Origin of the sequence: Kineococcus sp. R86509, from assembly GCF_042466365.1 — a bacterium.
In the GTDB taxonomy this organism is placed as follows: domain Bacteria; phylum Actinomycetota; class Actinomycetes; order Actinomycetales; family Kineococcaceae; genus Kineococcus.
This window is the reverse complement of the sequence record NZ_JAXHCE010000001.1, coordinates 3,030,038-3,258,230: the sequence shown is the minus strand read 5'-3', so window position 1 is coordinate 3,258,230 and position 228,193 is coordinate 3,030,038. Positions and strand designations below refer to the sequence as shown.

The window sequence follows — 228,193 nt, the reverse complement described above, 5'->3', positions numbered from 1 at the left end:
CGGCCTTGCGGACGACGAAGGCGTCCAGCGGGGCGCCGTCGTGCGCGGCGGCCCACCCGCGGGCGTTGGCGGCGTGGACCATGGCGAAGGCGACCGGGTCGGCGCCCATCGTGAGCCCGCCGACGGCCTGGAAGTCCCAGTCCTGCACCAGGTCCAGCAGCACGGGACCGACGAGGGCGGAGGCTTCGCCGTCCAGGCTGATCCGGCGCAGGTCGACGTAGTAGTCGGCCTCCTTGCCGCTGGAGAGCGTCACCGTCCCGCGGACGACGGCCTTGGCCGCGATGAGTTCCGCGAGGCGGTCGCGTTCGCTGGAGTTCGGTGTGCTCACGGGACCGCAGCTTAGGTGCTGTCCGGCTCCGGTCCGAGCACGTGGGGGCCTCGCCTGTAACGTGCCGCCGCGTGCGCCTCGCCACCTGGAACGTGAACTCCATCCGCGCCCGCCTCGACCGGGTCATCGCCTGGATCGAGCGCAGCGACGTCGACGTCGTCGCTCTGCAGGAGACCAAGTGCAAGGACGAGCAGTTCCCCGAGCAGGCCTTCCGCGACCTCGGCTACGAGGTCGCCCACCACGGCCTGTCGCAGTGGAACGGCGTCGCCCTGGTGTCCCGGGTCGGTCTGGAGGACGTCAGCACGGCCTTCTCCCCCGACGTCCCGCACTTCGGGGACCCGGCGGTCGCGGAGGCGCGGGCCATCGGCGCGCTCTGCGGCGGGGTGCGGGTGTGGAGCCTGTACGTGCCCAACGGCCGCTCCCTGGAGGACCCGCACTACGCCTACAAGCTGCTGTGGCTGGAGCAGCTGCGCGAGGCCGGGAAGGCCTGGCTGGCGCAGGACCCCGGTGCCCCGGTGGCGCTCGTCGGTGACTTCAACGTCGCCCCGACCGACGACGACGTCTGGGACGTCGACGTCTTCGCGGGCGCGACGCACGTGTCGGAGCCGGAGCGGAAGGCGTTCTCCTCGCTGGTGGAGGCGGGGTTCGCCGACGTGGTCCGCCCGTACGCCCCGGGCCCGGGGACGTTCACGTACTGGGACTACACGCAGCTGCGCTTCCCGAAGCGTCAGGGCATGCGGATCGACTTCGTGCTGGGCTCCCCCGCGCTGCAGGCGCGGGTGAGCGGCGCGACGATCGACCGCGAGGAGCGCAAGGGCAAGGGCGCCTCGGATCACGCCCCGGTGATCGTGGAGCTTGCGCCGAACGCGTGAACCCTGCCCGATCGGCTCCTGCGGGGGAGACTCGGGCGCTGCACCTCACTAGGTTCGAACGGTGCGAGCACCTGTCAGCTGCGACGACCTCGAGCAGGTCGAACTGAACGCGGCGAACGACGCCCGGGGCCAACGGGCCGTCGCGGACCTGCTGCAGTCCTGGGCCCGGCGAGCCGTGCCGGGGGACTCGGTGTCCCGCGGTCGGTTGCTGGTCGCGGCCAGCGAGCACGCGGCGTTCGCGGGCGACGCCCGGCGGGCCCTGCGCCTGGCCAACCAGGCCCTGGCGACCGGTGACGTGGTGGCCCCGGACACCCGGTGCTACGTCGTCGCGGCGCTGCTGGTGTGCGGCCACCTGCGGGAGGCGGTCGCGTTGGCCGACGAGGTCCTCGACACCCGCGGCGACGACGTCGACGTCTACCTGCACCTGGGCGAGGAGTTCTCCTGGCACCGCCAGGGCGAGGAGGCCTCCCGCATCTACACGCTGGGGATGTTCCGCTGCGCCGGCGACGACGACGCCACCGAGCAGCTGCTCGGGGCGTGGCGTCGCGGCCGGGCGCCACGGACGGTGGACCTGCGCGACGGCGTCCTGACCGCCGTTCCCGCCCAGGGGTCGGTGGTACCGGCCCAGGCCGTCCGGCTCGAGTAGCCGACCCGCCCGGGCCGGGTCAGACCGACCAGGCCCCGGCGGCCTCCCCGACCGCCACGGCGACGTCGACGACGTTGCCGGGCGGCGGGAGCGGGCAGGCCCACTCGGGGTCGTAGGCGCAGCTGGGCGGGTAGGCGAAGTTCAGGTCGACGACGAGGCTCGTGAGGTCACCCCCGAGGTCGGCGCCCTTGACGGTGTCGAGGACGTAGCGACCGCCGCCGTAGCCGGGGCCGGGGTCCTTCAGCGGGACGAAGAGGCCACCGCCGTACTGGTCCAGCCACCACACGTCCAGTGTCCCGACGTTCTGCAGGGCGACGGTTCCGACGCGTTCGAAGTGCACGGTGCCGTCGGTGCCGGTGACGGCCTCCCGCGTGAGCGGCGGGGCGTCGTCGACGGGCACGACGAAACGCATCGCCGGGTCGTAGGCCGCGACGGGCAGCCCGGTGAAGGTCGCACGGTCCTGGGGCAGCAGCGGGCTCGAGGGGTGGGTGGCGAACAGGTCGTCGCGGCCGGCGACCCACTGCGCGTGCCCGGCGGCGGGGTCCTGCGCGGACCGGACGTCGGTGTAGAGGGCGCCGACGCGGCGGCGCCAGTCGAGGACGTCGAGGCGGTTCACGCAGCCACTCCACCAGAACCGCGCCGTCCGGCAACCGCGGGCCACGGGTCAGGGGTGCACGTGGGAGCCCTTGAGGACCTTGTCGACGGCGTTGCGGGGACCGTGCAGCGCCAGTCCCACGAGGTCGAGGTCGGAGCCGGCCACCGCGGCCACCGCGGCCCGGTTCGCGTCGTCGTGACCGGTGCTGAACATGTCGGCGGTGAACACCGCCAGCGGCAGCGACCGGCCCAGCGCGCGGCCGTGCGCAGCGCGCAGCGCGTCCCGGTCGCCCTCGAACACCAGGACGGGCCGCCCGAGCAACGGGAGGTAGGCCGTGCCGTCGGCGTCGGCGTAGGGCTCCCCCACGAGGTCCGGGTGGGCCGCGGTGATGCCGCTGGCCAGGAACGCGGTGACGTTGAGCCGCTGCCAGGTCGCCAGGTCGTCGCGGACGAGGACGGCGATCTTGGTGTCGAAGCGGACGGGTTCGCTCGGGTCGGTCACGGGGTGATCCTCGGCCCCCGCGCGACGTCCGTCTTGTACGTTCGTGACGTGGGTGAACTGGTCCGCAGTTGGCGCCCGGACGTCCCGGGGATCGCCGAGGTCCTGCACGCCCGCTTCGTCGGGCACGCCTACCCGCTGCACACCCACGACACCTGGACGCTGCTGCTGGTGGACTCCGGCGCCGTCCGCTACGACCTGGACCACCGCACCCACGGGACGGGTTCCCTGGTCACGCTGCTGCCCCCGCACGTACCGCACGACGGTCGGGCGGCGACGAGTACGGGGTTCCGCAAGCGCGTCGTCTACCTCGAGGGTTCCGCGATTCCCGCTGAACTCGCCGGTCGCGCCGCGGACGCACCGGAGGTCCCCGATCCGGGGTTCACGGCGGCGCTGCGGGAACTGCACCCCCTCCTCCTGCACCCCTCCGAGGGTTTCGCGGCGGAGGCCCGGACCGCCGTCCTGGTCGAGGCGCTGACCGCGCACCTGCGCCGCACTCCCCCCGTGACGGCCCGCGACGTCCCCCTGGCCCGCAGGGTGCGGTCGCTGCTCGACGAGCACGTCGTCGACGGGATCACGTTGGCGTCCGTCGCGGGAGGGCTCGGGGTCTCCGCCGCCCACGTGGTCCGCACGTTCACCCGCGAGGTCGGCATGCCGCCGCACGCCTACCTGACCTCGCGTCGGGTCGACCTGGCCCGCGCGTTGCTCCTCACCGGTCACCGTCCCGCCGAGGTCGCCGCCCTCGCCGGGTTCCACGACCAGTCGCACCTGACCCGCCACTTCCGCCGGGTCCTCGGGACGACACCGGGACGGTTCACCCGGAGCTGAGTCAGCGCCGCCCCCGGGTGCGACGCTCGATCGTGGGCGGGTCCGGGAACGTCGGCCGGAACGCCAGTCCGGCGCTGGCGAACCCTGCGGTCGAGCTCAGCCGGACGGGTCCTCCACCGGTGACGGAGAACGACCAGATCGCCGGATCCGCCGAGCCGACGTCGCTCCCGGGTTCGAAGGGGACGAAGTTGTCCCCCGCGACGGCGACGGTCGAACCGTCGGAGCTCCAGGCGAGGCGGTCGATCCCGAGGTGCACCTGCCCGAGGTCCTGCAGCAGGTTCCCGCGGAGGTCGAGGACGACGACGTGCGGGTCCTCCGTGGGCCGGAAGTACGTCCCGGGATCAGGGACCACCGGAGTGCGGACCACGGCGACCGCGTCCCCGGACGGCGAGACCACGGGGAGTCGCTCAGCGAAACCTGGCGTCCCGACCCGTTGCGCCGCAGCGGTTGCGACGTCGATCTGAACGAGGTCCTGGCCGAACTCGTCGGACGTCGAGGCGATCACCGTCCGACCGTCACCGGAGAACGTCGGGGACTGCAGGCTGCGGGCGCCGGTCACCACCCGGGTGGCCCCGGTGTCCACGTCGGTGAGGTTGAGGTGGGGCCAGCCCGTCGAACCGCACGGGTCGCCGTCGCTGGACGACCACACGAGGTCGCGGCCGTCCCGCGAGAACTGCAGGTCGTAGGTCCCCACCGGCGTCGGGGTCAGCCGGCGGGTGCGACCCTCGGGCGAGACCAGGGTGATGTCGGCGGCGGGAACGGGTGGGTGGGTCGAGCAGTCGACGATCTCGCGGACGTCGGAGCGGGCGACGGCGAAGCTCCCGTCCGGTGCCGCAGCGACGTCCCCGAGGCTGGACCCGGCGAACAGGGTGCGACGACCGGTCCCGTCCGGTCGGGCGGAGTAGAGGGTCGTCGCGGTGTCGACGACGGAACCCGTCGGCTCCTGGAAACCGATCCACGCCAGGCGCGAGCCGTCGGCGGACCAGACCAGGTCGGCGATCCCACCCGGCGCGACGGTCCGGGGTTCCTGCGTCGCGGTGTCGAGGACCAGGAGCCGCTGCCGGACGTCGTCCCCGACCCACCCGGTGAACGCCAGTTCGTGCCCCGGGACCCGCGCGGTGGCGGGCAGGGGCGTGAGGACGAGGGCGGCGGTCACCGCCGCGGCACCGATCCACCGTGTGCGCACCCGACCACAGTGGCACAGCGCGGCGGTTCGCGGTGGAGTTCGACGACTCGACCCTGGGGGTCGTCCGGACGGGCGCGGCTCAGTCGCTGGTGGCGACGAGCTCCTCGAGGCGTACGTCGGGGTTGTCGCGTTCGAAGCTGCGGACGCGCCACTCGTCGGTGAACAGGGCGAACGTCCGGCCGTCGGCGTTGTGGACGACCTCGGTACCCCGGTGGGCGCGCAGCAGCGGGGCGTCCTCGGCGTCGATGATCCGGGCCGTCGTGTAGGGCAGTTCGGTGAACAGCACGGGCGAGCGGAACTCGTGGGTCATCCGGTACTGCACGACGTCGAACTGCAGGGCGCCGACCGCGCTGATGACGGGTTCGCCGTCCCCGCGGGAGTCGGAGGTCAGGACGCGCACGACCCCTTCCGCGTCGAGTTCGCGCAGGCCCTGTCGGAACTGCTTGCCGACGCGGAGGTCGGAGGGGCGGACGGTGCGGAAGTGCTCCGGGGCGAACACCGGCAGCGGCGGGTAGGCGATGCGGCCGTTCTCCGAGAGCGTGTCGCCCACGTTGACGTGGCGGGCGTTGACCAGGCCGATGACGTCACCGGGCCAGGCCACGTCCACCGTGGAGCGGTCCGCGCCGAACACCGTCTGCACGTGCTTGAGGACCATCGGCCGGCCGCTCTTGTCGTCGCGCACGGTCATGCCGCGGTGGAACACCCCGGAGTGGATGCGGGCGAACGCGAGCCGGTCGCGGTGGGCGGGGTTCATGCCGGTCTGGGTCTTGAAGACCTGCGCGCTGAAGCTCTCGGTCACGGCGTGGGTGTGCCCGGCGACGTCGTCCTGGTCGTGCGGGTGCGGGGCGACGTCGACGATCGCGTCGAGGACCTGACCGACGCCGGTGTTCGCGACCGCGGCGGTGAAGTACACCGGCGTCGTGCGGAACCCGAGGAACGCCTCCTCGTCGTGGTCGGCCTCGGTGGCCGTGAGCAGGTCGTGCTCGTCGAGGGCCTGCTGCCAGGACGCGCCCTCCAGGGCGGCCGCCTCCTCGCCGCTCATCCGCTGCTCGAGCGCGCGGGTGGCTCCACCGGGGGCCTTCGTGTACTTGACGTACTCGCCGGTTCCCCGCTCGAGGAGCCCGCGGAAGTCGCCCGCGATCCCGACGGGCCAGGTCATCGGCGTCGGCTTGAGCCCGGTCACGGACTCGACCTCGTCGAGCAGCTCGAGGGCCTCGCGGCCCGGCCGGTCCCACTTGTTGACGACCGTGATCACGGGCAGCCCGCGCTGCTTGCAGACGCCGAAGAGCTTGCGGGTCTGCACCTCCATGCCGCGGGCCGCGTCGACGAGCATGATCACGGCGTCCACGGCGGTCAGCGCGCGGTAGGTGTCCTCGGAGAAGTCCGCGTGACCGGGGGTGTCGACGACGTTGACGACCTGGTCGCGGTAGGAGAGCTGGAGCACGGCGGAGCTGATCGAGATCCCGCGCTGCTTCTCCATGTCCTGCCAGTCCGTCGCGACCCCCGCCCGGCCGGCCTTGCCGTGGACGTGGCCGGCCTCGCGGATGGCGTTGGCGTGCAGCGCGAGCGCCTCGGTCAGCGTCGACTTCCCGGCGTCGGGGTGGCTGATGACGGCGATGGTGCGACGTCGGGCCGCCTCGGCCACGATCTGCGCGGGGTTGACGTCGCTGATCTGTCCGGGGGTCTCGATGTCGGCGCTCACCCCTCCATCATCCCCGCTGCGCGGGCCTGGTCACGACGCGCCGGAGGGCACCGATGACTTCCGCGCGGCGATCGGGTCACCACGGGCAGCCCCTTCTCCGACGGCAGGAGCCCACCGTGTCGACACCCGAGGTCCCCTCGCCCCGCCTCGACCTGCGTTCCGGCCCGCAGCGGGTGTTCGCGCACCTGCTCGTGAGCAACGCGATCGTCAGCGTCGTGAACTACACGGTCCGGTTCGCCGTGACGTTCTGGGTGTTCCTCGCGACCCGCTCGGTCTTCGCGACCGGGACGATCGCGGGGATCTTCGTCGTGGCCACCGCCGCGACGGGGATCTGGTTCGGCAGCCTCGTCGACCACCACCGCAAGCGCTCGGTGCTGCAGGCCTCGGCGCTGGTCTCGGTCGCGGTCTACGGCGTGTGCCTGGCGGTGTACCTGGCGACCCCCGACGGGACGTTCTCCGACGTCGCGTCCTGGCAGCTGTGGGCCTTCGTGGTGCTGTGCGTGCTGGGGGTGGTGGCCGGCAACCCGCGCGGGATCGCCCTGCCCACGCTCGTCACGCTGCTGGTGCCCGCGGAGGTGCGCGACCGCGCGAACGGCCTCGTGGGGACGGTGACCGGCACCTCGATGCTCGTCACCTCCGTCATCAGCGGTGTCCTCGTCGCCTCCGGTGGCATGCTGCACGTCCTGCTGCTGGCGATCGTCGTGATCACCGCCTCGGTGCTGCACCTGGCCCGCGTGGAGGTGCCCGAGGACCGGACCGTCGACGCCGGGGCGTCCGGCGCCGGAGCCGGGGTCGACCTGCGCGGGACGTGGCGGCTGGTCCGGGGCGTCCCGGGACTCGTGCCGCTGATCGCCTTCAGCTGCTTCAACAACTTCATCGGCGGCGGGTTCATGGCCCTCATGGACGCCTACGGGCTGTCGCTGGTGTCGGTGCAGGTGTGGGGGCTGCTCTGGGGCGGGCTCAGCGCGCTGATGATCGTCGGGGGGCTGCTCGTCGCGCGTCTCGGTCTCGGCAGCCGCCCGGTGCGACTCCTGCTGCTGGTCAACCTGGTCTCGTGGACGGTGACGATGCTGTTTCCGCTGGCGTCCTCGATCGTGACGCTCACGCTGGCCATGGTCGTGTTCATGCTGCTCATGCCCTTCGCGGAGGCCGCCGAGCAGACGGTCCTGCAACGCGTGGTGCCCTACGAGCGCCAGGGCCGGGTGTTCGGGTTCGCCGCAGAGCGTCGAGCAGTCCGCCGCTCCCGTCACGGCGTTCCTCGTCGGTCCGATCACCCAGTTCCTCGTCGTCCCGTTCATGACCGACGGCGCGGGGGCGGAGGCGATCGGCGACTGGTTCGGAACCGGGCAGACCCGGGCGATCGCTCTGGTCTTCGTGGCCATCGGGCTGCTGGGTCTGGTCGCGACGGTGGTGGCCCTCCTCAGCCCGCAGTACCGCGCACTGGCGGCGTCCTCCTCGGCGGACAGCCCGGCGCAGCGATCCACGGCCGGACGGATGTGAGCCGCGTCACCGCGCTGCGGTCCGCCGCCGTTCGACCCACCGGAGCAGGGCCTCGCCCTGCACCCGCTGGAAGGAGCGCAACGTCGGCAACCCGGGCGGCGCCGGCTGCGCAGCGCGGCCGAGGAAGAACTCCGAGAACCCGTCCAGGACGGTCGTCAACACCTCGGGATCGACGTCGCGGGTGAGGGCGGACGTTGCGAGGACTCGCTCGGCGAGGTCCTCCTCGCCCAGCCGATCGACCTCGAAGAGCAGGGCGAGCAGGTCCAGCCAGGGCGGGCCGACGCAGGCGTGCGGCCAGTCGACCAGGACCGCACCTGCCTCGGTGATCAGGACGTTGTCGGCCCGGAGGTCGAGGTGGACGAGGGTGTCCCCGCCGAGGAGTTCCCGGGCGCTCCCGGGCAACTGCCCGGCCAGCGACTCGGTCGCCGTGGGCAGGTCCGGCACCGGACAGGGGGTCGCGGTGCGCGCGAGCCGCTCCAGCGCCACCACCACGAGGTCGAGGTCGTCGGGCCGCCAGGGCAGTTCCGGTTGCCGTCCGAGAACCTCGTCCAGGACGAGGACGTGGAAGTCCCCCACCCAGTGCGCACCGCGGAACCCCGGGGCGGGAACCCCGGCCGGGAGGGCGGCGGTGATCCTCGCCTCGCGTTCCTGCATGGCCGGGGTGTCGCTGTTCTGCGCGGGGCTCACGGCCTTGACGAAGGCTCGGGTCCCGTCCGCGGCGAGGACCCGGTCCGCCGACCCGGGCGAGAACCCCCCGGGCTGCGACTGCGCCGACACCACGGGCGAACCGAGAACCTCGGCGACGGTGGCGTGCACCGCTGCGGGCAGGTCGTTCCAGCGCAGTCGGTTTCCTCCGGACGCGTGCATGCCCACCAGGCTCTCGGAGCCTGGTGGTCATGTCCAGCGAGTTGCGCGGGTCAGACGGTCAGCGCGGTGTCCGCCCGCCGGACGACGAGGCCCGGCGCGTCGCCGGCCCCCGGGTCGTCGAGGTCGAAGCTGCGGCCGGCGACGTCGACCTCGACGGTGTCGCCGTCGCGGACCTCGCCGGACAGGATCGCCCGGGCGAGCTTGTCGCCGATCTCGCGCTGCACCAGGCGGCGCAACGGCCGCGCGCCGTAGGCGGGGTCGTAGCCGGTGATGGCCAGCCAGTCCTTCGCGGCGTCGGACACCTCGAGGGTGAGGCGACGGTCGGCCAGGCGGTCGGCCATCTTCTGCACCTGGATCTCGACGATCCGCGACAGTTCTTGCGTCGACAACGGGTCGAAGACCACGACGTCGTCCAGGCGGTTGAGGAACTCCGGCTTGAAGTTCTGCTGCACCGCGGTCATGACGGCGTCGTGCTTGGTCGCCTTCGAGAGTTCCGGATCCACCAGGTACTGCGACCCCAGGTTCGAGGTCAGCACCAGGATGACGTTGCGGAAGTCGACCGTGCGGCCCTGACCGTCGGTGAGGCGCCCGTCGTCGAGGACCTGGAGCAGGATGTCGAACACCTCCGGGTGCGCCTTCTCGACCTCGTCGAGCAGGACGACGGAGTACGGCCGACGGCGCACGGCCTCGGTGAGCTGCCCACCCTCCTCGTACCCGACGTAGCCCGGAGGGGCCCCGACGAGGCGGGCGACGGCGTGCTTCTCGGAGTACTCGCTCATGTCGATGCGGACCATGGCGCGTTCGTCGTCGAAGAGGAAGTCGGCGAGCGCCTTGGCGAGTTCCGTCTTCCCGACCCCGGTGGGTCCGAGGAACAGGAACGAGCCGGTCGGACGGTCGGGGTCGTTGACCCCGGCGCGTGAACGGCGGACGGCGTCGGAGACGGCCTGCACCGCAGTGCTCTGCCCGATGAGCCGGGCGCCGAGGAACTCCTCCATGCGCAGCAGCTTCGCGGTCTCGCCCTCGAGCAGCCGGCCGGCGGGGATGCCCGTCCAGCCGGCGATGACCTCGGCGATGTCGTCCGGTCCGACCTCGTCGGCGACCATCGGGGCGGTCCTGGAGACGTTCTCCTCGGCCGCCTGGGCGGTCTCGAGCTCACGTTCGAGGGCCGGGATGCGTCCGTAGAGGATCTCGCTGGCGCGGCCGAGGTCACCCTCGCGCTGCAGCCGCTCGGCCTGCGACCGGAGTTCGTCGACCTGGTGCTTGAGGTCGCCGACGCGGTTGAGCCCGGCCTTCTCCTGCTCCCAGCGGGCGGTGAGCGCGGTGAGTTGCTCCTGGCGGTCGGCGAGGTTCACGCGCAGCGTCTCGAGGCGTTCGCGGCTGGCCGCGTCGCCCTCCTTGGACAGCGCGAGTTCCTCCATCTTCATCCGGTCGACGGAGCGGCGGAGCTCGTCGATCTCGACGGGCGAGGAGTCGATCTCCATCCGCAGCCGGGACCCGGCCTCGTCGACGAGGTCGATGGCCTTGTCCGGCAGCTGCCGGCCGGTGATGTAGCGGTCGGAGAGCGTGGCGGCGGCGACCAGCGCGGCGTCGGAGATCGAGACCTTGTGGTGGGCCTCGTAGCGTTCCCGCAGGCCGCGCAGGATGCCGATGGTGTCGGGGACGGAGGGTTCGCCGACGAAGACCTGCTGGAAGCGTCGCTCGAGGGCGGGGTCCTTCTCGATGCGTTCGCGGTACTCGTCCAGCGTGGTCGCGCCGACGAGGCGGAGCTGGCCGCGGGCGAGCATGGGTTTGAGCATGTTGCCCGCGTCCATGGCGCCCTCGCCGGCGCCCGCGCCGACGACGGTGTGCAGTTCGTCGATGAACGTGACGACCTGTCCCCCGGAGTTCTGGATCTCCTGCAGGACGGCCTTGAGGCGTTCCTCGAACTCGCCGCGGTACTTCGCCCCGGCGACCATGCTGGCCAGGTCCAGGGAGATCAACCGCTTGCCGCGCAACGACTCGGGGACGTCCCCGGCGACGATGCGCTGGGCAAGGCCCTCGACGACGGCGGTCTTGCCGACGCCGGCCTCGCCGATGAGGACGGGGTTGTTCTTGGTGCGGCGCGAGAGCACCTGCACGACGCGGCGGATCTCGGCGTCACGGCCGATGACGGGGTCGAGGCGGCCCTCGCGGGCCTGCTCCGTGAGGTCGATGCCGTACTTCTCGAGGGACTTGTAGGTGCCCTCGGGGTCGGGCGAGGTGACCTTCGCCCCACCGCGGACGCTGGGCAGGGAGTCGAGCAGCGCGTCGCGCGTGGCGCCGACGGCCCGCAGGGCCTCACCGGCGGCGGACGTGGACGCGGCGGCGCCGAGCAGGAGGTGCTCGGTGGAGACGTAGGCGTCGTCGAGCGCGCGGGCCTCGTCGCCGGCGTCCTGCATGAGCTGCAGGGCGGGACGCGACAGCTGCGGCTGGCTGACGGACGAGCCGGACGCGCTGGGCAGCGACGCGAGCGCGCCCTCGACCCGGCGGGTGAGCAGGGCCTGGTCGGCCCCGACGGCGGCGAGCAGGTGACCGGCGACGCCGTTCTCCTGCTCGAGCAGCGCGGCGAGGACGTGCAGGGGTTCGACCTGTGCGTGACCCGCGGACGTGGACCGGCCGACGGCGTCGGCCAGGGCTTCCTGGGCGCGGGTGGTGAGCTTGAGGTCCACGGGCTACCTCCGGTCGTGAGGTGGGTGACTGACGTTGGGTACAACCATGCCAGAGTTGAGCTTGTTCCGCTCAACTCTCGTGTCGCGCCCCCCGGTGGTGATCGTTGGCTCCACGCTGTCGATGATCGACACCGTGGAGCCAACGATCACCACCCGGGCGACGACACGACGGGCCGTCCTGGCGGCGGGGGTCGCCCTCGCCACCGCGGCCTGCGACCGCGCGTCGACCCCCGCCGGCCCGCCCGCGACCTCACCCGCGACCTCTCCCGTGGCCCCGACGAGCGGCCCGCCGAGCTGGGACGACCTCGCCGGGAAGCTGCCGGGGGGCCTGCTCCGACCCGACGGGGCCGGCTGGAATCCCTCGGCCCTGCTCTACAACCCCCGCTTCACGGCCGCCCCGCAGGCTGTGGCCCCCGTCCGCACCGCCGACGACGTCGCGGCCTGCGTCCGGTTCGCGGCCGAGTCCCGGACCCCGCTGCGGCTGCGCTGCGGCGGTCACTCCTACGGGGGCTGGTCCGCCGACGCGGGCCTCGTCGTGGACCTGGCGGCGCTGAACTCCGTCGAGGTGTCGGCCGACGGGACGAGGGCGACCGTCGGGGCGGGCGCCACCCTCATCGACGTCTACTCGCAGTTGGGTTCCCGGGGTCTCGCGATCGGCGCCGGGTCGTGTCCCACGGTGGGCGTCAGCGGGCTCACCCTGGGCGGCGGGGTCGGCGTGCTGGCCCCCTCGTTCGGGCTCACCTGCGACCAGCTCCGCTCCGCGACGGTCGTCACCGCGGACGGGAAGCAGCAGACCGTCGACGGGGACGACGACCTGTTCTGGGCGCTGCGCGGCGGCGGCCCCGGACTGGCCGCGGTGACGTCGTGGGAGTTCGCGCTGCGTCCCGCTCCCGACGTGGAGGTGTTCTTCCTGCGGTGGTCGTGGGAACGCGCGGCCGACGTCCTCGCCGCCTGGCAGGCGTGGCTGCCGGACGCACCGCGGGAACTGTGGTCCACGTGCAAGCTCCTCGCGAACCCCGACGACGGCGACCGGGTGCAGGTCTCCGGGGCGTGGACCGGGTCGGCCTCCCTGGACACCGCCCTCGCGGGACTCCTCGGCCGCCTCCCCGCGCCCGCCGCGAACACCCACCGCCGTCTCGACTACGCCGCGGCGATGGCCTACGAGGCGGGGTGTTCCGGGCTGGACGCGGCGGCGTGCACGACGAAGGCCCTCGACGGCGACCACCGGCAACCCTTCGCCGCGACCTCCTCGATGCTCGGCCGGGAACTCCCGGACGCCGGGGTCCAGGCGGGAGTCGCTGCGGTGCAGGCGGTCATCGACGCACCACCGGCCGGTCTGGTCGAGGCCGGGATGTCGTTCGACGCCCTCGGGGGGGCGGTGGCCGACGTCGCCCCCGACGCCACGGCGTTCCCCTGGCGCACCGCCCTCGCCACCGTCCAGCACACCGCCACCTGGACGGGACGGCAGGACGCCGCGGGTTTCGACGCCGTGGTCGCCGGGACCCGTGCGGCGCTGAGCCGGTGGACCGGGAACGCGGCCTACGTGAACTACGCCGACGCCGGGCTCCCCGACCGGGCGACGGCCTGCTGGGGCGACAACCTCGCCCGCCTGCGAGAGGTGCGGAAGACGGTCGACCCCGACGGCGTCTTCGCCTCACCCGGCACGGGAGACTGAAGCCGCCGTCGCGGCAGAGCGGGGACGCTCAGGAGATGTCGCACCCGGCGTGGTCGACGTACTGCTCGGCGTCGGCGAAGACGGCGTCGGAGACGCTCGGGGCCCCACCGGCGACGATGATCAAGCAGGGACGGATGCGCGCGAGCTCGGCCCGGGTCGCGGCGGGCAGGCTGTCGCGTTCGGTCAGCAGCACGGGACCGAACCCCGAGAAGGTGTTACCCAGGGCGAGGGCGTCGGGGAACGAGGTCCCGGAGGCGAGAAACACCGCGGACGTGGTGTCGTGGTCCCAGCCGCCCAGGGCGGAGATCTGGGCCGCGGTCTCGTAGCGGTCCGCGCCGGAGACGCGGAGGTTGCCGGCCGCCGTCTGCGACGACTTGGTCTCGACGCTGCGCAGAGTGTCGGCCGAGAGGGTGCGCGCGTGGCGGTCGGTCTGCGGGGCGTCGGTGGCGGAGGCCGCGCTCGCGGAGGCGACCGCGACGGCGGCGAGGCCGACGGCGGCGATCGAGGCGAGGGTCTTGGTGCGCATGGTCGGTTCTCCAGACGAGGTGGGGCCCGACGGGGTGGTCACCGCCGGTCCCGCAAGGTTTGCGGACCGGGGTCCCGGCCGACCACGATCCGCCACCGGGCAGCCGCCGAACGAGGAGCAGGTTCACCTGTCCTCGCCATCGAGACCCGCCTGGAGTCACCTGTGAAGCACAGCGAGTAGCCGACCGGCACTACCTGCAGCCGGTGGCACGACGGGTTGGGTTCGGGTGTCGACGCGCCGGGGCGCTCGCCCCGGTAGGTACCGACGTCCGGAACGGAACGCGACGATGAGCACCACCCCGTCGACCACGCTGGTCCCCACCCGCCTGGCGGTGCACAGCACGGGGGCGGCCCGACGGCGGCGTCGTGGCACAGCACGTTCGTGGAACTCCTGAGCCGTTGCCTCGACGACGCGCGACGGCACAGCGCCGCGGAAACCCTGAGGTCCTTCGTCGTCGGACGGAGCGACCTCGGCGACGAACTGCACCGACGCCCGGGTCCACGGCGCCCGCACCCTGGTCCCCGTGGAACGACCGGAGGAGTTCAGCGCGGGGCTGCGCGGTCGCGCCGTCCTGCGGCCGACTCGGCAGGATGGCCGGGTGAGCCCCCGCGAACTCGTCGTCCTCGGCACCGCCGGGCAGGCACCCACCAGGACCCGCAACCACAACGGGTACCTGCTGCGCTGGGACGGCACCTCGATCCTCTTCGACCCCGGCGAAGGCATCCAGCGTCAGATGCTGCACGCCGAGGTCTCCGCACCCCGCATCGAGCGGATCTGCGTGACCCACCGCCACAACGACCACTGCCTGGGCATCCCCGGCGTCCTGAACCGGATGGCCCAGGACGGACCGGGACGTGCGGTGACCCTGCACGGGCCGGTCGACGCGTTCGAGCACCTCCACGCGCTCGCCGTCGTCGCCGACGCGCACGTGGCGGTCACCGTCGAGGGGGTTCCCACCCTGGACGAGCCCGTCGACGTGGCCGAGGTCGCGGGGTGCCGGTTGACCGCGCAGGCCCTGGACCACCGGGTCCCCACGATCGGCTACCGGTTGGCCGAACCCGCGGGCCGGTCCTTCGACGCCGACGCCCTCGCCGCCGCGGGGATCAGCGGTCGCGACGTCGGGGAACTGGCACGACGGGGTGAACTCCGCGGGGTCCGCCTCGGCGACGTCTCCGTGGAACGCCCCGGGCAGGTGTTCGGCTTCGTGATGGACACCCGCCTCTGCCCGGCCGTCGAGGAGGTCGTCCGCGACGCCGACCTCGCCGTCCTGGAGTGCACGTACGCCGACCGCGACACCGACCTGGCCCTCAGCCGGGGGCACCTGACCGCCCGTCAGGCCGGGCTCGCCGCCGCCCGTGCCGGAGTGCGCACGCTGGTGCTGGCGCACTTCTCGCAGCGCTACCCCGACCTGGAGGAACTCGGACTCGAAGCCCGGGCCGCGATCGCGGAGGTCGGAGCCGGGACGACGGTCCACGTCGCCCGCGACCTCGACGTCGTCGCGGTACCGCCCCGACGTCACCCTGCGCCGGCGTCCCGGGCGTCGTAGCGTCGGGGCGTGAGCCAGCCGACGTTCGACCCCGCCGACCCGCCCGTCCCCGAGCTCGAGGAGGACGAGGACGTGCCGCCCCGTCCCGAGGAGGAGGCCGCCGACGCCGGCGAGGTTCCCTGAGCCGGGGCCGCTGGGGGTGCCGGGTGAGCGCCTGTGCGAGGCCGGGTGGCCCTCGAAGGCCCCACTGGTTCCCCGTCGTCCTCCCGCAGGACGGACCGGACGCGGGAAGCCCACCGCCGGGTGGCGATGGGCTCCCTCGATGGCCTGGGTCGGTCAGGCGGTGACCGTCTCCAGCTTCCCGTGCGTCGCGCGGACCTGGGGAACCCGGAGGAACTGCACCAGGACGAACGCGACGGCGTAGAGGCCGACGAAGGACCACACGACGGCCTGGTTGCTGCCACCGAGCTGCAGCACCACCCACACGACGGCGGATCCGAGGAACGTCGCCCCACCGGCGGCGGTGGTGTACATCGCCATCGCGGCACCCTTGTGGTCGGGGGCGAGTGCGGGCATGATCGCGCCCATCGGCACGAAACCGGCGAGGAGCATCCCGAAGACGCAGCCGGCGAGGACGGACAGGACGTAACCCCAGGTGCTGCCGGCGGGAACCAGCTGCGGCACGTACCACCAGAGCACGAGACCGCAGGCGGATCCGACGATCCCGAACCACTGAACGGTGCGCTGCCAGCCGATCCTGTCCCCGATCGCGCCGAACATGGCGTTCACCAGGATGTTCGTCGCGTAGACGCACACGGTCATGACCAGCCAGCGGGACTGGCCCCAGCCGCGTTCGGTGGCGATGACGGCCGGCAGGACGATGAACATCCCGAACTCGGGCGCGGTGTTGATGAGTCGCACCAGGAACCCCATGCCGACCTTGGGTTGCCGGAACGCCAGACGGACGCCCGAGGTCAGGACCTGTGCGGCTGACTCCTCCGCCGGGGCGATCCGCTGGTTCCCGCGCGGGTCGCGGACGCCGAGCCAGGCGATGAGGAACCCGATGACCACGAGGCCGATCGAGGCGACCATCGCGCCCGTCTCACCCGGGGTGCCGCCACCGAACAGCGGGATCGCCCCGACGGCGAACAGCGAGCCCAGCGTCGGCAGACCACCGGTGAACGCGACGTAGAACCAGCCGACGGCCGCGCCGTTGCGTTCCGGCCGGGTGGTGATGTTCACCCACACCAGGAACGCGAAGGCGAAGAGCGGGAACCCGAACCCCCGGACGGCGTAGGCGGCCGCGGCCAGCGGGAAGCTCTCCGCCTGCAGGGCGAGCAGGAACAGCACCTCGAACACGACCCAGACGACGAAACCCAGCGCCATGACCCGGCGCGGCCCGAACAGGTCGGACAGGGCCCCGGACACGTAGCTGCCGACGAGGACGCAGAGGCTGTAGTAGGTGATGATGCTCGCGACGGCGCTCTCCGGTCGATCGAGCACGTCGACCAGGTGCGGGGTCAGGAAGTTCGACTCGACGCCGTTGCCGGTCATGAAGACCAGGACCCCGACGAAACCCCAGCGGAGGACCGGGGGGATGCCCAGTCGCTGCAGCCGGCCCTCCGGCGGCGCGGCGGTCGTGCTCTGCGGGGTCACGACAACCCCGGGACGATGGACACCTTGACGGAGTTCGCCGAGTCGGCCACGAGGTCGAGTCCCTTCTGGAACTCTTCCAGCGGCAGCTGGTGGGAGCAGATCTCGTCCAGCGGCAGCCGGCCCGAGGCGATGAGCTTGAGCGCGGCGGGCCAGGTGTTCTGCCCGAGGTGGGCCCCCAGGACGTTCAGTTCCTTGTCGTCGCTGATGATCGACCAGTCGACCGACACCGGGTCCTTGAACACCGAGTACTCGACGAAGGTCCCGAGCTTGCGCAACAGGTTCAGGCCCTGCGCCACCGCCGACGGGTGACCGGTCCCCTCGATGTAGACGTCGGCACCGTAGCCGTCGGTGAGGTCCTTGACGGTCTGGACCACGTCGACCTCAGTGATGTTCAGGGTGAGGTCGGCCCCGCACTTCTTCGCCAGTTCCAGCTTCTGCGGCAGCGCGTCGAGGGCGATGATGCGCTTCGGGAACTTCGCGGCCGCACCGGCGATCATGCCGAGGCCGATCGGGCCGCAGCCGGCGATGACGACGGTGTCGTCGAAGCGGATGTTCGCCCGCTCGACGGCGTGCAGCGCGCAGGACAGCGGTTCGGCGTAGGCGACCTGCCACGGCGGGAGGTCCGAGGGCGCCTTGTGGACCAGCGCCTCCTTCGGCAGGACCATGTACTCGGCCATGGCGCCCGGGGTGCGGCGCTTGAACCCGAACATGTCGTGCGGCTGGCACATGTGGTAGTTGCCGGTGTTGCAGTAGCGGCAGTTCCAGCACGGGACGATCTGCTCGGCGACGACGCGGTCACCTTCCGACACGCCCCACCGGGCGGTCGCCTCGGCGTCGATCCCGACGACGCGGCCGGTGAACTCGTGTCCGGGGACGACCCCGGTCTCGGTCCACGCCGGGCGGTTCTCGTCGCCCCAGAACTTCGCGGCGCCGTGGTAGCACTTCAGGTCGCTGGCGCAGATGCCGACGGCCTCGACCTTCAGCAGGATCTCCCCCGGTCCCGCGACCGGGACGGGGATCTCCTCGAGGCGGTAGTCCTCCGGTCCATGCACCACGACGGCTCGCATGGTCTGTGGTTCAGTGCCGGTCATCAGCTGCTCCCTCGCAGAGTCCGTCGACCCCTCACGGGTCCGTCCTGTCCCGACCCTAGGACCGGCCAGCACAGATGTCCAGCACACATGTGCACGGCCGACTCGAGCGCCCTCCCCGCCGCTGGGTAGCGTGGCGGCCGACACAGGAGGTGGGGGCGTGGTCAAGGGACCCAAGGGAGACAGCCGGTTCCCACTGGCGCTGGCGCACACCGCCGCGACGCTCTACTACCTGCAGGACGCGACCCAGGCCGAGATCGCGGAGCGACTGGGCACGTCCCGCGCGACCGTGAGCCGTCTGCTGCAGGAGGCGCGGGACCGGGGACTGGTCCGCATCGAGGTGCTGCCGCTCCCCCGGGAGGACCCCGACGACCTCGCGGAACGGCTGCGCACGGCCCTCGGGCTGGAGGGGGTCTGGCTGTCGCCCGCCACCACGACCCAGCACGTGGCCGAGGCCGTCTCGCCCGTCCTGGCCGTCCTGCTCGCCGGCCTCGGCCTCGTCGCCGGGGACGTGCTCCTGGTCTCCTCGGGGCGGACCGCCTACGAGATCGCCCGACGCGAACTGCCCGCGTTGCCGGGCGTCGTCGTGGCCCCGATGGTCGGCGGCCAGGACGAGGCCGAGGCCTGGTACCAGACCAACGAGATCACCCGTCGCGTCGCCGCCGCCGTGGGCGGGACCCCGCGGTTCCTGCACGCTCCCGCGTTCCCGGGGCGCGGGCTGCGGCGCAGCCTGGTCGCCGACCCGGAGTTCAAGCGGTTCACCGCGCTCTGGGAGAGCGCCCGGTGCGCGGTCATGGGTGTGGGTGCCCCTCCGCTGCAGCGCGACTCGATCCCGAGCTTCGTCCCCACCGCGGAGACCCCGTTGCGCGACGCCGTCGGCGACGTCGCCTCCCGCTTCTACGACGCGCACGGCGTGGAGATCTCCTACGACGGCGCCGACCGCCTCATCGCGATCCCGCTCGACGTGCTGCGGGCCGTCCCGCACCGCATCGCCGTCGTCTACGGGGCGGTGAAGGTGCCGAGCGTCCTCGCCGGCGCCCGCGGCGGCTTCTTCAACCACCTCGTCACCGACCCGGCGACGGCCGCCAAGCTCCTCACGGCGGCGTGAGACCCCACGCGTCCCGGTCGTCGTCGGCGAGCCGTTCCAGCACCGCCGCGAGCTGGTCGCTGCGCAGGTAGGAGGGGTTGCTCCCCGCCGCCATCCGGATCACCTCCGCCGCGCGGAACCGGCCGTCGGCGAGCAGCGCGGACCGCTCGACCGGCGCTCTGAGGGGCAAGAGGTCGAGCTCCACCCGGTCGTCGTCGCCCGGGACCCCCGCGAGCCGTCCCACCGCCGCGACCCCTGGGTCGCGCGCTCCGCTCACCCACAGCAGGCACGGCTGCCCGGCGGCCATCAGGCCGAGCCGGTAGCTCGGGCGCAGGCAGCGCCGCACCGCCTGCCATCCCGTCGGCTCCAGCTCCGCGGGCCGACCCGCGGACTTCACCAGCCAGCAGGCCACGTCGTCGTTCGACAGCCGGCGCACCCGCTCATCGTGGCCGAGGTCCGCCGAGGTCGCCCGCCCGAGCGGCGAGGGCCCGCGCCGCGAACGTCCCCAGCCAGTGAGTGCTGGCGTAGCCGTCGGCGGACAACGCCTCCAGGCCCCGCCCGAGGTGCACGTCGGCGGCCCCGGAGAGGACGCCCCGCCTCGAGTCGGTCGGGTCCAGCGCGGCGGCCAGGTCCGCCAGGGCGGCCGCGCGCGAGAGGTTCAGCCCGTCGAGGTGGCCGAGGCGGCCGTCCAACCGGTCGGGCACCGCGACCGGTTCGAGCAGGGTCCGGGGTTCCCCCTGCGCCAGTCCCGGCCAGAACCCCTGCAGCCACGGCGGGAACTCCTCGGCGGGGAGCAACCGTCGCACCAGGTCGGCCTCGGCCAGACCCGGCGAGAGGAAGTCCTCTCCCGACGGTTCCCAGGTCAGGGGGGCGTCCCGGTCGGGCAGGAACCAGTCCGTGGCCGTGGCGCGCACGGCGTCGGCCAGGTCGTCCCGGCCCAGCACGGGAGCCGCGTCGAGGAGCAGGCCGAGCGAGAACGCGGAGTTCGCGTGGGTTCCGGCGCGCACCGGACGCCCCGCCCGCGGCAGCCAGTCGAGGACGAGGTCGGCGACGGCGTCGGCCGCGGGGCGCAGCGCCGATCCCCAGGCGGGGTTCGCACCGGTCCAGGCCCGGCACTGCGCGGAGAGGGTCACCAGCCAGGCCCAGCCGTAGGGCCGTTCGAAACCCGGCGACGTCACCAGGGCGAGGGTCTCGCGTTCGAGGTCGGCCGCGGTGAGGTGGTCGTCGAGAACGGCCCGCACCGCCTCGACGTCGATCTCCTCGGGGTGGTGCTCGAGGAGGAACACCAGCAGCCAGTGCGTGTGCACGGCGGAGTGCCAGTCGTAGCACCCGTGGAAGGCCGGGTGCGCCGCCCTCGGCCGGACCAGGTCCCCGGGACCCCGGAGTTCCGTCCCCGGCGCGTGGGGGAACTCCCGCCGCACGTTCGCCACGGCCGTCCGGGCCAACCGCCCGGCGAGCGGGGCGAGCATCAGAAGGCCAGGAAGTACATCAGGACGACGTTCGCGACGAGCAGCGGGACGGCCGTCGGGATCTGCTGCCGGATCACGGCGTAGTTGCTCCTGAGTTCCAGCAACGCCACGGGGACGACGTTGAAGTTCGCGGCCATCGGGGTGCAGAGCGTCCCGCAGTACCCCGACAGCATCCCGATCGCGAACACCACCGGCGGGTTCCCGCCCATGGCCTCGACGAGCACCGGGTAGCCGATCGCCGCGGTGAGCACCGGGAAGGCCGCGAAGGCGTTGCCCATGACGACGGTGAACACCGCCATGCCGACGCAGTAGAGGATCACCGCCGGCAGCAGCGCGCCGTCCGGCAGGACGGCCGAGACCGTGGTGCCGATGGCGTCCCCGACCCCGGCGGTCGCGAACACGAGCCCGAGCACCGACAGCAACTGCGGCAGGACGAGGGCCCAGCCGAGGTCCTCGGTGAGGCGACGTCCTTCGGTCAGGGCGAGGGCCGGCGTCCGTTGCCGGAACAACCACATCCCGACCGGGACCGCGATGATCCCCGCCGCGGCGAGACCGATGACGGTCTCGCTGCCGCTCTGGAGCAACGGCTGACCGCCGACGGTGATGTCCTTGCCCACCGTGGCGCACAACGCGGTCACGACCGGGATGATGAGGACCGGGACGAAGAGACGGTTCCCGAACCGGGCGGCGAGCACCTCGCGCGTCGCGAGCAGCGTCGTCCCCGCACGACCGGCCGGGGAAGCGGGGCCGTCGACGACCGCGGCCGTCCCTCCGCCCGCGGCGGACCCGCTGCGCGCCAACCGACCCGTCCCCGCGATCGCGGCGATGGCGACGATCGCGAGTCCGAGCGGCCACCCCGGCGCGGTCTGCGCCACGACGAACGAGCTGTAGGGGAAGCAGAGGCCGAGCAACGCCCAGAACGCGCCGCTCGTGGCCCGACGGGGGTTGCTCCGGTCGCGGGCGACGAGGGCGCCGACGACGAGGAAGAAGAACCCCATCACCCAGTAGAACCACTCGACGCGGATCACCCCGCCACCTCCGACGTCCCGAACTTCGCCATCTCCCGGGCCAGCCCCCGGTCGGTGAGCAGGCTGCGGGTGCCGTGGACCAGCAGCGCCACCACCGCGGTCGGGATCGCCCAGAGCGCCAGCTGCAGGGGTTCGAGCGTGTAGCCGTAGGTCGTGTCGACGAAGGAGGTGATCAGCAGCACGGCACCGACGGCGACGAAGATGTCCTCACCGAAGAACGCGCCCACGTTGTCGGTGCTGGCCGCGAACGCGCGGATGCGCTGCGAGACCGCGTCGGGGAGGGGCCCGAACCGGCGGACGGCCGCGGCCTCGGCCATCGGCGCGACCAGCGGCCGGACGGTCTGGGCGTGGCCGCCGATGCTCATCAGGCCGATGGCCGCGGTGACCTGGCGGATCACGAAGTAGCCCGCGAGGATCCCGCCCGTGCTCAGCCGGGACATCTTCGACACCAGCCGCCGGGCCTGTTCCTGCAGACCGTTGCGTTCCACCATCCCGATCACGGGGAGGACGAGCAGGAAGATGCTGACGGACCGGGAACCGGCGAAACCGGTCCCGAACGCGTTCAGCACCTCGACGGGGGTCATCCCGCCGAGGAAACCGGTCACGAGACCGGCGACGGTGACGACGAGCATGGGGTTGAGCCGCAGGGCGAAACCCGCGACCACGACGAGGATTCCGAGGAGAACGAGCACTTCCGCGCCTTTCCGGAGGACGAACGGGAGGTCGAGTGTTCCCGGCGACGCTAGGGATCGTTCAACGATCGCGCAAGGGGTACGGTCGGACCAGTTTCCGCAGGCAACTCCCGGTCGAGCCCCCGAGGTGACGTCGACATGCCCACCACCAACCACACCCCCCACGACAGTCCGTCCCGTCCGCTCCCGCCGACGGTGGAGGAATCCCGGCTCACCGCCCCGGTCGCCGAGCAGGTCCTCACCGCGTCCGGGTTCTCGACGCTCGTGGCGGAGTTCACGGCCGCCATGGGAACGGCGAGCACCCTCGACGCCCTCCACACCGTCGTGCGCGACCACGGCACCCGACTGTGGGAGAGCGCCGTCCGGCGGGCGGGGAACCGACCGGGTTCCGACGGTCTGGACCCCTACGACGACCGCCCGCTGTACTGGGCCCGCACCGCGTCGGGTTCAGTGCTGCGCAGCCTCGACAACGACGTCCTGGAGGTCCAGCACCAGCGCCTCGCCCTGCTGCACGTCCTGGACCGGACCTCCCGCGGCATCGACCGCCCGCTCTGGCCGGGAGCCGCCGCAGGGGACCTGCGCGTCGCGGTGAGCGGTTTCGACCCCTACGGCCTCGACGCCGACGTCCGGCACTCCAACCCGTCCGGATGCGCTGCGCTGCAGCTGGACGGCGCGACCTTCGACACCCCGGCGGGGCGTGTCGTCGTCCGGTCCGTCGTGCTCCCGGTGAACTACGGCGACTTCGACCAGGGGATCGTCGAAGACGCCTTCGGCCCGGCCCTGCTCGCGGGAGCGGACCTGATCACCACGATCAGCATGACCAGCCGCGGGCGGATGGACGTGGAGAAGTGGGCGGCGAACGCCCGCGGCGGCACCCCGGACAACAGCCGCGACCAGCACTTCGGGCCGGTGGGCCGCGCCGCCCGCTGGGCCCAGCCCAATCAGAACCCCGAGTGGATCGGGACGACCCTGCCGCACGCGGCGATGGTCGCGGCCGGCACCGGCCCCTGGCCCGTCGTGCTGAAGCAGGGGATCCGGGAGTGGCCTGCCGGGTCGTTCCCCGACCCCGCGGCGCTGCGCTCGAACCCCGACCCCTCGCCCGGCAGCACCGCGGCGGCCGGGACGGGCGGCGACTACCTCAGCAACGAGAGCATGTACCGCTCGAACCGGTTGCGGCTCGCCCTCGGGGCGGACGACGTCCCCGGCGGCCACCTGCACGTCTCGGCGATCGTCGACCCCGCTGACCCCGCGGCGATCACCGACGCCGCGTTCGAGGAGGACCGCCGCGCGGTCGTCGACCAGACGATCGCGCTGGTCCGTGCCGCGGCCGAGGCCGTTCAGGCGGAGCGGCGGTCGCGGTAGGCCTGCAGCACGCGCCCTTCGGCCTCGTCGAGGTAGCTGCGCAACTCCCTGGCCGCCGCGACGCCACCGCGTTCGAGCAGGGTGTCCAGGACGACGTGGTTGCGCGCGAGGTACGAGCCGTGGAAGTCCTCGGGGGAACCGACGACGTGGAAGGCGAGACGCATCTCGTTCCAGATGCTCTGCATGAGTCCTTCGATGCGGACGCTGCCCAGTGCGGTCAGGGCCCGGTGGAAGTCGATGTCGGCGGTACCGACCCCGATCCAGTCCCCCGCCGCGGCGAGGCGCTCGGCGCGCTCGAGGGTCTCGGCGACGTCGGCGAGGCCGTCGGTGCGCCGGCCGTGGTCGCGGACGGCGGCGCACTCCACGAGTCGCCGGGCGTCGTAGAGCTCGTGGACGTCCTGTTCGCTGGGGACGCGGACGAACACCCCGCGGTTGAGCTCGTGGACCACCAGCCGTTCCTCGGCCAGCATCCGGAACGACTCCCGCAGCGTGTTCCGCGAGACCTCGAAGGCCGTGCAGAGCTCGGGTTCGGACAACCGCGAGCCCACGCCGTAGCTGCCGTCGAGGATCCCGTCCCGCACCAGGTCGGCGACCCGGTGCGCGCGACCGGAGCGGTCCTGGGGTTCCACGTCGTGGACGGTACCAGCGGGACCTCTTGCGGAATCGTTGAACGATCGGCAGGATCGCTCCGTGGCCACCATCGATCTGAACGCCGACGTCGGCGAAGGCTTCGGCCGTTGGGAGCTCGGCGACGACGACGCGGTCCTCGCCACGGTGACCAGCGCCAACGTGGCCTGCGGGTTCCACGCCGGGGACCCCGCCACCATGACCCGCACCGTGGCGAGCGCGAAGGAGCGCGGGGTCCGCATCGGCGCCCACGTCTCCTACCGCGACCTCGCCGGGTTCGGCCGGCGCTACGTCGACGCGAGCGAGGACGAACTCACCGGGGACGTCGTCTACCAGCTCGGCGCCCTGTCCGGCGTCGCCCGCACGCTCGGCGCGCAGGTCGACTACGTGAAACCCCACGGCGCCCTCTACAACACCATCGCCCACGACGAACGGCACGCCCGCGCGGTCATCACCGCGCTGCTCAGCTTCGACGCGTCCCTCCCCCTCGTCGGCCTCGCCGGGTCACCGCTGCTGGAGCGGGCCCGTGCCGCGGGACTCACGGTCGTCGCCGAGGCGTTCGCCGACCGGGCCTACACCCCCGAGGGGAACCTCCTCTCCCGACGTGTTCCCGGGGCCGTGCTGCACGACCCGCAGGAGATCGCCGACCGGATGGTGCGGTGGGTGAGCGACGGGACCATCACGGCCGTGGACGGTTCCGAGGTGCCCATCGCGGCCGAGTCCATCTGCGTCCACGGCGACTCACCCGGCGCGGTCGAGATGGCCCGGGCCGTGCGCAGCGGACTCGAGGGTGCGGGCGTCACCGTCCGCGCCTTCGCCGGTTGACCGTGCGGTTCCTCCCCTGCGGGTCCGACGGCCTCCTCGTCGAGGTCGCCGACCTCGACGAAGCCCTCGCCCTGCACGCCTCGCTGACCGCCGGGCCCCCGCCCGGGACGACGGAACTCGTCCCCGCCGCGCGCACCGTCCTCATCCGCTTCCAGCCCCTGCTGACGAGTGCCGCCACCCTGGCCGCCGCGGTGCGCGACCGGTCCCTGTCCCGTGGCGCGACAGCGACCGGAACCCTCGTCGAGATCCCCGTGCACTACGACGGCGAAGACCTCGCCGAGGTGGCCCGGACGTGCGGGATCGACGTCCCCGACCTCGTCCGCCGGCACACCGCCGCGACCTGGACGGTGGCGTTCACGGGTTTCGCGCCGGGTTTCGCCTACCTCGCCGGTGACGACCCCGTCCTCGACGTCCCCCGCCGCGGGACGCCCCGGACGACCATCCCCGCCGGGTCCGTCGCCCTCGCCGGCCGGTTCGGCGGGATCTACCCCCGGGCCAGTCCGGGGGGCTGGCGGTTGCTGGGACGGACGTCGGCCACGACGTGGGACGTCGGGCGAGCCGAACCGGCCCTGCTGCGGCCGGGCATGCGCGTCCGGTTCGTCGAGACCCCCGAGCCGCCCGTCCCCGCGGTGCCCCCACCGGTGCGGTGCGAACCCGTCGAGGCGCCGTTCCTCGAGGTCGTGGCCCCGGGAGCGCAGACCCTCGTCCAGGACCTCGGCCGTCCCGGCCGGTCCGCGGAAGGCCTCTCCCGGTCCGGTGCGCTGGACCGCGCCGCGCTGCGCCGGGCGAACCGCCTCGTCGGGAACGCACCGGACCTCGCCGCCCTCGAGGTCGTCGCCGGGGGGTTGCGGGTCCGGGCCCACGGACGCCTCGTCCTCGCCTCGACCGGCGCCCCCGCGGAACTCACCGTCACGACCCCGACCGCGACGTTCCCGGTCGCCGCGGACCGAGCGTTCGCCCTCGACGCGGGCGAGGAACTCCTCGTCGGGAGTCCCGCCCGTGGGCTGCGGTCGGTCCTGGCCGTGCGGGGCGGTCTCGCGGTCACGCCCGTCCTGGGCAGCCGCTCCACCGACCTCCTCTCCGGTACCGGACCGGACCCGGTGCGGGCCGGGAACCACCTGCCCGTCGGCCCCTCGCCCCGGAGTCCGGTCACCCTGGGGACCACTGCGGTGCAGGAGCTCCCCGCCGGCGGGGACGTGGTGGAGATCGACGTGCAGCTCGGCCCGCGCGACGACTGGTTCACGACCGGGGCGCTCGACCGCTTCGCCAGCCAGGAGTGGACGGTCACCCCGCGTTCCAACCGGGTCGGCCTGCGTCTCGACGGAGAACCCCTGGAGCGCCGGGTGCCGGGCGAACTGCCCAGCGAGGGAACGGTTCCCGGTGCGATCCAGGTCCCGCCGGACGGGCGGCCCGTCGTGTTCGGCGCCGACCACCCCGTCACCGGCGGCTACCCGGTCATCGCCTGCGTGGCCGCCCACCACCTCGACCTGCTCGCGCAGGTCCCTCCGGGGGCCCGCATGCGTTTCCGCCCCACGACACCAGGAGGAACGTCGGCGTGAAGAAGGTCCTCATCGCCAACCGCGGCGAGATCGCGGTCCGCATCGCCCGCGGCTGCGCCGACTACGGCATCGCCTCCGTCGCGGTCTACGCCGACGCCGACGCCGACGCGCTGCACGTCCGCACCGCCACCGAGGCGTGGGCGCTGCCCGGGACCACCCCCGCGCAGACCTACCTCGACGCGGCGAAGCTCCTCGCGGTGGCGCGCGCCAGCGGTGCCGACGCCGTCCACCCCGGGTACGGGTTCCTCTCCGAGGACGCGGGGTTCGCCCGCGCCGTCGAGGACGCCGGGCTCACGTGGATCGGTCCGACCCCCGACACGATTGAACGGCTCGGCGACAAGACCGCCGCCCGCGAGATCGCCCGCTCGGTGGGCGCACCGCTGGCCGCGGGCACCCCCGGGCCGGTGTCCGGGGTCGAGGAGGTCCTGGCGTTCGCGCGCGAGCACGGGCTGCCCCTGGTCGTGAAGGCCGCGTTCGGCGGTGGCGGTCGGGGGATGCGCGTCGTGCACGACCTCGAGGAGGTCCCCGAGGCCTACGACTCCGCCGTCCGCGAGGCCGTGGCCGCGTTCGGACGCGGTGAGTGCTTCGTCGAGCAGTACCTGGAACGCCCGCGACACGTCGAGGCACAGGTCGTGGGTGACGGCCGTGGGAGCGTCGTGGTCGTCGGCACCCGCGACTGCTCGGTCCAGCGACGCAACCAGAAACTCGTCGAGGAGGCCCCGGCACCGTTCCTCACCGCGGCGCAGCACGAGGCCGTCGTGACTGCGGCGCAGAAGATCTGCGCCGCGGTCGACTACCGCGGCGCGGGGACGGTGGAGTTCCTCGTCGGGGCGGGTGGGGTGGTCTCGTTCCTCGAGGTGAACACCCGCCTGCAGGTGGAGCACCCGGTCACCGAGGCTACCACGGGGATCGACCTGGTGCGCCAGCAGTTCCTCGTCGCCGACGGCCTGCCGCTGGAGGTCGCGAAGACCCCCGCACCCCGCGGGCACGCGTTCGAGTTCCGCCTCAACGCCGAGGACCCGGGCCGGGGTTTCCTGCCCACCCCCGGCGCGGTGGAACGTCTCGACCTGCCCGGCGGTCCAGGGGTCCGCGTCGACAGCGGGGTCACGACGGGTTCCGTCGTGGCCCCGGCGTTCGACTCGCTGGTGGCGAAGCTCGTCGTCCACGGCCGCGACCGTCGGCACGCGCTGCGCCGGGCCCGCCAGGCGTTGGCGGAACTGCGCCTCGACGGTTTCCCGACCGTCGCGGGTTTCCACCGCCGACTCCTGGAGGACCCCGCGTTCACCGACGACTTCGCGGTGCACACGCGCTGGATCGAGACCGAGTGCGACTGGCTCGGCGACCTCGCCGCGGACCGACCGCTTCCCCCCTCCGACGACGCGGTGGTCCGCACCTGGGTGGAACTCGACGGCCGGCGGTTCACCCTCGCCCTGCCCGCGGGTCTCGCTCAGGCGAACCCGGCACCCGTCGCCCCGCGAGCGGTGACCGACGACGCCGTGTTGAGCGCTCCGGTCGGCGGCAGCCTGGTGGGCTGGGACGTCGTCGACGGCCAGGAGGTCCGGGTGGGTGAGCACCTCGGCGCGATCGAGGCCATGAAGATGGAGACCCCGCTGCTCGCCCACCGCGCGGGCCGGATCCAGCTGACCGCGACACCGGGCCGGCAGTTCCCTGAGGGGGCCGAACTCGCCCGGATCGGGTGAGGGCTCAGCGCCGGGTGCGGCGTTCCAGCGCCGACAACTGGTGCTGGAGGTCCGCCGTCACCTCGTGCAGGCGGCGGTAGGCCGGGTAGAGCTCGGCGTAGACCTCGGCGGCCACGGGATCGGGTTCGGTGACCGATTCGACGCGGTTCCAGGTGGCGTCCACGTCGACGGCGCCGAGGGCGACCGCGGCGAACTTCGCGTCACCCAGGGCGGCCCCGACCCGTTCGGCGGGGAGTTCCTGGCGCAGGCCGGTGACGTCGGTGACGATCTGCGGCCACAACGGGGATCCCGTCCCGCCCCCGACGGCGACCACGCGGCGGATGTCGACGCCCGCGTCCCGCATCACGTCGAGGTTGTGCCGCACCCCGTAGGCGGTCGCCTCGAGCAGCGCCCGGTCGACCTCGCCGCGGGTGCTGCGCAACGTCAGGCCCAGCAACGCGCCTCGGGCGTCGGCGTCCGCGAACGGTGTGCGCTCGCCGGCGAAGTAGGGCAACGCCAGCAGCCCGTGGGAACCCGGCGGTACGGCGGCGGCCTCGGCGACGAGGTCCGTCACGTCGGGTGAACCGCTCGTCTCCCGCCACCACTCGACGGCGCTGCCGGAACTCGCCATGCCCGCGGCCAGGGTGTCCTGCCCCGGCCGGACCCCGGCCGTCCCCCACAGCGCGGGGTGGACCCGGGGGCCGTCGGTGACGGCGATGAAGAACGTCGTGGAGCCGTACATGACCATCAGGTCCCCGGGCCGGCCGACGTCGACGCTCTCCGCCTCCGCCCACGCGTCGCAGGTGCCGGCCGCCACCGGCGTGCCGAGCGGGATCCCGGTCACCGCGGACGCCGCGGCCGTCACGGTGCCGATCCGTTCGGAGGGCCAGACGAGCCGAGGCATGGGCAGACCCTCGGCGACCTCTTCGCAGCGGTCCTCGATCCAGGCCGCCTCGTGGCGGTCGTAGAGCGGGGTCGTCTGGCTGGCGGAGTGCTGGTCCAGGACGTACTCGCCGGTGAGCTTGAAGGCGAGGTAGGAGTTCGACATGAAGAAGTGGCGCGCCCGGGCGAACACGTCGGGTTCGTGGCGGCGCAGCCACTCCAGCTTCCCGCCGGCGGCCTGGGTGGACATCGTGGAACCGCAGCGGCGCAACAGGTCCTCGGCGCCGTAGCGCTCCTCGAGGTCGGCGGCCTCCTGGACGGAGCGGGTGTCGACGCCGTAGAGGATCGCGGGACGCAACGGGCGCCCGTGCTCGTCGGCGAGGAGGACCGTGGGGCCGATGCCGCTGGCGCCGACGGCCACCACCCGGCCGTGGGCGACGTCGGTCGGGTCAGCGGCGCGGGCCGTGAGTTCGCGGGAGACGGCGCAGAAGTCGTCCCACCACACGGCGTCGGCGTCGTGCTCGACGTAGCCGGGGCGGGGGTTGTCGGTCCGGTGCCGGCGCGAGGCACGGGCCAGGACCCGTCCATCGAGGGTCGTCAGCACGCCCTTGCTGCTGCCGGTGCCGATGTCGACCCCGAGCATGAGATCCCGCTGCACCGTCCACGCCTCCCTGCGCCGATCCTGCGCCGCATCCTGTCACCCGGGGACGGGAGTCAGGACGCGGCGCCGGGCCGGGGGCTCAGCAGGAGGAGGCGGCCACGTCGGCGTCGGTGTTCGCGGTGGTCTCGTAGCCGCTGATGGCATCGACCTTCTCCGCGGAGGCGGAGGTCTCGTCGAAGACGTAGCCCAGGAACTCCTTCGCCAGACGGCGCGCCAGCTCCTTGCCGATGACGCGCTCGCCCAGGGTCAGGACCTGGGCGTTGTTGGAGAGCACCAGACGCTCCACGGAGAAGGAGTCGTGCGCGACGGAGGCCCGGATCCCCGGGACCTTGTTCGCCGAGATCGCCACGCCCATGCCCGTCCCGCAGACGAAGATCCCGCGGTCGGCTTCACCCGCGGCGATCTTGCGCGCCCCGGCGACGGCGACGTGGGGGTAGGCCGTCTTGTCCGTGTCGCTGTCGACGCCGACGTCGAGGACCTCCTTGACCCGGGGGTCCTTCAGCAGGTCGGCCTTGATGGCGTTCTTGTAGGAGACACCGGCCTCGTCGGCGGCCAGCACCACACGCCACTGCAGATCAGTCATGTCCAGGTTCTCCCTCGATGCTCGGCGGCGGTGGTCCGGGTGACCAGGGCCGGGGGCGGCTCCCGCGGCGTCGCAGCGGTGGAGGCCCCGCACGGGCGCGCAGTCCGCACTCACCGGGTTCAAGCGGATCGGGCGTCGTCTTGTTCCTCGCGCCCACCCCTTCCGGAGCGATACTCTGCAACCGGTTGACCAATCGAGCTCCGGAGACCCGGGGCACCCAAGGAGGCATCGTGGCCGTCGGAGTGTCCACCTACGCGTACAGCCACCGCTGGAACCCGGCTGCACCGCAGCCGATCTCCCTCGTCGAGATGCTGCACGAGATCGCCGACCTCGGCGGGCAGGTGTTCCAGGTCTGCGACCACCCCGACCTCGAGGCCCTCACCCCCGAGCTCGCGGCCACGCTGCGCACGGCCGCCGCGGAACGCGGCCTGATCCTCGAGACGGGCACCCGCGGCACCGGGGTCGAGCACCTGCGCACGCACCTCGCGCACGCCCTCGCCCTGGGGGTGCGGACGGTCCGCACGATGGTCTACTCCGAACACGACGGAGTGAGCGACCGACCCACCGCCGAGGAGACCGTGGACCGCCTGCGCGAGGTCGTCCCGGAGTACGCGGCCGCCGGCGTCACGCTGGGCCTGGAGACCTACGAGCAGATCCCGACCACCGACCTGCTCGCGATCGTCGACGAGGTCGACTCCCCGCACCTGGGTATCGTGCTCGACCCGGCCAACTGCGTCGCCAACCTCGAGCACCCCCGCGACGTCGTGCGCCGACTCGCCCCCCGCGTGGTCAACATCCACGTGAAGGACTTCACGTTCACGCGTCGTGACGGGTGGGCGGGCTTCACCCTGGCCAGCTGCCCCCTCGGTGAGGGACAGCTCGACTTCCGCGACCTGCTCGCCGTCGTCCAGCCCGATCCGGCCACGGTCCACCAGGTCCTCGAGCACTGGCTGGTGCCGCAGGGTGACGCCGCGACGACGCGTGCGGTCGAGGCCGACTGGACCGCCCGATCGCTGGCGACCCTGGCGAGCTACCAGACGGGCAACTGAGGCGCACAACCGGTTGACCAATCTGCACGACGGTGCGACAGTCTCCTGGAGCCGACCGGTCCGACCACGACGGCGACCACGACGGCGACCACGACCACCACCCGTGCAAGGGAGCACGCCTTCCCATGGACACCAGCACCTCCCCCACCGCCGGTAGCACCGCGCTGCGCAAGGCCGCGGTCCGGCTCATCCCCTTCGTCGCGGTGATGTTCTTCATCAACTACCTCGACCGGACGGCCATCGGTTTCGCCGAGCCCAACGGCATGGGCGACGACCTCGGCCTCACCGCGGCCCAGTTCGGGTTCGCGTCGGGGATCTTCTTCCTCGGGTACATCTTCCTCGAGGTCCCCAGCAACCTGGCCCTGCACCGCTTCGGCGCCCGCAAGTGGCTGGCCCGCATCATGATCACCTGGGGCATCGTCGCGACGCTGTTCACCTGGGTGCAGAACACCGAACAGCTCTACGCCCTGCGGTTCCTCCTCGGCGTCACCGAGGCAGGGTTCTTCCCCGGCGCCATCCTGTTCCTCACCCTGTGGTTCCCGCGCGAGTACCGCCGCAAGGCGCTCGCGGGTTTCTACCTGGCGCAGCCGCTGACCACGGTCATCGGCGCCCCGCTCGCGGGTCTGCTCATGCAGCAGGGTCACGGCGTCCTCGGCCTCGAGGGCTGGCGCTTCATGTTCCTCTGCGTCGGCATCCCGGCGATCGTCATGGGGATCGCGTGCTGGTTCTACCTCACCGACAAGCCCGAGGACGCGAAGTGGCTGAGCGCCACCGAGCGCACCTGGCTGCGCCGTGAACTCGACGCCGAGCAGACCGAGAGCGAGAACCGCGGGCACGTCCCCGCGCGCCGCATCCTCAGGGAGGGCCGCGTCTGGGCGCTGGCGCTGGCCTACTTCGGTCTCATCTACGGCCTGTACTCGCTGGCGTTCTTCCTGCCCACGATCATCTCCGGGTTCCAGGAGCGCTTCGGCACCACGTTCTCGGTCTTCGAGAAGGGCCTCGTCAACGCGGTGCCCTACGTCCCCGCGGCGATCGCCCTGTTCCTGTGGTCGCGCCACATCGCGAAGAACGGTTTCAAGAGCTGGCACATCGCGCTGCCGACCCTGGTCGCCGGTCTGAGCGTCCCGGTCGCGCTGTACATGAACTCGCCGTACCTGACGATCCTCGTCATCGCCGTCACGGCCTGCGGGATCTTCATGGCGCTGCCGAACTTCTGGTCGCTGCCGCCGCAGTTCCTCACCGGTGCCGCGGCTGCCGCGGGCATCGCCTTCATCAACACCCTGGGCAACGTCGGCGGGTTCTCCGCCCCCTACGTCACCGGGTGGCTGAAGGACCTCACGGGCGACGAGAAGATCCCGCTCATGATCACCGGCGGCTTCCTCGTGCTGTCGGCCGTCATCCTCCTCGTCATGTCCCGGCGCAGCCGGGCCGCGCTCGAGGAACCCTCCCCCCAGACCACCACCGCCTGAAAAACCCCGAGGAGTCGAACACCATGACCGCAACGACCGAAGCCCCCGCCGTCACCCCGTCCGTCGTCATCGCCGTCGTCGGCGCGGGCGGCAAGATGGGAATGCGGGTCTCCCGCAACCTCATGAAGTCCGCACACACCCTGCGCTACGCCGAGAACTCCCCGGCCGGCAAGGAACGCATGGCCGCCGAGGGCCGCACCGCCGTCTCCACCGAGGAGGCCGTCGACGGCGCCGACGTCGTCATCCTCGCCGTCCCCGACACCGTCCTCGGCGTCGTCTCGACGTCCGTCGTCCCGGCCATGAAGGCGGGTTCGATCCTGCTGACCCTCGACCCGGCCGCCGCCTACGCGAACCTCCTCGCCCAGCGCGAGGACGTCCTGCAGGCCGTCGCGCACCCCTGCCACCCGTCGGTGTTCCTCGAGCGCACCCGGCCCGAGGAGTACGCCGACAACTTCGGCGGGGAAGGCGCGCTGCAGAACGTCGTCGCCGCGTTCGAGAGCGACGACCTCGGCAAGCGCGACATCGCCGAGGACGTCATCCGGATCATGTACGGCCCCGTCGACACCGTGCACTGGGTCACCGTGAAGCAGCTCGCCGTCCTCGAACCGACGCTGGTCGAGACCATCGCCTGCATGATCGGCGCCCTGCTCAAGGAAGCCCTGCACGAGACCGTCCACACCGTGGGCGTCCCCGAGGAGGCCGCCAAGGCGATGCTCTTCGGTCACGTGCAGATCGCGCTGACCAACAGCCTCCGCGGGTCGAACCCGTTCTCCGACGCGTGCCTCATCGCCATGGACTACGGCCGCGAGTCGATCGTCAAGGACGACTGGAAGAAGATCTTCCGCGACGAGGAACTCGACAGCGTCATCACGAAGATGCTGAAGCTGGACAAGATCGAGCGCTGACCTCGGTCGGTTCGCCGGGACGGGCAGCGCTCAGGACGGTGCGACTGCCGCCCGGGCGGCCCAGTCGAGAACCGTGGTCCAGTCACCTGCCGGTCGTCGCGACGTGAGGAACTGCGCGACGTCCGCAGGGCGGGGAGCACTGGCGGAACCCCCGAGCGACCGGACCGAGAGGCTCGCGACGAGGCCGGCGAACGCGACGCGGGTCCGCAGGTCCCAGCCGAGGACGGAACCGGTCATCAGCCCGGCGGTGAACACGTCACCGGCCCCCGTGGGGTCGACGGCCCGGACGGGCACGGCGGGCACGTGGACCCAGGACTCGACACCCGCGGAGCCGGCGTCCACGGCGGTGACACCGTCCGCGCCCCGGGTGATGACCACCGACCGGACGTGCCGGGTGAGCACCCTCGCCGCGGCGTCGACGGAACCGGTGCGGGTGTAGTTGAGCGCCTCGACCTCGTTGAGGACGAAGACGTCCACCTCGGCCGAGCGGTGCAGGACCTCCTCGGACCAGCAGCCTGAACCGTCCCAGCCGACGCCGCCGAAGACCGTCGTCCCGACCCGGCGGAGTTCCGCGATCCAGCCGGGGACGCCGGAGGCGATCCCGGCGTGGGCGGCCTTCACCGCGGGCAACGGCCCGGGCCACTCCTGCGGCACCCTGGCGCCGTCCTCGAGGTAGGTGATGAAACCCCGGTCGTGCTCGTCGGTCACGGCGACGGTGACCGGGGTCTGGAGGCCGGACGTGCGCTGCAGCCACCGCAGGTCGAGTCCGGGTTCGCGCGTCAGGAGGTCGTGGACGCGCTGACCCAGGACGTCGGTCCCCAGCACGGCGAGGATCCCGGTGCGCATCCCGAGCCGCGCGGTCGCGACCGCGCGGTTCGCGGTACCACCGGCCACCAGCGCGAACCCGTCGGCGAAGACCTCCTCGCCCGGTCCGGGGAGCGCTGTTCCCGAGAGGACCAGGTCGCAGAAGACGGTGCCGCCGAACACGACGTCGGCCTCGACGGAGGGTCCGGGCGACGCGGGGACGGTGGTGGGCACGGGTGCTCCTCAGCGTGCGGGGGCGAGGGCGATCCGCCGATCGTACGAGCAGGACGCGCAGAGTCAGGGACGAGACGTTGCCGACCTTCCGGCCGTGACCTGACGATCTCGGCGTTCTCTGCACGAGTCTGGTCAAGTTCGCGCGAACGTCCTACCGTGAGGCGGTGATCTCCGCTGAGCGGCGCCGACGCATCCTCTACGCGGTGGACCACGAGGGCGCGACGAGCGTGCGTGACCTCGCCGAGCGGATGGAGGTGAGCGAGTCGACGATCCGCCGCGACCTGCAGGTGCTCGACGAGGACGGCGAACTGGTGCGCACCTACGGTGGCGCCATCGCCCTCGAGGACCGGACCGCGGGCGAGGCTCTGCGGGCGGAGGTCCTGCGACCCCAGCCGGCGACCGGCGCCGCGTCCTTCGAGGGGGGCAGCGAGAACCGCGAACGCCCCCTCGACCTCGTCGCCACGACCGACCGCCCACTGGAGGAACGCGTCGCCGCCGCGGCCGCGGCCTCCATCGACGACGGCGACGTCGTCATCCTCGACATCGGGACGACGACCCCGCTGGTGGCCGAACTCCTCCGGGGGCGCGACCTCACCGTCATCACCTCCAACCTCGCCGTCTTCGACGTCCTGCGCGACGACGACGCCGTCCGGCTCGTGCTGCTCGGCGGCGTCGTGCGGCGCAACCACCAGAGCCTCGTCGGCTCGGTGACCCGCCAGGTGCTGAGTCACCTCAACGCGGACACCGTCCTCCTGAGTTGCACCGGAGTGCGCAACAACGGTCGCGTGGTGGACGACATGGCGGTCGAGGAACCGATCAAACACGCCATGATCGAGGCCGCCGAAAAGGTCGTCCTCCTGGCCACCGAGACCAAGTTCCCGGGCACCGGCTCCCTGCGGCTGTGCTCCGTCAGCGAGGTCGACGTCCTCATCACGACCGAGGGCGCCGACCCCGCCCCCCTCCAACTCTGCCGCGATGCCGGCGGAAAGGTGATCATCACGTGAAGCTCTGCATCCTCGGCGGCGGCGGGTTCCGAACCCCCTACGTCTACCAGGCCCTCCTGCGCGACCAGGGAACCCCGCGGGTGGAGGAGGTGGCCCTGTACGACACCGACCAGGACCGCCTCGACGGCATGGTCCTCGTCCTGTCCCAGTTCGCCCGGGAGTTCCCCGACGCGCCCCGGCTGGTGCCGACGACCTCCCTGGACCAGGCGCTGGCGGTGAGCGACTTCATCTTCGCCGCAGTGCGTGTGGGCGGTCTCGCCGCCCGTTGCTGCGACGAGCGGGTCGCGTTGGACCTGAACGTCATCGGTCAGGAGACGACCGGTCCGGGCGGGTTGGCCTACGCCCTGCGGACCGTCCCGTTCATGGTCGACATCGCGCACAAGGTCCGCGAACTGGCTCCGAACGCCTACTTCCTGAACTTCACCAACCCGGCCGGGATCATCACGGAGGCCATGCAGGGCGTCCTGGGTGACCGGGTCCTCGGGATCTGCGACACCCCGTCGGGTCTGGGACGTCGCGTGGCGGGTGTCCTCGGCCTGGACCACCGCCGCGTCCAGATGGACTACGTCGGCCTGAACCACCTCGGGTGGATGCGCCGGGTCCTGTACGACGGGGTGGACGTGCTCCCGACCCTGCTCGCCGACGACGAGAAGCTCTCGGTCCTCGAGGAGGGCATCGTCTTCGGGCCGGAGTGGCTGCGCACCATGGGCCTCATCCCGAACGAGTACCTCTACTACTACTACTTCACCCGTGACGCGGTGCGGGCGATCGTCGACTCGGGCACGACCCGCGGGGAGTTCCTGCTCGAGACCCAGGACAGCTTCTACCGCGAGGTCCGGTCCAAGGGCGCCGACGCCGCGGCGTTCTGGCGCGAGACGGTGACCGCGCGCAGCGCGAGCTACATGGCCGAGGCCAAGGGCGGCGAGCAGGGGAAACCCGTGCACACCGACCAGGTCGAGACCGACCCCTCGCACCAGGGCTACGCGGGCGTCGCGCTGGGCGTGATGGCCGCCATCACCCGCAACGAGCGCGCGACGATGATCCTCAACGTCCGCAACCGGGGAACCATCGCCGGGATGCCCGACGACGCGGTCGTCGAGGTCCCGACCACGGTCGACGCCAACGGGGTCCACCCGCTGACCACGTCCGCCCCCTCCCTGCACCAGTTGGGCCTCATGCAGCAGGTGAAGGCCGTCGAACGGCACACCATCGCGGCCGCCCTGACCGGCGACCGGAACGAGGCGCTGCAGGCGTTCGCCCTGCACCCGCTCGTGGACTCGGTGACGGTCGGGCGCAAGCTCCTCGACGGCTACGTCGACCGCATCCCCGAGGTGGCCGCGGTCCTCGGGGCGCACTGACGACGAGCAGGCGGGCCACCCGTCGGGGTGGCCCGCACGCTCCGCCGACGAGATTCCGGTCGGGTATGGTCAGGCTGTCCTCAGTCGCATCCACTGAGGTGGTCCCCCCGATCGGAGCCTCCGTGTCGTCGCTGTCCCGCCGCACCCTGTTCGCCGGCACGTCCGTCGCGGGTCTCACCGCCCTCGCCGCCTGCGGCTCGTCCGACGACGCGGGCGCCTCCGCGAGCAGCTCCGGGACGGCGTCCTCGACCACCTCGATCGACACCCTCTTCGGCGCCGTGGAGGTCCCCGCGAACCCGAAGAACGTCGTCGCGCTCGGCTGGGGAGACATGGAGACCGTGCTGGCCCTGGGGGGTCAGGTCGTCGGCACCTCCGACTGGCTGGCCTTCGGGGGCGACGGCGTCGGCCCCTGGGCGAGCGACCTGGTGAAGCAGACCCCCGAGGTGCTGGGCACCACCGAACTCAGCTACGAGGCCGTCGCCGCGCTGACCCCCGACGTCATCCTCAACACCCGGCAGAGCAACGCCCAGGCCCAGCAGGACGAGCTGAAGCAGATCGCCCCCACGGTCGGTCCGCCGCCCGGCCAGAAGGTCACGTACGGCACTTCCTGGCAGGACCAGGTGGAACTCGTCTCCGCCGCCCTCGGCACGAGCGACGCGGGCGCGAAGCTGATCGCCGACCTCGAGGCGAAGTTCAAGGACGTCGCGGCGGCGAACCCCGGGTTCGCGGGCAAGACCGTCTCCGTCGCCGCGTTCTTCTCCGGTGCCTTCGGCGCCTACGTCACCGGCGACAGTCGCGTCGACTTCATGACCGAACTCGGTTTCACCCAGAGCCCGACGGTGCAGGCGCTCTCCACCGACGCCAGCTTCTACGTGTCGCTCTCCGACGAGCAGCTCGACCAGCTCGAGGCCGACCTCGTGGTCGTGTTCCCCATCGGCGCCACGGCGGCGGAGATCACCGCGAACCCGGGGATCCAGAACCTGCAGGCCACCCGGGACGGGCGCATCGTGGTGTTCGACGACACCACCCAGGCCAACGCGTTCTCCAGCGGGACCACCCTGGGCCTCGGCTACGCCCTCGACCACGCGGTGCCGCTGTTCGCGCAGGCCATCGCCTGACGTCCACCCCCACCCGATCTCCGACGCGCTGCCGCTCACGTCAGCGCAGGATCGCGTCCTCGAACGCTGACCGGTTCGCCCGCACGTGGGCGGCGTCCCGGACGTAGAGCCGGTCGTGGCCGTCGGCGACGTGGGACGCGAACGCGGCGCTGCCCGCGGCGGCCTGCTCGTGCATGTACCGCACGAGCAGGTCGAGGTGTTCGAGCACGGCGTCGACGACGCCGGCGCGGTCCGCCGCCGTCGCCCCGTAGGCGTCGCAGAACTCCGCCAGCCGGGTGGCCTGTTCCGCGGTGCCGGGGCGGACGCCGTCGTGGCCGGGGTCCGAGAGCGGCACCCAGCGGTAGACGGCGACACCGAGGTCGGTGCGGCGTGGACCCGGTCGTGCGGTGTCGAAGTCGATCAGCCCCGTGACGCGTTCCCCCTGCAGCACGCAGTTGTGCGGGGCGAAGTCGCCGTGGCAGACGACCTCGACGGGGTCCTGCGCGGGGAACAGCCACCCGTCGCGCGGGAGTTCCGCGGCGAAGACCGCCGTCGCCCGGTGGTAGTCGCGCAGGAGTTCCGCAGCGCTCAGGAGGGCCGTCCGGGAGGCCGCCTCGTCACCGACCGGGTAGTTCGGGACGGTCCCGGGCAGGAAGTCGAGGAACTCGAAACCGTCGACGAGCCCGCGGACCCGGGGAACGGGGGCGAAGTCCTCGAGACGGCGCAACAACTCGTGGACCCTCGGGGTGTGGGGGCCGGTGGGACGACGTACGGCGTCCCCCGTGCGGACCACCTCGTTGACCCCACCACCGGTGAGCACTTCCTCGTCCGACGCCACCGGAACCCCCTCTCGTTGCGCACCAGCCTGCCGCTGCGGACGGGCGCGGTCCAGTGGGCTCAGAGGGGCAGCACGTACGTCGGCGAGCCGACCTCCACGACCGAACGGTCGACGACGGTCAGGTCGTCGTCCAGCGTGAGGTGCACGACGGCGTCGGAGTCCTGGGCGGCGACGTAGACGTGGTGGCCGATCACCAGGACGTGGCGGGGATTCGCGACCCCGATCGTCACGTCGCGCACGGCACGGGGGACGCCGTCGACGACCTCGAACAAGGTGATGACGTCGGCGCGGCGGTTGGCGACGACGAGACCCCACGGCGCGAGCGCGATCTCCGAGGGGTACACGGGTTCGTCGCCGGAGCCGACCAGCGCGGAGGTGCGGACGGGGTCGGACAACCGGCCCTCCCGCAGCGTGAACGAGGTGACGCTCGCGTCGAGTTCACCTGCGACGTGGACCCGGCCGGCGTCGACGACGGCGTGCCGCGGCCCGGTCCCCGGCGCCAGGTCGACGACCTGCACCGGGTCGGGCGAGGCGCCGTCCGCGCCGAGGGTGTGGACCCGGACCTCGTCGGTCCCGAGGTCGAGGACGGCGAACGCGTCTGGCGCCAGCAGCCGCGTGGAGTGCGGGTGCGACGCCTCCTGGCGTTCGCGATCCGGACCGGAACCGTTGCCGTGCAACGTCTGTCGCAGTCCGGTGACGACTCCCCCGGTCAGACCGAGGACCCCGACGCCCCCGCCGTAGTTCGCGGCGAGCACGACGTCGGGCGTCACGGTGAGGTGGCAGGGCGACGAACCCCCGCTGGACTGTTCACCGAGCAGTTCCCAGCGACCGCCGTCGTAGCGGCGGGTGGAGACGAAACCCTCGTCGACCTCGTGGGCCGCGTGCACGAGACCGGGAGCTCCGGTCGCGAGGAAGGAGGGTGAAGCGCAGTCGGCGACGTGACCGGGACGGCCGAGCCGGCCGGAGGACGGGTCGCGCGGCACCAGCGTGATGCCCTGACCGCGGCCCCCGGTGGCGGAGGTGTAGGACCCGATGGCGAGGACCGTGGAACCGGTCGGCGATGACGTCACGGCCAGATCATGCCCCACACCGGGGGCGGGGGCCGGGTCAACGGCGGGGTTCAGGCCGCCACACCACCAGGGCGTTGGAACGCTGTGACTCAGGGCGACGACCCATCGGGGTCGCGACGATGTCCCCGGCCATCCCGGCCGCGAAGATCCGCCGCGCCTGGGACCGCACGAGCGCCACCTCGGCCTCGAGTTCCTCGACCCGCTGACCGAGGGCCAGCACGTGGTTCTCCAGGTCCATGATGCGTTTGATGCCCGCGAGGTTCACGCCGTCCTCCTGGGACAGCCGTTGCACCTCGCGCAGCTGCGCGACGTCGCGGGCGGAGTAGCGCCGCCCGCGGCCCCGCGCCCGGCTGGGCGAGACGAGGCCGAGGCGGTCGTACTGACGCAGCGTCTGCGGGTGCATGCCCGCGAGTTCGGCCGCGACCGAGATCACGAACAACGCGGTGTCGTCGTCGTACACACTCCCTCTCCTCTCGTCTCGGCCCTCTCCACCCGTGGTCCCGCTGGGTTTCCCAGCGGGATCACGGGTGGAACGGGGTGGGTCAGCTGCGGGCGCGGTCGGCGAGACCGGCCCGCGGGTCCTCGCCGGCGGTGGCCGCGGCGAACGCCTCGACGGCCTCGCGCACCGCCCCGTCGACACGTTGCGGCACGACGACGTCGAGGGTGACGAACAGGTCGCCCCGGTCGTCGTCCGTGCGTGACCGCTTGACACCGCGGCCCTTGAGCCGCAACGACCGTCCCGACGGGGTTCCCGCCGGGACCTTCACCTTGACGGCCGCGCCGTCCAGGGTCGGGACCTCGACGGTCGCGCCCAGCACGGCCTCGTCGAAGGAGACCGGCAGGGTCATCCGCAGGTCGTCACCGTCCCGCTTGAACACCGGGTGCGGTTCGACGTTCACGGCGACCAGCAGGTCGCCCGCCGTGCCGCCGGGGCCGGGCATCCCCTTGCCGCGCAGGCGGACCTTCTGCCCGTCCCGGACACCCTGGGGCAGCCGGACGTTGACGTTGCGGGCCGGGCCGCCGCGCGGGTCGGGGACCCGCAGCGACACGGTCTTGCCGTCGAGGGCGTCACGGAAGGACACCCGGGCCGAGGCCTCGAGGTCCTGACCGCGCTGCGGCGGAGCCTGACCGCCCGGGAACCCCGCGCCACCGCCCTGACCGAACAACCCCCCGAGCAGGTCCTCGAAACCACCCGCGGAACCCCCACCGGGGGTGCCGAAGCGCACCCCGCCGGGGGCACGCCCGCCGCCCTGGTTGAACAGGCCGCCGAGGAGGTCCTCGAACCCCGCGCCGCCACCGGCCGCGCCGGGCCCGGAACCCCCGGAGGAGAACCTGGCCCCGCCGCCGACCATCGCGCGGACACCGTCGTACTGCCGGCGCTGCTCGGGGTCGGAGAGGATCGCGTACGCCTCCCCGACCTCCTTGAACCTCGCCTCGGCGGCCGCGTCACCCGGGTTGGCGTCCGGGTGCAGCGTCCGGGCCTTCTTGCGGTAGGCCTTCTTGATCTCCGCCGTGTCCGCGTCGTGGGCGACGCCGAGAACGGCGTAGAAGTCCTTCTCCGCCCAGTCCTGCATGCTCACGAACGTCCCCCCTCCTCAGACCTGGTCGAGTTCATCCCTGCGGGTCGGCCACCGCGACGCGGGCCGGACGCAGCACCCGTTCCGCGAACCGGTACCCCGGCTGGAGGATCTGGACGCACGTCGCGACCTCGTACTCGTCGGAGTGGCTGTGCATGAGCGCCTCGTGGACGGCCGGGTCGAACGGTTCCCCGGCCTCCCCGTAGCGCTCGAGGCCGAACCGCGTGAGCGTCGCCTCGAGCTTGTCGGCGATGGCGACGAACGGACCGGTGAGGTCGCCGTGCTGCCGCGCGAGGTGGACGTCGTCGAGGACCGGCAGCAGCGACTCGGCCACGCCCGCGAGCGCCGTGTTCTTGGCGACGTCGCGGTCGCGTTCGACGCGCTTGCGGTAGTTCGCGTACTCCGCGTTCAGCCGCTGGAGCTCGTCGAGGCGCTGGGCCGCGAGGCTCTGCGCCGCGTCGAGGTCGGCCTCGGCTGCGCCGTCGTTCGGGCCGCCCACGGTGGGCGCGGCCGGAGCGGGTTCGGCCGCGGGAGCGCCCCGGACCTCACCCGTCTCCGGGTCGAGCCTGCGGTTGTCGCGGACCACGACGGGTTCGTCCTGCTGGTGGTCCTCCGCCATCACTTGTCCTTCTCGTCGTCGACGACCTCGGCGTCCACCACGTCCTCGTCGTCGGAGGACGACGACCCCTGGGCGGAGGCGCCCGCGTCGGCGGAACCCTCGGACTGGGCCGCCGCGTACATCGCGGAGCCGAGTTCCTGCGAGGCCTGCGCGACGACGTCGGACTTGGCCTTGATCTCGGCCGCGTCGGTGCCGGCGAGGGCGGTCTTCAGTTCCGCGACAGCGGCTTCGACCTTCGCCTTGCCGTCCTCGGGGAGCTTGTCGGAGTTGTCCGCGACGAACTTCTCGGTCTGGTAGACGAGACCCTCGGCCTGGTTGCGGGCCTCGGCCTCCTCGCGGCGCTGCTTGTCCTCGTTCGCGTGCGCCTCGGCGTCCTTGACCATGCGGTCGATGTCCTCCTTCGACAGCGCGCTGCCGCCGGAGATGGTCATCGACTGCTCCTTGCCCGTGCCGCGGTCCTTCGCGTTCACGTGCACGATGCCGTTGGCGTCGATGTCGAAGGTGACCTCGACCTGCGGCACACCGCGCGGGGCGGGGGCGATGCCGGTCAGCTCGAACGTGCCGAGCGGCTTGTTGTCGCGGGCCAGTTCGCGTTCACCCTGGAACACCTGGATGAGGACCGAGGGCTGGTTGTCGTCCGCGGTGGTGAACACCTCGGAGCGCTTGGTCGGGATCGCGGTGTTGCGCTCGATGAGCTTGGTCATGATCCCGCCCTTGGTCTCGATGCCCAGGGAGAGCGGGGTGACGTCGATGAGCAGGACGTCCTTGCGCTCGCCCTTGAGGACACCGGCCTGCAGCGCGGCGCCGATGGCGACGACCTCGTCCGGGTTGACGCCCTTGTTGGGCTCCTTGCCGCCGAGCAGTTCCTTGACGGCGTTGGTCACGGCCGGCATGCGGGTGGAACCACCGACGAGCACGACGTGGTGGATGTCGGCGAGCTTGACGTCGGCGTCCTTGATGACGTCGTGGAACGGCTTCTTGGTGCGGTCCAGCAGGTCCTGGGTCATCTGCTCGAACTGGGCGCGGGTCAGGGTCTCGTCCAGGTGGACGGGGCCGTTCTCGCTCATCGAGAGGTACTGCAGGGAGATGCCGGTGCTGGTGGCCGTCGAGAGTTCCTTCTTGGCCTGCTCGGCGGACTCGCGCAGACGCTGCATCGCGATCTTGTCCTTGGACAGGTCGATGCCGTAGGCGCTGGAGACCTTCTTGAGCAGGTGGTCGACGACGCGCTGGTCCCAGTCGTCGCCACCGAGGTGGTTGTCACCGGAGGTGGCGCGGACCTGGATGGTGGAGAACCCGTCCTCGTCCTTGCCGACCTCGAGGAGGGAGACGTCGAAGGTGCCGCCACCGAGGTCGAAGACGAGGATGAGCTCGTCCTCCTTGCCCTTCTCGAGCCCGTAGGCGAGAGCGGCGGCGGTGGGCTCGTTGATGATGCGCAGGACGTTGAGGCCCGCGATCTCACCGGCCTCCTTGGTGGCCTGGCGCTGCGCGTCGTTGAAGTACGCGGGGACGGTGATGACGGCGTCGGTGACGGCCTCGCCGAGGTAGCTCTCCGCGTCGCGCTTGAGCTTCTGCAGCACGCGGGCGCTGATCTCCTGCGGGGTGTACTTCTTGTCGTCGATCGTGGTCGTCCAGTTGGTGCCGACCTCGCGCTTGACCGAGCGGACGGTGCGGTCGATGTTGGTGACGGCCTGGCGCTTGGCGATCTCGCCGACCAGCACCTCACCGTTCTTGGCGAAGGCGACGACGGAGGGCGTGGTGCGCCCACCCTCGGCGTTCGCGATGACCGTCGGTTCGCCGCCCTCCAGGACGGAGACGACGGAGTTGGTGGTCCCGAGGTCGATGCCGACCGCACGTGCCATGGCTTGAGGCCCTCTTCCTGCGCTTGGTGAGTGTTGAGCGTTCTCCACTCAAGTCTGCCCAGCGTCCCGGATCTGTCAAGCCGGGACATCGGCAACTTGAGTCTGATGGGCTCAACTCACGAGGAGGGGGTCTTGTTCCCGACGAGGAACTCGGGGGAACTAGGGGGGAGAGCCGTTCGCTCTCAGGACGTGGAACCCCTGCGCCGGCTGCCCCTGCACTTCGACGAGGCGTCGAAGGCCGGGATGACCCACGTGAACCTCTCCGCCGTCCGCGCCGACGGCCCCCACCTCTGGGTGGCGGGCGACGAGACCGCCACGGTCGAACGGCTGACGGCCGTCGTCGAGGACGGTCGGGTCCAGGGCTACGACCGTCAGGTCAGCGTTCCCCTGGCCGAACTCGTCGACCTGCCCGGACCGCACGACGAGGAGGCCGACGTCGAGGGTCTGGCCCGCAGCGGCCCCTGGCTGTGGGCCGTCGGTTCGCACAGCCTGAAGCGCAAGCGGATCCGCGACCACGACCCCGACGACAAGGCCCGCCGGCGCCTCGGCCGGGTCGTGCGCGAACCCAACCGGTTCGTCCTCGTCCGACTGCCGATCGACCCGGCGACCGGCCTCCCCGCCCGCGAGGTCGACGTCGACGGCGAGACCCGCACCGCGGCCGTCCTCGGGGCCCACGACGACGACCTGAGCACCCACCTCGCCGACGACGACCTCATCGCACCGTTCCTCGCGATCCCCTCGAAGGACAACGGCCTCGACGTCGAGGGCATCGCCGTCCACCACTCCCCCGACGGCGACCGGCTCTGGGTCGGTCTGCGCGGGCCGGTGCTGCGCGGCTGGGCGGTCCTGCTGGAACTGCGCCCCCGCACCCACCGCAGGAACCCGGGCCGCCTCGTCCTGGAGGAGTTCGCGGACGGCACGACCTACCGGCTGCACCTGCTCGACCTGCGGGGCCTCGGCATCCGCGACCTCTGCCCCGACGGGGACGACCTGCTCGTGCTCAGCGGCCCCTCGATGGGTCTCTCGGGACCGGTGCGCGTGCACCGCTGGATCGGCGGGTGCGTGACCGAGGCCGCCGACGTCGTCCGGGCCGTGGAGCTCCCGGTGGTCCTGGACCTCCCGCACGGCCAGGGCGAGGACCACCCCGAGGGGATCACCCTCCTCCCCGCCGACGTCACCGGGACCGTGGCTCAACTGCTGGTCGTCCTCGACTCCCCCGCGCCGCAGCGACACACTCCCGACGGCGGGATGCTCGCCGACCTGTGGGACCTCACCTGAGGCTCAGCCCGACACTCAGCCCACCGACGTGACGAACGCTCCCCCCACCAGCCGGAGCACCAGCGGCAGGGCGGCGACGACCACCCCGACGATCACCAGGACGGTGTCCGCGCGTCGCCAGGGAGCGGGCAGCGCCCAGCTGCGGCGCAGCGCCGTGTCGCCGGCGAACCCCCGGGCGTCCATCGCGACGGACGTCCGTCCCGCCCGCCGCACCGCGTCGACGAGCAACCCGAACGCCGTCGAGGCCGACCACCGCAGGCGCGACAGCGGGCCCCGTCCGGGGCCGAGCCCGCGGACCCGGCGGGCGGCGGCGATCTGCGCCCAGGACGCGGCGAGGGTGTCGAGCTGACCGAGGGCGGTCACGACGGCCACGACGACGCGTCCGGGCAGCCGGAGCCGCTGGGCGAGGTGGTCGCCGGCCTCGGCCGGGTCGATCCAGCCGAGCAGGAGCGCACCGGGGAGGACGAGCACGAGCAGGCGCAGGGACGCCGTCAACGCCGTCCACAGGGGTTCGGGACTGCTGCCGGCGACGACCGTGGACCACCCGACGGAGACCGCGGCGACCAGCAGCGGCAACGACCGCACCAGGAACGCGCGCCGGTCACCGACGACGAGCGGGAGGCAGAGCAGTTGCACGGCAAGGGCTCCGGCCGCCTGCCACCACTCCTGGACGGCGAAGGCGCCGACGGCGCAGAGCACCCCGACGGCCAGCAGCGGCAGGGGTCCGCAGTGCCGGACGAGAGGCCCGGGACCGGTGCTGCGCCGTTGCGCGGCCGTCGGTGGAACCCCGTCGTCCACAGGTGTGGGGTGCAGTCCCACAACCTTGTCCACAGGTGTGTGCACAGTCCTGTGGACATCGCTGTGGAGGACTTCACCGTCCGTCACGCCGCCGCCGCCCCACGCGAGCTGCGACCGGCGACGAGGTGGACCCCGGCGCCCGTGGCGACGGCGTGGACCAGACCGGCGTCGTGCGTGCTGACGGCGACGGCGGCCCCGTCCCGGGCCGCACCCGCGAGCAGTCCCGCGACGACGGCCCAGGTACCCCGGTCCTGCCCGACGCTCGGTTCGTCGGCGAGCAGCAGCGCCGGGCCGGCGGCCAGGGCGGCCGCGAGCGCCAGTCGTCGTTGTTCGCCGCCGGAGAGCCGGAAGGGGTTGACGTCGGCGCGCTCCCGCAGGCCGAGGACGTCGAGCAGGGCGTCGGCCCGGGCGGTGTCCCGACCGAGGACCCGGGGGGTCGCCCGGACCTCGCCCCGGACGTCGGTGGCGAGGAAGGAGTGCTCCGGGGACTGCGGGACCCACCCGGTCCGGGCGGCCAGGTCGCGCGAGCGCCAGGTGTGCGGTGCGGGACGTCCCGGGGGGGCGAACCCGGTCGCGGCGACGAGGTCGCCGGTGGGGCGCTCGAGCCCGCCGAGGACGGCCAGCAGGCTGGACTTCCCCGACCCGCTGTCGCCGGTCAGGGGGGTCGTGACGCCGGCGCGGAGGGTGACGTCCACGTCGTGCAGCACGGTGACGGGTGGGGTCGGGCGCAGTCCACGGCGGCGGCGGACCAGTCCCAGCCCGTTGCCGCGCAGCACGTCTCCCACGACGTGCAGGTCCGGGCGGAGCAGCCCCGCCGGGAGGTCGAGCGGCTGCGGGGCGGGAGCCCCGGGCAGCCAGAGCCCGTCGGCCAGCAGGGCCGGGTCGGCGAGGACCCGGTCCGGGGGGCCGTCGGCACGGACCCGGCCGTCGCGGCCGAGGACGACGACGCGGTCGACGTGCGGGGCCCACCCGGCGAGGTCGTGGTCGACGACGACGAGCCCGCGGTCGCGGGCGGCCTCGAGCACCGCGGCGCGCACGGCCCGGGCGGTGGGGGCGTCGAGCATCGAGGTGGGTTCGTCCAGCAGCAGCACGCCGGGGTCGGCGGCCAGCGTCCCGGCGAGGGCGAGCCGCTGGCGTTCCCCCCCGGACAGCGTGACGACCTCGCGGTCGCGACCGGCGGTGTAGCGGGCGGCCGCGTGGGCGCGGGCCACCCGCTGCCAGATCAGCGACCGGTCCAGGCCGGCGTTCTCGGGCCCGAACGCGGTGTCCCGGCCGGCGAGCTCGGCGACGACGGCGTCGAGGGGGTCCTGGACCAGGAGCCCGACCTCCCCGGCGCGCGGAGCCCGACCGTCGAGCAGGACCTCGCCGCTCGCGTCGACGTCGTCCTCGAGGAGTCCCGCGAGCGCCCGCAGGACGGTCGACTTGCCCGCCCCGCTGGGCCCCACGAGCAGGACCCGTTCCCCGTGCCGGAGGTCGAGGTCCACGTCGGCCACCACGGGTCGACGGGACCCCGCGGGGGTGACCGTCAGGCCGCGCAGGGTCAGGTCAGCCACGGTCGCGGGCGCGGCCGTGGTGCTCGCGGCCGGCGGCGAAGGCACCGAGCGCGCCGGAACGGGCCAGTCCCCGCACCAGCAGCCAGCCGCCCAGGCCGGCGACGACGGCGCCGGAGACGGCGAAGGTGCCCACGTAGAAGAGGCGCCAGCCGAGGTCCCAGGTCCCGTCGTAGCGGTAGAACTGCTCGAAGAGCCCTTCCAGGACCCCGGCGAGGATCCCGCCGAGGACGGCGACGGGCGGTCCGAAGCGGCGCCAGGCGAACAGCGCGACGGCGATCTCGACCCCGACGCCCTGGATCGCGCCCGAGACCAGGGTCGTGATGCCCCAGTAGTTGCCGAGCAGCGCCTCGACGGTCGCGGCGACCATCTCGGCGAGCAGCGCGGCGCCCGGGCGGCGGATCACGAGGGCGGCGACGACGGCCGGCAGCAGCCAGACCCCGGCGACGAGGCCCTTGAGCGGCGGCAGCGCCGCGAACAGCGGTTCGACGGCGAGGTACAGCACGTCCCAGCCCCAGAAGACGACGCCGAACGCGACGCCGAGGACGGCGGCGGTGACGAGGTCGACGGTGCGCCAGTGCGCGGTCCCGCGCGAGCGGGTGAGGGTGGTGCTCATGGTGGTCCTCCTGTGGTCCAGGAGGGGGACCCGCCGCCACCGTGGCCGCGGGTCGAGGACGTCCCGACTCCCTACGCCGGTGTGACCCGGATCAGGTTCGAGGGTCTGCGGGAACCCGCACTCTCAGCGCCACCCGGCGCTCCCCTGTCGTTGTCCCGCGACCCTACTACCCCCGTCCTCCCTCCCGACTCGTGATCGGGGCGGGGATCGCCCGCCGGACCACCGGTGGGGAACTGCGACCATGGCCGGGTGCTCCGGATGATGCGTGGACCCGACGGCGGCCCCTCCCGGGCGGTCCGGCTGATGACCCTGATCGTCGTGATCGCGGTCCTCGGGGCGAGCGCCGCCGCCCTCACGCCGGTCCTGGGGTGGCTCCTGGACCTGCTGTAGGGCAGGGTTCGGGCCATGAGTTCGATCGTCTGGAAGCTGGTCGGCCCCGGTGCCGGCATCATCGCGACGGCTGTCGCGAGCCGCGTCACCAAGAAGGTGTGGGTCTCGGTGACCAAGTCCCCGCCGCCGGACAACCCGGAGGACCCGGACGTCGCGTGGAAGGAAGCCGTCGTCTGGGCGCTCGCCTCCGGCGCGATCATCGGCCTGACCCGGCTGATCGTCGAACGCCAGGCCGCGGTCTGGTACCGCAACAGCTTCGGCGAACTGCCGCCCGGGCTCGGGCCGGGCGACGACGGAGCGGTGAAAGCCAACTCCTGACCCCTTCCGGGTGCGGTCGCGTCGCGCGCGTGCTGCGATGTGATCGCACCGGGAACGGGCTCGCGCGGACGTCCGTCCGCCACCTCCCCGGTGTTCTGGAGGAGGAACCGTGAGCGCTGCGGACAAGATCAAGAACGCCGCCCAGGACGTCGCCGGCAAGGCGAAGGAAGCGGTCGGCGGGGCGAAGGACGACGACGCCCTGCGCCACGAGGGTCAGAAGGACCAGGCCGCCGCCGACCTGAAGCAGCGCGGCGAGCACGTCAAGGACGCCTTCAAGGACTGATCCTCAGCCGAACAGTTCCACCAGCCGGTCCTGCCGGGTCTCGATGGTGTCGTCGACGACCCGCAGGGCCGGGTTCGCGTCGTGGTGGGCGATGATCTCGCGGGCTCCCTCCGCGAACGACGTCGTCGCCGCGAAACCCGGGACGAGCCGCTTGAGCTTGGTGTTGTCGAAGACCACCGAGTGCGCCTTGTCCCCCAGCAGTCCCGCGGCACCTCCCGGCGTCTCCCGCGCGATGACTTCGCTGGGGACGTGCACGAGACGGGGTTCGGCCACACCCGCCGCGGTCGCCAGCCGGCGCGCGATCCCGTCCCAGGTGAGGACCTCGTCACCGGTGATGTGCACCGCGTCGCCGACGACGGCGGGTTCCCCGAGGAGCGGGACGAGACCTTTCGCGAGGTCGGTGTGGTGGGTCAGCACCCACGTCGACGTGCCGTCCCCGTGCACGACGACGGGCTTCCCGCGACGCATCCGGTCGATGGCCGTCCAGCCGTCGTCGAGCGGGATCGACGCCCGGTCGTAGGTGTGGCTGGGGCGCACGACGAACGCGGGGAAACCTTCCTCGCGGTAGGCCCGGGTCAGCAGTTCCTCGCAGGCGATCTTGTCGCGGGAGTACTGCCAGAACGGGTTGTGCAGCGGCGTCGACTCGGTGATCGGGAGGTGCGCGACGGGTTTCTGGTAGGCGCTCGCGCTGGAGATGAAGACGTACTGCCCGGTCTTGCCGCGGAACTGCTCGACGTCGGCGCGGACGTGGTCGGGGGTGAAGGCGACGAAGTCGACGACGACGTCGAACTCGCTGTCCCCCAGCACCTCTCGCACCGCCGCCGGATCGCGGACGTCGGCCGTGAGGACCTTCGCGTCGGCAGGAACCTCCCGCCGGCCGCTGCCCCGGTTGAGGATCGTGAGGTCGATCCCGCGTTCGACGGCGAGCGTCGAGCACGCCGAACTGATGATCCCGGTACCGCCGATGAACAGCACGCGCAACGCCATGGGGGGTTCTCTCTCCGCGTCTCGACTTCCTCGTCCGTCGGGGAGGTTACGCCTCCCGTCCGGCGCCGGCGTGTTCGAGTGGTCCCTCCACCTCGCTGCGCGTCCTCGCCGATGAGCCGAGGGGACGGGTCCCTCGCGTCACCCTCTCGGCCTCTTCGCCGCCGCGTTCCACCCATCCACGCCCCCGCCCGCTCCGAAGCGCTGCGTGGGCGAGGACGAAGAGGTGCGAGGCGTGGAGTTCCTGACACTCGAACAGCACCCCCGGGCGGTGACGACGGCCCGTCACTGGGTCGTGGACGTCTGCGGTCGACGTGGTCTCGACATCCCCACGCAGGACGCGGTCGAACTCGTGACGGCTGAGATGGTCGGCAACGCCGTCCGGCACGGAGGCGGCGGGATCGTCCTCACGGTCGACGCCTCGACCCCGTTCCTGTCGTTGCTGACGGGTGACACCCGACCCGCGTCCGCGCCGGTGCTCGCGGTGTCCGTGACCGACGCGGGCTCCTCCCGACCCCACCCCCGCGCCGCGGCCGACGACGCGACCTCCGGACGCGGGTTGGCCCTGGTCGACGCGTTGTCCCTGCGGTGGGGCGTGACCGCGGTGACGTCCCCGGGCGCCACCGGTGCGGGGAAGACGACGTGGGCCGTGCTCGCCACGGCGGGTGCGAAGCCGCGGGAGGACGACGTCCTCGACGGCGGACAGGTTCCCTGAGCCCTCAGGACGAGTCGGCAGGTCAGGTCTTCGAGGCGTCGGCGCCCTGGGCCGGGACCGCACCAGCACCCGGAAGCGCCAGCAACCGCCGACTCTCGCGCAGCAGGTCGATCCAGAAGATGCCGTAGACGACGGTCGCGATCGTCACGCCGAAGAAGGTCACGACGACGACCGTCGGAGAGTCGAGTCGACGGAGCAGCAAGGCCTCCGCGGCGAGCACGAGGCCCAGGGGCAGCGCCGCCCACACGGCCAGGCGGCGGACACGAGGGCTGCGAGTCCGCTCTCCCCCAGGGTGGAGGCAGAACACGGCGAACTCCTGCGCCGCCCGAACAGCCTCCTCGTCCGGATGCCGCCTCCCCGCCTTCGCCCACTTCGTGACCTCGAGACGACGGCGGAGGGGAACCGCCCGCCAGGCCGCGAGGACCGCGCGCCTCTGCTGTCGTCGTACCGATCGAGGACCGCCGTTCACGTCCCCGAGTGTCCGACAGCTCGGCGGGCCGGTGGCCTCTGCGCACACGAACGGGTGAGTCCGGGGACCTCGTGGCGCAGGAGGTGCGGGGCGCGAGGAGTCCCGAGCGTTCCCGCTGAGCCGACGACAGGACCGTCCTCCGACTGCGATCCGGGAGAACGACGAAGGCCCAGGTCGGCGCTCGCGTCGCGGACCTGGGCCTTCACGGTGGAGCGGGTGACGAGAATCGAACTCGCACTATCAGCTTGGGAAGCTGAAGTTCTACCATTGAACTACACCCGCGAACACGGTCACGAGGACCGGGCACAGCCATCGTAACGGACACCGGGAGGTGGTCCAACCGACGGTACCGTGACGCCGTGCTGCTCTCCGACCGCGACATCCGCGCCCAGCTCGCCTCCGGCCGCGTGGTCCTCGAACCGTCCGAGCCCTCGATGGTCCAGCCGAGCAGCGTCGACGTGCGCCTGGACCGCTACTTCCGGCTCTTCGACAACCACAAGTACTCCGTCATCGACCCGGCGCAGGAGCAGCCCGACCTCACCCGCCTGGTCGAGGTGCCCGCGGAGGACCCGTTCATCCTGCACCCGGGTGAGTTCGTGCTCGGCTCGACGTACGAGGTCGTGTCGCTGCCCGACGACATCTCGGCCCGGCTGGAGGGCAAGAGCAGCCTCGGGCGGCTCGGGCTGCTGACGCACTCCACGGCGGGCTTCATCGACGCGGGGTTCTCCGGGCACGTGACGCTGGAGCTCTCCAACGTCGCGACGCTGCCCATCACGTTGTGGCCCGGCATGAAGATCGGGCAGCTCTGCTTCTTCCAGCTGTCCTCCCCCGCCGAGACCCCGTACGGCAGCAGCAGCTCGGGCTCGCACTACCAGGGTCAGCGCGGTCCGACGCCGAGCCGGTCGGCGCAGAACTTCCACCGCACCACGATCTGAGCGAGTCACAACTGCCACACTGGTCACACCCGACGACGCCGCGGTCGGGTCTGCGCCCCCCCTGGAGAGCCCTGTGACCCGCACGCCGATCCACCGCTCCCGGACCGCACGGGCCCTGCCGGTCGCCCTGCTCGCGGCGCTCGCCCTGACCGTGGGACCGGCTCCGGCCACCGCGGCGCCCCAGGCCGGTTCCGAGACGCTCACCCCGCTGTGCTCCCCCGCTCCGCCGGTGCAGCACCCGGGCTGCGGCACGACCCAGCGGGGTGCCCCACTGCCCAGCGGGACGCCCAACGAGGTCGTCCGCCTCGCCGGCGCGGACCGGTTCGCGACAGCCGTCGCGGTGGCCGAGCACGGGTTCCCCGAGGCCGACGTCGCCGTCCTCGTGAGCGGGGCGGACCGCCACCTCGTCGACGCGTTGTCCGCCGGGCCGCTGGCGCGCAGCCTCGCGGCGCCGGTCCTGCTCGCCACCCGCGACGAGGTCCCCGCCGCCACGGCCGCCTACCTGCGCGAGCACGCGGTGCGTTCGGTCCTGCTCGTCGGGGGCGAGGACGCCCTGTCCACCTCGACCCCGGACCGGTTGCGGGCGCTCGGGATCGGCGACGTGCAGCGGATCGCCGGCGCCGACCGGTACGCGACCTCGCGCGCCGTCGCCGCGTTCATGCCCACGGCGACGCACGCCTGGGCCGCCTCGGGCGAGGACGCGCACCTCGTCGACGCCCTCGCGGCGGCCGGCCCGGCGGCCCGACTGGGCGAGGCCCTGGTCCTCGTCGACGACGCCGACCCGGTCCCCGCCGGTGCAGCCCTGCGGGCGCGTGGCGCCACGTCGACGACCGTGGTCGGCGGCCCCGAAGGCGTCCTCCCGGAGGCTCTCGCCACCCTGCCGACGCCGCACCGCGCCGCGGGTGCCGACCGCTTCGGGACGGCCGCCGCCGTGGCCGTCGAGTCGCTCCAGCGCGGTCTGCCCGCGCAGGACCTCCTGCTGGCGCCGGGTCTGAGCGGTCACCTCGTCGACGCCCTGGCCGCCGGCCCCCTGGGCCGCACGACCCTCCTGGTCGGCGACGACCAGTCCGCGCGCGACGTCGTCGAGGCCTGGTTCGAGACCTACGGCGCCGGGCGCACGACGGCCGTGGGAGCGGTCGAGATCGCGAGCTGACCCCGTCGCCGGGTCGAGGAGCTGAAGATCACGCGCTCGTTCGGCCCAAGGTTCGCGCTCGAAGGCTTCAGGAGCGGGCCGCACGAGCCGTTGACACTCAGGTGAAGCCCGTGGTGACGACGCACGGGGAAGCCGCCAGCAGCCACTGGCCCTCCCCGCCTGCAGACGCAGACGACCTGCCGGGGTCCGTCGCGCCCGTACGCGTCGGCCGCCAGGGGATCTACGACCGGGACCGTCAGCTCGTGGCCTACGAACTGCTCTTCCGCAACCACGGTCGGGCGAGCGCCGAACTGGCCGAGGGGTCCGAGCAGGACCACGCCACGTCGCAGGTCATCAGCGCCACGTTCGGCGACTTCGGCGTCGAGCAGATCGCCGGGGACAAGCTGCTCTTCATCAACCTCACCCGCGGCTTCTTCACGGGCGAACTCCCGATCCCCTGCTCACCGCACCAGGTCGTCCTCGAACTCCTCGAGAACGTCGAGGTCGACGACGAGGTCATGGCCGGGTTGCGGCGGGTCAAGGACCAGGGCTACCGGATCGCCATCGACGACTTCATCGGCGAGGTCGGCCGACTGCCCGCCCTGGGCCTCGCCGACTACGTGAAGATCGACATCGAGGCCGCCGGCGACACCTTCGACGACGTCCTGGCCCTCGCCCGCGAGCACGCCCCGACCGCCCTCATCGTCGTCGAGCGCATCGAGGACGACGCGCTGTTCACACGTTGCCGCGAGGCGGGTGTCGACCTGTTCCAGGGCTACGGCCTGCAGCGGCCGGTGACGTTGGAGGCCGTGAGCCTCACGCCGTCGCAGCTGGTCTGCCTCCGCCTGGTGCGGGCCCTCACCGGTGCGGAGGTCCCGATCCGCGAGATCGAGGATCTCGTCGCCTCCGACCCGGCCCTGAGCCTGCGCGTGCTCAAGACCGTCATGTCGGCCGCCGTCGGCTCCAAGAGCGAGATCACCTCGCTGCGCCAGGCGATCGTCCTGCTGGGTCGTCAGCAGCTCTGCTCCTGGGTCGTGCTGATGCTCCTCGGCGGGGTCACCAGCGTCGACACCGAGGCCCTGACCATGGTGCTCGCCCGGGCCTCGGCCTGCGCGCGGCTCTCCCCGGCCCACGAGGACCTCGCCTACACCGTGGGGCTGCTCTCCGGGGTCGCCGGCGTGCTGGGCATGCGCGACGACGAGCTCGTCGACACGACCGGCGTCTCCCGGACGGTGCGCAACGCCCTCGTGGAGCGCCGTGGGCCGGCCGGTTCGGCCCTGCGGGCCGTGCTCGCCTACGAGGACGACGAACCGTTCGTGATCGCCGACGCCGGACACGCCGTCTACGAGGTGTCCCGCGCCTACCTGGCAGCACTGAGTGGCGCCATGGTCACTGTCGGTTCAGTTCTCGAACGATCCTGACGCCGGACACGCGACCGGGATGCACTCCGACCTGCCCCCGTCCTACCCTCGTGGCGTGACGGAGCGCCGTGAGGAGACCCCCGCCGGGCCACCCCGGACCGACCCGGTCGGACCGGCCGACGAGGGCGAGGAACGAGCCCTCGAACTCGCACACCGCGTCTTCGAGCACGCCCGCAACGGCCGGGCCCGGGAACTGTGCGGGTACCTCGACCTCGGCATCCCCGTGAACTCGACCGACAGCGAGGGCAACTCCCTGGTCATGCTCGCCGCCTACCACGGGCACCCGCGCACCGTGATCGCGCTGCTCGAACGCGGCGCCGACCCCGACCGGGTGAACGCCCGCGGCCAGACCCCGCTGGCCGGCGCAGTCTTCAAGGGCGAACGCGACGTCGTCGCCGCCCTCGTGGCTGCCGACGCCGACCCCTACCTCGGAACGCCCAACGCCCTCGAATCGGCGCGGTTCTTCGGCCGAGCCGACATCCTAGAACTGCTCGAGGTGCCCGGCGAGGAGTAGGACCTGGGTAGCCTGACCCGGTCGACGCGCCCGCGTCGTGCGATCGACGCAAGCGGAGGCCCTGCCGGTGGACGCCAGTTCCCCGCGTCGACCGCGCATCATGCGCCACCCGGCCCAGGTCGTGGCACTGGCCTTCGCGGCCGTCGCCTCGGTCGGCACGGTCCTGCTGCTGATCCCCGTCTCCCGGCGCGGTGAGGGCGGCGCGACGCTCGTCGAAGCGCTGTTCACCGCCATCAGCGCGCTCTGCGTGACCGGCCACGTCGTCGTCGACACCCGGGAGCACTGGTCGAACGTCGGTCTCGTCGTCATCCTCGCCCTCGCCCAGATCGGCGGGTTCGGCATCATGACGTCCGCCTCGCTGCTGGGCGTCTTCGCCTCGCGCCGCCTCGGGCTGCGCTCGCGCCTGCTGACGGCGACGGAGTCGCGCGGGCTGGACCTCGGCGACGTGCGGACGGTCCTGCTCGGCGTCGTGCGGGTCTCGGTGGCACTGGAACTCCTGACCGCCGTCGTCCTGTCCGCGCGGTTGTTCCTCGGCTACGGGCGGCCCTTCTCCTCGGCGTTGTGGGAGGGGACGTTCCTGGCGATCTCGTCCTTCAACAACGCGGGGTTCGTGCTGCGCGGGAACAGCATGACCGACTTCGTGAGCGACCCGTGGATGTGCCTGCCGGTGGTCGTCGCCTCGTTCCTGGGCGGGCTCGGCTTCCCCGTCCTGCTCGAGCTCAGACGGCAGTTCCGGTTGCCGCGGCGCTGGTCGCTGCACACGAAGCTGACCCTCGCGACGACCGTCCCGCTGCTGGTGCTCGGCACGTTGTTCCTCACCGTCAACGAGTGGCACAACCCCGCGACGCTGGGCCCGCTGGACTGGTGGGCCCGCCCGCTGGCCGGGCTGTTCCAGGCCTCGGCGACCCGCAGCTCGGGGTTCAACTCCGTCGACATCACCCAGCTGAACGGGGGTTCGTGGCTCGTCATGGACGTCCTGATGTTCATCGGCGGTGGGTCCGCGAGCACGGCCGGTGGCATCAAGGTGACGACGTTCGCGCTGCTCGCGGTGGCCGTGTACGCGGAGGCCCGCGGCGAGCCCACGGTCAGCATCTTCGCCCGTCGCGTCCCCGACCGGGTGGTGCGCCAGGCCCTCACCGTCGCCCTGGTGTCCGTCGCGGTGGTCGTCGTCGCGACCACCCTCCTGGTCGAGATGACCCGTGCGCCGCTGGACATGGTCGTCTTCGAGGTCGTGTCCTCGTTCGCCACCGTCGGGCTCTCCTCGGGGTTGCTGGTCCAGCTCCCCGACTCCGGACAGGTCATCCTGGCGTTGTTGATGTTCATCGGCCGGCTCGGGCCGATCACCCTCGGCGCAGCCCTCGCGCTGCGCGAACGGACCCGCATGTACGAGTACCCCGAAGGGAGACCGATCATTGGCTAAGCGCTCGGCTCTGGCGAGTCCCCGTTCCGTCGTCGTCATCGGCCTCGGCCGGTTCGGACGGTCCCTCGCGCTGGAGCTCATGGAGGACGGTCGGGTCGACGTGCTCGGCATCGACAACGACCCGGCCCTCGTCGACGAGCTCGCGAGTTCGCTGACCCACGCCGTCGTCGCGGACTCCACCAAGGAGGAGGCGCTGCGGCAGTTGTCGGTGCAGGAGTTCGACCGGGCCGTCGTGGGCATCGGGACGAACCTCGAGGCGAGCATCCTCACCGTGTCGCTGCTGCTGCAGTTCGGGATCCGGAACGTGTGGGCGAAGGCGATCAGCGAGTCCCACGCCCGGATCCTCACGCAGCTCGGGGCCCACAAGGTGATCCGCCCCGAGCACGAGATGGGGTTGCGGGTCGCCCACCTGGTGCGCGGCCGGATGCTCGACTACATCGAGTTCGACGACGGCTTCGCCATGGTCAAGACGACCCCGCCGGCGCCGATCGTGGGCAAGAGCCTCGGTCAGGTGAGGTTGCGCAGCACCTACCGCGTGACGGTCGTCGCGCACCACTCCCCCGGCACGGGGTTCACCTACGCCACCCCGGAGACCGTCCTCGCCGCCGAGGACGTGATCATCGTCTCCGGGCAGATCCGCGACGTGGAGGCGTTCTCAGCGCTCTCCGGCTGAGTCGTCGGGGGTCTCCTCGTCGGGCCCCCGGCGCTCGACGCCGGGCAGCCGGCGTCGTTCGGGCTCGCCCCGCTCGACGCGGGTCAGGTCGATGAGACTGCGCCGGTCGTCCCGACGGCGTCGTTGGGCGTCCTCGTCGGTCTGCTCGACCGGCTGATCGTCACTCACCGGACAAGCTCACCACGCTGTGTGCTCGCGTGTCACCTCACCCGCCCCGTTTCCGGGTCGACGACCCACCGAGAACGACATATAGTGTCCCTATGCAACTACGTGAGGACCTGGCCCAGCGCCTGCTCCTCGCCTGCGCGGACCTGACCCGCGCGGTGACCGCGGCCGCCGACGACACCCGCCTCTCCCTCACGCAGGCCCGGGTCCTCGGCAACCTCGACCGGCACGGCCCGCTGCGCGTCAGCCGCCTCGCCGAGCTCGAGCACTGCGCCCAGCCGAGCATGACCGGCCTCGTCGGTCGCCTCGCCACCGCGGGCTTCGCGAGCCGCAGCACCGACCCCGACGACGCCCGGGCGGTGCTCGTCGCCGTGACCCCCGCCGGCCGCGACGAACTCGCGCGGCACCGGGTCCTGCTCCGCGAACCCCTCGTCCGCGCCGTCGGGGACCGCGGCCCCGACGACCTCACCGAACTCGCCCGCGTCACCGAACTCCTCGAGGGGCTCTCGGGGTCGGTCCGCGCAGGCGTCCCCGCACCCCGCTGACACCACCTGGAAGGATTCCCGTGTCGTCCTCCGACACCGATGTGAAACCCGGACTGCTGAAGCAGCCCATCGCGGTCTGGGCCGTCGCCTTCGCCGCCGTCGTCTCCTTCATGGGCATCGGTCTCGTCGACCCGATCCTGCCGGCCATCGCCGGTCAACTCGGCGCCACCAAGGCCCAGACGCTGCTGCTGTTCACGTCCTACCTGGGCATCACCGGTCTCGCGATGCTGCTCACCGGGTGGGTCTCCAGCCGGTTCGGGGCTAAGAAGACCCTCATGACCGGCCTCGTCCTCATCGTCGTCTTCGCAGCTCTCGCAGGGTCTTCCGGTTCCATCGGCGAGATCGTCGGGTTCCGTGCGGGCTGGGGGCTGGGGAACTCGCTGTTCATCGCGACCGCCCTGGCCACCATCGTCGGCGCGGCCAGCGGCGGGATGGCGAACGCGATCATCCTCTACGAGGCGGCGCTCGGGCTCGGCATCGCGACCGGTCCGCTGGTCGGTGGCCTGCTCGGTGAGGTGTCCTGGCGCGGACCGTTCTTCGGCACCGCCGTCCTGATGGCCATCGCCTTCGTCGCCATCGTCACCCTGCTCCCCGCCACCCCGAAACCCGCCGTCAAGGTGTCGATCACCGACCCGATCCGGGCGCTGGGCCACAAGGGCCTGCGGACGGTCGCGGCGATGGCGTTCCTCTACAACTTCGGGTTCTTCACCCTGCTCGCCTACACCCCGTTCGCCCTCGAGATCTCCTCGCCGATCCGGCTGGGACTGGTGTTCTTCGGGTGGGGCCTCTGCCTGGCGATCGCCTCGGTGGCCATCGCCCCACGCTTGCAGCGCCGGTTCGGGACGGTCCCCGTGGTGACGGCGATGCTCGCGCTGTTCGCGGTCGTCCTGCTGCTCGAGGCCGTGTTCGTCCACGACAAGGCCGTCCTGGTGGTCGGGACGATCGTCGCCGGGCTCTTCCTCGGCGTGAACAACACCATCGTCACCGAGCTGGTCATGGAGGTCTCGCCGGTCCCGCGCTCGACGGCGTCGGCCGCCTACTCCTTCGTCCGGTTCATCGGCGGCGCCATCGCCGCCTGGGCCGCGGGTGAGCTCGGCGAGGTCTTCACCGACTGGTCCCCCTTCGTCCTCGGCGGCGTCGGCGTCCTCGTCGGGCTGGTCGTGCTGCAGAGCGGGCGTCGACACCTCGTCGTCGTGCACGACGACCCCGCCCCGCACACCCCCGCCGAGGCCCAGGCCGTCACCGCCGGCGACGCCTGACGCCCCACCTCACGCGCCCCACCCGTCCCAGCGGAACGGGTGGGGCGCGGTGGTGCGGCAAGATGGCCCCTCGTGGCTGAACTGGTGTTCTTCTCGGGAACGATGGACTGCGGGAAGTCGACGCTGGCGCTGCAGACGGATCACAACCACCGCGTCCAGGGGCGTCGAGGACTGCTCTTCACGCGCTTCGACCGGGCGGGGACCGCGACGATCTCCAGCCGGATCGGTCTCGCGCGGCCGGCTCTCGAGGTCGGGGAGACCACCGACCTGTGGGCCGAGGTGAGCCGCCGGCACGCCGAGGAACCCCTCGACTACGTGGTGTGCGACGAGGCCCAGTTCTACGACCCGGAGCAGGTCGAGCAGCTCGCGCGCCTCGTCGACGACCTCGACATCGAGGTCTTCGCGTTCGGGATCACCGCCGACTTCCGCACCAGGCTCTTCCCCGGCTCGGCCCGCTTCATCGAGCTCGCCGACCGGGTGCAGGTCCCGCAGGTCGAGGCCTTGTGCTGGTGCGGGCGACGGGCCACCCACAACGCACGGACGGTCGACGGGGTCATGGTCGTGGCCGGTGAGCAGGTCGTCGTCGGCGACGTCGTCAACGGGGGTCACCCCGAGGGGACCCTCGACGTGGGCGACGTGGGAACCGTCGAGTACGAGGTCCTCTGCCGCCGCCACCACGGCCGACGTCAGACGAAGGCGCACCGGCCGGTGACGGTGGACGTGCGGGAGACGCAGCCTCAGCCCTCGTAACCGAGCGCCGTGGCGTCGGGGACGTCGACGTCGCCGGCGGCCGCCGCGAACCGGGCGAACCCGTCGCGCACGACGGCCCGGTCCTCCGCGCCGAGACGCCCGAGGACCTCCTCGAACTCCGTGCGCCGCCGGTCCAGCACCTGCCCCACGAGCACGCGCGCCTTGTCCGTCGGCGCGACCAGGACCTCGCGGCGGGTGTCCGGGTTGTCCTCGCGGGTCACCCAGCCGGCCGTGACCAGCCGGTCGACGGCGCGGGTGAACGTCGAGGGGTGGACGCCGATCGCCGCCGCGAGCGCACCGCTGCGCAACGGCCCGCGGCTGCAGATGAGCACCAGCACGCGGTACTGCTGCAGCGTCAGGGACTCGAGGGCGTCGGCCAGCGAACGCACGCTGATGCTCACGACCGCCCGGGACCCCGCGAGCACGGCGTCGACGTCCTCGTCGACCAGCTGATCAGGTGACTGCACGCGTGGATGCTAGTAGTTCCGCACGTCCGCGCGAGGGGAGTTGGCCCAGCTGGTCCGTGGTCCACCGCGTCGACCAGGGCTGACCCCGTGCCCGTCCGCGTGCGGGGCTCGCGATCGCGACGCCGAGGCGGGATGATCTCCTCCGACCGAGAGGAGACCCCTGTGAACGAGCACGACATCCACGTCAAGATCAACGACCTCGTCGCCGAGGAGCACCGGTTGCGGCAGGCGCTGCAGTCCGGGGAACTGACCGCCGCCGAGGAGCACGCGCAGCTGAAGGCCGCCGAGGAGGCCCTCGACCAGTGCTGGGACCTGCTGCGCCAGCGTGACGCCCGTCGCCACGCCGGGGAGAGCCCCGACGCGGCCGAGGCCCGGCCGGTCAGCGAGGTCGAGCACTACCAGCAGTGACTCGCGCGGAAACCCCTTGCCCGCGGGTGGGGGGTTTCCGCCACAGTGACCGGGTGGCCCAGCGACCGGTGGTTCTCGTGACGGGTGTCGGACGACGGGTGGGCATCGGGGCGGGGATCGCCGGGCGCCTCGCCGCAGACGGGTGGGACGTGGCGACCAGCCACTGGACCGCCTACGACGATCGGATGCCCTGGGGCCGCCGGGAGGACGATCCCGACGAGGTCCACACGGAGCTGCGCGCGCACGGCGCCACGACGGTGGCCGTCGAGGCCGACCTGAGCCGGCCCGAGGCACCCGCGGAACTCTTCGACGCGGCCGAGTCCGCGCTGGGGCCGGTGACGGCTCTGGTCATGGCGCACTGCGAGTCGGTGGACTCCTCGATCCTCGACACCACCGTGGAGAGCTTCGACCGGCACGTCGCCGTCAACGCCCGCGCGGTGTGGTTGCTCGTCGCGGAGTTCGCCCGTCGCTACCGGGGAGAGCCCGGCGCGGGCCGGATCGTGGCCCTCACCAGCGACCACACCGTGCACAACCTGCCCTACGGCGCGAGCAAGGGTGCGCTGGACCGGATCGTGCTCGCCGCCGCCCGGGAACTGCAGGACCTGCGGATCACGGCGAACGTCGTGAACCCCGGACCGGTCGACACCGGCTGGATGGACGAGGGGTTGCGGGCCAGTGTCCTCGAGCGGAACCCGCTGGGCCGCAACGGTACCCCGCGAGACACCGCCAACCTCGTGTCGTTCCTGCTCTCCGAGCAGGGCGGGTGGATGAACGCGCAGCTGCTGTTCTCCGACGGCGGCTGGAAGGCCTGACCGCGCGGTCTAGCGTCGCGGCCGCAGGGTCATCGCCTCGTGGAACTCCTCCTCCGACAGCGGCGCTCCGGGCAGCCGGTGGGGGCGGTCGCGGGCGGGGGCGAGTCCGTCGAGCAGGACGCCCAGGGTCCGTCGCCAGTGCTCGGGGCTCACGGTGCCGCCGATCTGGGCCGCCGCCTGGACGGCGTGCAGCAGGGTGGCGATGTCGGTCCCCGCGACGTCCGGTCGCAGAACCCCGGCCTCGCGGCAGCGCGCGGTCAGCCGGTCGACCAGCGGCCCGAGCTCGGCGCGGGCGAGGGCGACCCCGACCCGACCGTGCGCGGGAGAGAGGACCGCGTCGCGCAGGCCCCGGTCGGCGGCCATCCGGGAACTCGCCGCCTCCAGGTAGGTGATCAGACCGTCCCACGGGTCCTCTGCGGCACAGGCGGTCTCGGCGAGACCGACGAGCGCGCGGATGCGGTCCTCGAACAGCGCCTCGACCAGGGCGTCCTTGTCGGCGAAGCGCCGGTACACGGTGGCCACCCCGAGACCCGCGTGGTGGGCGACGTCGTCGAGGGTGGCGGCGAGTCCGCGCTCGGCGAAGACCTCGACGGCCGCTTCGAGCGTGCGCCGGAGGTTGCGTTCCGCGTCGCGGCGCAGCGGTCGCTGGAGCGTGTCGTCGGTGTCCACGGCCGCATCCTACGCCGAAGCGGAGGTGTGTTCTCCCCTTTCGCTGGTACCCTCGACGCGAAGCGGAGAAGTCGTCTCCGCTGAGTTGGAGGAACCCCAGGATGAGCAGTACCGAGCAGGGTCGCCACCTCGCGCGACCGGACGCGACGACCGCGGACGGAGCGCGGACCCCCCGTCCCCGCACGCCCGGCGACGGCGCGCACGTGGCCGTGACCGCGGCCCCCGGCAAGGCGCAGTGGATCGTGCTGGCGGTCCTGTCGCTCGCCCAGCTGATGGTCGTCCTCGACGCGACCATCGTGAACATCGCGCTCCCGACCGCGCAGCAGGCCCTCGGGTTCTCCGACGAGAACCGCCAGTGGGTGGTGACCTCCTACGCGCTGGCGTTCGGCAGCCTCCTCCTGCTGGGCGGTCGGCTGTCCGACCTCGTCGGGCGCAAACCCATGTTCCTCGTCGGGCTCGTCGGGTTCGGGCTCGCCTCGGCCCTCGGCGGTGCCGCCCAGGGCTTCGGCCTGCTCATCGTGGCCCGCGCCCTCCAGGGCGCGTTCGGGGCGATGCTCGCCCCCGCCGCCCTGTCGCTGCTGACCACCACCTTCACCGACCCCGCCGCCCGCACCAAGGCGTTCGGCATCTTCGGCGGCGTCTCCGGCGCCGGCGGTGGCATCGGCCTGCTGCTCGGCGGGATCCTCACCGAGCACCTGTCCTGGCGCTGGTGCCTCTACATCAACGTCGTCCTCGCCGTCGTCGCGGTGATCGCGGGCGCGCTGCTGCTCAAGCACGAGAAGTCCCCCGACCGTCCTGTCCTGGACTGGGCCGGAACGGTCCTCGCGATCCTGGGCCTCGTCGGGGTCGTCTACGGCCTGGCCGGTGCGGAGTCGAACGGCTGGGCCGCGCCGTCCACCTGGGGTTTCCTCACCGCCGGGGTCGTCCTGCTCGCCGTGTTCTGCTGGTGGCAGTCCCGCGCGGAACACCCGCTGCTGCCGTTGCGCGTCGTCCTCGACCGCGACCGTGGCGGGGCGCTCATCGGGATCGCCGTCGTCGGCGCGGGGATGTTCGGCATCTTCCTGTTCCTGACCTACTACATGACCTCGACGCTGGGGTACTCCCCCGTGCAGACCGGCCTGGGGTTCCTGCCGATGATCGCGGCGATCTCCGTCGCCGCGGGCGTCGTGGGTTCGGTGCTCATGCCGCGCTTCGGGCCGAAACCCCTGACCCCGACGGGCCTGCTGCTCGCCGCGCTCGGGATGGTCTGGCTGACCGGGATCGACGTGGACTCCGCCTACGCCTCGGCGATCCTGCCGGGGTTGCTCGTGACCGGGCTCGGTCTGGGTTTCGTGTTCGCCTCGGCCATGGCGACGGCGACCCTGGGCATCCAGGCCTCCGACGCGGGCGTCGGCTCGGCGATGGCGAACACGTCCCAGCAGATCGGTGGTTCGGTCGGGACCGCCCTGCTGTCCGCCTTCGCCGGCAGCGCCGCGTCGAACTGGTTGAGCGGGAACGTCACCGGTGCCCCGACGGCGGCGGACGCGGCGCACGCCGCCGTCGCGAGCTACCACACGGCGTTCTGGTGGTCGGCGGGCTTCTTCGCCGTCGGCGCCGTCGTGACGGTGCTGCTGCTGCGCCGCGGCGCTCCCTCGATCGACCCCGACGCAGCACCGGTCATCGCCCACTGACCCCGTCGCTCAGAGCTCGACGGTCTCGTTCTCCCCGCCGGAGTACGGCTGACCGGTCACCTTGGCCTTGGCGAAGCTGACGAGCGAGGCGATGCGACCACCGGGCGTGTCCCAGTACTCGGCCGACTCCCCCGTGACGTGGAGGAGGACGACGTCCGCGTCCTCCTTCCCGTCGGGGAACCACGCCTCGACGACCGCGTTCCACAGGTCGGCCTTGCGGGCGGGGTCCACCACCAGCATGCCCTTCCCGGTCAGCGACACCCAGCTGCTGTCGGTGGCGACGGTGACGTTCACCAGGGGGTTGCGGGCCAGCTGCTCGAACTTCCGGGACGTGCGCTCGGCGAAGAACCACAGGTCCCCGTCGAAGTCGACCTGCTGGACGGCCATGGGACGGCTGATCGGCCTCCCGTCCAGGTCGCTCGTGGTGAGGAAGGCGGTGCGGCTGCCCTTGAGCAACTTCGCGACGGTGCTGACGTCCTGCGGGACGGACGGCTGATCGGACACGGTGGACCTCCAGGTCGAAGGGCCCCACCGTCCTCCACCGGCGCTCACCCCGCACGCCGAACGGCACCCGCACCACCCCCACCGCGTTCGCCGGTGGTGGATCTCCTCCCGGCAGAAAACCCTTCCCGCACGACCGGGGCGGGCCGACGGTGGAGTCATCCACTCACCGAGGGAGGCACCGATGAGCACGACCACCCTGGCCGGCCCGTTCGACGACCAGTTGTCCCAACGCCTGCTGTTCCAACGCATCGTGGTCCTGGGGCAGGAGGTCGACGACGCGATCGCGAACCGCGTCGCCGCGCAGCTCCTGCTGCTGTCGGCCGACGACCCGAAGAGCGACATCGCGCTGTACGTCAACTCCCCCGGGGGCTCGATCAGCGCCGGGCTCGCGATCTACGACACCATGCGGTTGATCCCCAACGACGTCTCGACGCTGGTGATGGGGATGGCCGCCAGCATGGGGCAGTTCCTGCTCTGCGCGGGGACCGCCGGCAAGCGCTACGCCCTGCCGCACGCGCGGGTCATGATGCACCAGCCCTCGGGCGGGATCGGCGGCACCGCGGCCGACATCGCGATCCAGGCCGAGAACCTCGCCCACACCAAGGCCACGATGCAGCGCCTCATCGCCGAGCACACCGGTCAGGACGTCGAGACGATCGAGCTCGACTCCCAGCGCGACCGGTGGTTCACCGCCGAGGAGGCCCAGCGGTACGGGATGGTCGACCACGTCGTCACGGGGGTCACCGACGTCCGGCTGGGCAGCGCCCGGAAGGTGGGGCTGTGACGTGGCTGCGCAGATGAGCTACCCGATCCCCTACGTCGTCGAGACCACCGCCCGCGGGGAACGCACCTCCGACGTGTTCAGCCGGTTGCTGTCGGACCGGATCGTGTTCCTGCACGGCGAGATCGACGACGGGGTCGCGAACGTCGTCATCGCCCAGCTGGTGCACCTCGCCTCGGAGTCACCGACGGCGGAGATCAACCTCTACATCAACTCCCCCGGCGGTTCCGCGACGGCGTTGATGGCGATCTACGACACCGTGCAGTTCGTCCAGCCGGACGTGGCGACGTTCTGCGTCGGGCAGGCGGCGTCGGCCGCCGCGGTGCTGCTGGCCGCCGGCGCTCCGGGGAAGCGCTCGGTGCTGGAGCACTCGCGGGTCCTGCTGCACCAACCGTCGGGCGGAGGCCAGGGAACGGCCGCGGACCTGCAGATCCAGGCGAAGGAGGTGCTGCGGATCCGCTCGGAGATCGAGGAGGTCCTCGCGCGGCACACCGGTCACCCGGTCGAGCGGCTGCGCGCCGACCTCGACCGCGACCTCGTCCTGCCGGGCGCCGCGGCCGTCGCCTACGGCGTCGCCGACCGGGTGATCACCCCGCCCCCGGCGCTGCCCGCGTGAGAGCGGTTCGTCAGGCGACGAGGGAGAGGGAGACCGTGGGCGCGGTGGACGCGGGGGCGAAGGCCGTCGCGCTCGTCACGTCGGTGACGTAGGAACCGGTGCGCTGCAGCAGTTCCGCGAGCGGGAGTTCCAGGGCCGAGCAGATCGCGGCCAGCACCTCCGAGGAGGGTTCCTTACGCCCGCGCTCGACCTCGGAGAGGTGCGGCAGCGACACCCTGGCCCTGACCGCGACGTCGGAGAGCGTGCGGTGCTGCTCCAGCCGTTCGGTGCGCAGGACCACGCCGATCGCGTGACGCAGCAGCGGATCCGGGCGACGACGGACCCGGTCACGGGACGCACGGGTCGGGACCAGGGTCAGCTTCGGCACGGGAACCTCCAGGCGAGGGAACCCTCGTGAAGCTACGCCCGGAGTTGGGGCCGCCGCGCTGCTGTCCGCTCAGGGCGGACAGCAGCGCGGCGGGTTCTGGGGGTGCGTCAGCGACGCTCGTAGACCGTCGCCATCTCGACCTGCTCGTCGATGACGTCGGAGATGCGGGCCTGGACGGTGTCGAGCTCGCGGATGATCGCCGCGGTCTCGTTGATGCCGCTGGACACCGCGTTGCTCGAGGCCTGGATCCCGGCGATCTGCTGCGCGACCCGCTGGGTGGCGTCCGCCGTCTCCCGCGCCAGGTCCTTGACCTCACTGGCGACGACGGCGAAACCGCGACCGAGCTCACCGGCACGGGCGGCCTCGATGGTCGCGTTGAGCGCGAGGAGGTTCGTCTGGTCGGCGATGGCGGAGATGATCTTGATGACCTCCCCCACGGCGGCCGAGGCCTGGGTGAGGGCGTCGACCTCACCCGTCATGTTCGAGGCCTGCCCGACGGCGGCGTCGGCGACCCGGCCGGCGTCCGTGACGGCGTCGCGCAACCGGGAGACGGTGTCCAGCAGCGCCGCCGAGGACGCCGCGTCGTTCTCCGAACGGCGCAGGACGTCGAGGCGTTGGGACACCAGCTGCTGCACGTTGCGCAGCGCCGAGGAGCGGGACTCGGAGAGGTCGATGACGTCGGTGGTGAAGAAGTCCATCGTCCCCACGACCTGCCCCTCGGACACGATCGGGAAGCAGACCCCGGACTTCACCCCGGCACGCTGCGCCGCGGGGGCCCGCACGCAGTCGGTCATCTCGGCGAGGTCGCGGACGAAGACGAGGTCACGGGCCCGCCAGGCACGACCGGAGAGGCCGACCCCCTCGGCGAAGCTCGCGGACAGGGTGACCCGGCGGAACTCCTCGCCGGCCGAACCCGACTCCACCTGGAACTTGAGGGTGTTGCTGGCGGGGTCGAGCGCCCAGTAGGACCCGTAGGCCCAGCCGAAGGCCTCGCGCACCGTCTCCAGCGCCCGGCGCAGCGCGCCGTCCTGGTTGCGGGCGTCACCGACGCTGGACACGACGGACGTGACAGCGGCCCGGTCGTTGAGGGTCTCCTGCAGGCCTGCGGTGTCGAGCGCGCGCCGACGGGCGTGCGCAGCGACGCGGGCGATGGCCCGCCACTTCTCGGCGCGGCCGCCGAAGAACGGCAGCTCGTTGTAGGAGTAGTACTCCTGCAGGCCGATGACCCGGCCGTCCTCGACGATGGGGACCTTGGCGCCGCTGCCCGCCCCGGCCGCGTGGGCCAGGTGCCAGCGCGGGGAGTTCAGGGCGTCCGGGGTGGCGTCGCACTGCACCGGTTCGCGCGTCGAGATGGCCCGACCGCCGCAGCCCTCCCCCGGCGTGATCAACGTCGAGCGGGACCCGGCGAGGGCGGGGGCCAGCGAACCCACCTCACCGGCGAGGCGGAACCGGCCGTCGGGACCCGGCACCCAGATCGCTCCGTAGCAGAGGTCCAGCGCCTCGACGAGCGCCCGGACGCAGGCCAGCTGAGCCTCGAGCTCGGTGGTGATGCCGGAGTCGAGGGCCGCGAGGACCGCCTCCAGCGCCTCGACGTCGCGGGGCATCGGACCGGTGAAGACCGCGCCGCCGGCCGAGGCCGAGCCCTTCTTGCGTCCGAACACGTCGGTCCCCCCCGAATCACGAAGCTTCTAGAAGCACTGCTCCCATCTCATCGGCCGAACGGGTGGCGGGCTTGAGGTGCGGTCAGGACAGGTGTTCGCGCATCGCGGCGAGCCCGCGGTGGGCGTTGCTGCGCACGGTGCCCGTGGTGACGTCGAGCAGGTCGGCGATCTGCTCGTCGGAGTAGTCCTCGAAGTGGCGCAGCACGAGGACCGTCCGCTGCTTGGTCGGCAGCTTGCGCAGCGCCTCGAGCAGCGCGTCCCGGTCGGCGATCTGGTTCGTGGAGTCCGCGAGACCGGCGTCGGGGAGGACCTCCGTCGCGTGCTCCCGGCGGGCCGCCCGGCGCCAGAACGACGTCGAGGCGTTGACCACCATGCGGTTGACGTAGGCGACCGGGTCGTCGGCCGTGCTGACCCGGCCCCACTTGAGCAGGGCCTTCGCCAGCACGTCCTGCACGACGTCCTCGGCCGTGTGCGGGTCGCGCAGCAACCCGCGCGCCAGGCGGACCAGCGCAGGACCACGGGCCTCGACGAACTCCTCGAAGGTCAACCTGGCGACCTCCTGGTCACTGCGGGTGCTCACGGTCATCGTGGCGCACCGCCCGCGTCCTGCAGCGCCGCGGCCTTGGCGAGGGCGGTCGTCGCGAGGTCAGCGGCCTGGGTGAGGGCCTCGGAGGACGTGGAGACCGGGGTGGTGATGTTCACCCGGACGACGAGCTGTCCGCGACGAGCGACGACGGCCGCCGTCCACTCCGCACCGGTGCTGACCGTCTGCGTGGACCCGGCGACGACCTGGTCGGCCTCCAGACCCAGGTCCGACGTCAACGTCCAGGGGCCGGACTCGGGCGCCTCCGTCCGGCAGGAGTCGGCCTGGGTCTGGGTCTGGGCCATCCAGTCCTGGGCCGCCTGGCCGCGGAAGAGCAGCACGTCCACCTGGGCCGAGGGCGGGATCGGGGCGACCATGACGTTCGCCGGCGCCCCCCAGCCCTTCGACCGGACGTCGACGACCGACGCGGTGTCGGCGTAGGTCTCGTCGGCGCACAGGCCGTAGTTCGGGGCCACGTTCGGGTCGAGGGGCTCGAGCCCGGTGATCACCGCCGCGACGTCCGCGTCCGTCAGCAGCGCACCGTCCGGGATCGACGCGACACTCGTCGCCGTCGCGACCGGCACGTTCGTCGGCGGCGTGCCGGGCCACTGGGAGATCCCGATCGGCACCCCGAGGGCGAGGACCGCGACGACGCCGGCCATCCCCTGCCGACGCCGTCGGATCGTGCGGGCGCGCCCCCGCGCACCCGCCGCGAGAGCGTTCACGTCGACCCCGGCGTCCGCCGATCCTGCGCGCTGCAACGCGCGGACGACGTCCGCCTCGTCGACTCCCCTCCTGTGCTCGCTCATGCCGGTCCCCCTCTGCGAGAGCCGGACTGTCCGGCGTCTCCGTGCAACAGACGCGCTGCTCCGTGCGTCTGTTGCACGTGAGCTCCAGGAAATTCACCCAGCTCCTGACCGTCGCGACGATGACCGTGGCCCTCGGGGCGTGCAGCGCCGGGTCGGGCGACTCGCCCGCCGTCCAGCCCTCCAGCACCAGCCCCCGTCCCAGCAGCGCGAGCAGCCCCACGACGACGGCACCGGTCGCCGATCCGGCAGCGCAGGAGGCCCTGCCGCAGCTGGCCCGGCAGCAGGGTGCGCAGACGTCGGCGCTCGCGCCCGCCGTGGGTCAGGACTCCCCCGACCTCGCGGTGCTGGCGAGCACGACCGACGACATCAGCACCTCGATCTCGTTCTGGGCCTGGGACGGGTCGGCCTTCCAGCCGGCGGGGAACGTCACCGCCGACGAACCCCTGCTGCCCCGACGCTCGCCGGAGTGGCACTACCTGACCGGCGGTCTCTACCCCGACGCCGTCGTCTACCTGCAGGGCGGCTCGATGAGCGGCGGCGTCGACGCCGTCATCGCCCGCCACGAGACCGACGGCTCGTGGCGGTTCGTCCCGCTGGAGGGACAGAGCGGGGACGGGATCGCCGTCGAGGACGACGTGTACGCGCACAACCCCGTCTTCGACGAGGGGTTCACCTTCGTGACCCGTGTGCAGGGGGGCGGTCCGGTGGCGGTGACCTACTGGCGCTACGAGGAGGGCGCCGGGAGGAGCTGGTTCACCCGCTCCCCCGCCCCGGACCCCGAGGCTACGAGAACCCCGTGACGGCGACACCGCGGTGGCCGTGAGCACTCATCCGGCGGCGCGCACGGCCAGACGCCCATCCGCTGGTTCGTCCGGGTGACAGGACCTCGTCACACCAGTTGAACTCTCAAGCAACTAGTGCGGTGCGTCGAACTGATGCACATGCGCAAACGACTGGGTGACCTGAAGATCGCCGGCAAGCTCGCTCTCGGCTTCGGGGCCGTCTGCCTCCTCCTGATCGCGGCGGTCGGCCTGGGCGTGCAGACCCTGCACACCTCGCAGGCCACCATCGCGGCGATGTCGGACGTCGTCGTCCCCGGCGTGCAGTACAGCGGGACCGTGAAGTACGCCTTCGCCCAGACGCGGTTGGACCTGACCTCCACCGCGCTGGCCTCCGACCCGGCCGCGCTGGGCACGGCGCAGTCGGCGCTGGCCTCCGACGACGCCACGCTCGACACGGCGTGGAAGGGCTACCTCGACACCTCGCCCGTCTCCACCCAGGCCGACCGCGACTCCTTCGCCGCGGACCTGGCGGCGTTCCGCGAGGCCCGCAAGGACCTCGTGGCCGCCGCGACCGCCGGAAACCTCGACGCCTTCAAGGCGGCGCGCGACAGCGAGATCCTGCCCCTGGCCACCCGGATCAACACCACGCTGGACCGCATCCAGAAGGCCGAGGTCGACAACGCCAAGGCCACCTCGGCCCTGGGGGCCGCGCGCTACCGCCAGTCGTTCCTGCTCCTCGTCGGGCTCGGTGTGGTGGCGCTGCTGGTGGCCGCGGTCATCGCCGTCGTCGTGGCCCGCTCCATCACCCGCCCGCTGGCGCGGACGGCGGCCGTCGTCCGGGGGCTGGCCGAAGGTCGCCTGGACCAGCGCGTGGCTCACCCCGCCGCCGACGAGATCGGCCAGCTCGCCCACGCCGTCGACACGACCATGGACAAGCTGACCGCGACCCTCACCGAGATCACCGCCACCGCCGACGTCCTGGCCGGCTCCAGCGAGGAACTCTCCGCCGTGGCCACCCAGCTCTCCTCCGGCGCCGAGGAGTCCGCCGTCCAGACCCAGGTCGTCTCCGCGGCCGCCGAGGAGATCAGCGCCAACATCGGGACCGTGGCCGCTGCCGGTGAGCAGATGACCGCGGCCATCGGTGAGATCGCCACCTCCACCGCCGACGCCTCGACCACGGCAGCCTCCGCCGTCGGCGCCGTCGACGGTGCCGTCCAGACCCTGCAGCGCCTCTCGACGTCCAGCCAGGAGATCGGCGACGTCGTCAAGCTCATCACCTCGATCGCCCAGCAGACCAACCTCCTCGCCCTCAACGCCACCATCGAAGCGGCCCGCGCCGGGGAGATGGGCAAGGGCTTCGCCGTCGTCGCCGGTGAGGTCAAGGAGCTGGCCCAGCAGACCGCGCGCGCCACCGAGTCCATCACCGCCCGCGTCGCCACCACCCAGAACGACGTCGACCAGGTGGCCGGTGCCATCGGCCAGATCACCGAGGTCATCGCCCGCATCGACGCCCTGCAGTCCACCATCGCCGCCGCCGTCGAGGAACAGTCCGCCACCACGAACGAGATGGTCCGCAACGTCAGCGAGGTGTCCACCGGCAGTCAGGAGATCGCGCTGAACATCTCCGGTGTCGCAGCCGCTGCCGAGCAGACCACCAGTGGTGCCCGGCAGACCGCCACCACGGCCTCGGAGGTCTCCCGGGCCGCGACCCGCCTGAAGCAGCTCACCGGCGCCTTCACCCTCTGACCTCCCGGTCCTCGGACACCCGGGTCAGGCCCCCTGACCACCCGTCACCGGCAGGACCGCCCCGGAGACGAACGACGCCCGGTCGCTGAGCAGCCAGCACGCCGCCTCGGCCATCTCCTCCGGTCGGGCGATGCGCCCCAACGGGATCGCCGCGGTCCCGGCCTCGATGATGCCGGGGCTCGCGACCTCCCAGTCCCGCACCATGTCCGTCAACGTCAGGCCGGGGGCGATGGCGTTCACCCGGATCCCGTCCGGCCCGTAGGTCACCGCGGCGCTCGCGGTGAGGGAGTTCACGGCCCGCTTCGCCGTTCCGTACGCGGGCAACATCGGGTTCGCGTGCAGCGCCCCGATGCTGGAGGTGTTGACGATGGCGCCGCCACCGCCGGCGCGCATGGCCCGGACCTGGGCGGCGACGGCGAAGAACACCCCCTTGTGGTTCAGCCGCTGGACCCGGTCGAAGTCCTCCTCGGAGAACTCCGCGATGCCCTGCGGGGGGACGTTCATCCCCGCGTTGTTGAAGGCCGCGTCGAGGCGGCCGTGCCGTTCGAGGACGACGTCGACGACCCGCCGCACGTCCGCGACGTCGCCGAGGTCGGCGGTCACGCTCGAGACGGTGGCGCCGTGCTCGCGCAGCTCCTCGACGAGGGCGGTCATGTCGCTGCGGGCGGCGAGGACGAGCGTCGCGCCCTCCCGGGCGAACAGCCGGGCCGCGGCGGCACCGATCCCCCGGCTCGCTCCGTTGATGAGGGTCACTTTGTCCTGCAACATCTTCTCGGTCATGTCCCCACCGTGCGCGGGCCGGACGGGGACAGCCAGGTACACCGCGTACCTGGCTGGGTCGGCGTCCGGGGCGCACCCTGGGGACGTGGACCGCAGAGCACTCGCCGACTTCCTGCGCAGCCGGCGGGAACGGATCGCCCCGCACGACGCCGGTTTCCCGGTGGGCCGTCGCCGGACCCCGGGCCTGCGTCGGGAGGAGGTCGCCGCCCTCGCGCACGTCTCGCCGGAGCACTACACCCGCCTGGAGCAGGCGCGGGGCTCGCGGCCCTCGCGGCAGGTGCTGACGGAACTGGCCCGGGCGCTGCGGTTGTCCGACGCCGAACGCGGACACCTCTTCGACCTCGCCGGGGAACCGCTGGACCGTCCGGACGAGATCTCCACCGACGTCCCCCCGCACGTGCGGGAGCTCCTCGACCGGCTGCCTGGGACCGCCGTGCTGGTGTTCGACGCGCGGTTCGACGTCATCGCCTGGAACCCGCTGGCCGCGGCGCTGCTGGAGGACTTCTCGGCGGTCGCGCCGAAGGAGCGGAACCTGCTGCGCCGCTACTTCCTGGGCCTGGACCCCGCGACCCGGCACTACGGCCTGTCGCACGGTGAGGACTTCGCCCGCTACGCCGTGGCCCGGTTGCGCTCGGCCCTGGCCCGCTACCCCGGTGACCGCCGTCTGCGCATCCTGTTGCGGGAGTTGCGGTCCGGTAGCCCGGAGTTCGTCGAACGGTGGGAACGCGACGACGAGGTCGTCGTCACCCGGCACCTCGCCAAGGCGGTGGACCACCCCGTCGTGGGGCGCCTCGACCTCGACTGCAGCGTCCTCCTGGTCCCCGACCGGGACCAGGAGGTCGTGCTCTTCACCGCGCCGCAGGGCTCCGCGGCCGCGGAGGCCCTGGAGCTGCTCGGGGTGGTGGGGAACCAGTTCAGCGGGGCTCGTGCCGGGCGATGACGGAGAAGTCGTCGTCACCGTGACCGGCGCGCTGGGCCTCGAGCAGGGCCTGGGCCGCCGCCGTCAGCGCGGGCAGCGGCAGCGTCGAGGTGTCCAGCATCAGCCCGGCGTCCTTGAGCAGCAGGTCCGCGGAGAACTGCGTGTTCCCGAACTCCCCGCTGCGCAGGTTGTCCCCCTTCATCCCCGCGATGAGGCCCAGCCCGGTGCCCTTGAGGGTCGTGAGGACCTGCTCCAGTTCCAGCCCACCGGACGTGCCGAGCCGGACGGCCTCGACGAGGCCCTGGAAGGAGACCGCGAGCGCCAGGTTCGCCACGAGCTTGCCGGTCGCGGCGGCCGCCGCCTCGGGCAGCACCTGCAGACGTTCGGGGTCGGCCCACAGCGACACGAAGGGGAGCGCCGCGTCGGCGTCCGGGCCGCCGACGAGGACGCCGAGGGACCGGTTCGCGGCCGGCCCCAGCGATCCGACGACCGGGGAGTGGACGTGCCGGACGCCACGGTCGTGCGCCCAGGCGGCGTGCTCGGCGGCGTCGGCGGGCGAGATCGTGGTGACGTCGATCCACAACGTCCCGGCGGCCGGGTCGAGCCCGTCGAGCACGACCTCGCGCACGGCGGCGGGCCCGAAGAGGGCGGTGACCACGACCTCGGCCCCGGTCACGGCCTCCTGGGCGTCGCGCGCGGCGCTCGCGCCGGCGGCGATGAGTTCCGCGTCCGCTCCGGGCGTGCGGTTCCAGACGTGGACGTCGTGTCCGGCGGTGACGAGGTGGCCGGCGAGGACGCGCCCCATGCGGCCGAGACCGAGGAAGGCGATCCGGCGGGGCTGATCGGTGGGCGGTTGCGTGGGCACGGCCGGATGCTACGGGCGGGCCTCCCCCGCGGCACCCCACGGTTCGCCGCGGTGCGCGGCCGAGCGACGGAGGCGGGAGGCGATCAGGGACGATCGACGGACGTCGGACACCGGGCCACGTCCCTAGGCTGACCCGGTGAGCGCCCTCGTCACTCCCGTCGACCCGTGGGTCACCCGCTGGCGCTTCGCGCCGCGGGTGCGGGACGTGCTGGCCATCCTCGTCTCGTTGTTCTTCGCGTTCGCCTGGTTCCACGCCGTCGTCGTCGGCCCGGAGCGCAGCCAGGCCGGCGGCCCGCCCGCGTTCGTCTCGCACGGGATCCCGTGGGGCTCGGTCACCCCGGTCCAGGTGGGCATGGCCGTCGTCGTCGTGGCGACGTGCCTGGCGCTGTGGTGGCGGCGCAGCCACCCGGTCCTGCTGTGCATCGTGACCTTCGCCGTGGCGTTCCTGTTCGCCTTCGACGGTGCGCTCTTCCTCGCGCTCCTGACCCTGGCGGTCCGGCGCCGGGACCGGTTGCTCGTGCTGGCGGCGGTCGTGGCCGGGGTGGCGGTGACGTCCTCGAGCCTGCGGACCTCCGCCGACGGCTGGACGCTCGCGATCACCTGGTCGCTCATCGGGGTGTCCCTGGGCACGTTCGTCGGGGCGTTCGTGGGCGCCCGTCGTGATCTCGTCCGGTCGCTGCGCGAACGCGCCGAACGGGCCGAGCACGAACAGGTGTTGCGGGCCGAGCAGGCCCGGTTGGCCGAACGCACCCGGATCGCGCGGGAGATGCACGACGTCCTGGCGCACCGGATCTCGCTGGTGGCGCTGCACGCGGGCGGGTTGGAGGTGCGTCCCGACGTCGGGCCGGACCAGGTCGAGTCGACGGCCGCGACGATCCGCGAGACGGCGCGCTCGGCCCTGGAGGACCTGCGCCGGGTCTTGGGTGTCCTGCGGGCTCCCGGGACGTCGTCGGCCGCGACGTCCGCCGCCGAACTCGCCCCGCAACCGACGCTGGTCGACGTCCGCCGGCTCGTCGAGTCGACCCGCGAGGCGGGGGTGGCGGCGGAGTTCCGCACCGACGTCCCCGTGCACGCCGACGTCCCGGCCGAACTCGGGCGCACCGTGTACCGGGTCGTGCAGGAGGGGCTGACGAACGTCCACAAGCACGCGCCGTCGGCGCAGACCGTGGTGACGATCTCCGGTGAGGTCGGCCGCGAGATGCTGGTGTCGGTGGTCAACGCGCGGCCCAGCGGTCAGGCGACGGGCCTGCCCGGGGCCGGTTCCGGTCTCGTCGGGCTCTCGGAGCGGGTGGGGCTGGCGGACGGGACGATCACCTCCGGTCCGGAGCCCGGGGGCGGTTTCGCGGTGCGGGCCCGGTTGCCGTGGGCCGCCGCGGACGGCCGTCCCCGGCGGCAGGGATCCGCGGCCTGGACGCCGCCGGATGCGAGGATCGTCCGAACCCCGGCCGGGACCGGTCGGGCCGAGGAATCGTGAAGGCCGAGAGTGCCGACAGTGATGAGGAGAACCCGGTGAGCGGACCCGACGGGTCGCAGCAGGACGGCAGGCCCACCCGGGTGCTGCTGGTCGACGACGACGCCCTGGTGCGGGCGGGGCTGCGGATGATCCTCTCCAGCGCCACCGACATCGAGGTCGTGGGCGAGGCCGAGAACGGGGCCCAGGCCGTCGAGGGGGTCGCGGCGCACCGCCCGGACGTCGTGCTGATGGACGTGCGGATGCCCGTGATGGACGGGCTGACCGCGGCGAAGGCCATCACCGAACGCCCGCAGGCCCCGAGCGTCGTGATGCTCACGACGTTCGACCTCGACGAGTACGTGTTCCAGGCCCTGCAGGCCGGGGCGACGGGTTTCCTGCTGAAGGACACCCCGCCGCGCGAACTCGTCGCCGCGGTGCGGATCGTCGCCGCCGGCGAGGCGATGCTCTCCCCCACCGTGACCCGCCGCCTCGTCGGGCACTACGCCGCGGACGCCGTGAACCCCCGTCGTCGCGAGGCGACCGAACGGCTGACCCTGCTGACCGAACGCGAACGCGAGGTCCTCGCCTGCGTCGGTCAGGGGATGTCGAACGCCGAGGTCGGCAAGGAACTGTTCATGAGCGAGGCGACCGTGAAGACGCACGTGTCGCGCCTGCTGACGAAGCTCGAGGCCCACAACCGGGTGCAGGTCGCGATCGTCGCCCACGACGCCGGCCTCCTCGACGTCTGACCACCCGTGATCCCGCTGGAGAACCCAGCGGGATCAGGGTCGGGGGTCAGCGGCCGGCGGTGGCGAGGGTCTCGAACTCCTCGTCGGTGAGTTCGACGTCGGCCGCGGCGAGGTTCTCCTCGAGGTGGGCGACGGTCGAGGTCCCGGGGATCGGGACGATGACGGGCGAGCGCCGCAGCAACCAGGCGAGGGCGAGCTGCGAGGTGGACGCCTCGCGGTGCTGCTTCGCGATCTCGTCGAGCGGTCCGCCCGGTCGGGCGAGGGTTCCGGCGTCGACCGGGGCCCACGGGATGAAGGCGATCCCCTGCGCCTCGCAGAACTCGAGCAGGTCCTCGGCACGACGGTCGCCCAGGTTGTAGCGGTTCTGGACCGAGGCGATCGACAACCCGGCGGCCTGCGCGGCCTTCACCTCGTCCACGCCGACCTCGGACAACCCGACCTGCAGCGCGAGGCCCTCGTCGACGAAGGCCTTGATCTCGCCGAACTGCTCCTCCGCCGGCACCTTCGCGTCGATGCGGTGCAACTGCCACAGGTCGATCCGCTCGACACCGAGGCGGCGCAGTGACATGAGGAGGCACTGGCGCAGGTACTCGGGGCGACCCAGCGGCGGCCAGACGTCGGGGCCGGAACGGGTCAGACCGCCCTTGGTGGCGATGACGACGTCGCCGTACCCCGAACCGTCGTGGAGGGCCTCCTTGATGAGGTCCTCTGAGTAGTAGGGGCCGTAGGAGTCGGCGGTGTCGATGAAGGTGACGCCGAGTTCGACGGCCCGGCGCAGGACACGGACGGCTTCGTCGTGGTCCTTCGGCGGACCCCAGACACCGGGGCCGGTGATACGCATGGCGCCGTAGCCGAGTCGGTGGACGGTCTTGCCGCCGAGGTCGATGGTTCCACTGGCGGAGACGGGCACTGGTCCTCCTGCGGGGAGTTCACGAGAGCTGGCCCCGGAACGGTAGGTCGCGCGCCCCGGCCCCGCATCCGGGACACCCGGCACGATCGCGGGTGGTGGAGGACGGGGCCAGGACGGCGTCGAGTCACCGCAGCAGCTCCGGCGTCCGGAACGGCACCCCGTGCACGTGGGTCGCGAGGAACGCGAACACCGTCTCGTACCAGAGCGCCGTGTGGCCCGGGGTGAGCACCCAGTGGTTCTCGTCGGGGAAGTAGAGGAACCGGTGCGGCAGGTCGGCCGGGTCGCCGCTCCACTGCTGGTTCAGCGTCCACCACAACCGCAGCCCCTCGCCGATGGGGACGCGGTAGTCCTTGTCGCCGTGGATGACGAGCATCGGCGTCACGATCTTCGCGGCGTGCGCGGCGGGGTCGTTGGCCGCCTGCATCTGCTGCGTCATCTCCCGCGACCAGTACCAGGCCGCGTCCGTGGTCGGGCCGAACTGGTCGAGCGCGAACAGGCTGGCGTGGGTGACGATCGCGCGGAACCGGTCGGTGTGACCGGCGATCCAGTTCGCCATGTAGCCGCCGAAGGACCCGCCCATCGCGGCCGTCCGGGCGGCGTCGAGGTCGGGACGCTCCAGCGCCGCGTCCGTCACCGCCATCAGGTCGGTGTAGGGCTGATCGCCCCAGCCGCCCCACCCGCGGGCCAGGAACTCCGCGCCGTAGCCCGTCGACAACCCGGGGTCGGGCAGCAGGACCGCGTAGCCGCGGGCGACGGCCAACCACGGGTTCCACCGCCACGACCACGCGTTCCACGACCCGAGCGGACCGCCGTGGATCCACAGCAGCAGCGGTGCCGGTGCGGCGTCGCCCGCCCCGGCCGGGAGCGCGAGCCACGCCCGCAGCGGGCTGCCGTCGAGCGCGGTCGCGGTGACCTCGGTGAGCGATCCGGGCAGGTCCGGCGCCGTGGTCGGCCCGCGGAGGACGACCGGTTCCTGACCGGCCACCCGCGCGTCGAGGCGCACGACCGCGGGCGGGGCGTCGACGGCGGAGCGCACCGCGAAGACGTGCGCGCCGTCGGGGGAGACCTGCAACGACCCGTAGGCGCCCGCGTCACCGCTCAGCCGGGTCCGGGACCCGTCGGCGAGCGCCACCCGGAACACCGGTGCGGCGCCGTGGTCGTCGACGGCGAGGAAGAGTTCGTCGGAACCCGGCCCCCACTGCGGCGCGGCACCCCACACGTCCCAGTCGACGACGACGTCGCGGGCCGGGGCCGAACCGTCGACGGGCACGACGACCAGCCGCAGGCGGGGCGGCAGCGTCGGCGTGGAGACCGACTCCGCGACCGCGGCGACCCAGCGACCGTCCGGGGACACCGACAGCGCTCCGAACTCCCGTTCGGGGTCCTCGGCGACGACGCGGACGGAACCGTCGTCGGTGGTGATCGCCACGACGCGGGCGTACTGCGCCCCGTGCCCGCTGAACACCGTCTCGGTGGTGAGGAGTTCCCGGCCGTCGGGGGTCAGCGCGGCCGAAGCCTCGTCGTAGCGGCGTCCCGGCGTCGGTGTGAGGTCCCGCCAACGACACGCATCCCGTTCTCCCGCAGCAGACTCAGACGGGACGTCGGCCGTGAGGTAGCGCGGTTCGTCCGGTCCGAGGTCGCTGTCCCAGTACCGCACGGGGTAGCCCGCGTGCAGGATGGCGTTGACGCCGGCGTCCTTGCGGGCCGTGCGCCGGGCGGCGTCCGACGTCGGACCCTCGGTCGCGTCGTCGGACCCCGGCAGCGTCGACGACGTGACCACCACGCGGTCCCCCCGGCGGGCGGTGAGCGGGGTCGCGACGCCTCCCGGTCGCGACCCGACGGCTCGTGCCTCCCCGCTGACCGGCAGGGCCCACAACGCCGCCGGGGCGTCGTCCTTCGACTCGGCGTCCGGGTCCGGACGTGCGGAGGTGAACAGCAACGTGCCGTCGGCGACGAACGCCGGTGCCCCCTCCGCGGCGGAACCCCGGGTCAACCGGTGGGCCGGTCGTCCTCCCGTGGGATCGACCTCCCAGAGCGCCCCGCGCCACCGGGTGCGTTCGCGGTCGAGCGTGGCGACCGTCGTCACCAGCCGCGAGCCGTCCGGCGACAGGGCCAGCCCGCTGAGGCGGGGCAGGGCGAGGAAGGAGTCGAGGTCGGCGAAGGGTCCGGTGGCAGGTCCGGTGACGGGATCGGTGGCACGGGGCACGACGACAGTCCTACTCCCCCGCCGGTCCGAACTGCCGGGCGGCTCCGACGGTGCGACAGTACGCGCGTGACCATCACCACCACCGGCATCAGCCACCTCCGCCTCACCGTCCGCGACCTCGCCGCGTCGCGGCACTTCTACGACACCCTCTTCGGCTGGGACGTCGCGGTGGAGATGCCCGCGGACGCCGACGAGGCGACCCGCGAACAGCTCTGGTTCCTCTTCGGCGGGATCATCTACGACTCCCCGAGCGGGCTCTTCGGGTTGCGTCCCGTCGCACCCGGGAGCGACGGGTTCTCCCCGGACCGGGTCGGACTGGACCACCTGTCACTGTCGGTGGCCTCCCGCGCCGACCTCGACGCGGCGGTCGAGGTGCTCGACTCCCTCGGCGCGCCGCACGGTGCGGTGAAGGACATCGGGTCGATGTTCCTCCTGGAGTTCCGCGACCCCGACGGGATCGCGCTGGAGCTGGCGGCGCCGAAGGCCTGACCCCCGCCCCCTCCGGCGGTGTCGGAGGTGACGGACAGACTGTCCGGGTGGACGTGACGGCTGACCTTCGCGCTCTGGGCCGGGTGCCGGAGCTGGGACTCGTCGTCGTGCCCGGCGGTCTCGGGCTGGCCGCGGGTGGCCACCGCTGGGCCGTGGCCACCACCGAACCCGCCGACCTGCTACGCGCGCTGGAGGCGGAGTTCGCGCCCCGCTGGACGTGGTGGTCGGCGTCCACCGCGCTCGGCCGCGTCGCTCCGGTGCACCTGGCCCGGTGTCACGACCTCGCCGCGGTGCACCGGCTGGCGTTCGGCGGCGCGCGCGAGGACGCCGGCGCCGTCTGGGCGGGCGCGCACGACCGTCCCGCTCCCCCACCACCCTCGCGGCGGCCCCTCGCCGCCCACGGCACCGGCCTCCTCGACCTCGACGGGGCGGGGGCCGACGACGAGCCCGTCCGCGAGGACGGCCAGGTGTCACCCACCTGGGCCGAGGGGTCGGCCTTCGACGTCGACCTGCCGCTGCGGCTGGAGCGGGCCGCGCGCTGGGCCGAACTGGCGCTGGCCGTCGCGGTAGCGCAGTCCCGGGTCCTCGCCACCCTGCCCGACGGGCGGGTCACCCCCGGCGGGCCACCCCTGGCGGTCCAGACCGCGTTCGCGGAGTCGGCGGCGGCCGTGCTCGCCGTGGAACTGTCACGGACCGGATTGCCGGTGGACCGGAGCACCGCCGAGGCGATCGTCAGCGACGCCGTGGGCCCGCGCCCCTCCTCCCCCGGTGACGAGCTGCGGTTGCGCGCCCTGCGCGACGCACCGGTCCGCGAACACCTCGGGGAGATCGACCTGCGCAACCCCGCCCAGGTGCTGTCGGGGCTGCGCGGTCTGGGGTTCGACGTCACCGACACCCGGGCCTGGCGCCTGGAACGGCTGCGCGACGCGCACCCGGGGATCGCGGCTCTCCTGCTGTGGCGCAAGGGGGAGCGGCTGGCGACGACGTACGGCTACCGCTGGCTGGACGAGCACGTCGGTGCGGACGGCCGGTTGCGGGGCGAGTGGTCCTCGGCCGACGCGGCGGCCGGGCGGATGACGGCACAGGCCGGTCTGCACAACCTGCCGGCGGAACTCCGCCCCGCCGTCGCGGCCGAGCGGGGACACGTCCTCGTCCGAGCGGACCTCGGGCAGGTGGAACCTCGGGTCCTCGCGGCCGTCTCGCACGACCCGGGCTTCGTCGCCGCGACGCAGGCCGACGACCTCTACGCCCCCGTCGCCGCCGCGCTCGCCGTGGACCGCCCCACGGCCAAGGTCGCCGTGCTGGCTGCGATGTACGGGCAGACCTCCGGCGCCGCGGGCGAGGCCCTGAAGCGGATGGACCGCGCGTACCCGAGCGCGCTGGGCTACCTGCGCGCGGCGGAGGAGGCCGGTCGTCAGGGGCAGGACGTCCGGACCTACGGCGGGCGGCGGGTGCGGATGTACGAGATCGCCGACGGCGGCGACGCGGGGGCCGCGATCGCCGCCCGGGGGCGGTTCGCCCGCAACGCCGTCGTCCAGGGTGCCGCCGCGGAACTGTTCAAGGCGTGGGCGGCGACGGTCCGGGCCGGGTTGACCGGCACCGGGGGACGGATCGTGCTGTGCCTGCACGACGAACTGCTGCTGCACGTCCCGGAGGCCGAGGCGCGGCAGGCCGCAGAACTCCTGACCGCCGCCCTGGACCAGACCGCCGCCCGCTGGTCGGCGGGCAGCGGGGTGCGCTTCGTCGCCGACGTCTCGATCGTCGGGCGGTGGTCGGAGGCGAAGTAGGACACCCCGACCCCGCCGGGGACCGGGGTGCGGTCACTGGCCGCCGAAGGCGCTGACGTGCTCGGCGGCGAACTCGCCGAAGGACCACGGCTGACCCGTCGCCTCCAGCACCGACCACCACAGGTCGCCGTGCGGGTCGACCTGGTTGCGGGCCGAGACGGCGAGGGCGATCGGGATGTGCACGAAACGCCGGCGCCACCGGCCGACCACCATGTTCGTCCGCCCGGCCATCGCGGCGTGGACCGCGGCGTGGGCGAGCCGGATGCAGTAGACGCTGTCGTAGGGGTTCGCCGGCACGCTGCGGATGACGTAGCTCGGGTCGATGTAGCGCATGTTGAGCTCGAGGTCGTGCTTGGCGAAGTCGTCGGTGATGGCCTGGCGCAGCAGCCGGCCGACGTCCTGGAGCTTCTTGTTCCCGGACGCGTCCTTGAGTCCGTCGTCGTCGAAGAGTTCCTGCCCGGCACCTTCCGCAGCGACGACGAGGGCGTGGCCCTGGGTCGCGACCTTCTCGCGGAGCTTCTCGAGGAACCCGCCGGGGCCCTCGAGGCTGAACGGCACCTCGGGGATCAGCACGAAGTCGGCGTCGTTCTGGGCGAGCGCGGCGTAGCAGGCGATGAAGCCCGAGTGGCGCCCCATGAGCTTGACGATGCTGACGCCGTTGGGCGCCGTCCGCGCCTCGACCTTCGCCGAGCGGATCGACCGGGTGGCCTCGCTGAAGGCCGACTGGAAGCCGAAGCTCTGGTCGATGAAGGGGATGTCGTTGTCGATCGTCTTCGGGATGCCGACGATCGCGATCTTGAGGTCGCGTTCCTTGATCTCGGCGGAGATCTTCTGCGCGCCGCGCATGGTGCCGTCGCCGCCGATGACGAAGAGGATCGAGATGCCCATGCGCTCGAGGCAGTCCACGACCTCGACGGCGTCCTGCTGGCCGCGGGAGGTCCCGAGGATCGTGCCGCCCTCACCGTCGATGTTGCCCACCGACTCGGGCGTCAGGTCGACGACGTCGTGGCCGTAGCGCGGGATGAAGCCCTGGTAGCCGTTCTTGAACCCGTGGATCCGGCGGACGCCGTAGTGCGTGGTGAGCTCGGAGACCAGGCCGCGGATGACGTTGTTGATGCCGGGGCACAGCCCGCCGCAGGTGACGATCCCGACGCGGGTCTTGGAGGGGTCGAAGAAGATCTTCTTCCGCGGCCCGGTGGGTTCGAGGCTGGGCAGGTCCTCGAGGTCCCCGTCGCGACGGGACACCTTGGAGAGGGTGTCGTCGAAGAGGACGCGGTCGGTCTCCTCGATGTAGTGGTGCGTCGTACGCCGGGCCTGGAGGCGGGGGGCGAGCGGGGAGTCGACGGTGCGCGGTCCGAGCGCCTCGACGGTGAAGTCGATCGGCTCACGACGCGCGGGACTGTCGATGGGCTCAGCCATGGCTGCGCTGGTCCTTTCCTGGCGACGACGTCGAGGTTCCATCATCGGGCACCCGTCGTGACTCCCGTCACGGCGGGGTCCCTCAGGAGTGGGGTTCCTTGCGGTCGGCGAGGCGCTGCAGCATCGCGTTGTAGTCGTTGAGCTCGGCGTCGCCGTCGCGGGCGGCCTTGCGGTCGCTGCGGCGGTTCTCGCGGGTGTCCGAGCGGGACCAGCCGATGGCCACCCCGAGCACCAGCAGCAGGGTCGGGAACTCGCCGATGCCCCAGGCGATGTCGCCGCCCTCCTGCTGCTTGGCGAGCAGGTTCGCGGTCGGGGTGATGGCGGCGAACCAGTCCGGTGCGAGCAGCGTCGTGCCCACCATCAGCGAGACGCCGAAGAAGGCGTGGAAGGCCATGGTCGCCAGCAGCAGGATGAGCCGCAGTGGGTAGGCGGGCCGCTGCGGGCCGGGGTCCACGCCGATGAGCACGGAGGCGAAGAGGTACCCCGTGCTCAGGAAGTGGACCATCATCAGCTCGTGCCCGACGTGGGTGCGCAGCGCGAGCTCGAAGAGCGGCGAGAAGTAGAAGACGATGATCGATCCGGCGAAGAGCACGGCCGCCACCAGCGGGTGCCCCAGGATCGCGAAGTAGCGCGAGTGGACGACCACGAGCAGCCACTCGCGTGCGCCGCGGGAGTGGTCGCGGCGGGCGGGCAGCACCCGCATCGCGAGCGTGACGGGGGCTCCGAGGACGAGCATCGGCGGTATCGCCATCGTCAGCAGCATGTGCTGCATCATGTGCGTGCTGAAGCTGATCCGGCCGTAGGCGGCCGGACCCCCACTGGTCACGAAGAGCAGCGCGAGGCAGCCGACGACCCACCAGATCGTCCGGCCCACGGGCCAGCCGTCGCCGCGCCGATGCAGCCGCCGGACCCCGACGAGGTAGCCGACCAGCAGCAGACCGCCGATGGTCAGCCACAGCAGGTCGGGGCTGGTCCGGGTGAACCAGCGCACGATGGTGAAGGCCGGCGGGACGGGCTCACCCAGCAGCGTCGCGGCGGCCGAGGAGCTGGGGTCGCTGTCCGGGACGGGGGTGGGGCTGCGGCTCAGCGCGACGCCGAGGCCCGTCGCGGCGCCCATCAGGACGAGTTCGCCGGCGGCGATGCGGAGGAAGGCCCGGGGCCGCTCGGCGAGCAGCGGGATCGTGCGGCGGCGGTGCGAGACCCCGAACGCGCCGAGCCCGACGAGGGCGACGACCTTGCCGACGACGAGCGCGCCGTAGGCCGAGTCCAGTCCGGACCAGCCGCCGAGGCGGACGGAGGCGTTGAGGACCCCGGACAGGGCGACGGCCGCGAAGCACCACAGGGCGACGGTGGAGTACCGGGTGGCGAGGGTGGTCAGGTCGACGGCACGGCGCCCCTTGGCGGGCCCGGCGGAACGACCGGTCAGGGGGGCGACGAGGAGCACGGCCCCCAGTCCCCCCACCCAGAGGGTCACGCCGATGAGGTGCATGGCCAGTGAGCTGACGGCGGTCTCGTGCGAGGACGACCCCGACGCGTGCCCGGACAGGGAGAGCGGGAGGAGGGCGATCACGCTCACCGCCGTCCCCCAGGCGGCACCGGTGGGCCCGGTCGCGGCGGCTCCGATCGTCGCGGCGACGGCGGCGAGGACGGTCGTGACCAGCAGGGCGCGTCCGAGGTCGATCGACTGGGCGAACTGCGCGAACTGCGCGCCGAAGTCCGATCCTCCGGGGGCCGCGCCGATGATGTCCATGGCCGTGAGGACCAGGACGAGGAGCGCGGCCACGGCCCACACCCCGGCGGCGACCCCGCCGATCCGCACGGCGCGGGTGAAGGCGTCGCTGGGTTGCGGGAGCAGGAACGTCGCCACCGCGAACCCGCCGACGGCGAGCGCCGCGGACAGGTCGTGGACGGTGCGCGCGATCGGCAGCCCGTAGCGGACGAGGGCTCCCGGGTCACCGAGAGCGGGGACGGCGAGTCCGCCGCCGAGGGCGAGAGCGGTGAGCAGGACCGCGAGCGCGGCGAGGAGGACGGCTGCCGAGGTCAGCAGGGCGCCGGTGATCGGGGTTGCGCTGCGGGCCGGGCGGGTAGGTGCGGCCACGTGGCCAGGGTAGGTCGTCACCCTGGGGATCGCCCGCCCCGTCCGGGGCGTCCTCGGTCACACCGGCCGACAGGTGGACCGCCAGGGGACCCGGAGGGTCAGGCGCTGGCGCGGACGGGGGCGACGGCGGTCGCGACGTCGAACCAGACGGTCTTGCCGTAGATCTCGACGTCGACGCCGTGGGCGTCGGCGAGCGCTTCGACCAGGGCCATGCCGCGGCCGTTGAGGGCTTCGGGGTCGACGTCGCGGCGCTGCGGGAGGCGGGTGTTCTCGTCGCCGACGCCGACGCGGACGTGCGATCCGGCGTGCCCGACGCGCAGGACGACCTCGCTGCGGCCGTGCAGGACGGCGTTGGTGACGAGTTCCGCGGTCAGCAGCAGCAGGGTGTCGACGACGTCCCCGAAGATCCCCTCGGCGATGCACCAGTCGGCGACGAAGTGCCGGGCCGCGCGCGAGGACATCGGGACGGGTGCCAGCGTCGTCTCGTGCGACCAGTCCGTAAACGACACTCCGTGACTCTCCCGGTACGTAGGGTTACCAAGCACCGTAGCGCAGCGTCGCTCGAACGGCGTAGTCCGTCGCGTCGGCGCATGCAGGAGCCCGTGCGAGGACCCGGACCGGGCCTGTTGATCCATCACCACGCTGTACCCCCCGATACGTGCTTGCGGCTGGTAACTTGTTTGTAGTTGCATGTAGCAGTCAAGGATCCGACCACCGCGTCCGATGACCTCACAGACACCGTCTGGGCGGTCATCTCCCGGGTGGTACTTCGTCCCGCCCGCACTCACCGTTACACCCAGTGAGCGGCGGGACGCACCGGCAACGTCAGCCCACCTCCCTGGAGCCCACGCATGACCTCTCCCACCCGGAGCGCACGGCGGTGACCACGACCACCGAGCCTCCCCGCACCGCGGCGCAGCCGACCCCTGCGACGCCGGTGCCCACGCACGAGCAGCAGCTCGCCGCGCTCTCCGGCGAGGTCAGCCGCCAGGTGCGTGCCCTGCACTCCCTCAAGGCCCGGATGGCGCGCGGGCAGTCGGAGGTGGAACGTGCGATGCACGTCGTCCTCTTCGTGCTCGCCGACGCCGGACCCCTGCGGGTCAGCGCCCTCGCCGAACGCCTCGGCACGGACCCGTCCACGACGAGCCGCCAGACCGGCGAGCTGGTCAAGCGCGACCTGCTCCGCAAGCTCCCCGACCCCGACGACCGTCGCGCCAGCCTGCTCGCGGTCACCGACGCCGGCCACGACGTCGTCGCCACCATGCAGCAGCGCCGCCACGAACAGCTCGCGGCGGCCGTCGACGGTTTCGACGCCCACGAGCTCACGGTGTTCACCAGCCTGCTCGCCCGGTTCGTGGACGGCCTCGAAGGGGCCCACCCCGAATGCCTCCGCCCCACCTCCACCCCCGCCGCCCAGGAGAACGCATGAGCAACACGACCGCCGGTTCGTCACCGGCGCACTCCCCCTCGGCTCCGGAGATGCCCGTGCTCACGCACCGGCAGATCCTGGCGATCCTCTACGGGCTGCTGCTGGGCATGTTCCTCGGTGCGCTCGACCAGACGATCGTCTCGACCGCGATCCGCACCATCGCCGACGACCTCGACGGGTTCTCGCTGCAGGCCTGGGCCACGACGGCGTTCCTCATCACGTCGACGATCTCCACGCCGCTCTACGGCAAGTTGTCGGACATGTACGGACGGCGGCCGTTCTTCATCGCCGCCATCGTCATCTTCGTCGTGGGTTCCGCGCTCTGCGGCATCTCGACCTCGATGTACGAGCTCGCCGGGTTCCGCGCCCTGCAGGGTCTCGGCGCCGGCGGTCTGATGTCGCTCGCGCTGACGATCATCGCCGACATCGTCCCGGCCCGTGAGCGTGCGCGCTACCAGGCCTACTTCATGATGGTCTTCGGCACCTCGAGCGTGCTGGGCCCCATCGCCGGCGGTTTCCTCTCCGGCCAGTCGTCGATCCTCGGCCTCACCGGATGGCGCTGGATCTTCTGGATCAACGTGCCCCTGGGCGCCCTGGCCCTGTTCGTGGTCCTCAAGAACCTCAAGCTGCCCAAGCGTTCCACCAAGCACCGCATCGACTGGCCGGGTGCGCTCACCCTCGTCATGTGCCTCGTGCCGCTGCTGCTCGTGGCCGAACAGGGCCGCACCTGGGGCTGGTTCAGCGCCGGGTCGATCATCTGCTACGCCGTCGGCCTCGTCGGCCTCATCGGGTTCATCCTCGCCGAACGCGCCTACGGCGAGGAGGCACTGCTCCCGCTGCGCATGTTCCGCGGTCGCACGTTCTTCGTCGGCAGCCTCAGCAGCCTGATCCTCGGCATGGGCATGTTCGGTGGTTTCGCCGTCCTGCCGCAGTACCTGCAGGTCGTCAAGGGTTCCACCCCGACGGAGGGCGGTCTGCAGATGCTGCCGATCGTCCTGGGCATCATGTCGGCCAGCATGATCTCCGGGAAGGTCATCGCCCGGACCGGGAAGTACAAGTTCCTGCCGGTGATCGGCACGGGCCTCATGGTCATCGCGCTGTTCGGGTTCTCCCGCGTCAACGCGGACACCCCGATCTGGCAGACCATGATCTGCATGCTCCTCATGGGCTGGGGCCTCGGCGGCAACATGCAGCCGATCATCCTGGCCGTGCAGAACGCCGCCGCCCGCACCGAGATCGGTGTCGCCACGAGTTCCGTGACGTTCTTCCGCCAGATGGGCGGGACCCTCGGCACCGCGGTGTTCCTGTCGATCCTGTTCTCCTCGCTCGGCGGCCACATCGCCGACGAGTACGCCAAGGCCGGCCCGACGCCGGCCTTCCAGGCCGGGCTCGCGCAGGCGAACCTCGACCAGCCCGGGCTGCAGGCGACGCTGGCCAAGGCGACGGACAACACGTCGATCCTCTCGACGCTGCCCGACGCGGTGACCCACCCGTTCAAGGTCGGTTTCACCGACTCGACGAGCCTCATCTACCTCGTCGCGGCGTGCGTCATGCTGCTCGGCTTCATCACCGTCCTGTTCCTGCCGGCGCTCCCGCTGCGGGGCGCACCCGGTGCGGCTCCGGCCGGTCCCGGCCCGGAGGGTGCCGCCGCGGCCCCCGTCGAGGCCGCCGGCGCCCCCACCGAGGCGATGGCCCTCACCGCGCAGGGGAAGGCGCCGTCCACTGGCGGCTCTCCCTCCTCCGCCGGTACGGTCGCTGCCGTGGACGGGATGGCACCGGGAGAACTGGCCGAACGCATCCGCAGCGGTGTGCAGCAGGCGAAGGCCGCGCAGCTCGCCATGGCGGAACTCGCCCTCGAGGCGGGACGCCGCGAGGCCGCGTTCGACACCGCCGTGGAGAACCTCCGCGAACTCGGACTCGACGAGTCCTCGATCGAGGCCGCCCTCGGCGAGGAGGCCTCGGCTCCGCGAGGTCGCCACGCGGGTGCTCCCGAGGAGGCCGCCGAACCGGCGCGCGAACACTTGGGCGCGCAGAACTGACGCGCTGACCTGACGCAGGACGGCCCCGGAACGCACCCGCGTTCCGGGGCCGTCCTGCGTCCCCGTCGTCACGGAAGACAGCCTTCCCTTGCCATGCGTAGGCTCACCTTATTTTGACAAAAGCAAAAGAAGAGATATGTTCGTCGTCATGAGCCCGCTGGACGACACCGCGACCGAGGAGCTGCTGCGCACCGCAGGACTGCGCAGCACCGCACCCCGCCGCACCGTCCTGCAGGTCCTGGAGGACCACCCGCACCAGACCGCCGCGGGTGTGGCGGAACTGCTCGGGGAGGCGGGAGCCGGCATGTCCCGCCAGAGCCTCCACAACGTGCTGGAGGACCTGACCCGCACGGGCGTCCTCCGCAGCATCCAGCCCGTCGGGTCCGCCCCGCGCTACGAGACGGAGGTGGACGACAACCACCACCACATCGTCTGCCGCGAGTGCGGTGCCGTCTCCGACGTCGCCTGCGCGACCGGGCGGGCCGCCTGCCTGACCCCGGCGTCGACCCCGGACTTCGCGGTGGTCGAGCACGCCGACATCACCTGGTCGGGGTTGTGCGTGAACTGCGCCCCCACCGCGACACGCTGACCCGCCCAACCCGCTGACCCCACCGAAACCCAGGAGGACACCGTGACCACCGTCGACGACGTCAAGACCGCCGGCCTCACCCAGGAGAAGGTCGCGGGCTTCAACGCCAGCTCGCGTCTGAACAGCGGTCTGCAGGAGGTCCTCGTCGACCTCACCGCACTGCACCTGCAGGGCAAGCAGGCCCACTGGAACATCGTCGGCGCGAACTTCCGCGACCTGCACCTGCAGCTCGACGAGCTGATCGACGCCGCCCGCACCTACGCGGACGACGCGGCCGAGCGCATGCGCGCCGTCGGCGGCATCCCCGACGCCCGCCCGGGCACCGTCGCGAGCACCACCAGCATCGGCGACTTCGGCGCCGACGAGATCTCCACCTCCGCCGCCGTCGAGGCGATCGTCGCGATGACGCGACGCACCATCGACACCATCCGCCGCGTCCACGACCCGATCGACGCCGAGGACCCCTCGACCGCCGACCTGCTGCACGGTTTCATCCTCGGCCTGGAGAAGCAGGCCTGGCTGATCGGTTCGGAGAACCGCGCGCCGCGTCGCCGCTGACCTCCCTCCACGCCGCAGCCCTGACAGGGCTGAGACGACACGGCCCCGGTGGGGCTGAGACGACACGGCCCCGGTGGGGCAGGATCGCCACCATGCCGAGCCTGCTCATCACCGGGGCCGCCGTCGTGACGGTGGACGCCGCCGGGACCGAACACCCCCAGGGGTACGTCCTCGTCCGCGACGGGGTGATCGCCGAGATCGGCGCGGGTGAGCCGCCGGCCGGGACGACCGCCGACCGCGTCGTGGACGCCCGGGGCCACCTCGTGACCCCGGGCCTCGTCAACACCCACCACCACCTCTACCAGTGGGCGACGCGGGGTTTCGCCGTCGACAGCGGACTCTTCGACTGGCTCACGACGCTCTACCCGATCTGGGCGCGCCTGGACGCGACCGACGTCGAGGCCGCGGCGCGCGCCGGCCTCGCACGGTTGGCCCTCACCGGCTGCACCACGTCGATGGACCACCACTACCTGCACCCCCACGACGGCGGCGACCAGCTCGCCGCGAGCATCGAGGCCGCCCGCACGGTGGGGCTGCGCTTCTCCCCCACCCGCGGGTCGATGGACCTGGGGAACTCCGCCGGCGGTCTGCCACCCGACTCCGTCGTCGAGACGATCGACACCGTGCTGACCGCGACGGCCGACGCGGTGGCGCGCCACCACGACACCTCGGCGGGATCGATGGTCCGCATCGGGGCGGCTCCGTGCTCGCCGTTCTCGGTCACCCCGGACCTGTTGCGGCAGACGGCCGCGCAGGCGGCGGAACTCGGCATCCGCCGGCACACGCACCTCGCCGAGACCGACGACGAGGAGGAGTTCTGCGCCCGCACCTTCGGCGCCCGCCCGGTCGAGGTCCTCGAGGACCTCGGGTGGCTCGGGCCGGACGTCTGGCTCGCGCACTGCGTCCACCTCTCCGACTCCGACATCGCGACGCTGGCCCGGACGGGGAGTTCGGTGGCGCACTGCCCGAGTTCCAACGCCCGCCTCGGCGCGGGGACGGCCCGCATCCGCGACCTCCTCGCCGCCGGGGTGACCGTCGGCCTGGGCGTCGACGGCGCCGCGTCCAGCGAGCAGGGCAGCCTCGCCGACGAGTTGCGCCAGATGGTCTACACCGCCCGCCTGCGCGGCGGTCCCGACACCATGAGCGCCCGGGACGCGTTGCGCGCCGCCACGATCGGGGGTGCCACCTGCCTCGGACGGCAGGAGGAGATCGGTTCCCTCGAGGTCGGCAAGCGCGCCGACCTCGCTCTCTGGGACCTGCGCGGCCTCGGTCACGCCGACCTCGACGACCCCGTCGTCGCGCTGGTCATCGGCCCGACCCCGCCGTTGGCGTTGTCGACCGTGGAGGGTCGGATCGTCGTCGAGGACGGCGAACTGCGCACCACCTCGCAGGAGCAGGCCGTCACCGACCTCGTCGCCGCCCGCCGCCGCGTCCTCAGCCGGCGTTGACCACCGGCCGCCGGCTCCGCGCCACCAGGAGACCGGCGGCCACCGCCCCGAGGGCGAGCGCCGCCCCGCCGGCGAACACCGAGGTGTGCACGCCGACGACCGCGCCGAGCAGTCCGACGGTGAAACCGCCCCCGACCCGCAACCCACCCGACGCCATCGAGTAGACGCCGATGGTCCGGCCCCGCACCGCCGGATCGGCCTTGAGCTGGACGATCGTCTGCGTCACCGAGACCGACACGATGTTGGCCAGGCCGCCGACGACCAGGACCCCCACGGCGAGCGGGAGGCTCCCGCTGACCGCGAACGCCGCGACGGCGGCACCGAACAGGAACGTCGAGACGACGGCCGCCGCGAGGTTCGGGCGGACCCAGCCGGTGGCCTCCAGGACGATCCCGCCCACGACCCCACCGAGGCCGTTGGCGAACAGCAGCACCCCGTAGGCGGTGTCGGCGGTTCCCGTCCCGAACTGCTCGGCGAACTCGGGCATGACCGTCTGCAGCGCGGAGCCGATGAACAGCGAGGTGAGACCGGCGACGGCGATCGCGCCGGCGATCTCCGGGTCGCGCACCACCTGCCGGGCCGAGCGCAGGGCACCGAGCGCGCCGATGCGTTCGCGGGCGACGATCCCCGAACGGGTGTGACCGGTGAACCTCGTGCGCAGCAGGAAGACCGTGAGCGGCAGGTAGATCAGGGCGTTGACGAAGATCCCCGTCTCGGGTCCGAACCCGACGAGCAGCGCCGACCCGGCGACCGGGCCCAGCAGCACGCCGAGCCCCTGGAACGTCGAGTTCATCCGCACGGCGCTGGGGAGTTCGTCACGCCCGACGAAGTCCTGCAGCATCATCTGCTCCGCCGGTCGCCAGAGCGAGCCCGCCGTTCCGTGCAGCACCAGCAGGACGCAGGCGGCGGGGATGCTGAGGTGGTCGGTCACGAACAGGACGCCCCAGGAGATCGAGACGGCCATGAACAGCAGCTGGGCCACCTGGATCACCCGCCGGCAGTCGTAGCGGTCGGCCAGTCCACCGAACCACACCGAGAGCAGCAGGAACGGCGTCCAGTGGCTGATGACCTGGAAACCCGTCAGCGCCGGGGAGTGGAACTGCTGCCAGAGCACCCAGTAGGTGATGACGTGCTCGACGTTGTCGGCCATCATCGACAGCATCCCGCCGACGAGGTAGGGGCCGCAGTCGCGGTGGCGCAGGGCGGCGAACCGCCGGACGGGCGCGGGCCCGGCGGCGACGGGTTCCGGGACGTGGGTGGGGGTTCCGCAGCCGGCGCACACGGGCGGGCCCTCCTCTCGACGGCGGGTCAGTGCCTCGGCAAACTACCACCGTTCCGAGACACGGTGTACCGGTATGGTCGGGGGATGACCACCGGACCCGTCGGCCGCCCCCGCAGCGAGTCCGCCCGCCACGCCGTCCTGCGCGCCGTCGACGACCTCCTCGTCGAGGTCGGCTACGCCGGGGTGACGATGAAGGGGATCGCGCAACGGGCGGGGGTCGGACGCCAGACGGTGTACCGGTGGTGGTCGACGACGGCCGAGATCCTCCTCGAGGCCTGCGTGGACGACGCCCGCGAGGAACTGGCGACGGCCCCGCAACCCGACGCCCACCGCGAGGTGCACGGGTACCTGCGCCTGCTGGAGGCGTTCCTGCTGCACTCCCACGCCGGCACCTGCTACCGCGTCCTGCTCGGGGAGACGCAGCACGACACGAGGGTCCGCGACCTCGTCGCTCGCGCCGACATCCTGTCCCCGAGCGCCCGGGCCTGCCTGGAGCGGGTCGGCACGCACCTGGGACGGGACCGCCTCACCGACGACCTCCACGTCGCCGAACTGGTCGGTCCGCTCGTCTACTCCGTCCTCACCACCGGCCGCGGCCCCGACCTCGACACCCTCACGAGCCACCTCCTCGCCGCCTGGGCGTGAGACTGGCCACTCGAACGGGCATGGGGACGGACCCGGCGGCGCGTCGGCGCTACCGTCGGTGCCCATGACCGCTGAACGCAAGGTGCACATCGTCGAGCCCCGCTACGCGCGCACGTGGTTGCTCGTCAACGCCACCCGGACCGAGCTGTTCGACGTGGCCGCCGCCTCCCGGGCCGACCAGGTCGTGCTCGACCTCGAGGACGCCGTCGACCCGAGCCACAAGGACTCCGCCCGGGACGACGCCGTCCGCTGGCTGACCGACGGCGGAGAGGCCTTCGTCCGGATCAACGACGTGACGACGCCGCACTGGCGCGACGACGTCGACGCCCTCAAGGGTGTCCCCAACCTGCTGGGCGTGATGCTGGCCAAGACCGAGGCCGGTGAGCAGGTCGAGGCGACCTACCACGCCCTCGGCGGTCAGACCCCCGTCGTCGCGCTGTGCGAGTCCGCCCTCGGCATCGAGGAGGCCCGCGAGATCGCCTGCGCCCGGGGCACCTTCCGCCTCGCCTTCGGCTCCGGGGACTACCGCCGCGACACCGGCGCCAGCGCCGAGGACCTCGCGATGGCCTACCCCCGCAGCCGCCTCGTCATCGCCAGCGCGATCGGCAAGCTCCCCGGGCCGATCGACGGCCCGACCACGGGCGGCGGCCACCCCGAGCTGCGCGAGGCCTCCTCGGTCGGGGTCGCGATGGGGATGATGGGCAAGCTCTGCCTCGACGCCGAGCAGTCCAACGTCATCAACGAGGTCATGAGCCCCAACGTCTCCGACGCCACCTGGGCCCGCGACTTCATCGAGAACTTCGAGAAGAGCGGCGGGGTGGTCCGCGACGGGTCCGACCTCCCGCGCCTCGGCCGCGCCCGGCGCATCCAGGAACTGGCCGACGCCTTCGGGATCCAGCCGCTCTGACTCCGTCGGCAGGTGCACCGGAAATCTGAACGAACCAGCGCGAGCTTCACCCGATCAGCGTAGTTTCTACCCTGGATACTACTGAGCGTCGTCCAGGGAGAACAGATGGTCACAACGATGACGCACGGACAGAAGCGGCGCTCCGGGCGGGCGGTGCTCGCGGGGACGGTACGGACGCTCGGACGCGCGGGCGCCGCCCGAGGACGGGCCACCGCCACCGCCGCCGTGCTACGACGCACGGCCTACGGCCTCGCCACCCTCGCGCTCGTCGCGGGCTCGACGACCGCGCTCGCCGGCTCCGCGAACGCCCTGGACGCCGGCGCCCGGCCCACCCTGAAGACGGTGCGGTCCCTGCCCTTCACCGGTCACGGCGACGAGTACGGCAACGGGGACGGCGGTCGGGGGACGGTCCGGGGGAACGCCGCCGTGAGCGCGGCCTGCAACGGCGGGAACCCGATCTCCGCGCCGCAGTGGTACACCCTCGGCAAGCAGCCGACCGGTTCGCTGCGGGTCGTCGTCGACGGGGTCTGGTACCCGCGCGGGATCGACCAGTTCCCCACCGGTTCGGCCGTCGTCGACCACTGGAGCGGTGAGGTGCTGGCCTGCACGGGACAGACGCTGCCCCGGGCCAGCCGCCCCGTGGACGTGGTGGGCTTCACCACCGTGCCCTACGGCTACTCGCCCTACAGCCCGTTCGACCTCGTCACGACCATCGTCCCGGCGGCCTCCGCGCCACCGGCCAACGACGAGGTGATCGACGCCCAGCCCGTCCCGGCCCTGCCGTTCACGTCCCGCGTGGACACCTCCCTGGCCGACGCGGACGGTCCCGACCTCATCGACTACGAGCACTGCCTGCTCTCGGCGATCAACCCCGTCAAGGCCGGCACGGTCTGGTACCGGTACCGCCCGGCGAAGACCGGTCCGGCGCCCGTCGTCTCCGTGTCCCCGTCGACGAACTGGACCGCGGGCAACACCGACGCCGGGGTGGGTCTGCGCGCGGGGATCCTCGAACTGCGCCCCGACGGCAGCACCCGGCTCGTCACGAACGGCGATCCCTGGGACTGCGACACCCCCGTGCGGCTCACCAAGGGCAAGACCTACCTGATCGGCGTCGCCTACACCTGGGACGAGTACAGCGACTCGGTCCCCCTCACGGGCGGACCGATCGACGTCTCGGTGACCGCCCGCTGAGGTGCGGCCCGGTCACCTCGTCACGATCTTCGGCAGCAATGTGACGGAAAGTGCCCGGGCGATCACCCTAACGCCGTAACTTCCTCCTGGGGAGTGACAGAGAGTCAAATCAGGGGGATCTCATGAACGCACGTCCGTCCGCCGCCGCCCGCCGCCTGCGGTGGTCGGGAATCGTCGTCGGGGCCGCCCTCGCCGGGGCCGTCGTGGCCGCGGCGCCGGCGCAGGCCGCCACCTCGAGCTCGACGGCGGCGACCGTGCGCACGCTCCCGTTCAGCGGGAGCGGCAGCGCGGACGGCGCCGGCACCGGCGGACACGGCACGGTCCGGGCGAACCGGGCGGTGGCCGCGGCCTGCAACGACGGCCGGGCCCTCAGCGCCCCGCAGTGGTTCGCCGTCGGCAAGAAGGCCACCGGGTCCCTCGTCGCCACGGTCACCGGTAGCGGCACGGGCACCGCGGTCCTCGACCACTGGAGCGGTGCGGTCCTCGCCTGCACCGGCGGGACGGTGGCGCGCGCCAGCCGCCCCGTCGACATCGTCGCCTACTTCAGCGCCCCGACCGGTGGCGCCCGCTTCGACGTCACGATCGCCGGACCGTCCGCGACCGCGCCGTCGAACGACCGGCTGGAGAACGCGCACCCCATCTCCGCACTGCCGTTCACGACCACCGCCGACACCTCCGCGGCCGACGCCGACGGCCCGGCGCTGAAGGACTACGAGCACTGCGAACTCTCGAACTGGTCCCCGACCCAGGGGAACACCGTCTGGTACAGCTACCGCGCGACCGCCACGGGCCCGGCTCCGGCGATCTCCGTCTCCCCCGCCACCGGCTGGGCCGACGCGGACACCCACGGGAGCTGGGCGCAGCAGGCCGGGATCCTCGAGGTGCTGGCCGACGGTGGGACCCGGCTCGTCACCAACGACGACCCGTGGGACTGCGACACCCCGGTCACCCTGCAGCAGGGCACGACCTACCTCATCGGCCTCTACTACGGCTGGGACGCCGACCAGGACAGCGTCCCGGTCAGCGGCGGCCCGGTGAAGCTCTCCGTCACCGCACGCTGACCGGGAACCCTCAACTCCGGACGAACGCCGAGCCGTCCACCCGGACGACCTGGCCGAGGTGCGCGCCGAACCCGAAGATCCCGGCCGTGCTCCACGCCGTGGAGTACAGCTGACCGTCCACGACCTTCAGCGACAGCGGCATCGTCACCTGCGCCGCGGTGCGCACCCCCGCCCGGTCGACGCGGACGATCCGGCCGACGGTGCTCGGGTCGAAACCGGCCGGCGGCGGCCCGTCGCCCGCAGGCAGTCCCTCCAGGAGTTCGGAGACGTAGACCGCCCCGGAGTCCCCGACCGCCACCCCCGTCGGGGAGCTGAACCCGGAGATGGTCCCGAGGACCTTCCCGCCGAAGGGGTCGAGCACGTAGACCCGGCCCTGTCCGGGTGCCTCCCCCGAGAGGGTCGAGACGTAGAGGTTCCCGTCCGGGCCCCACGCCAGACCGGTGGGGACCGGGTCGCAGCCCGTGTGCTGCGGGTCGTTGTTGGGGCGTCCCTTGCAGGAACCCGTCGTGACGACCGGCGGCACGAAGAACGTGCTCACCTTCCCGTCCGGGGCGGCCACGAGCACCGCGTTCGCCCCGGCGTCGGCGACGAAGACGCGGTTGTCGAAACCGCGGCCGACGAGGACGGCGAACGGGTTGCTCAGCGCGTCCAGCGGAGCCCCGTCGGGTCCGAACTGCTGTTGCCCGTCGGGGTTGTTGGCGAGTTCGTAGGCCGCGAGGTCGGCGATCCTGTGCCGGGGTTTCCCGGTGACCGTCGAGTACAGCGTCGACGCGCCGGGGGTGCCCGCCTCGCCGGTGACGAAGTAGAACGTGTCGAACTTCCGGTCGACCCCCGACGGTCCGGGGATCTTGTTCAGCCGGGTGTAGGGACGTGTCCCGGGAGCGAACCCGCTGATCTCACCGGTCGAGCTCTCGGAGACGTAGAACTTCCCCGCCCAGTTCGACAGGCCCGTCGGGTCGTCGAAACCGGTCGCGACGACCGTCACCGGCGCGGGGGCCGGCGCGGCGTGGACGGGGGCGGCCAGGACCACCGAGGCGGTGGCGGCCACGAGGAACACTGCTGCAGAACGGAGGCGTTGCACCATTGCACTTCTCCTCGGTCACGGGAACCTCACAGGCTCCCTGACCGAAGAAGGTAGACCTCCGAACACCCCGGTGAGAAGACCTCACTCGGAGTGATCACCGAGGCGGTGCCGGATCAACTCCAGGTGAGCGCCCGCGCCGGGTCCTCGAGGATGGCGGCGATGTCCGCGAGCGCCCGCGAACCGCTCTCGCCGTCGAGCATCCGGTGGTCGATGGAAAGGCTGAGCGTCGCGAGGTAACGGGGTTTGATCTTCCCCTTGTGCACCCACGGCCGCTGCTGGATCTTGCCGACCGCGAGGATCGCGGCCTCGCCCGGGTTGAGGATCGGCGTTCCGGTGTCGATGCCGAACGTCCCGACGTTGGTGATCGTGATGGTCCCCTCGGCGAGGTCCTTCGGCGAGGCCTTGCCCTCCCGCGCCGTCCCCGCGAGGCCGTTGAGACGCACGGCGAGGTCCTTGAGCGACAGCTCGTCCGCGTCCTTGATGTTCGGGACGAGCAGCCCCCGCGGCGTCGCGACGGCGATCCCGAGGTTGACGTAGTTCTTCACCACGATGACCTGGTTCTTCTCGTCCCAGGTCGAGTTGATGTCGGGGTTGCGCTGCACGGCGACGATCAGGGCCTTCGCGACGAGCAGCAACGGCGAGACCTTGATCCCGGCGTACTCGGGGTCGAGCTTTAACCGCTGGACGAGCTTCATCGTCCGGGTCGCGTCGACGGTCGTGAACACCGTGACGTGCGGGGCGGAGAACGCGCTCTCCACCATGGCGGCCGCGGTCGCCTTGCGCACGCCGCGGATCGGGACGTGCCGTTCCCGGGCGTGCTGCTCGACGCGGCGCTCGGGTTCGGGGGGTGCGGTGGGGACGAGCGCCAGGACGTCGGCCCGGGTCACCGTGCCGCCGGGGCCCGTCGGGGTCGCGTCGGCCAGCACCACGCCGAGGTCGCGGGCCAGCTTGCGGACCGGGGGTTTCGCGAGGACGTGCGGGACGACGTCGCGGGCCACCGGGGCCGCGGGGACCGCGGGGACCGCCTGCGGGGCAGGCGCTTCCACGCTCGGTACGGCGCCGCGGCGGCGCCGGCCCACGGTCTCCCGGGTGCCGTAGCCGACGAGGGTCGCCCCCGACCCGCTGTCCTGCGCGGGAGCGGCTGCGGCGGGTGCGGCGGGAGCCGGTGCGGTCTTCGTCCCGTCGTCGACCACGACGATGTCCCGGCCCACCTCGACGGTGTCGCCCTCGGCGACCAGCAGTTCCGCCACCACCCCGGCGTAGGGGCTCGGCAGTTCGACGAGGGACTTCGCGGTCTCGATCTCGAGGAGGACGTCGTTCACGGCGACGGTGTCACCGGGTTTGACCTTCCACGTCACGATCTCGGCCTCGGTGAGTCCTTCACCGACGTCGGGCAGGGCGAACCGCTGGTTCAACGGAGTCCTTCGGGGGTCTCGAAGTTCTGGGGGTGCAGGAGGTTCAGGAGGTTCAGGCGGCGAGGGACTGCTCGACGGCGTCGAGGACGCGGTCGACGCTCGGCAGGTAGTGCTCCTCGATCCGGGCCGCGGGGTAGGGCAGGTGGTACCCGCCGACCCGCTTGACCGGCGCCTCGAGGGAGTAGAAGCACGCCTCCTGGATCCGGGCCGCGACCTCGGCACCCGGGCCGTGGAACACCGGCGCCTCGGTGACGACGACGAGCCGCCCGGTGCGACGCACCGATTCCGCCACCGTGTCGACGTCGAGCGGGGAGATCGAGCGCAGGTCCACGACCTCAAGGCTGGTGCCGTCCTCGGCCGCGGCGGTGGCCGCGTCGAGGGCGAGCTTCACCGTGGGGCCGTAGCAGACGAGCGTCGCGTCGGTCCCGGAGCGCAGGACCCGCGCCCTGTGCAGCGGGGTGACCTCACCCGGGCCGAGGTCGACGTCCACGTCGCCCTTCTCCCAGTACCGGCGTTCGGGTTCGAGGAAGACGACCGGGTCGGCCGAGGCGATGGACTGCTGGATCATCCAGTACGCGTCGTGCGCGGAACTCGGCATCACGACCCGCAGACCCGCGGTGTGGGCGAACAGCACCTCGGGGCTCTCGGAGTGGTGCTCCACGGAACCGATGCCGCCGCCGCTGGGGATGCGCAGGACGACGGGCACCGACAGCTTGCCGTGGGACCGGGCCCGGAGCTTCGCCAGCTGGGTGGTGATCTGGTTGAACGCGGGGAAGACGAAACCGTTGAACTGGATCTCGCAGACGGGGCGGTAGCCGCGCAGCGCCATCCCGATCGCGCTGCCGACGATGCCGGCCTCGGCGAGCGGGGTGTCGATGACGCGGTGCTCGCCGAAGTCCTTCTGCAGACCGTCGGTCACGCGGAAGACGCCGCCGAGGGGGCCGATGTCCTCCCCCATGAGCAGCACGCGCGGGTCGCGGTCCATCGCGGCCCGCAGGCCGGCGTTGATCGCCTTGCCGATCGGCATGGTCTCCATCAGGACGCCCCTCCGACGAGTTCTCCGTGAGCTTCGCGGTCGTGCTGTTCCCAGGCCGCGAGGAACTCGTCGCGTTCGGCGAGGACCTGCGGGTGCGGTTCGGCGTAGGCGTGGTCGAACATCGACACCGGTTCGGGGTCGACGAGGGCGATGACCCCCGCGCGCAGTCGGGCCGCGAACTCGTCGGCCTCGGCGTCCAGGGCCGCCTCGTAGTCGTCGTCGAGGATGCCCTCGGAGCGCAGGTACGTCCGGAACCGGTCGATCGGGTCCTTCTCGCGCCAGGCCTCGGTCTCGGCGGAGAGGCGGTAGCGGGTCGGGTCGTCGGCGGTGGTGTGCGCGCCCATGCGGTAGGTGTAGGCCTCGATGAAGGTGGGGCCACCGCCGCTGCGGGCGCGCTCGAGCGCGGCCCGGGTCACGGCGAGCACGGCGAGGACGTCGTTGCCGTCGACGAGGACCCCGGGCATGCCGGCCCCTTCGGCGCGGCGGTGCAGCGGGACGGTCGACTGGCGGGCGACGGGTTCGGAGATCGCCCACTGGTTGTTCTGGCAGAAGAAGACGACGGGGGCCTGGAAGACCGCGGCCCAGTTGAGCGCCTCGGACGCCTCGCCCTGCGAGGTGGCGCCGTCACCGAGGTAGGCGACGACGGCGGTGTCGCGCGCGGGGTCGCCGGTGCCGACGGCCCCGTCGCGCTGGACGCCCATGCCGTAGCCGACGGCCGGCAGCAGCTGCGCGGCGATCACGAGGGTGTAGGGGTGGACGCCGTGCTCGACCGGGTCCCAGCCGCCGTGGTCGACACCGCGGAAGAGGCTGAGGACGTGCACCGGGTCGATGCCCCGGGCCAGCGCGGCACCGTGGTCGCGGTAGGTGGGGAAGACGTGGTCCTGGCGGCGGGTGGCCTGCGCGGAACCGACCTGCGCGCCTTCCTGGCCGCGGGTCCCGACCCACAGACCCAGCTGGCCCTGGCGCTGGAGCGCCTCGCCCTCGGTGTCGAGGCGGCGCAGCACGACCATGTCGCGCAGCAGCCCCAGGAGCTCCTCCGGTTCGAGGTCGACCTCGTGCTCGGGGTGCTCACGGCGGACGCCGTGCTGGTCCAGCAGCTGGACCATGTCGTCGTGCCGTCCGGGTACCTCGTGCTCGGCCCGGTCCGGGCCTTCCGCTGCGTCGCTCACGTGCGTCCTCCGCGTGTCGGGGGGTCGTTCGGTGCTGCCTGTGGTGCACGTCCCCGCGGCGAACCTACGGTTCCGTACGTTACGGGAGCGTACGTTACGGGTCCGTAGCTTGGGAACCGCCACACGGGGCCGAACCCGAACCCTCCCGCCACCGACCGGGCACCCCCCGGGGAGTCAGGACACGAGCGTGGCGGCCACCTCGAGGAAGCGGTCGTTGGCGGCGGTCTCGGCCACCGTCACCCGCACACCGGCACCCGCGAAGGCCCGCACGACGAGCCCCTCGGCGGCGAAGGCGTCCGCGAGCTCGAGCGCCCGCTCGCCCACCGGCAGCCAGAAGAAGTTGCCCTGCGCCGCGGGGACGTCCCAGCCCTGCTCCCGCAGCCCGGCCACGACGCGGTTCCGCTCCGCGACCAGAGCCCCCACCCGCTCCATCAGCTCCGCCTCGGCCGCGGTCTGCAAGGAGGCGACGACCGCGGCCTGCGCGATCGCGGACACCCCGAACGGCGTGGAGGACCGGCGCAACGTCGACGCGACGTCCGGGTGCGCGAGCGCGACCCCGATGCGCAGGCCCGCAAGCCCGTAGGCCTTGGAGAAGGTCCGCAGCACGACGACGTTCGGGTGCTCGCGGAACACCTCGACACCGTCCGGCACGTCCGGGTCGTCGACGAACTCGCGGTAGGCCTCGTCCAGGACGACCAGCACGTCGGCCGGCACCCGGTCCAGGAACCCGCTCAGCTCACCGCGGCGCAACGCCGGCCCCGTCGGGTTGTTCGGCGAGCACAGGATCACCAACCGGGTCCGCCCGGTGATCGCCGCGAGCATCGCGGGCAGGTCGTGCCGGGCGTCCGCGGTCAGCGGCACCTCGACCGTCGTGGCGTCGGAGATGGCCGCGACGATCGGGTACGACTCGAACGCCCGCCACGCGTAGACGATCTCGTCGCCCGGGGCGCACGTGATCTCGGCCAGCTGGGCCAGCAGCCGCACGCTGCCGGTCGCCGCCGCGAGGTTCTCCACCGCGACGCCCCAGCGCGTCGCGACGGCCGCGAGCATCGCCGTGGCGCCCGGGTCGGGGTAGCGGTTCACGTCGGTGGCGGCCCGCGAGATCGCCGTCAGCACGCTCGGCAGCGGCGGGTAGGGGTTCTCGTTGGAGGAGAGCTTGAAGACCTCCAGCCCCTCACGGGCCACGGCCGGCTTCCCGGCGACGTAGGCCGGGACTCCCGCCATGTTCGCCCGCAACCGCGGAGCCGCAGAGGTGCCGGGGATCGTCGTCATGGGCGTCAGGGTACGGAGACCCCGCCCCCCACCCGCTCCAGGTAGGCCTGCGCCGTGCCCAGGTCCCACAGCTCGGCCATCTTCTGGCCCATGTCGAAGAGGTTCGCCGCCTGCACCGAGGCGTCCCGGTCCCCGCAGGCGTCGGTGACGACGAAGGGCGTGAACCCGTGCTGCAGGGTGTCGAGCGTGCTCGCCCGCACGCAGCCCGACGTGCTGAACCCCCCGATCAGGACGGTGTCCACCCCGAGGGCGTGCAGCCGCGCGGCCAGGTCGGTCCCGAAGTAGGCGCTGGGGTACTGCTTGACGATCTCCACCTCCCCCGCCTCCGGGGCCAGTCCGTCGACGTAGGCGGCGAAGGGACTGCCCGGCCCGAACGCGCGCAACCCCGGCACCTTGCGGAAGAAGACCCCCGCGTCGCTGCCGTCGGCCGCGATCGCGACCCGGGTGATCACGACGGGGACGCCGGCCGCCCGGGCGCTCGCCAGCAGGGTCCGCATGGCCTCGGCCGCCGCGAGCGCCGGCGGACCGGCGTAGACGTGGCAGCCGGGGTCGGTGTAGGCGCAGGCGGGATCCACCAGCAGCAGGGCGGGGCGCGCTCCCGGGGTGAGCCCGGCACCGAACCCGGCCCCGGCGTAGTCGTCGACGCTCATGTCTCAGGTCTCCTCGGGGGTGGTGGACGCGACGCGGGTGCTGCGCCGGACGGGGAGGGCCACGCAGGCGGCCAGGGCCAGGAAGGCGAGGACGGACAGCACGACGAGGGCCGCCCGCACCCCGTCACCGAAGCTGCCCAGCGCCGAGGGCGCCGCCGACAGCGCACCGGAGTAGGCGTCGGCGCGGTCGGCGCCGGACAGCCCTCCGGTGGCGATGCCGAGCGCCACCGCCGTGCTCAGCAGGAACCCGACGTTCTGCAGGGCCGAGCGGACACCGTTCGCGATGCCGCGCTGGGCGGCGGGGACGGTGAGCATCAGCAGGCTCGTCCCGGGGGTCATGAACAGCCCGGTGCCGGCCCCGACGGCGAACAGCCCGACGAAGACGCCGGCGTAGGCCCCGTCCGGGGTCAGCACGAGGGCGAGCAGCAACGTCCCGACCAGGACGACCGCACTGCCGGCGGTGACCATCGTCCGGGCCGCCACCCGCCCGACGAGGTTCCCCGCCACGACCGCCGCGACGGTCGTCCCGAGGGCCAGGGGGCTCACGAGCAGGCCCGCGGCGAGGGCGTCGTGGCGGCCGGTGGACTGCAGGACGAGGGAGGCCAGGACGACGACGGCGTACTGCGCCGCCGCGTTCAGCAGGACCGCCGCGTAGAGCGGGCCCCGCATGCGGTGCACCAGGACGCCCAGGTCCACCAGGGGCGAGGGGCGCCGCCGTTGCCGCGCCACGAAGAGCACCCACAGCAGGGCCGCCACGACGCCGCAGACCACCGCCGGGCCGACCCCGGCGAAACCCGTCGCCGCGAGGACGTCGGGCGAGAGCGTCAGCAACGTCGCGGCCAGGGCGAGCGCGGACAGCACCGCCCCGACGCCGTCGAAGCGTTCCCGCGGGGCGGTGCTGCGGACGGTCCGCGGAAGGACCGCGGCGGACCAGACGAGGCCCACCAGGCAGATCGGCAACGTCACCAGGAACGTGCCGCGCCAGCCGAGCAGGGTCGTCGCGGCCCCCCCGGCCAGCGGGCCGATCGCCTGCGTCACCGCCGCGACGGTCGCGTTCAGCCCCAGCCCCTTCCCCAGCGACGCGGCGGGGAAGGTGTCGGTCAGCAGCGCCGTCGTGTTCGTGACCAGCGCGGCCGCCCCCACGGCCTGGACCGTCCGTGCGGTGATGAGGAGTTCCGGACCGGACGCCAGCGCGCAGGCCGCGGTGGCGAGGGTGAACACCACGTAGCCCGCGAGGTAGAGCGGGCGGCGCCCGACGATGTCCGCGAGCCGGCCGATGGCGAGGATCAGGGCCGTGGTGACGAGCATGTAGGACAGCAGGACCCAGCTCGACTGCGCCGCGCTCGCCCCGAGTTCCCGGGCGATCGTCGGCAGCGCGACGTTCACCCCGGAGATGTTCAGGAACACGGCGACGACACCGGTGCTGGTGGCCGAGAAGACCGTCCAGGGGTTGCGCGGGCTCACGCCGGCACGACCGCCACGAGGCCGGGCGGGGCGGCGAGGTGGTGTTCGGTGACCGACTGGAAACCCACCCCCACCCCGAGCAGCACCGCCTCCGCGAAGGGGCGCGCGACGAACTGCACGGCCACGGGCAGGTCGTCGCGGCCGCGACCGGCGGGGACCACGAGAGCGGGGAAACCCGTGAGGTTGAACGGTGAGGTGTTGCGGGGGACGATCTCCTGCAGCGGGACGCGCTCGCCGTCGACGTCGGTGCTGAGGTCGTCGAGGTGCGGCGCGGTCGTCCCGACGCCGGGGGTGAGCAGGACGTCCACCCCCGCGGCGTCCATGACCGCGAGCTGCTCGCGCTGGGCCACGGCCCGTCCGCGCAGCGCCCGCAGGTAGTCCGCCGCGCTGGCGGCCGCACCGCGTCCGAGGCGTTTCCGGGTTCCCGCGTCGAAGAGTTCCAGGCGCTCGACGTTCTCCTCCTGGGTGGCCGTGAGCTCCCCCGAGAGGACGACCAGCGCGTCGGCGTACGCGTCAGCGGCGGTGGGGAGGTCGACGTCCACGACGAGTGCCCCGTGCGCGCGCAGGACCTCGACGGCGGCGTCCACCGCGGCGACGACGGCCGCGTCGCAGCGTTCCTCGAACCAGCCGCGGACCCGGCCGATCCGCCGGCCCACCAGGCCGCTCTGCGCCCAGACCTGGGCCGGGCCGACGCGGGGCACGTCGTGGGCGGCGGTCGGGTCCGACCCGTCCGGGCCGGTCACGACGGACAGCACCAGGGCGGCGTCGGCCGCGCTGCGGGTCATCGGACCCACGTGGTCGAGCGTCCACGACAACGCCGCCACCCCGGTGCGGGGGACCAGACCGTGGGTGGGTTTCAGGCCGGTGATCCCGCACAGCGCGCTGGGGACGCGCACGGAACCCCCGGTGTCGGTGCCGAGGGCGAAGGGCAGGACGCGAGCGGCGACGGCCGCGGCGGAACCCGTCGAGGAACCCCCGGTCCAGCGGCCCGGCCGCCACGGGTTCTCGACCGCACCGTAGCGCGCGTTGACCGCGAGCCCGCACGCGAACTCGGTGGTCGCCGTCATGACGACGGGGATCGCCCCTGCGGCCCGCAACCGGGCCACGACGGTCGCGTCGCTCGTGGCGACGCGGTCACCGGTCTGGTGCGAGCCGCAGGTCACGACCGTTCCGGCGACGTCCACGATGTCCTTGACCCCGAAGGGGATCCCCTCCAGCGGGCGGGCCTGTCCGCTCGTCCAGCGCCGGGAACTCTCCCGCGCCGCCTCGCGGGCCCCGGCGCAGACGGCGAGGAACGCCGTGGGGGCGGGACCGTCCGGACCGGTCGCGGCCAGGACGTCCTCGACCACGACGACCGGATCGGCACCGCCGGCGGCGTAGGCGCGCAGCAACCCGGCGACGCCCAGCGTCCCCTCGGGGGGCTCCGGCACCGGACCGGTGGCGGGTTCGGGACGGGGAGCCGTGCGCAGGAACTCCTGTGCTGCAGCCGGTTCGGGGACCTCCGCCGAGGGTGACGCGGGGTGCGGGCGGGCCCGGCGACCGGCCAGCAACCCCTGGAACTCGACGTCGGACGCCGCCTCGGTCCTCAACTGCTCGAGCAACGCCCTACCCCGTTCGATCGATCGGACGTGCTGGTTCCTGGTGCCGGTTCTCGTGCCGGTTCCTCGGGCCGGTGTTCCGGGTCAGGCCGTGGCCGGTGAGGGGGAGGGGATCTGCGCCCGGCTCCGCATGAGGGGCTGGATGCGTTCGCCGAAGGCGTCCATGCCCCCGAGGAAGTCGTCGAAGGTGAGCATGATGCCCTTGACCCCCGGGACCTGCGCGACCTCGTCCAGCATGCGCGCGACGGATGCGTAGGAACCCACGAGGGTCCCCATGTTGAAGTTCACGGCCCCCTCGGGCAGGGCGATGGTCTTCGCGGTGGAACCCTCACCGGCGGTGGCGTCGGCACCGGCCTCGTCGGCCTGGTAGTTCAGCGCCGCCAGGTCGGCGTTGTCGTGGTAGTCGTACCACTTCGCCATCGCGAGTTCGTCGGTCTCGTCGGCGATGACCATGAACAGGGCCAGCGCACCGGAGTCACGACCCGAGGCCGCGACGGCCTTGACGTAGCGTTCGGCGGTGTCGCGCATGGCCTGCGGCGTGTTCACACCGGTTCCGAGCAGGAAGTCGTAGTCGGCGTGCTCGGCGGAGAACTGCATGCCGGTGTCGGACTGCCCGGCCGCGACGATGTCGATGTGTCCGGGCTTCGGCGACAGGACGCAGTCGTCCATCCGGTAGAACTCGCCCTCGAGGTCGCTGCGACCCGTCTCGGTGAGTTCCCGCAGGACCTGGACGTACTCCCGGGCGCGCGCGTAGCGGTTCTGGAAGTGCTCGTCTCCGGGCCAGACGCCCATCTGCGTGTACTCACCCGGAGCCCACCCCGTCACGATGTTCACCCCGATGCGGCCGGGGGCGATCGAGTCGATCGTGGACACCATGCGGGCGACCAGCGCCGGCGGCAGGGTGAGGATCGCGGTCGAGGCGTAGAGCTTGATCTTCTCGGTGACGGCGGCCAGACCGGCCATCAACGTGAACGACTCCAGCGCGTGGTCCCAGTACTCCGTCTCGCCGCCGAACCCGCGCAGTTTGATCATCGACAGCGCGAAGTCGAAACCGTACGCCTCGGCCTTCTGCACCACCTGCTTGTTCAGGTCGAACGTGGGCATGTACTGCGGGGAGGACTTGGAGATCAGCCACCCGTTGTTGGCGATGGGGATGAACACGCCGATGTCCACGAGGAACCTCCTGGGTCGTCTGCTGCAGCCGTGACTGCGAATGTACGAGGACGGTGTTGCTCGTTCGTCTCGCTCAGGTGAACGCTGTGTTTCGCCGTCGTCCCCGTCCCACCGGGCGCGTCAGCGGCGCGTGGAACCGCGCTCGACGAGCTCGACGCCGAACTCGCGGACGAGGTGCGGGGCGTCCGGGTCGGCCATCCGGGCGAACAGCGCGTCGGCCGCGACCCGGGCCATCTCGACCAGGGGCTGGCGCACCGTGGTGAGGTCGATCATCGACCAGCCGGCCCAGTCGAGGTCGTTGTAGCCCACGACCAGGAGGTCCTGCGGAACCCGCAGCCCCAGACGCCCCGCGGCGTCGAGGACCCCGAGGGCGATGTAGTCGGTGTGGCCGAACACCGCGTCCGGGCGCACGTCGGCGGGCACGTCGAGCAGCTCGAGGGCGGCGGTGAGCCCGGAGGCGGGACTGACGGGCCCGCGCCGGACGTGCGCCGGGTCCACGGACACCCCGTGCCGGCCCAGTTCCTCGGCGAACCCGGCGGCCCGCCGGGTCAGGCTGGGGTTGTCCTGCGGACCGGCCACGACCGCGATCCGGCGCGCTCCCCGCTCCCACAGGTGCCGCGCGACGAGTCGCCCACCCCCGACGTTGTCGGAGGTGATGCGGTCCACCCGTTCGCCGAGCTCGCCGTCGACGTCGCGGTTCAGCACGACGAGCGGCAACCCCACGTCGACGAGCTCGGCGACCGCCGCGGAGTCCGTGCGCGCCGACAGGTAGACGATGCCGTCGACCAGTCCACCCCGCAGGGAGTGGAGGTCCTCCTCGAAGCGTCCGGACTCCTCGTCGTGGTCGGCGAACAGCAGCACCCGGTGCGCCCGCGCGTGGAACTGCTCCTGCAACGTCTGCACGAGCAGCGGGAAGGAGGGGTTGCGCAGATCCCCGGAGACGATCGCGATCGTCGCCGTCCGGCGGGTGATCAGGCTGCGGGCCGAGAGGTTCACGACGTAGCCGAGCTCGCGGGCCACCTGCCGGACGCGCTCGCGCGTCTGCGGGACGACGCGGGTGTCCCCCCGCAGGGCGCGGGAGACCGTGGACTGGGAGACGCCCGCGGCCCGCGCGACGTCGTAGCCGGTCACGGGCCCGCTGCGGGCGGTCTCGGCCGGGGTGACTGCGGAGTCGCTCACGGTACGGATCCAACCAGCGACCTCCCCCGAACACCGCTCCAGGACCGCGACCGCGCGGCGCAATGAGTTCGATCACTTCGGCGAAACGCTCGGGAAACAATTGCGGTTGACTCTGTCAACGTCACGTCATCACCACTCGACCCACGCTGGAGAGGTACCGCCCGTGTCCGACGCCCCTGGAACGACTCCCCTCGAACTGGTCGCCTTCGAGGACGACCCGATGGCCCTGCGCACCACCTTCGCGCTCTTCCCCTCCGGCGTCGCCGCCCTCTCCGCGATCGTCGACAGCGGCGACGGACCCGAACCCGTCGTGCTGGTGGCCTCCTCCTTCCAGGTCGGCATCTCGCTCGACCCGCCGCTCGTGCTCTTCGCCGTGCAGCACACCTCCACCAGCTGGCCCAAGCTGAAGGCGGGCGCCACCGCCGGTGGCCGCATCGGCGTCTCCGTCCTCGGCGAAGCCCACGACCTCGCGGCCCGCCAGCTGGCCTCCAAGGCCGCCGACCGCTTCGCCGGCATCGACACCACCACCCTCGACTCCGGCGCCAACTTCGTCCACGGTGCTCCCGTCTGGCTCGAGTGCTCGATCTACTCCGAGGTCCCCGCCGGTGACCACGACGTGGTCCTCCTGCAGGTCCACGCCATGGGCAACGCCCCCGACACCGAACCCCTGGTGTGGCACTCCTCCGCCTTCCGCACCCTGACCCCGAAGGCCACCGCCTGATGCGGACCGTCGTCGTCTGCGGCAACCCCAAGGTCGGTTCGCGCACCCTGACCGCCGCGACCACCACCGCGCGGCTGCTCTCCGGTGGCCCCGCCGGTGTCGGACAGGTGGACCAGGTCGTCGACGTGGCCACCCTCGGCCCCGGGCTGCTCGGCTGGGGCGACCCGACGGTGGCGCAGGCCGTGACCGACGTCGCCTCCGCCGACCTGCTCGTCGTCGCCTCACCCACCTTCAAGGCGACCTACAGCGGGCTGCTGAAGCTGTTCCTCGACCAGTTCGCGGGCGGCGAAGGGTTGCGCGGGGTCACCGCGGTCCCCCTGATGCTGGGGGCCGCCCCCACGCACGCGCTGGCTCCCGAGCTCCTGCTCAAGCCGGTGCTGTCCGAGCTGGGCGCGGCGTGCCCCGCCCCCGGGCTGTACCTGATCGACCGCGAGGCGGAGGAGAAGGGCGCCGAGACCCCCGCCCTGGCCGCCTACGTCGAGCGCTGGGGTTCCACCCTGCTCGCGACCGCCGGTGCCGGCTCGACCCTCTCGGCGTAGTAGTCGAAGGTCTCCACGCGGGCTCCGGGGGCGTCGAAGAAGGCGCTCCCGGAGTCGCGAAAACCCTGCAGCGCAGGATCTCCCGATCCGTCGACGAGCTGTGCCGTCGCGATGTAGGCCGACCAGCCGTGGGCCTTCAGCGGGTCCTGCGCGATGTCGGCGGCGAAGCGGGGGTCGTCGCCGACGTCGCGGGCGACGACGGTGCGGTGCGCCGAACCCGCGGCGGTCTCGCCGTCGAGAGCCGGTACGAGGTCGCCCGTGTGCTCCAGCGAGAGCACCTCGACCGAGTCCGGGACGTCGATCCCGTCGATCGGGGAACCCGCCGTCACGACGTGGGTGACGTCGAACTCCGCCCGCACCGCGGGGTCGGCGGCCAACGCCGCCGCGGTCAACCCACCCTGGCTGTGCCCGGCGAGCATCACCGGTTGACCCGCGCCGACCCCCGCCTGCCGCATGGCCTGCACGACCGCGTCGGCCGTCGCCGTCGGTTCCCCGGCGACCGCGCGCAGGTTCGTCGTCAGGTCCATCGGGGTCCCGCCCGCCGCCGGGACCGGTGTCCAGGTCTGGGTCCCGGGGATCTCCACGACCCACGCGACGCCGCCGTCGGCCTGGGTGACCCGTTCCAGCCGGATCCCACCCGGCGCGGGTGTCCCGGCAGGAGCCAGGCGGCCGCCCACGGAGGCCTGCCCCTCGTACCCCGTCGACTGGTGCGCGACGCCGTCGAGCACCTCGGCGATCCCGCGCGGCGGCCGGCTGGGCGTCGCCCGGGCCGTGGCCGTGGGACGGACCGCGACGCCGGTCTCCCGGAACACCGGGGCGACCGCGCCCAGGGCGGTCAGCGCCCCGGCCACGCCCGCGACCCCGTCCACCCGGGGGAACCCCGCCGCCTCCAGCAGGTACGGGGTCGTGGCCACGACCTCCTGGGCGACCTCCGGGTGCGCCGCGAGGAACCGGCCGACCCCGCGGAGGTCGTCCGCCACCGCGTCGTCGACGCCGGCGAACTCCTCGCCCACGTCCGCGCCGAGCTCCGACAGGTCGACGGTCCCGGTCCGCAGGACCTGCGCCACCGCCCCGGCCAGGACCCGGTACTCCGCGATCCCCACGTGCCGCAGCACGTCCGCGCCGACGAGGACGGCCGTGGCGCCGGCGATCTCGGGAGCCCACTCCACGACGGCCTGCGCCACCGCCCGTCGGGCGACGGCGACGACCGCGTCGGCGATCTCGTCACCGACGCGGTAGCGCAGGGCCGCGGTCTCGACCTCGACCGCCAGCGCGGCCAGCGTCGCGGCCGCCGCGACGGGGGTCCGACGCCCGACCAGGAGGTCCCCGATCGCCGTGGCGACCCGCGCCGCACTGGCCGGGGCGAACGCGACGCTCGCCGCGAACGCCGGGTCGACGGCGATCGAGACGAGGTCCAGTCCCACCGCGCCGAGGTCGGCGGCGAGTGCGGCCAGGCGGGCGGCGGCCGCGTCCAGGGCGTCGGGGTCCACCGCGTACCCGGTGTCGACGGTGAGGCCCGCGCTCACGACGCCACCAGCTCGAGCGCGCGGACGTGCTCGGTCACCCTCCCCGACAACCGGTCGCACGTCTCGGCGACCCCGGCGACCTCCTGGACCGCGTCGCCCAGCCGCGCCCGGAACCGGGCCGCCGCCAGTCCCGTCCAGTCGCCCGTGCCCACCGCACCCAGCTGCCGGTGCACCGACCGCACCCGTTCGGCCACCTCCTCCACCCGGCGCGTCAACGCCACCTGCCCCAGATCCATCCGTCCTTCTCCCTCCGTGGAACCCCAGCCCGTGGACGGTAGGCAGGCGAGGGTGGCGTCGTCGGGGACCGGCGACGGTCTGTGGACGGCCCGGCCCGACGTGCCCGCTGTGGAGACCGCGGTGACCATGGACCGGTGCCGTCCACCGCCTTCGTGAAGCAGCAGACCGGGGTACCCGCCGCCGCCTTCGCCGCCGAGGCCGCGGGGCTGCGGTGGCTCGCGGACGCCGACGGGGTCGCCGTCTGCCCGGTGCTCGAGGTGCGCCCCGACGCCCTGGTCCTGGAGCGGGTCCGCGAGCAGCGTCCCGACGCACGGGCGGCCGAACGGTTCGGACGTGACCTCGCCCGCACCCACGCCGCCGGGGCGTCGCACTTCGGGGCTCCACCTCCCGGCGTGGACGGCGACGCCTGGATCGCGATCCTCCCGCTGCCGATGACCAGGCCCGTGACGGGGCCCATGACCGGGGACGTGACCGGGGACGACGCAGGCTGGGGGACGTTCTACGCCGAGCAGCGCGTGCAGCCCTACCTCCGCCTGGCGCGGGACGCCGCCACGTTCGACGCCGCCGAGGTGACTGTCGTGGAACGGGTCTGCGAGCGGCTCACGGCCGAGGACCCGGCCCTGGTCGCGGGGGCGGGCGGGCCCGCGCGCCTGCACGGCGACCTCTGGTCGGGCAACGTCCTGTGGTCCGCCGACGGGGCCGTCCTCATCGACCCCGCCGCCCACGGCGGGCACCCCGAGACCGACCTCGCGATGCTGGAGCTGTTCGGGCTGCCGCACCTGGCGCGCGTCCTGGACGCCTACGGGGAGGCGGCCGGCACCCCGGACGGCCGGCGGGAGCGCGTCCCCCTGCACCAGCTGCACCCGTTGCTGGTGCACACCGTTCTCTTCGGTGGCGCGTACGCCGCGCAGGCGCTCGAGGCCGCGCAGAGGGCGTCGGCGCTGTGACGCACAGCTACCCCGTCGAGGTCCTGCACCTGCTCGTCTCCCCCGAGCACGCCTACTTCGGCCGTCCCCGCGAGGGCGCCGCCGACGTCGAGACCCACGACCTCGACGCGGTGGAGGTCGTGGCGGGCAAGGGGATCCGCGGCGACCGGTTCTTCGGCAAGGCCGTGCACATGGACGCCGCGATCACGTTCCTGGCGATCGAGGCGTGGGAGGCGGTCGCCCACGACCTCGGACTGGCCGCGGTCCCGGACCCGCTGCTGGCCCGGCGCAACGTCGTGGTCCGCGGCGTCGAGCTGGACCCGCTGCGGGGGCACGACTTCGACCTGGTGACGGCCGCGGGGTCGGTGACCGTCCACGGCGGACGTCCGGCCGCCCCGTGCGCGTGGATGGACCGGATGGTCGCCGACGGCGCCCACGCCGCGTTGCGCGGGCGCGGCGGGTTGCGCTGCACCCCGCTGACCGACGGCAGGATCGCCCGCGGGCCGGGGGTGCTGCACTCCCCCGTCGAGCTCGACCCGGGTCGGGCCGGGGAGGCCGTGCTGCGGCGTACCCCGCTGCCCTGAGGTGCGCGCGGACCGGGTCGACCCCACGGTGGAACCATGGTGAAGAAGGGCGACGAGGTCAGCTGGAACACCCCGCAGGGCAAGACCGAAGGGGAGGTCGTCGAGGAGAAGACCGACGACTTCGAGCTCTACGGCAAGCACCGCAAGGCCTCCGAGGAGGACCCGCAGGTGATCGTCAAGAGCGAGAAGTCCGGCAAGGAGGCCGCCCACAAGGAGTCCTCCGTCGACGAGACCTGACTCCCGCGGGGGCGTGGGACCATGAGGCACGTGACCGACTCGGCCGTTGCCGCCTCCCCGTCCAACGCCCCCGCCAGCCTGGGCGAGCCCGCGCTCGGCCCGCTCGACGGCCGCTACCGCCGATCCGTCGCGCCGCTCGCGGAACACCTCTCCGAAGCCGCGCTGAACCGTCGTCGCATCCACGTCGAGGTCGAGTGGCTGGTCTTCCTCGGCACCCACGACGTGGTCCCGGGCGTGCGCCGGCTCACCGCCGACGAGATCGCCTTCCTGCGCGAACTGCCGCTTCACTTCGACGCCGCGGCCGTCACCGAGCTCGGCGAGATCGAGCGGGTCACCGTGCACGACGTCAAGGCCGTGGAGTACTGGATCAAGCGTCGCCTCGAAGGCACCTCGCTGGTCGACATCGCCGAGCTGACCCACCTCTTCGCGACGAGCGAGGACATCAACAACCTCTCCTACGCGCTGATGGTCCGTGACGCCGTCGCCCAGGTCTGGTTGCCGGCCGCGACGAGCCTCGTGGACGACGTCGTCACGATGGCCCACGACCTGCGCGACCTGCCGATGCTCTCGCGCACCCACGGCCAGCCCGCGACGCCGACGACGCTGGGCAAGGAACTCGCCGTCCTCGCCCACCGCCTGCGCCGCCAGCTCACGCGCATCGCCGGTGCGGAGTACCTCGGCAAGTTCAACGGCGCGACGGGGACCTACGCCGCGCACAAGGCCGCCGTCCCCACGACGGACTGGCCGGCCGCCTCCCACGAGTTCGTCACCGGTCTCGGCCTGACCTGGAACCCGCTGACGACGCAGATCGAGTCCCACGACTGGCAGGCCGAGCTCTACGCCGACGTCTCCCGCTTCGGCCGGGTGCTGCACAACCTCTGCACCGACGTGTGGACCTACATCTCCCTCGGCTACTTCGCGCAGGTCCGCGGGCAGGGCACCGTGGGGTCCTCGACGATGCCGCACAAGGTGAACCCGATCCGCTTCGAGAACGCCGAGGCCAACCTCGAGGTGTCGGGCGGGTTGTTCCGGGTGCTGGAGGAGACCCTCACGACGTCGCGGATGCAGCGCGACCTCACCGACTCCTCGATGCAGCGCAACATCGGCGTCGCGTTCGGGCACTCGCTGCTGGCCATCGAGAACGCCCAGCGCGGCCTCGCCGGGCTCGACGCCGCCCCGGCCGCCCTGGCCGCCGACCTCGACGGGAACTGGGAGGTCCTCGGCGAGGCCGTCCAGTCCGTCATGCGCGTGCACGGGCTGCCCGAACCCTACGAGCGCCTCAAGGAACTCACCCGCGGCCGCAAGGTCGACCAGGCCAAGCTGCGGGAGTTCGTCGCGGGTCTCGGCCTGCCCGAGGGTGAAGCGGCCCGGTTGTCGCTGCTGACCCCCGGCGACTACACCGGCGACGCGTCGGCGCTCGTCAGCGTGCTCGACCACCCGCTCGACGAGGCGTGACGTGCGCGCGGTCCTGATCGAGGAGTTCGGCGGGACCCCCCGCCTCGCCACCGTCGACGACCCCACCCCGGCACCGCACGGGGTGGTCGTCGCCGTCGAGGCGACCGGGGTGTGCCGCAGCGACTGGCACGCCTGGCAGGGCCACGACGACGACGTGACGCTGCCGCACGTCCCCGGTCACGAGCTCGCCGGCCGGATCGTCGCCGTGGGCGCGGACGTGCGGAACTGGGCGGTCGGCGACCGGGTGACCACCCCGTTCGTCACCGCCTGCGGGCGCTGCCCGGAGTGCGCGGCCGGGCACCAGCAGGTGTGCCGCGCGCAGACCCAGCCGGGGTTCACCGGCTGGGGGTCCTTCGCCGAACTCGTCGCGCTCGACCACGCCGACGTGAACCTCGTCGCGCTGCCCGAGGGGTTCTCCGCCGCGACCGCCGCGGCCCTGGGCTGCCGGGTCGCGACGGCCTTCCGCGCCGTCAGCGACGTCGCGCGGGTGCGACCGGGCGAGTTCGTCGCCGTCCACGGCGCGGGCGGGGTCGGCCTGTCGGCCGTCGCGATCGCCGCCGCGGCGGGTGCCCGGGTCATCGCCGTCGACCCCTCCCCCGCCGCACGCGACCTGGCGCTCGCGTTCGGTGCCGAGCACGCCGTCGCGGACAGCTCCGCAGACAGCGTGGTGCGAACCGTTCGCGACCTGACCGACGGCGGAGCCCACGTCTCGATCGACGCCGTGGGCCTGCCCGTGACGTGCGAGAACTCCGTCCGGTCCCTGCGCCGTCGCGGTCGTCACGTCCAGATCGGGCTGCTGCCCGCCGCAGCGGGGAAACCCTCCGTCCCGATGGACCTCGTGATCGCCGGCGAGCTCCAGGTCCTCGGCAGCCACGGGATGGCCGCCCACGACTACCCGCGCCTGCTCGCCCTCGTGAGTTCCGGCCGGTTCCCCCTCGCCGAGCTCGTCACCCGCGAACTGCCCCTCGAGGCCGGTCCGCGCGCCCTCGCCGAGGTCGGCGCCGCGACCACCGCGGGGATCACCGTCCTGCGCCCCTGAGCGCAGCCCACCACCCACCGGTCGGGGGGTCGTAGGGTCCGCTCGTGGAGATCGCGATCGCGCTCGTGGCGCTGACCGTCGGGGTGTGCCTGGTGTCGGCGGTCTGCGACCGCTTCGGCTGGCCGACCCCCCTCGTCCTCGTCGTGGTCGGCGCCGTCGTCTCGCTGGTGCCGGCCGTCCCGGACTTCAGCCTCGGCTCTGAGGTCGTCCTCAACGGGTTACTGCCCCCGCTGCTCTACGCGGCGACGGCCAGCACGTCACTGGTCGACTTCACCCGCAACAAGACGGCGACGGTCCTGCTGTCGGTGGTGCTCGTCGTGTTCACCACCCTCGCGGTGGGGTGGACGACGTCGCTGCTGCTGCCGGGGGTCGCCCTCGCGGCGTGCATGGCGCTGGGGGCCGTCGTCGCCCCGCCGGACGCCGTCGCCGCGAGCGCCATCGGCCGCCGCCTGGGGTTGCCCCGCCGGGTCGCCACCCTCCTCGAGGAGGAGAGCCTCCTCAACGACGCCTCCGCCCTCATCGCCCTCGCCGCGGCGACGTCCGCCCTCACCACCGAGCTCTCCCCGCTGCACATCGGGGGCGAGTTCCTGCTCGCCGTCGTCGGCGCGGTGCTCATCGGCGGGGTCGTCGCCGCCGTCCTGGCCCTGGTGCGGACCCGGATCCGCAACCCCGTCCTGGACACCGCGGTCTCCTTCGTCGCGCCCTACCTCGCCTTCCTGCCCGCCGAGGCGCTGCACGTGTCGGGCGTCCTCTCCGTCGTGGTGACGGGGCTGGCGATGGCGCACGTCTCGCCGACGGTGCAGACGGCCGCGTCCCGGGTCGCGGAGACGCTGAACTGGCGGACGGTGGCGTTCCTGCTGGAGAACGCGGTCTTCGTGCTCATCGGTCTGCAGTTCCCGCTGCTGCTGCGCGGAGCCGCCGACAGCGGGTTCTCCGGTGGTCGCATCCTGCTGGTCTGCCTCGGTGTGCTCGTCGCGACGATCGCGGCCCGGTTCGTGTTCGTCTTCGCCTCCGCCGGGGTCTTCCACGCCGTGCCGCACCTGCGCCCGAAGGCCTGGTCGCCGGGGATCTCGCTGCTGCTGTCCTGGGCCGGCATGCGCGGGGTCGTCACCCTCGCCGCCGCGCAGCTCATCCCCGAGGACGTCGAGGGCCGCGACGTCCTGCTCCTCGCCGCGTTCGCCGTCGTCGTCGGGACCCTGCTCGTGCAGGGCCTCAGCCTGCCCTGGGTGGTGCGCCGCGTCGGACTGCCCGCACCGGACCCCGCGGAGGACGCCCTGCAGGCCGCGGCCCTGGGCGACGCGGCCGCCCAGGCCGGGATGCGGCGGTTGGACGAACTGCTCACCGGGGAGGAACCCCGGCACGTGGTGATGCAGCTGCGCGGCCGCTCGAAGTCGCGCTCGCACGCCGCCTGGGAACGCCTCGGCCGGCCGTTGTCGGACTCGATGACCCCGTCGGCGGTCTACCACCGCCTCCGCCTGGAGATGCTCGCCGCCGAGCGCACCATCGTCGTCACCGCCCGCGACCGCGGCACCGCGGAACCGGAGGTGCTGCAGCGGGCGCTCGCGGACGTCGACTTCGAGGAGGCCCTGCTGGACCGCCTCGAGGACCTCGAACCCCTCGCCCTCGACCGCCGGCTCGCCCCGCGCGGTGACGGCGGCTGCGCCCACCTGCGCACCGGGTGCTCGCGCGACGAGGCGACCGAGCGCTACGGCGAGCCGCCGACCGAGTGCGCGGAGTGCGTCGCGGCCGGGGTGGCCTGGGTCCACCTGCGGACCTGCCTGGCCTGCGGGTACACCGGGTGCTGCGACTCCTCCGAGCTGCGGCACGCCCGGGCCCACTTCGGCGAGAGCGCGCACCCCGCCATGGTCAGCGCCGAACCGGGCGAGGCGTGGCGGTGGTGCTGGGTGGACGAACTCCTCGGCTGACGCGAGGTCAGGGTCGGGCGACAGGTGTCAGTGGTCGCGCGAGGTGCTCGAGGGTGGGTCCGGGACGAGCGGTGGCTCCCCGGCGAGTTCGCGCGCCCAGGCGCCGTGCTCGCGGCGGGCCCAGCGCAACGGCACCCGCCCGGTACGCATACCCGTCATCGCGTGCGGGTCGCGCAGGGCCATCGCGACGTGTCCGACCGCGAGCAGTCCGAAGGCCAGCGCGAACCAGTCGTGGACGAAGGTCGCCCCGCTGCGCCAGGCGATGCCCGCCAGCTGCGGGAACCACATCGTGAGACCCGAGACGAGCAGGGCGGCGATCGAGCCGACCGAGAGCGCCGCGTTCGTCTTCTGCCCGGCGTTGAACTTCCCGACCTGGAGCGTTCCGTCCCGGCGGGTGCGACGGCGCAGCCAGGACCAGTCGCGCGCGGTCCAGCGGTTGAGCCGGCGGCCGTCCTCGCGGTAGCTGCGGAAGACGACGCCCACGAGCAGCGGAACGGGCAACGCGAACCCGGTGTAGACGTGGACGTGCTCCACCAGCCCACGATGGCCGACCGCGACGGCGAGGGTTCCGTCGTAGAGCACCGCGGCACTGAGGACGCAGACGATCGTGAACACCGCGGTCGCCCCGTGGACCCACCGGGTGGGAGCCGCGAAACGCGGGAGCACCCGGCCGCGTTCGAGGTCGTCGACACCGGGAGCGGCGCCGGCCTCAGGTCCGTTCATCGATCTCACGTCCGTTCGAGGAACCCACGAAACCGTCGACGTCGTAGCCGCGTTGCTCCCAGTACCCCGGCTGCACCTGCGCGGTCACCTCGATCCCTTCGAGCCACTTCAGGCTCTTGTAGCCGTACATCGGGGCGACGTAGAGGCGGACGGGGCCGCCGTGGTCGTGGGTCACGTCCGCACCGAGCATCCGCAGGGCCACGATGCAGTCGGCCGACCGGGCCTGTTCCAGGGTGAGGCTCTCGGTGTACGTCCCGTCGAACGACGTCAGACGCAGGGCGGTGCCGGCCTCCTGGACGCCGACCGCCTCCAGCAGCACCGAGACACGCACGCCACTCCACGCCACCTGCGGCACCCGCCACCCGGTGACGCACTGGAAGTCACGCACCACCTCAACCTGCGGCATGGCTCGAAGATCGGCCACCGTGAGTTCGAGCGGGCGCTCGACGAGACCCGAGACGTGCAACCGGTAGGACGCCTCGTCGCGCACCGGCGCACTGGCCGTCACGGAGTAGAAGCGGAAGGTGTTTCCCACCGGCAGCAGCGACAGCAGTCCGGTCGGGTCGCGGTTCTGCAGCGGAGCCAGCACGCGCAGGGCGAGGTCCTGGGCGCGGGTGCCGGTGACCACCCCCAGCGCCCCGAGCCCCAGCAGTCCCAGCGCGATCCGGCGGCCCACCGGCGCACCGTCCCGGTCGGACACCACGGTTTCCGCCGCACCGGTCCTCACCGGCGGGCCCCGGTGCACCCGCTTCCACGGCGTCATGACGGAAACCTACCCCGCTTTGTTGAATGCTGTAGCGTCGCGGAGATGAGCCGAATCGTGGGGACCATCGTGGGGATCGTCATCACCGCCGCCGGGGTCCTCTTCACCCTGCAGGGTCTGGACGTGCTCGGTGGATCGGGAATGAGCGGCAAGACGCTCTGGGCGGTGCTCGGCCCGATCATCGCGATCGTCGGGTTGGTCCTCGTCGTCCGCAGCGCTCGCCGCCGGACCGTGCGCGACGACCTCCGCTGAACGTCCCTCGATGGACCGGCTGACCAGGAACACCACCTCCTCCACCGTGGTCCCCGACGTCCCGGAGCCGCTCGACACCCAGCTCGACCCGTTGCACGACAACCGGACCGGCGTCGTGGAGCGCGCCGGGTGAAGCTCTACGCCGACCGTCGCGCCCGCCGGAACCGGCAGCTCACAGCCGACCTGCTGTGGTTGCTGGCCGTGCTGGCGAGCGTCCTCGCCGGAACCACCGTGCACGGGGTCATCGCCGGTGCCGTCGACCCCGCACGGCAGTTCTCCGCGGGTTCGAGCGACCTCGCGGACCGTCTCACCGCCGCCGGGCGGACCGCCGCGCGGACCCCGCTGATCGGCGACGACCTCGCCGGGGTCCTGGACCGCTCGGCCGACAGCGCCACCTCGCTCGCCGGTGCCGCCGATGCGCAGATCGAGTCCGTCCTGCACGTGGCGACGCTGCTCGGTGTGCTGACCGCTCTGCTGCCGATCCTGTGCGTCACGGCGGTCCGCCTGGCCCAACGCCTCCGGTGGGCGCGACGTGCGCGCGAGGCCGGGCGGCTCGCCGGCACCCGTGGCGGCGACCGCGTCCTGGCTCTGCGCGCTCTGGCGTCGAGCCCGCCGGACCGGTTGTTCGCCGTGCACGCGGATCCGGCCGCCGCCTGGCAGGGCCAGGACCCGGCGGCGGTGCGGGCGCTGGCCGACCTCGAACTGGCGAGGCTGGGACTGGACCGGCCTACTGCAGCGCCGACGTCAGGCGGGACAGGTTCTCCTTGATGACGTTCCAGCGCGGTCGCGCGAGCCACTGCTCGAGGGTGAGCTCCGTGCACTTCGCCCGGTACTCGTCCTGGACCCGGCGCAGGTCGTCGCAGAACTCCCGCCCGCACACCATCAGCGTGAGTTCCAGGTCGAGCAGGAACGAGCGCATGTCCATGTTCGAGGAACCGATGACCGCGACCTCCTCGTCGACGGTCATGTGCTTGGCGTGCAGCACGTACGGCGCGGGGTAGCGGTGGATGCGGACCCCGGCGCGCAGCAGGTTCTCGTAGTAGGAGCACTCGGCGTAGTGGACGAGGGCCTGGTCGCCGAGTTCGGAGACGAACAGTTCGACGTCGACCCCGCGTTCGGCGGCCGTCGTGATGGCGGAGAGCATGGACTCGTCCGGCACGAAGTACGGACTGGTGATGGAGATGGTGCGCTGCGCGGAGTACAGCAGCGCGTTGAAGAGCTTCAGGTTGTTCTCGCCGTCGAACCCGGGGCCGCTGGGGACGACCTGGCACTCGAGGCGCCCGGGTGATCCGACCGGGGAGACCTCGGGTCGTTCGGTCTCCAGGAGTTCGTCGGTCTCGGAGTACCAGTCGGTGATGAACATGGCCTCGACCCCGGCGACGATCGGCCCTTCGAGGCGCACCATGAGGTCCTGCCACTGGAGTCCGCGCTTGAGGTTCCCGCGCTTGTTGTAGCTGCGGTCCAGCACGTTCTGCGACCCCATCCACGCGACGTCGCCGTCGATGACGAGGAGCTTCCGGTGGTTGCGCAGGTCGGGACGCTGGTACTTCAGCTTGTGCAGCTGGACCGGGAGCATCGGGTGCCACTCGACGCCGACGTCCTCGAGGAAGCGGATCGTGCGGCGGTAGCCGGGGTAGCGCAACGACCCCACGTGGTCGAGCAGCAACCGGACCTTGACCCCGCGCTCGACGGCGCGTTCGAGCGCGGTGAAGAACGGCTCGCTCGTGGGGTCCTTGGTCATGATGTAGAACTCGACGTGCACGTAGTCGCGAGCGCCGTCGATCGAGCGCGCCATCGCCCGGATCGCCTCGTCGTACTCCCCCTCGAGCTGGGCCTGGTTGCCGCCGACCAGCGGCATCGCCCCGAGGTTGCGGTTCAGCTCGACGATCCCGGTCAGCCACGGCGGCCACGGGTGGTCGGAGGAGACGAGGTCCATCCCCTTGGTCGAGGACAGGATGAGTTCGTTGATCTCCCGCTGCTTGCGGCGGCGCTTGCGGGGCAGCTTCGGGTTGCCGATGATCAGGAACGCCACGACCCCGATGTAGGGGATGAAGAAGATGGTCAGCAACCAGGCCAGGGCGGAACTCGGACGCCGGTTGACGGGGACCACGGCGATGGCGGTGAGGCGCACCACGAGGTCGACGACGAGCAGCGCGATGGCCGAGGCCGTGATCGAGGGGATCCAGCCGGGCAACCAGTCCATCAGATCTCGACGGTTCCGCGCGGGGTCTCGAAGCGGACCGAGCGCAGTCCCGTGCTGCGCGGTCCTCCGACGACGTCGAGCCAGGTGAAGTCGATGCGGTCGGCGCTGAAGTCCGGCGGCAGGCCGAGCCAGCCGCGGACCCGTTCGCGCTGGCCGGCGATGGTGAGCCCCGCCAGGCGGCTGCCGCCCGCGAGCGCGATGGCCGAGGGGTGCTGGGTGTCCGGCCCGTCCCACTCGATGAGCAGCGGCAGTTGCGGTTCCTCGCTGAGCGCGGGCGCACCGATCTGGTGCCAGCGCAGCTCGACCCCGTCGGGACGGCGCCGGACACCCTCCTCGGCGGTCTCGCCCAGGCGTTCCGCGAAGGAGGCCAGGTCCTCGACCACGACCGACCAGTTGAACCAGCCCCCGCCCTGCAGCGTCCGTTCGCGCACGGCCCGCCCGAAGAGCGCCTTCTCGGCGACGGGGTGGTCGAGGACCTCGACGACCTCGACGTAGCTGCCCCCGGACAGCGGCAGGACGACGTTGCGGGTGCCGAAGCGGGGGTGGGGACCCCCGTCGACGACGCGCACGCCGAGTCGCGCCGCCAGGGACCTGGCGGTCTCCTGCAGCCCCTCGGGGCCCGCGGCGAAGCCGACGTGGTCGACGCGCATGGGGCTCACCCTCTCAGGTGGGTCCCGGTGGCAGCCGCCTGGTCCCCCCCGACGCTCGCCACGAGCGCCTTGACGTCCTGCACCCCGAAGGCCCTGGGCCCGAGGCCTCCCCGCACGGAGGCGTCGGCCAGGACCTGCAACGCCTCGTTGACCGGTGTCGCCACCCCGTGCTCGCGACCGAGCCGGACGACCTCGCCGTTGAGCCAGTCGGTCTCGACGGAGCCCCCGCGGTGCAGGCTCTGCCAGCTGGAGGACCCGAGCCGTTCGCTGCCCGCGACGGGGGCCGTGTGGAAGCCGATCTCGGCGAGTTCCGGCAGGGCCTCGGCCCGGCCCAGCGGTGGCGTTCCCGCGGCCTCCAGGACCCGGAGCCCTTCCGCCCGGGCCTCCTCCCGCAACGCGTCGCTGCCGTCCTCGGGACGGCAGACGGCGTCGAGGGCGTTGCCGGTGTTGTCGATGAGCTTGCCGCGCTTCGCGGCCATCACGTCGTCGCTGACGATCGTCGCGAACCCGGCGCCGGCCAGGTCGGCGGCGATCTGCTCGACGAGCTCGTCCCGACCGCGGGGGTAGCGACCGAGGACGAAACCACCGGACACCGGGGCCCCCTCGGAGCTGACGACGCCCGGTTCGAGGTGCGTCGCGGGCAGGAACACGCAGACGCCGACGACCCGGCGGAACCACCGCAGGGCCAGCCGTTCCCCCTCGACGCCGTTCTGCGCGCAGACGATCGGCAGCTCGTGCCCGGCGGTGGAGTCACCGACCGGGGCGGCCGCCCAGTCGGCGAGCAGACCGGCGGCGTCCTGGACCTTGACGGCCAGCACCAGCACGTCGTCGGGGGTGAGGACGACGTCGGCCGGTGAGTTGGCCACAGGGGCGTTGAGCTCCACCGGACCCGTGGGGGTGAGGAGTCGCAACCCCTTCTCCCGCAACCTGTCCGCGTGGGACCCACGGGCGACCAGGACGACCTCGTGACCGTGTTGGCCGAGTCGTCCACCGATCGTCCCGCCGATCGCTCCTGCCCCGATCACGACGTAGCGCACCCAGGCAGTGAAGCACCGACTTCCGGCACCGGCTCCCCGACCCCACGAGCTCGCCCACCGGTGGGCGCCGGTGGGGGCGTTCACGCCCCGGACCTCCTCGACCGGAGCGCCGGCCGCGACGGTGCCGCGCAGCAGCAGGGGCTGCCCCGAGGAACGTCGCGGCGGCAGCCGGAGGTGGCCCGTGGTGGGGCGGGAGGCGAGGCCGCCCGGCGCCTCGAGCCGCTCGGTGACGGCGAGGCGGCGGGGGGTGTCCCTATGGTCTTCGTCAAGCGGCGATAGCCAGTCCGGCCGCGACAGCGGCCGGACCCGGTCGGTAGGGCTGCTTGTCCCGGAGGATCGCGAAGAGGACATCGACCCGACGTCGGGCCAGGCAGATCAGGGCCGCGTTGTGACGGCGCCCGTGGGCCCGTTTGCGGTCGTAGTAGGCCCGACTATCGGGGTCGGACAGTGCGGCAAACGCTGAGAGGAACAGGGCATTCTTCAGTGCGTGGTTACCGCGTTGAGAGTGACTCTCGCCCCTGATAGACGTGCCTGAACTTCTGGTCACCGGCGCCAGCCCGGCGTAGGAGGCCAGGTGCGCAGCGGTCGGGAACGCGGAACCGTCGCCGACGATGGTGAGGATCTTGATGGCGGTCCTGAACCCGAGACCAGGCATCGAGGTCAGGACCCCGGCAAGAGGGTGGGCCTCCAGGCGGACCTCGAGATCCTCGGCGAGTTCCTTCCGCTCGATGCCGACCTGACGCAGCTGGGAGGCGACGCCGGTGATGATCCGACCGAACGCTGCCGTGCCGGGAACGGTGACGCTCTGCTCGGCCAGTGCGGTGAGGATCTTTGCCGGAAGAGTCTTCGCCAGTCGCGGGGATCGCGGGCGCATGACCTCGCGGATTCCGTCCTCGCCGAGGGCAGCGATCGCCTCCGGCGTCCCGGTGGTGGCGAGGAGGTCGATGACTCCACCACGATCGATGTGTTTGCCCAGCAGTCGCTCTAACGCCGGGTGGACGTGCAGGAGCGCGTCTCGGAGCCGGTTGGTGAGTCGGGTGGACTGCTGGTTCAGGTCGTCGTCGTAGCCGGCCAGGACGGACAGGTCGGCCAGGGTTTCATCATCGGTCCCGACCCGCCGCAGCGTCCGCGGGTGGGACAAGGCGGCGTCAGCGATGACGTAGGCATCGCGGGCGTCGGTCTTGGACTGTCCGGGGTGCAGGTCAGCCAGGCGGCGCATCGTGAGGCCCGGCAGGTAGGCGATGTCGATGTTCATCGCCCGGGCGACGGCGATCGCCAGAGCGCCGATCGAGGCGGGCTGGTCGATGACGACCAGGACCCTCCCGTGGGTCTGGAGCTTGGTGAACACCGCGCGCAGTTCGGCTTCGTCGTTGGTGAGGGCCTTGTCGTGCAGGCGCTGACCGTCGAGGTCGAGGGCGCAGGCGTGGTGGAAGCTCTTGCCGACGTCGATGCCGCAGAACACCTCGTAGGGGCGTTCGGTTCGTGCCACCCGCTGACCTCCGTGTCGTCGTCCCTGATCCAGCGGCAGGCCGACGGAGACACCCGCGTCAGCAGCCACGTTACGAACAGCGATGACGATCTTGCAGGTCCCTATGAGCGATCGCCGGCGTCCGCCGCCGCCGGTGACAACACCCCCCAGATCATGGGTGCACAGGGGAAGTCAGTCATGCCGGCGGCGGTGGCCTGCCACCCCTTGCGGGGTGATCAAGAAGGTAACGGGGGGGCGGCCGCGCTGCTGTCCCGTGCGACCAGCAGCAGCGCGACGACGGGTCGTCGACCCGTGCTCGGACCGCGGCTCGTGCGCGACGGAGGTCACGGTGGCCGATCGGTGACGGCGAGCCGCCCCTCGACCGGTGCGGGCGTGCTTGACTGCCTCCCCACGAGGGAGGTCCGGTGCGGGGTTTCGGAGGGATCGTCCTGCGCGGGTGCGACGCGTGGATGCGCGAGCACCCCTGGGACCACAACGCCCACCACCACCGGTGGATCCTGCGCCGGTTGCCCGGGCCGGTGGGCCGGGCCCTCGACGTGGGCTGCGGGACCGGCGAGTTCGCCCGTCGGCTCGCGGGCAGCGCCCGCCACGTCGACGCCGTCGACCGCGACGCACGGGTCGTCGCGACGGCCCGTGCACTCACCTCCGGCCTCCCCGTCGACCACCGCGTCCACTACCGCGTCGCGGACCTCGGGGACGCGGCCCTGGAACCCGGCTACGACGTCGTCACCGCCCTCGCCGTGCTGCACCACGTCCCCTTCGAACCCGCGCTGCGCCGGTTGCGCGAGCTCCTGGCCCCCGGCGGAACCCTCGTCGTCCTCGGCGTGTACCGGGAGGAGTCCCGCAGCGACGTCGCCCTCAGCCTGCTCGCCGTGCCGGCGAACCTCGTGGTGGGCTGGGTCAAGAACCTGCGGCAGCGTCGGGTCGCGGGTTCCGCCCCGACGGCTCCTGCGGTGTCGACCCTCACGCAGGTGCGGGCCGCCGCCGCTCGTCAGACCCCCGGGGCGGCGATCCGTCGACACCTGTTCTGGCGGTACTCCCTGGTGTTCTCGGCGCCCGCGTGAGGAGGGAGGGCCGGGTGACCCGGATCGAGGTGGTCACCGTCGTCGAGGCGGAACCCGGCGTCGTCTTCGACCTGGAGCTCGACGTCGACGTGCACGCGGCGTCGCTGGCCGGGAGTTCCGAGACCGCCTCGACGAGTTCCGGTCGACGGGTCCTGCAGCTGGGCGACGACGTGACGTTCTCCGCGCACCACCTCGGGGTGTGGTGGACGATGACGAGCCGGATCACCACCCACGAACGCCCGGGGTTCTTCGTCGACGAACAGGTCGACGGCCCGTTCGCCCGGATGCGGCACGAGCACCTGTTCGTGCGCGCGGGGCCGGGAAGAACCCTGATGCACGACCGGATGGACGTGGCGCTCCCCTGCGGCGCAGCCGGTTGTGTCGTCGCCCGGGTCGTCCTCGCGCCGTACCTCCGACGGCTCCTGCGGCGGCGGGGTCGCGCGGTCGCGCTCCTCGCGGCGGGTCCCGTCCCGCCGGGCGGCAGACTGGCGCCGTGACCACTGCTGCAGAGACGCGGAACATCGGCATCGTCCTCTTCGACGGTGTCGAGGAGCTCGACGCCGTCGGTCCCTGGGAGGTGCTCGCCTTCTGGGCGCGTGGTTTCCCCGACGACGGCTGGTCGGTGAGTTGCCTGTCGCGGACGGGGGGACCCGTGCGGTGCGCGAAGGGCCTGCTCGTCGGGGCGGACCACTCCTTCGCCGACGCCCCGCCGCTGGACGTCCTGCTCCACCCCGGGGGTCGCGGCACCCGCCCCCAGCTCGTCGACCCCGAGCACCTGGACTGGGTCCGCGCGCAGCGCGAGGCCGTCCCGCTGATGACGAGCGTCTGCACGGGGTCGCTGGTCTACGCGGCGGCGGGTCTGCTGCGCGGCCGCCCCGCCACGACGCACTGGGGTTCGCTGGACGTGCTGGCGGAGCTCGACCCGAGCATCGACGTGCGCCCCGACGACCGCTTCGTCGACGACGGTGACGTGATCACCTCCGCGGGGGTCTCGGCGGGCATCGACATGGCGCTGCACCTGGTGTCGCGCTTGGCCGGGGTCGAACGGGCGCGCGAGGTGCGGCGCGGGATCCAGTACGACCCGCAGCCGCCGGTCTGATCCCCGCCCCCCGGGCCCGGACACCTGTGGACGGCGGTGGGCCCGTGTCGGACGTCGGTGGCAGAGTCCTGCCCATGCCCGCCGCCACCGCCCCCTCCGCGACGACCCTCGACCGCACCGCCCTGCGCGCCGAGGCGGAGCAGGTGCTGCAGCGGCTCGTCGGCAGCCCCGACGCGCGGCTGCGCGAGGACCAGTGGACGGCGATCGAGGCCCTGGTGGCGGATCGTCGCCGCGCGCTCGTCGTGCAGCGCACCGGCTGGGGGAAGTCGGCGGTGTACTTCGTCGCGACGGCGCTGCTGCGCGCCCGCGGGGCCGGTCCGACGGTCATCGTCTCCCCCCTGCTGGCCCTGATGCGCAACCAGATCGCGGCCGCCGAACGGGCCGGGGTGCACGCGGTGACGGTGAACTCCACGAACGGCGAGGACTGGGGCCGGGTCTACGAGGACGTCCGCAACGGGGCGGTCGACGTCCTGCTCGTCTCCCCCGAGCGCCTCAACAACCCCGGTTTCCGCGACGAGGTCCTCCCGCCGCTGGCCGCCACGACGGGCCTGCTCGTCGTGGACGAGGCGCACTGCGTCTCCGACTGGGGCCACGACTTCCGACCGGACTACCGGCGGATCAGGACGTTGCTGGCGGACCTCCCCGAGGGCATCCCGGTCCTCGCGACGACGGCGACGGCGAACGAGCGCGTGACGGCCGACGTCGCCGAGCAGTTGTCGGTGACGGGGACGCGAACCCTCGAGGACGTCCTGGTCCTGCGGGGCTCCCTCGACCGCGAGTCGCTGCGGCTGGCCGTGGTGTCGATGCCCACGCACGCCCACCGCCTCGCGTGGCTGGTCCAGCACCTGCCGGAACTCCCGGGTTCCGGGATCATCTACGTGCTCACGGTGTCGGCGGCCGCGGACGTCGCGGCGCACCTGCGCGGGCACGGGATCGAGGCCGTGCCCTACACGGGGCAGACGGACCCGGCCGAGCGGTTGCAGGCCGAGGACGACCTGGTGAACGACCGCATCAAGGTGCTGGTCGCCACGAGCGCCCTGGGGATGGGTTTCGACAAGCCGGACCTCGGGTTCGTCGTGCACCTCGGGGCGCCGAGTTCCCCGATCGCCTACTACCAGCAGGTCGGGCGTGCAGGTCGTGGCATCGACAACGCCGAGGTCGTCCTGCTGCCGGGCGCCGAGGACCGCGACATCTGGCGCTACTTCGCCTCCATCGGCTTCCCCGCCGAGGACGACGTCCGGCTCGCGCTGAGCGTCCTCGGTGACGCCGGAACACCGATGTCCACCCCGGCCCTCGAGGCGCGGGTCACGCTGCGCCGCAACCGGTTGGAGATGATGCTCAAGGTCCTCGACGTGGACGGCGCGGTCAAGCGGGTTCGCGGTGGGTGGCAGGCGACGGGCGCGGAGTGGAACTACGACACCGAACGCTACGCCCGGGTCGCGCAGACCCGTGAGGTCGAGCAGCAGTCGATGATCGACTACGTCGCCACGACGGGGTGCCGGTTGGAGTTCCTGCGCCGCGCCCTCGACGACCCGGACGCCGCTGCCTGCGGACGCTGCGACAACTGCGGTGGGTTCCAGGTGTCGCGCGACGTCGACGAGAGCGCCGTCACCCGGGCCGGGGCCGACCTCGACCGGCCGGGGGTTCCGCTGGAACCGAAGAAGATGTGGCCCTCGGGCATGAAGGCCCTCGACGTCGCCGTGTCGGGGAAGATCGCACCGGCCGAACAGCCCGGTACCGGACGTGCGGTCGCCCGCACGACGGACCTCGGCTGGGGCAACGCCGTCCGCGAGCTCTTCGCCACCGGTGTTCCCGACGGCGAGACCCCCGTCCCGCTGCGGCACGCGGCCGCGGCGGTCCTGGACGACTGGGCCCGCGACCTGGCCCTCGACGGCATCGTGGCGCTGTGTTCCGCCTCGAGGCCCCAGCTCGTGGCTCACCTCGCCGACGGTCTGTCGCGCTACACCGGTCTCCCGGTCCTCGCGACGTTCCGCCTGCTGGACGACTCCCTGACCCGCAGCGACGTGAACTCCGCCCACCGCCTGTCCCAGGTCGCGCGACGGTTCGAACTCCCCGACGACGCCCCCGTCGCCGGCAAACGCGTCCTGCTCGTCGACGACCGCACCCGCAGCGGGTGGACGTTGACGGTCGCCGCCCGGCAGGTGCGTCGTGCGGGCGCGGACGCGGTGTACCCCTTCGTCCTCGGCGACGGTGAGTAGGGGTCAGTCCCGCAGCTGCCGTCCGGAGTGGACGTGCACGTGCAGGTGCTTGGAGTCCTGGTAGGTGCCGAGGTTGGTGAGGACCGCTGCGGCGCCCTCGCGGACCTCCACCTCCCGGGCGATCCGCTGCACGACGCGCAGGAGCGCACGGACCGTCGACTCGTCGGCGGCCGTGACCGTCGTGAAGGACGCGATGTGCCGTTTCGGGACGATCACGACGTGGGTCGGCCAGAACGGTCTCGTGTGGTGGAAGGCGAGGACCTCGTCGTCCTCGTGCACGACCCGGAGGGCCTGCGGGTCCGGCAGGGCGACGTCGCAGTAGAAGTCGTCGCCGGTGTAGTCCGTGCCCGAGCTGGTCGGCACGGGTCCTCCTCGGGTCGGGTCAGTCGGCCGTCGCCCGGACGGCGTCCTCGTACTGCCGCCGGTCGAAGGTGAACGGTCGCAGTTCGCGGTAGTCGGCGTCCAGGAACCCGTGACGGTAGTCGGACCAGGTGACCGTGTCGTCCTCGACCCGCACGACGGCGGAGAAGGGCCAGCACCCCGCCTCGCCGCAGGTGCAGCCCAGCAGGACGGTCCCCGAGCCCGCGGCGGGTTCCCCGAGGTAGTACCGGGAGGGCCAGCAGATCCCGGTCCCGGTCAGCCCGGCGTACCAGCCGGCCAGGGAGGGGTCCCCCCGCCGTCGGGCGGCCGGGAGTTCGACCTTGCGCAGCAGGGCCGCGAGGGGAACACCGCTGAGGAAGGGGGCGATCGAGGAGTGCAGACCCGTCGGGAACTGCTCCTCGAGGATCCGGAACTCGATCGTCTCCACCCCCGGACGCTACCTCCGGTGACGGCGATCGGTCAGCGCGTGGGTCCCGGCGCACGCTCGGCGACGGTCCGGCGCACGAACTCCACGACCTCCGGGGAGGGGAACACCCGCCGCGGGACGGCCAGGAACAGCCTGGTACCGAGCTCCAGGACGAGGACGTGCGGTCGCTCCGCGATCCCGCGGACGTCGACCCGGACGGTGTGCGACCTCGAGCCGCTCGCGGTCCGCACGTGCACACCGTCCTCGGCCACGACCAGCGCCAGGAACGGCGTTCGCAGCAGGGCGCCTCCGGCGAGCACGAGGACCAGGCCGATGAGCGACACCAGGAGACGACGACCGGCACTGGCCGCGAACGCGGCCCGGAACGCCTCGTCCAGTTCGTACCGCTCGGGAACCCGGTCGAGGAGGACGGGCAGGACCGGGGAAGAACTCACGGAACCACGGTAGGCGCTCCCGGTGGGCCCACCACCGGGCTGCGCCTGCGAGAACTCGGTGAGGAGCCGGCGGCACCGGACCGGGTCCTCGGTCAGCCCCGCTCCCAGTGCCCACGCCCAGTACTGCACGGTGCGCGCGACCAGCCAGCGGCGCGCTCGTCCCGGGTCGAGGTCACCGGCGGTCACGAAGGCGTCGAACACCTCCGGCAACTCCCCCTCACCGGGGCACCCGTCGACGCTGCGCAGCAGGAACTCCGGGAGGGAGCGTTCCGGGTCTCCCGCCACCGGCCGGGGGTCCACCGCGACGAAACCCCCGCCGGGGCGGTGCAGGACGTTCTCCGGGGTGAGGTCGGCGTGCACGAGAACGGGTTCCCCGCGCCCGCGCGCCAGTTCCCCGGCGCACCTCGCGGCCTCGTCCCGCCACACCCCCGGGATCGACTCGTCCGGCACACCCCGGCACTCCGTCGCGATGGCCCGTGCCTGCCCGGAGGTCGTGGGCAACCCGGGCGGTGGACGGACGGCGAGCCGACGGACGAGCCGGCCCGCCACGCGGGCGGCCTCCACCGGCGGCAGGTCGAGCAGTGACCGCGCAGGGTCGAGGCGTTCGAGCAGCAGCGCCCCCCGGTCCTCGTCGGCCGCGACCAGCCGCACCGCACCGTCACCGTCCCAGGCCTCGAGGGCCGCCACGACCCCCGGTTCCGGCGGGGCGAGCCGCAGCGCCATCCGTTCCCCACCCCGTCGGACGGGGACGACCGCCGCGTGGGCTCCGTGGCGCACCGGTTCCCCGTCCTCGACGGTGAGGTGCCAGCGTTCGCTCACCCCGGCCAGCAGGGACGGCAACCCGGACAACCACCGTGCGCCCGCTCCACCGGCGAACAACGGGCTCCCGAGGAGACCCGCGGGGACGTCCACGGGTCAGACCGCTCGCGCGGCGACCACGGCGTGCGGACGCCGTCTGCCCTCCTGGCCCCGCTGCGCCCGCTCCACCTCCTCGAACCCAGCCGCGCTCAGTCGGCGGACGAACTCGTCAATGGGCCACCGGTGGGCGGTGATCACGGTGTGCGCGAACGGTTCGCACACCTCGCCGTCGAAGAACCCGACGACCAGCGAACCTCCCGGCGTCAGCATCCGGCGGAGCTGAGCGAGGACCGTGTCGAGGTCGGCGGGTTCGACGTGGATCAGCGAGTACCAGGCGAGGACGCCGGCGACCGTCCCGTCGGGCCGGTCGAGCCCGGTCAGCGAACCCACCTCGAACGCGACCCCGGGGTAGGTCGCGCGGGCGTGGGCGACGAACTCCGGCACCAGGTCGATCCCCGTCACGTCGGCCCCGGCCGCGTGCAGGTGTTCGTGCAGGTGGGCGGTCAGGTGCCCCGGGCCGCACCCGAGGTCGAGGACCGGCCCGCGGCGACGCCCCAGGTGTCGCTCGATCAGCCGGAGGTCGTCGGGGTGCACGACGTCCATGGTTCCCAGGGTCTCGACGTAGCGGTCGGCGAGCGCCGAGTACGCGCGCTGGACGACGTCGGGGTTCACCGGGCGGAGCCTACTCAGGCCTCGGCGCGGCGGCGGGTCCACGCGAGCGAGGTGGACACCAGGCTCAGGACCGCGAGGGCGGCGACGCCCACGAGCACCGCCTCGGGGTTCCAGACCTGCGCGAGGGCCTGGATCACCACCGGAGCCGCGAACCCCACGTAGGTCAGGGCGTAGAACACGGCTGTCGCCACCGCTGCGTGCTGGTCCGGCACGAGGGCCTGGACCAGTCGGAGCCCGCTGACCAGGAGCAGGCCGTAGGCGGAGCCGAGGACCACCGCCGTGGCGACCAGCAGGGCCACCGACCCGGTCGCGACCGTGACGGTGGCGACCAGCATGCCCACGACCACCGCGAGGACCCCGACCCGGAACGGCGTGGCGGGAGATCGTCGCTCGAGACGTTGCGCCAGCGGCTGGACGAGGATGCCCGCGCCGAGCGTCGTGGCGGCGATCACCCCGCTGCCGACCGCACCGTAGCCACCGAGCGGCACCAGGACGGGCAGTGCCGCCAGGGCCGTGGTCGCGGCCCCGAACACCCACGGTGCGGTGGTGACGATGGCGAACAGGAACAGCCGCCCGCCCAGCACGGTGCGCAGACCGGGTCCGGGGATCGTGCCGGCGCTCGGTCGGGCGGCCGGCGGTTCCGGCGTTCCGCGCAGCGCCAGCAGGGCCGCCCCGACGAGCACCACGTGGAGCAGGTAGGCCACGGGGCGGGGCGCCGGGAACCACTGGACGACGATCCCGGAGACGAGTGGCCCCAGGGCGAACCCACCGGTGAGCGCGCTCGCGGCCCGGCGGGCACCGGCGGCCCCGGAGCCCGCGTCGTCGGAGAGCCGCCGGATCCAGGCGGTGGCCGGGGCCAGTGCGGCACCGGCGCTGACCCCGACCAGCACCCGGCCGGCGAGGATGCCGGCGAAGTCGTTGCCGGACAAGAGGATCACCAGGGTTCCCACGGCGGACAGGACGAGTCCGGAACCCAGCACGGCCCGTCGTCCCCACCGGTCGGAGAGCCGGGCCAGCACCAGCAACGCCGGGATCAGCCCCAGCGCGTAGGCGCCGTACAGCGTGGTCACCTGCACCTGGCTCAGATCGCCCCGGTAGGTCTGGAGCAGGGAGGCGAACATGTTCGCGCCCCAGGCGACGACCAGCGCCCCGAACGCGGGGCGCCGCCAGGCACCCGGCCCGAGCGGCTGGACGGCGGTCGAGGAACCGGGCGTGTCGAGGGTCACGACGACGAGACTAGACGCGACTAGACCGGTCGTCTAGTGTTCCCACCACCGCCGGACCACCGGCCGTACCCACCAAACCCAGCGAGGCGCACTCCCCATGAAGGTCCTGATCGTCCTGACCTCCCACGACCAGCTCGGCGACACCGGCCGCACGACCGGCTTCTGGCTGGAGGAACTCGCCGCGCCGTACTACGGGCTGAAGGAAGCCGGCGCGGAACTCACGCTCGCCTCCCCCCAGGGCGGCCAGCCCCCGCTGGACCCCAAGAGCAACGAACCGGACGCCCAGACCGAGCTGACCCGCCGCTTCGAGAACGACCCCGAGGCGCTCGCCGCGCTCGCCTCCACCGAGGTCCTGTCCACCGTCGACGCGGCCGACTTCGACGCGGTGTTCTACCCCGGCGGCCACGGGCCGCTGTGGGACCTCGCGGAGGACCAGCACTCGATCAGCCTGATCCAGGACTTCCTGCGGGCCGGCAAGCCCACCGCACTGGTCTGTCACGCCCCGGGCGTGCTGCGCCACGTGGTGGACGAGGACGGGACCCCGGTCGTGAAGGGCAAGCGGGTCACCGGTTTCACCAACTCGGAGGAAGAGGGCGTCGGCCTCACCGACGTCGTGCCGTTCCTGGTCGAGGACGAACTCGTCGCCCTCGGTGGCGACTACTCCAAGGGCGCCGACTGGGGCTCCTACGTGCTCGAGGACGGGGTGCTGATCACCGGTCAGAACCCGGGGTCGTCCGCTGCCGCGGCGGACCTGCTGGTGCAGGCGCTGAAGCAGTAGTCCGTGCGGGTTCGGCCCCTCCCGGTCTCGCTCGACGGGACGCTCCCGGGTGGTCGGTGGCGAGGTGGGCCGAACCCCGACCGGACAACTGTTCCCGCAAGGTTCCCGTCGTGGGGACCTGGGGCAGACGACTGCGCTCGCGCAGGACCGGCACCACGAGGTCCACGAAGTCCTCGACGTCGCGCGGCGCGAAGACCGGCTCCAGCATGAACCCGTCGAGGTCGGTGGCGTCCAGGATCCGTTCGAGCCCGTCGGCGACCTCCACGGGGTCCCCGGTGATCGCGAAACCCCGTGTCCCGCGGCCGCGCAGGGCGTCGAGCACCTCGCGGACGGTCTTCGCGGGTTCGCCGTCACCACCGGTGAACCGGGTGATGTTCGTCTGACCGGTCTGGCCCGCCGCTCCCCGACCGAGGACCTGCTCGAGGGTTCCGTCCGGGTCCAGCGAGAGCAGGTCGATGCCGGTGTTGTGCGAGTAGAGCGCGGCGACGATCTCGTCCGACTGCAACGCCTCGAACTCGCGGCGTCGGGCGACCGCCTCCGCGTGGGTGGGGGCGACCACGACGGTGACCCCGATGATCGTGGTGACCGACTGCGGATCCCGCCCGTGGGCGGCGACCTCGGCCCGGATGTCGGCGATGGCCTGCGCGGTGGCGTCCATCGTGGTGGCCTGCACGAACACCGCCTCGGCGTTGCGGGCCGCGAAGGCCCGTCCGCGCTCCGACGTCCCCGCCTGGAACAGCACGGGTGTCCGCTGGGGTGACGGCGGGGAGGCGAAGTAGCCGGAGGACCGGAACCAGCGGCCCTCGAACGACACCCGGTGGATCTTGGCTGGGTCGGCGTAGAGCCCGGCCGCACGGTCCACGACCAGGGCGTCGTCCTCCCAGCTGCCCTCCCAGAGGTTCAGGGCGGTGTCGACGTACTCGTCGGCCATCGCGTACCGCTCGTCGTGCAGGACCATCTCGTCGTGCCCGAAGAGTTCGGCGACGACGTCCTGCGCCGATCCCGTGACGATGTTCCAGCCGATGCGGCCCTCGGTGAAGTGGTCGAGCGTGGCGAAGCGCCGAGCGGTCTGCACGGGGTGGTCGAGGCCGGTCGGGGAGGTGACGACGAACCCGAGGCGTTCCGTCTCCCGCGCCAACGCCGTGACGACGACCGCCGGGTCCAGGGTCGGGAAGTTGATGCCCCGGGCCGCCGCCGTCTCCGCCAGTTCGCCGTCGGCGGTCGGGTAGCCGAAGGTGTCGGCCAGGAACAGGAAGGTGAAACCCGCCCGGTCGATGACCTGGGCGAGGTGCACCCAGTGGTCGAGCGAGGTGAAGTTCGCACCGGCCGAGCGGGGGTGGGGCCAGCTGAGCGTCCCGCCGACCTGGGGACCGAGGACTTCGAAGACTCCGAGGTGCATCTGCTTCACGACACGACTGCGCTTTCGGGAGAGGACGTCTCACCTGCGCCGCGCAGGCCGTGCACCCGCCGGTCGGTGGGTCGTGAGGTGGAGCGGGGTGAGTGGAACACAGCGGACCTCGACCGGGCAAGGCTCCCCCGGTCGGGTGGGCCGGTCAGACCTTGCCGCGCAGCAGACGGTGCCAGTACGTCTGCGGGAGGACGTAGCGGTCGAGCCACCACGCGGCCCGGCGCGGCGCGAACGGGTCCGGGAGCTTCAGCGGGCGCGGGCCCTTCCGGTCGGCCTGCACCAGCATCAGCCGGTCGCGGGCGGTCGTCACCGGCATCACGGTGTACCCGTCGTAGGAACGCAACCGGCGCCCCCGGGCGGCCGCGGCGATGTTGTGGGCCACGACCGGGACCTGCTTGCGCAGGGCCCCGCCCGAGGACCGGGTGCCGATCGAGGCGGCGTCCCCGATGGCCCAGACGTCACCGAAGCGCTGGTGCCGCAGGGTCGCGGGGTCGACGTCGACGAGTCCGGCCGGGCCCGCGTCGCCGAGGCCGCTCTCGGTGATCCACTCCGGGGCGCGGTAGTGGGGCACGAGGTGGGCGTAGGCGACGTCGTCCACCCGCCGCGTCCCGGCCGGCGTGACGATGTCCACCGCACGCAGCACCGGGTCCACGGCCTGCACCCGCGAGCGCCGCAGCACCGTGATGCCGTAGGACGCGAAGGCCACCTCGAGGTGCTCGTCGGCCCCGGCCACCCCCAGCGCCTGGTCTTCGGGGATCACCAGGGTGACGTCGAGGTCGGCCAGCACGCCGCGGCGGCGCCAGTGGTCGCAGGCCATGAAGAGGGGTTTCAACGCCGTCGGCGCGCAGGGTGCGGGTTCCGGCGGCATCGAGAAGACGACCGGACCCGTGCGGATCCCCGTCAGCGCCGGCCACACCAGGGGGGCGGAACTCGGGACGTACGTCGATCCCGCCCAGCCGGAGCTGTAGGCGTCCTGCAGACCCGGGGTGGCCGCCCAGTCCTCACGCATGCCCGGGCAGAGCACGAGCGTGGTGTAGCCGATGCTCGCCCCCCGCCGGGTCCGCACCGTGCGGGTCTCGGCGTCGACCGACGCGACGGCGTCCTGCACCCACCGGCAGCCGTCCGGGACCACCGAGGCCATGGGCCGTTCCACGTCGGCCGGGGCGGCCTGACCCGCCCCGACGTAGTTCAACAACGGGCGGTAGCGGTGCACCGGGGACGGCTCGAGGACCACGACGTCCTGGGCACCGTCGCGCAGCAGCTTGGCGGCCAGCGAGATGCCCGCGTTGCCACCGCCGACGACGAGGACCTCCGCGTGGGTGACCGGATCGGTGGGGCGGGGAGCTCGACGGGGGGTGGTCACGGGGCCACCTTCCGCGCCAGACGGTGAGCCCGCCAGTCGTGGGTCGTGGCCAGGGTCCGCCGGGCAGCGGAACGCCCCGGCCCGCGGTGCGCGGGCCGGGGCGTCCCCGATTTCCGGTGCCCTGGTTCAGAACTCCCGGGTGGTGCTCAGCGCAGGTCGAAGCGGTCGAGCTCCATGACCTTCTGCCACGCCGCGGCGAAGTGCCGGACGAACAGTTCCTGCGCGTCGTCGGCGGAGTAGACCTCCACGATGCCGCGCAGGATGGAGTTGGAGTTGAACACCAGGTCGACGGCGGTGGCCGTGCGGACGACGTCGCCGGCGGCGTTCAGGCCCTCGTAGACGCCCTCGGTGTCGGTGGCCGTCCGCCACTGCACGCCCAGGTCCAGGAGGTTGCGGAAGAAGTCCTGGGACAGGACGCCCGGGGTCTCGGTGAACACCCCGTGCTGCACGCCGCCGGTGTTCGCGCCCAGCACCCGCAGACCGCCGATGAGGACGGTCATCTCGCGGGCGGTCAGCTCGAGCATCCCGGCGCGGTCCAGCAGCAGCGTCTCGGGGTGCAGCTTGCTCGACGGGTCGATCCAGTTGCGGAACCCGTCGGCCCGCGGCTCGAGCCAGCGGTAGTTCTCGACGTCCGTCTGCTCCTGGGTGGCGTCCGTGCGGCCGGGCGAGAACGGCACCGTGAGGGAGACGCCCGCGTCGAGCGCGGCCTTCTCCACCGCGGCGCTCCCGCCGAGGACGATCAGGTCGGCGAGGGAGACCTTCTTCCCCGTCGCCGCCTCGAACTCGTCCTTGACGCGCTCGAGGACCGGCAGGACGTCGGCGACGCCCGCGTTGACGGCCCAGCCGAGCTGCGGTTCCAGACGCAGGCGTGCGCCGTTGGCGCCACCCCGCTTGTCGGTGCCGCGGAAGGACGCCGCCGCGGACCAGGCGGTGTGGACCAGTTGCGAGACGCTCAGCCCCGCGGCGAGCAGGCGCTGCTTGAGGTCGGCGACCTCCGCCTCACCCACGAGTTCGTGGTCGACGGCGGGGGTCGGGTCCTGCCAGACCAGTTCCTCGGCCGGGACGTCCGGCCCGAGGTAACGGCTGCGCGGGCCCATGTCGCGGTGCAGCAGCTTGAACCAGGCGCGGGCGTACTGGTCGGCGAAGTGCTCGGGGTTCTCGTAGAAGCGCTTGGAGATCTCGTGGTAGACGGGGTCCGCCATGAGCGCGAGGTCGCTGGTGAGCATCATCGGGGCGTTGCGCTTGCCCTCGATGTGCGCGTCCGGCACGAGGTCGCCCGCCGCGGGGTCCTTCGGCTTCCACTGCTTGGCCCCGGCAGGGCTCGTCGTGAGTTCCCACTCGTGGGAGAACATCGTCTCGAAGTAGGTGTTGTCCCACTGGGTCGGCGTGGGGGTCCACGCCCCTTCGAGACCGCTGGTGATGGCGTCCGCACCCTTGCCGGTGCCGAACTCGCTCTTCCAGCCCAGGCCGTTGCCGTGGACGGGGCAGCCCTCGGGTTCCACGCCGACCAGTTCGGGGTTCCCGGCACCGTGGGTCTTGCCGAACGTGTGGCCGCCTGCGACGAGCGCGACGGTCTCCTCGTCGTTCATCCCCATGCGCCCGAACGTCACGCGGATGTCGTGGGCCGAGCCCAGCGGGTCCGGCTGTCCCTTCGGGCCCTCGGGGTTCACGTAGATCAGGCCCATGGTGACCGCCGCCAGGTGACCCTCCTCGAGGTCCAGCGGGGTGTCGTCCTGGTAGCGCTCGTCGCCGAGCCAGGTGTCCTCGGGGCCCCAGAAGACCTCACCGGGCTGCCAGTTGTCGGCACGGCCGAAGGCGAAACCGAAGGTCTTCAGGCCCATGTCGTCGTGGGCCACGTTCCCGGCCAGGACCAGCAGGTCGGCCCAGGAGATCTTGCGGCCGTACTTCTGCTTGATCGGCAGCAGGAGGCGACGCGCCTTGTCGAGGTTGGCGTTGTCGGGCCAGCTGTTCAGCGGTGCGAAGCGCTGCCCGCCCTCACCGCCACCACCGCGGCCGTCGGCGATGCGGTAGGTACCCGCGGCGTGCCAGGACATCCGGATGAACAGGGGGCCGTAGTGGCCCCAGTCCGCCGGCCACCATTCCTGCGAGGTGTGCATGACCTCGACGAGATCGCGCTTGAGTTCCGCGACGTCGAGCTTGGCGAACTCGGCGGCGTAGTCGAAGTCCTCCCCCAACGGGTCGGAGTCGCGCGACGGCTTGTTCAGCACGGACAGGTCGATCTGGTTCGGCCACCAGTCCTGCGCGGTGCGGGGCCGGCCGTTCGTGGCCGGCGTCGGCGACTTGATCGCCGGGTTCTCGCTCTCGCTGGTGGACTGGGACTGGGCCTTGTCGAGTTCGGTCACGAAGTGCTTCTCTCTGCTGGGGGAACGGGTTCGGAGGAATCGGTGGAGGGGGCCGGGGTCGTCGCGCAGGACCGGCACCGGCCCCAGTAGATGACCTCGGCCTCGTCGACGTCGAAACCGTCGACGAGGGGTGGCGTGACGCACGGCGCCTGCTCGGTGGCGCAGTCGACGTCGGTGATGTCCCCGCACACCCGGCACACGAGGTGGTGGTGGTTGTCGTGCACCCGTGCCTCGTAGCGGGCCACGGAACCCTGTGGCTGGATGCGTCGCACCAGGCCGTTGTCGGTCAGGACCCGCAGCACGTCGTACACCGCCTGGTGCGAGACCCCGTCCACGCGGGACCGGGCGGCGCCGATGAGGGCCTCCGTGTCCGCGTGGGGCAGGGCGTGCACCGCGTCGAGGACGGCGAGGCGCGGCTGCGTCACCCGCAGGCCCGCGCCGCGCAGCACGCGCTCGAGCTCCTCGGTGGTGGGCACACGGCCATCCTGCCCGCCCAGCTTGAACGGGTCAAGAACGGGAGGGCTGGGAGTCCCCTGAGGGACCGCCGGGATCGCGAGCCCTGGGTACGCTCGATCCACCCTCGTGACCCCTCCCACGGCATCCCTCCCACGGCATCCCTCCCACGGCATCCCTCACGGCGAACGGAACCGACATGGCCGTACCCGAGCTGGTCGCCACGTGCTGGACGACCGCTGGGACCGCGCGTCCTCTCGACCCCTCCGAGGTCTCCCCCCTCACCCCGTTCGAACGCATCGACGCCGTCGCCGCCGGCGGGTGGGCCGGACTCGGCTTCGCCCACGAGGACCTCGAACTCATGAGGTCGACGACAGGTTTCGACCAGGTCGCGCAGTACGCCCGGGGGCGGGGGCTGCGTCACCTGGAGGTCGAACTGATCGCAGACTGGTGGCTGCCGGAGGAGGCCTGGCGCGAGCGCTGGGACCTCCTGCTCGAGGCCGCGAGCGCGTTCGGCTCCCCTTTCGTCAAGGCGGGAACCGCGTTCGGCGAACCTTGGAGCGACCTGCCCCCGCTCGTCGACCCGTTGCGGCGCCTGGCGGTCGAGGCGGCCGACGTGGGCACCCGGGTGGCTCTCGAACCCCTGCCGTTCTCGAGGGTGGGTTCCCTGCCGGCCGGCGCGGACCTGGTCCGTGCGGTCGACCACCCCGCGGCCGGCCTCGCCGTCGACTTCTGGCACGTGTTCCGCGCGGGCACCCCACTGGCGGAACTGGGACGGAGCCTGACCCTGGAACAGGTGGCGGCCGTCGAACTGAGCGACGCGGACGCCGACCCGGTCGGCGACCTGTTCGAGGACACCCGCGATCGACGGCGCTACTGCGGGGAGGGCGTGCAGGACGTCACGGGGTTCATCCGCCTCCTCGAGGACCTCGGGTGGAACGGTCCGTGGGGGGTGGAGATCCTGTCCGACGAGCACCGCCGGAACGGGTTGACCCTGGGTCTGGAGCGGGCCCGCGCCACGACGACCGCCTGCTTCGACCGGGCGCGCAGCACCTCCCCCTGACGACGGGCTGGCATCTCGCCGGATCGGCGAGCCGCAGTGGGGCGCCTGCCGGCGGTCTCACCGTCGTTGCACCACGGCCTGCAGCGGCGTGGCGGGAGCGGATCGTTCAGAGCTGGGCGCGCAGGCCCTCGAGCCAGACGTCGGCGGTCTTCACCTGGGCGGCCATCTCGTCGCGGCGCTGCTGAGCCGTGTCGACGAAGGTGCGCAACCGCTCCCGGGCTTCCTCGTCGTCGGGGTGATCGCGCAGCGTGTCCGAGAGGGCGATGAACTGGCGCATGTCGTCCAGGGAGAAGCCCAGGGGTTTCAGCTGACGGATGAGGAGGAGGCGCTGGACGTCGGCTTCGGCGTACAGGCGGAAGTTGCCGGCACTGCGGACCGGGGTGAGCAGCCCCTCGTCGTCGTAGTGCCGCACCGTGCGGTGGGAGAGTTGCACCCGCTCGGTGACTTCCCCGATCTGCATGAGCGGCCCCCGACCCTCTTCCCGGACCTGACGGCCGGTGCCTGCTGCGCTCATCCGGGTAGTCAAGCATCCACCCCGACCTCGTCTGCGCAGCGTCGAGCTCGGGACCACCACGACCGCTTCTCGACGGCGTTCGTGCCGCGGAGATCGCCGATGCCGACGAAGTGCGGCCGGGAGCAGCCGACCGGCCGAGCAGCGACGGAGCGGCAGCACCGGCGCAGCCCGGGGACTCCTCACCCGGCCCTCCGCGAGCTGGGCCCCGGGGTGGTGGACGCAGCGATCGGTGAGCCGATCGGGACGCCTCTCAGGACCCAGACTCTACTCTTACGTTAGGGTAGAGTTGGCGGCAGACGAGACGCCCGTCGACCGATCGGGTCACCTCGTCACGCAGTCGTCACGCGGTCGTCGTCGCCGGCACAGCGGCCATCCCGCTCTGGTGCGGCCGGCGGGTCGGGAACGAGGGGAACGACCCGGCAGCCGGTGCGCCGCTCGCCGCCTCGCGAGCACCGACCTACCCACGCAACGCCGGTCACCTTCGCCCAGCGTCGGTGCCGTCTCCTGGACACCCGTGAACGGAGCACCCCCTTGGCCCTCCCCACCACGTCCCCGGCCGCCCCCGCGCCGACCACCCCGCACCGTCGGCCGTCGTGGCTGACGCCCCGGGTCCTGCGCACCGAAGCCCTCGCCGGCCTCGTCGTCGCGCTGGCCCTGATCCCGGAGGCCATCTCCTTCTCCGTCATCGCCGGCGTCGACCCCCGCGTCGGGCTCTTCGCCTCCTTCACCATGGCCGTCTCCATCGCCGTCCTCGGCGGGCGTCCCGCGATGATCTCTGCCGCCACCGGGGCCATCGCCCTGGTCATCGCCCCCGTGGTCCGCGACCACGGCCTGGACTACCTGCTCGCCACCGTCGTCCTCGGCGGACTGCTCCAGGTCGTCCTCGGCGTGCTGGGGGTGGCGAAGCTGATGCGTTTCGTTCCGCGCAGCGTCATGGTCGGCTTCGTGAACGCCCTGGCCATCCTGATCTTCCTCGCCCAGGTTCCGCACATGCGTGACGTGCCGTGGATCGTCTACCCGATGATCGCCGTGGGGTTGGCCCTGATGGTCTTCTTCCCCCGCCTGACCCGGGCCGTGCCCGCACCGCTGGTGGCGATCGTGCTGCTCACCGTGGTCACCGTGGCCGCCCACCTGGCCATCCCGAACGTCGGCGACGAGGGGAGACTGCCCGACAGCCTGCCCTTCCCGCTGCTGCCGAACGTGCCGCTGACCTTCCACACCCTCTCCGTCATCGCCCCCTACGCCCTGGGCATGGCACTGGTGGGTCTGATGGAGTCGTTGATGACGGCCAAACTCGTCGACGACGTCACCGACACCCGCTCCCCCAAGAGCCGCGAAGCCTGGGGACAGGGCGTGGCGAACATCGTCACCGGCTTCCTCGGCGGCATGGGCGGGTGCGCCATGATCGGCCAGACGATGATCAACGTGAAGGCCGGCGCCCGGACCCGCGCCTCCACCTTCCTCGCCGGGGTCTTCCTCCTCGTCCTCGTCGTCGGACTGGGGGACGTCGTCGCCGTCATCCCGATGGCGGCCCTGGTCGCAGTGATGATCATGGTGGCGGTCGGGACCTTCGACTGGCACTCCGTCCGCCCGGCCACGCTGGCGCGGATGCCCAAGAGCGAGACCACCGTCATGGTCGCCACCGTCGTCGTGGTCGTCGCCACCGAGAACCTCGCCATCGGCGTCATCGTCGGGGTCCTGCTCGCAGCGTTGCTCTTCGCCCGGCGGGTGGCGCACCTGGTCGAGGTCACCAGCACGCTGGACCCGGACGCTCGGACCCGCACCTACTCGGTGGCCGGCGCGCTGTTCTTCGCCTCCTCCGACGACCTCGTCACCCGGTTCGACTACGCCGGCGACCCCGCCCACGTCGTCGTCGACCTCTCCGGTGCTCACGTGTGGGACGCCTCCACCGTCGCCGCGCTGGACGCGATCGAGACCAAGTACGCCGCCCGCGGCAAGACGCTGCGCATCACCGGCCTGAACGAGGCCAGCTCGACCCTTCACCAGCGACTCGCCGGTCACCTCGGCGGCGGGCACTGACACTTCCCACCGTCGCGCCGCTCCGCCTCTCCGGCCAGGCCTCGACCACCGAGAAGATCGCACCGCAACCCGATGCGCTGGACGCCGAGTTCCGCGGCGTGGACGGTCACCGGGTTCCCGCGCGGACGACCCGCGGGCCGGACTCGGGTGAGAACCGGAACCCCGGTCGGAACTCCTGTCCTCGTCAGCCGGCTGCCGAGATCCCCGCCGACGCACACGCGGCGCTGGCCGCACCGGCGCACAACGCGTCGACGGTGGTGTACCCGTCGGCGAGCACCTTGCTCTGCACCTCGGCCTTCCCGACCGCCTGCGGTTGGAGCAGGACGGTGGGAACCGCACCCGCGCCGTTGTCGGTGGTGCCGGTCGTCTCGGGGGTGCGCCCCTTCAGGACGTCGTCGACGAGGTCGGCCGTCGTCCGCGCCTGGGCGGGGAGGTCCTTGTAGATCGTCATGGTCTGCGTGCCGCCCAGGATCCGCTGCAGCGCAGCGGTCTCGGCGTCCTGCCCGGTGATGGGAACCCCGCTCAGACCCGCGTCGCCGAGCGCCTGGAGGGCACCGGCGGCCAGCCCGTCGTAGGCGGTGTACACGCCCAGGAGACGGCGGTTCCCGAGGTCCTGCAGCGCCGACCGCATCTGCACGGCGGCCTCGTCGGGACTCCACCCGGTCACGTAGCGTTCGGTGGCGATGTCGACCTTGCCGTCCAGGACGGAGTGCGCCCCGGCGGCGAACAACCCGGCGTTGTTGTCCGCGGGGTCACCCTCGAGCATCACGATCGCCCCGCCCGCGGTGTCCTCGCCGACGGCGTCCAGGATCGCCTGGCCACCGAGCTTCCCGACGGCGTTGCCGTCGAAGGAGACGTAGTAGTCGATGGGCGCGCCCTTGACGAGGCGGTCGTAGGCGACGACCGGCACGCTCGCGGACCTGGCCGCGTTCACCAGGTCTCCGGCCTTCGCCCCGTCGAGCGCCACGACGACGAGGGCCTTGGCGCCGTCGGCGATCGCCTGCTGCGCCTGGGTGTTCTGGGTCGCCTGGTCGGGGGCGCTCTGGACGTCGACGACGCACGTGGGGCACTTCTCGGCCAGTTCCACCGAGAAGTTCGGGACGTCGTAGGCCATCGACCGCAGGGAGGTGGACGGGACGAGGAACGCGACGTGGGGTCCGTCGGCCGGGGCCGCGGCCGCCGTCGTGCCGGGGGCGTCGGCGCCGCACCCGGCGAGAGCGCCGAGGAGGGCGGCACCGGCGAGCAGGGTGCCGGCGGTGCGGCGGGTGGTCGTTCTCATCGTGGGCCTCCGGCCTGGACGTCGGGACCGACGATCCCCTCCGTCATGCGGGTGTCTCCTGTGCTCCTGGCGGCCGTCGGGCCGCTCTCGGGGCCCATCGGCACCTCGGACCGCTCACCTGAGCGAGGTCGGCGACCCCGACGGTCCGCCGGACGCAGCGGAATGCCCTCCTCCCGGGGCGCCTTGCACGGGACATGAGCATCATCGGCATCATCGGCAGTGGAAACATCGGCAGCGTCCTCGCCCGTCTGGCGGTGGACGCCGGGTACGACGTCGTCATCGCGAACTCCCGCGGCCCGGAGTCGCTGGCCGACCTCGTGGCCGAGCTGGGGCCCCGGGCACGCGCCGCGACGACCGCGGAGGCCGCCGCGGCGGGGGACCTCGTGGTGGTCACCATCCCGCTGGGTCGCGTCCCGGAGCTCCCGGCGCAGTCCCTGGACGGCAAGGTCGTCATCGACACCTGCAACTACTACCCCGAACGCGACGGCGACATCGCCGTCCTGGACAGCCACGAGCTGACCACCAGCGAGTTCGTGCAGCGCCACTTCGCGGGCGCCCGCGTCGTCAAGGCCTTCAACAACATCTTCGCGCAGAACCTCGGGGAGCTGCAGCGTCCCGCCGGGGCACCCGACCGCGCGACGCTCACGATCGCCGGGGACGACGAGGCGGCCGAACGCGTCGTCACCGAGTTCATCGAGGCCATCGGCTACGACGTCTTCGACACGGGCCCCCTGGCCGAGAGCTGGCGCTTCCAGCGCGACCAGCCCGCCTACGCCGGGGTCTACACCGAGAGCGGAGATCCCGCCGAGCCGCGGCGCCGGACCCGCGACGAGCTGCGAGCCCGGCTCGACCAGGCGGACCGCTCCATCCGCTGAACGGATCCACCCCGCGTTCCTCGAAACCCCGGGAGGAGTCGGTGCCGATTCCTCCCGGGGTGGTCGGCGGGGTCGGGCGGGAGTTCCGCCACGCCGGCATCGGGTCCCAGCACCTCCTGCTGTCCCTGCTCGCCACCCCCTCGGTGGCGCAGCGGGTCCTCGTCGGCGCGGGCGCCGACGCCGCCACCCTCGCTCCCCTCGTCCGTGACTCCGCCGGGCCGGCCGCGGACGCGGCCGCGCTGCGGGAACTCGGGATCGACGTGGACGAGGTCCGACGCCGGGCGGAGCAGTCCTTCGGGCCCGGTGCGCTCGACGGGGAACCCCGCCGACGCAGGTTCCTCGGCGGAACGGGTCCCGGCCACCTGCCGTTCGACAGCACGGGCCGGGAAACCCTCACCGACGCCCTGCGGGTGGCGATCTCGCTGCGGCACAACTACATCGGCACGGAGCACCTCCTGCTCGCGATCCTCGACCACCCGGAGGGACCCGCTGTCCGCGCGCTCCGCGCGGCGGGGGTCGACCTGGACCGCGAGACGGCGACCGGTCTCGTCCTCGCGGAGATCCGCCGTTCGGCCTGAACGGACGCACCTCACGCTCCGGCGGACCGCTCCTCATCCTCGCGGCGGAACCGGATCCAGTGCCCACGACGTCAGCAGGGGGAGGGCGAGCGCCGTCGCCGAACCCGGTTCGCAGGTGTAGACGATCAACCGCTGCCCGGGGTCCAGCGGACCGACGAGCACTTCCACCCCGAACGTCAGGGCACCCGCGGCGGGGTGCTGGATCCGCTTGGTCATCGAGGCGTAGTCCCGCACCCGGTGGTCCTCCCACCAGCGGTCGACGTCCGGGTCGGTGCGCAACCTGGCGATCTCGGCGTGCAGGCGGCGGTCGTGCGGGCGGCGGGCGGATTCCCGGCGCAGCGCCGCGACGGCGTACTGGGCGAACTCGACCCAGTTCAGGATGCGTTCGCGGGCCAAGGGATCGGTCAGCAACCAGTCGGAGAACACCCGCCCCGGTTCCATCGGGTCCCCCAGCACCTCGCGGAGCAACGCGTTGCGGGCCAGGACCTGCGAGCGGTCGCCCAGCAGCAGCACGGGAACGTGGTCGAGGGTCGTCATCACCCGCAACAACCCCGGGTCGGCGACCTGCGGCGGTTCCCGGACCGCGCCGGGTCGTCCTGCGGGGGCGGCCAGGTCGTGCAGGTGCTGCCGTTCCACGTCGTCGAGGCGGAGCGCGCGGGCGAGTTCGTCGAGGATCCCCACCGAGACGTTCGCCTGGCGGCCCTGTTCCAGCCGGCTGTAGTAGTCGGGGCTGAGCCCGGCGAGGACCGCGAGTTCCTCCTTGCGCAGACCGGGAACCCGCCGCGGTCCGGGGAACGGGGTCATCCCGGCCTGGGCGGGGGTGAGCCGGTCACGGCGCGAACGCAGGAAGGCCCCCAGGGCGGAACGGTCGGCAGGCACGTCTCCACGGTACGACCCGCCACCAGGATCGACCTGGTCCTGCCGTGACCAGGTTGGACAGGCTCTGGTCCGGTTCACCGAACCCGGTTGGACTGTGGTCATGACGACGAACGAGACCCTGAACCGAACCGCCCTGGTCACCGGATCCACCAGCGGGATCGGCGAGGCCATCGCCCGCACCCTCGCCGCCGCCGGGACCCACGTCCTGGTGAGCGGGCGCGACACGACCCGCGGCGAACGCCTGGTCGGGGAACTGCGCGCCGCCGGCGCGAAGGCCGACTTCCTCGCCGCCGACCTCTCCCGTCCCGCCGCCGAACTCCGCGCCCTCGTCGAGACCGCGACGCAGCTGCTCGGGGGTCGCATCGACGTGCTGGTGAACAACGCCGGCATCTACCCCGTCGGCCCGACCGCGAGCGCCTCCGACGAGGACCTCGACGCGATGCTCGCGGTGAACGTCCGCGCCCCGCACGTCCTCGTGGGGGAGATCGCTCCGGCGATGGTCGCCCACGGTGGCGGTGCGATCGTCAACATCGGGTCGTGGATGTCGCGGACGGGGGTGGCGTTCGGGGCCATGTACACGGCGACGAAGGCCGCGGTGGAGCAGATGACCCGGACCTGGGCCGCCGAGTTCGGCCCCAGCGGGGTGCGGGTGAACACCGTCGCCCCGGGCATCACCCTGACGCCCGGCAACGACTACGCCCGCGAGGTGGTGCTGGCCCAGGCGGCGACGACTCCGGCCGGGGTACCTGCTGCGCCGCAGGACGTCGCGGACGCCGTGGCCTTCATCGTCTCGGACGCGGCCCGGATGGTGCAGGGCGTCACGCTGGACGTCGACGGCGGCCTGACCGCGACCCGCCTGAGCTGGTGACGTGACGGGGGGTTGACGTCGAGCTGTTGTGACTGTTCAATCACACACATGACAGCGACGAGGTCGACGGCACAGGCCCAGCGCGCCCTGGTCGTGGCCGGCGCGGTCCGGGTCTTCGCGCGCAGCGGCTACCACGCGACCCCGGTGGCAGCCGTCGCGACGGAGGCGGGGATCTCCCCCGCCTACGTGTTCCGGCTCTTCGACGGCAAGCTCGGCCTCTTCACGGCGACCCTCGACCACTGCTACTCGCTGGTCGCACGGGCCCTGCACGAAGGGGCCGAGCAGGCCGCCGACCCCTCCCCCGCGGGGATCCTGCACGCGATGGGCGGCGCCTACGCCCAGCTGATCGCCGACCGCGACCTGCTGATGCTGCAGGTGCACGCGCAGAGTTCCTGCGACGTCCCCGAGATCCGCGACGCGGTGCGCCGCGGTCTCGCCCTGGTGACGCAGACGGCCACCGACCTCTCCGGCGCGGACCCCGACGCCGTCCAGCGCTTCCTGGCCTACGGCCAGCTGTGCCACCTCGTCGTGACGGCCGACCTCCACGACCTGCCGCACGCGTGGGCGGACACCCTCACCCACGGCATCCGCCACCCCTGAAGAGCGCTGCACCGCAGCGCTCTTCAGTGTGCTCCATGAAGTGACTGACCAATCACACACAAGGAGACCACCATGACCACCACCCGAGTCGTCCTCCCCGGCGTCGTCGACCCCGAGGGCCTGCGCCTCGAGCAGGTCGACCTCCCCGCGCCCACCACCGGCCAGGTGCTGGTGGCCGTCGAGGCCAGCGGCATCTCCTACGCCGAGCAGCAGATGCGCCGGGGCCGCTACTACGACCAGCCCGCGTTCCCCTTCACCCCCGGCTACGACCTCGTGGGGACCGTCGTCGACCTCGGACCCGGCACCCCCGCCGGACTCCTCGGACAGCGCGTGGCGGCCATGACGAAGACCGGCGGCTGGGCCACCCACGCCCTCGCCCCGGCCGAGGACCTGGTGCCGGTGCCGGCCGGCGTCGACCCCGCCGAAGCCTCGACCCTGGTCGTGAACGGGATCACCGCGTGGTCGATGCTGCACCGGTCCGCGAAGGTCCGGGCCGGTCAGACGGTCCTCGTGCACGGCGCGAACGGCGGCGTCGGGACGGTGCTCGCCCAACTCGCTCGCGACGCGGGTGCCCGGGTGATCGGCACCGCCTCGCCACGCCACCACGACGCGCTGCGCGACCTCGGGGTCGAACCCGTGGACTACCGCGGCGACGTCGAGGCGCAGGTCCGGGCCCTCGCCCCCGACGGGGTCGACGCCGTCTTCGACCACGTCGGCGGGGCGGGCCTCTTCGCCTCCCACCGGTTGCTGCGTCGCGGGGGGACCCTGGTCTCCTACGGGACCGCCGCGACCCGCGACGGCAGCGGGAGCCCGACCTGGCCCATCCTGAAGCTCATGGCCCGACTCGCCTGGTGGAACGTCCGGCCCGACGGCCGACGCGCGACGTTCTTCAACGTCTGGGCCGGCCGCCGGAACCCCGCACGGTTCCAGGCGAGGATCCGCGAGGACCTCGGGAACGTCTTCGCCCGCCTCGCCGACGGTCGGCTGACCACCCACGTCGCCGCGACGTTCCCGCTCGAGGAGATCGTGGAGGCGATGCGCCTGGCCGAGTCGCGGACGATCGTCGGCAAGGTCGTCCTGCTGCCGCGAGGAGGGGGATCCGCCGGCCGGTAGGTCCCGGAGGACCGACCGCTCAGACCGGTTGCGCCGCCGCGACCGCCCCGGACCGCAACCGCCGCTCGGCCCGGGCCCGGGCCTCGCTCCCCAACCCCAGTCCGTCGAGGGCCAGCAACGCCGCCCCGAGCACCGGCGGTGCGTCCGGGACGACGAACCGGGCGCCGGGTGCGACCGCGAGGACCCCCTCCCGGACGGCGTCGAGCAGCACGCGGTGACCCCCCGCCAGGACTCCGCCGCCGAGCACGACGTCGACCGGCGCGGCATCCAACCCCAACCGCTGCAGCGCGACCCGGGCCATCGCGACGACCTCCTCGGCCTGTCGCCGTGCGATGGCACGGGCCACCACGTCCCCCGCCGCGGCAACGTCGAACAGCACCGGGACCAGCGCGTGCAGGTCCGGGGCGGGAATCCTGCCCAGGTGCACGGCGAGGGCGACGTCCAGGGCGGTCGGCAGACCGAAGAGGTCCGCCACGGCCGGCCGCAGGTCGGTCTCGGGACCCCGGCCGTCCTCGGCCCGGGTCGCGGCGTACATGACCTCGTTGACGAGAGTGCCACCCCCGCCCCAGTCCCCCGTCGTCGGGCCGAGGGCGAGAAACCTCGCGGTGGAACCGTCCGGGGCCAGCCCGACGCAGTTGATCCCCGCCCCGCACACGACTGCGACCCCCTGCGGGGCGCTCGCTCCGGCCACGACCCCGGACCGCAGCAACGCGAACGTGTCGTTGCCCACGACGACGCGCCGGGCGTAGCCGCGGGCCGTCAGGTCGGCTGCGTAGCGCTCCTCCTCGGCAGGGAGGTCGGCGTTGGCGAGGTAGGCCGCCAGCAGTTCCACCGGCGGGTCGCCCGCGCGCCGCAACGCGAGCTCGATCCCGTCGGTGAGTTCGGTGAACGCCGTGGCCAGCCCGACCGCGCTGGGCCGGAACCCGCCCGTCCGGGCGCTCGCGAGGACCGTCCCCTCCGCGTCGACGACCACCGTGTCCGTCTTGGAGTTCCCGGCGTCGAGCGCCACCACCACCGGGTCGTCACCGTTCACGCCCACGCCAGGAACCGGGCGTTCTCGGCGAGCAACCGGTCGGCGAGCCAGGTGGCCTGGTCCCACTGCCCGATCAGCGGGTGCGCCAGCAACGCCTCGACGACCCGGTCCCGTCCCCCGTGCAGCGCGGCCTCGAGCGCGAGCTGCTCGTAGGCCGCGACGTGCGCGACCAGCCCCGCCTTGGCCGGGTCCAGCGGCGCGGGGACGACGGGTGTCGCACCGTGCGCTCCCACCACGGCGGGGATCTCGACGACCATGTCGTCGGGGAGGAACCCGTAGGTGCCGCGGTTGAACGTGTTGACGACCTGGACGTCACGGCGGTCGTTCACCAGGGACGCGACCAGGGCGATCGCGGCCTCGGAGTAGAACGCGCCCCCGCGGTGCTGCAGCAGTTCGGGTTTCTCGTGCAGGGCGGGGTCGGCGTACATCTCCAGCAGTTCCGCCTCCATCCCCGCGACCTGCTCGGCGCGGGAGGGGACCCCGGTCTGCTCGCGGACGACGGTGTCGTGCTCGTAGAAGTAGCGCAGGTAGTACGACGGCAGCGCCCGCACGGCCCGGACGAGTTCCAGCGGGTGGTGCAGGTGCTTGGCGATGGTCTCCCCGTCCTCGACGAGCAGGCGCGGCAGCACGTCCTCCCCCGGGCCGCCGTCCTCGTCGAGGACCCGGACGGCACGTTCCCAGGTGAGGTGGTTCAACCCCACGTGGTCGAGGGAGATCCGTTCCGGGGCGACGTCGAGGCGAGCGGCGAAGAACCGCTGCAACCCCACGGCGACGTTGCACAACCCGAGCGCCTTGTGGCCCTGCGTCAGCAGCGCCCGGGTGACGATCCCGACCGGGTTGGTGAAGTCGACGATCCAGGCGTCGGGGTTCACCCGCCGGACCTGCTCGGCGATGTCGAGGACGACGGGTACCGTCCGCAGCGCCTTCGCGAGGCCACCGGCCCCGGTCGTCTCCTGGCCCAGGCAGCCGCACTCCAGCGGCCAGCTCTCGTCCCGGGCCCGCGCGGCCTGCCCGCCGACCCGCAGTTGCAGCAGGACGGCCACGGCCCCGTCGGCCGCCTCGGCGACGTCGGCGCTCGCCCGCACCCGGACGGGCGCACCCTGCGCGTCGAGGATGCGCTGGGACACCCCCGCCAGCAGGTCGCGGCGCCCGACGTCGGGGTCGACGAGCACGATCTCCGAGATCGGCAGCTCGTGCTGCAGGCGGGCGACCCCGTCGACGAGTTCCGGTGTGTAGGTGGAGCCACCACCCACGACGACGATCTTCATCCTTTGACTCCTGTCAGGGTGACGCCTTCGACGAAGGCGCGCTGGGCGAGGAAGAACACGAGGACCACCGGCAGCACGACGAGGGCGGTGGCCGCCATCGTCACGTTCCAGTCGGTGGAGTGCGCACCCTTGAACGTCTGCAGCCCGTAGGACAACGTCCAGGCGCGCGGGTCGTCGCTGGCGTAGATCTGCGGACCGAAGTAGTCGTTCCACAGGGCGAAGAACTGGAACAGCGAGGTCGCCACGACGGCCGGCTTGCACATCGGCAGCACGACGTGCCACAACGTCCGCAGTTCCCCGCAGCCGTCGACCTTGGCGGCGTCCACGACCTCGTCCGGCAACGTCAGCATGAACTGGCGCAGCAGGAAGATCGAGAAGGCGTCCCCGAAGGCGAGCGGGATGATGAGCGGCCACAGCGACCCGGTCAGCCCGAAGTACTGCGACCACACGACGTACATCGGGACGACGACGACCTGCGGCGGCAGCATCATGGCCGCCACCACGACGACCATCAGGGCGTTGGACCCGCGGAAGCGGAACTTGGCCAGCGCGTAGGCGGGGAACACGCTGGAGGTGATCGCGAGCAGCGTGCCCACCCCGGCGTAGACCAGGGAGTTGCGCCACCAGAGCAGGAAGTTCGGGGTGTCCCAGACCCGGCGGTAGTTCGACCACTGCCAGGTGTCCGGCCACAACGACCCCGACAACGCCTGTCGGTCGGACATCACCGAGGTGAGCAGCAGGAACGCGATGGGGGCCAGGAACAGGACGGCCAGGCCGACCGCGACGGCGTGCGTCGCGATCCACAGCAGGACCTGGGTCCGGGTGCGGCCCAACCGGCGCCACCCGCGGTCGGTCGCGACGACCTCGACGGGCCCTGGCTTCGTGAGGACTCCGGTGCTCATCCGATCCTCCCGGTCTTGAGGAACCCGCCGCCGGCCTTCAGCAGCAGGACGGTGCACGCCATGGCCAGGACGAACATCACCACCGCGATGACGCTCGCCGAGCCGGTGTCGAAGTTCTGGAAGCCGAGGTTGTAGACCAGTTGCGGCAGCGTCAGCGTCGAACCGTTCGGGTAGCCGGGTTCGACCCGGCTGCCCGCGGAGCTCAGCTGACCGCTCGCGGCCTGCCCGGCGACCAGGGCCTGCGTGTAGTACTGCATGGTGGCGATGACGCCCGTCACCGTCGTGAAGAGCAGGATGGGCCGGATCGTCGGCAACGTGATGAAGCGGAACCGGCCGAACGCCCCGGCGCCGTCGAGCTCGGCCGCCTCGTACAACTCGCGCGGCACGTCCAGCAGGGAGGCCGTGAAGATGACCATGAGGTCCCCGATGCCCCACAGCGACAGCAGCACCAACGCCGGTTTCGACCAGTTCGGGTCGGTGAACCAGGCCGGGGCCGGGATGCCCACCGCCTCCAGCAGACCGTTCACCGGCCCGCTACCGGGGTTCAGCAGGAACACGAACACCAGCGTCGAGGCCACCGGGGGCGCCAGGTAGGGCAGGTAGAAGACGGTTCGGAAGATCCCCACCCCGGCGCGTACGCGGACGATGAGCATCCCCACCGCGAGCCCGAAGACGAGGCGGAGGCTCACCATCACCACGACCAGCCAGGCCGTGTTCCGCAGCGCCGTCCAGAACCTCGGGTACTCGTCGAAGACGTAGTGCCAGTTCTGCGTCCCCACCCAGGTGGGCGGGTTGATCTGGTCGTACTTCTCGAAGGAGTACACGATCGTCGAGACCAGCGGGTAGCCGAAGAACAGGACGACGCCGAGGACGAACGGGGAGACGAAGGCCAGCACGACCCACCGCGAGCGGGAGACCCCCCGACGCCGGCCGGCGGCGAGTGCGCTACTCACCGGCCTGGGCCATCGCTGCGTCGATGCGCTGGTCGACCTCGCGCAAGCCGGCCTGGAGGTCGGTCACCTCACCCGACTCCCAGCGGTAGGCGAAGTCCTCGAAGATCTGCAGGTACTGGTCGCCGTCCTTGGTCACCACCGGCGAGGTCGTCAGCGGGTTCGCCGCGATGTCGAGGAAGGTCTGGAACTTCTCGTCCTTGACGAGGTCCGGCGACTGCAGCGAGGCGTAGGTGGAGGGGACGTTGTGGATGGCGTTGGCGAAACCGACCAGGGCGGTGGTGTCCGTCGTCAGGAACTTCACGAGTTCCCAGGCGGCCTGCTGGTGCTTGCTCCGGGCGGGGATGCCGACGACCGTGCCCGAGGTCCACCCGCGGCCGTACTCGTCGAGCCGGTCGTCGGGGACGGGCATCGGGGCGGTGGCCCACCCGAACGGCACCTGGTCGGTCGCGAGGTTCTGGGTCCGCCACTCACCGTCGATCTGCATGGCGACCTTCTGCGCCTCGAAGGCGTTCTCGGGCGAGAACTCCTCACCGAAGGTCGTCCGGTACTTCTCCAGGTTCACGTACCCGCCGAGGGAGTCCTCCAGGCCCTTCCAGTAGGTCAGGAAGTTCGTGACGGCGGGGTCCTTCGACATGACGGCCTTGCCGTCGGCGTCGAAGTAGGTGGCTCCCCATTGGACCATCGAGTGCCCGGTGCCGTTCTCGTACCCGTGCAGGTTCGGCATGATGCCGAGCTGGGAGTAGCTGTCCCCCGAACCCTTCGTGAGCTTCATCGCGTCCTGCTGGAGTTCCGTCCAGGTCTTCGGTGGTCCCTGGATCCCGGCCGCCGCGAACATGTCGGTGTTGTAGAACAGTCCGTAGTTGTCGCTCAGCAGCGGGACGGTGCACTGGACCCCGTCGTAGGAGCTGTACTGCGTCATGGACTTGACGTAGGTGGTGTCCTTGTCGATCCCGTCCTTCGCCATGAGCGGGTTCAGGTCGACGAGGGCGCCGCCGCAGAAGGCGCCCACGTTGAGGGTGTTGAAGGAGGAGACGACGTCGGGGGCGTCGGCCCCGCGGATGCCCTGCAGGATCTTGTCGTCGGTGACCGCACCGACGGTCTTGACCTTGATGTTGGGGTGCAACTCCTCGAACTTCGCGATGTTGGCGTCGATCGCGGCGGTCTCGGTGTCCTGGCTCCAGCCGTGCCAGAAGGTGATGGTCTGCTGATCGTCGGCGCTGGTGCCGTCGCCGCCGTTCGAGGACGGTGCGCATGCCCCGAGGGCGGCGAGGGAGAACACGGCGAGCGCTGCTCCGAGGCGGTTGAGCGCGGGGCGGCGAGCGGGGAGTTTCGACACGTCCGGTCCTTTCTGCGCACCCGTTGCCGGGTACGACGAAGTGGCGGGAGCTCTGGGGAACCCTCACGGGGTCGGGATCGAGGTACGGCGACGCGCCACCCCGCGGGACGGGGTGGTCGTGCAGTGGTCCGTCAGGAGCCGGCGGAGCGTTCGCCGGAACGCGCGTCGGGCGCGCCGGCGGAGTCGAACACGTTGTCGCGCAGTCGGGTCACGGCGACGTGCGTCGCTCCCGTGAGCACCGGGTCGTGCAGGATCGTGCCGAGTCGCACGGGGACGGGACGCATCGCCAGGGCGGCGATCTCCCGTTCCACGAGCGCGCGCAGGACCTCGTCACCGGCCTCGGCGACCGGCCCGGAGAAGACGACGACCTCCGGGTCGAGCACCGCGACGACGGCGGCGATCCCGGTGGCGTAGCGGGTCGCGAGCTCGGCGAGGAACTCCCCGCCGGGGGACGCCGCCGCGACGACCTGTTCCGGGCTCCCGCCCGGGACCCCGTGGCGGCGGGCGAGTTCGAGGAGTCCCGGTTCACCGACGGACTGCTCGAACCCCCCGGTGTCCTGGTTCACCTCGCGGACGAGCGGCGCACCCGGGACGGGAAGGTACCCGAGTTCCCCGGCACTACCGGTGGCCCCGCGGTGCAAACGACCTCCGACGACCACGGCCGCGCCGATGCCGCTGGCGGACCAGAGCAGGACGGAGGTTCCCGTGCCCACGGAGGCGCCCTGGTGCAGCTCGGCCAGGGCGAGCAGGTTGACGTCGTTCTCGAACTCGACCCGGCCCTCGAGGAGTTCCCCGAGTTCCGCGAAGACCCCGTCGCGGTGCCAGCCGGGCAGGTGCCGGGCGTGGCGCAGCGTGCGGGTGGCGTTGTCGTAGGCGCCGGGCAGGGCCACGACGGTGTGCGTGATGTCGGTGGCTCCGACACCCGCGGCGGCCAGCGCCCGTTCCCGGGCCCGGCGGAAGAGGTCCACCGCGTCGTCCCCCGTGCGGGGGAGGTCGGCGTCGCCGACGTGGTTCCCGAGGAGGTCGACGACGACGGCCCGGGTGGATTCCGGGGTGACGTCGACCGCGAGCGCGAACCCGGCGGTGGGGTTCAGTTCGTAGAGCTGGGCGACCCGCCCCGGGCCGCCGGTGGCGGTCCCCTCGACGGGCAGGACCAGACCGGCGGCCTCGAGCCTCGTGAGCATCTGTGAGGCGGTCGGTTTGGACAACCCGGTGAGGGTGCCGAGTTCGGTGCGGGACAACCGGCCGTGCTCCAGGAGCAGACGCAGGGCCGCACGGTCGTTGATCGCCCGCAGCAGGCGCGGAGTTCCCGGGAGGTCGTCGTGCGTCGCCATGCCGAGGACCTCCCACCCACGTCGGAGCTTGACCGTGTGAGGACGCTAGCAGGGGTTAGGAAAGTTTCCTACCCTTTCCGTGGATGTTCTTCAGCCCGCCAGCTCGGGGGCGTTGCGGAGCCAGGTCACCACCCGGCGGAGGCTGGCATCGAACTCCGGACCCGGCCGGTTCAGGTGCCCGTGCTCCGTCCCCGGTTCGCACACCGACAGCACCGACGTCCCCTGCGCGGCGAGCCGCCGGACGAACTCGTCGGCCGAACCCCGCAGGCCGTCGACCTCGCTGGTGAGGACGAAGGCGGGCGGGAAACCCGTGAGGTCGGCGGTGCCGGGGACGGCGGCGGCGGGCGCCGTCGCGGGGTCCCCACCGACGAAACCGCGGTACATCGCCTCGACGGTGGGCACCGGCCAGCGCTCGTCCTCCGGGAGTCGCTGCACCGCGGCGTCCGCGACCGGGGAGGCGAGCGGTGGGACGGCGTGCAGGGTGGGGTAGGCCAGGAAGACGGCCGCCGGGACGGGTTCTCCGGCCGCGAGCAGGCGCAGCACCGCGCCGGCGACGAGGTTCCCGCCCGCGCTGGCCCCGCCCAACTGGACGCGGTCACGGGCGACCCCCGCCCCGAGGGCGTGCTCCAGGCCCCACCGCCAGGCGGTGAGGACGTCGTCGGAGGGGACGGGGTAGAACGTGCCGGGGCCCGCGAGCCGGTAGCCGACGGCGACGACGAGCACCCCGGCGCAGGCCAGGGCACGGGCCACGGCGTCGGACTCCGGCATGTCGAGGTCCCCTGCGGCGAACCCGCCGCCGTGGACCCAGACGAGCGCCGCGTCGAGGGTGCCGGCCGGTCGGTAGACGCGCAGGTCGACGTCGCCGTGCGGCCCGGGAACCGCCTGCGGGTGTCCGAGCACGGTGTCCTCGATCGTCACGTGGGTTCCTCCGGGGTGCGCAGCGGTGAGCAGTGGTGGGTGCTGCGCAAGCTACCCGTCTCGCCGGGCCCCGTCAGTTCATCCGGCGATGTACTGTCGAGTGGTGATCGCGACGCACGCGCAGGTCCTGGCCCGCTTCGGCCACGCCCTCTCCGACCCCACCCGGTCCCGGCTGCTGCTCGCGCTGCGCGAGGCGCCCGGGTACCCGGCGGAACTCGCGGAACTCCTCGGGGTCTCGCGCCAGTCGCTGTCCAACCACCTCGCCTGCCTGCGCGGGTGCGGCCTCGTCGTGTCCGTGCCGGAGGGACGACGCGTGCGGTACGAGATCGCCGACGCCCGGATGACGCACGCGCTGGGCGACCTGCTCGGCGTGGTCCTCGCGGTCAACGACGAGGTCTGCCCCGAACACGCCCACGAGGAGGTCGCGTCGTGAGCCACGGCCACGGCCACGGCCACGGGGGTCACGGGGGTCACGGGGCGGCCGAGCAGAACCGTCGGAGGCTGGCGGCCGCGCTCGCCGTCACGGCCACCGTCCTCGTCGCGGAGGCGGTCGGGGCGTTCGTCTCGGGCAGCCTCGCCCTGCTGGCCGACGCGGGGCACATGCTCACCGACGTCGCGGGTCTGGTCATCGCCCTCATCGCCGCGACGCTCGCGGCGCGTCCCGCGTCCGCCCAGCGCACCTGGGGTTACCGGCGCGCGGAGGTCCTCGCCGCGACGCTTCAGGCCGCCGCGCTGCTGGCCATCGGCGTCTTCGTCCTCGTCGAAGGGGTCCGACGCCTGCTGGAGCCACCGGAGGTGCACTCCGGCGCGATGCTGACGTTCGGGGTGATCGGCCTGCTGGGCAACGTGATCGCCCTGTGGCTGCTCCTGCGCGGCGGAGGTGAGCGCAACGTCAACGTGCGGGCCGCGATCCTCGAGGTCGTCAACGACGGTCTCGGCTCGGTGGCCGTCATCGTCGCCGCCGGGGTCATCGCCCTCACGGGCTGGACCCGCGCCGACGCCCTGGTGTCGCTGCTCATCGGCGTCCTCATCGTCCCGCGCACGCTGGGTCTGCTGCGGGAGACCACGGCGGTCCTGCTGGAGTCCACCCCGCCGGGACTGGACCTGGAGGACGTGCGCCGGCACCTGCTGGAACTCCCGCACGTGCACGCGGTCCACGACCTGCACGCCAGCCAGATCACCTCGGGCCTGCCGGTGCTGTCCGCGCACGTCGTCCTCGACGAGTCCTGCTTCCGCGACGGTCACGCACCCGAGATCCTCGACCGGCTGCAGGAGTGCGTGGCCGAGCACTTCCCCGTCGCCGTGGAGCACGCGACCTTCCAGCTCGAACCCGTCGGCCACAGCGGTCACGAGACCTCGACGCACGACTGACCGCCGCCGCGCAGCACCGGTGCTGCGCGGCGGCACCGGTCTCAGCGCTTGGTGCCCTTGACGCTGTCGCTGACCGCGTCGGAGGCGCTGCGCGACGCGCTCTTGGCCTTCTTGTCGACGCGCTTCTCCTTGAGGGACTTGCCGGTCTTCTTCGCACTGGTGTTGCGGGGCGACTTGTCCATGGTGCGTCTCCTGTCCACCCGGGGGCCGGGTGTTCGCCGCGGACGGCGGGGTACCGCGTGGCCGTCGACTCCAGCCGTGCGCCCTCCTGCTCGGGCCGGGTGACGTACGGGGCTCAGCGCCTCGTGCGGTTCTCGCACAGTACGCGTCCCGGACACCGGCGCCCACCGCCCGGGAAGCCGTGCTCAGAGCATCCGCGGGTCGCGGTGGACGTCCTCGACGTGGACGTGGGTGTGGATCCGGGCGATCTCCGGGGCGAGGACCCCGAGGACCTCCTGCAGCTCCACCAGGGCCCGGGTCCGCACCGCGTCGGCGAGGGTCACCAGGTGCGCTCCGTAGGCGGCGACGAGCCGGATCGTGACCGAGACGAGGACGTCCGACCCGTCCGTCTCGCAGGTGATGTCCGAGGCCGCGGCCTGCGGTTCCGCGTCGACGCTGCGTCGCAGCAGGGCGACGAGCGCGTCCGCGGCGACGAAGAAGTCACCGGCGCCGTGACGACCGCGGACCGGCGCGGAGGGCCGGAAGCTCCGCAGGGCGCGGTCGAGCAGGTCGTCGCGCAGCGCCACCCAGCCGTTCTCGGTGTGCCGGCGGATCAGCCGGGCGCCGAGGTCCTGGAACTCCACCCGGGTTTCGCCGCTCACCGCCAGTCCTCCAACGTGCTCGCGAGGGTCGTCCGCGCGCGGGCGAGGAGGCCCCGGACGACGGTGGGGCCGACGTCCAGGACGATCGCGATCTCCGCGTAGCTCAAACCCTCGACCTCCTTGAGCAGCCAGGCCGAACGTTGCCGCTCGGGGAGCAGGGTCAGCGCGACGTCGACGGCTTCGAGCAACCCGGACTCCACGCTGGTCCGGGCGGGATCGTCTCGCAGGTCCGCGATCCGGTCCAGCACCTCGGCGGGGTCGACGTAGGGCAGCGAGCCGGACTCCGGGACGCGCCGGCCGTGGGCGAAGACCTGTCGCCGGGCGATGGTGAACAGCCAGGTCCGGACGCTGGCCTGACCACGGAACCCGCGCAGGCCCTTCCAGGCCGCGATCAGCGTCTCCTGCAGGCAGTCCTCGACGGCACCGCGGTCGCGCAGCATCCTCGACACGTGGCGGTGCAGCCCCGGGCCGTGCCGGTCGACGAGGACGGCGAAGGCCGCCTTGTCACCGAGCCCGGCCCGGCGGGCCAGTGCCTCGTCGGGCACGCCCTCCAGGTCCCACCCGGACAGGGCCTCGCCCCCGGGTCCACCACTCGTCACGTCCTGCGGTCCTTCCACCGGTCCCCCTCCTGCGGCAGCACGTCCTCCCCCGACCCCGGCGCCCGGGGGTCGGCCGTGCGGAGGCGGGGCACCCGCCCCGATCACCACCGCCTCCGCGAGCAGGTCGGGGCCGACGAGCCGGGCACCGTGCTCCTTCGTGCCCTTGACCTCCTTGGTCCCCCACCGGGGTGAGGTCCCGCGGAGCGCACCGGCGTCGAGGACGACGAGAGGTTCCGCGGACTCTCCGGGTCGAGCTGTGGGAACCATCGCCATGCCTCTTCGTGCGCCGGGAACGACTGCGTCGAGGAATGGGACCACCTCCGGAGCCCACGAGCCAGTTGAACTCTTGACTACTAGAAGACCCAGGGAAGTGACGCACGTCACGGTCTCGACGGCGTGACGAACGAGGGGTTCGAGCACTCACAACGTCGACCGGGGTCGTGATCCGCCCCGGGTGCGGCTTCGAAAGGACGACGACGATGTGGGTTCTGCTCTCGCAGGGACTGCGCCGCTGGGTGATCGCCTCCGTGGCGGTACCCCTGGGGATCAGGACGATGGGGGCGATCGCCGGGAGGCTCGAACGTTCCGAGGGCCCGACCGCGTTGTCCCGGGGTCTGCGGGGGGCGTCGGCGTTGGCCGGCCGTCGCAACCGCGCCTCCACGAAGCGGGCTGCGGGCCGTCGTCGGGGGGTCGGCGGCCGGTGAGCTCACGCCCGGACACCACCAGCCCCGGCGACGCGGTGGGCACCCTCCTCGTCGACCCCGTCACGCGGTGCACGACGATCGCTCTGCGCGGCGAGGTGGACGCAGGCCTGGAGGGGGAACTCTCCGCCCTGTGCTCCCGCGTCGTCCTGGACGGGGCCGAGGCCGAGCACGTCGTCGTGGTCGACCTCGGGGCGGTCACGTTCATGGACTCCTCGGGCATCGCCTTCCTGGTGAGGCTCACCCAGCGCATCGCGCCCCGCCGACCGCGCCTGCGGCACGCCCCGGACCAGGTCCGCTTCCTGCTGGACGTCACCGGGATCGGGTCCATCCTCGACGTGGACTGAACGCGCTGCGGTGTTCAGGGGCGGCCGGTGACCTCAGCCGGCGAAGGCCTCCGCGAGCAGGCGGAACTGCTCGCGGGGGAAGTCCCCGCCGCCACCGAGCACCTGCACGGGGACCTCGTCGGCCCCGGCCGCGAACTGCTCCTCGAGGCGCGCGGCGACCTGCTCGACCGTGCCCCAGGGGATGAGGGCGTCGATGGCCCGGTCGCTGCCGCCGTCCAGGAGGTCCGCGTCGCCCCAGCCGAACCTGCGCAGGTTGTTCGTGTAGTTCGGCAGGGCCAGGTACACCGCCGCGTACTCGCGGGCGATCGCCCGCGCCCTCGACGGGTCGGTCTCCAGCACGACGGCCACCTCCGGGGCCAGCAACGACTCGGGGCCGAGGGCCTCGCGCGCCGACACCGTGTGCTCGACGGTCGTGAAGTACGGGTGGGCCCCGGCCGTCCGGGTCCGCGCCAGGTCCAGCATCTTCGGGCCGAGCGCCGCCAGGACCCGCCGGTCCGCGGGGACCGACGGCGACAGCGCGTCGAGCTGGTCGAGGTACTCCACCGTCCGGGTGAACGGCTTCTCGTAGGCCCGCCCCTGCCCCTCGACGGCGGGGGCGTGGGAGTTCCCGAGCCCCAGCAGGAACCGTCCCGGGTGGTCGCGCTCGAGGTCCGCGAACGCCGCGGCGGACTGCGCCGGGGTGGCCGTCCAGATGCTCACGATGCCGCTCGCGACGCCCAGCGAGGTGGTCGCCGACAGCAGTTCACCGAACGCGGGGAGGATCCCCGGTGCGAAGCCGCCGGAGAACCACAGCCGTGCGAACCCCAGCTCCTCGACCTCCGCGGCGACCTCGCGGGCCTCCGCCACGCGGGTCGGGTCCTGCCAGGGGCCGCCGCCCCAGAGGCTCAGCCGGCGGGGGGTCGTGGGTGTGCTCATGTCGGCGCCAACCCCGGGCCCCCCACGGGGTGTTCCCGTCACCCACCGTGTCCACCACCGGGAGTGCACCCCCGATCGGGCGAATGAGTCGGACCCGGGACCCGCCGATACGTCAAGTGGTCCCGGGCCTCTGGGAGCGAGGACGTCCAAGGGGAGCCGATGTCGAAGCGAGCCGCCGCGGTGCTGGCCGTCCTGGGCCTCCTCGGTCTCGCCGTGGCGTTCCTGCCCGACGCGACGGGTCCCGGACCGGCCGATCTCGTCGTCGCCTTCGTCCACGCCGCCGCCCTGCTCGTGACCGCGCTGGGGGTGCGCCGGCACCGGCCGATCCTGCCGCAGGCCTGGGCGGCCGTCCTCGCCCTGGTGACGACCGGCCTCGTCGCCGCCGTCGCCGCCGTCCTGCGCCCGGGCGACCTCGGGGTCGCCCGCTGGGGAGTCGTCGGCGTCCAGGTCGTGGGCCTCGCCCTGGTGCCGTTCGTCGTCCGGACGCTGCGCCGCGAAGGGTCGTCCCGCACGACCTGGCCGGACGTCCTCCTCACCCTCTGCGGCGGCGGACTCGTCGTCGTGCAGGTCCTCGGGATGCTGCACGAGACCGGACTCGGCGACGAACCGGCGGTCCTCATCGGCACGGCCGCCGACGTCGTCCTCGTCGTCGTCCTGCTGCGCATCCTCTCGACCCGCACCGGCATGGCCCCGGCCACCGCGCTCGTGCTGTCGGCCTCCGGTGGGCTGCTCGCGATCGCCTCGTTGGTGACCGCCCGCGGCGACCTGCTCGGCCAGGCGCGCGTCCTGCCCGCGCTGGAGTGCCTCGCCATGGTGCTGCTCGCCACCGCCGCTTCGCACCCGAGCATGCGCCACTTCGGCACCCCCCACGCCGGCGGCACCCTGCGCCGCGACGGGCAGCGCCTGCTCACCGTCGTCCCGGTCTTCCTCGCCGTGCCCGTGCTGTGGGGCCTCGGCAACCTGCACGTCCTCCCCGACGTCGCGGTCCAGGTGGTCGCGCCCAGCGGCTACGTCCTCGCCTGCGCCGGCGTCGCCCTCGCCTCGCTCGCGGTGCGCCGCGCCGAACGCAGCGCCGACCGCGACCCCCTCACCGACCTGGTCAACCGCCGGGGTCTGCCCAACGCCACCCGCGAGCTGCAGCAGCGCCTGCGCGGCGAGGACCTGCACCTGTGCCTGGTCGACCTCGACGACTTCAAGCAGATCAACGACACCCGCGGCCACGCCGTCGGCGACGCCCTGCTCGTCGAGGTCTCGCACCGGCTGCAGCGGGCCGTGGGGGTGCGCGGCGTCGTCTCGCGCACCGGTGGCGACGAGTTCATCGTCGTCTGCTGGACCGCACCCGACGACGAGGAGGGGCCGGCCGACCTGATGCTCACGGCCCTCGACGCACCCTTCGAGTTCAGCGGGCTGCCGTACCAGGTCAGCGCCAGCATCGGCATCGCACCGCTCCCCGCCGGGGTGACCCTCGAGGTCGCGCTCGTCGACGCCGACATCGCGATGTACGCGGCGAAGCAGGCCGGCAAGGGCCGCGCCCAGGTCTACCGGCCCGAACTGCGCGAACGGGTCCTCGGCGGGCTCACCATGCAGCAGGAACTCCGCCGGTTGCTGCTGCACGACGGGTCCCCCGCGGACGTCGGCGAACTGGTCGTCGTGCACCAGCCGATCGTCGAACTCGGTGAGGGGTCGTCGGTCCGCATCGTGGGGGTCGAGGCGCTCGTCCGCTGGCGCCACCCGCGTGCGGGGCTCCTCGTGCCCGACGAGTTCCTCCACCACGCCGAGGCGGCCGGTCTCGGGGCCCGCCTCGACGAGCACGTCGCGACGCGCGCGGTGCGCCACCTCGCGCAGTGGGACGCCCTCGGCGTCCCGCCGCTGCACCTCGCCGTGAACCTCGGGGTCGGCAGCCTGCACCGCCACGGCCTCGCCCGGTGGATGACCACCCTGGCCGCCGCGCACGGCATCGCCCCCGAGCGGATCCACCTCGAGATCACCGAGCACGAGGAACTCCCCGACGACCCCCGCATCGCGGAGTCGTTGCGCGAGACCGTCGCCGCGGGGTTCCAGCTCGACCTCGACGACTTCGGCATCGGCTACACCTCGCTGTCCTACATGCGCCGGTTCCCGATCTCGACCGTGAAGCTCGACCGTTCGCTGACGACGCTGGTGACCAGTGGGGACACGTCGCTGCTCGAGGGCATCGCGGCCCTGTGCCGGGCGATGGACCTGCGGATCCTCGCCGAAGGCGTCGAACGCTCCGAGCAGCTGGGACCGTTGCTGGCCCTCGGCGTCCACCGCGCCCAGGGTCACTGGTTCGGGAGCGCCATGGCGGCCGACGACGTCCCCGGTCTCGTGCAGCGCACGCACGCCGAGGACGGCCAGGAGAGCGACGGCGTCCTGATCTGACGGATCCGTCCCCGACCCGCTCTTCCGCGCGATCCGTCGATCAGGCAGTCTGGCGCCCACGAATCCGCACCAGAGGAGCCTCCCGTGGACGACTTCCAGTACATCGACGGATCCCGCAGGACCGGCAACGGGCAGCAGCTCGTCGTCGAGGACCCCGCCACCGGTGCGGTGATCGCCACGGGCGCCGCCGCGACCGCGGCCGACGTGGCCGAAGCCGTCGCATCCTCGGAGCGGGCCTTCACCGGGTGGTCGCGCAGCACCCCGGCGGCCCGGGCCGAGGTCCTCGCGACGGCGGCCCGACTGCTGGCGGAACGGAGCGAGGAGTTCGCCGCCGCCGAGACCGCGCAGACCGGCAAGACGCTGCGGATGTCGCGCGAGTTCGACGTCCCCGGCAGCGTCGACAACACGGTGTTCTTCGCCGGCGCCGCCCGGGTGCTGGAGGGCAGGGCGGCCGGCGAGTACGACGGCGACCACACCTCCTACGTGCGCCGCGAACCCCTCGGCGTGATCGGGTCGATCGCCCCGTGGAACTACCCGCTGCAGATGGCCGCGTGGAAGGTCCTGCCGGCGCTCGCCGCGGGCAACAGCGTCGTCCTGAAACCCGCCGAGAACACCCCGCTGACGACCCTGCTGTTCGCCGAGGTCTTCAGCGCGGCAGGCCTTCCCGACGGGGTCTTCAACGTCGTCACCGGGACCGGGCCGGAGGCCGGGGAGGCCCTGGTCGGCGACCCGCGGGTCGCCATGAGCTCGTTCACCGGTTCCACCGCGGTGGGGCGACGGGTCATGGAGGTGGCCTCGCGCACCGGGAAGCGCGTCCACCTCGAACTCGGCGGCAAGGCCCCGTTCGTCGTGTTCGACGACGCCGACCTCGAGGCCGCCGCCCAGGGAGCGGTCGCGGCCTCCCTCGTCAACGCGGGCCAGGACTGCACCGCGGCCACCCGCGCCTACGTGCAGCGGCCGTTGTTCGACGACTTCGTGGCCCGGACCGCGGAACTCATGGCCGGGGTCCGCGTCGGGTCCCCGACGGACCCCGCCACCGACATGGGCTCCCTCGTCCACGTCCGCCAGCGCGACAAGGTCGCCGGGATGGTCGAGCGGGCCGTCGACGCGGGCGCGAAGGTCGTGACCGGGGGCCACGCGCCGTCCGGTCCGGGCGCGTTCTACTCCCCCACGCTGCTGGTGGACGCGGCGCAGGACTCCGAGATCGTGCAGGAGGAGGTGTTCGGTCCGGTGCTGGTCGCCCTGCCCTTCGACACCGACGACGAGGGCCTCGCCCTCGCCAACGACACACCCTTCGGGCTGGCGGCCTCGGCCTGGACGCAGAACGTCTACCGCTCGATGCGGGCCAGTGCGGAACTGCGCGCCGGGTGCGTGTGGATCAACGACCACATCCCGATCATCAGCGAGATGCCGCACGGTGGGGTGAAGGCGTCGGGCTTCGGCAAGGACATGTCCACCTACTCCCTCGACGAGTACACGGCCGTGAAGCACGTGATGTTCGACCGCACCGGCACCGCCCGCAAGGAGTGGCACCGGACCGTCTTCTCCTGACCGTGCCGCTCGGGGTGAGGGATCACACACCGGGGGCGGCCCGGGGGTCTCCGACGGGGCGTCAGACTGGGGGGACGACCCCGCCAGGAGGAGGACCCCCATGACGTCCGGGCCGCTCGCCGCCCGTTGGTTCCGCGTGATCGCGACCTTCGAGGCGATCTCGTGGACCGCGCTGCTCGTCGCGGTGTTCCTGAAGCGCGTCGTCGACGCCCCGCACGAGGGGGGTGTCCCGGTGGTCGGGATGATCCACGGCGTGGGTTTCGTGGTCTACCTGGTGTCCACGGTGTGGGCCGCCCGCCGGTTGGGGTGGAGCCTCCGGGTGACGCTCGTCGGCCTCGCCGCGAGCATCCCGCCGCTGTGCACACTGGTGTTCGAACGCTGGCTCGTCCGGCACGGCCTGCTCACCACGGGATCCGCTCGAAGCTCCGACGCAGTCGGTTCCCCTTCGCGGGGTTGACGAACTCGACCCGGCTGACGCGCCCCTCCAGGTGGGCGCGGAAGTCGGGGTGCGCGGCCCGGTTCTGCGACGCCGGGCCGTGCACGACGCAGTTGTGCAGGACGGCCTTCAACCGGTCGAACTCGTCGCGCGGGACGTTCGGGTGGTCGTTGACGACGAGCCCGGTCACCAGTTGCCGGGCGCCCCGGCCGCGGGTGCGGGTCTTCGCCGGGTTCAGGACGAAACCCTCGTCGGCGACGATGCGGCTCACCGAACGCGCCAACGCCGCCGGGTCGAGCCCGGTCGTGGAGGAGAACGTCAGGTCGTCGGCGTAGCGGGTGAACGTCGCCCCGACCGCGCGCGCCAACCCGTCCAACCGCCGGTCCACCGCGTGCGCGCAGAGGTTCGCCAACGCGGGCGAGGTCGGCGCCCCCTGCGGGAGGTGCGCTTCGGAGAGGTTGCGCCGCAATCGGAACCGCGCGTCAGCGGCCCCGCCGTCGGGCATCGTGCGCAGGACGGTCAACGGGGTCACGTGGGTCGTGAGTCCGGTGAGGACGTGGGCGACGGGTTCGGCGTAGCCCATCAGCCGGAACCTGCCGTAGACCCGCGACGCCGGGACGCAGGCGAAGAAACCCTCCAGGTCGAACCGCACGACCGTGCGGGCCTGGACGTGGTCCCACGCCCCGGTCAGCGCGGACCGTCCGGGGACGAACCCGTGGGCGACGTCGTGGGCGGGCACCCGGTCGAGGACCTCGCGCAGGACCCGCCTCTGCAGGTGCTTCAGCCGGGGTTTCGGCGCCTCCAGCAGCCGCGGGACGCCGCGTTTCGCGGTCCACGCGGACCGGTAGTGGTGCAGCGCCCAGCCGGCGGTCCGGACCTGGTAGCGCCGCAGGTCCGAGGTGTTCCGGTTCGACCTCGAGGAACTCCGCGACGTCGAGGACGGTGTGCAGTTCGGGGACACCGAACCGGTTGCCGCGCATGCGGGTCGTCCCGACCGCCAGGTGCGCCATCCGCAGCGGGGCCCCGCGCCTCGCGGCGGCGCGCTTCGCGCTCCCGTACGCGGTGCTGCGCAGGATGCAGGCGTGGAGTTCCCGCGGCGCGTCGTGCGGCGGCCGGTGGAACTGCGCGAGGACCGCGGCGGCGACCTTCGCGACCCATCCCGCCCTCGGCGACCCGACGGCGGCCCGACCGCGGTGCGTGAGGCCCTCGGGGGTCCAGGGTCCGTCGAGGAACGCGGCCGCCAGGGCGACGACGACGGCATCGGCGGAACGGTCGGTCATGCGTGCGCGCGGTGGTGCCGGGCGACCGGTCCTGTGCTGCGGGGACGAGGGCGCGCGGAGCGCGCTGACGTCCCTGCGACGTCGTGCCGAACCTCTCGTGCTGTCCCCGGGGTGACCCCGGAGCTGCTCGACCGGCGTCGGTGCACCGACGCTCGACGAGCCCTCTCGCCCCGGCACCACCGCACCCGGACACGATCACACACGGCCGGGCGTCCTGTCAGTCCCTCGGGTCCCGCCCCCGGTCGGCGTCGCGGTGGCCGTCCCGCACGCCGGCGCGCACGACCCGGTAGACGAGGTAGACCACCACCGCCAGCACGATCAGCCCCAGGAGCGGGAAGGCGATGAGGACGGCCGGGTGGTCGACCAGGTTGCGGAACACGTGCACCTCCGGGGTGGGCAAGATCACCGACCCTGCCACGGATCGGTGCGGACCGGAAGGCACCCTCGGGAGGGCCGTCCCGCGGGGCCGAGGGCAGGATGATCCCGTGCTGCTCGCCGACGTCGTCGCCACCTCGACCACCGTCGCCGCCACCCGCTCGCGGACGGCGAAGGTCGCCGCTCTCGCCGACCTGCTGGGACGGCTGGATCGCGACGACACCGACCGGGCCGCCGTGGTCGCCTCCTACCTCGGGGGCAGCCTGCGCCAGCGCAGGACGGGTCTGGGGTGGCGCGGGCTCAGCGCTCTCCCCGATCCGGCCGAGGCGGCGTCGCTGACCGTCGACGACGTGCACCACCGCTTCGAGGGCATCTCGGCCCTGGGCGGGGCCGGTTCCGCGGCGAAGCGTGCCGCCGCCGTGGACGACCTCTTCGCCCGGGCGACCGCCGACGAGCAGCGCTGGCTCCGGGGCGTCGTGACCGGGGAACTGCGCCAGGGGGCGCTGGACGCGCTGGTCCAGGACGCCGCGGCGGTCGTCGCCGGAGTTCCCGGACCGGACGTGCGGCGTGCGGCGATGCTGGCGGGTTCGACCGTCGACGCCGTCGTCGCCGCCCTGCACGGCGGTGCCGGGGAACTCGCCGGTTTCCGGCTGCACGTCGGCCGGCCCCTGCTGCCGATGCTCGCCTCGAGCGCGACGTCGGTCGCCGAAGCGGTCGGGGGTCTCACCGGCGAGGTGGCGGTGGACACCAAGCTGGACGGCATCCGGATCCAGGTGCACCGCGGTCCCGAGGGGATCCGGATCGCGACCAGGACGTTGGACGACATCACCACCCGGTTGCCGGAGATCGTCGAGATCGTCCGGGAACTCCCCGCGCGCGAGTTCGTGCTCGACGGCGAGGCCCTCGCCCTCGACGACGACGGCCGGCCGAAGGCGTTCCAGGACACCGCGTCCCGGACCGCTCAGACGTCGGGGACGATCGTCACCCCGTACTTCTTCGACGTGCTGCACCTCGACGGCGTCGACCTCCTCGACGTCCCGCTGCGCGAGCGGCTCGACGCCCTCGACGGTCTCGTCCCGCCACGCTGGCGGGTTCCCCGCCTGGTGACCGCCGATGCGGAGGCGGCGAGCGGGTTCGCGGACGACGTCGTCGCCGCCGGTCACGAGGGTGTCGTGGTGAAGGACCTGGGCTCCCGCTACGCGGCGGGTCGCCGCGGGGGCGCCTGGGTGAAGGTGAAACCCGTCCACACCCTCGACCTCGTGGTGCTGGCCGTCGAGAAGGGTTCCGGCCGCCGCTCGGGGTGGCTCTCGAACATCCACCTCGGTGCCCGCGACCCGGAGACCGGCGGTTTCGTCATGCTGGGCAAGACGTTCAAGGGCATGACCGACGAGATGCTCAGCTGGCAGACCGCCCGGTTCCGGGAACTGCAGACGGACGACCAGGGGTACGTCGTGACCGTCCGCCCCGAGCAGGTCGTCGAGATCGCCTTCGACGGCCTGCAGCGCTCGACGCGCTACCCCGGCGGGGTGGCCCTGCGCTTCGCTCGGGTGGTCCGCTACCGCGACGACAAGACGGCGGACGAGGCCGACACCCTGGAGACGGTCCTGAAGCTCGCGCGCTGACCGGCGAGGAGGTGGTCCGATCAGTTCGAGGGTTGACGGTTAGAGCTCTAACAGTTAGCGTTCTGACCATGGACGCACCCGAGCTCACCAGCACCCTCGACCTGGTCCGCTGGATCGGGTGGGCTCAGCGCAAGGCGGGCGAGGACTGGATCCGCTCCCGCGAGGTCAGCCGCGAACAGGCCTTCGTGCTCGGCTACCTCACCCAGAACCCCGGGGCGATCCAGCGCGACCTCGCGGAGATCACCCGGACCAGTGCCGCGAGCGTCTCGAGCCTGCTCAAGGGACTCGAGGCCCGCGGTCTCGTCGAGCGACGCACGGCGCCCGGCGACGAACGCAGCAAGCGCGCCTTCGTCACCCCGGCCGGCTCCGAGGTGATCGCGGGCTTCGACACCGCCATGGCCGCGGCCGACGAGACGATCCTCGCCCCGCTCGACCCGGCCGAGCGGGACGCCCTGCACGCCCTGCTCGCCAAGATCACCGCCGACCTGGAACGTCCCTCCCGCTAGTCCCCCACCTCCTGCGACGCGCCCACCCCGGTCGGCGTGCGCTCCACCCTGCCCGGAAACGGAGCCCGCCGTGAACCCACCCGACACCTCCCCGGAGGTGGGCACCAACCGCTGGTACCTCACCTCCGCCCCGATCGTCAGCGCGCTCCTGCACCTGTGCGTGCCGATGGCCGCCGCGCTGATCGTCGGCGCGCTCTACAACGTCGTGAACGCCGGTTTCATCGGTGCCCAGCACGACACCGCCCTGCTCGCCGCGGTCACCCTCGGATCGCCGATCCTCGGTCTGGTCATGGCCGTCGGGAACGTCTTCGGCGTCGGCGGCGGGACGCTCGTGTCCCGCCTGCTCGGTGCGGCCGAGAACGATCCCACCCAGGCCGCCGGGATCAGGCGCGCGTCGTCCTTCGCCCTCTGGGGTTCCGTCGTCGTCGGGATCGTCGTCGCCGTCCTCGGACTGCTGCTGCTGCACCCTCTGGTGACCCTGCTCGGCGCCGACGCGACCGCCCTGCACGCGACGCGTGAGTTCGTGGCCGTCCTGCTCGCGTTCGTTCCCGTGCTCGCCGCGGCGATGTGCCTGGAACAACTCGTCCGGGCCGAGGGCGCCTCCCGCACCGTCATGGTGGGGCTCATCGCCTCGACCGTCGCGAACGTCGCCTTCGACGCCCTGTTCATCCTCGTCCTGCACCGGGGCGTGGCCGGGGCCGCCCTCGCGACCGGCCTCGCGAACCTCGTCACGGTCGTGTACTTCGCGATCTGGCTCACCCGCAACAGCGACCACGTCAGCCTCGCCCCGAAGTGGTTCACCCTCGCCGGTGACGTCGTGAGACCCGTTCTGGGGGTGGGGGTCGGGGAACTCCTGCAGGCGGCGTTCCTCATCGTCACGTCGCTGGTCCTGAACAACCTCGCCGCGAACTACGGTGACGGCCCACTGGCCGCCATGGGCGTCGCGGTCCGCATCGCCCAGGTGCCGGAGTTCCTCGTCATGGGCGTCACCCTCGGCGTCCTGCCGTTGCTCGCCCACTCCTTCGGCCGGGGCGACCGGAACCGGTTGTTCGCGGCGGTGCGGGGTTCCGCGGTGACGGTCGGCGGGATCGCGCTGGTCTTCGCGGTGACGGTGTTCGTCCTGCGCGACCAGGTGTTCTCCGCGTTCGTGTCCGACCGCTCGGTCCTCTCGATCGGCGCCACGATCATCACCGCCCAGCTGGTCGCGATGGTCGCCAACGGGTTCACCGGGCTCATCACGTCGCTGTTCCAGGCGACGGGCAAGGCCGTGCCCGCGACGGTCATGTCGCTGACGCAGGGCGTCCTGTTCGTCCCGACCGTGATCCTGTTCCACGTCTGGTTCGGGCTGAGCGGGATCGTCTGGGCGCTGACCGTCACCGAGATCGCGGTGCTGCTGGCCGGGGTCGTGCTGTGGTTCGTGTTCCGCGCCTCGATCGAGCGCGGCCTCGCCGAGGGCAGCCCGGAACGGGCCGAGGCCGACCTCGACGAGGGGTGAACCTCAGAGGTAGCGCAACGGGTCGAAGTCCGCGAGGGGGATGATCCGGACCCGCGGCAGCACGACGTTGAACGCGCGGACGTCGTCCTCGAGGTCGAAGACCTTCAGCCCGCGCTCGTGCAGCCCGGCGTACTGGGAGTTCATGAACTCCCGGAACCCGACCATCCCGACGAGGCGGTCGCCGGTGAGCAGCCGGTCGATCTGGGGCAGGAAGTCGACGTCGTGGCTGCCGAGCAGCACGTCGCCGTCGCGGTCGACGAGGGCATCCAGCGTGCGCTGGATGCCGATGTCGACGACCTTCTCGCCCGGGCCGCCGGCCAGCGGGATCGGCTGGTAGCCCAGCGCCAGCAGGGCCTGCACGAAGGACATCGGCAGGTGCCCGGAGGAGGCGTTGAGGAAGAACAGACCCTTGGCGGGCTGCTGGAACGTGGTGCGGGCGAAGTCCATCAGCCGCTCCCAGCGCGGCCGCTGCTCCGGGGCCGGCCGTCCCTCGAGGATCGACGCACCCAGCGTCGCGTCGATGTTCTCGCCGTCGACGACCACGTAGGTCGTCCGCTCCGCCGCACCGGTCGTCACAGTCACCACGGTGCGAGGTTATGGCATCGACGGCTCCCGCGGTCCCGAGCGTGGTCGACACCTGTCGGTGACCGCCCGTCCGGTGGACAGCTCCCCCGGAGTGGCTCTGGGCGCAGGTGCTTGTGGCACGCTGTCGGACGTGAGTGAGCAACAGGTGGAGACCCCCGCCCCACGCCGCGGACGCCCTCCGGCCTCCTCCCGCGAGGAGATCGAGACCGTCGCGGTGGAGTTGTTCCTGCGCAAGGGTTTCGAGGAGACGACCCTGGCGGAGATCACCGCCGGGGCCGGAGTGAGCAAGACGAGCTTCTTCCGGTACTTCCCCTCGAAAGCCTCGATCGTCTGGTGGCGCTTCGACGAGTACACCGAAGGTTTCGCCGGGCTGCTCGACGAGGCGGCCGCCCGCGAGGACGCGACCCTCGACCTCGTCCGGGGGGCCGTCCTCGGCGCCCTGTACCGGGTGATCGACGGCCAGGGCATGTGGATGCAGCGCTTCCGGGTCATCGACGAGTCCACCGAACTGCGTTCCGGGGAGTCGGAGCAGTGGGCGCACTGGCGCGAGCACGTCGCCTCGTTCGTGGCCCGCCGCCACGACCTGGCCGTCCTCGACATCGCCCCGCAGGCCGTCGCGGGGGCCGTGCACGCGGCCTACCTCTCGGTGCTGCGCCGCTGGCTGGCCGTCGAGCACCCCACCGAGGAGCTGGTGCCCGAGCTCGACCGGGACCTGCAGCCGCTCTGCACCGTCCTGCAGGGGTGGCTGGACGGGACCGCGACGCCGTCCTGAGGACTCACAGGATCGTGTAGCCCCCGTCGACGACCAGGGTCTGACCGACGACGTAGCTCGAGGCCGAGCTCGCGAGGAACGCCACGGCGTTCGCGACGTCCTCGGGTCGGCCGAGGTCGCCGGCGGGGATGCGGGAGCGCCACTCCGCGACGCGGTCGGGCAGGTTCTCCACGTCCCAGCGGGTCATCTCGGTCCGGACGTAGCCCGGCGAGACGGCGTTGACCCGCACCCCGAACCCGATCCACTCCAGCGCGAGCGAGCGCATCAGGGACTCGACCGCGGCCTTCGACGCGTTGTAGGCGCTCTGGCGCTGCGGGACGTTGACGATCCGTCCGGAGATCGACCCCACGACGACGACGCTGCCGCCCCGGCCGGCGTCCCGGCACGTCCGCGCGAAGGCCTGGGCCACGAGCAGCGTCCCCGTCACGTTGACGGCCATGACCTGCTCGAGCCGTTCCCGGGTGACGTCGAAGGCGTCGTCGTTGCCGGGGATCCCGGCCGCCGTCACCAGCACCGTCGCGACACCGAGGGTGGCGCTCACCTCGGCGACCGCGGCCGTCACGGCGTCGGGGTCGGTGATGTCGACCGCCACCCCGAGGGCGGCGACCCCGTGCTCGGTCGCGAGACGCGCCGCCGCGTCGGCCACCTCGGGACGCAGGTCCAGCAGCGCCACCGACGCCCCCGACCGCGCCAGCCGCTGCGCGCACGCGAAGCCGATGCCGCGTCCCCCGCCGGTGACGATCGCCACGCGACCCGCCAGGTCCCCCAGGAAGTCCTCCACACCCCGATCCTGCCGGAACTCCCGGTCGGGGAGGATGCGGGCATGGAGTTCGGGTTCTCGGCGCGGTCGAGGCGGTGGGAGGCGCGGACGGAGCTGTGGGTGTTCGTGAGCCTGCCGGGAGAGCTGAGCGAGGAGGTCCGGGACGTCCCGCGACCGCGGTCCGGTTTCGGCGCCGTCCCCGTCCGGGTCACCTGCGGCCGCTCCACGTGGACGACGTCGATCTTCCCCGGCGTCACCGAGACCTACGTGCTGCCCGTGAAGAAGGCCGTCCGCACGAAGGAGGGGCTCGAGCTCGACGACCTGGCCGAGTTCCGCCTGGAAGTGCTGGGCTAACGGCGTTCCAGCAGCGTGACGACCTCGACGTGCTGGGTCTGCGGGCACAGGTTCACCCCCTCCAGGGAGTGGACATGGGCCGCGTCCGAATGGGTTGCCTGCCGAGCTGGGTGCCTGCCTCGTGCCCCGTGCGTCCGCCGCTTCTCCCAGGCACCCAAGACGCTGGTGCGGCGGCCCGGGGACAGGTGTGCCTACCGCTGGATGGGAGTGGCCGGTTGTCGCTGCACCTCGTACAGCGGGGCTCTCCCTCCTGCACCAGCAACGACGCGGCCGTGTGCGAGCACGTGTGCGGCAGCCGATACCGGCCCTCGACGAACGCCACATGCTCGTCGAGGTTCACGACGAGATGTTCAAGGGATTGGACACGCGCGTCGACGGCAATCCCGTCAGGGCCGATGCCGAGGGCGCCCCCACCTGATCACGTCGGATGGGGACGCACCTCTGTACTCAGACTGCCTGCAGCCGTGTCCGTGGCTGCACGAAGGGCCGGGCTCCCTCGTGCCCACGGGCACCGGTCAACTGCCCGATCTTGTCGTCACTGAGCCCAGCTTCGCGGAGGCGGTCTCCTATGGATGCCACCAGCGCTGGCTGTTCATCGGGAAGACGATCCGCTCCAGGTTCTTGTCGCTTCCAGCCTCGCGCATTCATCATCTTGAAGAATTGGGTCTGATCTTCACGGGTGGCCAACTTGAGTGCAACAGCCCTCATGAACAGGGCCTGCATGGAAACACCCCACTCCACCTTCAACTCGAGCAGGCGCGGGATTGACTGGTTCCTCAGTGGCGATTTGATCAGGTGCTCGGGCATCAGGAACTCGCCAGCGAAAGCATCGGCTTGCTTCTCCATGTCCTCATCAACGTACTGGGAATGCAGTACGAGGTGGCCCAGTTCGTGCGCCAAAGTCCATCTGCGGCGATCAGTCGGAAGACCCTCGTTGATGAGTACGACAGGGTTCGCTGCCGCCCACTGACACGCCCCATCGATGCGCTGAGTCCCGAAGTCCTGCTGCATCACGAGGATGCCAGCGGCCTCCAGCCATCGGGTGAGGTTGCGAACAGGGCCTATCGGCATCCGCCACTGAGCTCTGACCATTCTGGCTGCTTGTTCGGGCGCTGTATCGATCGGGTCGAACGATGGAACCTGATTCTCAGCATCGATGGACACCCGCGCCAGGAGAAACGCCGAACGCATGCGAAGCATGTTCAGTTGCGCCTCGAGACGTTTCCAGTCCGACGCCTTGACCGTCTTCTGTCGACGCATGTGAGCATCGGCCGCGATAGCACCCTGCAGTTTGAACGGGTGCTTGAGGAACGGCACGGAAACTCCGAGGGCGGCGCCGAGTTTCTCAAGCATCGCTTCGTCGGGCTCCCGTTCGTTGTGCTCGTAGCGTGAGAGCGTGGCTTGCGTCACACCCAACTGCTCGCACAGGTCGTCCTGCGTCAATCCAAGCGCCCTGCGAACCGTGAGGATGACGTCGCCGGTCTGCCTCATGATCCAGTCGCCTCCCCGTCTTCTTCGCCAGTCTCGTCCAGGATGTCGCTGAGGTCGATCGAGGGCAGCTGCGGGTCGATCGAGTTCCAGGTGATACCAGCGGTGCCAGCGACGGGCGGGTTCAACGTGATCGCCCAGAGAGGGTTGTCCTTGCCGTCGCGAAAGGACAGTACGGTGTCGCCGATCTGCCGCAGTTCGGCGTCCCACAGGTACCCCATCGCCAGGCTGACGAGTTCGAGACCGGGCAACGTCACCCGGTTCGTCCAGTAAGCAAGTGCGCCCTCGGTGGCGTAGGTGGCGATCTTGTCGCCAGGACGGTGCCGCTTGAAGCGAACGGTGTAGCGACCGTGACATTCGATCTCGCGTCGAGGTTCCTTGTCGACGATCTGCAGGCCGGGCAGGTCGTCGACGCGCTGGACCATCTCCGCCCACATGCGCTCGTGGATGAAGTTTCCCAGGAATCGCTCAGTGAAGGTCGGGAACCAGCTCGAGCGCCAGCCCCGGAAATCCTGAAGATCGTCGCGAGTGACGCCCATCGCCTCCAGGAAGGCCTGAACGAACTTGTCTCCGAGGTCGGCCAGCACCTCATCGGGACCCGGGTGCGAATTCATACCAGAAAAAATACCACCCAGCGCCCTGTCGAACAAGCGTTCGTAGGCCGCCGCGAGCGCAAGGTGTTGAGCTTCGGCGCTGTCCGCGGCCGGCCGGCGTCGGCTCGACTGGATCGGCAGGTCGTCGTCTCCGAACCACTGCGTGGCGAGCAAGCCCTCAGTGTCGAGGTAGCGGTAGGCGGTTCAGACTCCACTCCTCCTCGAGGGAGCCACGGTCGAACTCGCTGCTGACGAAGCTCTGGACCTGTGGGTGCCGCGCCGGGGTGGCCGGCCCGGAGACTTTGCCGCGGTCGACGCCGTTGACGAACTCGATGATCTGCTCCTCGCCCAGATCGTTCCTGGCGCCAGCCTGCAGGGCCCGGACGCGTCCTCGCGGGATGAACGCGTTGAACGCACTGATCCGACGATGCCGGTGGCCGATCCGTGTTGCGCACCGTGGAGACCTACCGCGTCACGTTCCAGCAGCCCCTGAGGGCCGGCCTCACCGCGCCTCCGTCGTCATCGAGGCCGTCGACGACCAGGCCGCGAGGGCGTAGGTGGAGGCGACGTGATCCCGGGACGAGGTCGTCGCCGTGCACGGGGTCGGCCCGCAGGACGGGACGCAGTGGCGGGTGCGGGTGAAGCTGAAGGTCAGAAGCCTCCTGCGTCGCCCACGCCACCGCCACCGAGGTTGAGGACGGGTCTTCCCCGCCGTGTCCGCGACCACGTAGGAAGATCAGGCGCAGGCTGCCGCCGATGATGATGGTGGTGGTGGTGTCGAGGATGCCCGTGAAGGCCAGCAGCAGCGCGATCAGGCTGATGCCGTCGACAGTCCAGTACCAGATCGTCGAGACGGCCAGCACGACCAGGCTGATGACGATGAGGCGGTTGCAGAACCATCTTGACCAATCGCCGAGAGTCAGAGGCGATGGTGAAAGCGCGAGTACGTGTGCCCCTCACGTGCCCTCGTTGGGCTCTCCTCGGCCCGACCAGGCCAAGGAAAGCTCAAGCAACGCTCCGAGGTCCGCGAGGTGCAGCCATCCGGGCCAACAGGACCACGACCTCGACGTGCTGGGTGTGCGGGAACATGTCGAGCATCCTGGCCCGCACCGGTCGCAGCGACGGCATGGCCGCGAGGTCCTTCGCGAGCGTCACGGGGTTGCAGCTGGAGTACACGACGTGGCGGACACCGGAGGTCTCCAGCCACCCGCTGAGCTCGGCGCCGATCCCCCGCCGGGGCGGGTTCACCACGACGAGTTCCGGCGGTTCCGGCGCGTCGAGGGCGAACCGGGTCGCGTCGCCGACGGCGAACTCGACGTCGGGCAGACCGACGGCGGCGGCGCGGGCGCTCTCGACCGCCTCGGCGCTCACCTCGATCCCGGTCACCGCCCGACCCGGTGCCGTACAGTGCAGCGCGAACCCGCCCACCCCGCAGTAGAGGTCCCACAGGCTCGCGGGGGCGACCTCGTCGACCCAGCGCGCCACCTGGGCGTAGAGCTCCTGCGCGACCAGGGAGTTCGTCTGGAAGAAGCTCTGCGGGCGCAGGTCGAGGTCGACGGGACCCATCGGCATCCGCAACGTCGTCCGCTCGGTGAGGGCGATCTCCACGTCCCCCTCGACGACGGCCTTGTGCTCGGGCAGCAGGTTGGCGGTCGCGACGGTGATCTGCGGAGCCTGCGTCAGCAGCCAGGGCAGGTGCTTGCGCAGCGCCGCCACCCGGTCCTGGGACCGCAGCACGAAGCGGACCATCTGCTCACCCGTCGGGGACTCGGTGACCAGGACGTACTTGAGTTCCCCCCGGCGGCGGGGGACGTCGTAGGGCACCAGCCCGGCGCGGGTGACGAACCGGGCCAGCACCGGCAGGACGTCGCGGATGCCGGGGGCGCAGACGGCGCACTCGCGCAGGTCGACGCCTCGACCCGCCGCGTCGAGGATGCCCAGCGTCGGCCGCTCGAGCGTGCCGCCGGCGACCATCTTCGCCTTGTTCCGGTACCCGGCCTCCGGGCTGCGGACGCTCGGCAACCAGCGCAGGCCGTCATGGTCGGCGAGCAGTTCGCGGCAGCGTTCTTCCTTGTCCCGCACCTGGTCCGGGTACGGGAGCTCGATCAGGGTGCAGGAACGACACACGTGGGCGTCGTAGTAGTCACACTGCATGGCCCCTCGAGTGTAGGAGCAGTTCGACCGCGACACGGATCTCGTCCCGGAAGGCCTCCCGGGAGGACGTCTGCTGCTTCACCCCGATGGCGGCGCTGATCATCGTGCGCACCACCGCGTCGGTGGTTCGCGGCGGTCGAGCGGGGTTCGCCGCCGACACGGCGTCGCGCACGAGCCCGGCGAAACGACGCGGCGCGTCGAGGGCGTCCGCGGTCATGACCTCGCGGTGGGCCTCGACGACGGCGAGGAGTTCGCCCCCGACCGCCCCGAGGTAGCGCCCCGTCCAGGCGTCGAAGGCGTCCACCAACCGCTGCTCCAGCGGCACCGCACCGTCCCCGAGCGCCTGCGCCACCCGCTGCAGGTCCTGCTGCAGGGCGCGTTCGACGGCGGCGGCGAAGAGTTCCTGCTTGGAGCTGAAGAGGAAGTACAGGCCGGGACGCGAGATCGACGCCGCCCGGGCGACGTCCTCCATCGAGGTCTTCCGGTAGCCGTAGCGGAGGAAGGCCTCCACCGAGATCGCCAGAACGCTCTCGCGGCGGTCCGGACCGGCGCTCACCTGCTCCACGAACGGACCCCTCACCTCGGCGTGCTTTACAGATTCAGCCTACTCTGTAAAGCGAGAACGCTCGAATCGACCCCTGGAGACACCGTCGTGCCGGAACTCATCACCACCCGCTTCGACGCCGCCAGCACCGCCGCGGACGTCGTCGAGGGCGTCGACCTCGACGGTCGCCGTGCGATCGTGACCGGGGCCTCCTCCGGGCTGGGTCTCGAGACCGCCCGCGCCCTCACCGCTGCGGGGGCCGAGGTGACGCTGGCCGTGTGCAACGTCGCCGCCGGCTCCGAGGTCGCCCGCCGCATCGCGAGCGAGACGGGTCGTCGGGCGCCCGCAGTCCGCGCCGTCGACCTCGCCGATCCCGCGAGCGTGGCCGCGTTCGTGGACGCCTGGAACTCCCCGCTCGACGTCCTGGTCGACAACGCCGGGCTCGTCACCTCCGACCTGCAACGCACCGGGCGGGGCTGGGAACTGCAGTTCGCCACCAACCACCTCGGGCACTTCGCCCTGACCACCGGCCTGCACCGGCACCTGGCCGACGCGGCCGCGGCACGGGGTGGTTCCCGCGTGGTCGTCGTGTCCTCGACCGCCCACATGCGGGCCCCCGTCGACCTCGCCGACCCGCACTTCGAGCACGGGCCCTACGACCCCCAGATCGCCTACGCCCGGTCCAAGTCGGCGAACTCCCTCTTCGCCGTCGAGGCCACGCGGCGCTGGCGCGACGACGGCGTCGTCGCGAACGCGGTGAACCCGGGCGGGGTGGCGACGGGTCTGCAGCGCAGCTTCTCCCCCGTGCAGCGGGCCTCGCTGGCGGCCGCGGAGGCCGCGGGGACGTTCTCCTGGAAGACCTCCGCCCAGGGGGCGGCGACGATCCTCGTCGCCGCGGTCTCGCCGGAGTTCGCCGCCGTCGGCGGCCGCTACCTCGACGAGTGCCGCGAGGCCCACGTCGTCCCCGACGACGCGACGCTCGCCGAGCACCCGCACGGTGTGAAGCGGTGGGCCGTGGACCCCGACACGGCCAGGGCCCTGTGGCGGCTCAGCACGGACCTGGTGTCGTGACCCGACGGGCCCGCGCCCGTCTCGGCCGGCCGCTGAGGGCGGCGGGGGAGGGTGGTTCCGTCCACCCCTCAGGGGGTGAGCTCGATCCGTTCCAGCCAGTCGGCGACCAGCGCCCGGCACGCCGCCGGGCGGTCGAGCAGCGCGTTGTGACCGGCGGTGTCCAGCACGGCGAACGTCGCCCGCGGGTACTGCTCGAGCTGCGCCAGCGGGTCGCGGTAACCGGTCGTGTCGTCCTGCCGGCCGGTCACGACCAGGGAGGGACGAGCGAACGCCGCCCGGGGTTCGACGGTGAGCGCGTAGTTCTGCTCGATCGCCTCCAGGGAACCGGGGTGCAGCCCCCGCACCCCGGCGAGCACGGTCGCGGAGAACGCGGCGAAGTTCTCGGCCGTCTGCACCACCGAGACCTGCTCGTACTCCGCGCGGTCGCCCGGGTCGAGACCGGCGAGGAGGTCGGGGTCGTGAACCAGCACCGGTCGCGGCGGCAGGTCGCGGCGGGTCCGGTCGGCGACCACCGCGGGGCAGAGCAGGCCCATCCCGAGGACCTGCGCGGCCCGGCGTTCCACCAGACCCCGGGTCAGCATCCCGCCCCAGGAGTTCCCCAGGACGGCGAACCGCCGGTCGCCGAGTTCGGCGCCCACGAACCCGTCGAGCTGGTCCAGCACGGCGTCACTGCCGTCGATCCCCGGGTGCCAGCGGTTCTCCCCCGATCCCGGGAGGTCGACATACCAGCGTTCCCAGGTCCCGTCCAGGTCGGGGTCGGTGGTGAAGAGCTGTTCCAGCGGCAGCAGAGCCCGGTGGTCGACCCCCGCCCGTGGATCAGCAGCAGCGGGGTTCCCCGGCCTTCGCGACGTGCCAGCACCCGACCAGGCTAGACCGCCGCGGTGACCCCCAACCGGCCCAGGAGTTCCGGCAGGACCTCCTGCAGCGCAGCGTCGACCTTCAGCGTGGCCTTCTCGTCGCCCCGCGTCGGGCCGGCGGTGACGATCGCCACGGGCTGGGCGTTCTTCGCCGCGTGCAGCACGAACCGGTACCCGGACATGACGGCGAGGGAGGACCCGAGGACGAGCAGCACGCGGGCGGCGTCGAGGAGTTCGAAGGACCGCGCGACCCGGTCCTTGGGCACGGTCTCCCCGAAGAACACGACGTCCGCCTTGAGCGCGTCCTCGCCGCACCGGCGGCAGGCCACCGTGACGAAACCCTCGAGCTGGGCGTCGCTCAGGTCGGCGTCGCCGTCGGGATTCAGCGCGTGCAGTTCCTCCACCCGGGCACCGAACCCCGGGTTCGCCTCCGCCAGCCGCACGGCGAGTTCGGCGCGGGCCGTGACCTCGGCGCAGTTCAGGCAGACCACCCGGTCGAGGTTCCCGTGCAGTTCCACGACCTCCCGCGTGCCGGCGGCCAGGTCGAGACCGTCGACGTTCTGGGTGATCGTCCCGGTCACGAGACCGGCTCGTTCCAGGGCCGCGACGGCCCGGTGGGCCTCGTTGGGCCGGGCGCGCCGGAAGTGCTCCCAGCCGACGTGGCTGCGCCCCCAGTAGCGACGACGGGCCTCGGCGGAACCCGTGAACTCCTGGTAGGTCATCGGCGTGTGCCGGGTCAGCGACCCGTTGGGCCCCCGGTAGTCGGGGATCCCGGAGCCGGTGGACATCCCGGCCCCCTCGAGGACGAGGACCCGCCCGTCGGCGAGCAGGTCTGCGAGCGGGGCGAGGTCGGTCACGCGACCATGCTGCCGCGCGTGTCCTCAGCGCGCAGGGTGAGGGTCGCCAGCAGCGCCGCGGCGACGACCAGCGCCACCACCACCCCGACCACGACGCCCCAGCCGCCGTCGGCGAACGCGAACCCGCCGAGCCAGCCGACGACGCTCGACCCGGCGTAGTAGGCGAAGGTGTAGAGCGCGGAGGCCTGGGCCCGGAACCGCGGGCGGGCGCGCGCCCCGACCCAGCCGCTGGCGACGGCGTGCGCGGCGAAGAACCCGGCCGTGAGCAGCACCAGCCCCGCGACGACCACGACGATCGAGCTCGACAGCGTCAGCAGCGCCCCGAGCACGAACACGGCGGCGGAGCCGACGAGGACGCGCAACCGGCCCCGACCCGCGAGGCGGCCGGCGAGCGAGGAACTGGCCGTGCCCGCCAGGTACACGACGAACAACAACCCGACGACGGCCTGGGACAGCGAGAACGGCGGTTCCAGCAGGCGGAAGCCGAGGTAGTTGTAGACCGTGACGAACGCCCCCATCAGCAGCAGGGCCTGGGCGTAGAGGACGAGCAGTCCCCGGTCGGAGAGCGCACCCCGCACCCGGACGGCCAACGAGGGACCGGCCACGCGAGCGGTGCGCACGAAACCCCGCGAGCGCGGGACGACGAGGCAGAACAGGACCGTCGCGGCGACCCCGACGAACGCGACGGCGGCCACGCCCCACCGCCACCCGAGCACGTCGGCGACGCTGGAGGAGACGATCCGGCCGGTCAGGCCGCCGACGGAGTTCCCCGAGACGTAGGCCCCCGCGGCGAGCGCGACCTCGCGGGCGTGGACCTCCTCGGCCAGGTAGGCCATGGCGATCGCGGGCAGTCCCCCGAGCGCGGCCCCCTGCAGCGCGCGCAGCACCAGCAGCGGGGCGAGACCGCCGGCCAGCGGGACGGCGAGCCCGAACAGGGTCGCGGCGACGATCGAGACGACCATGGCCGGCACCCGCCCGAGCCGGTCGGCGACGGCGCTCCAGCCGAGCACCGAGACCGCGAGCGCCCCGGTGGCGACGGAGACGCCGAGGGCGGAGCGGGACGCGTCGAGGTGGAGCCCGGTGGCCAGGGCGGGGAGGACGGCCTGCACGGAGTAGAGCTGGGCGAAGGTGGCGACCCCCGCGGCGAAGAGAGCGATGACGACGCGGCGGTACCCGGGGGTCCCACGTTCGTGACCGGCCCACGGTTGCGTGTCGGGACGGGTGCGGTCGTCGAGGCTCACCCCCCGACGGTAGGAACACGGTACCGATGCGTCCAATGCATGAAGCGGTGCGGACTCATGCACACTTCGAGGGTGAAGGACGCACTCCGCGAGCTGCTGGGCCCGCTGCAGGTGCTGGTGGCCGTCGCCGAGCACGAGCACATCACCCGCGCCGCGCACGCCCTGGGCCTGCAGCAACCAACCGTCAGCCGGACCCTCGCGCGGGTCCAGGACGCGGTCGGGGTCCCGCTCCTCGTGCCGGACGGGCGCGGGGTCCGCCTCACCGCCGCAGGGCGCGCACTGGCCGAGGTGGCGGCGCGGGCGCTCGCCGACCTCGACCGCGGGATCCGGGCGGTCCGCGACGACGACTCCCCCACCACGGGCCGGATCGCGCTCGGCTTCCTGCACACCCTGGGGGCGGCCGCGGTCCCGGCGCTGGTGCGGGCCTTCCGCCAGGACCACCCCGGCGTCCGCTTCCAGCTGCACCAGGGCGCGGCCGGCGCGGTGCTCGACCAGCTCACGGCCGGCGAGGTCGACCTGGTGCTGACGTCACCGGTGCCGCGGCGACCCGGGTTGGCCTGCGCGGCCCTGGTCGACCAGCCGTTGGTCCTCGCGATGCCGGGGGACCACCCGCTCGGGGTGCCCGGGCCGATCGCGCTGACCGCCGTGGCCGACGAGGAGTTCGTGCTCTTCGAACCGGGCTACGGCCTGCGCGAAACGGTGGAGGCGATGTTCGCGCAGGCCGGGATCGTGCCCCGGATCGCGTTCGAGGGCCAGGACGCGCACACCCTCCGCGGTCTGGTCGCCGCGGGACTGGGCGTCGCGGTGGTCCCGGCCGCCCACCCGGGGACCTCCGAGGCCTTCGTCGGGGTGGTGGAACGACCGCTGGAGGGACCGTCGTCGACCCGGACGCTGGGTCTGGTGTGGCGCGACGAACCCCTGCCGCGGGTGACGGCGGCGTTCCGCGACAGCGTGCTCGCGCGGCCGCACCTGCTCCTGCCCTAGCGGTCCCGACCCTCCCGGCGGCGGGACTGCGCGATGGTGATGACGCCGCCGCCGGCGGCACCGAAGGCGCCCCAGGCCCACAGGTCCTGTCCGCGGGCGAGCAGGACCAGCCCGACGACGACGAGGACCAGCAGCACGAGGTACTGGCCGAGGCGACGGCGGGAGCGTCGGTCCTGGTTCACGGGGATCTCCTGGCGGGGGAAGCGGTCCGACCGGGTGGTCGTGCGGCCAGTGTCCCAGCCGCGACGGGCCGGGTCAGCGACCGCCGCTGACGTCGATGGTCGTCCCGGTCACGTAGCTCGCGGCGTCGGAGAGCAACCAGACGACGGCCTCGGCGACCTCACCCGGTTCCCCGCCCCGGCCGAGGGGGACGTTCTTCTGCAGCCGTTCGACGCGGCCGGGTTCACCGGAGCCGGCGTGGATGTCGGTACGGATCAGACCGGGCCGCACCCCGACGACGCGGATCCCGTCCTCGGCGACCTCCTGGGCGAGACCGACGGTCAGGGTGTCGACGGCGCCCTTGGAGGCGGCGTAGTCGACGTACTCCCCGGCGCTGCCGAGGACCGCCGCGCGGGAGGAGACGTTGACGATGGTGCCGCCGCCGGTGCGGCTCATGCGTCGCACGGCCTCGCGGGCGCACAGGAAGGCACCGACGACGTTGACCTCGAGCACCCGCCGGATCCGGTCCACGTCCATGTCGACGACCCGCGACTGCCGGCCGGTGATGCCGGCGTTGTTGACCAGACCGACGACGGGGCCGAGTTCCTCGGCCCGGTTGAACAGCCGCCGCACGTCGGACTCGATCGAGACGTCGGCCTGCACCGCGAGGCTCTCGGTCCCGAGGTCGGCGGCGGAGGCGGCGATGACGTCCGCGGCCTCGCGGTGCGTGGAGTAGCTGAAGCACGTCCGGATCCCCCGGGCCGCGAGCGCCTGCACGACCGCCGCACCGATCCCGCGACTACCGCCTGTGACCACCACGGTTCCGTTCACGGACGCACCGTAGTGGGAACACCGCCGGTGTGGCGATCTTGTGAGGGTCAGGGAGCGAAGACCTCCGCCGTCCACAGGTGCAGCAGGGCGTAGCCCCGCCACGGCCGCCACGGCTCCGCCCGCGCCACGGCCGCCTTCGCGCTCATCCCGCCGAGCGCCCGCCGGAGCACGAGGTCACCGGAGAGGAAGGCGTCGGAGTCGCCGAAGACGCGCAGCGCGACGTAGTCCGCCGTCCACGGCCCGATGCCGGGCAGGGCGAGGAGTTCGGCGTGCGCCGCCGCCGCCCGGACCGGGTCGAGCGCCGCGGCCTCGAGGTCGAGACCGTCCGCGATCGCCGTCGCGAGAGCGTGCAGGGTGCGGGCCCGGGCGCCGGTGATCCCGGTGACGGCCTGGATCCCCTCGGCACCGGCCGCGGCCAGCGCCTGCGGTCCGGGGAAGGCGACCAGGGTGTCCACCGGTGTCCCGTACGCCGCGACGAGGCGCCCGGCGAACGTGCAGGCCGCGGCGAGGGAGACCTGCTGGCCGAGGACGGTCAGCACGGCCGTCTCGGCGCCGACGACGGCGCGCGGGAACCGCAGCCCGGGGCGGGCCGCGACGAGGGGCGCGAGGAGCGGATCCGCGCCCAGCCACGCCTCGACGCTGACGTGGTCCGCGTCGAGGTCCAGCCAGCGGCGGACGAGAGGGGTCACCTCGTCGACGACGTCGCCCGGAGCGTCCAGGACGACCGTCGTGCACCGCGGCGACGTGCCGAGGTCGATCCGGATCTCCACCGGACCGCGACGGGTCGGGACCACCCGTTCGTGCACCCCGTCGAGGTGCCGCTCGGCCCCGGGGACGACGTGGGCGCGCAGGAACCGGCGCAGCGGATCGGCCGCCAGGCCGCCGGGGACCTCCAGGAGCCGCTGGGCGACCGCAGGTCTCACGACGGTTCCGGGGTGAACACGGGCGGGTCGGCGGGGGCCAGGTCGGGGTCGTCGTCGCGGAACGTCCGGATGCGCCCGACCGGGGTGTGCGGGCCCTCGAACCGGACGGTCACCCGGCCCGCGCCAGAACCCTGCACCCAGCCGGCGCCGAACCCGGTGTGCGTGACGTCCTGCCCCGGGCGCCACCCCGTCGCGGCGGGCGGGCCGTAGGGGTCCGGCGAACCGCCCTCCACGACGCCTTCCACGCCGTCCTCCGGCTCGTCCTCGTCGGGCAGGGGTACGGGGTCCTCCTCGATCTCGGCGAGCAGGTCGATCTGGCTGTACTCCGAGAGCCCCGAGACCCCCACGCCCAGCAGGCGCACCCCGTCGGCGACGTCGATCGCGTCGAGGAGTTCGGTGGCGTGGTGGCTGATCTCCTTCGCGGAACTGCTCGCGTGCGGCAGGGTCCGGGAGCGGTTCAGGGTGCTGAAGTCGTAGCGGCGGACCTTGATCGTGATGGTCCGCCCCGACACCCCCGACGTCGCCAGCCGGGCCGCGACCCGGTCGGCCATCCGCCGGATCCGCTCGTCGAGGTCCGCCCGGTCGGTGAGGTCGACCGCGAACGTCTCCTCCGCCGAGACCGACTTCGCCTCGCGTTCGGAGACCACGGGCCGCGGATCGACCCCCCGGGCGAAGGCGAGCAACCCGCTGCCGTGCGCCTTTCCCAGCATCCGGACGAGTTCCCCCTCGTCGGCGACCGCGAGGTCCCCGATGGTCTTCAACCCCGACCGGATCAACCGGTCCCCCGTCACCGCACCCACGCCGGGGATCTTCCGCACGCTCATCGGCGCCAGCAGCGCCTGCTGCTCGGCCGGGGGCACGACGACGAGGGCGTCGGGTTTGCGCAGGTCCGAGGCGATCTTGGCCACGAGCTTGCTGGCCCCCACCCCGACCGAGACGGTGAGGCCGGTGCGGTGGCGGACGTCGGCCCGGAAGCGTTCCGCGATGTCGGTGACCGCGGTGACGTCGAGGCCCTCGTGGACGGCCGAGAGGTCGACGAACGCCTCGTCGAAGGACAACGGCTCGACCAGCGGGGACAGCGCGTGCGCGAGCTCCATGACCTGGTGCGAGACCGTCCGGTACGCCTCGAAACGACCCGCGAGGTAGGCGGCGTTCGGGCAGAGCCGACGCGCCCGCGCCGTCGGCATCGCCGACCCGATCCCGAAGACCCGGGCCTCGTAGCTGGCCGTGGCCACGACCCCCCGACCGCCGGTGCCGCCCACCACGACGGGCTTCCCGCGCAGCGAGGGCTTGTCGCGCTGCTCGACGGCGGCGAAGAACGCGTCGAGGTCGAGGTGCATGACGCTCGGCCGGGTGGGATCGGGACGACCACCCCGCAGCGGTACCCGCTCCCCCACCTCCGCACCCATCCCCCGAGTCTGCCTCCTGGTTCCGACACCGCCCTCCGGAAGGGCCGGGGCGGACCGTAGGCTCCGACGGTGCTGGACCTGTCGACGCCGCAGTTGATCCCCCTCTACCTGGCGGCCCTGGTGATCGGGATCTCGAAGACCTCCATCGGGGGTGCGGGCACCATCGCGGTGGCGATCTTCGCCGCGGTCCTCCCGGCGAAGGAGTCGACCGGGATCATCCTGCCGCTGCTGATCCTCGGCGACGTGTTCGCCATCTCGATCTACCGCCGGCACGCCGACTGGGGGTTGCTGGTCCGCCTCTTCCCCTACGTCGCGCTCGGCGTCGTCGCCGGGGCGGGTTTCGTCCGCGTGGTCGACGACACGGTGATGCGCCGTTCGATCGGCGTGCTGCTGATCCTCCTCGTCGCGATCCACCTGCTGCGCCAGCACCGGTTGCGCAAGCAGGAGGCGGTCGTGCCGATGACCGTCCGCGGCCGCCGGCTCACGTCCCTGGGTTTCGGTTTCCTCGCCGGGTTCACCACGATGGTCGCCAACGCCGGTGGCCCCCCGATGTCGATCTACCTGTTCACCATGGGGCTCGGCGTGATGTCGTTCCTCGGCACCGGCGCCTGGTTCTTCTTCATCGTGAACTGCTTCAAGGTGCCGTTCAGCATCGGCCTGGGCCTCCTCAGCCTGGACTCGTTGCAGCTCGACCTCCGCCTCGCGCCCGCCGTGGTGGTGGGGACGCTGATCGGCTGGTGGATCGCGAAGCGGCTGGACCAGAAGAAGTTCGAGAACTGGGTGCTCGGCGCCTCGGTCGTCTCGGGTCTCAACCTGTTGCGCTGAGCTCGAGGTTCGACGCCCGACCGCGGCACCTGCTCACGATTCGTGGTCGCTGTTCGTGCCACCTGCGCTCATCGACCGCCGACGGCACCCACCTCACCCCCGCGGCGATCTCGCACCGGTGTGACGGGAGCCGGTCCGGTACGAGATCGCGGAGGGGGTGGTCGCCGAGGCGGGGACGATCGTCAGTGCTCTCCCGCCGGGCCGGTGGGCAACGCCGCGCCCCGGGCGAGGGTGAGGGTGGTGGACCGGCCCGCGAGGTACGGCAGCAGGACGACGCGTCCGCCCCAGCTCCGCACCAGCGGCGCCTCGAGCAGTTCCGCCCCGCCGTAGTCACCGCCCTTGGCCCACACGTCGGGCTGCAGCGCGGCGAGGGCCTCCCTCGGGTCGTCCTCGTCGAAGACCACCACGGCGTCGACGCAGTCCAGCGCCGCGATGACCCGGGCCCGGTCGACCTGGTCGTTGACCGGGCGCCCGGGGCCCTTGAGCCGCCGCACGGAGGCGTCGGAGTTCAGCAGGACGACGAGGGTGTCACCGAGCCGTCGGGCCGCCTCCAGGCAGGCGACGTGCCCGGCGTGCAGGACGTCGAAGCACCCGCCGGTGGCCACGACGGTCCCGCCCGCGGCCCTCACCCGTGCGACGGCGTCCCCCGACCCACCCGCCACGGGCGCCGGGTCGGCGGGGGGCTGGTGCTGGGCGGCCCGCCAGCCGGCGGCGCCCCCGGCCGCGACCCACGCCGAGGCGTCCTGGACCGCCGTGACCACGGCCTGCGACGGCAACCGCCCCGCGGCCAGCGACAGGGCCGCCGAGGCCGCGAACCGGTCGCCGGCGCCACAGGGATCACCGACGGCCACGACGGGCGCGGGGACGAACATCGCCTCGGTGCCCGGCGCCGCGAGCCACGCGCCCTGCGCACCCGTGGTGACGACGACGCCCTGCACACCCCACCGGGTGGCGAGGTGCTCGGCCAGCTCGTCGGGCGCGGTCGGGGCGGGCGAACCGGCCGCGGCCGAGGCCTCGGACAGGTTCGGGGAGACGAGCGCGGCCCCCGGAACCGGGGCCCCACCGCGGGGGTGGGGGTCCCAGACCACCGGCACCCGGCGGGCGACCTCGGTGAGCGCGGCACGGACGACGGGGTCGTGGGTCGTGCCGGCGCCGTAGTCGCTGACCAGCACGACGTCCGCGGTCGCGAGCACGGCGGCCAGGGCGCCGGCGTCGACCGCCTCGGGGGTGCCCGGGCCGCCCTCGTCGAGGCGGACGAGGGACTGCCCCGCGACCCGGACACGGGTCTTGGTGCGGGTCGCACCGCGGTGACCGAGCCCGACGACGGTGACGGGGTGCGCGGCGTCCTCCAGACCGGCTCGCAGGCGTCGGCCGGCGTCGTCGTCGGAGAGCGGGGTCACCAGCGTCGTGGTGGTCCCGACGACGCCGGCGCCCCCCGCGGCCACGAGCAGGGCCGTCAACCCGGCCCCACCGGGACTCTCCTGACGGTCGGTGAGGTCGACGACGGGGACGGGGGCGTCGGGGGCGATGCGGTCGCTGCGGCCCAGGAGGTCGACGTCGAGCACGCTGTCGCCGACGACGACCACGTGCCGGGTTCCCGACCCCCGGGCCACCTCGACGGTGCGGGCCGCGGACGGAGCTTCCGAGGGCGGGGCGGTGCTCGACGCGGCGGTGCCGGAGGTAGTGGGGAGCGCGAGGGCCGTCTCCCCCCGCAGGTGCGCGTCCACGGCGGCGCACAGCGCGTGCAGGGCGATGAGGTGACCCTCCTGGACCGCCGAGGTGGACGAGCCCTCGACCCCGACGAACAACGTCTCGTCGGCCACCTCGGACAGCGCGCTGCGACCGGGGCCGGTCATGGCCAGGACGAGCAGTCCGCACCGGCGTCCCCGCTCGGCGGCGGCGACGACGTTGGCGCTCCTGCCGGAGGTCGACAGCAGCACCAGGACGTCACCGGGGCGGCCGTGGGCCTCGACCTGGCGGGCGAAGACCTCCTCGCCGCCGTAGTCGTTGCCGATGGCGGTGGTGCTGGAGGTGTCGGCGTGCAGGGCGATCGCCGACAGCGGTCGCCGCTCGCCTTCGAAGCGGCCCACGAGTTCGGCGGTGAGGTGCTGGGCTTCGGCGGCGCTGCCGCCGTTGCCGGCGGCGAGCAGGCGGCCGCCGCGGGCGTAGACGTCGACGAGCCGCGCCGCCCAGCCGTCGAGGACCTCACCCTGGGCGACGAGGCTCGTCATGGCCTCGGCGACCTGCGGTTGGTGCCGGGCGAGCCACTGCACCGCGGGACGGTCCTGCGTCGGGTCGGTCATCGGTGCTCCTGGGGGCTCGAGGAGGGGGGCTGCTGCTCGTGCGCTCGACTCACAGCGCCTGCTCCGCACCGGGCCGGACGTCGCCCTGCGGGGGCAGCGGTGCCGACGGCGGGGGGACGGGGACCTTGCCGGTGGCCAGGGCCTCGACGGCGTCGAGCACCTTCTGGGGGGCGACGTCGAGGCACGGGTGCCCGGCGACGGGGCAGACCTGTGCCCGGGTGAGGCGGCAGGGGGCGGAGAGGTCACCGAGCACGACCACGGGGACCCCGAACGGCACCCAGCGCTCCACCGGCATCACGGCGGAGAACCAGCTCGCGACGGGAGTCCCGACGGCGGCGGCGAGGTGCGCGGGGCCGGTGTTGCCGACGAGGACGACGGCGGCGGCCTCCAGGAGCGTCGCGAGCTGCCCGAACGAGGTCCGCCCGGCGGCGTCGACGACCCGGGGGCGTCCGGCGCTGACCCGGGCGGTGAGGTCCACCTCGCCGGGCCCACCGGTGACCACGACCCGCCAGCCCTCGGCGTCCAGGGCCGCCACGGCCGCGGCGGCGACCGCCGGGTCGGGAGCCCGGGCCGGCACGGACGCGCCGGGGTGGACGACGACGACGCGGCCGGCGGCGAGGTCGTCACCGAGTTCGGCGAGCAGGTCCGCCGGCAGCTCCGGCAGCGGGTGCCGCAGCGCCATCCGGGGGTCGGCGGGGATGGTCCGCCCGGAGGTGACGACCAGGCCCAGGCTCGCGACGACCTCGTGCTCCCCGCCGGTCCCGTCGGGGTTGCCGGGGCGGCGGTGCCGGACGTCGAGGAGGCTGCCCGGGTAGTCGTCGGTGGCCGCGACCACCCGGGGGACCCCGGCGAGGCGGGCGATGAGGGCCATCGGCATCGCGCTCTGGTGGTACGAGGTGAAGACGACCACCTCGTCGTAGCGCCCGGCCCGGACGGTCTCGACGAGCGCGAGCAGCGGCTCGGCGTCCGGGGCGGGCGGGTGGTAGCCGGACCACGGGACGTCGGCGACGAGGACCTCGTCCACCCCCGGCAGCAGCCGGGCGGCGCCCGCCCCGGGGGGCGCGGCGAGCAGGTCGACGCGCGAGGCCTCGACCCCGTCCGGTCCGTGGCGCAGGGCGGCGATCGCCGGCCCGGTCATCAGCACGTCGCCGTCGCTGTCGAGCCGCACGGCGAGGATCCGCGGGCCGGTCACCGGGCGGCCAGCGGGTTCGCGAGCACGGGGTTCAGCAGGAGGTCGAGCGCGGCGGTGAGGTCGGCGGCCTGCGGGCCCGGGACCAGCACGGACCGGGCCCCGGCGGCGTCGGCGGCCCCGACGTCGGTGGGCGAGTCACCGATGACGGCGACCTCGTCGGGCCGCAGGCCGAGCGCGGCGGCGGCGTCCAGGACGAGACCGGGCGCGGGTTTGCGGCAACGGCAGGCGTCGGTGGGGGCGTGCGGGCAGGTGCGGACGACGTCGACCCCGCCGATCTGGCGCACCACCTCCGCGGTGACGGCGTCGGCCTGTTCGCGGGTGATGAACCCGCGGCCGACACCGGACTGGTTGGTGACGATTCCGGTGCGCAGTCCCGCTGAACGCAGCCGGGCGAAGACCTCGACCGCCCCGTCGACGAGGCGGACCTGCTGGGGATCACCGTTGTACGGGACGTCGTGGACGACGGTCCCGTCTCGGTCGAAGAGGACGGCGCGGAGACCGGTCCTGCCGTCGGGGTTCATCACATGGAGTTTGTAGCCGAGAGGGACGACGGACGCACGGCGGGCGGGCAGGGTGGAGTGAGACGTGCGCCACCTTCGGCGTCCTCGCCGAGCCGCTCCGGCCCGAGGGGGGTTAGGTTCCCCGAGCCACCCGGGCCGATCGTCCGCCCGGTCGAAGTCCGCACACGTCAGGAGTCGTCGATGAACGTCCCCTTGGCTCTCTACCCCCGTCGCAGCACTTCAACCGACGACGGGACGGAAATCTGGAACTGGGCCCGCAACGCCGCCATCGCGCCGTCGACGGCCGTCGTGTCGCCGACCACCGAGGCCGAACTCCGCGAGGCGGTCACCTCGAGCGCGGGCCGGTTGAGGTTGACCGGGTCCCGGATGTCCGCCGGCCGGATGCTGGAACTCGCCGCGAGCGGCGACCGGCTCATCGACACCAGCGGCCTGCGCGGCCTGCTGGGCACCGACGAGGACAGCGCCACGTTCGCCGGCGGGACGTCGCTGCAGGAGATCTACGGCGTGCTGACGTCGATGGGCCGGATGCTGCCCTCCTCCCCCGGCGTCATCGCCTCCCAGACCCTGGCGGGCGCCCTGGCGACGGGGACGCACGGGCAGGGTCTGCGTCAGTCGTCCATCGGTGACGCGGTGCTGAGCGTGCGGATGGTGCTCGCCGACGGCTCCGCCGCCGAGTTCGACCGCGACCACCCCTCGTTCCCCGCCGTCCAGCTCGGCCTCGGGGTCCTCGGCGCGGTCAGCGCGGTCACGCTGCGCACCGTTCCGTCGATCGTCTACACCTGCGTCAAGGACGCGGTCAGCGCCGACGGCCTGGAGACGCAGCTGTTGACGTGGAACCGCGACCACGCCATGAGCAAGGCGTGGTGGTTCCCGGACGAGAACCTCGTCCACGTGTGGACGGCGCAGGAGGCGACTCCCGAGGAGTACCGCGAGTACGAGGCGGGCGGCCGGCGCCTCATCGAACGTGACCAGACCAGCGACGCCATGAACAGCACCGTGGACCAGGCCCTGGCCAACATGCGTGGCGACACCCGGATCACGGACGAGAACGGCAAGCCGTACCGCACGGTGAACCGCTTCAAGGACTTCTCCGACGTGACCGGTGACGTGTACCAGGTGTTCTGCCGGGGCATCGCGACCCCGCAGATCAACGTGGAGATCGGGGTTCCGCTGCACCGTGCCGGCGAGGTCATCGCCGTCCTGAAGGAGTGGCACGCGCGGACCCGTCCGCACATGCACTACCCGATCATCCTGCGCTGCACCGGCCCCTCGACCGCGTGGCTCAGCCCGTCGCAGGGGCAGGAGACGGTGTACTTCGGTTTCGTCGTCTACTACGCCGAGGACGGGACCCTGTCCGAGGGGGGCATGGACTTCCTCCGCGCGGTGGAGGAGGTGCTGGCCACCGAGGGCGGGCGTCCGCACTGGGGCAAGTACTTCGAGAAGCCGCTGTACGACTGGCGCTCGCTGTACCCGCGGTGGGACGACTTCCGCCGCGTGCGCGACGAGCTCGACCCGGGGCACCGCTTCGCCAACGCGTTCGCCGACGACCTGCTCGACTGACCTGCGCTCGACCCGGTCCGACTGAGAGTTCGTCGACCACGTCCCGACCGGAACCGACCGATCCAGCACCACACAGATCCAGCACCGAACAGATCCAGCACCGAACAGGGAGTGCATCGATGAAGGCGTGGGCCACGCTGCTGACGCAGCCGGAGTACCTGGTGGGCGTGCAGGTCCTGCACGCCTCGTTGCGACGTTCGGGAACCCGGCACCCGCTCGTGGTGATGGTGACCCCGAACATCGACGACCCCAGCCGGCAACGACTCGTCGACGACGGCTGCCTCGTCCGCGAACTCCCGCCGTTGCGGCCCGACAGCCGTCTCGAGGCCCGCTACGCCAACGCCCGGTTCGCGGAGGTGTGGACGAAGCTCGGCGCCTGGGACCTGGTCGAGTTCGAGCGCCTCGTGGTGCTGGACGCCGACATGCTCGTCGTGGCCGGCATGGACGAACTGTTCGACCTCGACCTCCCCGACGGCGGGGTCGCCGCCTGCCACGCCTGCCGGTGCAACCCCAACCGGATCGCCAGCTACCCCGCGTCGTGGACCCCGCAGAACTGCTTCTACACGCACTGCCGCGGGATCGAGCACACCGAGGAACCCGACGAGGTCGACAACTACTTCAACGGCGGGTTCCTCGTCATCGAACCCGACCACGAGGCGTTCACGTCGATGCTGACCCGCCTCAGCGGGCTCACGGACCTCTCGCAGTACCAGTTCGCCGAGCAGGACTTCCTCAACGAGTTCTTCGCCGGCCGTTGGCGCCCCATGCCCTACGTCTACAACGCACTGAAGACCCTCCCCCACCAGCACCCCGCGCTGTGGAACCTCGACGAGGTGAAGAACATCCACTACATCATCGACAAGCCGTGGGAGGGCCGGACGGAACCCGGCAGCCGCTACCACGAGCTGCACGAGATGTGGTGGGCGGTGGCCGAGCAGGACGTGCTGGTCAGCCCACCGAAACCCTGAACCGAGCCGGGCTTCTTCGTCCGACCTGCGGTCGCCGCGATCTCCCTCCGTCCCTGAGGCTCGGTCGACGTCGGTCCCCGCCGGGAGGAGACCGGGATCACCGCGGGCTGGTGGTCGGCGGATCGGGGTCGGTGCGCAGGTAGTTTGTCCGGGTGACACGGCTGGCGGCGCGCGACGTCGGGACCTGGCGGCTGGTGGCGCAGCGGGTCGTCCCGGTGCTCGCGTCGGCGACCGCCGTGGTCGGGCACCTGGCCGCCGTCCAGGCCCAGGACCTGCGCGGCGCCGCGACCGCCGTCGCGATCCGGACGCCGGCCCGGCCCACGGCCGACCTGGCGCGGGCGCTGGACGCGGGCGAGGTCGTGCGGTCCTGGCCGATGCGCGGCACCCTGCACCTGATCGCCGCGGCGGACCTGTTCTGGGTCCTCGAGCTGTGCGCGGCTCGGACGGTCACCGCGACGAGACGTCGTCGCGCCGACCTGGGGATCGCCGACGCCGACCTCGAGACCGCGCACCGCGTGGCCGCGGAGTTCCTGGCGGGAACGGGCCGCTCCACCCGGGCCGACCTCCTCACCGAGTTCGCACGGCACGGCCAGGCGACGACGGGCGGCCGCGGGTACCACCTGCTCCTCCACCTCTGTCTGCTCGGCGTCCTCTGCCAGGGACCGCTGGCCGGTCGTGAACAGACGTTCGTGCTCGCCGGGGACTGGGTGCGGGCTCGGCGGACACCGGAGGACCCGTTGGCGGAGTGGACGCGTCGCTACCTGCGTTCCCACGGGCCCGCGACCCCGGCGGACCTCGCCGCCTGGACGGGACTGCCGCTCGGCACCGCCCGGCGGGGTTTCGCCGCCGTGCGCGACGAGTTCGAGGCGGTTCTCGTCGACGACGTCGAGCACCTCGTCCATCCCGAGGTTCCCGAACTGCTCGCCACCCACCGCCGGGCCGTGCGCGACCTGCACCTGCTGCCCGGGTTCGACGAGTTCCTGCTCGGCTACGCCGACCGCTCGCACGTCCTGGCTCCCGGCTACGCCGAGCGGGTGACCCCCGGCGGGAACGGGATCTTCCGCGGGACGGTGGTGGTGGCGGGGAACGTCGTCGGTACCTTCACCCGGGCCGGGACGGAACTCGACGTCGAGCCGTTCGCCGAACTCTCCGTCCCCCGGGCGAAGGCCCTGGCCCGACGCCGTACGGGGTTCCCGTCCGGCTGGCTGGACTCCGTCACACCCTGACGGCGTGTGAGCCGGATCACCGGCCCTCGTCCGAACGCCACGGCACCGGACACCGTTCCGCAGGGCATGAGGACCTCTCGCCGAGCGCTGTTCACCGCGGGTGCCGCGATCGCCGTGCTGATCTCCGGGTGCAGCTCCACCGACGCGCCAGCGACGCAGCCGTCCTCCACCACCACGTCCGCGACACCCACCGCCAGCCAGCCGGACCGGGCCGACCGGGCGACGGAGGACGCCGACCTGGCCGTCGTGAAGAAGATCTTCACGACCGATCCGCCCGGTCTGCAGGCCGGTCAGCAGGCCGTCATCGCCCGGACGGCCGCCGACGGCGACCTGGTGGCGGTCCACTGGCACGAGACCGCCGATCCGTCACAGCCCTGGAGCGGTCGAGCGCACATCGACCTCTACCGTCTCGCCGGCGGGAAGGTCACCTCCCACTGGGCCCTGGCCCAGGACGTTCCCGCGTCCGGGGCCAGCGGCCACACCATGTTCGACGACGCCTACCCGGCGACGGGCGCGCCGCCCGGCGAGGAGGGCGAGGAGACGCAGCGCGCGTTCGCCGTCGGCGCCTACGACACGCTCTTCCGCGACCAGGACCCCAGCGTGCTCGACCGCTCCTTCGACCCGGGCTACCTCCAGCACAACCCGCTGGTGCCCGACGGGACCGCGTCTCTCAAGCAGTTCTTCGCCGGCGCCGCCTTCCCCCCGCAGGAGTCGGCGGTGTCCCTCTCGGACGGCGACCTCGTCTGGACCTTCTCCCGGCCCGTGGGGTCGCCGAACCCGGAGGACATCGCCGCGGGTGACGTGTTCCGGGTCGCCGGCGGGAAGATCGTCGAACACTGGGACGTCGTGCCCACGGCCGCTGTCGCACCGACGACCGACTGAACCGCCGTCGACGACCTCCTCGACCGCGTTCTCCTGGTCCTCCTGCGCGGGGGCGCTCAGCGGGGGACGCGCGGAGACGTCAGACGATCCCGCCGTTCGCGCGGACGACCTGTCCGTTCACCCAGCGTCCCGGTCCGGCGAGGAACGCCACGACCTCGGCGATGTCCGTCGGCTGTCCGAGGCGTTCCAGGGGCGGTTGCGCGGCCATCCGCGCGACGGTGGCGTCGTCCTTGCCGTCGAGGAACAGTTCGGTCGCCGTCGGGCCGGGCGCGACCGCGTTGACGGTGATGTCCCGCCCGCGCAGTTCCCGCGCCAGGATCATGGTCATCCCCTCGACGGCGCTCTTGCTGGCGACGTAGGCGCCGTAGGTGGGCAGCTGCAGACCGACGACGGAGGTCGAGAGGCCGATGATCGCGCCCCCGTCGCGGACGCGGCGGGCGGCCTCGCGGGCGACGACGAAACTGCCCCGGACGTTGGTGCGGTGCAGGGCGTCGAGGTCGTCGAGGTCGAGGTCGGCGATGGTGGACAGCGACAACCGTCCGGCCGAGTTCACGACGACGTCGATCCCGCCGAACGTCTCCTGCGCGGTGTCGAACATCGCCGCGACGGCGTGCTCGTCGGCGACGTCGGCCTGGGCCGCGACGGCCTTTCCGCCGGCTGCGGTGATCTCCTCGACGACGTCGGCCGCGGCCTGCGCGGAACCCGCGTAGCCGACGACGACGGCCTGCCCGCGGGCGGCGAGGGTGGTGGCGATGCTGCGGCCGATGCCGCGGGATCCCCCGGTGACGATGGCCACGCGCTGGTCGGTCATCTCGACAACCTCCTCATAGCGTCGATACGTCTTGTACGTATCGTCGATACAGCGACCGTAGCACGCACTCTGGAGCATCGCTACCCTCATCACGTACCATCGCTACATGAGCACCGAGACGCGCGCGGCGATCCTGGAGGCGGCCGAGCGCCTCCTCGTGGCCTCCGAGGACCACGACATCGCCACCCGTGCCGTGTGCGAGGCCGCCGGGGTGACCCAGCCGGTCCTCTACCGCCAGTTCGGGGACAAGAAGGGGCTGCTGGACGCCCTCGCCGACACCGGTTTCGAGCGCTACGCGGCCCGCAAGGCAGAGTTGCCGGAATCGGGAGACCCGGTGGCCGACCTGCGCCTGGGGTGGGACGACCACATGGACTGGGCCTCGGCCAACCCGGCGCTCTACCAGTTGATGTTCGTCCCGCGCCCCCGCTCCCGGTCGCTCGCGCGCCGACGGGTCTTCGACCTGCTCGCGAAGGCCCTCACCCGCGTCGCGGCCACCGGCGGGCTCTGCGCGGACCCGCGCGACGCCGCCCAGGTGGTCCTCTCGGCCAACGTGGGAGCCGCCCTGAACCGGATCGCCCAACCGGAACTGTTCGACGCGGAGCTCTCGCACCGGATGCGCGACACCGTGTTCGCGTCGTTGCTGGCGGAACCCCCGGCCGTCGGCACGGGGGGCACCTCGGCCGCCGCCCGGCAACTGCGCGCCGCCCTCGAGGTCACGCCGACGGAGGCGCTGGAACCCGAGGAGAGCGCCCTGCTGCGACGCTGGCTGGAACGTCTCGACTGACGGTGACCGGGGACGAGGTGACCTGGGAACGATCGCAGCGCCCCCTGTCGCGCACCACCTCGCCCGCGTAGGGTTCCGGCATGGAGTACCGACACCTCGGACGCACAGGGCTGCGCGTCTCGCCGCTGTGCCTCGGAACGATGAACTTCGGCCCGCGCACGAGCGAAGCCGACAGTCACACCGTCATGGACGCAGCGCACGAGCACGGCATCAACTTCTTCGACAGCGCCAACGGCTACGGCAGCCACAAGGGAGAGACGGAGGAGATCGTCGGGCGCTGGTTCGCCCAGGGCGGCGGGCGCCGCGAGAAGACCGTCCTCGCCACCAAGTTGTACGGCGACATGACCGACTGGCCCAACGACGGCAAGCTCTCCGCCTACAACATCCGCCAGGCCTGCGACGCCTCGCTGAAGCGGCTGCAGACCGACCACATCGACCTCTACCAGATGCACCACGTCGACCGCGCGACGCCGTGGGAGGAGATCTGGGAGGGCATGAGCGTCCTGCGCCAGCAGGGCAAGATCCTGTACGCGGGTTCCTCGAACTTCGCGGGCTGGCACCTCGCTGCCGCGCAGGCCAGCGCCGCGGAACGCAAGGTCGTCGGCCTGGTCAGCGAGCAGTCGCTCTACAACCTCATGTCGCGCTGGGTGGAACTCGAGGTGCTGCCGGCCGCAGAGCACTACGGCCTCGGCGTCATCCCCTGGTCGCCGCTCGCCGGCGGTCTGCTGGGTGGGGTCCTCGCCAAGCAGGCGAAGGGCGACGAAGGCCGGGGCACCGCGAACACCGAGGGCATCGAGAAGAACCGCGCGACGCTCGAGGCGTACGAGGGGTTCTGCCGCGAACTGGGTGAGGACCCGGCGGACGTCGGGATCGCCTGGCTGCTGACGCGGCCCGCGGTGACCGCCCCCATCATCGGGCCCCGCACGGTCGAGCAACTCACGAAGTCCCTGCGCAGCATCGACCTCGTCCTTGACGAGAAGGCGCTCGCGCGCCTCGACGAGCTGTTCCCGGTGCCGTTCCCGAACGGCAGCAAGCCCGCACCGGAGGCCTACGCCTGGTGAGGAGCGGGACCGGCCGGGGGCTCACCCCGGCCGGTCCCGACCGGATCAGGAACGGTCCGGAAGCCGGGAGAGCCCGGTCACGACGTCGTCGCGGGTCCCGGCCAGCGACACCCGGATCCACCCCTCACCCTGGGAACCGAACGCCGACCCGGGTGCGACGGCCACCTTGTGCTTCACCAGGAACCGCTCGCACCAGGTCGAGACGTCGCCGCCGCTGGCGTGCGCGACCTCGATCCAGAGGTAGAACGCCCCCGCCGGACGCTGGAACCGGATCCCCTTGCGCGAGAGCAGGTCGCACGCGGCCTCGAGGTTCCCGCGGTAGTGCTCGCGGGCGTCGGTGACGACCTGCTGGTCTCCCTCGAGCGCCGCGAGCGCGGCGAACTGGGCGGGCGCGTTGACGCAGCTGACCGTCGCCTCCTGCGCGGTGCGCAGCAACGCGTCCCACTGCGGCGGCGCCACCAGCCAGCCCACCCGGGCCCCGGTGAGGGCGTAGGTCTTGGAGAACGAGAACACGCTGAGCACGCGTCCGTCGGTGTCCAGCGACGCGGTGCTGACGTGCGGGGTCCCGTAGGTGAACTGCTCGTACACCTCGTCGCTGATCACCCACAGGTCGTGCTCCGCGGCGACGTCGAGCAACTGCCGCAGGACCTCCGCCTCGTAGACGGTGCCCAACGGGTTCGACGGGGAGTTCACCAGCAGCACCCGGGTGCGTGGGGTGATCGCCGCCCGCAACGACGCCAGGTCCGGGCGGAAACCCCGTGCGGGGTCGAGGCGGTAGGGCACCGGGACCGCGCCGACGTGGCGCGCCGTCATGGCGAAGTTCACGTACCCGGGGTCGGGGACCAGGACCTCGTCCCCCGCGTCCAGCGTCAGCGACATCGCCTGGTGCAGGGCCTGCATCCCGCCGGCCGTGACCCACACCTGGTCGGGCGTGACGTCGAGACCGTTGTCCCGCCTCAGCTTCGCCGCGATCGCCGTCCGCAGCGGGGCAATCCCGCCGTTGGGCGTGTAGTTCGTGACGTCCTGCTCCCACGCCCGGGCCCCGGCGGCGAGGACGTGCGGGGCGACGGGGAGGTCGGGTTCCCCGACGTTGAGGAAGACGACGTCGTCGATCCCCTGCGCCAGGTCGTAGATCCGGCGGATCGCGGAGGCGGGGATGCGGAGGGCGTGCGGGGCGACGGAGGGCACGTCCCGATGCTCCCACGCGGGCTCCTCCCGGGCGGGGCCGCGTCGCTCACCGGACCGGGGCCGGGGTCCCGACGGTCCCGGCGGCGAGGACCTCGAGGTAGTGCGCGCTGCGCATCAACCCCAGGACGTTGCCGAACGGGTCCACGACGGAGGCCCCGGTGAAACCCTCCCCGAACTCGCGAGCGGGCTGGAACAGCGTGGCCCCGAGCTCCAGGGTGCGCTCGATCGCCGCGTCGAGGTCGTCGACCTGCCAGTAGAGGACGACGCCACCGGGCCGGTCGGTGGACGGCACCCCGCCGAGCTGCCCGGCGAACTCCCCGTTGAGGATGCCCAGCTCGTGCTGGTAGTCGCCGATGCGGAACTCGGCGTACCAGGGCTGGTCGAAGTACGGCGCGACCCCCAGCAGTTCGGTGTACCAGCGCTTGGCCCCCTCGAAGTCGTTCGCCAGCAGCGCCACGGTCGACATCCCTCGCAACATCGGGTCCTCCATCGGTTCGGGTGGTTCGTGGTCCCCACCCTGGCGCCTGAAGTGCTCACCTCCTGAGCACTTTCCACGGCAGACTCCTGACGTGCGCGCAGACCGGCTCGTGGCCGTCCTCCTGCTCCTGCAGTCGCGGGGGCGGGTGACGGCCGCGGAGGTGGCCGCCGAGCTCCGGACCTCGTTGGCCACCGCCCGCCGCGACCTCGAGGCGCTGTCCACCGCGGGGATCCCGGTCTACCCGCAGCCCGGTCGAGGTGGTGGCTGGTCGCTGGTCGGCGGCGCCCGCACCGACCTCTCGGGCCTCACCGGCGACGAAGCCCGCGCCCTCTTCCTCACCGTCGGACCGACCGCGACCGACCCGGTCGCCCGGGCAGCGCTGCGCAAGCTCGTCCGCGCGTTGCCCGCGACCTTCCGCGCCGACGCCGAGGCCGCCGGGCAGGCCGTCGTGGTCGACCCGGCCCGCTGGGGAGCCGCCGAACGCACCCGCCCCGCACTGGTGGAACGGTTGCAGCGGCACGTGGTCGCCCGCACCCGGGTCCGCCTCACCTACGCGAACCGGCGCGGCACGAGCGAACGACTCCTCGACCCGCTCGGCCTCGTCGACAAGGACGACGTCTGGTACCTGGTGGCCGACGGCGAGTCGGGTCGGCGGACGTTCCGGGTGGACCGGATCAGCGGTGTCGAGGCCACCGGGGAACGCTTCGAGCACCCCACCGCCTTCGACCTCGCCCGCGAGTGGCAGCGCGTCGTCGACGAGGTCGAGCGGCGCCGGGCGCTGAGCGGCGCCACCGTCGTGGTGCCGAACCGGTTCCTCCCCGTGCTGCGCGAGCAGTTCGGCCGGCACTGCACCGACGAGGAGGACCTCGGGGACGGACGCACCCGCTGCGCCCTCGCGGCACCCGCCCCGCTGGACCTGGCCCGCCACCTCGCCGGCTGGGGATCCGGCCTCGACGTGGAGGGTCCGGGGCCGGTGCGCCGGGAGCTGGGGCGGATCGGGCGGGAGCTGTCCGAGCGCTACCCGCCGGAGGACTGACGGGGAACCGCAGACCCGAGGTCAGGCGGGTTCCCGCACCGTCGACGGATCAGGCAGACGTGGGACCCGTCGGGCGCACCCGTCGTTCGCCGGCCCGGACGGCCACGGGAAGCCGGTTCTGCGGGGGCGGAACGGGGCAGGAGTAGGCGTCCGAGAACGCACAGGGCGGTAGGAAGGCACGGTTGAGGTCGAGTTCGAACGAGACCGGAACCGGGCCGGGGGTGACGTCGAGCACGAGGAAGCGCCCCGGGCGGTACGACTCCGTCCCGGTCGTGGCGTCGGCGAAGACGAGCACGGGGGTGGTCCCGTCCAGGAAGACGGTGAGCCGGTGCCGCATCCCGTCGAGGTCGAGGTCGACCGTGCCCGGAACGCGCTTCCGGTGACCGTCGTCGACGACGCGGGTGAAACCCCAGGGGACCTCGTCGACCGCAGGGGCGGGAGTGAAGACGGCAGGCAGCACCCAGCGCTCGTCGAAGTCCCACCGCTCGATGCCACCGAAGGCCGCCAGGGCCGGCGCCGACTCGTCGTAGACGCGCAGTTCCACGTCCCGGCCGTCGAGCGAGAACGCCTCGAACCACCAGCGCTCCCGGTGGATCCGGCGCGCCTGCTGCCCGCTGCCGGCCAGCCGCACGGACGTCCCGTCGGCCGCCGTCCAGACCAGGGCCCCGCCGCCCGCGTCGCGCACGGTGGCACCGGGTACCTGCTCCACCGGGACGGGTTCCGCACCCACCGGGAGGAACGCCACCAGGGCCAGGTTCCCCGGCACCCCGGCGACGGCGCGATCGCGCTCCTCGCACCAGCCCTGCCACGCGTCAGCTCCCACGGCGGTGAGTCTCCCGTCCCGCACCGGAGGGGGCGAGACGTTGCGGCTGTGCACTTGGCCCAGGTGGGACCGCTCCGGTGTGCAGGGAGCCTACTGACAGTCGAGAGCACGCCCCCTAGCGTTCGGCGCACCCCGCCCGCCGACCGAGGAGTTCACGATGGCCACTGCTTCCGCCGTCGACGACCACGCCCTGGGGCGTGTGCCCGACACCGCCCGGTACTCGTGGTGGTCCGTCGCCGTGCAGCGCTTCGGACAGATGTCGGCGCTGAGCCAGTTCCTGCTGGGCGCCACCCTGGGTTTCGGCATGACGTTCTGGAACGCGTTCCTGGCCTTCACCCTCGGTGCCGTGATCCTTGAGGTCGTCGCCGTCTTCGTGGGGATCATCGGGGCGCGCGAGGGGATGTCGACCTCGATGGTGGCGCGCTGGCTCGGTTTCGGCCGCGGCGGCTCCGCCCTCATCGGGCTCGCCATCGGCATCAGCCTGATCGGCTGGTTCGGCATCCAGTCCGCCGTCTCGGCCCAGGGGCTCGCCGCGACGTTGGGCGTCCTGCCGGCGTGGGGCTGGTCGCTGCTGTTCGGTCTCGTCGTCACCGCGATCTGCGTCGCCGGTTTCGACAAGATGGCCTGGACCGCCTACGTCACCGTCCCCCTGTTCCTGGTCCTCGTCGGCTGGGCGATCATCGGTGAACTCCTCAGCCACGACGTCGGCACCCTGATCTCGCAGGCCGCCCCCGGACCGCAGATCAGCGTCGCGGCGGGTACGACCATCGTCGCCGGCGGTTTCATCGTGGGTGCCGTCGTGACCCCCGACATGACGCGGTTCAACCGCAGCACCGCGGACGTCGTCAAACAGACCCTCGTCGGTGTGACCCTGGGTGAGTACGTCATCGGGATGGCCGGGGTCCTGCTCGCCCACGCCGTCGGCAGCGACCAGATCACGACCATCCTGACGTCCTCCGTCGGCTGGGTCGGCGTCCTCATCGTCGTCCTCGGCACCGTGAAGATCAACGACTGGAACCTCTACTCCTCGGGTCTGGGCGTCGTGAACTTCATCGGGACGCTGACCGGGAGGCCCGTCAACCGTGCGCTCACCACGGCCGTCCTCGGGGTCGTCGGATCGCTGCTCGCGGCCGGCGGCATCCTCGGTCGCCTCACCGACTTCCTGACGATCCTCGGCGTCGTCTTCCCGCCCATCGCGGGGATCATGGTCGCGGAGTACTTCGTCGTGAAGCGCTGGCGGGGGGTCCTCGAGTCCTCCCGCGCCGACGGCGGTGCGGTGCCGTCCACGTCGCCGACCTGGGTCCCGGCCACCCTCGCCGTGTGGCTGGTCGCCTCACTGATCGGGCACTTCGTCACCGTCGGCCTGGGCAGCGTGAACTCGCTCGTCGTCGGTTTCGTCCTCTACGTCGTCGCCGGGAAGACCGGGTTGCTGCGCGAGGTCGGCAGCAGCCGTACCACCGACGGCGAGTCGACCGCCGCCGTCGAGAACACCCCCGCCCCGGCCTGATCCGAAGATCCACCAGAGAGGCAGTTCCATGCGCATCGGCATCGACGTCGGCGGCACGAACACCGACGCGGTCCTGCTCGGCGACGCGGGCGAGGTCCTCGCCGCCGTGAAGACGGCCACCACCTCCGACGTCTCCGGCGGCATCGTCGCGGCTCTCGCGACGCTGCAGGGCAAGCACGCCTTCGACCCGATCGGCGTCCGGGCGGTGATGATCGGCACGACGCACTTCATCAACGCCCTCGTCGAAGCCCGGCGACTGGCCCCCACCGCCGCCCTGCGGCTCGGACTACCGGCGACGGCCTCGCTGCCGCCGATGGTCGACTGGCCGGAACGGCTCGTCGAGGCCGTCCACGGTCGCGCCTACCTCGCCCACGGCGGGCACGAGTTCGACGGCCGGAAGATCTCCGACCTCGACGAGGACGAACTGCGCCGGCACGCCGCCGACATGGCCGCCCACGGGGTGCGCAGCCTCGCGATCACCTCGGTGTTCTCCCCCGTCAGTGCCGAGTTCGAACTCCGCGCCGCCGAGGTCATCGCCGCGGAACTCCCGGAGATGGCGATCTCGCTCTCGCACGAGATCGGTCGCATCGGCCTGCTCGAACGGGAGAACGCGACCGTGGTCAACGCCGCCCTGCGCGAGCTCGCGGCCGGGATCGTCGACGGCCTGACGGCGTCCGTCCTCGGCGCAGGCATCCTCGCCCCGATCTACCTCAGCCAGAACGACGGCACGCTCATGGACGTCGAACACGCCCGCCGCTACCCCGTCTCGACGTTCGCCTCCGGGCCGACGAACTCGATGCGTGGGGCCGCGGTCCTCAGCGGGGTCGGGAACTGCGCCGTGATCGACGTCGGGGGCACGACGTCCGACGTCGGTGTGCTCACCCGGGGTTTCCCGCGGGAGGCCACCACCGAGGTGAGCGTGGCCGGCATCCGGACGAACTTCCGGATGCCCGACGTCCTCTCCATCGGGATCGGCGGCGGCAGCCTGGTCACCGGTACCCCGGACTCCGCCGCGGTCGGGCCACGGTCCGTCGGGTACCGGCTGACCGAGGAGGCGCTCGTCTTCGGTGGGTCCACCCTCACCGCGACCGACATCGCCGTGGCCGCCGGGCGCGCCGACATCGGCGACGCGTCCCTCGTGGCGCACCTCGACCGTTCCCTCGTGCGGGCCGCGCTCGAGCGCATCGCGGCCGACGTGGCCGACGCCGTGGACCGGATGCGCACGTCGTCCGCTCCCCTGCCCGTCGTGGCGGTGGGAGGCGGTTCCGTCCTGCTCCCCGATGTGCTGGCCGGCAGCGGTGAGGTCCTGCGACCGGAGAACTTCGCGGTCGCGAACGCCATCGGTGCCGCGATCGCCCAGGTGAGCGGTGAGGTGGACCGCGTGTTCACGATCGAACCCGGCCGTCGCCACGAGGTCCTCGACGCCGCCCGCGCCGAGGCCGTCGAACGGGCCGTGGCCGCCGGGGCCACCCCGAACTCCGTCGAGGTCCTGGAGGTCGACGAGGTGCCGTTGCCGTACCTTCCCGGTGGGGCCACCCGCATCCGGGTCAAGGCCGTCGGCGACCTGCAGCTGCACGGGGCGCGGGCCGGAGCGCCGGAGGTGGCCGGTGTCTGATCCGACGGGGGGACACCGGTTGCAGCGGCTGAGGATCGAGGACCTCGCCGACGTCGCGCGCGGCGCCGCCGTCCTCGGGACGGGTGGGGGCGGCGACCCTCACATCGGGGAACTGCTGGCCCGCTCCGCGGTGCGCAGGCACGGTCCGGTCGAACTCACCGCCCTGGCGGAACTGCCCGACGACGCCGTGGTGCTGCCCGTCGCGATGATGGGTGCCCCGACGGTCATGGTCGAGAAGCTCCCCTCGACCGAGCAGGTGGGCCGGGCCGTCGAGGTCCTCACCCGCCACCTCGGCCTGCGAGTCACCCACATCGCCTGCGACGAGGCGGGTGGGGTGAACTCGCTGATCCCGGTCGTCGCCGCGGCGGAACTCGGTCTCCCCCTGGTCGACGCCGACGGCATGGGCCGGGCGTTCCCGGAACTCCAGATGACCCTGCCGACGCTCTACGGGATCAAGGGGACCCCGATGTCCATCGTGGACGAGAAGGGCAACGCCGGGATCTTCGAGACGATCGACAACACCTGGGCCGAACGCCTGGCCCGGACCGCGACGGTCGAGATGGGGTGCTCGGCGATGATCAGCAACTACGCCATGTCCGGCGCGGAGGCCCGGCGGTCGCTGGTGCCCGGAACCCTGTCACTGGCCGCCGCCATCGGACGGACCATCACGGCGGCCAAGGGGTCCGACGACCCCGTCGCCCCCGTCGTGGACCACCTCGGCGGCCGCCTGCTGTTCACCGGCAAGGTGGTCGACGTGGCGCGGCGGACCACCACGGGCTTCGCCCGGGGCGAGGCGCGGCTGGAAGGGACGGCGGAGTTCACCGGCTCGACCCTGCTGCTGCAGTTCCAGAACGAGAACCTGGTGGCCGAACGGGACGGTGAGCTCGTCGCGACGGTCCCCGACCTCATCAGCACCCTCGACCTCGCGAGCGGGGAGGCCGTCACCACCGAGACGTTGCGCTTCGGCCACCGGGTCGCCGTCATCGCCTCGCCCTGCGACCCGCGCTGGCGCAGCGACGCCGGACTGGCCCTGGCCGGGCCGCGGGTGTTCGGCTACGACGTGGAACCCGTCCTGATCGACCTGGCGGCGGGGGTGCCGGCGTGAACTGGATCCTCGACGAGTCCCACCTGCCCGACCTGGCGCGCGGGGCGGCCCTGCTCGGCACCGGCGGCGGCGGGGACCCTTACATCGGACGCCTGCTCGTCCAGGAGGCGATCCGCGAGCACGGGCCGATCACCGTCCTCGACCCCGACGGCCTCGACGACGACCTGTTCATCGTGCCCACCGCGATGATGGGCGCTCCGACGGTCATGGTCGAGAAGGTGCCCCGCGGCAGCGAACCCGTCGTGGCGTTGCGCCGCCTCGAGAAGCACCTGGGCCGCACCGCGGGGGCCACGATGCCGATCGAGTGCGGCGGGCTGAACTCGATGATCCCGCTGCTCGTCGCAGCCCGCACCGGCCTGCCCGTCGTCGACGCCGACGGCATGGGCCGCGCGTTCCCGGAACTGCAGATGGAGACGTTCAGCGTCTACGGCGTGCACGGTTCCCCCATGGTCGTCGCCAGCGACCGGGAGGAGACGGTGCTCATCGAGACCGGCGCCGACGACGTGCGCATGGAACGGCTCTCCCGGGCCGTCACGATCCAGTTCGGTGGGGCCGCGCTGATCGCCGAGTACCCGATGAGCGGGGCCGACGCGAAGCGCACGGCGGTGCCGAGGACGCTCTCCCTGGCGCTCGGGGCCGGACGGACCATCCGCGAGGCCCGCGAGGCCCACGCGGATCCGGTGCAGGCCCTGCAGGAGTTCTTCGCGACGACGATCTACCGCCACCTGCGTGTCCTGTTCCGTGGGAAGGTGAGCGACGTCGAGCGGCGCACGACGGGAGGTTTCGCCCGGGGTTCGACCCGGATGACGGGTCCCGACGGCGGGACGCTGGAACTGCAGTTCCAGAACGAGCACCTCATCGCCCGCCGGGACGGCGAGGTCGTCTGCGTGGTGCCGGACCTCATCTGCGTCCTCGACGACTCCACGGGGGAACCCATCACCACGGAGGGTCTGCGCTACGGACAGCGGGTCGTGGTGGTCGGGATCTCGACGCCGGACCTGATGCGCACCCCGGCGGCGCTCGCGACGTTCGGGCCGGCGGCGTTCGGGCTGGACCTGGCGTTCACCCCGGTCGAGGAACTGTCCGCCGTTCCCGTCGGCTGAACCGGCTGCACGGGTGGACGCGGTCCGTGGCACGCTGCCGCCGTGCTGCTGACCGCGTCCGACGTGCCTGCGCTGGTCCGCGGCGCGGCCCTGTTCGGTTCGGGCGGCGGTGGTGACACGCGGGACACGGCGATCTTGCTGAGCCGTTCGATGGGCCAGGGGGTGGAACTCCTCGATCCCGAGCACGCGCCGGACGACACGGTCGTGGTCCCCGTCGGGCTGGTCGGGGCGACGAGCGTGCTGGCCGAGGAACTGCCGGGCGGCGCGGAGTTCACGACGGCCCTGCGCGCCGTGGAGCGCTGGACGGGAACGCGCGCGCAGGCCCTCGCGAGCATCGAGGCGGCAGGGGCGAACGCGCTGACGGCTCTGCTGGTCGCGACGGACGTGGGGCTCCCCGTCGTCGACGTGGACCTCTGCGGTCGGGCCCTGCCCCGCCTGGACCAGTTCTCGATCGCGGTGGACGGCCTGCCGTTGACGCCGTTGGTGCTGTGCCCGCCGGGTGGCTCGCTCGTCGTGCTCGACCACGCCCGACCGGCCCAGGTCGAGCGGACGGTCCGCAGCGTCCTGGGGTCCAGTGGTGGCTGGGCGGCGGTGGCCTTCCCACCGATGTCCCTGGAGGTGCTGCGTCGCAGCGGGACACCGACGACGACCCGGCGCTGCCTCGACGTGGGACGGCGACTGCTGGACCTTCCGGAGGCCGCCGCACCCGCACGGCTGGAGGCGGCGACGGGAGGTCGCGTGCTGGGCGCGGGGCGCGTCGTCGAGGTGGTGCGCAGTTCCGCGCGGGGTTTCGGCCGCGGCAGCCTGACGTTGCGCGATCGGCGGACTTCCGGGTTGCTGCGGTTGGAGATGGAGAACGAGTACCTCGTGGCCTTCGAGGACGGTGCCCCGGTGGCCACGACCCCGGACGTCATCGCCGTGCTGGAACGGCGCAGTATGCAGGCGATCTCGTGCGACCGGGCGACCCGTGGGTCGGAGGTCGTCGCCCTGCACCTGCCGGGTCCCGCGTTCTGGCGGGACGCACCGCGGTTGGACGCGGTGGCTCCCCGGGCGTTCGGCATCGACGTCGATCCCGTCCTCCTCCCCGCGGCGGTGTCGCCGTGATGCTCCCGCTGGCCTCGCTGCTGGACCTGCCGGGCTGGCGTGGCCGGGTCCGTGTCCTCGGTGGCAGTCCGACCGGGCGACGGGTCGGGTCGGTCGTGCTGGTGACCGATCGGGTCGAGCCTCGGGTGGGGGTCCTGGTGGCGACCGCGTCCGACCCGGCCGCGGAAGGCAGCGCCTGGCGGCTGGATGCCCTGCTGCGACGGGCGGCCGACGCCGGAGCCGGTGCGGTGCTGCTGCCCACGACGACGGACCTGCCGGCGCCGACGCGGTTGCTGTGCTCACGACTGGAGGTCTGCGTCCTCGGCTCGGAGGGGTCCTTCCTGGAGCTGCTGACGGAGGCCGCGGTCGCGCTGGCCGCCCCCGAGGTGGTCCGGGCGCGCACGGTGCTCCGGGTTCACACCGGGCTGGCCTCGGGCCGCGGGGACGGACCCGCTCGGCTCGTCACCCTGGTCGCGGAGGCCCTCGGGGTCCCGGTGGCCGTGCTGGACCGGGGCGGTCAGCACCTCGAGGGTTCCCCGCAGGAGGCCGGGCTGGCGGTCCCCCGGCCCGGTGAGGCGGTGCCGCAGCGGGCGGTCCTCGCCAGCGGCACCACCCTCGCGCAGCCGGTACTGCTGCCCGGCATCCCGGGGGTGCAGCGGTGGCTGGTGGCCTGGGTGCCGGACGAACGGGACGACGTCGTCGAGACCGCGGCCGACTGCCTCGTCGCCGGCGCGGTCGCTCTGGCCGGTCGGCTCGCGATGGACCGGCTGGTCCTCGAACGCGACGCCCGCGCCCGGACGGCCCTCCTCGCCGACGTCCTGCGGGGCGGGGACGACGCCTCAGCACTCCTGCGTCGTCGCGCGGCAGCCACCGGGTGGCCGCTGGACGGCTGGCACGTCGGCGTCCACGTCAGCACGGGTGACGGCGTCGACAACGCCGGGCTGCGGGCGGACGCGCTGGCGGCGTTCGCGGCGACGGGGACGGAACTCGTGCTCGTGGAACAGGACTCGGGCTGGACGGGATGGTGGACGGCGCCCCGGGAACCGAGCGCGGAACAGGTCCGGACGTTGGCCGCGTCGTTGCGGGCCGGGCACCGCGAGCTGCAGGGGTCCACAGGTTGCGCGACCGGGGTGGGCCGCCCGCACCCCGGACCGGGTGGGATCGCGACGACCCTGGCCGAAGCCTCGGACGCGGCCCGACTGGCCGGGAACCGTCCGGAACGGGGGCGGTTCCTGCACGTCGACCAGTTGGGGGTGGCCCAGACGTTGCTCGCCTGGACCCGGACGAACACGTTCGAACCTGCGGCGCAGAGCCTGCTGGCGCCCCTCGGGGCCCCGGACGGTGAACTCGTGCGGACGCTCGCGGCCTACCTCGACGCGGAGTCGTCGGTGACGGAGACGGCGGCCGTCCTGGGCGTGCACCGCAACACCGTCGCGGCGCGGGCCGCGCGCGTCGAGCAGTTGCTGCACGTGGACCTCGGCGACCCCGACCAGCGGTTGGCGCTGCACCTCGCCTGCCGCGCGCTCACCACCTGACTCCGCGCACCTCCCAGGGGTCACACACCCACGGGCTGCAGCGCCTCGGCGGTCAGCTGCACCGAACGCAGCCGCGCTTCGGTCGAGAGCGCCTGGTGGGCGACGATGAGTTCGTCGGCGCCGGTGGAGGCGGCGAACTCCTCGAGGTAGCTGCGCACCTCGGTGGGGGTGCCGACCGCCGCGTAGGCCTGCATCTGGCGGACGTGCTGTCCGGCAGCGGTCTCCATGAGGATGTCGACCTCGGCCTCGCTGAACGTGCGGCCGCGGCCGAAGAGCGACGTCGCGAACCGGCGCTGCACCCCGGCGAAGGACTCGCGGGCCGCGTCGGTGGTGTCGGCGGCCACGACGTTCACGCCGGCGATGACGTGCGGTTCGGCGAGCTGCTCGGAGGGGCGGAACTCGTTGCGGTACGCCGCGACCGCCGCACCGAGCTGCTGCGGGGCGAAGTGCGAGGCGAAGGCGTAGGGCAGACCGAGCGCGGCGGCCAGGTGCGCGCCGAACGTCGAGGAGCCCAGGACGTAGAGGGGGACCTTCAGCCCTGTCCCGGGGACCGCGTCGACTCCGGGGACGCGCGACTGGCCCGCGAAGTAGGCGCGCAGTTCGGCGACGTCCTCGGGGAACTGGGCGGAGGCGGCCGGGTCGCGGCGCAGCGCGTAGGTCGTCGCCTCGTCCGAGCCGGGCGCGCGACCGAGACCGAGGTCGATGCGCCCCGGGTACATCGCCTCGAGGGTGCCGAACTGCTCGGCGATGGCCAGCGGCGAGTGGTTGGGGAGCATGACCCCACCGGCGCCGAGGCGGATCGACGTCGTCTTCGCACCGATGTGCGAGATCATCACCGCGGGGGCGGACGACGCGATGGACGGCATGTTGTGGTGCTCGGCGTACCAGACCCGTCGGTAGCCGTGGGCCTCCGCCGTCTGGGCGAGCGCGACGCTCGCGGCGATGCTCTCGCCCGCCGACTCCCCGGGTGCGATGGGGGCGAGGTCCAGGACCGAGAGCACGAGCGACGACATGGTGCGACCTTTCGAACGGGACTGGTTCCTCTTGGAGCCAACCTCCGGAGCGGCCCGGGGATTCCGTGCGCCCCGCCCGACCCCCTGCAGGTGGTGCCAGACTCCGGTGGTGACCGTGGAGCTGGAGGACGTCGTCGCCCGGCTGCGCGCCGCGGGATGCGTGTTCGCCGAGCGCGAGGCAGAGCTGCTCCTCGCGACGGCGGACCCCGAACGGCTCGTGCTGCGACGGATCGCCGGCGAACGGCTCGAGGACGTCCTGGGGTGGGCGGAGTTCGCCGGGCTGCGGTTCACCGTCGCCCCCGGCGTCTTCGTCCCCCGCCACCGCAGCGAGTTCCTCGTCGAGATCGCCGTGGCCCGGACCAGACCCGGTGACGTGGTGCTCGACGTGGGCTGCGGGACCGGAGCACTCGGAGGCGCGTTGCGCGCCCGCGTCCCGGGGGTCGAACTGCACGCCACCGACGTCGACCCCGCGGCCGTCGCCTGCGCCCGGGAGAACCTGCCGGGTGCCGACGTCTTCCCCGGCGACCTCTTCGGCGGAGCTCCCGAGGGCCTGCGGGTGGACGTCCTGCTCGCCAACGTCCCCTACGTCCCCAGCTCCGAGATCGCCCACCTCCCGCCGGAGATGCGGGAGGGCGAACTGCGTTCCGCCCTGGACGGGGGCACCGACGGCCTCGACGTGCTGCGGCGCGTGCTCGCCGGTCTCGACGGGATCCTGTCCGAGCGCGGGATCTCGTTGAGCGAACTCGACGAGGACCAGGTCCCGCCCGCGGTGGAACTCACCCCCGCGGGTTTCTCGGCCGAGGTGTTCGCCGACACCTCGGACGAGGACGACGGGTCGCGCGTCGTGGTCTGGAGCCGCGCACCGGCCGGTGCGGCGCGCTGACCGCCCCTCCTCGACTGGAGCGTTTCGCGCCTGATCCGGCTCCGGAGGACGCGAAACGCTCCAATCGATCAGGTGGCCATGTCCACGAAGCGCGAGTAGTGCCCCTGGAAGGCGACGGTGATGGTGTCCGTCGGGCCGTTGCGGTGCTTGGCGACGATGAAGTCGGCCTCCCCTGCCCGTGGGGACTCCTTCTCGTACATGTCTTCGCGGTGCAGCAGGATGACCATGTCCGCGTCCTGCTCGATCGAGTTGTGGACCGCGATGCCGTTGGCGATGAAGTTGTGTCCGCCTGCGACCGTTGCGTCGTAGACCTGTTCCTCGCCGTCGGCCTCGATCGAGACGATCTCGTCCCACAACAGGTCGTTGACGGCGAGCACCTCCAGCTCAGCGCTGTCGAGGACCTGGGCGACGCGACCGAGACGCTCCCGCGACGGCGCGTGCTTCCAGAGGGAGCTGCCCCCGAACGACGTTCCCATCGCGGTGGCGAACTCGCGGTGGGTGATGTTCTTCTCGGTCAGCGTCCGGCGCACGTCGTCCCACACCTGGCGGGGCACGGTGTCGACGTTGGTGTTCGCGGACACGTCCCGGATGACCTCCAGCAACTGGTCGGCCAAGAGGCCCCTGGCACCGTGGACCCCGATCTCCTGCAGGAAGCGGCGCTGGTCGTCGACGCCCGAGACGTCCAGGGTGTACCCGGGGCGGTAGTTCGCCTTCGGCGTCGTGACGCGCACCCGGGTCGAGATGCCGAACCGGAGGAGCAGGCGTGAGACGTCGCGGATCAGCTGCAGGCTGGTGGACGCGTAGTAGATGCGCCCGCTGCGCCCGGACTGGTTCAGGGTGACGCTGCCGTCGGTCGCCCACAGGTGCCGCAGGAAGAGCGAGATCTGCTGCTTCGGGAGGTGGAACACCTGCTGCGGCACGAACTTCTCGTAGCTCCGCTTGCCGAAGAGACCCAGCTCGTCGAGCCATTCGGCCAAGGGGTTCCTGCGGCCGTGCGTCAGCCGGTACGGCGCCGGCAGCCGCAGGGTGACGCAACGAGCCGCCGCGTAATCGTCACGGATCGCCACGATCGAGAACGCCGCGGCGGCGGCCCCGGCCACCGCCGAGAGGTTCTCCTCGTCCACGCTCGCGTAGCGCAGGGGCTGCCTGCGCACGAACGACCCGTCACCGATGAGGTGCCCCAGGAGCAGGACCTGCTCGTCGGTCCAGCTCGCGACCCGCTCGGGGGCGGGAACGTGACGCGGCACACCGAGACGATCGGCGACGGAGAGCTCGCCGAGCGGTTTCCACCCGTCGTAGGTGAGGAAGGGGTGGTTCGCCGTCGCGCGAACCTCCTTGCCCGACGCCATCCTCAGCTTGAACACCGGCTTGACCCCGGTCGGGAAGACGTGGGTCAGGTGCCGACGGACGTAGCGCAGTGACTCGTCGAGCGACCAGACGGGCACGTCGCGAGCCTGCAGGGCGAAGAGCTCCTCCATCGTGGTCTCCGCACCCGTGTCCGCACGCAGCACGCGCGTCTCCGCGGTCAGGCAACCGGATTCGCGGAGGTCGGAGACCATCGGCCGCTTGTCCGTGCGCTGCTCGGGCCCACGGTTCAGCTGCGAGAGCGCGATGACCGGGACCTCGATCTCCTTGGCCAACAGCTTCAACGCACGGGAGAACTCCGAGACCTCCTGCTGGCGGCTCTCGACCTTCTTGCCGGACGTCATCAGCTGGAGGTAGTCGACGATGACGAGCTTCAGGTCCGCGCGCTGCTTCAACCGGCGGCACTTGGAGCGGATCTCCATGAGCGACATGTTCGGAGAGTCGTCGATGTAGAGCGGCGCCTCGTTGATGGCGCCCATCGTCCGCGCGAACCGCGTCCAGTCCGCGTCGTCCATGTTCCCCTTGCGCATCTTCTGCAGGGGGACCCGCGCCTCCGCGGAGAGCAGGCGCATCGCGATCTCGTTGCGCCCCATCTCGAGGGAGAAGATGACCGAGGCGAGACCGTGCTTGATCGACGCCGCCCGCGCGATGTCCAGTCCGAGGGTGGAGTTGTGCGTCGGGATCATCGAGCGGCCGGCGAGGTAGAGGTGGTCGTCGTTCGACACTTCGACGCAACGGACGGGGACCGAGGCGACGGGTCGGACCTCGGAGACCTTGTGGAACTCGACGTCGCCCCGGACCGGTGCGATCTGCACCACGTCCGACTGCAGGTCGGCACGCAGTTCTTCGGTCGTGCGGATCGCCGGACCGACGCTCCGGTGCACGGACCACTGGTGCTGCGCGTCCGCGACGATCACGCTGCCGTCGGAGAAGTGCACCTCGTAGCAGGGGCGCCCCTCCAACACCTCGGTCGCGGCGACCACGCGCGTGGGCCGACCGTCGGCGCCGATCAGGTCGTCGCCGACCGCGACCGACCCCATCGTCGTCCAACCCGTGGGCGTGGGCAGGGGAGTGTCGAGGGCCAGGGCCTTCCCGACCGCCGGTCGAGCCGCGATGACGATCATCTGACCGGGGTGCAGGCCGTTGGTCAGGCTGTCGAGGTCGGCGAAGCCGGTGGGGACGCCGACCATGCCCTCGCCGCGGTGGGAGCTGGCCTCGATCTCGTCGATGGTGCCCTCGATGACGTCACCGAGGACGGCGTAGTCCTCCTTGGTGCGCTTCTCGGTGACGGCGTACATCTCGGCCTGCGCGGAGTTCACGACGGACTCGACGTCCATGCCCTCGGAGCCGTAGCCCATCTGGACGATCCGGGTGCCGGCCTCGACGAGGCGGCGCAGGACGGCGCGCTCGCCGACGATCCGCGCGTAGAACGCGGCGTTGGCGGCGGTGGGGACGGTCGAGATGAGGTCGTGCAGGTAGGGGGTGCCGCCGACGCGGGTGAGCTCGCCCTTGTTGGTCAGCTCGGCCGACACCGTCACCGGGTCGGCGGGTTCGCCGCGCGAGTAGAGGTCGAGGATCGCCTCGTAGATGAGCTCGTGCGCGGGACGGTAGAAGTCCTGGCTCTTGATGACCTCGACGACGTCGGCGATGGCGTCCTTGGACAGCATCATCCCGCCGAGCACGCCCTGTTCGGCGGCGATGTCCTGGGGCGGCATCCGGTCGAAGGACTCCCCGCCGCGTCCGCCGTCGCGGTCGCCGCCCTTGCGGCCACCCCGGCCACCGTTGCGGCGACCTCCGGACGACCCCTCGTCGGGGAAGTCGAAGTCCGCGGGGGGCTCGTCGTACGTGGTCACAGAAGCCAGCTCCAAGTCCCCGGGATCCCCGGATACGTCCCCGCGACGAATCGCTCGCCGTAGTCCTACGGCACGCCTCCGACACGCCCTCCGACCCACTCCCTGGCACAGTGACCGACCGTCCCCCGGCTGGTCAAACGGCCCTGTGCACAGGGCGGTGGACAGCCTGTGGATGACGTGGGGACCGTTGTGCACAGGGGGTGGACAACCCTGTGGACAAACTCGGCCAAAGCGGTGGACAACTTCCGGGACGCCCCGCTGACCTGCGACGATGCCGTCCACTGCGTGTGGAGACGAAAAGAACCGTTCGGGTGAAGGGAAGTCGGTCACGTTGCAGTTCGGTAACGCTCTGTCAAGGCGGCTCAAGGTGACGCAGCGTGATGCCGAGATCCTCCGGTTGGCCGTCCCCGCCCTGGGTGCCCTCGTCGCGGAGCCCCTGTTCCTGCTCGCCGACTCCGCCATCGTCGGTCGTCTCGGCACCTTCCCGCTGGCCGGGCTGGGCATCGCCGGCGCGGTGCTCGGGACCGCCGTCAGCGTCTTCGTCTTCCTCGCCTACGGCACCACCGCGAGCGTCGCCCGCCGCCTCGGCGCCGGGGACGCGAAGGGCGCGCTGAGCCAGGGGGTCGACGGGATGTGGCTCGCCCTCGGGCTCGGCGTCGTCACGGCCGTCGTCACCCGCCTCCTCTCCGGTCCGCTCGTCGACCTCCTCGGCGTCTCCGCGGCGGCGCGTCCCTCCGCGCTGACCTACCTGCACTGGAGCCTGCTGGGGCTGCCCGGGATGCTCGTGGTCCTGGCCGCCACCGGGGTCCTGCGCGGCCTGCAGGACACCCGCACCCCGCTGGTCGTCGCGAGCGCCGGAGCGCTCCTCAACGTGGCGCTGAACCTGCTGCTGGTGAACGGCGCCGGCTGGGGCATCGCGGGGTCGGCGATCGGGACGGCGACGACGCAGGTGCTGATGGCGATCGTCCTGGCCGCGGTCGTCGCGCGCGGGGTCCTGCGGACCGGGGCGCGGGTGCGTCCGCACCCGCTGGGGGTGCTGCGCAACGCCGTCGACGGGATCCCGCTGCTCGTCCGCACCGTCACGTTGCGCGTCGCGGCGCTGCTGACGACGTTCGTCGCCGCGGCCCAGGGTGACGCCGGGATCGCCGCGCACCAGGTCGCGAACACCGTCTGGACGACGACGGCCCTGGCCCTCGACGCCCTGGCGATCGCCGCGCAGGCCCTCGTCGGCCGCGCGCTGGGGGCCGCGGACGTCGACGGGGTCCGGGCGACGATCCGCCGGATGACGCAGTGGGGCGTCGGCGTGGGCGTGCTGCTGGGGGCCCTGCTGATCGTCACGCGTTCCCCCGTCGCCGGGTTCTTCGCCCCGGAACCCGAGGTCCGCGGCTACCTGAGCGCAGCGCTGGTGGTCCTCGGGGTCTGCCTGCCCGCGGCGGGCTGGGTGTTCGTCCTGGACGGGGTGCTCATCGGCGCCGGTGACGGTCGTTACCTCGCCCGCGCCGGGGTCGTCACCCTCGCCTGCTACGTCCCCGCGGCGCTGGCCGTGCTGTGGCTGGTGCCGACCGGACGGGCCGGGCTCGTCTGGTTGTGGGTCGGGTTCGCCGGTGTCTACACGCTGGCCCGGTTGCTGACCCTCGTCCGCCGCGAACGTGGGGGCGCCTGGATGGTCACCGGCGCGTGAGGGCCTCGCGGTCGAGCAGCGCGGTCTTCAGCGGGGTTCCGTAGCGGAAACCCCCGAGGGCGCCGCCGGAACGCAGCACCCGGTGGCACGGGACGAACAGGGCCGCGGCGTTCCTGGCGCACGCCCCGGCGACCGCCCGCACGGCCGCGGGCCGACCCGAGCGTTCCGCGAACTCGGTGTAGGAGATCCGCTCCCCCGGTTCGACGTCGCGCAAGACCTTCCAGGCGTGCTCGCGGAACTCCCCCGACCGCTGCCGGACGGGGACCGCGGCCGGTGCGTCCAGGTCGCCGTCGTAGTAGGCCCGGACCGCTTCCTGCGCGGCCCGCAGCACCGCGGGGGAACCCGTCGTCGTGCGCAGCTGCGGGTGCACGAGGGCCACCAGCTCGTCGATCGAGTCCGTCCAGCCGGCGGCGAGGACGGCGTCGTCGGCGACGACCACCGAGAAGGGTCCGTCGGGCGTCGTCAGGGTTTCTGCGGTGGTCATCGTGGCGGCCTTCCATCGGTGGTCCAGCGGTCGGTGGTCCAGAGGTGCATGGCGGCGTAGGAACGCCAGGGCGCCCAGCGGGCCGCGTGCTCGCGCAGCCGTCGGTGGGCGGTGGCGCTGGGGAGACCGGGGTCGAGGAGTCCCAGCGAGCGGGCCCCCGCGGCGAGGGCGACGTCGCCGGTCAACCAGCTGTCAGGGTCACCGAGCACCCGCATCGCGACGTGGGCAGCCGTCCACGGTCCGATGCCGACGCGGGCCGAGAGGTTCTCGCGCAGGACGTCCGGGTCGACCCCGACGTCCACGACGAGGTCCCCCGCGGCGAGGTCGCGCGCCGCCGAGACCACCGTGCGGACCGACCGGGCGGGCAGGCGCAACGCACGGTCGGCCCCTGTCTCGACGACCCCCGCCGCGATCTGCTCCGGGGTCGGGAACAGGAGGTCCAGCCCAGGGAACCTCGACGGGTGCGGGGTTCCGAGGGCCCGCGCGAGCCGACCGAGGTGGGTGCGGGCGGCGGCCACCGAGATCTGCTGCCCCACGACGCTGCGGACGAGGAGTTCGTGCGCGTCCACCGCCCCGGGCACCCGGATCCCCGGCGTCGAGGCGACCGCGCGGGCGAGGACGGGATCAGCCGCCAGCGCCGCGTCCACGGCGACCGGGTCGGCGTCGAGGTCGAGGAGGCGGCGGACCCGCGCGACGGCGGTCGCGACGTCGGCGAGCGAACCGAGTTCGAGTTCGGCGCGCACCTGCCAGGACCCCGGAGCGGTCCGCGACGCCGTGACCTGCACCGCCCCCGGACCGGCCGGCAACGACAGGGTCCGCGCGTAGCGCAACCGGTCCCCGTCGGAGACGTCGGCGGTCTCCACCCCCTCGACGGCCCGCACGGCCAGGAAGCCGAACACCCCCGGCGCGTCGAAGGGGTGCCGGACGGGCAGCGCGAGGTCGAGCCGGACCGCCTGCCCGGCCGCCGCGCCGGTCGAGGCGGGACGGCGGGCGCGCAACTCCCCGGGCGCGACGGCGAACACCTCACGGACGGTGTCGTTGAACTGCCGCACCGAACCGAACCCGCTGGCGAAGGCGACGTCGGCGATCCGCAGGTCGCTGCCCACCAGCAGCGACCTCGCCGTCTGGGCCCGTCGTGCCCGGGCCAGCGCCTGCGGGCCGGCGCCGAGTTCCGCGACGAGCATCCGCTGGACGTGCCGGGAGGTGTACCCCAGACGCGTCGCGAGCCCGTCGACACCCTCGCGGTCGACGACCCCGTCGCCGATGAGCCGCATCGCGCGGGCCGCGAGGTCGCGGCGCAGGTTCCACTCGGGGGTTCCCGGGGTCGCCTCGGGCAGGCACCGCTTGCACGCCCGGAACCCGGCCGCGTGGGCGGAGGCCGAGGTCAGGTGGAAGGTGACGTTCTCGGGTCTCGGGGTGCGGGCGGGGCACGACGGTCGGCAGTAGATCCCGGTCGTGGAGACGGCCGTGAAGAACTGCCCGTCGAAGCGGACGTCGCGGGCGCCGATGGCGCGGTAGCGCTCGGCGAACGCGAGGTCACCCTCGACGCCGGGCGCCGCGGTGTCCCGGGCCCTCCCCGGTGCGATGTCCACGCGTCGATGGAACCGCGCCGGACCCCCTCCGGTCTAGCGGGGATCGGACACCACCCTCGGTGGTGGGAGGAGGGCGACCCATCACCTGCGCACACAGGTCGAGAGGGGGACGGCCGGCAGGTCGTGCCGACGCGCGTACCGGCGGCGGCGACGAGCTGGACGGCGTCCGGTCCGGCACCGCAGGACGCTGCGGAGTCCGGGACCGGGAGCACGCGGTCACCCTCGACGGGAGGTCCGCGGGGACTCGACGGTCCTGAGACGTGGTTCAGAACTCCTGCAGGTTCTCCTTCAGCGTCGAGTACGTGTACCCGTCACGGATGAGACCCCGTCGGCGCAGCGCCGGTGCGAGGCCGTCGGTGATCTCTGCGATCTGCAGCCGGGTGGGCGGGGTGTAGAGCAGGAAGCCGTCGCCGCCGACCTCCTCCATGATTTCGCCCATCTTCCCGGCCACGGTGTCGGGCGACCCGACGAGGCCGAGGTCGGTGATCTGGAACGACTCCGCAGCCATGTCCCGCAACGTCTTCCCCTCCTGGCCCTGGAACAGGTTGGCCAGCGAGGAACGCTCCCCGTTGCCCTTCGAGGTGTCGATCGCGTCGACGGGGGTGTCCAGCGGGATCCCGCCGAAGTCGATGCGTCCGCCGGAGGTGTAGGACATGTTCCAGAGGTTGTACTCCACGGCCGCGTCGGAGTACTTCGCCAGGCGGGCCGCCTCGGCCTTGGCCTGCGCCTCCTCGTCGCTCGCGGCGACGACGGGGGTCGCGAGGAACAGGAGCTTCACGTCGGAGGGTTTGCGGCCGTGGGCGGACAACCGTGCGTGCACGTCCTCGCGGTAGGCCTTCATGTCCTCGACGGACTTGCACATCGCCATCTGGGTGTCGCCGTGGGTGGCCGCGAGTTCCCGACCCGGCACCGAGCCGCCGGCGGAGGCGATCGGGATCCGCCCCTGCGGACCGGGGATCGTGTTCAGCGGGCCGCGGGAGGAGAACCACCGGCCCTGGAAGTCGGCTGTGTGCACCCGTTCGTGGTCGGCGTAGATCCCGCGTCCGGGGTCGGCGAGGACCGCCCCGTCCTCCCAGGTGTCCTGCAGGGCCTTGACGCACTCGATCCACTCCTGCGCCATGAGGTAGCGCTCGTCGTGGTCGAGGTGCCTCTCCATGCCGTAGTTCTGCGCGACCCGGTCGGTCACGCTGGTCACGACGTTCATCCCCACGCGGCCCTGGGTGAGGTGGTCCAGCGTCGTGTACAGCCGGGCCGCGAGGTAGGGGTGGTACTGGATCGTGGAGACGGTCGGGACGATGCCGACGTGCTTCGTGCGCTGGGCCATCAACGGGACGAGGGGCATCGGGTCGTTCTTGGGCGCCATGAACCCGCGCCGCAGCGAGACCTCGGCGTCGCCGTGGAAGCTGTCCTCCACCATCGCGGTGTCCTCGATGAGGACGTAGGTGAAACCGGCCCGCTCCAGGGAGTCGGTGAGGTCGACGTAGAGGTCGGGTTTCATCCAGTCCCGGACGTTGGTGCCCGTCCACGGACCGTCGACGGCGGGGTTCCAGGGCTGGATGCCGAAGCCACTGCCGAGGAACCATCCGAGGTGGAACACGAGGGGCCTCCCGCTGTGCGTGGACCGGGCACTTCCCGGTGCAGGACCCAGGCAACGCGGCCCGTGTTACGCCTCGGCGGCGACCGCGTGTCCACCGTGTTGCGCGACCCGTCGCCCCCCGTCCTCCCGGATCACCGCAGGTCAGCGGTGGGCCGAGGCACCCGGTGGCCCCGTTGCGCGTCCGGCGCGGCGGCGATCCGGCGTTGGTCGACGCCGTGCCCACGTCGTCCCAGGTCAGGGGCCCGTGCGTGGTTCCCGAACAGGCGCAATGGACGGGTAACGGAACCGTCCCCGGGACGAAACGTGCGGCTGCGTCTACTGGTCCTGGGGCAGCAGCAGCCCTGCACCAGGGTCACGGACGACACGAGACCGGCAGCACGAGAGGGAAGACATGACCAGCACCACCACGAACGCGGTGAGCATCCGCACCGTCGTCCAGCAGCAGCGCGACGTCGTCCTGCACGTCGAGGGCGTCGTCGAGCACGGCGACGAGCGGGGGCGGCTGCTCGGCTTCCCCACCGCGAACATCGGTGTCCCCGACCACGGCCTGCGCGACGGCGTCTGGGCCGGCACCGTGCAGATCGAGCACGACGGCCCGGTGCACGTCGCCGCGGTCTCGGTGGGGCACCGTCCCACGTACTACGGCAAGGACGGCGACCGGCTGCTCGAGGCGAACCTGCTCGACTTCGCCGGCGACCTCTACGACCGCACGGTCGTCGTCCGACTGCACGTCCGGCTCCGTCCGCAGCGGAAGTTCTCCGGGTCGGCCGAACTCGTCGGGCAGATGCAGCGCGACGTCGCCGACACCCGGACCTGGGCCGTGCGGGAAGGCCTCAGCCGCCTGCTCACGACGCCCGGGAACCCGTCCTGACGGGGGAGGTCCCCACGCCGAACCGGCACGGGGGCCGTCGCGCGCCGGTGCGACGCGCCGCCCGTGGGGCCGAACCGGCCCGTCGGCGCGCCGAACGGGCCAGCCGCCGCGACGTCGAGATCGGCGTCGCCGCGGCCGAGCTGCTCGCGGAGGACGCCCTCACCCACGAAGCCCTCGCCGCCCGGGTGGACGTACCCGTCGGGTTCCTGCAGTGGGCCTACCCGGACCCGGACGACCTGGCCGCCACCGCCGGCCCCTCGACCACCTCCTGACGCCGGGCAGTCGCGCAACAACCGCGTCACACGACGGACAGACCGGGGAAACACCGGCCGCGCACAGTGGTCGGAACGTCCATCCCCGAGGAGTTCCCGTGCGCATCGGCCTGTTCCTCCCCACCACCAACAACGGCTACCTCTACTCCACCGCGTCCCCGCAGTACGCGCCGAGCTACGCGCTGAACCGGCAGGCGACCCTGACGGCGGAGGCCGTCGGCATGTCGTTCGCGCTCTCGATGGTCAAGCACCGCGGGTACGGCGGCGGGATGGGGTTCTGGGACCAGTCGCTGGAGTCGTTGGCGATGATGGGCCCGCTGGTCGAGGCGACGTCGACCATCCGGCTCTGGGCCTCGGTCGGGGCCCCGTCGATGCACCCGGCGATGGCGGCCAAGGCGGCGTCCGTGCTCGACGAGGCGAGCGGCGGCCGGTTCGGGCTCAACGTCGTCGGGGGCTGGAACCGGGCCGAGTACGACCAGATGGGGTTGTGGCCCTCTCCGGACTACCACGGCCAACGCTACCGCTACGTCGAGGAGTACGTCGACGTCCTGCGCGGGCTGTGGAACACCGGCCGCCTGACCCACCACGGCGAGTTCTTCGACCTCGAGGACTGCCTCCTCGACCCTGTTCCCGCACACGGGGTCACCGTCATCGTCCCGGGGCAGAGTCCGCGCTCCCTCGCCTCGGCAGCGCGCCAGGCCGACGTCAACTTCATCCTCGGCGACCTGCCGACGCTGGCCGCGGCCCGACGCGGACTGGTGGCTGTCGCCCGCCCCCTCGGACGCGACGTCGAGAGTTGCGCGCTGTTCGGGGTGATCACCGCGCCGACCGACGAGGAGGCCCGGGCGATCGCCCTCGGGTACATGGAGGCCGCCGACCTGGAGACCCTCGCCGGGTTGCAGGCCGCCGCCGGGACCGACACCACCGGCACCGCGGCGAACGGCAACCTCAGGGACCAGGCGCTGGGCCTCCCGGAGATCCGTTTCGACCACCCGGCGCAGGCACCCGTCGTGATCGGCCCCGGTCTCTACCAGCCGAACCTCGTCGGCTCCTACGACCGCGTCGCCGCCACGCTGGACGCCCTCGAACTCGAGTGCGACGTCACCAGTACCGTCCTGTCGGTACCGGACTACACCAGCGACGTGGAACTGCTCGGTACCGAGGTCCTCCCCCGGACGACGACGTTCGCGCGGGCAGCGGTGACGGTCTGAGCGAGAGCCGCGCAACACGCACGACACACCGGCGACCGCTCACCGAAACACCGCGCAGGCAGCGTGTCCCGCACCAACCACGAGTTCCGGAGGAAGGCCTCGATGTCCATCTCGACGCAGAAGACCGAGGGGGCGACCGGTGGGGACACGCAACCGGTCGCCTCGAAGGACACCACCCCGCGGAGCGGCCGGGGCACCGCCCAGCGCTACGCCCTCCTCGGCATCGGGGTGCTGCTGCTGCTGGTCTGCCTGGCCCTGATCCCGTCGTTCCGCTCGATGCGACTGGTCACGACCATGGTGAACGGGCAGTCCGTCATCCTGCTGCTGGCCCTGGTGGCCACCATCGTCCTGCGCACCGGTGACTTCGACCTCTCGATCTCGCAGACCATGGTCGGCTCCGCAGCCGTGGTCGCCGTGCTGTCGGGCCACGGCGTCTCGCCCGTCCTGGCGATCGCCCTGGCCCTCCTCCTGGGGCTGGCGGTGGGAGCGCTCAACGCCCTGCTGGTGGTCGTGATCGGGGTCGACTCGTTCGTCACGACCCTCGGGTCGTTCACCGCCATGGCGGGTTTCTGCTACCTGGTCACCGGGTCGAGGATCGTCGCCGGCGTGCCGGACTTCTTCGTGAACTTCTCACGCTCCACCGTCGCCGGGCTCCCGCTGGTCACGATCTACGCCTGGGTCCTCGTCGCCGTGCTCTGGTTCGTCTACCAGCGCACACCGCTCGGTCGGTACACCCTGTTCATCGGGGGCAACCGCGACGCAGCCCGCCTCGCCGGTCTGCGGGTCAGCGCGATCCGCTTCGGCGCCTACCTCGTCTCCGGCGTCCTGGCGTCCTTCGTGGGGATCGTCTTCGCCGGGTACTTCGGCGCCGTCGACCCCTCGGTCGGGGGCCAGTACATGCTGCAGCCGTTCGCCGCCGTCTACCTCGGCGCCACCGCCCTCGCCGTCGGGCGGTTCAACGCCGTCGGCACCGTCGTGGCGCTGTACCTGCTGACCATCGGCATCACCGGTCTGCAGCTCCTCGGGGCGCAGACCTGGGTCACGAACGTCTTCTACGGTCTCGCCCTGATGATCGCGGTCACCGCTGCGAAACTGGCCGGACGCAAGACCCGGGCAGGCCTGGCGTGACCGCGGCCCTGGAGGTCCGGGGCATGGTCAAGGCCTACGGCGGTGCCCGCGCGCTGGACGGTCTCGACCTGCACGTCGCCGCCGGCGAGGTCCACGCCCTGCTCGGGCAGAACGGTTGCGGGAAGTCCACCCTCGTCAAGGCCCTCACCGGCGTCCACTCCCCCGACACCGGGACCGCCGCGGTGTTCGGCCGGGAACTCACCTACCCGGTGACGGCCCCGCACACCCACGGCATCGCCGTGATCCACCAGGACATCGGACTCGTCGACCAGATGACCGTCCTGGAGAACCTGGGCGTCAACGCCGGGTACGGGACGCGGCTGCTCGGACCGGTCAGCACCCGCCGCGAGAAGCGGGTCTACGCCGACCTCATGGAGCGACTCGGGATGGCCCTCCCCTTCGACGTGCTGGTCGCCGACCTCGCGCCGGCGGAACGGTCGCTGCTCGCCGTCGTCCGGGCCATGCGGCTGCTCGAGGCCCACGAGGGCGACGGGCAGTTGTTCATCCTCGACGAACCGACGGCGGCACTCTCCGGCGGCGAGGCCGAGAAGTTGCTGGCCCTCATGCGCCGGATGGCCGAGCTCGGCGCCGGGGTCGTCTTCATCTCCCACCGCCTCGCCGAGGTCATGACGGTGTGCGACTCCATGACCGTCATGCGCGGCGGGAAGGCCGTGACGAGTTCCCCGATCGCGCAGACCACCCGCGAGGACATCGTCGCCGCGATGCTCGGCCGGCGGATGGAGGACTTCTTCCCGGATCCCCCCGCCGAACCCCTGCGCAGCGGGGTCGCCTCGGCGAAGGCCCGGCTCGTCGTCGACGGAGTGAGCGGGAACGTGGTCCGCGACGTCACGTTCACCGTGCACGCCGGGGAGGTCGTGGGGATCACCGGTCTCGCCGGCATGGGTCAGGAGGAGCTCCCTGGCCTGATCGCCGGGGTCAGCGCCCCGAAGGCGGGATACACGAGCGTCGACGGGATGCGCCTGAGGTCCAGGTCCCCGCGAGAAGCGATCGACGCAGGCGTCGCCCTCGTACCCGGCAACCGGTTGCGCGACGGGTGCTGGATCGCGGGTTCCGCGGCGGAGAACCTCACGCTGCCGATCCTCACCCGGTTCAGCCGCCCCTGGGGCATCGACTCGGCCGCGGAGTTCACGCACGCCCGGGCCCGGATGGTCGAGGTCGGAACCCGTCCCGACGATCCGACCCTGCCGATGGCCGCCTTCTCCGGCGGGAACCAGCAGAAGGTCGTCTTCGCCAAATGGCTGCAGACGAGACCCGGTGTGCTGCTCCTCGACGAACCCACCCAGGGCGTCGACCCCGGGGCCGCCCACGACCTGCTCGAGGACGTCGTCCAGACCGCCGAGGCGGGTTCCGCAGTCGTCGTCTTCTCAGGTGACCACGAACAACTCGCCGCCATCTGCCACCGCGTCCTGGTCCTCCACCACGGGCGCCTGGTCGCCGAGGTCACCCGCGCCTCGGGTGACCTGAACGAGGCCACCCTGCTGCACGCGTGCGAAACACCCGCAGCCGCTTGAAGCAGTTTCACCCCGCGCCGGGCCGTCACCGCAGTTCAGCGGCCCGGCCCGGTGTCGAGGTGCCGCGAAACAACCGCGACACACCGACGACGCGGACACGACACACGAACGCGGTGTCCTGTCGTCATCCCGCTCCTCCCAGTCCAGGAGACCTCATGTCCCCCCTCGCCTCCCGCCTCCGCGCGGCCCTCGCTCTGGCGGCGACCTCGGTCATCGCCCTGAGCGCCTGCGCGTCCGCAACGGGCGCCTCCTCCGGTTCCCGGGAATCGGTGGCCCCGGCCACCGGCGCCGCGGCCGAGTGCGCAGCCCAGGCCAAGACCGACGTCGACGCGAAGCGTCAGGCGCTCGACCTGGTCGTCCCCACGGACTCCATCGACGTCGGAGCCCTCGAGGGCAAGAGCCTCTGGTTCATCACCGTGAGCATGAACCAGTTCTCCTCGGACATGGCGGTCGGGGTGAAGGCGGCGGCCGACGCCGCCGGTCTGACCACCGTCCTCTACGACGGTCAGGGCTCCGCGAACCGCTTCACCGAGGGCATGAACCAGGCGATCGCCCAGAACGCCGGCGGGATCGTCCTCGTGGGCATCGAACCCTCCCTGATCTCGGCGGAGCTGAGCGCCGCGAAGGCGGCCGGCATCCCCGTGCTCAACACGCTCAACTCCAACCCGACGGACCCCGTGCCCGACGGGATGTTCGCGAACTTCACCGCCGACTTCACGGCCGACGGCAAGACCGCCGCCGAGTGGGCCCTGAACGACTCCGGCTGCGCCACCGACATGATCATCGTCAAGTCCAGCACGGTGCCGGTCTGGAACTACCTCTCCGACGGGGCCGAGAAGGCCGTGGCGGAGCTCTGCCCGGAGGACTGCAAGACCACCGTCCTCGACGTCGACGCCGCCAACATCTCCACCGACCTCACCAGCAAGCTGCAGACCGCGCTGCAGAAGGACCCCGACGTGAACTACGTCTTCATCGTGTGGGACTCCGGCGTCCCCTACGCGCAGCCGGTCGTCGCTTCCTCGGGGACGACGGCGAAGATCATCGCCCGGGACGGCATCGCCGCCAGCCT

Annotated in this window: 224 protein-coding genes, 1 tRNA gene, 1 pseudogene and 1 riboswitch (2 of these 227 cut by a window edge); of the genes and pseudogenes, 111 read left to right on the top strand and 115 right to left on the bottom strand. The window is 72.5% G+C overall.

Annotated features, from left to right (window positions below):
• Positions 1–328, bottom strand: the 5' portion of a protein-coding gene (gene pyrE / locus SJY07_RS15890) for an orotate phosphoribosyltransferase (RefSeq protein WP_380160425.1). 254 nt of this gene lie to the left of the window's left edge; the window shows 328 of its 582 coding nt (coding positions 1–328); its start codon is at positions 326–328; the stop codon falls past the left edge of the window.
• A gap of 71 nt (positions 329–399) precedes the next feature.
• Here pyrE and SJY07_RS15885 point away from each other — a divergent pair, with 71 nt between their 5' ends.
• Both SJY07_RS15885 and SJY07_RS15880 read left to right on the top strand, forming a co-directional pair.
• The gene (locus SJY07_RS15885; protein ID WP_380160423.1) at positions 400–1,200 is read left to right on the top strand and encodes an exodeoxyribonuclease III; all 801 of its coding nucleotides are present in this window, start codon (positions 400–402) and stop codon (positions 1,198–1,200) included.
• A gap of 61 nt (positions 1,201–1,261) precedes the next feature.
• Positions 1,262–1,846 carry a hypothetical protein gene (locus SJY07_RS15880; RefSeq protein WP_380160421.1) on the top strand — a complete coding sequence of 195 codons (585 nt, stop codon included), beginning with the start codon at positions 1,262–1,264 and terminating at the stop codon, positions 1,844–1,846.
• A 19-nt stretch (positions 1,847–1,865) separates the two neighbouring features.
• Here the strand turns inward: SJY07_RS15880 and SJY07_RS15875 are convergent, their stop codons facing one another.
• On the bottom strand, positions 1,866–2,462 hold the full coding sequence (locus SJY07_RS15875; RefSeq protein WP_380160419.1) for a DUF1684 domain-containing protein: 597 nt from the start codon (positions 2,460–2,462) through the stop codon (positions 1,866–1,868).
• 48 nt (positions 2,463–2,510) lie between these two features.
• Positions 2,511–2,942 carry a DUF2000 family protein gene (locus SJY07_RS15870; RefSeq protein ID WP_380160418.1) on the bottom strand — a complete coding sequence of 144 codons (432 nt, stop codon included), beginning with the start codon at positions 2,940–2,942 and terminating at the stop codon, positions 2,511–2,513.
• A gap of 48 nt (positions 2,943–2,990) precedes the next feature.
• Between SJY07_RS15870 and SJY07_RS15865 the strand changes: the two genes are divergently transcribed.
• A complete protein-coding gene (locus SJY07_RS15865; protein ID WP_328293265.1) occupies positions 2,991–3,767 on the top strand; it encodes an AraC family transcriptional regulator in 777 nt (258 codons plus the stop codon).
• A gap of 1 nt (position 3,768) precedes the next feature.
• Here SJY07_RS15865 and SJY07_RS15860 read toward each other — a convergent pair whose 3' ends face one another.
• Together SJY07_RS15860 and SJY07_RS15855 are read right to left on the bottom strand one after the other, a co-directional pair.
• A complete protein-coding gene (locus SJY07_RS15860) occupies positions 3,769–4,953 on the bottom strand; it encodes a TolB family protein (protein WP_380160415.1) in 1,185 nt (394 codons plus the stop codon).
• A gap of 79 nt (positions 4,954–5,032) precedes the next feature.
• Positions 5,033–6,655 (bottom strand): peptide chain release factor 3, encoded by a 1,623-nt coding sequence (locus tag SJY07_RS15855; RefSeq protein ID WP_380160413.1) that lies wholly within the window; start codon positions 6,653–6,655, stop codon positions 5,033–5,035.
• 53 nt (positions 6,656–6,708) lie between these two features.
• Here SJY07_RS15855 and SJY07_RS15850 point away from each other — a divergent pair.
• Positions 6,709–7,812 (top strand): annotated as a pseudogene (locus SJY07_RS15850) (MFS transporter); the annotation flags it as partial.
• A 349-nt stretch (positions 7,813–8,161) separates the two neighbouring features.
• Here SJY07_RS15850 and SJY07_RS15845 read toward each other — a convergent pair.
• Both SJY07_RS15845 and clpB read right to left on the bottom strand, forming a co-directional pair.
• Positions 8,162–9,022: a phosphotransferase family protein gene (locus tag SJY07_RS15845; protein WP_380160412.1), complete on the bottom strand. Its 861-nt coding sequence runs from the start codon at positions 9,020–9,022 to the stop codon at positions 8,162–8,164.
• A gap of 50 nt (positions 9,023–9,072) precedes the next feature.
• Complete coding sequence (gene clpB, locus SJY07_RS15840; RefSeq protein WP_380160410.1) at positions 9,073–11,709, bottom strand: ATP-dependent chaperone ClpB; 2,637 nt, start codon at positions 11,707–11,709, stop codon at positions 9,073–9,075.
• A 133-nt stretch (positions 11,710–11,842) separates the two neighbouring features.
• Between clpB and SJY07_RS15835 the strand changes: the two genes are divergently transcribed.
• A complete protein-coding gene (locus tag SJY07_RS15835) occupies positions 11,843–13,384 on the top strand; it encodes an FAD-binding oxidoreductase (RefSeq protein ID WP_380160408.1) in 1,542 nt (513 codons plus the stop codon).
• A gap of 28 nt (positions 13,385–13,412) precedes the next feature.
• Here SJY07_RS15835 and SJY07_RS15830 read toward each other — a convergent pair whose 3' ends face one another.
• A complete protein-coding gene (locus SJY07_RS15830) occupies positions 13,413–13,910 on the bottom strand; it encodes a cell wall-binding repeat-containing protein (RefSeq protein ID WP_328293274.1) in 498 nt (165 codons plus the stop codon).
• Between the two features lie 598 nt (positions 13,911–14,508).
• Between SJY07_RS15830 and SJY07_RS15825 the strand changes: the two genes are divergently transcribed.
• Positions 14,509–15,456 carry a ribonuclease Z gene (locus SJY07_RS15825; protein ID WP_328293275.1) on the top strand — a complete coding sequence of 316 codons (948 nt, stop codon included), beginning with the start codon at positions 14,509–14,511 and terminating at the stop codon, positions 15,454–15,456.
• A 276-nt stretch (positions 15,457–15,732) separates the two neighbouring features.
• Here the strand turns inward: SJY07_RS15825 and SJY07_RS15820 are convergent, their stop codons facing one another.
• Positions 15,733–17,052: an MFS transporter gene (locus SJY07_RS15820; protein ID WP_380160405.1), complete on the bottom strand. Its 1,320-nt coding sequence runs from the start codon at positions 17,050–17,052 to the stop codon at positions 15,733–15,735.
• The gene (locus SJY07_RS15815) at positions 17,049–18,143 is read right to left on the bottom strand and encodes an alcohol dehydrogenase catalytic domain-containing protein (protein ID WP_328293277.1); all 1,095 of its coding nucleotides are present in this window, start codon (positions 18,141–18,143) and stop codon (positions 17,049–17,051) included. Before SJY07_RS15815 ends, SJY07_RS15820 begins: the two co-directional genes overlap by 4 nt.
• Positions 18,144–18,300: 157 nt before the next feature.
• On the opposite strand from SJY07_RS15815, the gene SJY07_RS15810 reads away from it, so the two are divergent.
• Positions 18,301–19,248, top strand: a complete 948-nt coding sequence (locus tag SJY07_RS15810; protein ID WP_328293278.1) for a sugar-binding domain-containing protein — start codon at positions 18,301–18,303, stop codon at positions 19,246–19,248.
• On the opposite strand, the gene SJY07_RS15805 is transcribed toward SJY07_RS15810, so the two are convergent.
• The 4 genes from SJY07_RS15805 to SJY07_RS15790 are packed head-to-tail and all read right to left on the bottom strand — an operon-like array spanning position 19,235 to position 22,416.
• Entirely contained in the window at positions 19,235–19,663 is a 429-nt protein-coding gene (locus tag SJY07_RS15805; RefSeq protein ID WP_380160402.1) for a hypothetical protein, read from the bottom strand. The genes SJY07_RS15810 and SJY07_RS15805 overlap by 14 nt on opposite strands.
• 4 nt (positions 19,664–19,667) lie before the next feature.
• Positions 19,668–20,696, bottom strand: coding sequence for a DUF2891 domain-containing protein (locus SJY07_RS15800; RefSeq protein ID WP_380160400.1), 1,029 nt, complete (start codon positions 20,694–20,696; stop codon positions 19,668–19,670).
• On the bottom strand, positions 20,696–21,724 hold the full coding sequence (locus SJY07_RS15795) for a DUF979 domain-containing protein (RefSeq protein ID WP_328293281.1): 1,029 nt from the start codon (positions 21,722–21,724) through the stop codon (positions 20,696–20,698). Before SJY07_RS15795 ends, SJY07_RS15800 begins: the two co-directional genes overlap by 1 nt.
• Positions 21,721–22,416, bottom strand: coding sequence for a DUF969 domain-containing protein (locus SJY07_RS15790; RefSeq protein WP_328293282.1), 696 nt, complete (start codon positions 22,414–22,416; stop codon positions 21,721–21,723). Before SJY07_RS15790 ends, SJY07_RS15795 begins: the two co-directional genes overlap by 4 nt.
• Before the next feature lie 138 nt (positions 22,417–22,554).
• On the opposite strand from SJY07_RS15790, the gene SJY07_RS15785 reads away from it, so the two are divergent.
• Entirely contained in the window at positions 22,555–23,778 is a 1,224-nt protein-coding gene (locus SJY07_RS15785) for a hypothetical protein (RefSeq protein WP_380160397.1), read from the top strand.
• Here SJY07_RS15785 and SJY07_RS15780 read toward each other — a convergent pair.
• Complete coding sequence (locus SJY07_RS15780; protein WP_328293284.1) at positions 23,754–24,407, bottom strand: GntR family transcriptional regulator; 654 nt, start codon at positions 24,405–24,407, stop codon at positions 23,754–23,756. The genes SJY07_RS15785 and SJY07_RS15780 overlap by 25 nt on opposite strands.
• Before the next feature lie 61 nt (positions 24,408–24,468).
• On the opposite strand from SJY07_RS15780, the gene SJY07_RS15775 reads away from it, so the two are divergent.
• The 3 genes from SJY07_RS15775 to SJY07_RS15765 are packed head-to-tail and all read left to right on the top strand — an operon-like array spanning position 24,469 to position 28,489.
• Positions 24,469–25,230 carry a LamB/YcsF family protein gene (locus SJY07_RS15775; protein WP_380160394.1) on the top strand — a complete coding sequence of 254 codons (762 nt, stop codon included), beginning with the start codon at positions 24,469–24,471 and terminating at the stop codon, positions 25,228–25,230.
• Between the two features lie 2 nt (positions 25,231–25,232).
• The gene (locus SJY07_RS15770) at positions 25,233–26,789 is read left to right on the top strand and encodes a 5-oxoprolinase/urea amidolyase family protein (protein WP_380160392.1); all 1,557 of its coding nucleotides are present in this window, start codon (positions 25,233–25,235) and stop codon (positions 26,787–26,789) included.
• Complete coding sequence (locus SJY07_RS15765; RefSeq protein ID WP_380160390.1) at positions 26,786–28,489, top strand: acetyl/propionyl/methylcrotonyl-CoA carboxylase subunit alpha; 1,704 nt, start codon at positions 26,786–26,788, stop codon at positions 28,487–28,489. Before SJY07_RS15770 ends, SJY07_RS15765 begins: the two co-directional genes overlap by 4 nt.
• A gap of 4 nt (positions 28,490–28,493) precedes the next feature.
• On the opposite strand, the gene SJY07_RS15760 is transcribed toward SJY07_RS15765, so the two are convergent.
• Both SJY07_RS15760 and SJY07_RS15755 read right to left on the bottom strand, forming a co-directional pair.
• Complete coding sequence (locus SJY07_RS15760; protein ID WP_380162351.1) at positions 28,494–29,993, bottom strand: FGGY-family carbohydrate kinase; 1,500 nt, start codon at positions 29,991–29,993, stop codon at positions 28,494–28,496.
• A 97-nt stretch (positions 29,994–30,090) separates the two neighbouring features.
• Positions 30,091–30,594: a ribose-5-phosphate isomerase gene (locus tag SJY07_RS15755; RefSeq protein WP_328293289.1), complete on the bottom strand. Its 504-nt coding sequence runs from the start codon at positions 30,592–30,594 to the stop codon at positions 30,091–30,093.
• Positions 30,595–30,824: 230 nt separating this feature from the next.
• Here SJY07_RS15755 and SJY07_RS15750 point away from each other — a divergent pair, with 230 nt between their 5' ends.
• From SJY07_RS15750 to SJY07_RS15740, 3 genes are all read left to right on the top strand, one after another.
• Complete coding sequence (locus SJY07_RS15750; protein WP_380160387.1) at positions 30,825–31,643, top strand: sugar phosphate isomerase/epimerase family protein; 819 nt, start codon at positions 30,825–30,827, stop codon at positions 31,641–31,643.
• A 125-nt stretch (positions 31,644–31,768) separates the two neighbouring features.
• The gene (locus SJY07_RS15745) at positions 31,769–33,112 is read left to right on the top strand and encodes an MFS transporter (RefSeq protein ID WP_380160386.1); all 1,344 of its coding nucleotides are present in this window, start codon (positions 31,769–31,771) and stop codon (positions 33,110–33,112) included.
• A 23-nt stretch (positions 33,113–33,135) separates the two neighbouring features.
• Complete coding sequence (locus tag SJY07_RS15740) at positions 33,136–34,017, top strand: phosphogluconate dehydrogenase C-terminal domain-containing protein (protein WP_328293292.1); 882 nt, start codon at positions 33,136–33,138, stop codon at positions 34,015–34,017.
• 30 nt (positions 34,018–34,047) lie between these two features.
• Here SJY07_RS15740 and SJY07_RS15735 read toward each other — a convergent pair whose 3' ends face one another.
• Positions 34,048–35,055: a carbohydrate kinase family protein gene (locus SJY07_RS15735; RefSeq protein WP_380160383.1), complete on the bottom strand. Its 1,008-nt coding sequence runs from the start codon at positions 35,053–35,055 to the stop codon at positions 34,048–34,050.
• Between the two features lie 164 nt (positions 35,056–35,219).
• Here SJY07_RS15735 and SJY07_RS15730 point away from each other — a divergent pair, with 164 nt between their 5' ends.
• The 3 genes from SJY07_RS15730 to SJY07_RS15720 all read left to right on the top strand — a co-directional run bounded on the left by SJY07_RS15730 (position 35,220) and on the right by SJY07_RS15720 (position 38,535).
• Positions 35,220–36,059, top strand: a complete 840-nt coding sequence (locus tag SJY07_RS15730) for a DeoR/GlpR family DNA-binding transcription regulator (RefSeq protein ID WP_380160381.1) — start codon at positions 35,220–35,222, stop codon at positions 36,057–36,059.
• Positions 36,056–37,417, top strand: coding sequence for a 6-phospho-beta-glucosidase (locus SJY07_RS15725; RefSeq protein WP_328293295.1), 1,362 nt, complete (start codon positions 36,056–36,058; stop codon positions 37,415–37,417). The genes SJY07_RS15730 and SJY07_RS15725 overlap by 4 nt, the downstream gene beginning before the upstream one ends.
• 122 nt (positions 37,418–37,539) lie before the next feature.
• Positions 37,540–38,535 carry an iron-siderophore ABC transporter substrate-binding protein gene (locus SJY07_RS15720; RefSeq protein WP_380160379.1) on the top strand — a complete coding sequence of 332 codons (996 nt, stop codon included), beginning with the start codon at positions 37,540–37,542 and terminating at the stop codon, positions 38,533–38,535.
• A 40-nt stretch (positions 38,536–38,575) separates the two neighbouring features.
• Here SJY07_RS15720 and SJY07_RS15715 read toward each other — a convergent pair whose 3' ends face one another.
• The 6 genes from SJY07_RS15715 to dnaK all read right to left on the bottom strand — a co-directional run bounded on the left by SJY07_RS15715 (position 38,576) and on the right by dnaK (position 44,477).
• The gene (locus SJY07_RS15715; RefSeq protein WP_380160377.1) at positions 38,576–39,352 is read right to left on the bottom strand and encodes a phosphotransferase; all 777 of its coding nucleotides are present in this window, start codon (positions 39,350–39,352) and stop codon (positions 38,576–38,578) included.
• A gap of 59 nt (positions 39,353–39,411) precedes the next feature.
• Positions 39,412–40,422: a beta-propeller fold lactonase family protein gene (locus SJY07_RS15710; protein ID WP_380160375.1), complete on the bottom strand. Its 1,011-nt coding sequence runs from the start codon at positions 40,420–40,422 to the stop codon at positions 39,412–39,414.
• Positions 40,423–40,459: 37 nt separating this feature from the next.
• On the bottom strand, positions 40,460–40,882 hold the full coding sequence (locus SJY07_RS15705) for a heat shock protein transcriptional repressor HspR (RefSeq protein ID WP_328293299.1): 423 nt from the start codon (positions 40,880–40,882) through the stop codon (positions 40,460–40,462).
• Positions 40,883–40,964: 82 nt separating this feature from the next.
• Positions 40,965–42,002: a DnaJ C-terminal domain-containing protein gene (locus tag SJY07_RS15700; RefSeq protein ID WP_380160372.1), complete on the bottom strand. Its 1,038-nt coding sequence runs from the start codon at positions 42,000–42,002 to the stop codon at positions 40,965–40,967.
• Positions 42,003–42,033: 31 nt separating this feature from the next.
• Positions 42,034–42,618, bottom strand: a complete 585-nt coding sequence (gene grpE / locus SJY07_RS15695) for a nucleotide exchange factor GrpE (RefSeq protein WP_380160370.1) — start codon at positions 42,616–42,618, stop codon at positions 42,034–42,036.
• Positions 42,618–44,477 carry a molecular chaperone DnaK gene (gene dnaK, locus SJY07_RS15690; RefSeq protein WP_380160368.1) on the bottom strand — a complete coding sequence of 620 codons (1,860 nt, stop codon included), beginning with the start codon at positions 44,475–44,477 and terminating at the stop codon, positions 42,618–42,620. The genes grpE and dnaK overlap by 1 nt, the downstream gene beginning before the upstream one ends.
• Positions 44,478–44,666: 189 nt before the next feature.
• On the opposite strand from dnaK, the gene SJY07_RS15685 reads away from it, so the two are divergent.
• Complete coding sequence (locus SJY07_RS15685) at positions 44,667–45,755, top strand: DUF3616 domain-containing protein (RefSeq protein ID WP_380160366.1); 1,089 nt, start codon at positions 44,667–44,669, stop codon at positions 45,753–45,755.
• Between the two features lie 15 nt (positions 45,756–45,770).
• On the opposite strand, the gene SJY07_RS15680 is transcribed toward SJY07_RS15685, so the two are convergent.
• The 3 genes from SJY07_RS15680 to SJY07_RS15670 form a co-directional block, all read right to left on the bottom strand.
• On the bottom strand, positions 45,771–46,553 hold the full coding sequence (locus SJY07_RS15680; RefSeq protein WP_380160364.1) for an energy-coupling factor transporter transmembrane component T family protein: 783 nt from the start codon (positions 46,551–46,553) through the stop codon (positions 45,771–45,773).
• 83 nt (positions 46,554–46,636) lie between these two features.
• Positions 46,637–48,106 carry an ATP-binding cassette domain-containing protein gene (locus SJY07_RS15675; RefSeq protein ID WP_380160362.1) on the bottom strand — a complete coding sequence of 490 codons (1,470 nt, stop codon included), beginning with the start codon at positions 48,104–48,106 and terminating at the stop codon, positions 46,637–46,639.
• Positions 48,099–48,719: an ECF transporter S component gene (locus SJY07_RS15670; protein ID WP_380160360.1), complete on the bottom strand. Its 621-nt coding sequence runs from the start codon at positions 48,717–48,719 to the stop codon at positions 48,099–48,101. The genes SJY07_RS15675 and SJY07_RS15670 overlap by 8 nt, the downstream gene beginning before the upstream one ends.
• A 51-nt stretch (positions 48,720–48,770) precedes the next feature.
• A riboswitch (TPP riboswitch) is annotated at positions 48,771–48,875 on the bottom strand.
• Positions 48,876–48,968: 93 nt separating this feature from the next.
• Between SJY07_RS15670 and SJY07_RS15665 the strand changes: the two genes are divergently transcribed.
• The 3 genes from SJY07_RS15665 (at position 48,969) to SJY07_RS15655 (ending at position 49,710) form a co-directional block, all read left to right on the top strand.
• The gene (locus tag SJY07_RS15665; RefSeq protein ID WP_328293306.1) at positions 48,969–49,109 is read left to right on the top strand and encodes a hypothetical protein; all 141 of its coding nucleotides are present in this window, start codon (positions 48,969–48,971) and stop codon (positions 49,107–49,109) included.
• 15 nt (positions 49,110–49,124) lie between these two features.
• Positions 49,125–49,427: a DUF4235 domain-containing protein gene (locus SJY07_RS15660; protein ID WP_380160358.1), complete on the top strand. Its 303-nt coding sequence runs from the start codon at positions 49,125–49,127 to the stop codon at positions 49,425–49,427.
• Between the two features lie 109 nt (positions 49,428–49,536).
• On the top strand, positions 49,537–49,710 hold the full coding sequence (locus SJY07_RS15655) for a CsbD family protein (protein ID WP_328293308.1): 174 nt from the start codon (positions 49,537–49,539) through the stop codon (positions 49,708–49,710).
• Positions 49,711–49,713: 3 nt separating this feature from the next.
• On the opposite strand, the gene SJY07_RS15650 is transcribed toward SJY07_RS15655, so the two are convergent.
• On the bottom strand, positions 49,714–50,697 hold the full coding sequence (locus tag SJY07_RS15650) for an NAD-dependent epimerase/dehydratase family protein (RefSeq protein WP_380160356.1): 984 nt from the start codon (positions 50,695–50,697) through the stop codon (positions 49,714–49,716).
• A gap of 232 nt (positions 50,698–50,929) precedes the next feature.
• On the opposite strand from SJY07_RS15650, the gene SJY07_RS15645 reads away from it, so the two are divergent.
• Positions 50,930–51,409: an ATP-binding protein gene (locus tag SJY07_RS15645; RefSeq protein ID WP_380160355.1), complete on the top strand. Its 480-nt coding sequence runs from the start codon at positions 50,930–50,932 to the stop codon at positions 51,407–51,409.
• Between the two features lie 22 nt (positions 51,410–51,431).
• Here SJY07_RS15645 and SJY07_RS15640 read toward each other — a convergent pair whose 3' ends face one another.
• Both SJY07_RS15640 and SJY07_RS15635 read right to left on the bottom strand, forming a co-directional pair.
• Positions 51,432–51,716, bottom strand: coding sequence for a hypothetical protein (locus SJY07_RS15640; protein ID WP_380160353.1), 285 nt, complete (start codon positions 51,714–51,716; stop codon positions 51,432–51,434).
• A 370-nt stretch (positions 51,717–52,086) separates the two neighbouring features.
• Positions 52,087–52,160: transfer RNA gene (locus SJY07_RS15635), tRNA-Gly, on the bottom strand.
• Between the two features lie 77 nt (positions 52,161–52,237).
• On the opposite strand from SJY07_RS15635, the gene dcd reads away from it, so the two are divergent.
• The 6 genes from dcd (at position 52,238) to SJY07_RS15605 (ending at position 57,973) form a co-directional block, all read left to right on the top strand.
• The gene (gene dcd, locus SJY07_RS15630) at positions 52,238–52,813 is read left to right on the top strand and encodes a dCTP deaminase (protein ID WP_328293311.1); all 576 of its coding nucleotides are present in this window, start codon (positions 52,238–52,240) and stop codon (positions 52,811–52,813) included.
• A gap of 73 nt (positions 52,814–52,886) precedes the next feature.
• Entirely contained in the window at positions 52,887–53,966 is a 1,080-nt protein-coding gene (locus SJY07_RS15625; RefSeq protein WP_380160351.1) for a cell wall-binding repeat-containing protein, read from the top strand.
• 110 nt (positions 53,967–54,076) lie between these two features.
• Complete coding sequence (locus SJY07_RS15620) at positions 54,077–55,366, top strand: HDOD domain-containing protein (RefSeq protein ID WP_328293313.1); 1,290 nt, start codon at positions 54,077–54,079, stop codon at positions 55,364–55,366.
• Positions 55,367–55,421: 55 nt separating this feature from the next.
• Positions 55,422–55,880, top strand: coding sequence for an ankyrin repeat domain-containing protein (locus tag SJY07_RS15615; RefSeq protein WP_380160349.1), 459 nt, complete (start codon positions 55,422–55,424; stop codon positions 55,878–55,880).
• 37 nt (positions 55,881–55,917) lie between these two features.
• A complete protein-coding gene (locus SJY07_RS15610; protein WP_380160347.1) occupies positions 55,918–57,300 on the top strand; it encodes a TrkH family potassium uptake protein in 1,383 nt (460 codons plus the stop codon).
• On the top strand, positions 57,293–57,973 hold the full coding sequence (locus SJY07_RS15605) for a TrkA family potassium uptake protein (protein ID WP_328293316.1): 681 nt from the start codon (positions 57,293–57,295) through the stop codon (positions 57,971–57,973). Before SJY07_RS15610 ends, SJY07_RS15605 begins: the two co-directional genes overlap by 8 nt.
• Here the strand turns inward: SJY07_RS15605 and SJY07_RS15600 are convergent.
• Positions 57,956–58,141: a hypothetical protein gene (locus SJY07_RS15600; protein WP_328293317.1), complete on the bottom strand. Its 186-nt coding sequence runs from the start codon at positions 58,139–58,141 to the stop codon at positions 57,956–57,958. The genes SJY07_RS15605 and SJY07_RS15600 overlap by 18 nt on opposite strands.
• A gap of 92 nt (positions 58,142–58,233) precedes the next feature.
• On the opposite strand from SJY07_RS15600, the gene SJY07_RS15595 reads away from it, so the two are divergent.
• From SJY07_RS15595 to SJY07_RS15585, 3 genes are all read left to right on the top strand, one after another.
• Complete coding sequence (locus tag SJY07_RS15595; RefSeq protein ID WP_328293318.1) at positions 58,234–58,683, top strand: MarR family transcriptional regulator; 450 nt, start codon at positions 58,234–58,236, stop codon at positions 58,681–58,683.
• Between the two features lie 20 nt (positions 58,684–58,703).
• Positions 58,704–59,942, top strand: coding sequence for an MFS transporter (locus SJY07_RS15590; RefSeq protein ID WP_380160344.1), 1,239 nt, complete (start codon positions 58,704–58,706; stop codon positions 59,940–59,942).
• Between the two features lie 72 nt (positions 59,943–60,014).
• On the top strand, positions 60,015–60,692 hold the full coding sequence (locus SJY07_RS15585; protein WP_328293320.1) for a thymidine kinase: 678 nt from the start codon (positions 60,015–60,017) through the stop codon (positions 60,690–60,692).
• Here the strand turns inward: SJY07_RS15585 and SJY07_RS15580 are convergent.
• Positions 60,680–61,159 carry a MarR family winged helix-turn-helix transcriptional regulator gene (locus SJY07_RS15580; protein ID WP_380160341.1) on the bottom strand — a complete coding sequence of 160 codons (480 nt, stop codon included), beginning with the start codon at positions 61,157–61,159 and terminating at the stop codon, positions 60,680–60,682. The two genes, SJY07_RS15585 and SJY07_RS15580, sit on opposite strands and share 13 nt — an antisense overlap.
• A 162-nt stretch (positions 61,160–61,321) precedes the next feature.
• Here SJY07_RS15580 and SJY07_RS15575 point away from each other — a divergent pair, with 162 nt between their 5' ends.
• Both SJY07_RS15575 and SJY07_RS15570 read left to right on the top strand, forming a co-directional pair.
• A complete protein-coding gene (locus SJY07_RS15575; protein WP_328293322.1) occupies positions 61,322–61,567 on the top strand; it encodes a DUF2630 family protein in 246 nt (81 codons plus the stop codon).
• Between the two features lie 53 nt (positions 61,568–61,620).
• Positions 61,621–62,379: an SDR family oxidoreductase gene (locus SJY07_RS15570; protein WP_328293323.1), complete on the top strand. Its 759-nt coding sequence runs from the start codon at positions 61,621–61,623 to the stop codon at positions 62,377–62,379.
• Between the two features lie 9 nt (positions 62,380–62,388).
• Here the strand turns inward: SJY07_RS15570 and SJY07_RS15565 are convergent, their stop codons facing one another.
• Positions 62,389–63,048: a TetR/AcrR family transcriptional regulator gene (locus tag SJY07_RS15565; protein ID WP_380160339.1), complete on the bottom strand. Its 660-nt coding sequence runs from the start codon at positions 63,046–63,048 to the stop codon at positions 62,389–62,391.
• A 101-nt stretch (positions 63,049–63,149) separates the two neighbouring features.
• Here SJY07_RS15565 and SJY07_RS15560 point away from each other — a divergent pair, with 101 nt between their 5' ends.
• Entirely contained in the window at positions 63,150–64,718 is a 1,569-nt protein-coding gene (locus tag SJY07_RS15560; protein WP_380160337.1) for an MFS transporter, read from the top strand.
• A 9-nt stretch (positions 64,719–64,727) separates the two neighbouring features.
• Here the strand turns inward: SJY07_RS15560 and SJY07_RS15555 are convergent, their stop codons facing one another.
• Positions 64,728–65,222, bottom strand: a complete 495-nt coding sequence (locus tag SJY07_RS15555; RefSeq protein ID WP_328293326.1) for a pyridoxamine 5'-phosphate oxidase family protein — start codon at positions 65,220–65,222, stop codon at positions 64,728–64,730.
• A 181-nt stretch (positions 65,223–65,403) separates the two neighbouring features.
• On the opposite strand from SJY07_RS15555, the gene SJY07_RS15550 reads away from it, so the two are divergent.
• On the top strand, positions 65,404–66,006 hold the full coding sequence (locus tag SJY07_RS15550; protein WP_380160335.1) for a ClpP family protease: 603 nt from the start codon (positions 65,404–65,406) through the stop codon (positions 66,004–66,006).
• Positions 66,007–66,019: 13 nt separating this feature from the next.
• Complete coding sequence (locus SJY07_RS15545) at positions 66,020–66,619, top strand: ATP-dependent Clp protease proteolytic subunit (protein ID WP_380160333.1); 600 nt, start codon at positions 66,020–66,022, stop codon at positions 66,617–66,619.
• A gap of 10 nt (positions 66,620–66,629) precedes the next feature.
• Here SJY07_RS15545 and SJY07_RS15540 read toward each other — a convergent pair whose 3' ends face one another.
• The 4 genes from SJY07_RS15540 to SJY07_RS15525 form a co-directional block, all read right to left on the bottom strand.
• Positions 66,630–66,986, bottom strand: coding sequence for a helix-turn-helix transcriptional regulator (locus tag SJY07_RS15540; protein WP_328293329.1), 357 nt, complete (start codon positions 66,984–66,986; stop codon positions 66,630–66,632).
• Positions 66,987–67,093: 107 nt separating this feature from the next.
• A complete protein-coding gene (locus tag SJY07_RS15535; RefSeq protein WP_380160331.1) occupies positions 67,094–68,647 on the bottom strand; it encodes a methyl-accepting chemotaxis protein in 1,554 nt (517 codons plus the stop codon).
• Between the two features lie 82 nt (positions 68,648–68,729).
• Positions 68,730–69,227, bottom strand: coding sequence for a SigE family RNA polymerase sigma factor (locus SJY07_RS15530; protein ID WP_328293331.1), 498 nt, complete (start codon positions 69,225–69,227; stop codon positions 68,730–68,732).
• Between the two features lie 2 nt (positions 69,228–69,229).
• Entirely contained in the window at positions 69,230–70,039 is an 810-nt protein-coding gene (locus SJY07_RS15525) for a hypothetical protein (protein ID WP_380160328.1), read from the bottom strand.
• 77 nt (positions 70,040–70,116) lie between these two features.
• Between SJY07_RS15525 and SJY07_RS15520 the strand changes: the two genes are divergently transcribed.
• Positions 70,117–70,839: a hypothetical protein gene (locus SJY07_RS15520; protein ID WP_380160326.1), complete on the top strand. Its 723-nt coding sequence runs from the start codon at positions 70,117–70,119 to the stop codon at positions 70,837–70,839.
• Positions 70,840–70,980: 141 nt separating this feature from the next.
• Positions 70,981–72,567 carry a methyl-accepting chemotaxis protein gene (locus SJY07_RS15515; protein WP_380160324.1) on the top strand — a complete coding sequence of 529 codons (1,587 nt, stop codon included), beginning with the start codon at positions 70,981–70,983 and terminating at the stop codon, positions 72,565–72,567.
• Positions 72,568–72,591: 24 nt separating this feature from the next.
• Here the strand turns inward: SJY07_RS15515 and SJY07_RS15510 are convergent, their stop codons facing one another.
• The gene (locus SJY07_RS15510; protein WP_328293335.1) at positions 72,592–73,347 is read right to left on the bottom strand and encodes a glucose 1-dehydrogenase; all 756 of its coding nucleotides are present in this window, start codon (positions 73,345–73,347) and stop codon (positions 72,592–72,594) included.
• 85 nt (positions 73,348–73,432) lie between these two features.
• On the opposite strand from SJY07_RS15510, the gene SJY07_RS15505 reads away from it, so the two are divergent.
• Complete coding sequence (locus SJY07_RS15505; RefSeq protein ID WP_328293336.1) at positions 73,433–74,287, top strand: helix-turn-helix transcriptional regulator; 855 nt, start codon at positions 73,433–73,435, stop codon at positions 74,285–74,287.
• On the opposite strand, the gene SJY07_RS15500 is transcribed toward SJY07_RS15505, so the two are convergent.
• On the bottom strand, positions 74,262–75,131 hold the full coding sequence (locus SJY07_RS15500) for an NAD(P)-dependent oxidoreductase (protein WP_328293337.1): 870 nt from the start codon (positions 75,129–75,131) through the stop codon (positions 74,262–74,264). The two genes, SJY07_RS15505 and SJY07_RS15500, sit on opposite strands and share 26 nt — an antisense overlap.
• 136 nt (positions 75,132–75,267) lie before the next feature.
• Here SJY07_RS15500 and SJY07_RS15495 point away from each other — a divergent pair, with 136 nt between their 5' ends.
• Together SJY07_RS15495 and SJY07_RS15490 are read left to right on the top strand one after the other, a co-directional pair.
• A complete protein-coding gene (locus tag SJY07_RS15495) occupies positions 75,268–76,605 on the top strand; it encodes a sensor histidine kinase (RefSeq protein WP_380160321.1) in 1,338 nt (445 codons plus the stop codon).
• Positions 76,606–76,640: 35 nt separating this feature from the next.
• On the top strand, positions 76,641–77,333 hold the full coding sequence (locus SJY07_RS15490; protein WP_328293339.1) for a response regulator transcription factor: 693 nt from the start codon (positions 76,641–76,643) through the stop codon (positions 77,331–77,333).
• A gap of 46 nt (positions 77,334–77,379) precedes the next feature.
• On the opposite strand, the gene SJY07_RS15485 is transcribed toward SJY07_RS15490, so the two are convergent.
• Positions 77,380–78,243, bottom strand: a complete 864-nt coding sequence (locus SJY07_RS15485) for an aldo/keto reductase (RefSeq protein WP_380160319.1) — start codon at positions 78,241–78,243, stop codon at positions 77,380–77,382.
• 124 nt (positions 78,244–78,367) lie between these two features.
• Positions 78,368–80,449: a prolyl oligopeptidase family serine peptidase gene (locus tag SJY07_RS15480; RefSeq protein ID WP_380160317.1), complete on the bottom strand. Its 2,082-nt coding sequence runs from the start codon at positions 80,447–80,449 to the stop codon at positions 78,368–78,370.
• Positions 80,450–80,515: 66 nt separating this feature from the next.
• Between SJY07_RS15480 and SJY07_RS15475 the strand changes: the two genes are divergently transcribed.
• Together SJY07_RS15475 and SJY07_RS15470 are read left to right on the top strand one after the other, a co-directional pair.
• Positions 80,516–80,938, top strand: a complete 423-nt coding sequence (locus SJY07_RS15475; protein ID WP_328293342.1) for a VOC family protein — start codon at positions 80,516–80,518, stop codon at positions 80,936–80,938.
• Between the two features lie 47 nt (positions 80,939–80,985).
• On the top strand, positions 80,986–82,725 hold the full coding sequence (locus SJY07_RS15470; RefSeq protein WP_380160314.1) for a DNA polymerase: 1,740 nt from the start codon (positions 80,986–80,988) through the stop codon (positions 82,723–82,725).
• Between the two features lie 33 nt (positions 82,726–82,758).
• On the opposite strand, the gene SJY07_RS15465 is transcribed toward SJY07_RS15470, so the two are convergent.
• The 3 genes from SJY07_RS15465 to SJY07_RS15455 form a co-directional block, all read right to left on the bottom strand.
• Positions 82,759–84,144 (bottom strand): ATP-dependent 6-phosphofructokinase, encoded by a 1,386-nt coding sequence (locus SJY07_RS15465; RefSeq protein WP_328293348.1) that lies wholly within the window; start codon positions 84,142–84,144, stop codon positions 82,759–82,761.
• Positions 84,145–84,226: 82 nt separating this feature from the next.
• A complete protein-coding gene (locus tag SJY07_RS15460; protein WP_380160312.1) occupies positions 84,227–86,242 on the bottom strand; it encodes a cytochrome c oxidase assembly protein in 2,016 nt (671 codons plus the stop codon).
• A 98-nt stretch (positions 86,243–86,340) separates the two neighbouring features.
• On the bottom strand, positions 86,341–86,751 hold the full coding sequence (locus tag SJY07_RS15455; protein ID WP_380160310.1) for an ATP-binding protein: 411 nt from the start codon (positions 86,749–86,751) through the stop codon (positions 86,341–86,343).
• Between the two features lie 371 nt (positions 86,752–87,122).
• Here SJY07_RS15455 and SJY07_RS15450 point away from each other — a divergent pair, with 371 nt between their 5' ends.
• The 5 genes from SJY07_RS15450 (at position 87,123) to SJY07_RS15430 (ending at position 92,305) form a co-directional block, all read left to right on the top strand.
• Entirely contained in the window at positions 87,123–87,671 is a 549-nt protein-coding gene (locus tag SJY07_RS15450) for a MarR family winged helix-turn-helix transcriptional regulator (RefSeq protein WP_380160308.1), read from the top strand.
• Positions 87,668–89,710, top strand: a complete 2,043-nt coding sequence (locus SJY07_RS15445; protein ID WP_380160306.1) for an MDR family MFS transporter — start codon at positions 87,668–87,670, stop codon at positions 89,708–89,710. Before SJY07_RS15450 ends, SJY07_RS15445 begins: the two co-directional genes overlap by 4 nt.
• A gap of 148 nt (positions 89,711–89,858) precedes the next feature.
• Positions 89,859–90,299 carry a Fur family transcriptional regulator gene (locus SJY07_RS15440; RefSeq protein ID WP_328293353.1) on the top strand — a complete coding sequence of 147 codons (441 nt, stop codon included), beginning with the start codon at positions 89,859–89,861 and terminating at the stop codon, positions 90,297–90,299.
• A 42-nt stretch (positions 90,300–90,341) separates the two neighbouring features.
• Positions 90,342–90,857 (top strand): DNA starvation/stationary phase protection protein, encoded by a 516-nt coding sequence (locus SJY07_RS15435; protein ID WP_328293354.1) that lies wholly within the window; start codon positions 90,342–90,344, stop codon positions 90,855–90,857.
• 92 nt (positions 90,858–90,949) lie between these two features.
• Positions 90,950–92,305: an 8-oxoguanine deaminase gene (locus SJY07_RS15430; RefSeq protein WP_380160303.1), complete on the top strand. Its 1,356-nt coding sequence runs from the start codon at positions 90,950–90,952 to the stop codon at positions 92,303–92,305.
• Here SJY07_RS15430 and SJY07_RS15425 read toward each other — a convergent pair.
• The gene (locus SJY07_RS15425) at positions 92,292–93,587 is read right to left on the bottom strand and encodes an MFS transporter (protein WP_328293356.1); all 1,296 of its coding nucleotides are present in this window, start codon (positions 93,585–93,587) and stop codon (positions 92,292–92,294) included. The two genes, SJY07_RS15430 and SJY07_RS15425, sit on opposite strands and share 14 nt — an antisense overlap.
• 84 nt (positions 93,588–93,671) lie before the next feature.
• Here SJY07_RS15425 and SJY07_RS15420 point away from each other — a divergent pair, with 84 nt between their 5' ends.
• The 4 genes from SJY07_RS15420 to SJY07_RS15405 all read left to right on the top strand — a co-directional run bounded on the left by SJY07_RS15420 (position 93,672) and on the right by SJY07_RS15405 (position 97,391).
• On the top strand, positions 93,672–94,232 hold the full coding sequence (locus tag SJY07_RS15420) for a TetR/AcrR family transcriptional regulator (RefSeq protein WP_380160301.1): 561 nt from the start codon (positions 93,672–93,674) through the stop codon (positions 94,230–94,232).
• Positions 94,233–94,296: 64 nt separating this feature from the next.
• Complete coding sequence (locus SJY07_RS15415) at positions 94,297–95,139, top strand: CoA ester lyase (protein WP_328293358.1); 843 nt, start codon at positions 94,297–94,299, stop codon at positions 95,137–95,139.
• Between the two features lie 117 nt (positions 95,140–95,256).
• Positions 95,257–96,330 carry a hypothetical protein gene (locus tag SJY07_RS15410; protein WP_380160298.1) on the top strand — a complete coding sequence of 358 codons (1,074 nt, stop codon included), beginning with the start codon at positions 95,257–95,259 and terminating at the stop codon, positions 96,328–96,330.
• Between the two features lie 122 nt (positions 96,331–96,452).
• Entirely contained in the window at positions 96,453–97,391 is a 939-nt protein-coding gene (locus SJY07_RS15405; protein WP_380160296.1) for a hypothetical protein, read from the top strand.
• Between the two features lie 10 nt (positions 97,392–97,401).
• On the opposite strand, the gene SJY07_RS15400 is transcribed toward SJY07_RS15405, so the two are convergent.
• The 10 genes from SJY07_RS15400 to SJY07_RS15355 form a co-directional block, all read right to left on the bottom strand.
• A complete protein-coding gene (locus SJY07_RS15400; protein WP_380160294.1) occupies positions 97,402–98,475 on the bottom strand; it encodes a ScyD/ScyE family protein in 1,074 nt (357 codons plus the stop codon).
• Positions 98,476–98,588: 113 nt separating this feature from the next.
• A complete protein-coding gene (locus SJY07_RS15395; protein ID WP_328293362.1) occupies positions 98,589–99,890 on the bottom strand; it encodes a dihydrolipoamide acetyltransferase family protein in 1,302 nt (433 codons plus the stop codon).
• Positions 99,891–99,942: 52 nt separating this feature from the next.
• Entirely contained in the window at positions 99,943–100,926 is a 984-nt protein-coding gene (locus SJY07_RS15390) for an alpha-ketoacid dehydrogenase subunit beta (RefSeq protein WP_380160291.1), read from the bottom strand.
• Positions 100,926–102,095 carry a pyruvate dehydrogenase (acetyl-transferring) E1 component subunit alpha gene (gene pdhA, locus SJY07_RS15385; protein ID WP_328293364.1) on the bottom strand — a complete coding sequence of 390 codons (1,170 nt, stop codon included), beginning with the start codon at positions 102,093–102,095 and terminating at the stop codon, positions 100,926–100,928. The genes SJY07_RS15390 and pdhA overlap by 1 nt, the downstream gene beginning before the upstream one ends.
• A gap of 174 nt (positions 102,096–102,269) precedes the next feature.
• Positions 102,270–103,367 (bottom strand): histidinol-phosphate transaminase, encoded by a 1,098-nt coding sequence (hisC, locus tag SJY07_RS15380; RefSeq protein WP_380160290.1) that lies wholly within the window; start codon positions 103,365–103,367, stop codon positions 102,270–102,272.
• Positions 103,368–103,372: 5 nt separating this feature from the next.
• Entirely contained in the window at positions 103,373–104,017 is a 645-nt protein-coding gene (locus SJY07_RS15375; protein WP_380160289.1) for an isochorismatase family protein, read from the bottom strand.
• A gap of 3 nt (positions 104,018–104,020) precedes the next feature.
• Positions 104,021–105,481, bottom strand: a complete 1,461-nt coding sequence (locus tag SJY07_RS15370) for an MFS transporter (RefSeq protein WP_380160287.1) — start codon at positions 105,479–105,481, stop codon at positions 104,021–104,023.
• Positions 105,478–107,082 carry an amidase gene (locus SJY07_RS15365; RefSeq protein WP_380160285.1) on the bottom strand — a complete coding sequence of 535 codons (1,605 nt, stop codon included), beginning with the start codon at positions 107,080–107,082 and terminating at the stop codon, positions 105,478–105,480. The genes SJY07_RS15370 and SJY07_RS15365 overlap by 4 nt, the downstream gene beginning before the upstream one ends.
• 81 nt (positions 107,083–107,163) lie before the next feature.
• Complete coding sequence (rutA, locus tag SJY07_RS15360; RefSeq protein WP_380160284.1) at positions 107,164–108,252, bottom strand: pyrimidine utilization protein A; 1,089 nt, start codon at positions 108,250–108,252, stop codon at positions 107,164–107,166.
• 120 nt (positions 108,253–108,372) lie between these two features.
• The gene (locus SJY07_RS15355; protein WP_328293370.1) at positions 108,373–109,431 is read right to left on the bottom strand and encodes a LacI family DNA-binding transcriptional regulator; all 1,059 of its coding nucleotides are present in this window, start codon (positions 109,429–109,431) and stop codon (positions 108,373–108,375) included.
• A gap of 220 nt (positions 109,432–109,651) precedes the next feature.
• On the opposite strand from SJY07_RS15355, the gene SJY07_RS15350 reads away from it, so the two are divergent.
• Positions 109,652–110,152 (top strand): flavin reductase family protein, encoded by a 501-nt coding sequence (locus tag SJY07_RS15350; protein WP_380162349.1) that lies wholly within the window; start codon positions 109,652–109,654, stop codon positions 110,150–110,152.
• Complete coding sequence (locus tag SJY07_RS15345; RefSeq protein ID WP_328293372.1) at positions 110,152–110,691, top strand: NAD(P)H-dependent oxidoreductase; 540 nt, start codon at positions 110,152–110,154, stop codon at positions 110,689–110,691. Before SJY07_RS15350 ends, SJY07_RS15345 begins: the two co-directional genes overlap by 1 nt.
• Here SJY07_RS15345 and SJY07_RS15340 read toward each other — a convergent pair.
• Both SJY07_RS15340 and SJY07_RS15335 read right to left on the bottom strand, forming a co-directional pair.
• Complete coding sequence (locus SJY07_RS15340; protein ID WP_380160281.1) at positions 110,625–112,217, bottom strand: hypothetical protein; 1,593 nt, start codon at positions 112,215–112,217, stop codon at positions 110,625–110,627. The genes SJY07_RS15345 and SJY07_RS15340 overlap by 67 nt on opposite strands.
• Entirely contained in the window at positions 112,214–112,453 is a 240-nt protein-coding gene (locus SJY07_RS15335) for a hypothetical protein (protein WP_328293374.1), read from the bottom strand. Before SJY07_RS15335 ends, SJY07_RS15340 begins: the two co-directional genes overlap by 4 nt.
• A 135-nt stretch (positions 112,454–112,588) precedes the next feature.
• Between SJY07_RS15335 and SJY07_RS15330 the strand changes: the two genes are divergently transcribed.
• Genes SJY07_RS15330 through SJY07_RS15305 form a run of 6 tightly spaced genes read left to right on the top strand, consistent with a single transcriptional unit; the run spans position 112,589 to position 118,620 of the window.
• Positions 112,589–113,401: a fructosamine kinase family protein gene (locus SJY07_RS15330; protein ID WP_380160279.1), complete on the top strand. Its 813-nt coding sequence runs from the start codon at positions 112,589–112,591 to the stop codon at positions 113,399–113,401.
• Positions 113,398–113,964, top strand: a complete 567-nt coding sequence (locus tag SJY07_RS15325) for a molybdenum cofactor biosysynthesis protein (RefSeq protein WP_380160277.1) — start codon at positions 113,398–113,400, stop codon at positions 113,962–113,964. The genes SJY07_RS15330 and SJY07_RS15325 overlap by 4 nt, the downstream gene beginning before the upstream one ends.
• Positions 113,965–114,000: 36 nt before the next feature.
• Complete coding sequence (locus SJY07_RS15320; protein WP_380160275.1) at positions 114,001–114,201, top strand: DUF2945 domain-containing protein; 201 nt, start codon at positions 114,001–114,003, stop codon at positions 114,199–114,201.
• Between the two features lie 21 nt (positions 114,202–114,222).
• Positions 114,223–115,656 carry an adenylosuccinate lyase gene (gene purB, locus SJY07_RS15315; protein ID WP_380160273.1) on the top strand — a complete coding sequence of 478 codons (1,434 nt, stop codon included), beginning with the start codon at positions 114,223–114,225 and terminating at the stop codon, positions 115,654–115,656.
• Between the two features lies 1 nt (position 115,657).
• Positions 115,658–116,695 carry a zinc-dependent alcohol dehydrogenase family protein gene (locus SJY07_RS15310; RefSeq protein ID WP_380160271.1) on the top strand — a complete coding sequence of 346 codons (1,038 nt, stop codon included), beginning with the start codon at positions 115,658–115,660 and terminating at the stop codon, positions 116,693–116,695.
• 44 nt (positions 116,696–116,739) lie between these two features.
• Positions 116,740–118,620, top strand: coding sequence for a cation:proton antiporter (locus SJY07_RS15305; protein ID WP_328293380.1), 1,881 nt, complete (start codon positions 116,740–116,742; stop codon positions 118,618–118,620).
• A gap of 27 nt (positions 118,621–118,647) precedes the next feature.
• Here the strand turns inward: SJY07_RS15305 and SJY07_RS15300 are convergent, their stop codons facing one another.
• Both SJY07_RS15300 and SJY07_RS15295 read right to left on the bottom strand, forming a co-directional pair.
• Complete coding sequence (locus SJY07_RS15300) at positions 118,648–119,343, bottom strand: cytochrome b/b6 domain-containing protein (RefSeq protein WP_380160268.1); 696 nt, start codon at positions 119,341–119,343, stop codon at positions 118,648–118,650.
• Entirely contained in the window at positions 119,330–120,106 is a 777-nt protein-coding gene (locus tag SJY07_RS15295; protein ID WP_380160266.1) for a molybdopterin-dependent oxidoreductase, read from the bottom strand. The genes SJY07_RS15300 and SJY07_RS15295 overlap by 14 nt, the downstream gene beginning before the upstream one ends.
• A gap of 45 nt (positions 120,107–120,151) precedes the next feature.
• Between SJY07_RS15295 and SJY07_RS15290 the strand changes: the two genes are divergently transcribed.
• Genes SJY07_RS15290 through SJY07_RS15280 form a run of 3 tightly spaced genes read left to right on the top strand, consistent with a single transcriptional unit; the run spans position 120,152 to position 121,126 of the window.
• Positions 120,152–120,358 (top strand): hypothetical protein, encoded by a 207-nt coding sequence (locus tag SJY07_RS15290; RefSeq protein ID WP_328293383.1) that lies wholly within the window; start codon positions 120,152–120,154, stop codon positions 120,356–120,358.
• A 10-nt stretch (positions 120,359–120,368) separates the two neighbouring features.
• Positions 120,369–120,491: a hypothetical protein gene (locus SJY07_RS15285; RefSeq protein WP_328293384.1), complete on the top strand. Its 123-nt coding sequence runs from the start codon at positions 120,369–120,371 to the stop codon at positions 120,489–120,491.
• Positions 120,488–121,126 (top strand): hypothetical protein, encoded by a 639-nt coding sequence (locus SJY07_RS15280; RefSeq protein WP_380160264.1) that lies wholly within the window; start codon positions 120,488–120,490, stop codon positions 121,124–121,126. Before SJY07_RS15285 ends, SJY07_RS15280 begins: the two co-directional genes overlap by 4 nt.
• Here SJY07_RS15280 and cls read toward each other — a convergent pair.
• The 4 genes from cls to SJY07_RS15260 form a co-directional block, all read right to left on the bottom strand.
• The gene (gene cls / locus SJY07_RS15275; protein WP_328293386.1) at positions 121,086–122,561 is read right to left on the bottom strand and encodes a cardiolipin synthase; all 1,476 of its coding nucleotides are present in this window, start codon (positions 122,559–122,561) and stop codon (positions 121,086–121,088) included. The two genes, SJY07_RS15280 and cls, sit on opposite strands and share 41 nt — an antisense overlap.
• A complete protein-coding gene (locus tag SJY07_RS15270; protein ID WP_328293387.1) occupies positions 122,561–123,211 on the bottom strand; it encodes a VOC family protein in 651 nt (216 codons plus the stop codon). The genes cls and SJY07_RS15270 overlap by 1 nt, the downstream gene beginning before the upstream one ends.
• Before the next feature lie 5 nt (positions 123,212–123,216).
• Entirely contained in the window at positions 123,217–124,248 is a 1,032-nt protein-coding gene (locus SJY07_RS15265; RefSeq protein WP_328293388.1) for a 2-dehydropantoate 2-reductase N-terminal domain-containing protein, read from the bottom strand.
• A 265-nt stretch (positions 124,249–124,513) separates the two neighbouring features.
• Positions 124,514–125,737, bottom strand: a complete 1,224-nt coding sequence (locus SJY07_RS15260) for an IS110 family transposase (protein WP_380160261.1) — start codon at positions 125,735–125,737, stop codon at positions 124,514–124,516.
• Between the two features lie 404 nt (positions 125,738–126,141).
• Between SJY07_RS15260 and SJY07_RS15255 the strand changes: the two genes are divergently transcribed.
• From SJY07_RS15255 to SJY07_RS15240, 4 genes are all read left to right on the top strand, one after another.
• Positions 126,142–126,801: a class I SAM-dependent methyltransferase gene (locus tag SJY07_RS15255; RefSeq protein WP_328293389.1), complete on the top strand. Its 660-nt coding sequence runs from the start codon at positions 126,142–126,144 to the stop codon at positions 126,799–126,801.
• Positions 126,802–126,815: 14 nt separating this feature from the next.
• On the top strand, positions 126,816–127,298 hold the full coding sequence (locus SJY07_RS15250; RefSeq protein ID WP_380160259.1) for a cyclase/dehydrase: 483 nt from the start codon (positions 126,816–126,818) through the stop codon (positions 127,296–127,298).
• Positions 127,295–127,900 (top strand): DJ-1/PfpI family protein, encoded by a 606-nt coding sequence (locus tag SJY07_RS15245; RefSeq protein WP_380160257.1) that lies wholly within the window; start codon positions 127,295–127,297, stop codon positions 127,898–127,900. The genes SJY07_RS15250 and SJY07_RS15245 overlap by 4 nt, the downstream gene beginning before the upstream one ends.
• Positions 127,901–127,974: 74 nt before the next feature.
• Positions 127,975–130,119: a RecQ family ATP-dependent DNA helicase gene (locus tag SJY07_RS15240; RefSeq protein ID WP_380160255.1), complete on the top strand. Its 2,145-nt coding sequence runs from the start codon at positions 127,975–127,977 to the stop codon at positions 130,117–130,119.
• A gap of 3 nt (positions 130,120–130,122) precedes the next feature.
• Here the strand turns inward: SJY07_RS15240 and SJY07_RS15235 are convergent, their stop codons facing one another.
• From SJY07_RS15235 to SJY07_RS15215, 5 genes are read right to left on the bottom strand one after another with little or no spacing between them, the layout of a single operon-like run.
• Positions 130,123–130,482 carry an HIT domain-containing protein gene (locus SJY07_RS15235; RefSeq protein WP_380160253.1) on the bottom strand — a complete coding sequence of 120 codons (360 nt, stop codon included), beginning with the start codon at positions 130,480–130,482 and terminating at the stop codon, positions 130,123–130,125.
• A gap of 19 nt (positions 130,483–130,501) precedes the next feature.
• Positions 130,502–130,927: a hypothetical protein gene (locus SJY07_RS15230; RefSeq protein ID WP_380160251.1), complete on the bottom strand. Its 426-nt coding sequence runs from the start codon at positions 130,925–130,927 to the stop codon at positions 130,502–130,504.
• A 32-nt stretch (positions 130,928–130,959) separates the two neighbouring features.
• Entirely contained in the window at positions 130,960–132,273 is a 1,314-nt protein-coding gene (locus SJY07_RS15225) for an aminoglycoside phosphotransferase family protein (protein WP_380160249.1), read from the bottom strand.
• Positions 132,274–132,276: 3 nt separating this feature from the next.
• Complete coding sequence (locus tag SJY07_RS15220; RefSeq protein WP_380160247.1) at positions 132,277–132,891, bottom strand: class I SAM-dependent methyltransferase; 615 nt, start codon at positions 132,889–132,891, stop codon at positions 132,277–132,279.
• Between the two features lie 14 nt (positions 132,892–132,905).
• Positions 132,906–134,117, bottom strand: a complete 1,212-nt coding sequence (locus tag SJY07_RS15215) for an MFS transporter (RefSeq protein WP_380160245.1) — start codon at positions 134,115–134,117, stop codon at positions 132,906–132,908.
• A 97-nt stretch (positions 134,118–134,214) separates the two neighbouring features.
• On the opposite strand from SJY07_RS15215, the gene SJY07_RS15210 reads away from it, so the two are divergent.
• The gene (locus tag SJY07_RS15210) at positions 134,215–134,895 is read left to right on the top strand and encodes a type 1 glutamine amidotransferase domain-containing protein (protein ID WP_380160243.1); all 681 of its coding nucleotides are present in this window, start codon (positions 134,215–134,217) and stop codon (positions 134,893–134,895) included.
• Here SJY07_RS15210 and SJY07_RS15205 read toward each other — a convergent pair.
• From SJY07_RS15205 to SJY07_RS15190, 4 genes are all read right to left on the bottom strand, one after another.
• Positions 134,828–136,294 (bottom strand): NtaA/DmoA family FMN-dependent monooxygenase, encoded by a 1,467-nt coding sequence (locus SJY07_RS15205; RefSeq protein ID WP_380162347.1) that lies wholly within the window; start codon positions 136,292–136,294, stop codon positions 134,828–134,830. The two genes, SJY07_RS15210 and SJY07_RS15205, sit on opposite strands and share 68 nt — an antisense overlap.
• A gap of 154 nt (positions 136,295–136,448) precedes the next feature.
• Positions 136,449–137,666 carry an FAD-dependent oxidoreductase gene (locus tag SJY07_RS15200; protein ID WP_380160242.1) on the bottom strand — a complete coding sequence of 406 codons (1,218 nt, stop codon included), beginning with the start codon at positions 137,664–137,666 and terminating at the stop codon, positions 136,449–136,451.
• Between the two features lie 146 nt (positions 137,667–137,812).
• On the bottom strand, positions 137,813–140,029 hold the full coding sequence (gene katG / locus SJY07_RS15195; protein ID WP_380160240.1) for a catalase/peroxidase HPI: 2,217 nt from the start codon (positions 140,027–140,029) through the stop codon (positions 137,813–137,815).
• Entirely contained in the window at positions 140,026–140,505 is a 480-nt protein-coding gene (locus SJY07_RS15190; protein ID WP_380160238.1) for a Fur family transcriptional regulator, read from the bottom strand. Before SJY07_RS15190 ends, katG begins: the two co-directional genes overlap by 4 nt.
• 176 nt (positions 140,506–140,681) lie before the next feature.
• Between SJY07_RS15190 and SJY07_RS15185 the strand changes: the two genes are divergently transcribed.
• Positions 140,682–141,545, top strand: coding sequence for a sugar phosphate isomerase/epimerase family protein (locus SJY07_RS15185; protein ID WP_380160236.1), 864 nt, complete (start codon positions 140,682–140,684; stop codon positions 141,543–141,545).
• 106 nt (positions 141,546–141,651) lie between these two features.
• Here SJY07_RS15185 and SJY07_RS15180 read toward each other — a convergent pair whose 3' ends face one another.
• Positions 141,652–142,059, bottom strand: a complete 408-nt coding sequence (locus SJY07_RS15180) for a MerR family transcriptional regulator (protein ID WP_328293404.1) — start codon at positions 142,057–142,059, stop codon at positions 141,652–141,654.
• A gap of 531 nt (positions 142,060–142,590) precedes the next feature.
• Between SJY07_RS15180 and SJY07_RS15175 the strand changes: the two genes are divergently transcribed.
• Positions 142,591–144,099, top strand: coding sequence for a SulP family inorganic anion transporter (locus SJY07_RS15175; protein ID WP_380160234.1), 1,509 nt, complete (start codon positions 142,591–142,593; stop codon positions 144,097–144,099).
• Between the two features lie 184 nt (positions 144,100–144,283).
• Here the strand turns inward: SJY07_RS15175 and SJY07_RS15170 are convergent, their stop codons facing one another.
• Positions 144,284–145,378 (bottom strand): sugar ABC transporter substrate-binding protein, encoded by a 1,095-nt coding sequence (locus SJY07_RS15170; protein WP_380160233.1) that lies wholly within the window; start codon positions 145,376–145,378, stop codon positions 144,284–144,286.
• A gap of 194 nt (positions 145,379–145,572) precedes the next feature.
• Between SJY07_RS15170 and SJY07_RS15165 the strand changes: the two genes are divergently transcribed.
• Positions 145,573–146,253 (top strand): NADPH-dependent F420 reductase, encoded by a 681-nt coding sequence (locus tag SJY07_RS15165; RefSeq protein ID WP_380160231.1) that lies wholly within the window; start codon positions 145,573–145,575, stop codon positions 146,251–146,253.
• Positions 146,254–146,294: 41 nt separating this feature from the next.
• Entirely contained in the window at positions 146,295–146,831 is a 537-nt protein-coding gene (locus SJY07_RS15160; protein ID WP_380160229.1) for a Clp protease N-terminal domain-containing protein, read from the top strand.
• Between the two features lie 33 nt (positions 146,832–146,864).
• Here SJY07_RS15160 and SJY07_RS15155 read toward each other — a convergent pair whose 3' ends face one another.
• The gene (locus SJY07_RS15155) at positions 146,865–147,710 is read right to left on the bottom strand and encodes a helix-turn-helix transcriptional regulator (protein ID WP_380160227.1); all 846 of its coding nucleotides are present in this window, start codon (positions 147,708–147,710) and stop codon (positions 146,865–146,867) included.
• A 100-nt stretch (positions 147,711–147,810) separates the two neighbouring features.
• Between SJY07_RS15155 and SJY07_RS15150 the strand changes: the two genes are divergently transcribed.
• The 3 genes from SJY07_RS15150 to SJY07_RS15140 all read left to right on the top strand — a co-directional run bounded on the left by SJY07_RS15150 (position 147,811) and on the right by SJY07_RS15140 (position 150,291).
• The gene (locus SJY07_RS15150) at positions 147,811–148,578 is read left to right on the top strand and encodes an SDR family NAD(P)-dependent oxidoreductase (protein WP_380160225.1); all 768 of its coding nucleotides are present in this window, start codon (positions 147,811–147,813) and stop codon (positions 148,576–148,578) included.
• A gap of 48 nt (positions 148,579–148,626) precedes the next feature.
• A complete protein-coding gene (locus tag SJY07_RS15145) occupies positions 148,627–149,178 on the top strand; it encodes a TetR/AcrR family transcriptional regulator (protein ID WP_380160223.1) in 552 nt (183 codons plus the stop codon).
• A 72-nt stretch (positions 149,179–149,250) separates the two neighbouring features.
• The gene (locus SJY07_RS15140) at positions 149,251–150,291 is read left to right on the top strand and encodes a medium chain dehydrogenase/reductase family protein (protein WP_380160221.1); all 1,041 of its coding nucleotides are present in this window, start codon (positions 149,251–149,253) and stop codon (positions 150,289–150,291) included.
• Positions 150,292–150,310: 19 nt separating this feature from the next.
• On the opposite strand, the gene SJY07_RS15135 is transcribed toward SJY07_RS15140, so the two are convergent.
• From SJY07_RS15135 to SJY07_RS15105, 7 genes are all read right to left on the bottom strand, one after another.
• Positions 150,311–151,324 (bottom strand): N-acetylglucosamine kinase, encoded by a 1,014-nt coding sequence (locus tag SJY07_RS15135; protein WP_380160219.1) that lies wholly within the window; start codon positions 151,322–151,324, stop codon positions 150,311–150,313.
• Positions 151,321–152,592, bottom strand: a complete 1,272-nt coding sequence (locus SJY07_RS15130; protein ID WP_328293425.1) for a 6-phospho-beta-glucosidase — start codon at positions 152,590–152,592, stop codon at positions 151,321–151,323. Before SJY07_RS15130 ends, SJY07_RS15135 begins: the two co-directional genes overlap by 4 nt.
• Positions 152,589–153,494, bottom strand: coding sequence for a carbohydrate ABC transporter permease (locus SJY07_RS15125; protein ID WP_328293426.1), 906 nt, complete (start codon positions 153,492–153,494; stop codon positions 152,589–152,591). Before SJY07_RS15125 ends, SJY07_RS15130 begins: the two co-directional genes overlap by 4 nt.
• Positions 153,491–154,447: a sugar ABC transporter permease gene (locus SJY07_RS15120; RefSeq protein WP_328293427.1), complete on the bottom strand. Its 957-nt coding sequence runs from the start codon at positions 154,445–154,447 to the stop codon at positions 153,491–153,493. The genes SJY07_RS15125 and SJY07_RS15120 overlap by 4 nt, the downstream gene beginning before the upstream one ends.
• Complete coding sequence (locus tag SJY07_RS15115) at positions 154,440–155,783, bottom strand: ABC transporter substrate-binding protein (RefSeq protein ID WP_380160216.1); 1,344 nt, start codon at positions 155,781–155,783, stop codon at positions 154,440–154,442. The genes SJY07_RS15120 and SJY07_RS15115 overlap by 8 nt, the downstream gene beginning before the upstream one ends.
• A gap of 131 nt (positions 155,784–155,914) precedes the next feature.
• Positions 155,915–157,117, bottom strand: coding sequence for an ROK family transcriptional regulator (locus SJY07_RS15110; RefSeq protein ID WP_328293429.1), 1,203 nt, complete (start codon positions 157,115–157,117; stop codon positions 155,915–155,917).
• Positions 157,118–157,207: 90 nt separating this feature from the next.
• Entirely contained in the window at positions 157,208–158,035 is an 828-nt protein-coding gene (locus tag SJY07_RS15105) for an alpha/beta hydrolase (protein WP_380160213.1), read from the bottom strand.
• An 88-nt stretch (positions 158,036–158,123) separates the two neighbouring features.
• On the opposite strand from SJY07_RS15105, the gene SJY07_RS15100 reads away from it, so the two are divergent.
• Positions 158,124–158,468 carry an ArsR/SmtB family transcription factor gene (locus SJY07_RS15100; protein WP_380160211.1) on the top strand — a complete coding sequence of 115 codons (345 nt, stop codon included), beginning with the start codon at positions 158,124–158,126 and terminating at the stop codon, positions 158,466–158,468.
• Positions 158,465–159,406 (top strand): cation diffusion facilitator family transporter, encoded by a 942-nt coding sequence (locus SJY07_RS15095; RefSeq protein ID WP_380160209.1) that lies wholly within the window; start codon positions 158,465–158,467, stop codon positions 159,404–159,406. The genes SJY07_RS15100 and SJY07_RS15095 overlap by 4 nt, the downstream gene beginning before the upstream one ends.
• Positions 159,407–159,447: 41 nt before the next feature.
• On the opposite strand, the gene SJY07_RS15090 is transcribed toward SJY07_RS15095, so the two are convergent.
• The 3 genes from SJY07_RS15090 to SJY07_RS15080 all read right to left on the bottom strand — a co-directional run bounded on the left by SJY07_RS15090 (position 159,448) and on the right by SJY07_RS15080 (position 161,099).
• The gene (locus SJY07_RS15090) at positions 159,448–159,588 is read right to left on the bottom strand and encodes a hypothetical protein (protein ID WP_328293433.1); all 141 of its coding nucleotides are present in this window, start codon (positions 159,586–159,588) and stop codon (positions 159,448–159,450) included.
• Between the two features lie 183 nt (positions 159,589–159,771).
• The gene (locus tag SJY07_RS15085; RefSeq protein ID WP_380160207.1) at positions 159,772–160,227 is read right to left on the bottom strand and encodes a hypothetical protein; all 456 of its coding nucleotides are present in this window, start codon (positions 160,225–160,227) and stop codon (positions 159,772–159,774) included.
• Complete coding sequence (locus tag SJY07_RS15080; RefSeq protein ID WP_380160205.1) at positions 160,224–161,099, bottom strand: RNA polymerase sigma factor; 876 nt, start codon at positions 161,097–161,099, stop codon at positions 160,224–160,226. Before SJY07_RS15080 ends, SJY07_RS15085 begins: the two co-directional genes overlap by 4 nt.
• Positions 161,100–161,305: 206 nt before the next feature.
• Between SJY07_RS15080 and SJY07_RS15075 the strand changes: the two genes are divergently transcribed.
• Both SJY07_RS15075 and SJY07_RS15070 read left to right on the top strand, forming a co-directional pair.
• Complete coding sequence (locus tag SJY07_RS15075) at positions 161,306–161,530, top strand: hypothetical protein (protein WP_328293436.1); 225 nt, start codon at positions 161,306–161,308, stop codon at positions 161,528–161,530.
• Positions 161,527–161,874 carry an STAS domain-containing protein gene (locus tag SJY07_RS15070; protein ID WP_380160203.1) on the top strand — a complete coding sequence of 116 codons (348 nt, stop codon included), beginning with the start codon at positions 161,527–161,529 and terminating at the stop codon, positions 161,872–161,874. The genes SJY07_RS15075 and SJY07_RS15070 overlap by 4 nt, the downstream gene beginning before the upstream one ends.
• Positions 161,875–161,907: 33 nt before the next feature.
• Here the strand turns inward: SJY07_RS15070 and SJY07_RS15065 are convergent, their stop codons facing one another.
• On the bottom strand, positions 161,908–162,789 hold the full coding sequence (locus tag SJY07_RS15065) for a TIGR03620 family F420-dependent LLM class oxidoreductase (RefSeq protein ID WP_380160201.1): 882 nt from the start codon (positions 162,787–162,789) through the stop codon (positions 161,908–161,910).
• A 159-nt stretch (positions 162,790–162,948) separates the two neighbouring features.
• Between SJY07_RS15065 and SJY07_RS15060 the strand changes: the two genes are divergently transcribed.
• From SJY07_RS15060 to SJY07_RS15050, 3 genes are all read left to right on the top strand, one after another.
• Complete coding sequence (locus SJY07_RS15060) at positions 162,949–165,189, top strand: putative bifunctional diguanylate cyclase/phosphodiesterase (RefSeq protein WP_380160199.1); 2,241 nt, start codon at positions 162,949–162,951, stop codon at positions 165,187–165,189.
• 84 nt (positions 165,190–165,273) lie between these two features.
• A complete protein-coding gene (locus SJY07_RS15055; protein ID WP_380160197.1) occupies positions 165,274–166,740 on the top strand; it encodes a gamma-aminobutyraldehyde dehydrogenase in 1,467 nt (488 codons plus the stop codon).
• Positions 166,741–166,840: 100 nt separating this feature from the next.
• On the top strand, positions 166,841–167,197 hold the full coding sequence (locus tag SJY07_RS15050) for a DUF3817 domain-containing protein (RefSeq protein ID WP_380160195.1): 357 nt from the start codon (positions 166,841–166,843) through the stop codon (positions 167,195–167,197).
• On the opposite strand, the gene SJY07_RS15045 is transcribed toward SJY07_RS15050, so the two are convergent.
• Together SJY07_RS15045 and SJY07_RS15040 are read right to left on the bottom strand one after the other, a co-directional pair.
• Positions 167,142–168,137 carry a reverse transcriptase family protein gene (locus tag SJY07_RS15045; protein WP_380160193.1) on the bottom strand — a complete coding sequence of 332 codons (996 nt, stop codon included), beginning with the start codon at positions 168,135–168,137 and terminating at the stop codon, positions 167,142–167,144. The genes SJY07_RS15050 and SJY07_RS15045 overlap by 56 nt on opposite strands.
• Positions 168,138–168,673: 536 nt before the next feature.
• A complete protein-coding gene (locus SJY07_RS15040; RefSeq protein ID WP_328293443.1) occupies positions 168,674–168,862 on the bottom strand; it encodes a hypothetical protein in 189 nt (62 codons plus the stop codon).
• A gap of 79 nt (positions 168,863–168,941) precedes the next feature.
• Between SJY07_RS15040 and SJY07_RS15035 the strand changes: the two genes are divergently transcribed.
• The 3 genes from SJY07_RS15035 (at position 168,942) to SJY07_RS15025 (ending at position 172,454) form a co-directional block, all read left to right on the top strand.
• Positions 168,942–170,453 carry an ATP-dependent DNA ligase gene (locus SJY07_RS15035; RefSeq protein WP_380160192.1) on the top strand — a complete coding sequence of 504 codons (1,512 nt, stop codon included), beginning with the start codon at positions 168,942–168,944 and terminating at the stop codon, positions 170,451–170,453.
• Between the two features lie 68 nt (positions 170,454–170,521).
• Positions 170,522–170,959 (top strand): MarR family transcriptional regulator, encoded by a 438-nt coding sequence (locus SJY07_RS15030; protein ID WP_328293445.1) that lies wholly within the window; start codon positions 170,522–170,524, stop codon positions 170,957–170,959.
• A gap of 70 nt (positions 170,960–171,029) precedes the next feature.
• A complete protein-coding gene (locus SJY07_RS15025) occupies positions 171,030–172,454 on the top strand; it encodes an MATE family efflux transporter (protein WP_328293446.1) in 1,425 nt (474 codons plus the stop codon).
• A 3-nt stretch (positions 172,455–172,457) separates the two neighbouring features.
• On the opposite strand, the gene SJY07_RS15020 is transcribed toward SJY07_RS15025, so the two are convergent.
• Positions 172,458–173,039: a nuclease gene (locus tag SJY07_RS15020; protein WP_328293447.1), complete on the bottom strand. Its 582-nt coding sequence runs from the start codon at positions 173,037–173,039 to the stop codon at positions 172,458–172,460.
• Positions 173,040–173,169: 130 nt separating this feature from the next.
• Between SJY07_RS15020 and SJY07_RS15015 the strand changes: the two genes are divergently transcribed.
• Positions 173,170–173,811, top strand: coding sequence for a TetR family transcriptional regulator (locus tag SJY07_RS15015; RefSeq protein WP_328293448.1), 642 nt, complete (start codon positions 173,170–173,172; stop codon positions 173,809–173,811).
• 4 nt (positions 173,812–173,815) lie between these two features.
• On the opposite strand, the gene SJY07_RS15010 is transcribed toward SJY07_RS15015, so the two are convergent.
• Positions 173,816–174,592, bottom strand: coding sequence for an SDR family NAD(P)-dependent oxidoreductase (locus SJY07_RS15010; protein WP_380160190.1), 777 nt, complete (start codon positions 174,590–174,592; stop codon positions 173,816–173,818).
• Between the two features lie 42 nt (positions 174,593–174,634).
• Between SJY07_RS15010 and SJY07_RS15005 the strand changes: the two genes are divergently transcribed.
• A complete protein-coding gene (locus tag SJY07_RS15005) occupies positions 174,635–174,925 on the top strand; it encodes a DUF1905 domain-containing protein (RefSeq protein ID WP_328293450.1) in 291 nt (96 codons plus the stop codon).
• A 447-nt stretch (positions 174,926–175,372) separates the two neighbouring features.
• Here the strand turns inward: SJY07_RS15005 and SJY07_RS15000 are convergent, their stop codons facing one another.
• From SJY07_RS15000 to SJY07_RS14980, 5 genes are all read right to left on the bottom strand, one after another.
• Entirely contained in the window at positions 175,373–176,416 is a 1,044-nt protein-coding gene (locus SJY07_RS15000) for a helix-turn-helix domain-containing protein (protein WP_380160188.1), read from the bottom strand.
• Entirely contained in the window at positions 176,413–177,180 is a 768-nt protein-coding gene (locus SJY07_RS14995) for a hypothetical protein (protein WP_380160186.1), read from the bottom strand. Before SJY07_RS14995 ends, SJY07_RS15000 begins: the two co-directional genes overlap by 4 nt.
• Positions 177,181–177,470: 290 nt before the next feature.
• Positions 177,471–177,869, bottom strand: a complete 399-nt coding sequence (locus tag SJY07_RS14990; RefSeq protein ID WP_380160184.1) for a hypothetical protein — start codon at positions 177,867–177,869, stop codon at positions 177,471–177,473.
• Between the two features lie 142 nt (positions 177,870–178,011).
• Positions 178,012–179,160 carry a 23S rRNA (uracil(747)-C(5))-methyltransferase RlmC gene (gene rlmC, locus SJY07_RS14985; protein ID WP_380160182.1) on the bottom strand — a complete coding sequence of 383 codons (1,149 nt, stop codon included), beginning with the start codon at positions 179,158–179,160 and terminating at the stop codon, positions 178,012–178,014.
• Positions 179,150–179,725 (bottom strand): TetR/AcrR family transcriptional regulator, encoded by a 576-nt coding sequence (locus SJY07_RS14980; RefSeq protein WP_380160180.1) that lies wholly within the window; start codon positions 179,723–179,725, stop codon positions 179,150–179,152. Before SJY07_RS14980 ends, rlmC begins: the two co-directional genes overlap by 11 nt.
• Positions 179,726–179,812: 87 nt before the next feature.
• Here SJY07_RS14980 and SJY07_RS14975 point away from each other — a divergent pair, with 87 nt between their 5' ends.
• Positions 179,813–180,775: an SDR family NAD(P)-dependent oxidoreductase gene (locus SJY07_RS14975; protein WP_380160178.1), complete on the top strand. Its 963-nt coding sequence runs from the start codon at positions 179,813–179,815 to the stop codon at positions 180,773–180,775.
• A gap of 68 nt (positions 180,776–180,843) precedes the next feature.
• Here the strand turns inward: SJY07_RS14975 and SJY07_RS14970 are convergent, their stop codons facing one another.
• From SJY07_RS14970 to SJY07_RS14960, 3 genes are all read right to left on the bottom strand, one after another.
• Entirely contained in the window at positions 180,844–181,524 is a 681-nt protein-coding gene (locus SJY07_RS14970) for an alpha/beta fold hydrolase (protein WP_380162345.1), read from the bottom strand.
• Between the two features lie 119 nt (positions 181,525–181,643).
• Positions 181,644–182,489, bottom strand: coding sequence for an NAD-dependent protein deacetylase (locus SJY07_RS14965; RefSeq protein WP_328293458.1), 846 nt, complete (start codon positions 182,487–182,489; stop codon positions 181,644–181,646).
• Positions 182,486–183,730, bottom strand: coding sequence for an MFS transporter (locus SJY07_RS14960; protein ID WP_380160176.1), 1,245 nt, complete (start codon positions 183,728–183,730; stop codon positions 182,486–182,488). The genes SJY07_RS14965 and SJY07_RS14960 overlap by 4 nt, the downstream gene beginning before the upstream one ends.
• A 72-nt stretch (positions 183,731–183,802) precedes the next feature.
• Between SJY07_RS14960 and SJY07_RS14955 the strand changes: the two genes are divergently transcribed.
• On the top strand, positions 183,803–184,714 hold the full coding sequence (locus SJY07_RS14955) for a LysR family transcriptional regulator (RefSeq protein WP_380160174.1): 912 nt from the start codon (positions 183,803–183,805) through the stop codon (positions 184,712–184,714).
• On the opposite strand, the gene SJY07_RS14950 is transcribed toward SJY07_RS14955, so the two are convergent.
• The 4 genes from SJY07_RS14950 to SJY07_RS14935 form a co-directional block, all read right to left on the bottom strand.
• Positions 184,711–184,896 (bottom strand): hypothetical protein, encoded by a 186-nt coding sequence (locus SJY07_RS14950; protein ID WP_328293461.1) that lies wholly within the window; start codon positions 184,894–184,896, stop codon positions 184,711–184,713. The two genes, SJY07_RS14955 and SJY07_RS14950, sit on opposite strands and share 4 nt — an antisense overlap.
• Positions 184,897–184,969: 73 nt before the next feature.
• On the bottom strand, positions 184,970–185,704 hold the full coding sequence (locus tag SJY07_RS14945; RefSeq protein ID WP_328293462.1) for an SDR family oxidoreductase: 735 nt from the start codon (positions 185,702–185,704) through the stop codon (positions 184,970–184,972).
• Between the two features lie 47 nt (positions 185,705–185,751).
• Positions 185,752–186,627 (bottom strand): AlkA N-terminal domain-containing protein, encoded by an 876-nt coding sequence (locus SJY07_RS14940; RefSeq protein ID WP_380160171.1) that lies wholly within the window; start codon positions 186,625–186,627, stop codon positions 185,752–185,754.
• Complete coding sequence (locus tag SJY07_RS14935; RefSeq protein WP_380160169.1) at positions 186,624–188,036, bottom strand: DNA polymerase IV; 1,413 nt, start codon at positions 188,034–188,036, stop codon at positions 186,624–186,626. Before SJY07_RS14935 ends, SJY07_RS14940 begins: the two co-directional genes overlap by 4 nt.
• 72 nt (positions 188,037–188,108) lie before the next feature.
• Between SJY07_RS14935 and SJY07_RS14930 the strand changes: the two genes are divergently transcribed.
• Positions 188,109–188,861, top strand: a complete 753-nt coding sequence (locus SJY07_RS14930) for a sulfite exporter TauE/SafE family protein (protein WP_380162343.1) — start codon at positions 188,109–188,111, stop codon at positions 188,859–188,861.
• A 182-nt stretch (positions 188,862–189,043) separates the two neighbouring features.
• Here SJY07_RS14930 and SJY07_RS14925 read toward each other — a convergent pair whose 3' ends face one another.
• Genes SJY07_RS14925 through SJY07_RS14915 form a run of 3 tightly spaced genes read right to left on the bottom strand, consistent with a single transcriptional unit; the run spans position 189,044 to position 192,877 of the window.
• On the bottom strand, positions 189,044–191,164 hold the full coding sequence (locus SJY07_RS14925) for a PfkB family carbohydrate kinase (RefSeq protein WP_380160167.1): 2,121 nt from the start codon (positions 191,162–191,164) through the stop codon (positions 189,044–189,046).
• 49 nt (positions 191,165–191,213) lie between these two features.
• Positions 191,214–192,332 carry a glycosyltransferase family 9 protein gene (locus tag SJY07_RS14920; protein ID WP_380160165.1) on the bottom strand — a complete coding sequence of 373 codons (1,119 nt, stop codon included), beginning with the start codon at positions 192,330–192,332 and terminating at the stop codon, positions 191,214–191,216.
• 20 nt (positions 192,333–192,352) lie between these two features.
• On the bottom strand, positions 192,353–192,877 hold the full coding sequence (locus SJY07_RS14915) for an HAD-IIIA family hydrolase (protein ID WP_328293468.1): 525 nt from the start codon (positions 192,875–192,877) through the stop codon (positions 192,353–192,355).
• A gap of 180 nt (positions 192,878–193,057) precedes the next feature.
• Between SJY07_RS14915 and SJY07_RS14910 the strand changes: the two genes are divergently transcribed.
• From SJY07_RS14910 to SJY07_RS14895, 4 genes are all read left to right on the top strand, one after another.
• Positions 193,058–194,437: a D-arabinono-1,4-lactone oxidase gene (locus tag SJY07_RS14910; protein WP_380160163.1), complete on the top strand. Its 1,380-nt coding sequence runs from the start codon at positions 193,058–193,060 to the stop codon at positions 194,435–194,437.
• Positions 194,438–194,556: 119 nt separating this feature from the next.
• Positions 194,557–195,405, top strand: a complete 849-nt coding sequence (locus tag SJY07_RS14905) for a glycosyltransferase family 8 protein (protein ID WP_328293470.1) — start codon at positions 194,557–194,559, stop codon at positions 195,403–195,405.
• 152 nt (positions 195,406–195,557) lie between these two features.
• The gene (locus tag SJY07_RS14900; RefSeq protein WP_380160160.1) at positions 195,558–196,631 is read left to right on the top strand and encodes a winged helix DNA-binding domain-containing protein; all 1,074 of its coding nucleotides are present in this window, start codon (positions 195,558–195,560) and stop codon (positions 196,629–196,631) included.
• Between the two features lie 66 nt (positions 196,632–196,697).
• Positions 196,698–197,513 carry a nuclear transport factor 2 family protein gene (locus SJY07_RS14895; protein WP_380160158.1) on the top strand — a complete coding sequence of 272 codons (816 nt, stop codon included), beginning with the start codon at positions 196,698–196,700 and terminating at the stop codon, positions 197,511–197,513.
• A gap of 79 nt (positions 197,514–197,592) precedes the next feature.
• Here the strand turns inward: SJY07_RS14895 and SJY07_RS14890 are convergent, their stop codons facing one another.
• Positions 197,593–198,324 carry an SDR family oxidoreductase gene (locus tag SJY07_RS14890; RefSeq protein ID WP_380160154.1) on the bottom strand — a complete coding sequence of 244 codons (732 nt, stop codon included), beginning with the start codon at positions 198,322–198,324 and terminating at the stop codon, positions 197,593–197,595.
• Between the two features lie 106 nt (positions 198,325–198,430).
• Here SJY07_RS14890 and SJY07_RS14885 point away from each other — a divergent pair, with 106 nt between their 5' ends.
• Together SJY07_RS14885 and SJY07_RS14880 are read left to right on the top strand one after the other, a co-directional pair.
• Positions 198,431–199,108, top strand: a complete 678-nt coding sequence (locus tag SJY07_RS14885; RefSeq protein ID WP_380160152.1) for a TetR/AcrR family transcriptional regulator — start codon at positions 198,431–198,433, stop codon at positions 199,106–199,108.
• An 80-nt stretch (positions 199,109–199,188) separates the two neighbouring features.
• Positions 199,189–200,169, top strand: coding sequence for an aldo/keto reductase (locus tag SJY07_RS14880; protein WP_380160150.1), 981 nt, complete (start codon positions 199,189–199,191; stop codon positions 200,167–200,169).
• A 45-nt stretch (positions 200,170–200,214) separates the two neighbouring features.
• On the opposite strand, the gene SJY07_RS14875 is transcribed toward SJY07_RS14880, so the two are convergent.
• Both SJY07_RS14875 and SJY07_RS14870 read right to left on the bottom strand, forming a co-directional pair.
• Positions 200,215–201,357 carry a pyridoxal phosphate-dependent aminotransferase gene (locus SJY07_RS14875; RefSeq protein ID WP_380160148.1) on the bottom strand — a complete coding sequence of 381 codons (1,143 nt, stop codon included), beginning with the start codon at positions 201,355–201,357 and terminating at the stop codon, positions 200,215–200,217.
• Between the two features lie 46 nt (positions 201,358–201,403).
• Entirely contained in the window at positions 201,404–201,823 is a 420-nt protein-coding gene (locus SJY07_RS14870; protein WP_380160146.1) for a VOC family protein, read from the bottom strand.
• 103 nt (positions 201,824–201,926) lie between these two features.
• Here SJY07_RS14870 and SJY07_RS14865 point away from each other — a divergent pair, with 103 nt between their 5' ends.
• The gene (locus tag SJY07_RS14865; protein ID WP_380160144.1) at positions 201,927–202,871 is read left to right on the top strand and encodes a helix-turn-helix transcriptional regulator; all 945 of its coding nucleotides are present in this window, start codon (positions 201,927–201,929) and stop codon (positions 202,869–202,871) included.
• Between the two features lie 49 nt (positions 202,872–202,920).
• Here the strand turns inward: SJY07_RS14865 and SJY07_RS14860 are convergent, their stop codons facing one another.
• On the bottom strand, positions 202,921–203,694 hold the full coding sequence (locus tag SJY07_RS14860; protein WP_380160143.1) for a DUF1684 domain-containing protein: 774 nt from the start codon (positions 203,692–203,694) through the stop codon (positions 202,921–202,923).
• Between the two features lie 157 nt (positions 203,695–203,851).
• Between SJY07_RS14860 and SJY07_RS14855 the strand changes: the two genes are divergently transcribed.
• From SJY07_RS14855 to SJY07_RS14830, 6 genes are read left to right on the top strand one after another with little or no spacing between them, the layout of a single operon-like run.
• Positions 203,852–205,201, top strand: a complete 1,350-nt coding sequence (locus SJY07_RS14855; RefSeq protein WP_328293480.1) for a cytosine permease — start codon at positions 203,852–203,854, stop codon at positions 205,199–205,201.
• A 28-nt stretch (positions 205,202–205,229) separates the two neighbouring features.
• Positions 205,230–206,816, top strand: a complete 1,587-nt coding sequence (locus SJY07_RS14850; protein ID WP_380160140.1) for a hydantoinase/oxoprolinase N-terminal domain-containing protein — start codon at positions 205,230–205,232, stop codon at positions 206,814–206,816.
• Positions 206,809–207,921 carry a DUF917 domain-containing protein gene (locus tag SJY07_RS14845; RefSeq protein ID WP_328293482.1) on the top strand — a complete coding sequence of 371 codons (1,113 nt, stop codon included), beginning with the start codon at positions 206,809–206,811 and terminating at the stop codon, positions 207,919–207,921. The genes SJY07_RS14850 and SJY07_RS14845 overlap by 8 nt, the downstream gene beginning before the upstream one ends.
• Positions 207,918–209,024, top strand: a complete 1,107-nt coding sequence (locus tag SJY07_RS14840; RefSeq protein ID WP_380160138.1) for a DUF917 domain-containing protein — start codon at positions 207,918–207,920, stop codon at positions 209,022–209,024. The genes SJY07_RS14845 and SJY07_RS14840 overlap by 4 nt, the downstream gene beginning before the upstream one ends.
• Before the next feature lie 42 nt (positions 209,025–209,066).
• Entirely contained in the window at positions 209,067–210,128 is a 1,062-nt protein-coding gene (locus SJY07_RS14835; RefSeq protein ID WP_380160136.1) for a DUF917 domain-containing protein, read from the top strand.
• Positions 210,128–211,642 carry a PucR family transcriptional regulator gene (locus SJY07_RS14830; protein ID WP_380162341.1) on the top strand — a complete coding sequence of 505 codons (1,515 nt, stop codon included), beginning with the start codon at positions 210,128–210,130 and terminating at the stop codon, positions 211,640–211,642. The genes SJY07_RS14835 and SJY07_RS14830 overlap by 1 nt, the downstream gene beginning before the upstream one ends.
• A gap of 20 nt (positions 211,643–211,662) precedes the next feature.
• Here SJY07_RS14830 and SJY07_RS14825 read toward each other — a convergent pair whose 3' ends face one another.
• The gene (locus SJY07_RS14825) at positions 211,663–212,655 is read right to left on the bottom strand and encodes an LLM class flavin-dependent oxidoreductase (protein WP_328293485.1); all 993 of its coding nucleotides are present in this window, start codon (positions 212,653–212,655) and stop codon (positions 211,663–211,665) included.
• Between the two features lie 115 nt (positions 212,656–212,770).
• Between SJY07_RS14825 and SJY07_RS14820 the strand changes: the two genes are divergently transcribed.
• A complete protein-coding gene (locus tag SJY07_RS14820) occupies positions 212,771–213,538 on the top strand; it encodes a putative protein N(5)-glutamine methyltransferase (protein ID WP_380162339.1) in 768 nt (255 codons plus the stop codon).
• Positions 213,539–213,606: 68 nt separating this feature from the next.
• Here the strand turns inward: SJY07_RS14820 and SJY07_RS14815 are convergent, their stop codons facing one another.
• Positions 213,607–216,618: a replicative DNA helicase gene (locus tag SJY07_RS14815; protein WP_380162337.1), complete on the bottom strand. Its 3,012-nt coding sequence runs from the start codon at positions 216,616–216,618 to the stop codon at positions 213,607–213,609.
• Between the two features lie 505 nt (positions 216,619–217,123).
• Between SJY07_RS14815 and SJY07_RS14810 the strand changes: the two genes are divergently transcribed.
• A complete protein-coding gene (locus tag SJY07_RS14810; protein ID WP_380160133.1) occupies positions 217,124–218,437 on the top strand; it encodes an MATE family efflux transporter in 1,314 nt (437 codons plus the stop codon).
• Here SJY07_RS14810 and SJY07_RS14805 read toward each other — a convergent pair.
• From SJY07_RS14805 to SJY07_RS14795, 3 genes are all read right to left on the bottom strand, one after another.
• On the bottom strand, positions 218,424–218,921 hold the full coding sequence (locus SJY07_RS14805; RefSeq protein ID WP_380160131.1) for a methylated-DNA--[protein]-cysteine S-methyltransferase: 498 nt from the start codon (positions 218,919–218,921) through the stop codon (positions 218,424–218,426). The genes SJY07_RS14810 and SJY07_RS14805 overlap by 14 nt on opposite strands.
• Positions 218,918–220,507: an AlkA N-terminal domain-containing protein gene (locus SJY07_RS14800; protein ID WP_380162335.1), complete on the bottom strand. Its 1,590-nt coding sequence runs from the start codon at positions 220,505–220,507 to the stop codon at positions 218,918–218,920. Before SJY07_RS14800 ends, SJY07_RS14805 begins: the two co-directional genes overlap by 4 nt.
• 271 nt (positions 220,508–220,778) lie before the next feature.
• Positions 220,779–222,110 (bottom strand): NtaA/DmoA family FMN-dependent monooxygenase, encoded by a 1,332-nt coding sequence (locus SJY07_RS14795; RefSeq protein WP_380160129.1) that lies wholly within the window; start codon positions 222,108–222,110, stop codon positions 220,779–220,781.
• Between the two features lie 391 nt (positions 222,111–222,501).
• Between SJY07_RS14795 and SJY07_RS14790 the strand changes: the two genes are divergently transcribed.
• The 6 genes from SJY07_RS14790 to SJY07_RS14765 form a co-directional block, all read left to right on the top strand.
• Positions 222,502–222,981 carry a riboflavin kinase gene (locus SJY07_RS14790; RefSeq protein ID WP_380160127.1) on the top strand — a complete coding sequence of 160 codons (480 nt, stop codon included), beginning with the start codon at positions 222,502–222,504 and terminating at the stop codon, positions 222,979–222,981.
• 47 nt (positions 222,982–223,028) lie between these two features.
• Complete coding sequence (locus tag SJY07_RS14785; protein WP_380160125.1) at positions 223,029–223,253, top strand: hypothetical protein; 225 nt, start codon at positions 223,029–223,031, stop codon at positions 223,251–223,253.
• Between the two features lie 98 nt (positions 223,254–223,351).
• Complete coding sequence (locus SJY07_RS14780) at positions 223,352–224,464, top strand: LLM class flavin-dependent oxidoreductase (protein ID WP_380160123.1); 1,113 nt, start codon at positions 223,352–223,354, stop codon at positions 224,462–224,464.
• 102 nt (positions 224,465–224,566) lie between these two features.
• Entirely contained in the window at positions 224,567–225,592 is a 1,026-nt protein-coding gene (locus SJY07_RS14775; RefSeq protein ID WP_380160121.1) for an ABC transporter permease, read from the top strand.
• The gene (locus tag SJY07_RS14770) at positions 225,589–227,124 is read left to right on the top strand and encodes a sugar ABC transporter ATP-binding protein (RefSeq protein ID WP_380160119.1); all 1,536 of its coding nucleotides are present in this window, start codon (positions 225,589–225,591) and stop codon (positions 227,122–227,124) included. The genes SJY07_RS14775 and SJY07_RS14770 overlap by 4 nt, the downstream gene beginning before the upstream one ends.
• 155 nt (positions 227,125–227,279) lie before the next feature.
• Positions 227,280–228,193, top strand: the 5' portion of a protein-coding gene (locus SJY07_RS14765; RefSeq protein ID WP_380160117.1) for a sugar ABC transporter substrate-binding protein. It continues 238 nt past the right edge of the window; only the first 914 of its 1,152 coding nucleotides appear in the window; its start codon is at positions 227,280–227,282; its stop codon lies off the right edge, out of view.

Bases quoted from the DNA above. Each gene is read 5' to 3' on its own strand.
- SJY07_RS15845 (WP_380160412.1), bottom strand. From the start codon at position 9,022: ATGCACGCGTCCGGAGGAAACCGACTGCGCTGGAACGACCTGCCCGCA.
- SJY07_RS15830 (WP_328293274.1), bottom strand. From the start codon at position 13,910: ATGCGCACCAAGACCCTCGCCTCGATCGCCGCCGTCGGCCTCGCCGCC.
- SJY07_RS15815 (WP_328293277.1), bottom strand. From the start codon at position 18,143: ATGACCGGCACTGAACCACAGACCATGCGAGCCGTCGTGGTGCATGGA.
- SJY07_RS15800 (WP_380160400.1), bottom strand. From the start codon at position 20,696: ATGCTCGCCCCGCTCGCCGGGCGGTTGGCCCGGACGGCCGTGGCGAAC.
- SJY07_RS15785 (WP_380160397.1), top strand. From the start codon at position 22,555: ATGCCCACCACCAACCACACCCCCCACGACAGTCCGTCCCGTCCGCTC.
- SJY07_RS15760 (WP_380162351.1), bottom strand. From the start codon at position 29,993: ATGCTCGGGGTCGACATCGGCACCGGCAGCAGCAAGGGCGTGCTGACG.
- SJY07_RS15755 (WP_328293289.1), bottom strand. From the start codon at position 30,594: ATGACTGATCTGCAGTGGCGTGTGGTGCTGGCCGCCGACGAGGCCGGT.
- SJY07_RS15745 (WP_380160386.1), top strand. From the start codon at position 31,769: ATGGACACCAGCACCTCCCCCACCGCCGGTAGCACCGCGCTGCGCAAG.
- SJY07_RS15740 (WP_328293292.1), top strand. From the start codon at position 33,136: ATGACCGCAACGACCGAAGCCCCCGCCGTCACCCCGTCCGTCGTCATC.
- grpE (WP_380160370.1), bottom strand. From the start codon at position 42,618: ATGGCGGAGGACCACCAGCAGGACGAACCCGTCGTGGTCCGCGACAAC.
- dnaK (WP_380160368.1), bottom strand. From the start codon at position 44,477: ATGGCACGTGCGGTCGGCATCGACCTCGGGACCACCAACTCCGTCGTC.
- SJY07_RS15670 (WP_380160360.1), bottom strand. From the start codon at position 48,719: ATGAGCACCACCCTCACCCGCTCGCGCGGGACCGCGCACTGGCGCACC.
- SJY07_RS15660 (WP_380160358.1), top strand. From the start codon at position 49,125: ATGAGTTCGATCGTCTGGAAGCTGGTCGGCCCCGGTGCCGGCATCATC.
- SJY07_RS15650 (WP_380160356.1), bottom strand. From the start codon at position 50,697: ATGGCGTTGCGCGTGCTGTTCATCGGCGGTACCGGGATCATCAGTTCG.
- SJY07_RS15595 (WP_328293318.1), top strand. From the start codon at position 58,234: ATGCAACTACGTGAGGACCTGGCCCAGCGCCTGCTCCTCGCCTGCGCG.
- SJY07_RS15560 (WP_380160337.1), top strand. From the start codon at position 63,150: ATGAGCAGTACCGAGCAGGGTCGCCACCTCGCGCGACCGGACGCGACG.
- SJY07_RS15550 (WP_380160335.1), top strand. From the start codon at position 65,404: ATGAGCACGACCACCCTGGCCGGCCCGTTCGACGACCAGTTGTCCCAA.
- SJY07_RS15545 (WP_380160333.1), top strand. From the start codon at position 66,020: ATGAGCTACCCGATCCCCTACGTCGTCGAGACCACCGCCCGCGGGGAA.
- SJY07_RS15525 (WP_380160328.1), bottom strand. From the start codon at position 70,039: ATGAGCGAGCACAGGAGGGGAGTCGACGAGGCGGACGTCGTCCGCGCG.
- SJY07_RS15515 (WP_380160324.1), top strand. From the start codon at position 70,981: ATGCGCAAACGACTGGGTGACCTGAAGATCGCCGGCAAGCTCGCTCTC.
- SJY07_RS15510 (WP_328293335.1), bottom strand. From the start codon at position 73,347: ATGACCGAGAAGATGTTGCAGGACAAAGTGACCCTCATCAACGGAGCG.
- SJY07_RS15465 (WP_328293348.1), bottom strand. From the start codon at position 84,144: ATGGCTGAGCCCATCGACAGTCCCGCGCGTCGTGAGCCGATCGACTTC.
- SJY07_RS15445 (WP_380160306.1), top strand. From the start codon at position 87,668: ATGAGCAACACGACCGCCGGTTCGTCACCGGCGCACTCCCCCTCGGCT.
- SJY07_RS15440 (WP_328293353.1), top strand. From the start codon at position 89,859: ATGAGCCCGCTGGACGACACCGCGACCGAGGAGCTGCTGCGCACCGCA.
- SJY07_RS15430 (WP_380160303.1), top strand. From the start codon at position 90,950: ATGCCGAGCCTGCTCATCACCGGGGCCGCCGTCGTGACGGTGGACGCC.
- SJY07_RS15420 (WP_380160301.1), top strand. From the start codon at position 93,672: ATGACCACCGGACCCGTCGGCCGCCCCCGCAGCGAGTCCGCCCGCCAC.
- SJY07_RS15415 (WP_328293358.1), top strand. From the start codon at position 94,297: ATGACCGCTGAACGCAAGGTGCACATCGTCGAGCCCCGCTACGCGCGC.
- SJY07_RS15410 (WP_380160298.1), top strand. From the start codon at position 95,257: ATGACGCACGGACAGAAGCGGCGCTCCGGGCGGGCGGTGCTCGCGGGG.
- SJY07_RS15405 (WP_380160296.1), top strand. From the start codon at position 96,453: ATGAACGCACGTCCGTCCGCCGCCGCCCGCCGCCTGCGGTGGTCGGGA.
- SJY07_RS15400 (WP_380160294.1), bottom strand. From the start codon at position 98,475: ATGGTGCAACGCCTCCGTTCTGCAGCAGTGTTCCTCGTGGCCGCCACC.
- SJY07_RS15390 (WP_380160291.1), bottom strand. From the start codon at position 100,926: ATGGAGACCATGCCGATCGGCAAGGCGATCAACGCCGGCCTGCGGGCC.
- hisC (WP_380160290.1), bottom strand. From the start codon at position 103,367: ATGACGACGATCCCCGGCACCTCTGCGGCTCCGCGGTTGCGGGCGAAC.
- SJY07_RS15375 (WP_380160289.1), bottom strand. From the start codon at position 104,017: ATGAGCGTCGACGACTACGCCGGGGCCGGGTTCGGTGCCGGGCTCACC.
- SJY07_RS15350 (WP_380162349.1), top strand. From the start codon at position 109,652: ATGGCCCTGCGCACCACCTTCGCGCTCTTCCCCTCCGGCGTCGCCGCC.
- SJY07_RS15345 (WP_328293372.1), top strand. From the start codon at position 110,152: ATGCGGACCGTCGTCGTCTGCGGCAACCCCAAGGTCGGTTCGCGCACC.
- SJY07_RS15335 (WP_328293374.1), bottom strand. From the start codon at position 112,453: ATGGATCTGGGGCAGGTGGCGTTGACGCGCCGGGTGGAGGAGGTGGCC.
- SJY07_RS15320 (WP_380160275.1), top strand. From the start codon at position 114,001: ATGGTGAAGAAGGGCGACGAGGTCAGCTGGAACACCCCGCAGGGCAAG.
- purB (WP_380160273.1), top strand. From the start codon at position 114,223: ATGAGGCACGTGACCGACTCGGCCGTTGCCGCCTCCCCGTCCAACGCC.
- SJY07_RS15300 (WP_380160268.1), bottom strand. From the start codon at position 119,343: ATGAACGGACCTGAGGCCGGCGCCGCTCCCGGTGTCGACGACCTCGAA.
- SJY07_RS15295 (WP_380160266.1), bottom strand. From the start codon at position 120,106: ATGACGCCGTGGAAGCGGGTGCACCGGGGCCCGCCGGTGAGGACCGGT.
- SJY07_RS15290 (WP_328293383.1), top strand. From the start codon at position 120,152: ATGAGCCGAATCGTGGGGACCATCGTGGGGATCGTCATCACCGCCGCC.
- SJY07_RS15285 (WP_328293384.1), top strand. From the start codon at position 120,369: ATGGACCGGCTGACCAGGAACACCACCTCCTCCACCGTGGTCCCCGAC.
- cls (WP_328293386.1), bottom strand. From the start codon at position 122,561: ATGGACTGGTTGCCCGGCTGGATCCCCTCGATCACGGCCTCGGCCATC.
- SJY07_RS15270 (WP_328293387.1), bottom strand. From the start codon at position 123,211: ATGCGCGTCGACCACGTCGGCTTCGCCGCGGGCCCCGAGGGGCTGCAG.
- SJY07_RS15240 (WP_380160255.1), top strand. From the start codon at position 127,975: ATGCCCGCCGCCACCGCCCCCTCCGCGACGACCCTCGACCGCACCGCC.
- SJY07_RS15210 (WP_380160243.1), top strand. From the start codon at position 134,215: ATGAAGGTCCTGATCGTCCTGACCTCCCACGACCAGCTCGGCGACACC.
- SJY07_RS15205 (WP_380162347.1), bottom strand. From the start codon at position 136,294: ATGCACCTCGGAGTCTTCGAAGTCCTCGGTCCCCAGGTCGGCGGGACG.
- SJY07_RS15185 (WP_380160236.1), top strand. From the start codon at position 140,682: ATGGCCGTACCCGAGCTGGTCGCCACGTGCTGGACGACCGCTGGGACC.
- SJY07_RS15180 (WP_328293404.1), bottom strand. From the start codon at position 142,059: ATGAGCGCAGCAGGCACCGGCCGTCAGGTCCGGGAAGAGGGTCGGGGG.
- SJY07_RS15170 (WP_380160233.1), bottom strand. From the start codon at position 145,378: ATGAGAACGACCACCCGCCGCACCGCCGGCACCCTGCTCGCCGGTGCC.
- SJY07_RS15165 (WP_380160231.1), top strand. From the start codon at position 145,573: ATGAGCATCATCGGCATCATCGGCAGTGGAAACATCGGCAGCGTCCTC.
- SJY07_RS15150 (WP_380160225.1), top strand. From the start codon at position 147,811: ATGACGACGAACGAGACCCTGAACCGAACCGCCCTGGTCACCGGATCC.
- SJY07_RS15145 (WP_380160223.1), top strand. From the start codon at position 148,627: ATGACAGCGACGAGGTCGACGGCACAGGCCCAGCGCGCCCTGGTCGTG.
- SJY07_RS15140 (WP_380160221.1), top strand. From the start codon at position 149,251: ATGACCACCACCCGAGTCGTCCTCCCCGGCGTCGTCGACCCCGAGGGC.
- SJY07_RS15130 (WP_328293425.1), bottom strand. From the start codon at position 152,592: ATGAAGATCGTCGTCGTGGGTGGTGGCTCCACCTACACACCGGAACTC.
- SJY07_RS15125 (WP_328293426.1), bottom strand. From the start codon at position 153,494: ATGAGCACCGGAGTCCTCACGAAGCCAGGGCCCGTCGAGGTCGTCGCG.
- SJY07_RS15110 (WP_328293429.1), bottom strand. From the start codon at position 157,117: ATGGCGACGCACGACGACCTCCCGGGAACTCCGCGCCTGCTGCGGGCG.
- SJY07_RS15100 (WP_380160211.1), top strand. From the start codon at position 158,124: ATGTACTGTCGAGTGGTGATCGCGACGCACGCGCAGGTCCTGGCCCGC.
- SJY07_RS15090 (WP_328293433.1), bottom strand. From the start codon at position 159,588: ATGGACAAGTCGCCCCGCAACACCAGTGCGAAGAAGACCGGCAAGTCC.
- SJY07_RS15080 (WP_380160205.1), bottom strand. From the start codon at position 161,099: ATGGCGATGGTTCCCACAGCTCGACCCGGAGAGTCCGCGGAACCTCTC.
- SJY07_RS15075 (WP_328293436.1), top strand. From the start codon at position 161,306: ATGTGGGTTCTGCTCTCGCAGGGACTGCGCCGCTGGGTGATCGCCTCC.
- SJY07_RS15065 (WP_380160201.1), bottom strand. From the start codon at position 162,789: ATGAGCACACCCACGACCCCCCGCCGGCTGAGCCTCTGGGGCGGCGGC.
- SJY07_RS15060 (WP_380160199.1), top strand. From the start codon at position 162,949: ATGTCGAAGCGAGCCGCCGCGGTGCTGGCCGTCCTGGGCCTCCTCGGT.
- SJY07_RS15050 (WP_380160195.1), top strand. From the start codon at position 166,841: ATGACGTCCGGGCCGCTCGCCGCCCGTTGGTTCCGCGTGATCGCGACC.
- SJY07_RS15030 (WP_328293445.1), top strand. From the start codon at position 170,522: ATGGACGCACCCGAGCTCACCAGCACCCTCGACCTGGTCCGCTGGATC.
- SJY07_RS15005 (WP_328293450.1), top strand. From the start codon at position 174,635: ATGGAGTTCGGGTTCTCGGCGCGGTCGAGGCGGTGGGAGGCGCGGACG.
- SJY07_RS15000 (WP_380160188.1), bottom strand. From the start codon at position 176,416: ATGAGGCAGACCGGCGACGTCATCCTCACGGTTCGCAGGGCGCTTGGA.
- rlmC (WP_380160182.1), bottom strand. From the start codon at position 179,160: ATGCAGTGTGACTACTACGACGCCCACGTGTGTCGTTCCTGCACCCTG.
- SJY07_RS14935 (WP_380160169.1), bottom strand. From the start codon at position 188,036: ATGGGTGCGGAGGTGGGGGAGCGGGTACCGCTGCGGGGTGGTCGTCCC.
- SJY07_RS14925 (WP_380160167.1), bottom strand. From the start codon at position 191,164: ATGACCGACCCGACGCAGGACCGTCCCGCGGTGCAGTGGCTCGCCCGG.
- SJY07_RS14915 (WP_328293468.1), bottom strand. From the start codon at position 192,877: ATGAACCCCGACGGCAGGACCGGTCTCCGCGCCGTCCTCTTCGACCGA.
- SJY07_RS14910 (WP_380160163.1), top strand. From the start codon at position 193,058: ATGAACGTCCCCTTGGCTCTCTACCCCCGTCGCAGCACTTCAACCGAC.
- SJY07_RS14905 (WP_328293470.1), top strand. From the start codon at position 194,557: ATGAAGGCGTGGGCCACGCTGCTGACGCAGCCGGAGTACCTGGTGGGC.
- SJY07_RS14895 (WP_380160158.1), top strand. From the start codon at position 196,698: ATGAGGACCTCTCGCCGAGCGCTGTTCACCGCGGGTGCCGCGATCGCC.
- SJY07_RS14890 (WP_380160154.1), bottom strand. From the start codon at position 198,324: ATGACCGACCAGCGCGTGGCCATCGTCACCGGGGGATCCCGCGGCATC.
- SJY07_RS14885 (WP_380160152.1), top strand. From the start codon at position 198,431: ATGAGCACCGAGACGCGCGCGGCGATCCTGGAGGCGGCCGAGCGCCTC.
- SJY07_RS14880 (WP_380160150.1), top strand. From the start codon at position 199,189: ATGGAGTACCGACACCTCGGACGCACAGGGCTGCGCGTCTCGCCGCTG.
- SJY07_RS14870 (WP_380160146.1), bottom strand. From the start codon at position 201,823: ATGTCGACCGTGGCGCTGCTGGCGAACGACTTCGAGGGGGCCAAGCGC.
- SJY07_RS14855 (WP_328293480.1), top strand. From the start codon at position 203,852: ATGGCCACTGCTTCCGCCGTCGACGACCACGCCCTGGGGCGTGTGCCC.
- SJY07_RS14850 (WP_380160140.1), top strand. From the start codon at position 205,230: ATGCGCATCGGCATCGACGTCGGCGGCACGAACACCGACGCGGTCCTG.
- SJY07_RS14830 (WP_380162341.1), top strand. From the start codon at position 210,128: ATGCTCCCGCTGGCCTCGCTGCTGGACCTGCCGGGCTGGCGTGGCCGG.
- SJY07_RS14825 (WP_328293485.1), bottom strand. From the start codon at position 212,655: ATGTCGTCGCTCGTGCTCTCGGTCCTGGACCTCGCCCCCATCGCACCC.
- SJY07_RS14815 (WP_380162337.1), bottom strand. From the start codon at position 216,618: ATGCCGCCCCAGGACATCGCCGCCGAACAGGGCGTGCTCGGCGGGATG.
- SJY07_RS14805 (WP_380160131.1), bottom strand. From the start codon at position 218,921: ATGACCACCGCAGAAACCCTGACGACGCCCGACGGACCCTTCTCGGTG.
- SJY07_RS14790 (WP_380160127.1), top strand. From the start codon at position 222,502: ATGACCAGCACCACCACGAACGCGGTGAGCATCCGCACCGTCGTCCAG.
- SJY07_RS14775 (WP_380160121.1), top strand. From the start codon at position 224,567: ATGTCCATCTCGACGCAGAAGACCGAGGGGGCGACCGGTGGGGACACG.